Below are 230,686 nucleotides of genomic sequence, written 5' to 3'. Positions count from 1 at the left end.
TGGCCGGGGCGATCGCCGCCCGCGCGGAGTCCGACGCGCAGGCCCGGGCGGCGCTGGAGCGGCTGCTCCTGGGAGGCTGACCCGCCCGATGGCACCGCACGGCTCGCGGGTCATGGCGTCCCATGCCCCGCGGGTGGTGATCACCGTGCCTGGAAGTGCGCGGTGGCGAGCACGCTGCCGTCGGCCGAGGCGAGCCGGACACCGGAGAACGTCGACGGGTTCACGGTGGCCGGACCGCCCCAGTAGCCGTCCCCGTCGCGCACGGTGAAGGTGCCGAGGCGGACGGTCGTGCCGTCCGTACGCTCCAGTAGGCAGGTGACCTTGCCGCTGTACGGAATCCCGCCATCGGCAAGATCGACGGACATGAACACCCAGCCCTCCGCCCCGGTGTGGGCGTAGATCTCCCCGACCTGCCGGCCGTGTCCTGCCCCGGCCCCGACGAGCGGCGCATGCAGCAACCCGGTCACGGTCTGAACGGGTCGTGCGGGACCGGCCACCACCTCTTCGATGGCCGAGCCGAGGGCCCAGCCGCCGAACCCGAACCCGAGCGCCAACACGGCGGCGGCGGAGGCGATCCGCAGCCGGACGCTCCGGCGGAAGCCGGCCCGCCGGGACCCGAATCCGCGTGCGGCCTCGCGCCCGTCGCTGGTGGCCCGGGCCTGCGTCAGCCGTCGTGCCACCCGGGCCTCGAAACCGGCCGGCGGCTCGCGACCGGGCAGCAGACCCAGCAGCCCGTCGCCGACGAGGGCGAGCTGCCCGATGTACTCCCGGCAGTCGGCACAGCGGTCCACATGGCCGGTCGCCTCGGCCCGGGCCCGTCCGGAGAGCACGCCCAATGACAGCTCGGCACCGATCTCGTGCAGCTGTTCGCAGGTCAGGTCCTTATCCATGGCCGCCTCGCTCCGGAGACGTGGGGTGCGGAGGTGCGGAACCGGGTGAGGTGAGTGCGGTCCGTAGTTTTCCCATCGCGGTTCTGATCCGTGTCTTGGCGGTGCCCAGTGGGATGTGCTCCCAGTCGGCGACCTGCTGGGCCGTCATTCCGTAGATCCCGGCCATCACCAGGGCGCGGCCCTGTTCACCCGGCAGTCGCGCCACCGCGGCCCGCAGCGCGGAGGACGCCTCGTCCGCGAGCGCCTGCTGCTCGGGGGTGCTCGTCACCGCGCCCAGGAGCGCGTCGAGGTCCTCGGGGGCCACCGGTTCCGGCCGCCGCGACCGGACGGCGTCGATGGCGAGGTTGTGCGCGATGGTCGTCAACCACGCCGTCACCGATCCGCGGCGCGAGTCGTAGACCTGCGCGTGCTGCCAGGCCCGCTCGAACGTCTGCTGTGCGATGTCCTCGGCGAGCTGCGGATCGCGGGTGACCGCGAGTGCCACGCCGAAGACCGTGTGCTGGAACCGGCGCACGAACGTGACGGCGAGCTCGGGGTCGCCCGTGGCCAGGCCGGCCAGCAGCGCCTCGTCCGGGATGCGTCCGACCGGGAGCCGCAAACTCTGCATACTCCTACGTACGGTCCGCCCCGGCCAGGGGATTGCCTGGCGGTTTCGGAAGACCACACCTCCATTCTGACCGAGCCCGACCGTCGCTACCGGATGTGCACCGGCGGTGTGCGGTGGGTGGGTGTGCGCGGAAGGCGTCGGCGGGTGGTTTCGGGCGGTGACGGACCGCAGGTGACGTCGTCCGCCCCGTGCAGCCGGTGGAGCCGGGCATAGACCGGGCTGCGGCCGAGCAGTTCCTCGTGCGTGCCCTGGTCCGTGACGCGGCCGTGTTCGAGAAGCACGATCCGGGTGGCGTCGCGGACGGTGACGAGGTTGTGGGAGATCACGATCGTGGTGCGCCCACGCATCAGCAGACGCAGGGGTTGCAGGATGTGCCGGCCGGATTCCGCGTCGAGGCCGGTGGTCGGCTCGTCGAGGACGAGGAGGGGCGCGTCGCGGATCATGGCGCGGGCGATGGCGAGGCGCTGCCGCTGCCCGCCGGAGAGCAGCCGGCCGCGCTGGCCCACCACCGTGTCGTAGCCCTGCGGAAGCCGGCCGATGAACTCGTGTGCATCGGCGGCGACGGCCGCCGCGACGATGGCGTCATCGCTCGCGCCCGGGCGTCCGTAGGCGATGTTGTCGCGGACCGTGCCGTGGAAGACCAGCGTCTCCTGGAGCAGGATCGCGACGGCGTTCCGCAGGTCGTCCAGGCGCAGGTCGCGAAGATCGTGCCCGTCCAGGCGGATGGTGCCGTGCTCCGGGTCGTAGAAGCGCAGCAGCAGCTTGGCGACGGTCGACTTGCCGGCGCCGCTCGCTCCGACCAGCGCCAGGGTCTCGCCGGGCGCCACACGGAACGAGACCCCGGAGAGGGCCGGTTGAGTGCTGCTCCCCGGGTAACGGAAGGAGACGTCCTCGAAGTCGATCGCACCGCGGGCACGGACGAGTGCCCGGGGCGCCGCGGCCTGGGCGACCTGGGGCCGTTGGTCGAGCAGCTCGATGATCCGCTCTGCGGACGCGGACGCCGAGTAGAAGGTGTTGCTGAGGCCGGAGATGCCGCGGATCGGGCCGTAGAGCCGGCTCAGCAGGGTCAGGAAGACCATCAGGCCGCCCAGGGTGAGACGGCCCCGCACCAGCTCCCAGATGCCCAGGCCCATCACCAGCAGCGCGCCGACCAGCTCGATGACGTCGACGATCGTGGCGTATACGGCACCGATCCGCGCGGACGTCATGGCGGCCCGGAACCTGCCGAGGTTCTCCCGCTCGAATCTGTCCCGCTCCCATCGCTGCCGGTTGTACGCCTGCACAAGGGCGATATTGCCCAGGGCCTCTTCGGTGATCGCGCTGATCGAGCCGCTGCGGCGCCGCCGTTCCCGTGATGCGGCCTGCACCCGCCGGGAGAAGCGCCGGGCGACGTACCAGAACGGCGGGGCGATGACGAGGGCGAGGACCGTCAGGTCCCAGCGGAGGAAGAACAGCACACCGAGGAAGACGCCCAGGCGCATCACCTGTGCGATTGCGTTCACGATCCCGGAGAGCAGAAACGTCTCCACCGCGTCGACGTCCCCGGTCACGCGGGAGAGCAGATCACCGAGCCGCCGCCGCTCGAAGAATCCGAGGGAGAGCCCTTCGACATGGCCGAACAGCTCGGAGCGCAGGGCCAGCAGAAAGCGCTCGCTGACCCAGGTGGAGGTCACGTCGTCGGCGAAGGCGAGAATTCCGGCAAGGAAGGTGAAGCCCACGTAGGCGAGCGCAATCGGCAGGAACAGGTGCAGATTGCGCGGGATCAGCATGTCGTCGATGACGATTTTGAACAGCCAGACCTCGGCGGCGTCGACGACCGGCCCCAGCACGACGAAGGCCAGTATCACCGCCAACCAGCGCCGACCGCCGCGTGTGTACGGCCAGAAGCGCCGGAAGATCTCGCGCAGCGGCACCGGCGGGGCGGCCTCGACGATTCCGGCCGCGTCTTCGGGGTCCTCCGCGACGGACAGCAACCGCCGAACGGCCCACCTCAGACGGCTCATTTCGCCTCACCGACCGACCGGTGCGGCCGGGCGCGAAGCCCGGCCGCGGAACAGAAACGGCGAAGGTTCAGTACCTCTCTCCACGGTCCCGGTCCCGGTCCCGGTCGTGGCGATCGTCGCGGTCGTGGTCCCGGTCGTGGCGCCCATGACGATCGTGGTCGTGTCCGTCGTGGTCCCTGTGCCGGCCTCGCCCCATGTGGTCATGGTGGCTACGGCCCAGCGCGGGAGCGAGGTTGTCCAAGACTCCCATGCTCGCCCCTTCCTCCTGGTCCCCGTTGAATCCATCCATCAATTGCGTATACGGAAGGAAAGACAAAAGGGATTGCCGGGGTTGGACGGCCGCTCGCCGGTCCCGGTCCCCGTCTCAGGCGTCGGGCGCGGCCACCAGCTTCCGTACGGTCACCGGTTCCGCGAGGACGAGGTCCAGGACCTGGCGGACGTGGTGGAAGTGGGCGGTGGCGAAGTGGGCCTCAAGGGCCTGCAGGTCGGTCCACTCCTCGACGATCACCATGCGGGCCGGTTCGTTGGGGTCCGCATAGGGGTGGTAGGCCAGGCAACCCGGCTCTTCCAACGACGGTTCGATCATGGCTTCCAGGGCGGTGCGGAGCCGGTCCTCGTTCCCGGGGGCGGCCAGGCATTCGGCGACGACGGTCAGTGACATGGTGTGCGGTCCTCCAGTGGTGCGCGGTGAGGGCGGGGACGTTCAGGGACTCAGGGGCGGGGCGGGCCGGTGCCGGCGCCGGAGGCGGTGATGGCGCCGGCGATCTCGTCGAGGTCGGCCGGTGTGAGGTCGATGGTGCCGGCGTTGATCCAGCCGTCGACCTGGGCCGGTTGGCGGGCGCCGACGATGGCGCCGGTGAGGCCGGGCCAGGCCAGCGCCCAGGCGAGGGCGGTCTCGGCGACGGTGGCGCCGTGCCGTGCGGCGACGGGACGCAGGGCGTCGGCCAGTTGGAGGCCGGCGGCCAGGCCGGTGGTGAAGTCGGGGTGACTTGCGCGCCAGTCGTCGGCGGGCAGACTGGCCACGCGCTCGGCGGAGAAGGCGCCGGTGAGCAGGCCGGACTGGAGCGGTGAGTAGACGATGACCCCGGTGTTGTGGGTGTGGGCCCAGGCGATTTCGGGGGCGGCGGCGCGGTGGATGGCGGAGAACGGCGGCTGGATGACGTCCACATGCGCGATCTCCTCGGCGGCCGCCAGCTGCTCGGGGGAGTGGTTGGACAGACCGATCGCGCGGACCTTGCCCTCGGCCTTGAGATCGGCCATGACCTGCCAGTACACCCCCAGCGGGGTGTCGTCGGGGGAGACGGTGCCGGACCCTTCACCGACCTGCTCCTGCGATCCGCCGGTGTCCGGCCAGTGCACCTGGTAGAGATCGATGTGCTCGACGTTCAGCCGCCGCAGCGAGTCCTCGACCTCCCGGCGGACACTGGCGGGCTGCATGGTGCTACGCGGCGGTGCCTGGGGGTCGGTCGGGTCCCAGACCATGCCGACCTTGGTGAAGACGTAGGGGCGTTCGGACCGGGGCAGGCCCGCGATGGCCTTGCCGACCAGTGTCTCGGAGTGCCCCAGGCCGTAGACGGCGGCGGTGTCGATCCAGTTGACGCCGGAGGTGAGGGCGTGGCGGATGGCGGCGACGGATTCCTCGTCGTCGGTGGTGCCCCAGCCGAAGCGCCAGCCGGTGCCGGAGACGGCCCAGGAGCCGAAGCCGACGGTGGTGATGTCCATGCCGGTGGTGCCCAGCGGGCGGGTGGGGAGGCTGGTCATAACAGGTCTGTCCCGTCCGGGAGTTGGTGTGTGCGGTGGCTGTCGAGAGCGTCGTCGGCGGTCCGGGTCGGCTCCGTCGCCGGACACCACCGTGGTCGACCGGTGGCGGGGAAGGGAGTGGCAGGCGATGCCTGGGCACGGCATGACCAGGCTGAGCGGGCGACAACGGGCACCGGAAGGGCCGATACTTCCGGCATGGCATTGGATCGACGTGCAGAACTGGGTGAGTTCCTCCGCTCCCGTCGGGCCCGCCTGCGGCCGGAGGAACTGGGATTGCCGGCATACGGCGGACGCCGCAGGGTTCCGGGGCTGCGGCGGGAGGAACTGGCGCAGCTCGCCGGGGTGAGCGTCGATCACTACGTACGCCTGGAGCAGGGCCGCACCCTGCACTTCTCGGAGGCGGTACTGGACGCCGTCGCCCGGGCGTTGCGCCTGGACGCGGTGGAGCGAGCCCACCTCTACCGCCTGGCACGGCCGTGGCCGGAGGCGGACGGCGCGGACGGCGGGTCCGACCAGGACCAGGCCCGGCCGCAACGGGTGCGACCGGGTCTGCTCCGACTGCTGGACTCGACGCCCGACGTCCCGGCGTACATCGTCGGCCGGAACACCGACGTGCTGGCCTGGAACCGCCTCGCCGCGGCACTGATCACCGACTTCGGCGCCCTGCCGCCCCGGCAGCGCAACCTGGCCCGCCTGGTGTTCCTGGACGAGGGCATGCGCAGCCTGTACGCCGACTGGCGCGGCAAGGCATCCGATGTGGCGGCGTACCTCCGCCTGGACGCCGGCCGCCACCCGGACGACCCGCGGACCGCCGAGCTGCTGGACGAACTCGCCGACACCAGCCCGGAGTTCCGCGAGGCATGGGCCGAACACCGGCTCAAGGACAAGACCCACGGACGCTATGTCTACCGTCACCCCGTCGTGGGAGAACTGGACCTGGGCTTCGAGACGCTACGACTGCCCGACGACCCGGACCAGGCACTGATCGCCCACACCGTGGAAGAGGGAACACCCTCGGAGACCGCCCTGCGCCTGCTGTCGAACTGGGCGCGCGACGCACTGCCGGTGGCCTGACCCGGCAGACCGGGTGCCGGACCGACGAACGGACGGAGCGGGCCCCTTCCAGGTCCGGCAAAGCGACCTTCTCCCGGAGTCCTACGACCCTTCGGCAACGTCCAGGGCCGTGCCGTAGAGCCGGGACACCTTGAGGCGGAGGACGACGCGTCGTGCGGCCCTCCGGGCTGAAGCCGGGATCACGCTGAACGGCCGGCATGGCCACGGTCACGATCGAGCCGTCCAACACGATCACCGCCCGCCATGAAGCAGGCGGCCATTTCCGCTTCACCGCTCGCCCTCAGCACGTGCATGAGTCCCAGTATGCGACGAAGGAACAACCGTCGTACCGAACTGCTCCGAATTAATTCGCTTTCCCTGTGGCCCCATTAACGACCTGGAGCTGGGCCGCACTCACACCTGACTCGGCCCGACTTGCGCCTGTCGGGGGTGCGATGGGTTGCACACGGCCGGAAACGGGAAACGCCCCCTCGTCGGAGGGGGCGTTGCCGCGTTACTTGGCAGCGCGCTTCTTGCGTGCCGGCTTCGCCGCGGGAGCCTCCGACTCGCGGGCGACGGCTACGAAGGACTTGACCGTTTCCTGGAGCTTGGTCAGATTCTCGGCGCCAAGGTCGGCCTCGTACCACTTGAGATCAAGAACCTGACGGATGCTGATCTCCTTGGAGCCGTCTTCGTTCGTCTCCCCGGTCTCGTACTCCTCGTCGACCATCGCAGGCACGGCGAACTTGACCGTGGTGACGCCCTCCGTGACCTCGGGATTGAGGTCGTCCTGGAGGATCGAACGCCAGTAGGTCGCCTTCTTGACGATCTGGTTGCCGACCGGAACAGGAGTAATTACCTCCTGAACGCCCGGCTCATCCTTCTGTGATTCGTCGACCTGGATGGTTTCCTTCACGGCCATTATGCCGCCCCTTTCCTGTTTGGTGCGACACAAATTCTAGTAGAAATGAGGGAGTTGAAGCCAATCGGTCTTGGGTGGGCGAACTTCTCTGGTTTCCGGGCGTCGGTGTACCTGAGCCGTCGAAGTGAGTGATGTCATCCGGTCGAAAGCGCGAATTTCGTGCCGACTGGAAACCGGGGTGGCACGCACGCCGCCGAAGCGCGGGCGGACCGGAGGGGAGCCCGTCGGTCGCGGACCTGAAGTTGTCGCGGTGCCGGGGTATCGGCTTGGATCGCCTCCTGTGAGTACCTTCCAGTCGCCACCGCCCCCCAACCAGCACGGCCCCGGCTTCGGCCCCGCGCAACCGCACTACGGTCAGCCGCAGGGCATACCGCCTCAGCCCTATCCGCCGCAGTCACCGGTCCCGCCTTACGGGGCACCGCATCCCCCACAGTCGCAGATGGGTCAACCGCAGGCGGGCCACCCGCAGATGGGCAGGCCGCAGGGGCCGCCTCCGCAGGCGCTCGCGGTCCCCGGTATGCGGCTGCTCGCCCGCTTCATCGACTACCTGGTCATCGGCGTGCTGATCGCGGGCGCCTGGGTGCCGGCGAACATCTGGATGTACAGCACGTTCAAGCCCGGAGACGGTCGCGGGGTGCCCGTGGTTCTCGGCCTCTTCGCCTGGACACTGCTCGTCGGCCTCTTCTTCGAACCTCTGACGACGGCGATGGGCGGGACCCTGGGCAAGGCCATCTGCGGCCTGCGCGTCGTCCACGTCGAAACCGGCAACAAGCTCGGTTTTGGTCACGCCCTGGGGCGCTGGCTGGCCTATCTGGGCATCGGCATGGTGCCGGTCCTGGGCCTCATCAACGTACTGTCCTGCATCTGGAACGAGCCGTTCCGGCAGTGCATGCACGACCGCGCCGCCAACACCGCGGTCGTCAAACGCCGCTGGCACTGACCCGCCGGCCTCGGCACGGCCGTTGGCAGCGCCGAGGAGGGCGGGCCCGAACAGGCAGGTCCAGCGGGCGGGCAAGCCGAAGGTCCCCCCGGACGGGCGGGCGACGGGCCGGCCGTCGCCCGCCCGTCTTACGGGAGGACCTGATTCGCTACCAGAACGGGTGCCACTGCCGGACGGTGCCGGTGTTCAGAGGAACGGCCGACACGGACGCCCGGAGGGCCCGGGGCCGCCGCATCGAGGCGCCTGGTGGGCACTGGCCAGACACCTGCGCCGGCCGTTCACTCCTCGGTCATGCTCAGTCGTCGTCGCTCTGGCCCATTTCGTCTTCGTCGTCGTCATCATCCGTAGCGGAGAAGACCTGCTTGGAATGGGTCGGGGGAGCGTTGTGCGACACCGCAGCAGCCACCGCTGCTCCGTGGAGCAGGGCTGTTGTGGCCAGGGCTGCGGCGGCAATTGCAGTGCGAATGCGCATGGAAATCTCCAGGGAACTAAACGGAATCACTTGCTGGGAAGGTCCCCTGGCGACCGCCCTTCGATCCGTCTGCGCAAGGCAGTTAACCCAATCAGGCTCCATCGCTTCACCTAACTGCCGGGCCTGGCTACCCGGAGCCGGGCGGTGCATCGAATCCCGGAGGCACCGAGCCAGGGCCAGGGCGACGGCGTGGGCACCGGGGGTGGGTCGGGCGCCTGGCCGCACCGCTACCACCTGCCGGGCGCCCTGGCCGTCCGGATCCCCGGGATCGACGAGGGCGCCCGGGAAGCGGACGCCAAGGTGTTGACGGAGCTGTTCCACGGTCGAGGCGGCGGTATGGGCCGGGGCGGACTCGATCCGCCGGTCAGGCCGGTCCCCCGTGACCCGTTCTGGGAGCCGCCGCCCGCGAGCATTCCGTGCGCCTGCCGACGGCGCGGCTCATGGGGTCCTCGTCGTCACTTGCTGGCTTCGACGGCGTTGGTCGCGGCGGTGTAGGTGAGGCTGGCTGGCATGGTACTGCCCCACAATGTGCCGACAACGCCGACAAGCTGATCGGTGATGGGGGCGGTCGAAGCCTGGGCAGGGGTGGCGAGAACCCCGAAGAGCGCGACGGTTCCGAGGATGACGGTGGCGATGCGGCGCATCAATTACTCCTTGCCGTAAGGCGGTTGACTGGTCGGCGACAGCTTTCCCCGCCGGTGCGCTGGTAGGCCCCGGGTCCTCTTTGTGGGTGGCGCTGAAACGATCTGTCGCGCCCTTGCTCGAAGCGTGAGTCCCTGACGTGGGTACCACCCGCCGTGCAGGCGCCGTGAGATTCTCGCCAGGCCGTCGACCACCAAGTCGGCCGGTGCTCGGCCTGCCTGCGGACGTCCCGGTCACCTTGGCGAGCGGTGGCGTGGACACCTGGAAGACGGACCGGCACCCCGTGTTCGTCGCCCTCGCCCTGCCGACCGGGACCCGCATCATGGCCTTCGACCATGCAGGCACCGGCGAGATCAGTCACATCCCGACGACCCCCGACGGCGGCATTGACATCGTCGACGGCCTCATCGCCGAAGCCCGCACGATGGGCAACGGGCAGGTGGCCCACTTCGGCCTGGCGATGGGCGGCTACGACGCGGCCGCGGCCGCCGGACGGTCCGTGGTGACGGTCTCGGGCGACAGGCGAACCGTGTCGCCCGGTGTCACGCGGCCGGGACGGACGACCTGGGCGTAGACGCCGGCGCACGGTTCGGGGCGGCGGCCGGGCATGGCGACGATTCGGTTGTGTTCGGCGAGGGTGCGCAGGGCGGCTTTGTCCTGGGGGAGTGGGCCGTGCGCGAGGGTTGGTACGGCGCAGCGGGGCGTGGAGGCGACGATGCGGAGGACGAGTTGCTCGCCGATGCCCAGTTCGCTGCCCGTCCAGGCATGTTCGGGGAAGCCGAGGCCGTCGGTGTCGATCACGATGTTGGGGCGGTAGCGCACCGCCTCGATGCTGTTGCGGGGGCTGAGGGCGGCTACCTGGTGCAGGGTCGAGGTGCTGATCAGATGTACGGGGGCGAAGTCGAAGAAGGTGCCGGTGGGCGCCAGCGCGCCGAGGTCGACGATGTCCGCCTGCACTTCGGCGTCGAGGCCGTCGCGGAGCACCTGCTCGGGTACGGATCGGTCCAGCGTGCCCCCGGGCGGGGCGGTATCGGCCAGTGTGACGGTCCGGCCGAGGTGGGCGGAGAGGGCGTCGTCGATGTCGGCATCGTCGCTCCGGAGGAAGCTGCCGTTCGGCAAGGCGATACGGACGTGGTCCCGTTCGAGCGTGGCGGTGCACTGCAGCAGGTCCCGCCACAGTCGTGGGGTCTTCGCGCTGGCGATCTTCCCGGTGTCCTGGTCGATGATGGCCAGTGAGCGGTCTCCTGTCAGGCCGCGTTCGGTGATCTCGCTGGAGGTCACCGTCTGGCCGAGCATCGACTTGACCGGGTAGCGCCGCAGGCCGGCCACGGTACCGAGTTCGTGCGGCATGGTGTCGTCTCCTTGGCTCGCATCGCATGGCGGTATGCGTGAAGTGTCCTGCTTCCCGGGCGGTTTGCGCGAGGAGACTCACGGTGCTGGCCGGCAGCCGTAGCCGGATTCCATCGGACGGGGCTCCGGTTCTGGGGACGGTGCGACCGGTGCGGGCGTGCCGGCGGAGCACCGCGCAGAGCCTTTCCAGGAGGACGGACTCCGCGGTCAGAGGTTCCGCTGCCTCACCGACCGACAACTGCTCGTGCCTGTGCCGGTCGAAGTCGCCTGGTGCGGTGGGTGGTGGTGGCGGTCACGCGCGCTGTCCGATCATGTCCAGGTAGATGTCCTCCAACGTCAGGCGGGTGACGGTGAGTTCGGGGACTTCGCCGCGGAACTCGGTGGTCAGCTTGCGTACGAGTGCGGTGGGCGTTCGGGTGCGGACGGTGCGTGGCCCGTCGGGGGTGCGCCAGCGGACCTCGGTTGTGCCGGTCCGGCGGCCGCCCAGTCGTGCCGGGGTGTCGATGGCGATCATCCGGCCCTTGTTGATCACCGCGACCCGGTCGGCGAGGTGTTCCGCCTCGTCCAGGTGGTGCGTGGTCAGCAGGATGGTGGTGCCCTGGTCCCGCAGGGTCCGGATCAGGGACCAGAAGTGACGGCGTACTCCGGGGTCGAAGCCGGTGGTGGGCTCGTCGAGGAAGAGGAGTTGGGGGCGGCCGATGATGCCCAGGGCGACCTCCAGGCGGCGGCGCTTGCCGCCGGAGAGCGTGTTCAGCCGGCGGTCCGCCTCCTCCGTGAGCCCGGCCAAGCCCAGGGTCTCGTCGACGGACAGGGGATCGGTGTAGTAGACGCCGAAGAGGTCGATGACCTGACGGACGGTCAGGGTACCGAAGTCGGCGACTCCCTGGAGGACGATGCCGATGCGGTTGCGCCAGGCAGGCGTGGCGTTTCGGGGGTCGATGCCCAGGACCTGGACCTCGCCGCTGTCCGCACGGCGGTGCCCCTCCAGGATCTCCATCGTGGTGGTCTTGCCGGCACCGTTCGGGCCGAGGAGGGCGACGATCTCCCCGGACCGGACGTCCAGGTCGATACCGTCCAGGGCGGTGACGGATCGGTAGTGCTTGGTCAGCCCGCGGACGCGGATCGCGGGGCGGCTCCTGCCTCGGGGCCGGTTGCGGGGTTGGGGACGTACGGGCGCGGGCATGAGGATGTCCTTCGGCGGTTCAGCGGGATCGGAGAGGGGCGGGCCTGCCTGGGTGGGAGCGGGATGTGTCCAGGGCAGGCATCGGGGTGTGTCAGGGGCGGTTACGGCGGTGGCCGCGGTCGTGGTCGTGCTTGGTGGGTTTGTGGCTGTGGCTGTCGTCGGTGGGGTTCGGTGGGTGTGGTGTGGCCGATCCCAGTCGGTGTTCGGGGCGGGCGGTGCCTGGGGCCGGGAGGCCGAGTTGGAGCAGGAGTGTGCTGGCCGGTAACTCGGCCTGTACCCCTAGTAGTCGGTCGACCTCCGCAGGCAGCGCATCGGCGTGGAGCCGTGCGGCCAGGCCGTGGGTGGCGGCGGCCAGGCAGGCTCGGTGGGCGGCGGCACCGACCCGCGTGTACCGGAGCCGGATGGCGTCGGCGCCGTGGGTGCGCAGCCCGTCGGCCGGGTCGGCGGCCCAGATCAGCCCCGCGGCGGAGTCGTGGAATCCTTCGCGCGCAAATTCCTGCACGGCGCAGTCGGCCAGCGCCGGACCGGGGTTGCCCACGGAGATCGGCAGGAGGCGGTGGTGGCCGGGCAGATACCGGAACAGGCCCCGGGGCAGTCCGGTCACCTCGTTGACGTAGCAGAACAGGAAGCCGCCGTCCTCCGGCGTGGTGGCGGCGGACAGAACAGTGGCGAAGTCGACGCCCGTGACGGGTAGTCGGGAGAGACCACGGAGGGCGGACCGTGGACGGGCCAGGCCGTGGGCCAGGTCGAGGGGGTGGGCGCGGGGCAGTTCGACGGTGGAGTGGTCCGGGGCGGGGCCGCGGTGCAGGGCGCGGAGCAGCGCGGCCGTCCGGGGCAGCAGTGCGTCGACCGGGCCGCGCGGCGGTTCGGGGGCGCGGAGTGCGGTGGCGGGCTCGTTCGGGTACTCCGCGGGCGGTGCGGCGTCCGCGGCGGACGGTGCCGGGTGGAACGCGACGACCTCGGTGACCGGATCGGCGAGCGGGTCCAGCCGCAGCAGACCGGCCGCCACGGCAGGGTCGAACGGGACGACGCGCGCCGCCCGCAGCCCGGCCGACGGGGCCACGACCTCGCACTGCGCGGTGACGACGCCGGTCTCCAGACAGCCGAAGCGGTAGCCGAACTCGCCGTAGCGCGCGGCGATCGTACGCACTGACACCGTGCACACCCAGCCGAATTCGGCGGTCGGCGGGATCCCGATCGCCGCCCGGTGATCGCCGGACCGTATCGGCAGCAGGCGGTGGTGCAGCGGGTCGTAGCGGTAGCAGCCGTCAGGCAGTACGCAGTGCAGGCCGACGCCGTACTGGGCGCCGACGGACGGCACCGGGCGGCGCAGGACCGGTCCGCCGCCGGGCTCGACGGCCAACTCGTCGAAGCTGCCGACCAGCGGCAGCCGGTCGAGTGCGGTCAGCCACTGGGCGCGGGTGAGGCCGTACACGGCGTGCAGCAGCGTGCCGAGCCCGGGGCCGGGCGGTGGTGGCCAGGGCAGTGGGACGGCGGCGGGGAGGGCGGGGTCGGGCGCTGCGCCGGATCCGGAGCCGGGGGCCGAGGCGGTGTCCGGAAGGTGCACGGGGGTGGGGACGATGTGCGGTGCCAGGTAGTCGGTGGCGGGGTCGGGGTGGGGGAGGGGCGCCTCAACAGTGTCAACAGTCTTGACTGCCTTGATCTTCTCTACCGTTTCGACCACGTCTGTCTCCTTGATCTCCTTGACCGCCTTGATCTACTCGCCCGCCGCTACCGTCCTGACCTCCCTTCCTCCCTTGCCGTCACGACCGGCGGTGGCGTCCCGACCGCCCTGCGGCACGGGTTCATCGGCGAGCGCCTCCGCTCCTCGGGGTCGGGACCAGCGCCCGGACCGAGGCGGCCGCCAGGGCCAGCAGCATCCGGTGGCGCCTGCCGGACACACCCAGTCGGTTGCCCATCAGGGCCGTGTAGCCGTCGAGCAGTCGCAGCAGATGGACCTCCGAGGCCACGGCGGCCGGTGCCCGGGAGGCTCCGACCGTGCCGGTCAGCCTGGCCGGCAGGTGCTGGGTGGCGTTCATCCAGGCACCCAGCGCCCAGAAGCCCTCGTCGCACGACCCCGGTGCGTACGGACTGCCTGGATTGCTCGGACTGCCTTGGGACGGACCCAGCGTGGCCCCGTCCCCACCCTTCGGCAGCGTCCATATGCCCCGCAGCAGCGCGACGAAGTCCCGCCGTCCGGCGGCGAATTCGGTGTTCAGCTCCGCCGAATTCAGCATGTCCTCCAGGCCGGCCGCGGCGACCAGGGCCTCGGACCGGGCGCGTAGTTCGGCCGGACGGCGCAGGCCGTGGGTGCGGTTGGCGAGGAGGAAGGAGAGCACCTGGCTGTCGTGGCCGGCCCCGTCCAGCCCTTCGAGCAGCATTCGCAGGGCCAGTGCGCTGGTGATCGCGAGATGCTCCTCCTGCCGTCGAACGACCCGGGGCGTCCCGTCGAGCAGCACCGGCGGACGTTGCCGGTCGGGCGGTGGCGTGAGCCGCTCCTGGCCGTACGAGGCCAGTCGACGGTCCAGCTCGTGCCGCACGGCTTCCTGCGCCCCGGGATCGGCGAGGTGGAACCAGGCGTGCAGCCGGCCGCCGGACTCGACCGTCTGGAAGACGAAGCGGTGCGTGGCACCGGCCGTCGTCAGCTGTTCCACGGCGGGGGCCAGTACGTCCTGCACGGCAGCCGCCACCCCGGGCGCCGCGATCAGGTCGTGTACCACCCAGGAAGCTGTCTCCGCTGTCATCTGGTGCCTCCCGGAGTTCGCATGGTCGGTTGCTTCTCCTCTCATCTCCTCCTGGGGCCCGCCGGTGGCCGGCGGCGGTGCCGCAGCAGCGTGCGGCGGGCCCTACCGCCGTCGGCGCGACGGGGACGACGACCTGCTCAGGCATCGCCGACCACCATCTGGGCGCCGGTCACCGTCCGGGTGCCGACCACGATCCGGGCGCTCGCGCTCCGACTCGCCGCCGGAAGGGTGCGAACCGGTCGATCCGGCGTCCGGCGTGCGGAAAGCGTCAGGAGTGTCGGGCCTGCTGGAAGTCTCGGGAGTGCGGGGAGTCCGGACGGGGTGGTGGTCGATCTCCAGCGTCGCGGTGTCGAGCCGGGCCATGGCGGTCAGCTCCGGCATGGCGACTCCGGTCAGATGGCAGAACGCCCGGAACGCGAGCTGAAGCGCGGCCAACTCCGGTACCGGGCCCCGGTAGAGCTCATCGGGACAGGGACCGGCGAGCAGCGCCCGACGCTCGGCCTCGGTGCGAGTGGCCAGCAGCCGCTGCCAAGGCGCGTCCCCGTCACCGTCCTGGACTGTGGCTCCGTCCCCGTCACCACTCCGTCCTCCATCGCCGTCCGGCGCACCCGCGCCCGGGTCCCCACCCGCACCCGCAGCCGGCATGTGGACCGGCCAGATCCATACCGCGTCCGCCACCGCCAGGCCCTGGACCAGTGGTTTGCCCAGCCGGGTGCAGAAGCGGGCCACGGCCTCGCGGTCGCCGACGCCGGGGTGGTCGGCGAGGTGGAGGACGACGTCGGCCGCGCCCAGCAGCGTCTCCCAGTCCGCCGCGTCGGCCCCGTTCGCCGTGGCGGGCGCCGGTACGAATGCCAGCTCGGCCGGCACCTCGGGCAGCGTGGTCGCGAACTGATGGATCGTCAACATGGCGTCCGAGTCGGGGACGACGAGGGTCAGCCGAGAGGTGCCGCAGTCGGTCAGTGCGCTGAGAAAGCCGCGGGCCGCCTCGGGACCGCAGACGCAGACCACGCCGGCGGCGCGGAAGTCCTGGAAGCGGCGCTCGGCCGAGTCGGCGAAACAATCGATGAACTGCACCTGCGCGGCGTACCGTTCGGCCTCCTCGTCATCCAGGGTGTGCGGCAGATCGGAGCCGGCGTCGCGGGCGAAGCCGCGCTCCAGCAGCGTGCCGATCAACTGCCGCGCCGAGGGCCGCTGGGGTGCCGGCACGTCGGTCAGCAGCTCCTCCAGTGTGGCCGCGCCGGTCAGGGCCGGGGCGAGTGCGGTGAGCAGCCGGTGGACCGAGGCGCCCTCGAGCAGCAGGCTCAGGCTGTTGCCCCGGGCGCTGCGGACGAACGTGCCGTCGGACGTCGCCGTGAAGTACACATCGCCGCGTAATCGTGGGCGCACCGCGCCGGTGGCCGGTGCAGCTTCTCTTCTCCGTGCCTGAGGTTCTGTTTCCATGTCCTCAACGTCGTCTGGGGAAAGGGAGTCGGCCCGTCCGGGCCTGTCGGTGGCCGCCCGTCGCCGTCGGTCGGAGGCGGCGGTCCGGGAGCGGGCCTCGGCATGCCGCGCCGCGAGCCGCTCCGGCAGCAGGGGCACGAGCGCATAGCGGAACCTCCGTTCCGCTGGTGCCTCGCGCGCAGGCGGGGGCGACACCCACCGACTTCCAGCCAATGTCGCCGCAGTGTCGTGGTCGCCGTGGCCGACCGATTCCCGCCGCTCGGCGGCCGCGTCCGCGCCGTCGGGTCGGGCGACGAGGTCGCCGGCAGCCCGAGGCCGTCGCTGTCCGTCCACCGGGAACCGTCCGGCGTCGTATCGTCCAGCGGCCCCCGGGCGTCTCGGACTCCGTCGGGCGGTACGCGCCCCAGGAGTCGTTGAGACGGCGCTCGCTCGTCTTCGCCGACACAAATCCGGCCGACTCCGCGAGCATGCACGAATCCGGTCGATTCCGTGCGGGCGCACCGGGCCCACGCGTCGGAGCAGTACTCTGCCGCCGACCTCCACTCCGCGCGGCAGAGGTCAGAGAGGTAGGACACCCCGAACTGCATGGCTGCTCCTCGCTTGTCCCGGGCGGGGCGCCCCCGGACCGCCCCGTCTGTTCCGGTCCTTACGTTTCGTCAGTCTGTGCGAACGGTCGTTCCGCAGGCATCCGTCACACGACCTGCCCCCGACTGGCCCGCCATCCGTAACGTTCGCCCGAAAACCTGCTGTGACCAGCGGCTGAATGCGATCGACGCATGCAACCTGGCGCTATACACACCCGTCATACGCTTGGGGAACTCCCAAGGAGAAAGGACACCGTCGGATGCTGGTCGGGAGAGAGCCGGAGCGGGACGAGCTGGGCAGGCTCCTCGACGACGCACGCAAGGGGAGCAGCAACACGCTGGTGCTGCGCGGGCCCGCCGGGATCGGCAAGAGCGAGCTCCTGGCGGACCTGGTGCAGCGGGCCGAACCGGACGTGCGGGTGCTGCGCGCGGTCGGGGTGGAGGGCGAGGTGGAGCTCCCGTTCGCCGCACTGCACCAACTGCTGCGACCGCTGCTGCGGTATGTGGATCGCCTTCCCGAGCCGCAAGCCGCCGCGCTGCGTGGGGCGTTCGGGATGGCCACCGCCATCGCCGACCCGTTCCTGGTGGCACTGGCCGTGCTGACCCTGCTCTCCGACGCCTCCGAGGACGTGCCGCTGCTGCTGGTCGTCGACGACGCCCACTGGCTGGACTCCGCGACGGCGGACGCGCTGATGTTCGTGGCCCGACGGATGGAACGGGAGAGCGTGGCCCTGGTCTTCGCCGTCCGCGACCACTCCCGGCCCTTCCCCGCACCCGGCCTGCGCCACCTGCGCATCGGTCCGCTGTCGGTATCCGCCGCATCGGACCTGTTGGCCTGCCATCTGCCGCAGTCCACACCGACCGTCCGCGAACGGCTGCTGCGCGAGGCCGGCGGCAACCCCCTGGCCCTGATGGAACTGCCCTCCACGCTGCGCCCCGACCACCTGGACGGCACCGCCCCACTGCCCGAACACCTGCCGCTCAGCGAACGGTTGCACCAGATCTTCCGGCACCGCGCGCTCCGCCTTCCGGCCGACCACCACCGCGTACTGCTGCTCGCCGCGGCGGAGGGCGAGGGCGACCTGGCCACCGTGCTAGGTGCCGCCGGTGACGCCGAGGCGGCCATGGACGTGCTGTCCGCGGCCTCGTCCCAGGGACTGCTCCATCTGGACCAGCAGCACGTCCGCTTCCGGCACCCCCTGGTCCGCTCCGCGCTCTACCAGGGCGCCTCGCTCAACGACCGGCGCGCCGCCCACCTGGCCCTGGCCGAGGCCGTCGGCCGCCAGAACGACCGGTACGTCTGGCACGCGGCGGCCGCCGCGGTCGGCACCGACGACGCCGTGGCCGAGCTGCTGGCCGCACTCGCCGAACGCAGCCGCCGCACCGGTGGGGTGACCACGGCAGCCCAGGCACTGTGCCGCGCCGCCGCGCTGGCCTCGGACTCCCGCCGACGTGCCCGGTGGCTGGTGGACGCGGCCGAGTGCGCATGGACGGCGGCCAAGACCTCCCACGCCGAGGCCCTGCTGGACCGCGCCGAGACGCTGACCGACGACCCGGCGCTGCGGGCCCGCGCCGCCCGGGTGCGCGGTGCCATCACCCACGCCAGCAGCGACCCGGCACTGGCCTGCCGGATGCTGTTGGACGGCGCCCGCCTGGTGGGGGAGACGGACGCCGAACTGGCCGGCGAACTGCTGGTGATGGCCGCCCGCTCGGCCTGGGTGGCCGGCGCACCCGCGCACCTGACGGAGATCGCCGAACTCCTCGCCCGCCTGCCCTCCCGAGCGGCCGCCCAGGGCGACACCGCCACCACCGGCACCGCGGCCGGCTCCGCTCCCGACGCCGACGACCGAGCCGCCGCCATCACCGACCAGTTCTCCCGCCACTTCCACTACCTGGGCAGCCTCGCCCCCGGCACCCACCCGACAGTCCGTCCGACAGCCCACCCGCGCCCCCCCGAGGTCCCTGTCGCCCGCATGGCCTGGCTGTCCCCCGCACATCCCAGGCCGTGGATCTGGCCGCCGGTGTTCCTGCCCTATCTGACCGGGATCACCGAGGAGATGCTGCACGCCCACCAGCGCGCCGTCGACGAGCTGCGCAAGGTCGGCGCAGTCGGCGCGCTCCCGATGTCCCTCGCCCCGCTGGTGGCGCTGCAACTCATCACCGGCCAGTGGCCCGCGGCGGTATCCCATGCCATCGAGGCCCTCGCCCTCGCCGACGACACCGGCCAACTCGGCGCCGCCAGCCACCTACGGGCCATGCTCGCCTGGGCCGCCGCCGCCCAGGGCGAGGGCGACCGCTGCCGCGCCCTGGCCGAGGAGTCCCTGGCGCTGTCGGTGCCGCGCCGCATCACCTCCGCCATCGGCCTGGCCCAGTGGGCGCTGGGGCTGCACGCCCTCGCCGAAGGCCACCCCGACCGCGCCGCCCGGCTACTGGGCGAGGTGACCTCCCCCGGCGGACCGGCCGAGCACTTCATGGTCGGTTGGCTCGTACTCCCGGACCTCGTCGAAGCACTGGTACGCGCCGGCGAACGGACACAGGCCCAGGCAGCCCTGCAACGCTTCGAGCAACAGGCCAACCCCGCCCACCTCCCGCACCTGCGCCCCATGTGGCTCAGGTGCCGCGCCCTCCTCGCGTCCGGCAAGGACGCCGACGACCTGTTCGCCCAAGCCCTGGACGCGACGCACCCCTCGACCTTCGACACCGGCCGCACGCACCTTCTCTACGGTGAGTGGCTGCGCCGCAGCCGCCGTATCAAGCAGGCCCGGGAGCACCTCCACCAGGCCGAGACCTATCTCCGCACGCTCGGCGCCCGTCCCTGGACCGACCTGGCCCGGCACGAACTCCGCGCCGCCGGCGACCGTGCCGCCGACCAACCGGACCCCGCGGCCACCGCCGACACCGCCCGCCTCACCTCACGGGAACTCCAGATAGCCGGCCTGGCCGCCCAGGGCATGAGCAACCGCGACATCGCCGCCCGCCTCTTCCTCAGCCCGCGCACCGTCGGCTACCACCTCTACAAACTCTTCCCCAAGCTCGGCATCTCCTCCCGCACCCAGCTCTACGGCAAGAACCTGGGCTGACCCCCGCACGCCCCGGGGGCTTTGCCCCGCCCACGTCCACCCGCATCCCACCCGCGTCCGCGCGCCAACCGGAGCCGGCGCGGATGGCTCGTGGGTCAGCAGGTCGTCTTGCGCTTGAGCTTGTTCCAGACGGTCTGCAGGGCGGTGATGTCCTCCTCGTCGAGGAGATCGTCGAAGACCTCCGCCAGGGCGGCGCGGCGGGTGGCGTTGGCTTCGGCGAAGGCGGTGCGGCCGGCCGCGGTGAGGGCGATCTGCACGGATCGGGCGTCGTGGGGGGAGGGGGTGCGCTCGACCAGCCCGCGGGCCTGGAGCGAGTCGATGACGCGGGAGACCTGGCTGCGGCTGAGCAGTGCCTTGGCGCCGAGGTCGGAGGCGGCCATCGGTTCGTCCTGGGTGTGGAGCCAGAGCATGACCTCGAACCACGTCAGCGGCAGGTCGTGGGTGCGGGTCAGGGCGGCGTCGGCCTGTGCGGTCAGGGTGGTGCAGGCCCAGATCAGTCCGTAGAAGGCACGGTCTCGGGGAGTGGATTCCTGCGGGTTCGCGTCGATGTCGTCGGTGTCCGGCATGGGAGCCATCCTAGTTCAGTTGCGTGTACGCACACACATATGCAAGATGTGTGTGCACACACGCAATGGCTTCAGAAGCAGAACCGGAAACAGAAGCGGAGCACAGCCATGCCCACCACCCCGATGCCCACCACCCCGAAGACCGTCCTGATCACCGGCACCTCCTCCGGCATCGGCCTGGCCACCGCCCTCGGCACCGCCCGGGCCGGCTGGACCACCATCGCCACCATGCGCGACACCGCCAAGGCCGAGGCCCTGCTCAAGGCCGCCGCAGAGCACGGGGTCGCCGACCGCATCCAGGTCAAGCGCCTGGACGTGGTCGACTCCGAGACCATCACCACCTGCCTGGACGAGGTGATCGCCGAGCACGGCCGCCTGGACGCCCTGGTCAACAACGCCGGCGCCGGCCAGGTCGGCACCGCGGAACTCATCGAGCTCGACGATTTCCGCACCGCCATGGAGGTCAACTTCTTCGGCGTGGTGGCCCTCACCCGCGCCGCCCTGCCGCACCTGCGCGCCACCCAGGGCCGGGTGATCACCGTCACCAGTGTCGGCGGGATCGTCGGACAGCCCTTCAACGAGCCCTACTGCGCGGCCAAGTTCGCCGTCGAGGGCTTCATGGAGTCGCTCGCGCCCGTCGCCGCCGCCGTCGGCGTCGATGTCGCCGTGGTCGAACCCGCCGCCGTGGCCAGCGAGTTCGTCACCAGTATGAGCCTGGACCGCCCCGCCATGATCGACCAGGCGGGTCCCTACGCCCCGGCCCTCCAGGCATACTTCGACCGCATCCAGAACGTCTTCCGCACCGCCCAGTCCCAGGCAGAGGCCGCCGCCCCGATCGTCGAGGCCCTGACCGGCGACCGCCCGGCCTTCCGCATCCAGACCTCCGAACGCGCCCGCGACGTGGTCGGCACCAAGCTTGCCGACCTCGACGGCTCGGCCGTCCAGAACCTCACCCGCCCCTGGCTCACCAGCTGAACGACAACTGCCGTCATGTGCCTGTGCCTGCGGGGAGGGCGAGGAGCGGCACCCCGCCTCCAGGCATCCAGGGGCTCAGGCGCTGAGGCCCAGCGCGGACAGACGGTCGGGGTCGGTGAGGATGTCGAGTCCGGTGATGCGGCCGTCCCGGATGGTGAACGACATGACCGACATCGGCCGTCCCTCGGTGAAGGCGACCACGCCGGGAGTGCCGTTGACCAGCACCGGACGGGCGTCCGCCGCGAAGCGGGCGAAGGTGATCGCCTGCGAAGCCACATCGGCCGCACCACGCCGCAGAACGCTCGGGACGCGCGTACCGCCGTCGGAGCGCGCCACCACCTCCGGGTCGAGAACGGCCAGCAGCGCCTCGAAATCGCCGCCACGGGAGGCGGTCAGAAAGGCGTTCACCACGTCGTGTTTGCGGGCGTTGTCCGTGTCGGCCGCGGGGACGGCGCCCTGGACCCGGCGGCGGGCGCGGCTGGCGAGCTGCCGGGTGGAGACCGTGGTACGGCCGAGGACGGGGGCGATGTCGTCGAAGGGCACGTCGAACATGTCGTGCAGCACGAAGGCCAGTCGCTCGGCAGGGGAGAGGGTTTCCAGCACGACCATCAGCGCGATGCCCATCGCGTCCGCGATCAGGACCTCCTGCTCGGGATCGACGCGGCCGGCCCGGGTGACCACCGGGTCCGGCAGCCGGACCGACCCCTCCTGCTCCGGCAGCGGATCCTCCCGCCGGGAGGTACGCGAGCGCAGCATGTCCAGGCACACCCGGCCGGCGACCGTGGTGAGCCAGGCGCCCAGGTTCTTCACCTCGCTCACGTCGGCGCGGGCGAGCTTGAGCCAGGTCTCCTGGACGGCGTCCTCCGCCTCGGCCAGCGACCCCAGCATCCGGTATGCCACCGCCCGCAGTCCGGGCCGCTCCGCCTCGAAGCGTTCGGCCAGAGAAACGTCGTCGCTCACCTGTCACACCCCCGTGTCGGGATCCGTCGGTCCGGTGACAGACGCTAACCGATCACCAGGAGAGCATCATATGAACACCATCCACACCCTCGTGAACACCACCCACACCCTCGCCGTTGCGATCCGCGCCCGCCACCTCTACCGGCACAGTCAGGAAACGCACCACGCCGACGAACTGAGCGAGGGCTCCCCGCGTCTCCGATCGCCGGCACTGAGGCCGACGGCGGCGTTGGCGACACCGCGCATGGCGTGGCATCGGCAACACCGCCTCATGACGTTGCGTTGGAGTGCGTCTACGGTGCCGTCATGCCGTTGGAGTGCTCCCTGATCAACTCGTAGGAGCGAAGGCGGTCCTGGAGGTCGTAGACGGGAGTGGTGAGCAACAGTTCGTCCGCTCCGGTCTCATCGGCCAGTTGCGCCAGTCGGTTCACGACGGCCTTGGGCGACCCGTGGGCCTGCTGCGCACGGAAACCCGCCAGTGCCTCTCGTTCCGGGGCCGTGAAGGTGTGGTCGGCCGCTTCCTCGGGTGTCGGGAAGGGGATGTCACTGATGCCCTTCAGCAGCCCGGCCTTGACGACGTTCATCGGTCCGGCGCGCCAGGCGGCCTCCTCTTCGGTCTCGGCGCACACCGTCTCCACGCACACCAGCACCCGGGGCCGCTCGCACCAGCGGGACGGGGTGAAGCCGGCCCGGTAGCGTTCCAGCGCTGCCTGGGTGTTCTCCGGCCGGATGTGGTGGGCGAGGGCGATCGGCAGCCCGAGTTCCGCGGCAAGTGCGGCACCCGCGGTGCTGGAGGCCAGCAGCCAGGGCTCCGGAAGCGCGCCGAGTGAGACCTCGTCCACCAGGAAGGCGAGGATCGCGGCCACATCGGCCTGGTACTCCGCATCCGTTGCCGGTCCGGCTCCGCGGCGCAGCGCCCGTGCGATGGACTCGTCGAACGTGCCTGGGCCGCGCCCGATACCTATGTCGACGCGATCCGGGTGCAGGGCGGCCAGCGTTCCGAACTGTTCCGCCAGCATGATGGGTGCGTGGTTGGGTGCCAGTACGCCGCCCGAACCGAGGCGGATCGCCGAGGTGGACGCGGCAGCGTGCGCGATCAACACCACGGGCGGGAACGCGCCGATGGCGGGGGAGTGGTGATGTTCGGCGTACCAGATCCGGTGGTAGCCCAGTCGTTCCAGCTCCTGTGCGAACGCGGCGGTGTCGCGCAGGGTCTCCACTGCCGGGGCACCGGACTGCACCATTGCGACTTCGAGTGCGGAAAGAGGTACATCGATCATGGTGCCAGCCTAGGACGTCATCCCATCGGGCCGGGCAGGTTGTGTGTCATGGCGGGAACCCGTCGACCGACTGGTGCCGGCCGAGCCGTATCGGAACTGCTCCAACGCGCCTGTTCCCACGTCCTGTTACGACTCGGACTGCACGTCACGGCAACATCTTCTGCTCGATGATCTCCGTTGGTAGAGTCCACTCATGCCGCGCCGCCTGGTCGACGTCCCCGGATACCTGCGCTTCTGGACCGCCGGCGCCGTCTCGGCGATCGGTTCTCAGTTCACGACACTCGCCCTGCAGATCCTCACCGCCATCACCTTGAGCGCATCGGCCACCGAGGTCGGCCTGGTCAACGCGGCCCGGTGGTTGCCGTACCTGCTCTTCGGCCTCGTGGCCGGGGTACTGGTGGATCGCTGCCGCCGAAAGCCGCTGCTGGTGGCCACGGACCTGGCACGGGCGGCAGTCCTGGGCGTCATCCCCGTGCTGTATGCCGTCGGTCGGCTCAGCATCGCCGCCCTTTGCGCATGCCTCTTCGTCTTCGGGGTGCTGTGTCTGGTGTTCGAGGCCGCGGACCAGTCCTTCGTGCCGCGGCTGGTGCCCAAGGACCTGCTGGGCCCCGCCTATGCCCGTCTGGAACAGGCAGGCGCGGTGTCCACCTCGGCCGGCCCGCTGCTCGCAAGTGCCCTGATCAAAGTCGTCGGGGCGCCTCTCGCGGTGTTGGTGGACGCGCTCAGCTACCTGGCTTCCGGCCTGCTGCTCATCTCCGTCAAGGCACCTGACCCGGTCCCCGACCGCGCCGAACGACGCAGTCTCGCCGCCGAACTACGCGCCGGAGTGGCCTGGGTCTACCGGCACCGCACGCTGGCCCCCATCGCCTTGACCTCGCATGCGATGTTGCTGTTCAACACCATGATCACCACAGTGTTCGCCGTCTTCGCCCTGCGCGAGCTGAAGGTCGGCAGCCTTGGCCTGGGCGTCTGCTACGCGTGCGGCGGCATCGGCGCAGTGATCGGCGGCGCGCTGTCCACGCGGGTGGCCCGACGGTTCGAGGTCGGAACGACCCTGATCGCATTTCGACTGGTGGCCGCCCTCGGCTGGCTGCCGCTGGTGCTGGCCGTACGCGGCCCATGGGCGCTGCCCGCGAGCGCGCTGGCGTTCTTCACCATCTGGGTGGCCATCGGAATCGAAAGCCCTGTAGAGGTGAGCTACCGGCAAGCGGTGACCCCCGACCGACTGCGCGGGCGCATGAACGCCACCATCCGCTCATGCAACTGGGGCATGGTGGCGGTGGGCGCGCCGATCGGTGGGGCGCTCGCCGACGCCGTCAGCTACCACTTCGCCCTCTGGATCGGGCTCTCCGGAGCGCTCGTGCAGGCCCTCCTCCTCGCCGTCTCCCGCACCCGAGAAGCCCACACCACCGACGAACTCCAACCCGCCGCCGCGACCTGAGGCAGTCAGCGGGTCGCGTTCCATCACGGCGGAACCGATGCCACAAGGCAGTCCACTTCGGTACCGATCGAGTGCCTTGCGTGATCTCGGGCCCCTGCCTGTGGCTGTGGCTGGGCCCCCGCCTCGCCCTGCCGGGTCGAGGCGGGAGGCACCGGCGTCGTTTCACCGCTGTCCCGCGTGGAGCCGTGGCAGGACGGGGCCCGCACCGGTGGCTGCTGCGGGGGGAGTGCCCTCTGCGGTGGTCGAGGGGGGCGGCCGCCGGACCGTGGCGGACTCATCGGTCAACATCAAGGCCATGAGCAGGCCGGCGGAGCGTTCGCTGAGCGCCTGTGCCGCGGGCAGCAGTCGGTGACGCTGCCGGGCGGGCAGGGACAGGGCCACACAGGTGGCGTGTCCGGGGATGCCCAGCGGAAAGGCGGCGCAGACTTCGCGGTCGGAGTATTCCAACAGATCGAACTGGGCGGCGTGGGGCCCGTGGCCGTCGAGCGCTTCGAAGAGCGCGCGGGGGTTGGTGATCGTGCGGCTGGTGAGCTTGATGGGCCGATGACGGGCCAGATGGTTCATGCGGTCGTCGAAGTCGAGTTGGGCCAGCAGGCTCTTGCCGACGGCGCTGGCGTGCGCGGTGTCGCGGAAGGCGACCCACTCGGTGACCGGGGGTGCCTGGGGCCCGTACGCGGTGTGGAGGACGTTGACGTCGCCCTCGGCGTAGTCGCTGACGTAGACGGCGGCGCCGAGGTGGTCCCGCAGTCCTGTGAGGGTCTGTTGAAGCAGTTGCGCGCGCTGCCCGGGGCGGCGGGTCATCTCCATCAAGGGGCCGGGGAGGTGGACTCCGGCGACCGTGGAGATCAGTTGCTGGCCCCGCAACCAGTGCAGCAACCAGGCAACCGGCCCCAGTGCAAGCCCACTTCGGCGCGCCAGATCCCGGGTGGAGATCCCGTCGGCAGCATCGACGAGGTACAGGATGTCCAGCGCTCGGGCGGCTGCCCTCCACTGCTGTGGGGTATCGGTGTACGTCACGGTCCGGCGGGCCATTTCGGTCAGAACTGCCGGCCGCAGCGCGTTCACGGACCACCACGGATCGCACCCGCCGCGCGTTTCCTCCGCATCGCGCGTTTCCTCCGCATCGCGCGTTTCGTCCGCTGCCGTGCTCGGGGCGTGGGGAACGGGCCCGGGCTGGCGCGGGGGCAGCGGAAGCAGCAGCCCCTCGCCGTGATGCGCGGTGTCGGTGGGAGCGGGGGCGGAGGTGGCACTGAAAGGCTGCGGCTGTGACGGTGACGGTGGTTCCGGCTCTGGCGACGAAGGACGGTCGCCCCGCCCCCCGGGGCCGTCCCGGCGACCGTGCCCAGGACTGGGCACGTGGACGCGGCCCAGCCGGGGCGCGGGCACCGGAACGAGCCGACCGGTGGCTGTCGTCACCTGCCCACTCGGCTCCGGGCCATCGGAGGGCGCAGAGCCGCGCCCGGCATCGACGTCGTGCGGAGTGCCAGGAACCGCCGGCTTTCCCATGCCTTCCCGGACTTCGTCGATGAACTGCGGGTCCTCGATTGCCACGGACGGTGTGGAGGTGGCCGCAGCACCGGTCATGGCCTCCAGCAGGGCATGAGCGTCACCGTGCCCGTGCCGTGCGGCTTCGGCCACCAGGAACCGCACGTTCTCCACACTCCCGCGGCCTGCCCGGGCGGCGAGGGCGGCCAGGCGGAACAGCGCTCCGGGGTGACCGGCCTCGGCGGCCGCGCCCAACCACTCGGCCGCCGAGGTCAGCTCGTGACGGGCCAGTGCCTTCGAGCCCAGCCGATAAAGGGAGTTGGCGTGTGCCCGCTCCTCGGGGGTCAGTGCGTAGGCGGCGGCCAGCGGACCGAAGTCTCCACTCGGCCGGTCCCAGAAGTCGGGCGGACCGGCGAGCTGGGCCAGCAATGCCGCGAGCCCGGCCGGGGCCACCGGCTCCGGGCGACCCGCCCCGCCGCGGTGGCCGTCGTACCTGCTCACATCGCTCACCTGTCCCTCACCCCGTGCTGCTTCTGCTTGCGGTGCCCAGACCGAATATGCCCGGCGAGCTTGCCCCTTAGTTGCGAAACGGCCTTGTTCCGCATTCTGTGGAGCTGCTGTGCGGAAATACCGAGCACGAGTGCGATCTCCACATCACTGAGCCCCTGGCTCTGCAGGTCCACCACCTTCTGCTGCAGGCTCTTGGGCATCTCCTCGATCGCCGGCCGGACCAGTTGCTGTAGCACCTGGTCCGTCTCCTGCACCACCCGCCGCTCCGGCACCGAGTCCAGACCGTCACCGGCCAACTGCACCAAGCGCTTTCTCTGCAGCTCCGTACGGAAGCGGTCCAGGGCCAGATTGCGGGCCGCCCGATGCAGATACGCCATCACGTTCGTCTCCGGTGCCAGCCCCCCACCTTCCGCCTTCGACCCCACCCGCAAATACGCCTCCTGCGCGATGTCCTGGCACGCGGCCAACGACAGCGCCCGGAACTCCCGCCGCAGCGCATACGGCTGCCTGGCCATGAAGTCCGGGTAGCACTCCAGCAGCCGCTGAGCCACCTCCCCACCCACAACCGCCACCTCTGCCCGCAGGCCGTCGCCTACCACGGGCCCCACTCCTCACCCGCCATGCCACCGCCCGGGACGACCTCGACGGTCACCACCACCTGCAGTGGCACACATGCCGGCGACAGATCCGCGACATCCACCCGCACCGCCAACTTCCCGCCACCGCACCGGCATTGCTCATGCCACTTCCTATGCCACTCCTGATGGTGACTCATATGCCGTTTCTCTTGCCACTTCTCATGACCCCCTCGTACCTCGGCGGCGCATGACGGACCGGGGCCTCCTCCCTCAGGGACGCGCTCCCAGCGAAGACGCAGCACGACGCCCAGCGCGTGTACCGCGCTCACGACGGCCGGGAGGTATCCGGTCCATTCCAGCGGAGTCATGAGTGGTTCTCCCTCGATCGGGCCAGGACGCGGTGTGCGTCCTCGCTCTCCCGACGAACCCCGGGGCCCACTTCTCCCCCCGACCTCCCGCCAATCAGCCGAACGGGTGATGAGCCCCGGTCCGGATACCCGTCGGGCCGGGGCCCAACTCGGCCCGCCCACACGGCCGGCACTGCCCCAACCGCCCACAGCTCATCCGGTCAACCCGTCATCCGGCGAGGGCGGGGTAGCCGGTGTGGCCGCGGTGGTCACCGCCGCAGAAGGTGGCCTGGTCGGGGTGTTGAACGGGCCGCCGGTGGCGAGGCGGCGCGACAGGTCGGGGCCCTCCTCAGCGGCAGACCGAACTGGTGCGCCTGCTGGACTCCGCGGCCGCCGGCGCCAACTCGATCAGAACTGCCGATACATGACGTGCAGGCCAACGGCTCCGAGTTTTGGATGCACAAAGGCACCGGGAACGGTTCCGCGGACCTCGAAACCAAGGCGTTTGTAGAGTTCGACCGCGACGTGATTCGACTCGACCACAGCGTTGAACTGCATCCCCGCGTAGCCACGTTGCTTTGCCCAGTCCACCGAGAATCGGCACAGGGCCGTGCCCACGCCGTTGCCCCGCGCATCAGCGGCCACCATGAAGCTCGCGGTGGACACGTGCGAACCGGGACCGGGCCGGTTCGTCCCCATCTTGGCGGTGCCCAGAACGCGTTCACCATCAACTGCGACAACGGTCAGGCCGGGCGGTTCCTCGATCCACATACGGCCTTCTTCTTCGCTCATCTCCGGGTCGTAAGGAAACGTCTCCTGCGACCGAACGACATCCCGGATGATTCCCCATACCTGTGACCAGTCAGCCTCTCGGAATTCACGAACCTGCATGGCTGCACGCTACCTGTACCAGTTCCGTCACCCCACCGGTTTATCGGCATCCGGCATGTCCTCAAAGACGTTGCCTCGATTGGCGAGCAGGCGTGGTCAGACCGTGATCCGCAGTACGCGAGGGGAACGGGGCGCCGGTTCGGGGAGTCGAAGGGGAGCGCGGCCCGGTGTGATGCTCCCCAGGAGAGTCGCCTGACGGGCACCCGTACTTGAGGGGATCGTGCCGGGTAGCCCGTGGAATGTGAGAAACCCCAGGACGGCGAAGGCCAGGGCTTCCTTCGCGTCGGAGGGCAGTCCGAAGTCGTCGCTTGAACGCATCCGCACGTCGGGAAGTTCCTCGGAGAGCATCCGCATGAGCGTCGGATTGTGGGCACCGCCTCCGGAGATGACGAGGTCGGTGACGCGGTGATCACGACAGGCGCCGGCCACGGTGACAGCGGTCAGGCGTGTCAGAGTGGCCAGCACATCGTCGGCGCCGAGCCCTGGCGTCGCCTGGAGCGCCTGCTGCAGGTAGGACAGGTGAAAGTGTTCCTTGCCGGTGCTTTTGGGGGCGGGCCTGCGGTAGTACGGGTCGGCCAGGAGACGGTGGAGCAGGTCGGGACTGGTACGGCCGGCGGCGGCTCCGCGGCCGTCCCGGTCGTAGTGCGCTGCCCCGTTGGTGAAGTGGCGGACGGCGGAGTCCAGGAGGGCATTGGCGGGACCGGTGTCGAACGCCAGCGGTTCGGTGTCGGGGGCGACGATGGTGATGTTGGCGATGCCACCGAGGTTGAGGGCCGCCGACCTACCGGGCAGCGCACCCAGCAGCAGGCTGTCGACCATGCTGACCAGCGGGGCGCCCTGTCCACCAGCGGCGACGTCCTTGCTGCGCAGGTCGGAGACGACGGGAAGCCCGGTCCGCTCGGCGATCCAGGCAGGCTGGCCGAGCTGGAGCGTGCCGCGGACACTGCCGTCGTCGACCCAGTGGTAGAAAGTCTGGCCGTGCGAGACCACGAAGTCGGCGGTGTCGGCGCACAATTCGTGCAGTGCTCGTTCGGCAGCGGTGGCGAAGGCACGTCCGATGCCGGTATCCAGAGCGCAGATGGCCTGCACGGTCGTGGCGGCCGGGGGCAGGGCACTGGCGATCAGGCCCCGCAGACCGTCGGGGTAGGGCATGGACAGATGCCCGAGCGGGCGCAGGTGCAGGGAGTCCCCGTCGAGGCCGAGATCCGCGGCCGCGGCCTCGACGGCGTCGTAGGAGGTCCCTGACATCAGCCCGATGACGCGCATGGCGCCGTCGGGTAGGCCGGCTGCGTGGTTGCGTTGGGAGAGAGGCACGGTTCCCTCCTGGGACGGAGGCCGGAGAAGTAGAGGTGCAAACTCTATTTCTTTCCGCTTAGTTGGGGCGTGATAGCCGCACGACTCGGGTGGTCTGCCCGATCGCCCGTTGAACACTGTTCTTGACCGCACGACACATCTTGCTGAGGTCGTCCCGCTTTTCTGCTTTGAGCTTTACCGGCCTATACCTGAGACATGCTTCGCACTGCACTGCACGGGTCTGCACTGGCCTGGTTGATGGCGACGCCCAGTACTTCGGTGCCGTCGTCCAGGCCGTCGTGCGAGGGTTGGACCATTGCGGGCGATGAAGACCGGATGGACGTGCCCTTGCTCTTGAGTAAATCCGAGTCCGGCTTCAGGACCGGTAATCGAGGCGTGAACTCGACGGTCGAGGGCCTTTGCTCTCGCCTTCGTCTTCACCTGCGCCTCCATCGGCAGGGGGTCTACGTGGTGGTCGTTCGCCGGGCGGGCAGCAGTAGTTCGCAGAGGAGGGTCGCGCAGGCTGCAGTGGTCAGGAGGCTGCCGGCGAGGAACGTGCTCCGTACGTCGGCCAGGGTGAGGGTCAGTGCTCCGAGCGCGGCGCCTGCTGCGATACCGGCGTTGTAGGCACCGGAGTTGGCCGCCAGGGCGATGTCCGTGCGACGCGGTGCGCACTCCAGCATGGCGTTCTGGGTGGTCATGAACACCGGCCCGAGTGCGCCGCCCGTCAGAGCCAGGAACGCCACCGCTGCCATCGGTTCGCTGCCTGCCGCATACAGGCCGAACATGCCCGCCGCCTGAGCGGCCACGGCCGCGACCAGTGCGGAGCGTGGGAAGCGGTCCAGCAGCGCGCCGGTGATGCTCACCCCGGCCAGGCAGGCAAAACCGAACACCACGAACAGGGCATTGACGGCGCTCGGAGAGAATCCGCTCACCTCGCCCAGGAACGTCGAGATGTAGGTGTATCCCGCGAACGCCCCGGTGGCCGACAGGGCTCCGCTCACCAGGACTGTTGTGAACCGGCGAGCGTTGGGGCTGGTTCCGTAGGCGGCAGGTTCTTCATCCGGGCGCGAGGTCGGCAGCAGCGCGGCAATCGTCACCCAGGAGATGCACCCCGCCGCCGCGAGCACGGCGATGGGTACCCGCCAGGTGCTCTGCCTGCCGAGCCAGGTCCCGGCAGGCACACCGAGCACGAGGGCCAGTGAGCCGGCGACGGACAGCGCCGCGACCACCCGGCCGCGAACTCTCGGCGTGAACAGGCCCACTGCGACCGGCCCCAGCACGGCCCAGAAGAGCGCCTGGGCGAGGGCGGTCAGCAGCCGCGCGGCAAGGAACAACCAGTAGGAGTTCGCCGACGCCGCCGCCAGACTGGACACGACGAGCGCGGCGAGGAGTCCGGTGAGTACGTGGCGTCGGGGCACAGCCCGCATGACGTGGGCGAGCGGCACGGAGGCGATGGCCACAGTCAGGCCGTAACCGGTGACCAGGAGACCGACCGTGGGGCGGGACACCCGTAGGCTCGGGGAGATGAGTTCGAGGAGGCCGACCGGGAGGTTCTCCGCCGTGTTGAAGGCGAAGGCGGCCAGCATCAGCGCGACGAGTACTGCCGGCCCGTGCCAGGCAGCCGGTGGCTGGGTGAGCGCGCGGTCTGTTCCTGTCCTGGCTCGTTGCGTATGTTCCGTCGCCCCGTCCATGGACGTACCTCATCGGGCGCACCGGCCCTGGCGCAACTCAATTCGTGAGGTCGGGTAGGACGCCTCGATGTTGCGCCGGACCCAGCGCAGGGCTCGGCGCAGACGCCCGCGCCGCCCGGGGACGGCCTGCGGTCCCGGGCGGCGCAGGCCGCTCGCCAGGCTGTTACGGTGCCATCTCGTAGGCTCCGGCCAGCGCCTCCACGCGCTGCCAGACACGGGCGGAGCGGGCCTCGTCGGTGACCGGGCGGCGAACCGCGCCCAGCGCCCAGCGCTGCTGGCCCTCGGTGGCGGAGTCCTTGCCGTGCAGCTCGACGGCGTGCGCGGAGAAGTCACGGACGAGCACGGCGAACAGCTCGTCCAGGACATCGGTTTCCAGACCGGTCAGCTGCGCCTGCTCCAGGATCAGCTGGCCGTGCACGACCAGTGCGAAGAGCTGGCCGACGGCGAGGAGCAGGTCGAGGTCGCGGCTCTGCTCCTCGTCGGGGGCGGCGGTGGTGACGAACTCGCAGAGCGCGTCGGCCTGTTCGCGGAAACGGGCGACGTTGGGCACCTCGGCGTAGCGGTCGTAGGCGGTGCGCCAGTCATGGAAGCGGATCGCGCCCAGGCCGCGGGCGGGCCCCTGCTGGAAGAGGAAGGCGTCGTCGGTCGCGTCGAGGCGGGTGGGCACCGGCGCGTACTCGGCCGGATTGAGCAGGTGGTTGCCCATGAACTTCAGGATCAGGGCGAGGTTGACGTGGACCGTGCCCTCCAGCTTGGGCAGGCCCCGGATCTCGGTGGCCGCCTGGGCGAAGTAGGTGTCCTTCTCGAAGCCCTTGGCGGCGATCACGTCCCACATCAGGTCGATGACCTTCTCGCCCTCGGTGGTCACCTTCATCTTCGTCATGGGGTTGAAGAGGAGGTAGCGACGGTCCTCGGGGCCGGCGGACCGGAAGTAGTCGACCGCGCGGTCGCTGAACAGCTTCATCCCGACGAGGCGTACGTAGGCGTCGGTCAGCTCGCGGCGCACGTGCGGGAAGGCGGTGACCGGCCGGCCGTAGAGGATGCGGTTCTGCGCGTGGGTGACGGCCTCGTACATCGCGTGCTCGCAGATGCCGATGGCGCCGGTGCAGAGGTTGAACTTCCCGACGTTGACGGTGTTGAGGGCGGCGTCGAAGGCGGCGCGGCCGGTGTGCAGGACGTCGTCGGCGCCCACCGGGTAGTCCTCCAGGCGGAACTCGCTGACGTACTTGGAGGAGTCGACGACGTTCTTCACCAGCTGGTACGCCGGATGGCGGCTGTCCGCGGCGAAGAAGACATAGCCGTCCGGGCCCTCGATGTCGGTGCGCCGGCCGAAGACGGAGACGAGCCCGGCGGCGTTTCCGTTGCCGATGTAGTACTTGGCACCGCTGGCGCGGAAACCGCCCTCGCCGTCGGGCTCCAGCAGCATGTCGGTGGAGTAGATGTCGGCGCCGTGCGCCTTCTCCGACAGGCCAAAGGCGAACACCTCGCCCTGGTCGAGGAGTTCGGCCGCGCGGGCCCGGGCGGTGGCGTTGTCGCTCTGCCAGACCGGGCCGAGCCCGAGGATGGTGACCTGCCAGGCATACCAGTAGTCGAGCCCGTAGAAGCCGAAGATCTCGTTGAGGGCGGCGATCCGGGCGGTGTCCCACCGCTTGTCCGACTGCCCGTCGGCGGCCGAAGCCGGGGTCAGGAAGGTCGCGAACAGCTTCTCCTTGGCGGAGAACGCAAGGAACTCCGACAGCCAGGCACGGGAGCGGTAGTCCTCTATGAGCTTGCGCTTGCCGCGCTCCTCGAACCAGTCGACGGTGGCGCGCAGCAGCCGTCGGGTCTCGGCGTCGAAGTGCGCCGGGTCGTAGGTGCGGGGGTTGAAGAGCAGGGAGTCCGCCATGAGGGTCGCCTTTCCGGGCTGAGGGTTTTTCGGTTGTGGGGCTGCGGGCCGTGACGCCCGCGTGAGGTTCAGGACGTGGGACGAAGCCGGTGCAGGGTGTCCAGGACGTCGTCGAGCCAGGCGATCGTCATCCGCTCGTAGGCGATGCCGCCGCGCAGTACGACGTGTTGGAGTTCCTGTCCGGCGTCGAGCGGGGCGTCGGCCTCGGGGCCGGTGAAGTCGCGCCGCTCGCCCGCGAGATAGTGGGCGAGCCGGTCCGCATGTGCCTGACGGTGCCGTTCCACCTCGCGGATCAGGGCGGCCGGGTCGTCGAAGGCCGCGCCCCGGATCTTGACGGCGAGATCGTGCCGAACGCTCTCGGGCTCGACCGGTTCGTTGAGCCACTGGGAGAGGGCGGTCCGGCCGGGAGCCGCGACGGAGTACTCCTTCTTGTCCGGCCGGCCCTGCTGCGGCACGTCCCGGACGTCGATCCAGCCGTCCTGCTCCATCCGCTTGAGCACGCGATAGATCTGCTGGTGGGTGGCGGTCCAGAAGTAGCCGATGGACCGCTCGAAGCGCCGGGACAGCTCATAGCCGGACCCCGGCTTCTCCAACAGGGACACAAGGATCGCGTGCTCAAGCGCCATGCCCCGATCCTGCTATGCAACAAGTTGCATAGACAAGCGCTCCTGCCGGGGTGAGACGCGGGTCACCCCGGCAGGGCCCGGGTGGGGACTGGGACGGGGACTGGGACGGGAGCCGGGACGGGGGAGGGGGACGGGGGTGGCGCCGCCGCGGCATCGTCGGCCACGAAGCGCCCGCGCTCGCTCGGAAGGCAGCCCTGACGCTGCCCGTGTGTGTCGGTATGTGGCTTATCTGCGCATATCTCCGTCTGTCTCTGTGCGCCGACCTGCTACGGCCGATCCGCTACGGCCCAGGCGCGTACTGCGGAATCCTTGCCCGCCAGGCGTCGCGCAAATTACGCATATGTCTGCGACATCGGGGTTCGGGTTGATGGTCGAACCCTGCGCTATCTTGTCTCGTGATTCGCGATTCCAGCCTTCTGGAGGCGGCATGAGCACTGAGCCGTGGACCATCGAGAGCATCGGTGACGCCCTCGGCAACCCCGCCCTCGCCCAGCGCTTCCTCGGCGAGATCAGCCGCACGCCTGCCCACCGACTCCTCGCGGTGTTCGCGAAGTGGGAGCGGATCGCCAAGGACCTCCAGGCCGCCGTCGACCGCGGCCATGTCCTCGCCGAGCACGACGTCCGTGGCGAGCACCTCCCCGGAGCTTGGATCGAGCGGACCGACGCTGTTTCACGGAAGGCGGCGCAGATCCGGGCGCGCGGCGCAGCCTGATCACCTGAATGCACGTCACTTGCCCCGCGGACACGCAGAGTTCGCCATCCGCTACGCTCACGCATGCCGTAGGGGAGACGGAGCTGGTCCTGGAGGGACGCGTGTATCGCCTCAAGTACGACCCGGCTGCCGAAGCAGTTCACGAAGCGCTGCCCGCGGCCGCCAGCGAAGAGCTCACCCTTGCCCTCGCCGATGCCTGTACCGACCCCTTGGGCGGCACGATCTCGTATGGCGAGGAGGACAAGTACGTGCGGATGGTTCTCGGCGAGCAGATCGCCGCGGTCATCCTGGTCGGGAAGACCCTGCAGACCGTAACGGTTCTGCAGGTGACCTATCTCGACTGACCCGAGTGGCGTCCTGGTTCTCCAACTGCCGACGCCGGTCCGCGCGATGCCGGGGACGGCTCCTCCGATTCCCGTCGGCCTCCTGCTCAGTCGGCCAGCAGCCCTGTGGTGTAGCGGTGCAGCCGCCGTGCCTCCGCGAGCGTAAAACCCGGGCCCTGTGCACTGAGGGGCTTGTCCCGTACGAATGCGCTGAGCGGGGCGAGGGGCGGGTCGTCCAGGAGCTTGAGGATCGGGACGATGGCCTCGTGAACCGGCTGGGCGGACCGGCGGATGATGTCGATCTGCGTCATGACGTCCGGCGTGTACTGGCCCGAGAAGCCGGTGTTGACCGTGCCCGGGTTGAACAGCACGTACCGCACCGTTGTCGTTGGCCGGGTGTCCACGAAGGCGACCCCGAGGAGATCGGCGTCGACCTGCGCCCAGGCGGACCGGATGCGTTCGACCACCGCTCTGGTCTCGGACAGCCGGCTCAGGTCGGCGCGTATGAAGTGTGCCCTCGCCGCCGCGCCACGGTGTTGTGCGGCGGCGAGCCACGCTTCGCCCTTCTCCGCGCTGCGCCCGATCACCACCACCTCTTGCCCCCTTTCCAAGTACCTGTCGGCGAGTGCCTTGCCGATGCCGTCCGTGCCGCCGGTGATGACGTAGGTCTTCATCACGCTGCTCTTCTCCGTTTCTTCGACCTCACAGGAACCGGGACGCGATCCTTTCGGGGGTGACGTGCACGGTGACCAGTTCCGGGAGGGCGGCATACGACTCCGGGTGGTGCTCGGCGTAGGTCCTGCCGGTGTATTTGACGGCCAGTTCGTCCATGCGCTCGTGACTGCCCGCGCTCTCGAAGCGGGCGCTGCCGCTGATCACCGTGTACCCGTAGGGCTCGTCGGGTGGGTTGACCGTCACGCTCAGCCGGGGATCCCGTCGCAGATTGCGCACCTTGAGCTTGTCGACGCCGGTCACGAAGAACAGACCGTCGCCGTCTCTCCCTACCCAGACCACTGACTGATGCGGGCTCCCGTCGGGCTGGAGCGTCGCCACCGTGACGAACACCCGGGAATCGAGGGCTTCTTTCAACTTCTCGGACATCCGGACCGGACTCACACACGCCTCCTGGAGCGAGGGGACACGATGCTCAACGCGCCAAGTGAAGCACTAATGCCATGCCTGTGTGACAATTAATGAGTAACTCGTAATAACCGCGTGGCACTTTCTGGCCAACTGGCCTCACGCCTGCGTATGCTCCGATCACGATGAGAGCTGATGCGGCACGCAACCTTGACGCGGTCCTGCAGACCGGAGCACGCCTGCTGGCGCGCGACCCCGGCACGAGCATCGCGGTGATCGCAGAGGCGGCGGGCGTCGACCGACGTACCGTCTACCGCCACTTCAAGACCCGTGAGGCACTGCTGGCCGCCGTCCATGAGGCCAAGCTCGATGCCTGTGAAAAGGTCCTCGCGGAGGCGCGGTTGACCGAGGCGCCCGTGATGGCGGCGCTGCACCGGTACGCCGAGGGCATCATCACCGTCAGCAGGCGGTGGCCGGTGGACGTACAGCAAGTACGGGATCAAGCCGCAGCCGACCGTCTTGGCCGGCTGATCGAGCAGCTCGACGCCTTCACGGCGCGCGCGGTGCGGGAGCAGGTCATCCGCCCCGGCCTTCCGGACCGTTGGGCTCGCTCCCTGCTCATCCACCTCACGAATGTCGCGTCACATGAGATGCCGGAGCTTTCCCCTGCTCAGGGAGCCGACATGGTCGTCCAGTCCCTGATCACCGGTCTCGGCCCCGACTGACGGCGCCGGTTGTCGACGCCTACTGGCGGTGTGGACGGCCCGCCGCCCAAGTTGCCGTGGGCAGGTGGTGCTTGGTGTCCTTGCCGTGTTCGCGGCGCTCATGCGCAGGCAGGCGGCAGGCGGTCCCGTCACCGCTGCGCGCCGTGCACTTCCACTGGGTGGATGAGTTGGGGCGGGGGTGTGCGATGACAACGGCACCGGCAACTGGGGACGGCGACCGGAACCCGCTATTGGGCCAACCCCTGGCACAGGGCGAGGATTTCCGGGTTCACCCGGCCCACCGCTGCCTGGCACAGCGGCCGCATCTCTCGCCCCGTCACCCGCGACGGCACGGGCGGCGTCCACGACGGATGCCGAGCCGGCGCAGGCGCCGGGCGTGCCGGGCGCCGGGCCACGGACGGCCGTCGCGTAGCCGCCGACGGCCGTGCCGCTGGGTGGGGGTGGGGAAGCGCTCCCACTCCGGCCGCCTCCCTCTCCGGCACCCCGCTCTGGTCCCCGCCCCCGCCCCCGCCCCAGCCCCCGCCTCCGCGCGCCGACGCCCGACCGCTTTCGCCGGACGACGTCGCCGGGGCGGTGGGCCGGGTGTGCGCACGCGCTGACGATGCATCGACCGTCGGTCCCGGCACCGTCAACATCCGCTCATGCCCTGGGCCGGGCGTCCACGGCGATGCCGACCAGGGCCATGAAGGCGTTGGCCCCGGCACCACCGTCCGACGCACCTCGTCCGCCGACCGTGGCTCCACCGCCACACACCCACTCAACGCGGCAGCCACCACCCCGACCAGGCCCAGCCAGCCCACCACACGCCCAATGACCATGCACTGACCAACGCCACACGCCTCCCCACGTCACCATCACAGGGCCTCAGGAGCCTCAATGCGACGGGACAGGACCACCGGAGCCCTCGGAGGTTGCGATGTGCGTGGGGGTTTCGGCGGGGGCCGGTCCGCGGATCACGCGGATCACGCGAGCAAGGTCCGCCGGGGCGGCCGCGAGGCGAACCGGTACTCCCGCGTCGTCGAGTTCGGCTACGTGCCAGCTTCTGGGGATCCCGTCGCCATCGCTACCGCGGGCACGCCGTACGTCCTGGACGGTGAGCCGCTCCACCGGTATCCGCTTCGCCGCGAACCGGCCTGGACCGGCGTGGGGCGTCACCGCGAGCGGGCCGCCACCCAGGACGATGTGGGTGCCGAAGCGGTACGGGTTGTAGTCGGTGTGCTCCAGGAAACAGGCGGCCAGAAACACCTCCTCATCGGCAGATGCCTCCTCGATGCGCCCTCCGGCCGTCCCGGGCTCTGCGGGCGTACGGACCCGCGTGGCACGCCAGGCGAAGGAGAACAGGCCCAGTGTGCACAGCGAGCCGACGACCGCCCATGCGACCGCGACGGGAGAGCTGAGCAGGGGCGTGAAGAAGAAGTAGCAGAGCGGCAGTAGCCACAGGGCCGTACCGACGAGCACACCCGCGAACGGAAGGGCCGACGGGAGGACCTCGTCGTCGGGCAGCCGGCGCCCGCGCAGACACAGCAGTAGCTGGGCTCCGGGGTAGCCCGCGGCGAGAGCGAACGATGCCGCTACGGCGGCCACGGATCCGCCGGTGGGGACGTGGTCGCGCCACACGTAGTGCTTTCCGGCGACCTCCATCACCTCGCCGCGCCAGATGGTGAGTTCGACGCGGGCGCCGGCCTGGAATTCCTGGGCGGCGTCGCGGGAGACCTCAAGTCGCCTCAGCGGCCGGTCGTCGGTGAAGTACAACCAGCTGCTCTGCTTGGGCGGGTTGGCCTCGGTTCGTGCGATCACGGCCGGCAGGGTGGTCAGGCACTCGCTGCGTTCCCCGGCGGGCGTCCCGGCCGTGCACGGGGCGGCCGACTGCCACGCCTGCTCGTACGACGCGACGCTCGGCACGAAGCAGGCCGTCCCGCCGGCCAACGCGAGCAGTAGCGCGCACACGGTCACCGAGCCGGCCCGGCCCCGCCCGGCGGTGCGGTACGAGACGACGTGGACGTGGTCCGATTCCGGGGCTCCGTACTCGCGGTGCAGCGCGCGGAGCGCTTCCAACTTCGCATCGAAGTCCGAGGCGGACCCCGAAACCGCCTGGGGGAGAGGGAGGAGCGTCCTGCGTCCGTCCCGCAGCAGCAGGCTGACGCGACGGACCTCCTGGACCCGGCTGTTGTTCGCGTGCAACAGGCGTACACGCAGATCGGCGACGTCACGCCACGGTAGGCTCCGGCGGCGCAGCAGCCTCCGGAAGTGCAGGCCGTCCGCGTCGGCGGTCACCTCGGCGGTGACCGCGAAGAGCGACACGATGCCCAGCGGCGCCAGCAGCACGCCGATGCCCAGCCAGACATCCAGGAGCGTGCCGACAAACGCGGCACGCACCACCGCCAGGCCCACCCCGGCCGCCCCGAGTCCGACGAAGGACCACAGGGCACGCTTCTGAGAAGGCCGCCAAGTCACTTCCCGCGCATTGCTCATACGCGGAATCCTGCCATCAGCCGGACTGGTCGGACTGCCCGGACTGGTCGGACTGGTCCTGCTTGTGCGGAGTGCGGAAACTTCCTGGCGTACGACGGTGCTGACCGACCGGCTTCATCCGCTGAGCATGGTTCAGGCGGCAGGCGGCAGGCGGCAGGCGGAAGGCGGCAGGCGGCAGGCGGCCGCGGTTGGCTAACCTTGGTTGCGCTCCAGGTTGATGTGTGCGCGCATCAGTTCGCCCGGGTTCGTCAGTGCTGCCAGGGTCGAGAGTTCGCCGCACAGCACCGTGGCGGCCGCGATGACGGCGAGTCGGCGTGCGTTCTGTCCCGGCTCGCCCTCGGCCCGGCAGCCCAGCCGCGTCAGATTGGTCTCGACGAAGTCCAGATCCTTGCCGTTGCCGACCGTGCCCACGATCAGGTTCGGCAGTGTGCACGAGAAGTAGAGGTCGCCCTCCCGGTCCTCGGCCACGGTCACACCCTGTGAGCCTTCGACGATGTTTGCCGCGTCCTGGCCGGTGGCCAGGTAGAAGGCGAGCAGCATGTTCGCGTAGTGCGAGTTGGCCGAGCGTATTCCGCCGGCGAGCAGCGTTCCGATCAGGTTCTTGCGCACGTTCAGCTCGGCTACCTTGGCGGCCGTGGTGTGCAGCATCTCGGTAACCACGGAGCGCGGCACGAGCAGTTCGGTCACCACGTTCTTTCCGCGGCCCAGGATTCCGTTGACGGCGGTCGCCTTCTTGTCGGTGCAGTAGTTCCCGGAGATCGACCCGTAGGAAACCCCTGGAACGTTGTCCAGGATGTGCCCCAAGAGTGCGTCGGCCGCGAGCGTCACCATGTTGTGCCCGGACGCGTCGCCCGTGGTGAACTCGAACCGGATGAACAACAGGTTGGCCGTGATCTCGTGCCGGATACCGACGAGTTCGGCGAATCCGCTACAGGCGCGCACGACCTTGCTCAAGACATCGAACTGCGCGTCGAGCTGGCGCGCGGCCGCGTACGCGGTCTGCGCGTCCTCGGCTTCGACGAGCACCGAGCGGGTCATCCGCTCGTCGACGAGAGTGGCGACGATTCCGCGCTCGGTATGTCGGGATATCTTTGCGCCACGCCCCACGGAAGGCCACAGCGGTGACTCGTAGGTGGCGAGTGGGACTTCGGTCTCCGTGGCGGCGACATTTCCCGAGATTCTGAGTGGTCCCACCCACCTCATGGGGACCCCGGCGATTCCGTGAGCGTCGTTCATCGTGCACTTCCCGTTGTCTGGCGGATGGCGCGAAGGCGCCCGCGATGCGGGCCCGGTCGCGCGCGTCTCGACTCCGCGGTCGGTCCGCAGCAGCGTAGAGCGCCGTGGATCATCAGGGCGCACCGGTCCCCGCACGGTTGGGATCCCGCCAGGCCGGTTTCGGTTCAGGCTCTGGTCGTCGGGGTGGTCGTCCGTCCGTCGTCCGAGCTCGGCTCGGCGGTGTTGTCCGGGTTCGTGCCGGCTCTGGTGTAGAGGACTTCGCGTCCCTGGTCCGCGGCGCGGATGAGTGCTTCGCTGACGAAGTCGAGGAAGCGGGCGGCGCTTTCGAGACGGGTGGCGGCGGGGGTGCCGCGGCCGAGGACGTCGATGCCTTGTCGCGCGGTTTCGATGAACTCGTCGTTGGCCCGGGCGCTTCGGATCATCGCCTGGTACCAGAGGTCGTCGTCGACGATGTAGCGCTCGCGGCGCCGTTCGTCGCGTTCCCGGCGGACGAGGTCCTGACCCTCGAGAAAGGTGATCGCTTTGGAGATGGAGGCGGGGCTGACCTGGAGGCGTTGGGCGAGTTGGGAGGCGGTGAGGCTGCCGGTGTCGGTGGTGTAGAGGCAGCCCAGGACCCGGGCCATCATCTTGGGCAGGCCGGAGGAAATGTAGACGGCGGTGAGCGCGTCTTGGTAGACACGCACGGCCTGGGCGTCGCGTCCGTAGGGCTGCGGGGATGCCTGTGACCCCACCGGTGCGGTCTGCTTGCGTCGGTGGGTGCGCTGCTGGGTGGCGCGGTGGGCCAGGTCGGCGCGGTAGGCGGTGGGGCCGCCGTTGCGCATCACCTCACGCGTGATGGTGGAGGTCGGACGGTCCAGACGGCGGGCGATCTCGGCGTACGCCAGGCGGTCGGCCAAACCCCTTGCGATCTGCTGACGTTCGGCCTGGGTGAGCCTGCCTCCCGGCATCGCAACCTCCTTTGTGCCCACGGGTGCTCCGTGGCGCCGCTCGTGTTCTCCCAACACCTCCACCATAGCGTTCATGCTCAATTCATTGCAACGGACGTTCGCTCGATCGTTGCGTTAATTGAGAGAATGTTGCAATGATTGCCGTGCTTCTACCTGCGAATATCTACTTTCCAGGTAAGTTCATCGTTGTTAATTCCAGGAAAGCAACGTAGCGTTTCTGTCTTTCGGAAAGGAACGTCCATCGGCGCAAGGGAGAGCGCGATGCAGAAGTTCGGCACCCCGCCCCGATCACCGCTGCCCTGGACGTCCCCGCCGGACGGGTCCAGTAGATCGCCGCCGACCGTGCTCGCCTGGCCGGGCATCACGGGGGCGCTCGTGGGCGCGCGCAAGGCCACCCAGGTGGACGGCTGGATCGGCGCGGGCGGCGGGCCCGTCCGCCACGCATGAAGCAGGCCGGGGCACGGCCGGCTCCAAGGGCGCCTACGGCCCCGGTCCGGTGGGTGACCGCTTCTTACATACTTCTTAGAACTGCCCCGTAGACATGGCCCCATGGCGATCAAACGCGTTGCAGTCGGTGTCGGAATACTCGTAACGGTGACCTTGACGGGCGTAGTCGGAGCGGCGATCGCAACTCCGGCTCATACGCCGGACGCGGCTGCCGCTTCAGCGCTCGGAAAGAAGGCGGCGACAAACTATCTGTACGCTTCGATCGGTGATTTCGACGCCAATGTGAAACCGCTGATCGATCGTCCGGACATCGCCGGCGTACAGCTGGTGGTGCCGTGGAAGGCGCTCGAACCGAAGAAGAACCAATACGACTTCTCGGCGATCGACCAGGCGCTGACGTATCTCCAGTCCCGTCACAAGAAGCTTTTCATCCAGGTCCAGGACCGGTTTTTCGCGCCGCCGACCAGGCTCCCGGGCTATCTGCTGACCGGCCCGGAGTATGCGGGAGGCGCAGCTCCGACGAAGAACGAGAACGGCCTTGGTCCCGGTGAGCCCGGGGCGGTCGCGGCGCAGTGGAATCCGCATGTGCGGGGCCGCTTCCAGCATCTGCTGAAGGCGCTGGCGCAGCGTTTCGACGGCCGCCTCGCCGGGGTGAACCTTCCGGAAACGGCTACCGAAGTGGACACCAAGAAGGACCACACGGGCTACAGCGACGATGCCTACTTCAACGCAGAGCTCGACAACATGGCCTACGGGAAGAAGGTCTTCACCAAGACGCCCTTCGTCCAGTACGTCAACTTCTGGCCGGGTGAGTGGAACAACAGTCGCAACTACATGAAGCGGACCTTCGAGTTCGCCAAGTCGCACGGGATCGGCCTGGGCGGACCTGATATCTTGCCCGACCGCCCGGCGCAGATGCAGAACTCGTACCCCTTCTTCAAGCAATACCGGGGGAAGCTCCCGCTCGTGGCCATGGCTGTACAGGAACCGGACTTCCAGTACAAGAATCCCAAGACGAAGAAGCCGTACACCCGCCAGGAGTTCGTCGATTTCGGCACCAACACTCTCGGCGCCGACTGCATCTTCTGGGCCACCAGCGCGCCCTGGCTCCATCAGCCGACGGCACGATAGAGCCACCCGCGGCATCAGGGTGCGATCGAGCGCACCAGGGCGATGCCGCGGCCGAGATCGTCGATACGGGTCTCCAGGGTGTCGCCGGCGGGGTACGGACGAACGGTGTCCACGCCGGCGTCCTCGCCGACCACGTCGTTGTCCTGTCGCGTGTCCTGGGACCGGGGTACTTCAGGTGAGGGGGAGCCAGCGGGGTTGGGAGGCGCCGCGGGGGAGGAGGGTGTGGCGGTACGCGCCCGGGGTGTCGGACATCCGCACCTGGTCGGTGACGCCCTGGTAGTGGCCGAGTGGGGTGTGGGCGGTGAAGGTCTGCGGCGCGGGGTAGGCGTGCTCCTCGCCCGTGCCGGCGATCTCGGTTGCGTAGGTCTTGTCGAAGATGCCCATGCCGAGGATCCAGAGGGCCACCCGGGACAGCGAGACATGGACGCGGTAGCTGCCGCCGTCGACGGCGCGGCGGCGCAGGGCCTCGACGATGCCGGCGGTCAGGAACCAGGAGACCAGGTAGTCGTTGACCACCGTGATCGGCGGCAGGGCGGGCTTGTCGCCGTCGCCTTCCAGGTGCAACAGGCCGGTCAGTGCGCCCGCGGTCTGGTCGAAGCCGAGGTGGTCGGCCCAGGGGCCGCTGCGCCCGTTCAGGGAGACGGTGGCGTAGACCAGGCCCGGGCGTCGGCTGGTCGCCTCCTGTTCCGACAGGCCGATGGACTCCAGGTAGCCGGGGCGGCGGTTGGCGAAGAAGACGTCGGCACCGGCCTGGAGTTCGTGGAGGACGGCCCGCCCCTCCGGGGTGTACGGGCTCACGGTGGCCGAGCGTACGCCGACATTGGCGGTGCGGTAGGTGACGTCGTGCTCCAGCTCGTTGGGCCGCCACAGGTTCAGCACGTCGGCCCCGTGCAGTGCCAGTGCTCGGCCCGCGCCGGCGCCGGCGATGATGTGGCCCATGCCCAGCGCGCGTACTCCGTCCAGGGGGGCCGTGGCGGCCTCGGGCAGTGGCTCGGGGGCGCTGTCGCCGACCCGGGTGATCTCCACCAACGGCATGTCGGCGAGATGGTCGGTGTATTGACGCTCCGTCAGTATCTCGCTGGGTGTGCGGACCATGGGCATCACCGCCCCGGCCGCGGCTCCGGCCGCCTCCAGTTCACGTGCGTTCCACCGTGCGATGGCGGCGGCGACCGCCTCGGGCACCTCGGGGGCGCCCAGCAGCTTCTGGGCGGCGGTCTTGATGTTCGGGTAGATGTTGAACGGCATCATCCAACGGCCGTCCGCCGTGCGGTAGAACGCGTTGGCGTAGGCCATGTTGGGGATCGACGGCACGCCGCCGGGATAGCCGTTGAGCAGTTCCCACTTCTGGTCGTAGAACGGGCACAGCCGGTGCGGCCCCACGCGCAGGTCCATGTGGATGTCCTGGCCGCGACCGGTCCGGTCCCGCCACAGCGCCGCGACGGCGGCGGACTTGGCGACCAGCGCGATGCCCGAAGCCGCGCCCAGCCGCAGCGTGCTGGGCACCACCGGGTCCGCGCCCCGGAAGGTGATGGTGCCGCCGGTGTCCTGCGGCTTCAGGCCGATTCCGGCCAGTACCTCGGACGTCTCGGAGTGGACGTCGAAGGCGTCGTCGGTTGCGGGGGCGGCGATCGCCCTGGTGATGCGGTCGGTGAGGGACATGGTGGCCTGGGGGGACTCGGGCATAGCAGGCATGGTCGTTTTCGTCTTCCGGTTCATCTGCCGAGTGGGAGGGCGTGGGGCAGGCGCGGCACGTTGCGCGCGGGAGTGCGGGTACGCGGGTGGTACGCGTATGAGAGCGGAGAGGGGCGCGACTAGGCCCGTCAGGCGCGGGCAGCGGCCGTGGAGCCGGCCGCCGGGTCCCCGGCCTGGTCCGGAGTCCTGCCGAGGGCCCGCATGAGGGCCATCTGCGCGCGGTCACGGCGGGCGGCGAGTTCGCCGACCGGCTCGGCTCCGAACGCGTCCGCGGCCTGTTCGGTCAGTACCGCCACGGTGGGCTCGTCGAAGGTGGGCGTCCCCAGCGCCGGCCAGCTCGCCTCCATGGCGGGGCCGAGGTGACGGACGAAATGCGGCAGGCCGCCCGGTCCGCCACCGAGGTGGAAGGTGCGGAACGGGCCCGCGACCGCCCAGCGCAGGCCGATGGAGTCGGTGACGATCTCGTCGAGTTCGGCCTCGGAGACCACGCCCTCGGCCACCAGGTGCACACACTCGCGGAAGAGTGCGGACTGGAGGCGGTTGGCGACGAATCCGGGGATCTCCTTGCGCAGGATCTGCGGCTTCTTGCCCATGGCCGCGTAGAAGTCACGGGCCGCGCGGAGGGTCTGCGGTGCGGTCTTCTCGCCGGGCACGATCTCCACCAGCGGCACGAGGTGCGGCGGGTTGAACGGGTGGCCGACCACCAGCCGCTCGGGCTGCGTCATTGCCTGGGCGATCGCCGAGGCGGGAATCCCGGAAGTCGAGGTGGCAAGCAGGGCATGGGCGGGAGCGGCCCGCTCGACGACCTGCCAGATCTCCTGCTTCACCGCCAGTCGCTCCGGGCCGTTCTCCTGGACGACGTCCGCGTCCGCGACCGCCGTGGCCAGGTCGGCCTCGAAGTGCAGCCGGGCGGCCAAGTCGCCGGTGGGCAGCCCGATTTCCGCCAGTGCCGGGGTGATCTCCGCAAGGCCCGCCAGGACCTCATCCCGAACATCGGGCCGTGGGTCGTTCACGGTGACGGCCAGGCCGTGGGCGAGGAACAGCCCGGTCCACGAAATCCCGATCACGCCGCCGCCGATGACTGTGGCCCGCCGGCAGGTGTGGGAGGTGTCTGTGGTGGGTGCGTTCATGGTGCGTACACCGCCTTCTCGGTTCTCTCGGTGCGTTCTCTTCAATGGTCAGCACGTTCGCCAGGCAGCCAGGCAGCCAGGCAGCCAGGCAGCCAGGCAGCCAGGTGTGTCCGGACGCCCGGTCAGGGGGCGAGGTAGTCGTGGACGACCTCGGCCGGGCTCAGGGTGAGGTCGGTGAGGATGTGACTGGCGGAGACGATCTCCAGCACCGGCAGATCCGCGACCGGCGCCAGCGCGTGGGCGAACAGCTCCAATCGGGCCGGGCCGTGAAAGGCGCTCTTGACGGTGATGTCGGTGATCTTGGTGCGGACCAGTTCGCAGATCCGCGGCCGTCCGTCGTAGCCGGGCACTGTCTTGACCATGTACGTGGGCACACAGATCTCCGCACGGGCCGCGTCGAGATCCATCGGATGGTGCTTGTAGCCCATGGTGGCGGTGGCCACGCGCAGCGAGCCGTAGTCGAGGGTGCCCACCAGGGTGTCGGAGTCGACGTAGAGCCGGGGTCGGCCGGCCTTCTTCGGGTAGGCGCCCAGCTCCCGCCCGCTGGAGATCGCCGGCACGCTGTCCAGGTACATCGCGAGGTTGTACTCGCCCCGCTCGCCCTCGTACGCGACGGGGACGACCTGGCCTGCCTCCGTGTAGTCGCCCAGGCCCGTCACGTCCGGCATGCGCATGAGCTCGAACCGCACCAGCGGTTCGGGCACCGACAGTGGCTCAGGCACGACGCGGCGCAGGGCCTCGGGATCGGTGCGGTAGGTGATGTTGAGGTACTCGCGGTCGGTGAACCGGTACCTGGTGGGGGCGAATGCGGGCGCGTCCAGCGGGGTGGTGAACAGCCGGGCGACGTCGTGCTCGTGCATGGTGGCTTCCTTCGAGACGCCGGTGCCTGTGAACGGCGGAGAGCGGGGCTCCCGCTCAGTGCCTGTGCACCAGTGCACTCCACCACGATCATGTCTGTCCAATATATGTTTCAGGCAGACTCGATATGCTGTTGCATATGGAGATCACACAACGCCTGCTTGAGCAGTTCCTGGCCGTCGCCGAGGAGAAGCACTACGGCCGAGCTGCGGAACGGCTCTCGATGCGCCAACCTCCACTCAGCCAGGCCATCCAGCGACTGGAACGCGGCCTGGGGGTGACGCTCCTGGAGCGCGCCTCACGCGGTCCGCGCGGGGTGCGCCTGACACACGCCGGTGCGGTCTTCGTCACGGAGGCGCGACGGCTGCTGGACACCCAGTCCGCGGCCGTGGAGCGGGTCCGCCGCGTCGCACACGGGCTGGAGGGGGACGTCCGGGTGGGATATGTGAGCATCCTGAGCCACCGCTACCTTCCCCGGCTGCTCCGGGCCGCCGCCGATGAACTCCCCGGGCTGCGCATCCATTTGCACCAGGACGCCACCGTCAGCCTCGTCGAGATGCTGCGCGCCGGCGCCCTGGACCTGGCGTTCATCCGGGACCCCTCGCCCTTGTCGGACGACCTTGCCGTCCGCGACTTCGTCACCGAACGCATCGTCGCAACCGTGCCCGACGAGCACCGGCTGGCCGGAGCCGAGGCGATCGACCTGGACGACCTCCGCAACGACGCCTTCGTCCTCCCCAGCACGGCGACCCTGCCCGGCCTCGCCCACCAGGCCGAACTGGCCTGCCGCGACGCCGGATTCACCCCGCAACGCCACGCCACCGTCGACGACCTCACCGGACTGCTCGGCTACGTCGCCGCCGGACTGTGCGTCAGCCTGGTCCCGGAAGATCTGCGCGACTTCCCCGTCCCCGGTATCGCCTTCGTACCGCTGCGCGGATCCTCGCCCCACCTGACGACCATCGTCGCCGCCGTCCACCGGCCCGACACCGACGCCGCCGTCCGCCGCCTCCTCGACCTCATCACCCGCCACGCCCGCCCGTGACCGCCTGCGTGCGGTTGCCGTTCATGCGGTCCTCCTGCCGTACGGGTGGTCAGCTCGCGTCGTGGGCGCCGGTCATCAGCGCGGCGAGGTCCTCGGGCCGGAGGAAGGAGGGTGGGACCGGTGGGCCCCAGCTGTAGAGCGAGCGGGCGTCCTCCCATACGCGCGGCGTCCACAGCTGGTCGTCGACGATGCAGTCCATGTCGGCGAAGTACTCGGTGAAGTTGCCCGCCGGGTCCTTGAGGTACCAGAAGAAGTTCGAGCCCACGTGGTGGCGGCCCAGGCCCCAGACATGGCGCTCCGGACGGCCCGCCAGCATGCGCGTCGCCGCGCGCCCCACCTCGTCGACGTCGTCGACCTGCCAGGAGGAGTGGTGCAGGAAGGAGATCGGTGCCTGTTGCAGCAGCAGGTTGTGGTGATCGGTGGAACACCGCAGGAAGGCCGCGCCCGGCACCAGATCACTCACCTTGAACCCCACACCCTCGGTGAAGAACCGCTGCGAGGCCGGCTGATCGGTCGACCCGAGGACCACATGTCCCAGGCGGCGCGGCCGGACCACGTCCTCACGCAGGACCGCCGGTGCCTGGCCGTCGGGCCGCTCGACGCGGCCGGGTCCGTTGTAGGGCACCGGTGCGGAGGCCGGCTGCACGAGGCGGGGTTGGACCTCGACGGCGACGGTCACCTCCGTCCCCGGATCGACCGCGCGCAGGCAGTGCCCGTCGTGGACGTAGGGCATCTCCAGGCGGTCCAGGGCGGCGCCGACCCGGCCGAGGTCGTCGGCGTCATCGACCGCGACGACCAGTTCGTCCAGGCGACGGCGGGCAGCATGCACGATCTTCAGCTGCTCGCCGCCGTCGGCCGAGGCGAAGCGCCCCCGCCCCAGGGCGGTGAGTCCGAACTCGGCGTAGTAGTCGTGACTGGCATCGACGTCGGGCACGCCCATGGTGATGCGGGCGAGACGGTGCAACGGCACGGTGGCTCCTCGAAAGCAGGGGGACGGCGGGGGAGTGCTGGGGCAGACACCGGGACCCTCGAGGGGTTTTTCCTGCGAGTACCTTCTGGAGGCGTCGAGCGCTGCTTTCGACGGCCTGCTTGGTGTCCGCGTCCCCGGCGCCGCCGAGTCCGCCGTTGGTCACGGAGACGACGTTGGGACCGGTGCGGGTGGCCGCGGCATCGACCGTCAGGGTCGTCTTGAGGCCCTGCACGGTGCTGATCATGGTCATCCGCACGCCGAACCGGTCGTCACCGGCCTTCGGCAGCGACACCTGGGTGACCTGTGCGACCGCCTTGTCGCCCGAGGGGCCGACGGCGGTGAACCCGTCGCAGACGTTCGGCAGGCTCTTCAACCAGGCCGTGCCCTTGTCGGCGTCGGCCTGGGAATACGACGCCCCCAGGTAGGTCATCCTGGCGCTTCCGGACGGTTCGTTGAATGCCTCGGCTGCCTTGGCCGTCGGGGTGGCTCCCATGAGGTTGCCCGACGCCAGCCGCCCGAGGAGTGTCTGGCACTCGGCCTTGTTCGCCTTGCCCCGCAGCAGGGTGTCCTGCCTGTTGCTGCCGCCGGTGGCCGGATTCCACTGGGCGCCCAGCGCGGAGCAACGAAGCAGGGTGGACGGTCGGTCCATTGCGGTCCTCCAAGGTGCGCGATCCTGCTCCGAGATCACCACCGGCCACCCGCAGCCGCAACCACACCGTCGCGAACGGGTGCGGCAAGGCGGCGCGGGGACGTCGGCACGACTGGTCGGGAGGGCATTCTCACCGTGCCCGAGAGCGGCACGTCGACCTCTCATGACCGGTTGGTCACCGGACTTGTGACGGAACTGGGCTGCCGCGAGCCGGCCGCACTCGCCGAGCAACTGGTCACCCTCGCCGACGGGGCCGCCAGTCGCGCCATGGTGCTGGACGACGCAGACTGTGGACGCCACGCGCGGGCGGCAGCGGAGATCCTCCTGGACAACGCTCTGCCAGGCACCGGCTGACGAGGGCGGAGGACGGAGCGCGGAGGGCGGCTTCGCGGCGGATGGCGCCCGGTGCCTGGCCCGGGCGTGGCTCGCGCCCGCTTTACCAGACGTGCCCGTCTACCGGACGTGGCACCCGAAGTGGGGGTCGGTGCCGGTCAGTTCGCCGCTGATGGTCCAGAGACGAGCGGCGATGGTCGGGTCTGTCATGTGGGAGGGGACGGGCTCACGACGTGGTGTGCCGCGCAGGCCGAAGACCCTGGGGCCCCATAGCTGCCCACCCTGTGCGTTCGGGTCGAGGACGGCACGGACGACGGGCCATGCTCCGGCGTTCTTGCCCTGGAGGACGAGACCGGCCGGCAAGTTGCGCAGCCGTTCGCCGGGGGTTGTCACGTGTACCGGAGGGCGGGACGGGGTGAGGGAGTCCAGAGCGCCTCCGGGGTGGGCCACCATGCTGAGCACCGTGCTGCCGGCGGCGCGCAGGCGGCGATCGAGTTCGAAGCCGAAGCACATCTGCGCCAGCTTCGATCGGCCGTAGGTCCGCTTGGGGCGGTAGTCCCGGGTCGACTGCAGATCGTCCGGGTCCAGGCGCTCGGACCGGGCCGCGAAGCTTCCCACCGTCACGATGCGGCCGGCCGGCGCCGCGGACAACAGGGGGGCCAGCCAGTGGGTGAGCGCGAAGTGGCCGAGGTGGTTGGTGCCGAACATCAGCTCGTGCCCGTCCTTGGTCTCTCGACGCGGTGGGTCGTCGAGCGCGACTCCTGCGTTGTGGACCACCGCGTCGAGATGGTTGGTGTCCAGCCTGTCCACGGCCGTCTTGAGGGACGAGAGGTCGGCGAGGTCCAGTTGAAGGTGCTGTAGACGGGCGCCGGGGGCGCGCGAGCGGATCGAGGCGATGGCGGCGTCGGCCTTCGCGGGGTCGCGGCTGCCGAGTACGACGACGGCGCCGGTGGCGGCGAGCTGTTCCGCGACGAAGTAGCCGATGCCGGCGTTGCCCCCGGTGACCAGGAAGCTCCTGCCTTCGGCAGGCGGCAGTCGGTGAACGTCCCACGGTCGGCTCTGGGATGCGGAGGACACGGCGGCGGGCTCCTTGTGTGCGGCGGGGGGGTGCCCCTATGGGTTTCGTCAACCCGTGGGGGCTGGTTGGGGTTGGTAGAAGGTGCCGTCGCGGAGCATGGCGAAGAGCACGTCGGCTCGTCGTCTGGCGAGGCAGAGGAGGGCTTGGGTGTGGTGTTTTCCCTGGGCGATCTTCTTGTCGTAGTAGGCCCTGGAGACGGGGTCGGCCAGGGCGGCGAACGCGGAGAGGAAGAAGGCGCGTTTGAGCTGTTTGTTTCCTCTGCGCGATGGCTGTTCGCCGCGGATGGAGGACCCGGAACTGCGGGTTGCCGGGGCGAGGCCGGCGTAGGCGGCGAGGTGGGCGGCGCTGGGGAAGCTGCTGGCGTCGCCGATGTCGATGAGGATGCGTGCTCCGGTCCTGACGCCGATCCCCGGCATGGACGTCAGGACCTTGGAAAGAGGGTGAGCCTCCAGCAGTTCCTCGATCCTTGTGGCGAGGAGTTTGCGCTGGTCAAGTACCGACTGGAGCGAGCTGGCGAGGCTGGGGACGATCAATGCGGCCGCGGCCGTGCCTGGCACGACCACTGTCTGCTCGTCCAGGGCGGTGAAGATGTCATCGACGAGCCGTTCCGCCATCCGTGGTGCCTTTGGGCGGATCAGGTTCACCAGCCGACGCCGTCCGGCCTTGCGGACCTGGGCCGGCGAACCGCACTGGTCGAGCAGCTTGAGCACGGCTGGGTGCTGCATTCGCGGTCCCAGTACCCGTTCCAGCGACGGGTGGATCTGTGTCAGCAGTCCCCGCAGTCTGTTGCTGATGCGGGTGGCTTCGCCGGCCAGGTCGTCGTCGAAACCCACGATCATTTCCAGCTCGGCTACTGCCTCGTCGGCAAGCTCGACGGCCCGCAGAGTGTGCGGCATCGACCGGGCCGCGTCCGCGATGATGAAGGCGTCGCGGGCGTCGGTTTTGGCTTCACCGGGGTAGAGGTCGGCGATCCGCCGCATCGTCAGGCCCGGCAGGTAAGCCACGGGGCAGTCCATGTCGCGGGCCACGGCCAGCGGCAGGGCGCCGATGGAGGCGGGCTGGTCGACGACCACGAGCACGGTGCCGTGCTTGGCTTTCAGCTTGGCGAACACGTCGCGGAGCTTGGGTTCGCTGTTGGGCAGCCGCTTGTCGAAGGCCTTCCTTCCGGCCGGAGTGACGGCGGTGGCGTGGTGTTCGCTCTTGCCGACGTCCAGGCCGAGGAAGGCGCCGATCTCACTGACGTCGATCACGTGCGTCCTCTGGTCGTTCCCGCCCGGCCGTCCCACGGCACCGATCGCCACATCCACATTACGAAGAGCCTCCCGACCTGCGGACAAGCCGGTGGTCATGCCCCTAATCAGCGGTCTGTCGATGCCTCCGGAGCCGGTGACACCACCCCCCAGGCCATACGTTCGACAGGGGGAGAAAGTCATGCCAACTCCGAAGGCCGGGCGCCCCATTGCGGGGCCACCAAGAAGGTAATGGGGGGGGCGGACGGCGTGCTCGTGGGGAGCACCGACCCGCACACTTGCACCCTCCACCGACATGGCGCCGACATGGCGCCGACAGGGCGCCGACAGGGCGCTCGCGACGGTTGTCGTTGACCAGGGAGCCTCGTCCGTCCCGGGCAGCGCCGCTCTGCTGCGGTGGAGTGCGGCGAGCAGCGTCCCGCAGTCGATCAGCGCGGCCGCCGCACCGACCCGGCTCGCCGGGCCCGATGACTGCGGACGTCCAACCGTTTAGTGATCGTTTATTGCGGCTCGGCAGTATGTGAAGCGTCGAGAAGGATCCTTCACAGGGGACGGTATGGCCAAGCTGTATCTGGAGAAGCTCAAGTGCGTCACGACTGAGGGCTGGAGCGGCTCCGATGAGCCCAGGCTGGTGGTCCAGGATCGCGGCACTGTGTGGAACGGCACGGTGCTGGGAGACCGGATGTACACCGTCAGGTACGACTGCGACTTCACGGGGACGATCGCCGTCTCCCTCGGGGAGGCCGGCGCCCAGGGTGGGGACGGCAGGCTCGGGGAGCAGTGGATCACGGATACGCCCGGCGAGCGCAGCCTGCGCTTCAGGGCGGACGGCGCCGAGTACCGGCTGCTTTACGCCGTGGAGTAGGTGACTGGACCTGGCTGCCGATCAGCGGGCAGCGCCGGCGAGTTCGTCGTCGCCGATCCGGCCGGCGGCATGGGCCGCCATAGCCGTCAGCAGTTCCGCGGGTCTGGGGACGCCGCCGATGGGCTCGGTGGGAACCCCCACCATGGGCTGCGTCATGGCCTTGCCTCCAGCATGGAGATACCAGTTCGTTCCCCGGAGCTCGAAACAGAGGCGCCCCGTGGGCAGTTCACCGGTCGGCATGGTCCCGGCCGGCCCGTCGCATGCCCCTCATCGTGGCCCTTCGCGACGCGCACCGACAGCCCGCCGACCAGGATGCCGGTGATGCGCATGCCTGTCGGGACGGAAGTCAAGGAAGTTGACGTCGACCTGGGTTCGGGCCGGGGTGAACGGCTGGCGCCCGCACGTCGAAGACGGCTACTCTGCCGCCTGTGCATATCTCCGATCCGCGCTGACCGACCGCCGGTCCGCTCCCGCGCCGACTCCTCGTGACGAGTGAGGGCCGATGGGGCGGAACGCCGAACCGTCACGCCCGCGCGTGACCGGACGAGGCCATGGCCAGGCGCCGGCACGCCCACTTCGGAGAATCCCAATGCCAAGCCCTGACAGGGGCGGTGTGTCCTATCGCACCGCCCTCACACTGCCCCACGCCCGCAACCTGTTCGCCGCCGCCCTGCTCGCGCGGCTCTGCTACGGACTGCTCAGCCTCCCCCTGTTGCTCGCGCTGCGGGAGGGCACCGACTCCTACGCCGTGGCCGGTGCGACCACCGGCTTGTTCGGACTGGTCGCCGCCCTGCTCGGACCCGTCAGGGCCCGACTGGTTGAGCGTCATCACGTCGCGCTGATGATCATGGCCGTCTGCTACGCCCTGCTCCTGTCCGCACTGGCCGCGGCCTGTGCCGCTCGCGTGCCGGCCCTGCTCACCGCCTCCCTCGCCGTACTGGCGGGGGCGTGCACACCGCCGGTCGGCCCGCTGATGCGGACCCTGTGGGGCAGGCTGACGACGGACGAGGCGCAGCATCAGTGTGCGTTGAGCCTGGATACGGCAGGGGAGTCCACCGTCTTCGCGCTCGGCCCCGTCCTCGGCGGCCTCCTCGTCGCAGCCTCCTCCGCACCGGCCGTGCTCATGGTGTGCGCGGCACTGGTCATCACCGGCTTCGGCCTGCTGGCGACGGGCTTGCGCCGGTCCCCTGCCGGCGTGCGTGTGGGCTCGCCCGCCGCTCGTGCTCGAAGCCCCCTGCGCGCCGTGGGGTTCGCACCGCTGCTGTTGCTCGTGCTGGCTGTCGCAGCTGCTCTGAGCCTCTTCGAGGTGGCGGTTCTCGCTGCCTGGGGAACGCTGGTGGCCGGGGTGCTGACCACCCTGTTCTCAGTCGGTGGAGTCCTCGGCGGCCTGGTCTACGGCCGCCGCCACTGGCGTGGCGCCCTCGCACACCGACCGCTGATCCTGGCCGCTTCCTGCACGGTCTGCTACGCGCTCCCCGCCTTGGTGTGCTCCGCACCAGCCGCAGGCGTCGCCCTGCTGCTTGCCGGAGCGTGCACCGACGTCCTCCTGATCACGGCCTACCAACGCGTCGACCGGCTCGTACCCGAAGGCTCACGCACCGAAGCCGGCGCATGGATCAACACTGCCTACAACCTTGGGGCGGCAATGGGGACGGCCGTCGGCGGTGCCCTCGTCGACCACTCCGGCTCACCGGCGGCCTTCGCCGTCACCAGCGGACTCCTCGGCATCTGCACACTGATCTGCGCACTGATCTGCGCACCGCTCACACTTCGACGCCACGCGCCGGACGCGGCAGAAGAGTCGGCACCGCCCCGGTCCGAACAACCCGAACCGATGGCCACCTCGCCGGGGTCGGCCTGATCACGGCACTCGGCAGTCCTGCCTCCAACGCCGAGTCGGCGTTGGAGGTGCCGAAGGCACCGCCGGCTGGTCCGGCCAGGTGACCGCGTACGTCGGGTCGGCTCCCCGGCATATTCGGATGTAGCGCAGCAGTTCACGGACGATGCCGGCGTTGCCCGACGCCCAACCGGTGCGAGGTTCGAGGGTGCTTGGGATGGTCCGGTGTTCGAGGTTGGACCATCGCACTCCGTCGGCGTCGTGGGTCGCTCGGGAGAGGAGGTCCGTGACGAGGAGCCGAGCGAAGTCGGGGCGGTCGCCCTGCTCGGCGATGCGGTCGCAGGCCAGCGCCAGGACGCCGGCTGTGCCGCAGCACCGCCCGTTGTTGTCCCAGAATCCGGGCCGCAGGCGGCGTGGCAGACCGGACCGGGTCACGGTGTACCAGCAGTTGTCGGCGAGGTTCTGCCACGTGGGATCGTCGGAGATGTCCCGGAGCAGTCGGAAGACCTGGGCGTCGCCGGACGGGCCGTGACACCAGCCGTAGCTGTAGCGTGCGGTGAGTTCGGGATGGTCCTGCGGTTCGGAATGAGGAACGAGGAAACCGGCCGGGCGGGCCTCGTTGCGCGCCACGACGTCCGCAGCGCCCGCGCGAGCCAACTCGACCAGATCCGGCCGGTCGACGGCCCGGCCGACCCGGGCCAGGGCGTGGATGATGCCGAGCGTGCCGTGCGAGATGTGATGGAACCGCGAAGGCCGGCCCCTCTCCGCTTCCCAGTGAACGCCTGCCGGGGTCGGCTCGGCCGTGCGCAGGTAGGGCTCCACCGCGAGCACGGCCAAGTCCACATCACCCAACGCCAACGCCCCCAGTCCGATACCGGCGTTGCCGCCCATCAGGTCGAACCAGTCGCCCCAGCGTGTGCCGTCGAAACGTGCGCGCACCAGGTCCAGGGCCCGAAGGGCGGCGCCGTCCGGAGCACCCAGTTCGTCGTGGACCGCCCGTAAGGCGAGTGCCATGCCGGTCAGGCCGAAGTACAGGGAGTTGTTTTCCTGGCTCTCGACGGCGGCGGATACGCTGCGGGCAGCGCGCACGGCGGCATCGCCGTACCCATCATCGTCGAAGTGCCGCCATGCTTCCAGGAGAACGGCGATGACACCTGCCGTTCCGCTGTAGAACGTGGGGTCGGGCTCGTCATCGGACGGTGTGGCAGCCCAGGCCAGACCGTTGCCTCCGGCATCCCGCGCGCTGCTCAGCAACCAGCGCAGAGCATCCGCTGCCCACGCTTCGACCTCCTCCACTGCCGTGCTTGTCGCTTCCGCCGTCATAGCGCCTCACTGTGGCATGTGGGTCGGGTGGGTGTCCCGTGTCCGTCGCTGTCAGGAGCGGGACACCCACGGTTTCCTGCCAGTGCGGGGTCCCACCATGCATGGGGGAGGGGGTAGGGCAGCAGCCGGTTGCCGTGGTCGGGGAAGCAGTCGGCTTAGCGAGTCGTTCGGTGTGAAGTGCCGCTGTAGCGTGGCACGTTGACTCCCCAGTCGAGGTTGCCTCGAATGGTGTGACTCAAGCAGTCCAGATACTGGCGGAGCACTTTTCCGGCGCGGACGGCCGTCTGGTCGTGCAGCTGCAAGAAGCGGTAGGTGACCTGGTCACGCATGGCCACTGCTCGTTGGCGGGCCTCGCGTTGGTCGATGCCTTCTTCCTGCACGAGGGCACTGAAGATGGTGTGGTTCTCTTCGATGGCGTCTTTGGCCGGAGGGGACTGCAGATCGTTGTCCATGCCGCCGAGGAAGAACATCATCTCCGTGAGGGCACGGACTGGCGGGTCATGGAGGTCGCGATCGTGCAGCTCCTGTGCATGCAGGAAGTCGAACAGCGCGAGGTGGATATCTCCGCCGATGGTGCGCTGTCGGATGGTGGGGTAGTCGTTGACGGTGGGGATGACGCCGTGGTGCTGGTTGGTCATCTGCCAGGCCACCGCGAAGAGCCAAGCACGGTGTGCCTGGCTCAGACGGCTCATCTGGGTGGCAGTGGCTCCGAGGCGGAGCAGGTCCTGGACGATGTCGTGCAGGGCGAAGGTGAAGGGATCGATGGCGTGCGGGGGCTGGTGCGGGTGCTCGACCGCCTGGATCAGGTTGCCTGCCCGTCGCATGAAGTCCTCCGGACGGCTGCATGCCTCGGCGCGCCGGAACGCTTTGACGAGGCGCCGCGAATCGACGTCGTACATGGGTAGTTGGACGCAGGCGGCGGCAGGCGGCGGCAGGCGGCGGCAGGCGGCGGCAGGGGCGACCGGGGCCGCCGGGACGCCGGCTCGTGAGCCGACTCGACCGGGCCGTCGGGGACCGGTCGAGTCGGGGTCGGGCCGGTGGCTCAGACGAAGGCGCTCTGGCCGGTGATCGACTTGCCGACGATGAGGGTGTTCATCTCACGGGTGCCCTCGAAGGAGTAGATCGCCTCGGCGTCGGCGAAGAACCGGGGGATGTCCTGGTCCAGGAGGATGCCGTTGCCGCCGAAGATCTCCCGGCTCCAGCCGACGACCTCCCGCATCCGTGCGGTGACGAACGCCTTGGCCAGGGCGGAGTGTTCGTCGCGGAAGATGCCGGCGTCCTGCAGCTGGGCGAGCTGCACCAGCATGCCCCAGGACGCGGTGATGTTGCCCAGGCTCTTGACCAGCAGGTCCTGGACGAGCTGGAAGCCGCCGATCGGGCGGCCGAACTGCCGGCGCTGCCGGGCGTAGCCCAGCGCCAGTTCGTAGGCGCCGACCATGACGCCCAGTGCCTGCCAGGCGACCCCGCCGCGGGTGGCGCGCAGGATTTCCGCGACGTCGCGGAAGGAGCCGATCCGCTGGAGCCGGTTGGCCTCCGGGACCCGGACATCGGTCAGGGTGATCTCGGCGTTCTCCACGATCCGGAAGGCGAGCTTGTTCTCGATCTTCACCGGGCTGAAGCCGGGCGTGCCCTTCTCGACGACGAAGCCCTTGACGTGGTTGTCGTCGACGTCCCGGGCCCACACCACGACGTAGTCGGCGAAGGTCGCGTTGCCGATCCACTTCTTGGCGCCGTTGAGGACCCAGGTCCCGCCCTCGCGGCGGGCGGTGGTGCGCATGCCTCCCGCGACGTCGGAGCCGCCGAGCGGCTCGGTCATCGCGAACGCGCCGATCTTGTCCATCGCGGCCATTTCGGGGAGCCAGCGGTCGCGCTGCTCCTGGTCGCCGCCGGCGTAAACGGAGTACATGGCAAGGCCGTTGTGGACGCCGAAGAAGGTGGCGACCGAGGCGTCGGTGCGCGTCATCTCCATGGCGAGCATGCCGGTCAGGAGGTTGCTGACGGCGGGACGGTGCTCGCCGTAGCCCTCGTAGGGCAGGCCGGCGAGGCCGCTGTCGCGGAACAGGCCGATCAGCTCCCTGGGGAACTCGCCCCTGGCCCAGTTCTCGTTCACCAGCGGCTTGACCTGGTCGCGCATGAGGGCGCGGGCCCTGAGGAGGATCTTGCGCTCCTCGTCCGGCAGCAGCGACTCGTAGTGGTAGAAGTCGGCGGTCAGTTCGTCCGCGATCGGTCCGACGGCCGACGGCTGCGTGGTGGTGGTCATCTCAGTTCTCCTCTTCCTGCTCGGGGGTGGTCGTCGTGGCGTTCCGGGTGGCGGCGTCCAGTGCGTCAAGGACCGCCAGTTGCGTGCGGTCGCGCGTCTCGGCGAGTTCCGAGTACGCGGTGGATCCGTAGGCCCGCTCCACGGCCGCGATGAGCCGTTCCTGTTCGTCCGCGCCCTGTGCGGGCCGGCCGAGGCCGTCCCACATCTGCTGCATCGAGGCACCGATGTGCTCGACCAGGTGCCGGTACCCGCCGGGTCCGCCGCCCAGGTGCGAGCCGAGGAACGGCCCGACCGTGGCCCAGCGCAGGCCCAGCGAGTTGGTCATGACCTTGTCGAGGTCCTCGGGGGTGACGACACCCTGTTCGACGAGGTACACCGCCTCGCGGCTGAGGGCGTTCTGCAGGCGGTTGCCGACGAAGCCGGGGATCTCCTTGCGCTCGACGACCGGGGTGCGGCCGACCAAGGCGTAGAAGTCCACCGCGGCCTGTACGGCGTCCTCGCCGGTGCGCTCGCCGGGGACGACCTCGACCAGCGGGACCAGGTGCGGCGGGTTGAAGGGGTGGCCGATCAGGACCCGGGCGGCCGCCTCGTCCGCCAGCTCCCGTGTGAACGCGCTCGCCGGGATCGCCGACGAGGAGCTGAGCAGCAGCGCATGCCCGGGCGCCTGGCGGGCGAGAGCGGTGAACAGGTCCTTCTTGAACTCGACGCGCTCGGGGCCGTTCTCCTGGACGACGTCCGCGTCCCGGACTGCTTCGGCGGCGTCGGCCGTGATGTGCACCCGGTCGGCGAGGCCGGTCACGTCCAGGCCGCGGGCGGCCAGGTGCGGGGAGTACTGGGCCAGGGCCTGGGACACGGCCTCGGCGAGGTCGGGTCGCGGGTCGCTCACCCGGACGGTCAGGCCGTGCGCGGCGAACAGGGCCGCCCAGGACAGGCCGATCGTGCCGGCCCCGATCACCGCGGCCGTGTGGAACTCGCGGGTCATGACGTGGCTCCCTTCCGGTGATCGTGCCCGAGGTAGTCGTGGACCGGTTCGACGCCCGCCAGCGTCAGGTCGGTGAGGAGGTGGCTGGCGGAGACGACCTCCAGCACCGGCAGGTCGGCCAGCGGGGCGAGCACGTGCTGGAACAGCTGGAGCCGGGCGGGCCCGGTCCAGGCCCCCTTGACGGTGACGTCGGTGATGCGGGTGCGGACGAGTTCCTGCACCCGCGGCGAACCGTCGTAGCCGGGGATGATCTTGAGCATGAAGGTCGGCACGGTGATCTGTGCCTCGGCCTCGCGCCGGTCCAGTTCGTGGTGTTTGTAGCCCATGGTCGCGGTGGCGACCCGCAGTGTGCCGTGGTCGAGGGTGCCGACGAGCGCGCCGGCGTCGACGTGGAGCCGCGGGGAACCGATGACCTTCGGGTAGGCGGCGACCTCGCGGCCGGAGGCGGTCGCCGGGAAGTTGTCGAGGTACATCGCGTGCAGATACTCGCCCCGCTCGCCCTCGAAGCTGACGGGAATCGCCTGGCCGGCCTCGGTGTAGGGGCCGTATCCGCTGACGTCGCCCATCTTCATGACCTCGAAGCGGACCAGCGGCTCATCGATCCGCAGGGGTTCGGGGACGACGGCCCGCAGGGCGTCGGGGTCGGTGCGGTAGACGACGTTGAGGTACTCGCGGTCGGTGAACCGCGGAACCATCGGCGCGAACGCCGGGCTGGTGAGCGGGGTGGTGACGTGCTGTCGTACCTCCTCGGCCTTCATGCCGCCCTCACCGCCCGGTCCACTGCGCGGCGCGGCGTTCGGCGAAGGCGGTCATGCCCTCGCGTACGTCGGCCGAGGCCATCAGGGTTGCCATCTCGCCCCGTTGGAAGGCGAAGGCGTCCGCATCGGGCACTCCGTCGGCGGCGCGGACGACGCGCTTGACGGCCGCCAGCGCGAGCGGGGCGTTCTCGGCGAGCCGTTCGGCGAGCCGGAGCGCCTCGGTGACGGCCCGGCCGGTGGCGGTGACCCGGTTGGCCAGGCCCAGCTCGCCGGCCCGGCGGCCGTCGACCGGCTCGCCGGTCAGCAGCAGCTCCATGGCCAGGTGGTGCGGGATCCGCTTGGGCAGCCGGATCACGCCGCCGCCCGCGGCGATCAGCCCGCGCTTGACCTCGGGCAGTCCGAACCGGGCGTCCTCGGCGGCCACGATCAGGTCGCAGGCCAGGGCCAGTTCGAAGCCGCCGCCCATGGCCCAGCCCTCCACCGCGGCGATCAGCGGCTTGGCGGGCTCGGCCTCGGTCAGGCCGCCGAAGCCGCGGCCCGCGACCTCCGGCGACTCGCCGCGCAACGCCGCCTTGAGGTCCATGCCCGCGCTGAAGGTGCCTCCGGCGCCGGTCAGTACACCGACCCGGAGTGCGGGATCGGCCTCCAGCTCCTCCAGTGCGGCGGTCAGGCCGGCGGCGACGGCCGCGTTCACGGCGTTGCGGGCCGCCGGGCGGTCGAGGGTGATCAGCAGGGTGGAGCCGATCCGTTCGGTATGTACTACGGCAGTGCTCATGGGTGTCTTCCTCTTACGGCCCTTCGGGAGCGCGCAGCGCGGCTGGTTCCCCGAGGGCAGGGTGGTGCGAGCGGCGATGCAACGCTCAGCGGGCGGCGTCGAGTTCGGCGAGGACTTCGGCGGTGTCCTGGCCCGCGACCGGGGCCAGGCGGCGGATCGTGCCGGGGGTGACGGAGAACCGCACCGGGATGCCGATGGTGCGGATCGTGCCCTCGGTGGGGTGCTCGACGGAGTCGAGCAGACGGCCGTCGCGGACGTAGGGGTCTTCGTGGGCGCGGTCCAGCTCCAGGACCGGGGCCATCGGGATGCTGTGCTCGGCACAGACCTCCACCCACTCCGCCGTGGTCAGCGCGGGGGCGCAGACGTCGATCAGTGCGGCCAGGGCCTCGTGGTCGGCGCCGTCGATCGCCTCGCCGCACACCCGCGGGTCCGCGGCGAGGTCCGGGCGTCCGGCGACCGTGAAGAAGTCGCGGAAGTTCTGCGGGTTGTACGGGATGACGCAGGCCAGACCATCCTTGGTACGGACCGCCCGGTGCCCCTTCGTCATCGACAACGGGAAGCCGGTGGGGCCCAGTTCGGGCTCGTAGGTGTGTCCCGCCAGATGCTCGACCAGGTTGAACGCGATCAGCGTGTCCGTCATCGGGATCTCGACGAGCTGGCCGGCCCCGGTCCTGTCCCGGTGCAGCAGGGCGGCGAGCACGCTGTAGGCGATGGTCAGCGAGGAGACCTTGTCGCCGATGATGGTCGGCAGGTAGACGGGCTCGCCCAGCGCCCGGTCGGCGATGTCGACCAGGCCGGACGCGGCCTGCACGGTCTCGTCGTACGCGGCGGTGCCGGCCCGGTCCGAGTCGCTGCGGAAACCCTGGGCGTGCGCGTAGACGAGCCCCGGATTGCGGGCGGCGATGTCCTCGTAGGACAGGCCGAGGCGCTTCAGTGCGCCGGGCCGCATGTTGGTGATCAGCACGTCCGCGGTCTCCACCAGCCTCAGTGCCCGCTCGCGCTCGGTGGCGTCCTTGAGGTTCAGGGACACGCTGCGCTTGTTGCGGTTGACGTTCAGGTTCAGCGGCGTCATGCCCGGCGTGGTGCGGTAGTGGCCCACGCGGACGGTGTCGGCGGGCGACTCGATCTTGATCACGTCGGCGCCCAGGTCCCCGAGGATCTGGGCCGCGTAGGGGCCCATCACCACGGTCGAGAGATCGATCACGCGTATGCCGTCCAGAGGGCCGGCAACGCTGTCCGCGATGTCCTTCGTCATTCTCCTCTTCCCTCTCCACTCGTCCAGATGCTTGTACCTGGAAATTAAGTTAGCGAGGGAGCCTGGAAAACGGAATGACCATGTTGCGCAGATCGGTATGACCGCCCCGGTCGTACCGATCCGCGTACGGCCTTCTGTGTGCTTTATGGAAAATCAGGCGCTAAGCGGCTCGGCGAAGATTTCCCGCACGGCGGCGATGAGTTCCTCCAGGTCACCGCCGTGGGCGCGGTCCCGGCGCCAGAAAAGACCGGTCTCCAGAACGGGGTGGAAATCCGAAAAAGGGAGGACGGCGACGTTGTCCAGTCCGAAACTCTGCATAGGGCTTCTCGGATCCAGCATGGAAACGGAGAAAGCCAGGCCACTGGAAATTATCTCGGAAATTCCATCGAAACCTGCAGTGCCCAGTTCGACGCGGTGCCGGATGCCGAGATCGGACAACTGCTGATCGAGCATACGGAAATACGCGTTGTGCACCGCCGTGGGAGACCCCGCGTAGGCGAGGTCGGCCAGCTCCGCCAGGGCGATCGACGCCCGACCCGCGAACCGGTCCATGGGTACGACCGCGCCCAGCCGCTCCGACATCACCGGCAACTGTTCCAGTGCCGGATCCCCGACCGGCAGCCGGGCCAGGGCCAGCGCCAGCCGGCCGTCGCGTACCGCGTCGATGAGACGGTCGCTGGCCCCCGGCCACCGTTTCAGCTCGAACCGGTCACCGACCCGTTCGGCGAGGGCGTCGATCCGCGCCCGCAGGTCCGGATGGATCCCGCTGGGCACGCCGAGCAACGCGGGCGCCCGCTGCGGCCGGCTCACCTCCTCCAGTCGCCACCGGATGGACTCGACCTGCTCCAGGACGCCACGCGCGATCGGCAGCAGCGCACTGCCGGCCGGGGTGAGCGTCACATGGTGGGTGTCGCGGTCGAACAACCGGTGCCCCAGTTCGTTCTCAAGATCCTTGATCCGCCGGCTCAGCGGGGACGCCGCCATGTGCAGCTTGCGGGCCGCGGTGGAAAAGTTCAGTTCTTGGGCGACGGCGACGAAGTAGCGCAGGTGCAGGAGCTCCACGACGCTCACCCTAGTAGTGCTTCGTCGAGTTCTTGATCATGCGGTCCGCGGTGGTGCGGACGGCGCCTGGCCGGCTTTGGCCGACCTCCGGCCGCCCCGCCGGGTACCCGTGGCAGGTGAGGGGCCGCTCGTCGAGGGCGCGCTTCCCGCTCTGGAATACCCCCGGGGGTACCCTGTTATGGTGAGTGTCCAATACCCCAGGGGGTACATCGCCGTTCAAGAGGAGTCGTAGTCGTGTTCTTCGTCGACACCCTGGAATTCGAGGGGCTGGGCAACCGCAGCTACCTGGCCGGCGGGGCCCGCAGCGCGCTGGTGGTGGACCCGCCGCGCGACATCGAGCAGGTCATCGCCGCGGCGGCACGGCGCGGGGCGCACATCGCCCTCGTGGCCGAGACGCATCTGCACAACGACTACGTCACCGGCGGCCTGGAGCTGGCCCGCGTGACCGGGGCCCGCTATCTGGTGCCGGCCGGGGCGTCGGTCGCCTTCGCCCGCACCGCGGTCGCCGACGGAGACACGTTCACGGTGGACCCGCACCTGGATCTGCGGGCGATCGCCACCCCCGGCCACACTCCGCACCACACCTCCTACGTGCTGGAGGAGGACGGCCGGCCGGTCGCCGTCTTCACCGGCGGGTCGCTGCTGATCGGCACCGTGGGCCGGCCGGACCTGGTCGAGCCACGCCTGACGCACCGGTTGGCCCGTGCACAGTACGCCTCGGCCCACCGCCTGGCCGACGAACTGGACGACCGGGTCCCGGTGCTGCCCACGCACGGGTTCGGCAGTTTCTGCTCCTCCTCCCAGGCGGAGGGGGAGGCGACCACGATCGGTCGGGAACGCCGGACCAACGAGGCGCTGACCAAGGACGTGGACACCTTCGTCGTCGAGATGCTCGCCGGACTGGACGACGTGCCCGCCTACTACGCGCACATGGCGCCGACCAACGCCGCCGGGCCCGCGCCGGTCGACCTCACCCCGCCCGCGCTCGCGGACGCCGAGGAGATAGCAGCCCGGCTGGCCGCGGGGGAGTGGGTGGTGGACCTGCGCAACCGGGTCGCCTTCGCGAAGGGGCACGTGGCCGGATCGTTCAACTTCGAGGGCGAGGGCAGGCTCGCCACCTACCTGGCCTGGCTGATCCCGTGGGGCAGGCCGGTCACCTTGCTGGCCGGGACACCGGAGCAGATCGCCGACGCGCAGCGGGAGTTGGTCCGGGTCGGCATCGACCGTCCGGCCGCCGCCGCGACCGGCGACCCGGCCGGCTGGGTCCGGGAGGGCGAGCACCTCGCCGCCTTCCCGCGTGCCCGGTTCGCCGACCTCGCCGAGGCGCGTGCGCGCGGCGAGCAGACGGTGGTGCTGGACGTACGACGCGATGCCGAGCGGGCGGGTGGATTCGTCGACGGCTCGGTCCACATCCCGATCCACGAACTGCCCGGCCGCATCGGCGAGGTGCCCGACGGGGTGGTGTGGGTGCACTGCGCCGGCGGGATGCGCGCGGCGATCGCCGCCTCTCTGCTCGACGCCGCCGGCCGTGACGTGGTCGCCGTCGACGACGGCTTCGACGCCGCCAGCGCGGCGGGCCTCACCCTCACCGGGCCCGACGGCGCCAACTGATCGACCCCGATACGGAGTTACCGAACCATGTTCTCGCTTCTTCGCCGTAGCCCAGCCCGCCACACCCCGCTGCATACGTTGACGGGACATCAGGTCCGGTGCGCACCCGGTGCGTTGTGCGTGGCCGGCGCGCTGCGCCTGCCGCTGAGCCGCCCGCCCCGCGGCGGCATAGCGTGAGTGCGCTGATCCTGGCCCTGGTCGCCGGCGCCGCGGTCGGGCTCGCGCTCGGCGCACTCGGCGGTGGTGGCAGCGTCCTGGCGGTGCCCGCGCTGATCTATCTGCTCGGCCTCACCCCGGCCGCCGCCACCACCGCAAGCCTGATCATCGTCACCGCCACCTCGCTCACCGCCCTGTGCGCCCACGCCCGTACCGGCAACGTGCGCTGGCGAGCCGGCGCCCTGTTCGCCGCGGCCGGACTGCTGCCCGCCGCCGCGGCCGGCGCCGTCGCCACCCGCCTGCCCCAGCCGGTCCTGACCGCCGCGTTCGCCGCCGTCGCCGCCCTCGCCGCGGTGCGCATGCTGCGCCCCGGCCGGACGGGCAGCGGTCGGCCGGGCAGCGGTCGGACGGCGGCGTCGCGGCCCGTGCAGGCCGCGGGCACCGGCGCGGGACTGGGCGCGCTGACCGGACTGCTCGGGGTCGGCGGGGGCTTCCTCGCCGTCCCCGCCCTGGTCACGGTGCTCGCCTTCGAGATGCAGGCCGCCGTCGGCACCAGCCTGCTGGTCATCTCGGCCAACTCGCTCGCCTCGCTCGTCACCCGCGGCGCCACCACGGCAGGCATCGACTGGGCGCTGATCGCACCCTTCGCCGGGGCCGCGATCCTCGGCGCCTGGGACGGCAAGCGCCTGGCCGCCAAGGTCACCGGCACCCTGCTCCAACGCACCTTCGCCGTCGTGCTGCTGGCCGTCGCCGCCTTCATGCTCGTCGACACCTTCACCTGAGGCGATTCATCCGAGCGGATTCACCCGAGCCGATTCGCTGAGCGGATTCACCCGAGCCGCGTGGTTCGGTGAACGGCACCGGCTGCTCAGGCCAGCGACAGGAACAGCTTCTCCAGCCGGGCGCGCATCTGCTCCCGGTCCTCCGGCGCGGCCATGTCCGTATCGGACAGACAGTGCTGTAGACCGGTGGCGATGATCGCGAAACCCGCCTTGTCCAGGGCCCGGGAGGCGGCCGCCAGCTGCGTGACCACGTCCTCGCAGTCCCGCCCCTCCTCGATCATCTTGATCACACCGGCGATCTGTCCCTGCGCCCGGCGCAGCCGGTTGACCACGGCCTTCAGTTCCTCGGCCGCCATCGTCAGATCCATAGCCCACACTCCTTCACGAAAATACCCCCTCGGGTATCCTATCGAAGGGGAAACTCATCAAGAGCAAAGGAAAATCCCCATGGCACCCACCGCCTCCCTCACCGCCACCCAGGCCCACGCCCGCCTGCACGAGCTGACCGTCGTCGACGTCCGCACCCCCGGCGAATACGCCTCCGGCCACCTGCCCGGCGCACACAACATCCCCCTGGACCATCTCGATGCGGCCCTGCCCGCCCTGCGGACCGCCGCCGGCCGCGGCGACCTCCTCCTCGTGTGCGCCTCCGGCGTCCGCTCCGGCCAGGCCCGGGAGCGCCTGGCCGAGTACGGCATCGCCGCCGCCAGTCTGACCGGCGGCACCACTGCCTGGACGCAGCTCGGCCACGACGTGCAGCGCCCCGCCGGTTCCCGCGCCGTATGGGCGATGGAGCGCCAGGTCCGCCTCGCCGCCGGCTCCCTCGTCCTGACCGGACTGCTGGCCGGTCGGCGCTGGCCCAAGGCCCGCCTGCTGTCCGCGGGCATCGCCGGCGGCCTGGTCTTCTCCGCCCTCACCGACACCTGCGGGATGGCCAGGATCCTCGCCAAGCTCCCGTACAACCAGTCCAAGGCCACCGACCTCGACACCACCCTCGCCGCCCTGACCGACTGACACCGTCCGGCACGGCTCACGGCTCACGGCTCACGGCGCCCCGCCTGGCGTCCACGCCGGATTTGCCTTCGAGTGGACTCCAACATTCACACTGGCCGCGACGGATCCGCGCCATGGACGGAAGGCGACAGCAGATGGTGACGACGAACAGGGCGGGGCACCCGCTGCCCTACGACACCTATCAGCAGGCGATCGAGCGCGAGACGCTGCGCTTCGCCGAGGTGGTCGAAGGCGTGGATACCAAGACCGCCGTGCCCTCCTGCCCTGGTTGGACGCTGACCGAGCTCACGCAGCACGTGGGAGCGTTGCAGCGCTGGTTCTGCACGCTGCTGAGCCGCCTGGTGCAGGAGCCGCCACGCAGCCGTGAGGTGGAACTGGGGCTGCCGGAACGCGTCGAGGAGTATGCCGACTGGGTGGCGCAGGGCGTCCCTGCGGTGATCGCCGTGCTGCGGGAGACGGATCCCCAGGCTGCCATGTGGGCCTGGGGAGAGGACCAGTACGCGCGGTTCTGGGCCCGTCGGATGTTCTTCGAAACCCTTGTGCACCGGGTGGACGCGGAGCGTGCGGTCGGCCGGGAATCGGACATCGACCCCGTGCTGGCGGCGGACGGGGTGGACGAGTTCCTCGTCAACCTGCCCTACGCGGGACTCTTCGCCCCGGCCGTGACGAAGCTTCGCGGCAACGGCGAGGTGATCGCCTTCCAGTGCCTGGACGCCACCGGCGACAGCGGTGACAGCGGCGGGGTGGGCGAGGAGTGGCGGGTGCGCTTGGACCCGGACGGCTTCCGTCTGCTGCCAGGCGGGTCGGCGGGGACCGACGCCGGGCAGCCCGGGGCGCAGGTGACGGTCCGGGGCCAGGCGGCGGACCTTCTGATGTTGCTCTACGGGCGACGGTCGTACCAGGACCAGGAATCTGCCATCCAGGTCTCGGGCGAAACCGCACTCCTCGATCGTTGGTTCGCCCACACCGCCTTCTGACCCGCGCCGCCTTCTGACCCGCGCCGCCTTCTGACCTGCGCCGGAGAACGAGCCGACAGCGGGGTCGGGCGGCGTACCATGGAGTACGGCAACTCCTTTTCCCCGATGGCTACTTGACGACCCGATGGCCGCTTGGCGACCCGCCGTTCGAGTGGGCAGGGTTCACTGGACCGGGATGAGAGTGCGCAGCGGCGGATGATGGGTTCCCGTGAACCAGCCAGGAGGCAGGTACACGTACTCCTCGCGGTGAGTGAAATGGCTCGCCGTATCCGGAATTTCCACCCCCACCACGCGACCGCTGGTCATTGTGCTCCCCTTGGTCTGCAACGCGCTCAGCTGCGAAGCGTCGACCTGGTCGGGCAGCGGGCCGGCGGTGAACTGCGACCAGGCTTCCTGCACGGTCGGGAAGTAGCCCATCCACTGGTTCAGTACCAGCCCCGTGCGCAACAGGCCCATCAGGACCACCGGCACCGACAGCACTCGCCGCCACCACCGGGCACCCCGCCGGCCCAGCACGGCGCCACCCAACGCCGCCGCCGTGCCTCCGATCCGCCACCACAGTGACATCGGTGGCGGATCGGTGGCCGGCGCGTTGGCGTCCATGTACCACTTCACCAGCAGCGCGACGACCAGCCCGACACCGGCGACAACGGGCAGCCACACCAGTCTCCGGCGCCGGGTACGCCAACCGACGACCGCAAGGTTGCCCGAATGAGGGACTGGTGAGGATTTCCTATGAGGGAGCACTGCTGTTCGCCTGACGCGCCGGTCAGCCGCTCAGGCTCGGCCTGCGGCTAGCTGAAGGGATGCGGCGACAGCGCCGTGAACCACAGCAGGACGACGGTGCGGGCAGAGGTTGCCGGCGGCAACGTCCGCTGCCGTGCGGGCATGATGGGTCAGGCCAGGAAACAACAAGGGCCCGGCGTCCGTCGGGCTCGGTGGAGAGAGAAGGCGGCCGGACATGACGGATCGTTTCACGCCCACCCCCGGTGACAAGTTCAGCTTCGGCCTGTGGACGGTCGGCTGGCAGGGCAGGGACCCCTTCGGCGACGCCACCCGCCCAGCCCTCGATCCGGTCGAGTCCGTGCAGCGGCTCGCCGAACTCGGGGCGTACGGCGTCACCTTCCACGACGACGACCTGATCCCCTTCGGCGCGAGCGACGCGGAGCGTGAAGCACACGTCAAGCGGTTCCGACGGGCGCTGGAGGCCACCGGACTGACTGTCCCGATGGCCACCACCAACCTCTTCACCCACCCGGTCTTCAAGGACGGCGCCTTCACCGCCAACGACCGCGACGTCCGCCGCTACGCACTGCGCAAGACGATCCGCAACATCGACCTGGCGGTCGAACTGGGCGCAGGCATCTACGTTGCCTGGGGCGGCCGCGAGGGCGCCGAATCCGGCGCGGCCAAGGACGTACGCACCGCGCTGGACCGGATGAAGGAGGCGTTCGACCTGCTCGGCCAGTACGTCCTGGAGCAGGGGTACGACATCCGCTTCGCGATCGAGCCCAAGCCCAACGAGCCGCGGGGTGACATCCTGCTGCCCACCGTCGGCCACGCCCTCGCCTTCATCGAGCGGCTGGACCGCCCGGAGTTGTACGGCGTCAATCCGGAGGTCGGGCACGAGCAGATGGCCGGGCTGAACTTCCCGCACGGCGTGGCACAGGCACTGTGGGCGGACAAGCTCTTCCACATCGACCTCAACGGCCAGTCCGGTATCAAGTACGACCAGGACCTCCGGTTCGGTGCCGGTGACCTGCGCGCCGCCTTCTGGCTCGTCGACCTCCTGGAGAGCGGGGGATACCAGGGCCCGCGCCACTTCGACTTCAAGCCGCCGCGCACCGAGGATCTCGACGGGGTGTGGGCCTCCGCCGCGGGCTGCATGCGCACCTACCTGATCCTCAGGGAGCGGGCCGCCGCCTTCCGCGCCGACCTCCGGGTCCGGGAGGCGTTGCGCGCGGCCCGCCTGGACGATCTCGCGCGGCCCACCGCGGAGGACGGGCTCGCCGCGCTGCTCGCCGACCGGAGTGCCTTCGAGGAGTTCGACACCACCGCAGCCGGCGAACGCGGCATGGCCTTCGAGCAGTTGGACCAACTGGCCGTGGAGCATCTGCTGGGCGCGCGCTGACCTCGGGGTCGCCTGCGCGGCGATCCGGGTGGCACGCTCCAACACCTCGGCCACGAGTGGCGTGAAGACGCTGTTCATCACGCCGACGAGTCCATGCGATGTGGACGAGCATCAACGTGGCGTCCGTTTCCTGCCAGCAAGCACCAGCCCTTCCGTCCAGCATGGGTACATGACCAGGAACACCGTGCTCCCAGTTGACGCGACCGTTCTCAAGGAACTGCGGGTTGCCGACGACGCGGGCCGCCCCTGCGCCCCGTACGTCGCGACCCCCGACGACGAGGGCTCGCCGCTGCGCTGCTGTCTGCGCCCCATCACGCCCGGCGAGCGGATCGCCCTCGTCTCCTATGCCCCGTTGCGTCGCTGGGCCGCCGCGACGGGTGCGGATCCGGGCGCGTACGACGAACAGGGGCCCGTCTTCATCCACGCCGATGACTGCGGTGGCTTCACCCCCGGCGAGAACTACCCCTTCGACCGGCCGGGCGCCCTGCGCACCGTGCGACGCTACGACGCCCGGGGCCATATCGCAGGTGGTCGCCTCCTGGAGATCCCGGCCGAGGCCACGGCCGGCTTCGATGCCGCCTTCGACGATGCGTTCGGCGACCCGGACGTGGTGCTGGTGCATGTGCGGGCACTGGAATACGGATGCTTCCACTTCGAGGTGCGACGTCCGGCCGCCGAGGAGTAGCGGCCGACGCTGTGCCCGACGTGCGACCTGGGTGAACGTTTCCGTCTCTGCCGAACCGTTCAATAGCCAGCAGAATCAGCACAGTTGGCCGTCATCATCGGTGTCGGCGGCGTCGCAAAGGCGGTCAGGGTTGCCGTTGGCGTTGCCGTTGGCGGTCCGGTGCAGGATGCGCTCGGGTGGGCTGTCGGCGGTCCTGCACAGGCGGTCCCGGAGCTGGGCGTGGCGGAACTGGTAGACCGCGCCGACGTGGCGCGGCACCTCTCGCGCGCAGGCGTCCGGCACGAACGCGTCCAGCTCCCTCGGCAACCATCCCGTCAGGGGCAGCCAGATCCGGGCCAGGATCACCCAACGTCCCCGGGCGGTCATGGTGCCGGCCCCGAGCGCGATCGTGAATCCGGCCACCAATCCGGCTCCGATCCCGGTCAGGGCAGTGTTCACCAGCCCGAACGCGATCCCGTACCCGACTCCGATCACGAGCCCGACAGTGAGTATCTGCTTGAGTACGGTGTTGCGGTTCGCGTTCAACAGGACGGAACCGTGGGCGGCGATGAATGCCAATCCCGAAGTCCGGGAACGCCTGGGCGACTTGCTCACCCGATCGCCCGTAGCACGACGAGGCACTGAAGCCCGTCACCGAGGGCAGACGTTCACATCGCTATTCACGTTGCGATTCACATCGCGACAGTGCACGCAGCCACGGCGGCGAGAACGGCCAGGGATCGGCCAGGGATCGGCCAGTCACCGGGCCGGACGGAGCCGCAGGTGATCTACCTGAACCTGCGGCGCCGTCGCGGGACTCAGCGACGCCGCTCGGCCTTCAGCGACCGCCACTCGTCCTTCAGTGCCCACCACTCGGCTCGAAGCAACCGGTCTCCAGGAACCGGCCGTTGACGTTGACCTGGTAGTTGGTCGGCTGGGTGAACGCGGTCACACAGGCGTCGTGTCGCACCCGCAGGGCAACGAGGGCGCCCTCGGGCCTGACGGGGTGCGTGTCGGTGAGCCCGAGCCGGGTTCCCATGTCCTGCACGATGAGCGTTCCACGGCCCTGATCACTGTCGGGCCCCTCGTTGCGGTAGCCGAGCTGAAGCAGTGCCACCCGCACGTTCTTCGGGTCCCACACTTTCTTTTCCCACAGGCGTTTGATGACCGGTTCGATGCGACCGGCCTCCCTCCGTGCGATCTCCTCGCTGGCAGGGGACATGTCCTTGGGGACCTTGAAGCCGTTGTTCTCGTGGTAGTGCGGGGCTCCGTCATGGGAGTCGGGCTCCACGTTGCCCCGTGCGGGTCCGACGGGAGACCGCGTGGGTGAAGGGGAGACGGTGCCCCCGGCGCTGGCGCCGGGGCCGACCACCGTCTGGCCGGCGTGCTGCCGGCCACAGCCGGTCAAGGCCAATGCGGCTCCCAGGAACAGGCCCGCAGCAACGTATCTGGGTCTGGATATCTCCATGTGGAGGACTCTGCCACGGCTTCGGCAGGAACGGGCAGGGTGGGGTTATGACCTGCGGTGCCTGGACCTGTGGTGCCTACGGAGGCGTGTGACAGGTCGGCGGTCGGCGCCCCCCTCAACCGTAGGCAGCGTGACGGTCACCCGCGAAGCCAGGCCAGCAGACGCCGTGAAGCAGGCTGCGGGGAGCCGGCTGCCGTGCCTCGGGAGCCTGTTCGGCCCTCCTGTCTGGCTTGCCTGGCTTTCCTGACCTCTTTGGCGAGGCGGTGTTCGTCCGCTCCGCGGATGAGTTCTCGAGAGCGGATCTGGTGCAACGCAAAGTGCATGCTGCTGGCTCCTACTGCTGGAACTACTGCTGGAACTTCGTGACGTCGGCGACCACGCGGCTGCCGTTGTCGGGTCGGCTGGGGGTGGGAGTTGGCTTCATACGGACCGAGGCGCCCTTCGTCGACCAGCGGCGATCCGGTCCAGAGCATCGTGGTGAGTGTCGTGGCAGCGCCTTCGGCGACAGGTGGGACGCCTTCGCGAACGTCCCGATGGCCGGCAACCACATGCTCGCTCCTCCTCATGCCGAGCACGTCGCCCGGCCCCACCGATGCTCAGGCTTCCCACAAGGTGAAGGTCAATCGAGGTTTCTGCCTGGCCCCGTCCGACGGTCCCCCACTCGTTGTTGCTTGAGCGTGGGGGTCTCCCTGGGCACGCGATAGGAGCCGTCAGCAGCAGGCGGGACCATCTACGGCGATGCCTATGCCTCGCTCCCCCTTCGAGAGCGCGCAACGTGGAAGGCGGCGGGGCACACCAACCCCGCAGGCAGGCATTCCCGAGACGGTCGAGGCACCTCTTCCTCGTGCAGCGCGAGACGCTTTCCGCCTTGGAAAATCGAGGCTTGCCATGTTGGAAACACACAGTTAGTGTTTCCAACATGGAAACCGACGGAGCCCTCCGCCCAACCCCGCAGCAGGCCCGAACCGCCCTGGCCGAACTCGAACGCCTCCAGGCATCCACCGCTGCTCTGTCCGCCACCCCATGGCCACGCTGGTTCGCCACGGTCCTCACGCTGTATATCGCGGCCATACCGCCGATCCTCGGGGGTATGACGGCAAGCCCCCAGTGGCTGCTGCCGAAGCCCGCCTGGAGCGTCATCATGGTGCTCACCATCGCGGGGCACCTGGCACTGTTCGCCCTCGCCGCCGCCAACTGGCGCCGGAAGACCGGTGTGGCACTGCGTCTGGACGTCCTGCCCAAGCGCGCCACGCTGCCGCTCATGATCGGCTTGCCTGTCCTGCTGGTCGGAACAGTGGCTGTCTTCCACGCCACCGGGCAGTCCGTGTGGTTGTTCGCCGCCTCCGCGATCGGTGCCACAGTGTCCATCGCCTTCCACCGCGCCTTCGTCCGCCTGCACCGGAAAACGTCGTGAGGGCCGACAGGTCCAGTGGTGACAGTGATCCGAGTGATCCGATGGACGGCTTCGATGCCACCATCCACGCCCCCAACCGACTGCGCATCTGTGCTCTGCTCGACACCGCAGCCGAAGCCGAGTTCGCAGTAGTGCAAGAGCAACTCCATGTGTCCGCCTCGGTTTTGAGCAAGCACGTCACCGTGCTGATGGAGGCCGGCTACGTGGAGCAACGCAAAGCCGTGCGCGACACCCGCCAACGCGTGTGGCTACGCCTGACCCGCGAGGGACGACAGGCATACCAGAGGCACCTCGCCGCACTGCGCGCCATCGTCGGACCGTAACGGGAGCCTCGGCGCGGCGATGCCGCTCGCCGCCCCCGTCGTGCGACTCGGTGACGGCTGGCTCGTCGGTGAGGCGGTCGCCGGGCAGCTTCTCGCCGTGCCACTGCTGCTCGGGGCCGCCGCGGCCTTCGCCTACGGTGCCGGCCTCGCCACCTGGCACGAGGGAGGCCGGATGCGGGAGAGCTACGGCGAGCCCTGGACCGCCTACCGGGCCGCGGTGCCTGCCTGGCTGCCCAGGTTCCGACCTTGGCATCTGGAACGGCGCCACTGCCTGGCATGACTGGACGAACACCACGTCCGAATATCGCCAGTTCCGCTCCTCCGGCTCCGGTTGACTCATGCCCGCAACATGAGTCAACCAAAGCGTTCGAACGGGCAAAGAGGGAGCCGATGGCTGAGGCAACCCGGCTGACTGAGGCCACACAAAGGCCGCAACACTCAGGGTGGCTGCTCACCGCCTTACTGGGCGGAATGTTCCTGGGCAACGTGGACATCGCCATCGTCAACGTCGCCACCCCCACGATCCAGCATCATCTGCACGCCTCCGGCGCCGAACTGGAGCTGATCGTCTCCGGCTACACCCTCACTTACGCCGTGCTGCTCATCACCAGCGCGCGGTTGGGCGGTGCGCGAGGCTATCGACGGATGTTCCAGCTCGGTCTTGCGATCTTCACCCTCGCGTCGTTGGCCTGCGGCCTGGCGCCAACACCTGTCCTACTGGTGGTGGCCCGAGTCGTACAGGGCGCCGGTGCCGCGCTGCTCACCTCGCAGGTACTGACCTGCATCCAGCTCAACTTCCAGGGCCCTGACCGCAGTCGGGCCCTGGGGTGGTACACGGCGGTACTGTCGGGCAGCGCGGTGTTCGGCCAAGTCATCGGCGGTGTTCTGGTATCGGCGGATCTGTTCGGGACCGCCTGGCGTCCGATCTTCCTGATCAACGTCCCCATCGGGTGCTGCCTGTTCGTTGTTGGCCGGCGCTCCCTTCCGGCAGACGGGCGGCGCGGCACGCAGCGCATGGACCTGGCGGGTGTGGCCGTCCTGTCTGCCGCGCTGCTGTTGCTCGTACTGCCCATGGTGCTGGGCCGTGATGCGGGCTGGCCGGTCTGGACGTGGCTGTGCTTCGCCGCAAGCCTGCCCGCGTTCGCGTGGTTCGTCGGGGTTGAGCGCCGAGTGGGCCGGCGAGGCGGGCAACCACTGATCACCCTGTCTCTCCTGACTCGCAAGCCGGTGGCGTACGCCCTGATCTCTCAGGCCGCCACCCGGGCAACGTACTTCGCTCTGCTCTTCGTGCTGGCGCAGTATCTGCAAGCGGGACTCCATAGGAGCGCCACCTGCTCGGGCCTTGTCCTGGTGTCCTGGGTGGCCGCCTTCGGCGTCTCCGGCCCGCTGCTCGGACGCATCCCCACCACTGTCAGACACCGGGTGGACCCCCTCGGCACCCTGCTGCTCGCGCTCGCCTTCGCCGGCATCGGAACAGGGGTGTGGGCCGGCATGACCAGCGGCGTGTACCTGGCGATCCTGCTCGGCCTCGGCGGGTTGGGGTACGGAGCCGCGTTCAGCGGGACCCTCACCCATCTGACCGGCGCTGTGGAGGAACAGTACGCGTCGGATATGAGCGGGCTGTTCAACACGACCCTCCAAGTGGGCGGGGTGTTGGGTGTCGCGCTCTTCGGCACCGTGTATCTGGATCTCGCTCCGAATGGCGGGCGCGTGGCAGCGACGCACGGCTTCATGGTGATCACCCTGGTGCTGGGCGCTGTCGGATTCGCGGCAGCGGTCCTGTCACAACTGGCCGTCCACAACCAGTCGACTGCAACCTCCGCGGCCGGTAGCGGCCCCGCCCGGCCCCGGACCGCCGCGTAAAGGGCAGTGGCTGAAGACGTGTCGGCAGCGCACGATGTCCTGGTCGCCGCAGTCAGTGGGTGATGTTCCTGGATCTTCCTGGATCCTTGAGGTCCTTCACCGCTACGAGGAGCTGCCCGAACTGCACGTGTTCGCCGACCTGTCCGCGGTCCGGGCAGCCATGGGCGCAGCCAGTGGCGACGGCAGGGGAGGGGCAGGGCGAGGGCAAGGCGAAGTGCTCCGCCGGAGCTCATAGACTCAGGGCATGGCATTCATGAGCAACCCGCACTACTGCTTCCTGTGATCGGAAGGCGTTGAGGGCGATGTCGGACGGCATCGCCCTCCTTGGTGTGCCTGCTGCGTGAGTCATCTTTCCGGCACTGCCCGTTCCTTCCCACGGCAGTGACCTTCGAGCACGCATGCGGGCACGCCTTCTTCCTCCTCCCCTTCCCTTTCGCCGTTGCCAGGAGTGCCTTGTGCCTGTGTTGCTTCCCGCTGCCCTCGAACCGTTCCTCGACCTGCTGCGTTGCCCGATATGCCGCGCGCCCCGCCTGGACCCCGACCGCGGCGCACTGCGCTGCCCGGCGGGGCACTCCTTCGACATCGCCCGCCACGGCTACGTCAGCCTCCTGACGGGCACCCGTGCCACCAGCGGTGATGACGCCGCCATGGTCCGGTCCCGGGACCGGTTCCTGTCCACCGGCAGGTATACGACCATCCGCCAGGCGGTGGCCTGCCTGGCGGCCGGCACCGCTTCCGAACACGGCACGGTGGTGGACGTCGGGTGCGGAACGGGCTACTACCTGGCTGGTGTACTCGACCAGTTGCCCGGAGCCCGTGGCCTGGGCCTGGACTCCTCGGTGCGCGCACTGCGCTCGGCAGCCCGACTCCACGAACGTGCCGCAGCGGCGAGTTGGGACGTCTTCCGTCCCTTCCCGCTGGCCGAAGGGGTGGCCGATGTCGTGCTGGACGTGTTCGCCCCGCGCAACCCATCCGAGTTTCACCGGGTGCTGCGCCCGACCGGCAGGCTGATCGTGGTGCGCCCTAGCGGGCGGCACCTGGCCGAGCTGCGCGGCCAGGTACCCGCACTGGTCACGATCGACCCGGGCAAGGAAGAACGACTGCGCAAAGGGCTGGACCCCTTCTTCGAGGCCGTCGTTACCGAACAGATCGAGTACTCCACGCCCCTCACCGGGCAGGAGGCACTGGACCTGGTGGGGATGACGCCGAGCGCACGTCACCTGAACCGTGCAGACCTCGACGACGACGGCATCCTGCCTGACCGGGTCACCGTCTCCGTACTGGCCACCGCCTACCGGCCTCGGTGAACACGAGCGGGCGGACGCGCCCGCTGGGCCGATCACCGCCGCGTCATCGAAGCGATCGGCTTCCGATGCCGCGGCGGGCACATTCTCCTGGCGAGGGAGGCCAAGGGCTGTGTCCGCGGGGAGGTACGGCGCCCGGCGACGCTCCCGGCAGGGCATCGGCCGGCGATGGCCCCGGGACCGCCGGCCTGCTGCGCGCCCTGAGCTGCGCGCCCATATCGCTGTTCATGCCGCTTATGCCGCTGTGACAGACACCTGAGCTACACTTCATGTCGATTTGAGGATAATTCTGTCAGTGATTTCGACACGGCAGCGGGGGAGGGCATGACACTGAAGCACATGGTGTTGCGGCCGTGGACCATGGTCCGGGGACTTCCCGCGACCACGGTGTACGTCACGCTGCTCGTCGCCACCGCCGCCTGGCTCGCCCTCCAACCGTTCCGCGAGCAGGCGCGCTTCATACGTCACAACAGCAGCAATGTGCACCACCTCGAAGTCGGCAAGTGGTGGACCCTGCTCACCAGCGGCCTGGTGGTCGACGGTGTCCCCGTATTGCTCGGCATCGGCGCAGTGGCCGCAGCCCTCGGACTGGCCGAGTGGCGCTGGGGCAGCGCACGCGGCATGGGCGTATTCCTCTTCGGACACGTGGCGGCGACCCTGGTCACCGAAGGCGTCATGTGGCTGATGCGGCTCGCGCATCTGCCGGGTGCCCTCTCCCGTGCCAGGGACGTCGGAATCAGCTACGGCCTGGTGGCCACCATCGCGTGTCTGCTCACCTTGGGCAGCAGGCACTCCCGGCGCTACGGTCTACCGATACTTGCCGTCTTCCTCGCCGCAGCATGGGCGATCAACCAGGAACTGGCCGACGCCGGGCACTTGGTGGCGCTGGCGCTGGGCGTCGTGGCGGCCCGCAGCCGCTGGCTCCGCGCCCGCAGCCCGCGGACCGCCGACTGACCTCGGTGCGGGTCCGCGCGGATCGGAACGGCCGGTAGCGGAAACGGCGCGGGCCGACACCCGGCGAGGGCGTTTTTCCTCTGGAGATGCTGCGCTGCCGCGCCTGACGAACCACCGGACACCTCGGCGGCTCGACCGTCAATGTGCGGTTGTTACGCAGCCGGCGGGCCAGCAAGCCAATGAGTCGGCGAGTAGCCGCGGAGCGACCTCGGATTCTCAGGTGTAGGCCGCCGGAACGCGGGCAGGGGCTGGTGAAGCACAGATCACGAACTGCGGGGAGAACACCATGCACGGCGGCGGAGGATTCAGCGGGGGCGGCCACCACGGTGGTGGTTTCAGCGGGCACCATCACGGCGGCGGGTTGGGCCACCACAGCACCCACCACCACCATCACACCGGGGATTCGCAGGGCTTCGTGTGGGCCCCCATTTTCCGGCGTCGTGGGTCATCAGGCCATTCCACGGAAGCCGATCCCAAGCGTGTGGCACTGGCCTTTGGCGTGCTGCTGGTCGTGGGCATCGTTGCGGGACTCCTGACGGCCCACTAAGGCTGCCTGATGGGTCAATAACGGGCTGTTCAACGGACCGTTCTTGACCCATCGGAGAGGCCCAAGCGTGGCGTCTCAGCCCAGATCGGGGGGCTTGCCGGGCCGGGAACCTCCGGCGTCATGACTGGTGTGGCAAAGCGCCATCGCCCGCGCCACGCCTGCCTTTCCAGTTCGGGGACGTTTCCTGGGCGGCTGAGCAGGCCGCGGGGAGGGCGCGGATCTGCTCCGTCAGCGACGTTGGAACGGATCCACCGTTGGCTCCGTGGTCCGCAGTGGCAGACCGAGCGCAGCGGTACGCGTACTCATCGCGTGGCTTCGTTCAGCGGGAGGCGGCGGGTTGGTCGGCGTCGGGGCGCGGGCCGACGACGCCTTCGGCGGCCAGTTGGTCGTGGACCTCGTCGACGAGCCCGTGCAGCACCTTGATCTGGGACTTGGTGAACAGCAGCACGGCGACGATCAGCAGGATGCCCGGCAGCTGGGACAGCAGGAACGACTCGTTGAACTTGTCGACGTCGAAGCTGTAGACGACGAGCACGCGCAGCACGGCGTCGACCAGTGCGGCGAGCCCGAACGCCGCCGTCACCATGCGCTCACGAGCACGGAACGGCTGGGAGCGTTCCCATGCCTGCTCATAGGCGACGGTGCGGTCGGGGTCGCCGTCGGTGGCCATTGGGGTGGCCGCCACATAGACCAGGGGCCGCCCGGCGACACAGGTAAGGAGCAGGTAGACGGCGGCGAGCAGGGTGTAGAAGGACGGCTTGGCGGCGATCAGGCGCGGATCGTCGGATATGAACAGCAGGGCGACGGTCAGCGCCATTTCGAGGACGACGAGCAGGCCGATGACGTCGAGTTTGCGCCGCTGAATGGTGTGGATCAGCGTCCACACACCCCCTGCCGCGCCGGCGAGGGTCAGCGCCCAGACCTGGCTCAAGCCGGCCAGCTGGTGCAGGACGTAGAAGCCTGCGATGGGGATGACCAGGTCGAGCACCATCGGGGCGAGGGCCCGGAACTTCCGTGCCGGGTCTGGTGACTTGGACGCCTGGGTGTTCATGTATGGGATTCCTTGATCAGCTTTTCCGGTGTGAGGCTGCGACATATCCGTAGTGCGCAGCCGTTGCTTAGAGTAAGCATGGAAACGTGCTGGTCAAAGACGTGTGAGCGGGAGAGTGACGTTCGGGGCCGGGGGTGACACAGGAGGGAAGGTGCGGGTGGGTGCGAGCCGGAGCCGGCATTGCCGCGCCGCACGAACCGCTGTGCTCACCGCCGGCCAGGCACCGGCCGCGGCGGTTCGTGGCCCATCCGCTTCGGGCCGGCGGTTGCCACCCCGACGTACTGCCTCGGTTGCCTGGGGTGCCAGGGTTGTCCGCGACAGCCCAGCGCCCCGCCTGCACAGGCCACGTCCCATGGGCGGACGACGGCGTGTTCTCGGTCCCTCAGTGAGGTGCTGTCGCCTTCGGCGCCTCGTTCTTGATTTTCATCATCTGCGCGGGGGAGTCGGCCAGGACTGCGTAGGCACCCAGCCCTTGGGCGGTGGTGTAGTCGTCCTTGGTCTCGATGCCGATCAATACGGTCCGGACCCCAGGGTGGGTGTGGAAGCAGGCTGCAGCGGTCCGGTCCCACATCAGGGCTTTGTTGACCGGGCTGCGGCCCTCGCCGAGGGTGAACTTCTCGGCGACGGTCACGTCACGACGCAGCTCGAAGGCTGCCCAGGTCCCTTTCCGAGGTGCGTTGAGGCAGTTGCCAGTGAGGCGCGAGGTGACCAGGCGGGTGCGGGTCGTGTCGCGATCCTCGAACAACCGGGCTCGGGGGTGAGACGCCATGGCATCGAGGTTGGGTTTCTCGGTGGAGTAGAACCGTACGCGCTGCCACTCCTTGCGCCCCTCACTCTGTAGGGCGTCCAGTGTCTTGGCGATGGCAGGCACCAAGGTCTGAGCGTCGGGAGACTTCATGTCCAGCAGCACGCCCATCCGTTGGGGAATCCGCCGCAACGCCTCCTCCAGAGTGGGCAGGGGCGTGGGGTGCTTCCGATACGGGTGGTCGCCGGAGGCATCCTTGAATTGGAAGCCGGCGTTCAAGCGCGTCAGTTCCGCGGCGTCGTGGTCAGCGACCCTGCCCATGCCGTCGGTGAGTGCGGACAGGTCGCCAGGCCGGTACAGGACGGGGACGCCGTCCCGGCTGACCTGCACGCTCAGCCACATCATGTCCACCTTGTGTGCCAGCGCACCGTCAACGGCCCGCACGGTGTTCTCCGGGAAGTCCGCCGTGCCGGCCCGGTGGGCGATCACCAACGGACGGCGGTCAGCGCCCGCGGACTGTCGCGACGCATCCGTGGCCGCTGCGACTGCGGCCTGTCGCTCAGGGGCGACAGACACCCCCGCGCGGTCCGGCACCGCGGCGACCGCAGTAGCCGTGGTTGTGACAGCAACCGCCGCGGCCAGACCAGCCGCCCACCTTCGTGCCACCTTCATTGTGCTGATGCCCTCCTGCCCCACCGACGCTCCGCCACGACGTTGTACCACTCAGACGCCCTCTGGCAGGGGCACTTACCAGCCGGAGTCACCTTGTCGTGCATGTGCTCGTCGCTCTCCTCGGGGCAGTGCCGGTGAGCCGGGCATCGTGGGTCGGCTTCCGGACGCGGGCCGGTCTCAAGGACCGGTTCTTGATCTGCTGCCGCCCCTCGAAGCGTCCTTCCTCCCTCCAGACGCAAGCCGATTCGGCTTTGCCAGATCGATCGCGTACAGTTCATCGTGCCGACGCGGGGTGGAGCAGCTCGGTAGCTCGCTGGGCTCATAACCCAGAGGTCGCAGGTTCAAATCCTGTCCCCGCTACTCGTGAGTGAAGGCCCGGTGGGGATCCACCGGGCCTTCACTGCGTCCGGGGTGTTCGACGCTGATGTCTGGGGTCAGACTCCGCACCAGGTGCGGAATCGCACGGGTTCGTCTTCCTCCGTTCTGCGAGTTGCCCCGGCTGTGTTCCGGCAGTGTTCGTTGGGCAACGTGAGCAGCGAACGCTGATGTCGGTTGTCGGTGGTTGGCAACCAATCGTGGGTTTGGAGGCGTCGGCGCAGGCGTGTCGAGTGTTGTGCTCGGCGGCCGGTCAGCTCTGGGTAGGGCGCATTTCCTTCCGGGCGAGTGGAGCTGACGGGGCAGTGCCAGTCACTCACGAAGGCTCGCGGCGTTGCCGACCAGCCGTGACCCGAGCCGGTTTCGTAACGGCGGGCGCAACCTGCCTCACGTCACACGCGGATACGGGGGATAGCCCCAGTGCACTGGTCTCCGTCACCGGTGAGAATGATCGGAGAGCGGGTTCTGACCTCCCGTTCTCGCACATGGAAAGGCAGTGGGGACAGCATGTCGGACGGGACTCTCGGGGTGGCCGTGCAGCCAGGAGCGCCTGGACAGGCCGGGCACGATGACGGCGCACAGAACCGGCGGACGAGGCAGGGCGGGGGACTGATCGGAGGGCTGCTCGCGCCATGGCGTGGGCTGGTGCTGATGCTCCTGGGATGGACGGCGGCCGTGGTGTCCTGGCTGCTGATCACCGCGATCACCACGTTGTTCATCTGGGTCGGGTTCGCACTGGTCCCCCTGGTGGCGAAGGCACTGCGAGGGTTGGCCGACTGTCAGCTCCGCCTGGGCCAGCGGTGGTACGGCATCGGACCGAGCAAGGCAGCCGGCTTGGGGGAGGGGCACCTTGGTGCGCCGGACGCGGCGGCCGCAGCTCCAGGCGTCCCGGGACTGGTGAAGGGGGCGCTGAGCGTACTGCGCCGGCCCTCGACCTGGCGCGACTGGGCCTGGGCCCAACTGTCCCTCGTGGCAAGCTGGTTCCTTGCGGTTGTCCCCCTCCTGCTGTTCGCGTTGGGCCTCTTCGGGATCCTGATGCCGGTCCTGTGGGGCCCGTGGGTCTCCACCTGGGAGAACAGCTGGTACGGCTTCATACGGTTGGAGAGCGCCCGCTCGGCAGACTGGGCGGCCGGACTCGGCGTGGTGTGGCTCCTGCTGGGCCTTTGGATCGGACCGTACGCGCTGCGCGCCCAGGCCAAGCTGGCGCGAGCGGTACTGGGCCGCTGACACCCGGGGCGCGCAGCCGGCCGGCTGGAGCCTCGCGTAGTGAGTTCTCCCGTCGGCCCGTTGGCGCCCTCACGCCAGGTGACCTCGGTCAAGCAGGAGCATTGATGGCGATCCCCACTGGCAGCGACTACTCCCCGGCTCTCGACGAGCGGCGTGACAGTGCGGTTGGTCGGTCGGTGGGCTCAGGACCGTGGACGGCGCCGATGCCGGGCGAATCTCCGCGTTGCGAGCCCGAGCGCGGCGACCGTGGCCACCGCCAGCAGCATGAGCAGCCAGTTGCGCGGATAATCCAGCGGCAGCACCGATGAGTTGGCCTTGGGCCCCGGACGCAGCAGCACCGGCAGGGCCACGGCCGTCAACGCGCCCGCGACCAGCAGTGCCCCGCGGACGGGCCCGCGCACGCCGCCGCGGACCAGGACCAGCCCGGCGAGCAACACCAGCGGCGCGATGAGCGCGTCGTGCAGGACCAGGGCTCCGCCGAGCCAGACCAGGACGTCGATCAGGCCGGGCACGTCCAGCAGCGACGACGCCCCGACGCCCATCAACGCCAGCCCGGCCAGCCCGGCCAGCACCCGTGTCACACTCACCTTCACATGCCTCGCCTGCACATGCCCCGCCCTCACATGCCCCGGTTTCATGACAGGATCTCCAGTCGGCCGACCCACTTGGTCTGCAGCGAACCGGGCCGGTTCGGTGCGATGAGACGGGCCGGGAAACCGTGGTCGGCAGTGAGTTCCTGTCCGTTGAGGCGCAGCGCGAGCAGGGTGAGTGGGTCGCGGGCTTGCTCGTGGCTCATCTCGGAGACCCGGTAGCCGCCGCGGAGCTGCAACGACACCACCCGCACGCGTGCCTGCGACGGAGCGCCGGCCCGGTCCAGCAGATCCGTCACGCGAACGCCGGTCCAGTGCGCCGACTTGCTCCAGCCCTCCACACAGGCGATCGGCAGTTCCACCTCGCGCTGCGGCAGACTGCGCAGTTCCGCCAGGGTCAGCGTGTAGGGCCGCGGCCCGTCCACCACCAGACGGTAGGAGTCATCGGGGATCCTGCCGACGCCGGCCGCCGCCGCGGTGCGGTTGACCGGCAGGCCCTGCGGGCCGTGGTCCGGGTGGCGGGGCGCGAGCAGATCGAGCTTCTTCAAGGGGGTGACGGACTGGCCGATCGTGGTCAACGTGACTGTGCCGACCGCCGCTGCCAACGCGGCCAGCAGCGAGCGCCGGTCGGGCGCGTCCTCGGCGGGCAGGGCGAGCGTTCCGGGTGACCGTCGGCTCCAGTGGGCCTTGATCTGAGGGGCCTTGACGGCGATGTGCAGCACCAGCGCCCCGGCCACGAGCCAGGCCACCGCGTAGTGCACCGGCACGAACGAGAACGGCCATGGGTACCACTGGACGGTGTTCAGCAGCCCGGTGGCCAACTCGAACACCGCCCCCGCCACCAGCAGCCCGATCGACAGCCGCTCCAGTGCGTGCAGCACCGAGCGCACCGGCGGCCAGTCGAACAGCCGTGGATACACCGCCCACAACTTGGCCAGCAACAGGGGAACGGCGGCGATGCCGGAGGCGACGTGCAGGCCCTGGGTGAGCCGGTAGCCCCACACCGGGCGGCTCGGCAGATCGTTGGCCAGCCAACCCGGTGGATGCTGGAGGACGTGGCTGACCAGCCCGGTGACAAAGCACACCGCGAACGCCAGGCCCAGCCACCGACCGGTCGAGGTCGCCGTCCGGGCGTCGTGCAGCCGCCCCCTGAACACCGGCGGCCGGAGCGAGAAGAAGCGCGATTTCATGTCTTCCATCACAGCCGCTGCGAACACGCAACGAAAGGTCCAAAATCTTACGGAAGGCGGACATCATGCCCGGTGCGCCCCGTTCCGTCCCTGCACGACAGCCGCGAACAGGCCCTGAAGCGATTCCGTCCCACGGCCGACGACCCTTCACAACCACCCTTCGCTGCATGCCGGTTGGGGTTGGAGTTGGAGTTGGGGTTGGGGTGAAACGCGGCCGTGAGGGTTCCAGGTTCCGGCGGGACAACTCAGCCGGCGGATGCGCGCCTGACCGAAGGATCCGAGAGTTTCCGTCGGCAGGGTTCGGCAGGGTTCAGCAGGATTCAGCTGGGATCGGCGGGTTTCGGTGTCCGATGACGCCATACGTCCAGGAGATCCCAGTAGTACGGCGATCCCTGGTCCACGGCGTCGTAGTCGCGCAGCAGCTCGTCGCCGCGTGGGTCGTCGCGCAGCGCCAGCCGGACCGCTGCTGTGATCCGTATGCCCTCGCGCTCGTCGGCCAGGCATGCGGCGAGGGCGTCCGCGGGGCCGGTCAGGTCCGCGGGGGCGTTGCCGAGCGCCCTGCAGGCTGCCTCGCGCACCGTGGCGTCTGCGTCCCGGGTGCATGTCGTGACGACAGTCAGTGCCTCGGGGTGCCCCTTCGAGACCTGCCCGTGCAGGCCGGAGATCGCCAGTGCCCGGACCTCTGGGGCAGGGTGCCGGGTGAGCGCGGGTAGCGGCCGTTCGGCCCGAGGGTCCAAGGCAGCCACCAAGCCGGCGGTCAGCGCCCGCGTCACGCGTGGGTCCTGCTCCTGCTCCACCCAGGGTAGGAGCTGATCGACGATCGGTTCGTCGAAGGACTCGTCCCTCGCGCAACAGCGCGACGGCCTTTCGACAGACGGTCCGGTGTGGTGCGGTCGGTACGTCCATGGGACCTCCGGTGCACCCGGAGACCTGGGGAGCCGCCGGTCTCGTCTCACCCGTGACGGGTGCCGCTTACTAGACCCGCACTGGCCTGCATATCCGCTAAATCCCGCTGCCCGCAGACAACCGACGGCGTCATCCCACCATCTCCTCCGGTGACCAACCACATGGGGGAGACGATGAACTGGACCAGGCTGGCGGGGCTCGCAGCGGCCGGTCTCGCGCTGTGCGGATGCGCTCATGCGGCGAGTACGAGCAGGGCGGCGCAGAGCCCGGGTGCTTCCGCCCACAGCGCGCACGATACTGCGGCCAGGGCCGCCGCGGACAAGACCGCGGGCAACCGCGACAGCACGCTCACCAGCCAACCCTCCGGGCCCGTATTGGAGCTGACGGGCAACCTCGAAGCGCGCCCGGGCCAACTGGTCGGCATCCGGCTCGACTTCGTATCCCGTGCCCAGGGCCATGACGCGGTGACCGCCCACTCGCCGGCCTTCAGCGGGCCCGTAAAGCTGCAATGGCAGAACGACGAGTCCTACGGCGCCACGCACCCCCTGGCCATGACGGACAAGGCCGGCTGGTACCCGATCGAGGTATCCATCGCAGGCCGCACCGTCGCCCGCGACAGAGTCCACGTCCTGCGTTCCGAGCGCCCCTCGTTCACCATGACGTTCGGGTCGGACGTGGCGCGGCCCGGTGAGCCGCTGTGGCTGAATTTCGACGACCTGTACCCCGGTGAACGGGGCACCGACTTCACCGTACGGTCCGCGGCACTGCGTCGGCCCGTCCGTCTCGTCCACGACGAACAGAACGACTTCTACAACCCCCGGGCGTTCTCGGCCAGGGCGGAGCTCGCCCCTGGCCTCTCGGACGGTGCGTACACCTTCACGCTGTACGGCCCACACGACCACCGCATCGCCACCAAGCGTCTGACGGTCCGCGCGTCCCGCCCCGGCGACGCCGACTACCTCGGCAAGGTGCACGGTCCCGACCTCTACGACCCGAGCATCGGATACGCCGACAGCCCGCACCGGCACGGCTTCAAGGTCGGCCCCGGAGGGCAGGTCGCGGTCATGTGGCACGACGCGGCCCCGGATCCGGGCGAGGAGACGCGGCTCACCGCGACCTCCCCGGCGTTCACGCAGGTACTCCGCCTCAACCGCGATGACAGCAAGTCCGCAGATGGCGATGATCCGCGTTACTTCAACACGGCCACCATCCGTGCCGATCTCAAGCCGGGCCGCTACCCCGTGACGATCGTCGCCCACCACCGCCGCGTAATGAAGATCGGCTACTTGACGGTGACAGCCCGGGGGACCTGTACGGGGGCGACTTGCTCTCCGCCGTCATGACCAGAGGCCGGGAAGCATGGGAAGGCGTCCCCGACACCGCGCGCGAGTTGCGAGCCGTCCTCTCCGCGCCGGTCGAATTCAAATTGCCGCCTGGGCTGCGGAAGGAAGCCGACGACTTGCGCGCCATCGTCGCCGATCTGTGACGTCGCTTCGTCGTCAAGAACCCGTTGGGGTTCGGGAGTCGGCGCGACCCATCCGATGCGGAAGAAGCCCGGCGGCGGTCCCGATCGGAGCGTGGTGGTGAGCCAGGCGAAGTCCCTGAGCGCGAGCGCTCTTCTTCGTCGTTCGGTCAGGCGGCTCCACGTACCAGGCAGGACAAGTCCGGGGCCGGCCAGGTAATCGTGCCCGCGCAGGACGAGAGGCGCGGCGAGATCACGGGGCGTCCACGACCCGAGGTGGGTCGGCGCCTCGGGACCGAGTTCCTCGAACAGATCACTGGGCCGGGCTCGCTCGACGGCATCGAAGAGCAGATCGGCCATGTCGCCGGAGTGCGGCGAGGACTCGTGGCGGCTCGTTCAGCACGCCGTCGCGGAGTCCGGAGTCCGGTCGCCCGTCCGCAACTGCTTCCGGCAGTAGCGTGGCGCCGGCGTCTTCGAGGCCCTGCTGGTGTGGTGCGGAACCACACGGAATCACTTTGTGCCTGCCACCGGCCGTTGCCTCCCGGCCCCGTACGGAACGGGTGCCGGGAGGAACAGCAGTCAGAACCTCACATGCCGCCGACGCCGACGCCTTCGTTACCGTTGGGGCCCAGGCCGCCGACGCCGACGGTGGCGCAGGCATCGAGGCCGCCGACGCCGACACCGACGTCAGGGCTGCCGACGCCGCCTACACCGACACCGCCGCCGCGGCCGTGGCAACCGCCGCCGTGGCCGCCGCCTTCCGCTTGCTGGGTGACGGCCGCAGAGGCCAGGGGCTGGTCGGGCGCGGCACTGGCTATGCCGGCGCTCAGGAAACCGGCGAAGGCGGTAGCGGCCAGTACCGTGGTAATCGAGCGGAACATGATCAGATCCTTTCGCTTTCCCCCTCTTGTCTCGCTCATCCTCACCGCGGTCGGACAGTTCTGCCGGTCGGCGCGGTCCATCACGGTGACGTCGCCCGGTGCCAGCCCCAGCCCAAAGCCTCGCCGCACTGCCCCGCGCGAGGCATGTTCAGGCAATGCTCAGGCTTTGCTCCCGGCCGCATCTCGCGGTGCCAAGCCTTCACGGCGGTGCGGCCGTCCGTGGCCTGGACCTCCGCGCTCGCCTGCCAGACAACAGGCACACCGATGCGGCAAGGCGGAAGACAGTCCTGACGACGCCGGCCCCCCCGGACGCGATCGAGCACGGCGCGCGGCTCGGTGCGGAGGTGGTGTTGAAACGACCTCAGCTGGAGCCTCACCGGCCCCTCGTGCTTGACCCTCAGCGCGTTGTCGACCGTTGCCGGGATCTACGTCCGCTTGGTGGCAGGCTGGGCAAGAGGCCCCCGAGCGCTCGGGGGCTTGCAACACGGCACCGAGACGAGGTTCGCCATGCCGCCCGTGCACCGCATTGGACTCGTTGTCCATCAAGGACGTGCCGCTGCCTTGGATGCCGCCCGTTGTGTGCATGCCTGGTGCGACGCGCAAGGCATCCCGTGCACCGAGATCGACGTCTGGTCGGCGGACCACCAGCGCCGCTCCGGCCGCGAGGAGGCGCACGCGGCCGGGGACCCCGACCTGGTCGTCACCCTCGGCGGGGACGGGACGTTCCTGCGTGGCGCCCGGATCGCGGTGAAGACCGGGGCCGCGGTGCTCGGCGTCGACCTCGGAAAGGTCGGATTCCTCACCGAGGTGCCGGCCGCGGACGTCACCACGGCCCTCGACGCCGTCCACGCGGGCCACGCGCTGGTGGAGGAACGCATGACCTTGACCATGCGAGCTTCCAGGCCACCGGAGGTGCCCGCCGAGATGGAGGAGTTCCTCTGCTACGGGCGCGGACCCGCTCTCCCGCCGCCCCAGGTCCGCCCCGAGAGCACCCCGGGCGAGAGCTGGGGCATCGCCCTGGACGTCAATGCCCTCAACGACGTCGTCGTGGAGAAGCTCGCCCGCGACCACCAGGTCACCGCCGGCGTCTACATCTCCGGCCGGCTGCTGGCCGCCTACTCCGCGGACGCGCTCGCGGTCGCCACGCCGACGGGCTCGACCGCCTACTGCTTTGCCGCCGGTGGTCCCGTGCTCTCCCCGCACATGGACGCCGTCGTGTTCACACCGATCGCGCCCCATATGACCTTCAACCGCACCGTCGTGGCGGCCCCCGACGAACCGGTCGTCCTCCGCATCCTGCCCAACTCCGGCCGCGCCGCAGTCAGCATCGACGGCCAACTCCGCGGCGTGCTCGAACCAGGGGACTGGGTAGGTGTCTACCGCTCCCCGCAACGGGTGCGGCTCATCCGCCTCCACCCCACCGACTTCTACGGCCGCCTCCGGGACCGGTTCCGTCTCACCGACGCGCCCGCCACGGAAAGCGACGGGGAGTCCGCACCGTTCCTGCGCCCCAACGCTCCTGTGCCGCCGGACCTGGCCGGCCTGCGGCTGCCGCCTCCCACCGCAGCGCGCTGAGCGCCCCATGGTCGGACGGGACCACTCCGACCCGAAGCGAGCGCGGATCCCTCTCCCGGCCCCGGCAAGCTGCCGGCTTCGCCGCCCCGGCGGCTCCCAGCGGAAGCGCGAGGTTCGTGGGCGCAACGACATGACCGCCTACCTGGGAGCCCTTGGGCTGCGCCCGGCTCCCCCGGACGAACTCCTGCACCCCCCTCGGTGCCCTCCTGGCCGACGGCGATGACGTGACCAACCTGGCGACAAACGACCGGCACCTCGATCGACGCCCTCGCCCGCCGCTGCCTCCACCGTCTCGACCGAGACAGCCTGAGTGCCTTCGCGGGCGCCCGCGCCGCCGATGAAGGACGCAACATCGCGAGCATTCCGCTGGGGCCGATCGGTGTCCCGCGCATACCGCTCAAGAACTTGGCCACGGTGACGCCGGGAATGTTTTCGCTGAATCCCGCAAAAGCGTTCCGAGAGCCTGCCGGAAAGTGGGCTCGCATATCGGCGAAGGGAAATGCGCAGGCCAGGCGTACTGCACTTCGTTGTCTTCATGGCAACGTAGCGGGGCATTCACCTCTTGGAAACCTCTCGGCGCTCATCATGGTCACTGGCTTGCGACGAACCTCGGAGATTGCGCCATGCGTATGGGTGAGAGGGTTTTGAGTTGGGTCCGGGACGCACGCGGCGGCCCAATGGAAATCGGATTCGTTTCGGTGGCGATCCTTGCCGTCTCGGCGGTCCTGGAGCCCCTGGGAGCCCCGGCACCCCAGCTCCTCCTCGGGCTGTTCGTGGGAGCCGCGATCGCGCTGCGGGGCAGACGACAGCGCCGTATGTCGAAGGCGATCGACCAGGGTGTGCAGGCCCTGATCGGCGTCATGATCGGCGCCTATCTCCAAGTCTCGATTCTGCGCGACGTCGCCGGTGCGATGCTTCCGCTGACGATGCTCACGCTGGTGACCACCGTCCTCAGCGTCGGGATCGCCGTCCTGGTCGCCCGGACCGGCCGCATGGACCGGCTCACCGCCACCCTCGGAATGATCGCCGGAGGATCGGCGGCCGTGACGTCCTGCGCGAAGGACATGGGCGCGGACTCCCGGGTCGTGGCCTTCATGCAGTACACGCGGGTCGCCGTGATCTCGGCTGCCGCGCCCCTGGTGGCCATGCTCATCGCGGAGCCCGCGGTCGGCGGCGAAGGGGCGGACGGCGGTGCGAGCACCGCCGCCGGATGGTCCTGGGCCCTGGTACCCCGAGGCGATCAGCTGGCCGGAATTTCCATCACCCTCGTCCTGGCCGCGGTCGGCATGCGCCTGGCCCGGCGCATCGGGCTGCCCAGCGCGGCGCTCCTGGGGCCCATGCTGCTCTCCGCGCTGGTCACGGCGCTCGGCCTGACGCACGGCTACTCGCCGGCGGGCCTGTTCAAGCAGATGCTGCTCGTGCTCGTCGGGCTGGAGGTGGGGCTGCGCTTCGACCGTGAGACCGTGCAGGCGGTCAAGCGCATGATCCCGCTGGTGCTGGCCGCCATCGTGCTGCTCAGCGGTGTCATCGGGGGGATCGCCGTGGGCCTGGCCCCGGTGCTCGGGGTCAGCCGGGCCGACGCCTACCTTGCGACGACACCCGGCGGCATCAACGCCGTCCTCGCCAGCGCCTCGACCAGCGACGCGCACCTCGGGCTCATCTCCAGCGTGCAGACACTACGGCTGTTCCTCATGGTGCTGCTACTGCCGGTCCTCCAGCGATGGTTGTCCCGCAGCTCCGCTCAGCACACGGAGAGCACGCAGACACCTCAGGCGGAGCCCGCACCGGAGCCCACCGCCGTGGGGGAATGACCATCCTGTCCCGTCTGCGGGCCGGTGCCAACTGCCACCGGTCGGATCGGCGAATGGCAGGCCGCCCAGGTCGGCCAGGCAGTGTCCGACGGGGCGTCCCCCCCACAGGGCGCGCGGTGATCAGGCGCCGCTATTCGGTCGCCATGTGACGCTGTCGGTAGGCGCGTTGGCGGCAGGCGCGGGAGCAGTAGTCCCGCGGACGGCCTCGGCGCGTTCCGTCGAACTGCGTGCCGCAGACCGAGCATCGGCCTGTGTGGGGCTGCGACGCGTTTACGTCACGATTTTCGTCACGCCGGCGTTGGATGAGCAGCTCGACGCCGTCGAGAGTGCGGGCCAGGCCGAAGTCGAAGGGGTCCTCGGGCCTGTCGAAGCCGCCGGCCTGCCACAGGCGGCCGAGCCCGGGGTACGGGCCCATGTGCTCGACCAGGTCCACCTGGTCGCGCCACCACTGCGCGTTCGAAACGCCGGACTCCCGTTCCTCGGTGAGGACTTCATGGACCTGCCGGGCGGCGGTCTTCACGAATCCGCCGACCAGTGAGACCACGGCGACCACCTCGGAAGCCTGTAGCCCAGTCCCCTCGGCGATCCGCAAGGCGCGATCGTAGTCGGCCATGATGTTGGGTCCGGGCAACCGGCGGCTGCCGGCGGTGTGCACGATCCACGGGTGCCGCAGGTGCAGGGCCCAGTGTGCGCGGGCCCATGCCTCCATGCCGCTGCGCCAGTCACCGTCTTCGGGCTCGGGCTCGACCCCGGGCTCGGGACGGTCCGGTGCGGTCATGTCGAGTTCGCCCACCACGGTGTCCCGCATCAGCTCGATCAGCTCCGCCTTGCCGGGCACATGCCGGTAGAGCGACATCGGGGTGAACCCCAGTCGCTCGGCCACCCGTCGCATGGAGAGCGCGGGCAGCCCTTCGGCGTCGGCGACCTCGATCGCCGACGACACGATCGAGGCCAGGGTCAGCCCCGTCTTTGCCTGGTTCTCCTTTGTGCCCCAGAGCAGTTCGACGGTGCGTCCAGGGTCCGCCGCCGTGTTCTCGTCGGTCATGCACACTCACCTTCCCATCCTTGACCTCCACCCTAGCCTTGCGTTTATGGTGTACGCATTCGTGTACGGCATAAACCTGTTGGGGGAAGGTACGCCCATGCTCGACAACCAGTCATGCCAGTCCTGTCAGTCGGACCGGTCAGGCTCCGACCGCTCCGGCCGGCTCCATGTCGCCCCTTGGGGGCGCGATTCCTGGCCCGGGACGCACGACCAGCCGTTCGCCACCCTGCCCGGCGTGCAGCGGGCCGTCCGTGCCCGCACCGCGTCGCTGTCCTCCGACCTCGTGGTCAACCTCCACGCCGGAACGTATTTCCTCGACGCTCCGTTCACCTTGGACGGCGCGGCGGGAGACTCCGGCGAGGACGGCCACCGGGTCGTCTATCAGGCACATGGCTATGGAAGTGCCCGCCAGGACAAGGTCGTTGTCAGTGGCGGCCGGGTGATCGCGGGGTGGACTCCCGGCGGGGCGGACGGTGCCTGGCGGGCCGAAGTGGGTGCGCTGGAGACCCGGCAGCTGTATGTCAACGGTCGCCGAGCGCCCAGGGCCGCGCTCAGCCCAGGCATCCCCGGTAGCGTGACGAAAACCGAGACTGGTTACGTCACGGACAGTACGGCTCCGCAGAGCTGGCAGGACCCGGCGAGCATCGAATTCGTCTTCCCGTGGGTGTACCCGTGGTCGGAGGCGCGCTGCCGCGTCGCCGAGATCACCGGCGACGCACGGTCCACGACCATCACCCTCGTCCAACCGGCCTTCGACCGGGCCCGCGAGCTCTACGCCGCCACCTGGGTCGGCGACAAGCCGGAGGGCACCGAAAGCCATCGGGACGCGCGGTGGGACGGTCTGGCCCGGCCGGGTTCGGCGGAGAACAGTGTGAGCTTCCTGACCGAACCGGGCACCTTCGTGCTCGACCGATCCACCCCCGGGCGCCACGTCCTGCACTACCTGCCACTGCCCGGGGAGGACATGGCCGAGGCCGAGATCATCGCCCCGGTCCTGGAGAAGCTCGTCATCGGCCGGGGAACCGAGGAACTCCCGCTGCGTGACGTTGTGTTGCGCGGCCTGACCTTCTCCCACGCAGGCTGGACCGAACCGGACGGACCCCGCGGATTCCTGCACTTCTTCGCCAACACCTACTACGGCGGCGGGGAGCTGCAGAAGGTCGAACTCGCCGACGGAAACGCCCATGTGACGGTCCCGGCGGCACCCAGTTTCCTGCCGTCCAACGTCGAGTTCACCGCCGCCGAGCGGGTCGCACTGCACGACAACAGCTTCACCCGGCTCGGCGCCGGGGCGATCGGCTTCGCCGGCCCGGGCCGCGACAACACGATCGTCGGCAACCGGATCGAGGACGTCTCCGGCAGCGCCGTGACAGTCATCTCGGGCACGGGTACCCGCATCCAGCAGAACCTGATCCACCACATCGGCCGCGAGTACCACGGCTCACCCGCCGTCTGGATAATGGACGCCCGCGAGGTGACGGTGGCTCACAACGAGATCCACGACGTGCCCTACAGCGGGATCGTGGTCACCGGCGGCAGCCAGGCAGCCGGGGTCCAGATCATCGAGAACCTCATCCACCACACCATGACCGTGCTGGCCGACGGCGGCGGCATCTACCTCAACGGCCGCCAGGGAACCTCCCACGCCGACGGCACCCTGGTACGCGGCAACGTCATCCGCGACACCCTCACCCCCTACAACTTCGGCCTCTACACCGACTACGGCGCCGCCTGGGTGACCGTGCAGGGCAACGTCGTCCACCGCAGCGACACCCCGATCGTCCTGCGGGTGACGCCCCCGCTGGAAAACGTGGCCTTCCTCGACAACTTCTGGGACGACCACCCTGCCGATGCCGACACCCCGCCCAGCGGAGTCACCCTGGCCGGAAACAAGGTGCTGCCGAAGGACGGCTTCGAAGAGGCCCTGGCCGCCGACCCCGCAGGGGCCGCGATACTCGCCTCCGCAGGCCGGAGCACTCCACCCGGCGGCCCGAACCCCGGCCAGGCTGTGTGACCCGCGGGGCCGACTCGTTGGGTTGGGATCGGCGTCCTCGTCGTGGGTGCGGAGCCGTGCCTGTCGGCCGAGCAGTGTGACGGGTGGAGCGGTCAGTCGGCTTCCTTGTAGCCCGCCGACGGTGGCCTGCCGGAGCTCGGCAAAGGGGGTTGCGAGGCGGGCTCCGGGAAAGTCGGCTCGCAGCACCGTGGCCACCGCGTGCAGTTCCAGTAGCGCGAGTTGGGCGCCGATGCAGAAGTGCGGGCCGGAGGTGTTCGGCACCCCGCCTCGCCGCCTCGGGGACTGCTCAGTCGAGGCAGAACTCGTTGCCCTCGACGTCCTGCATCGCGATGCACGACTCGTTGTCGTCATCGGCAGGCAGCAGTTGTACGCGAACCGCGCCGAGCGCGACCAGTCGTGCGCACTCGGCCTCAAGAGCGGCCAGGCGCTCTTCACCCGCGAGCCCGGTGCCGACCCGCACGTCGAGATGCACTCGGTTCTTGACGACCTTGCCTTCGGGGACGCGCTGGAAGTACAGCCGCGGGCCCACGCCCGAGGGATCAGTGCAGGCGAACGACGAACCCCGGTCCTCGGGCGGCCGCGCGCGAGCGAAATCGTCCCACGTGGCGAACCCCTCCGGTGGCGGCGGTACGACATACCCCAACACCTCGCACCAGAAACGGGCGACACGCTCAGGTTCTGCGCAGTCGAAGGTGACCTGGAACTGCTTTGTCGATGACATCGGCGCACCATAGCAGGGCGCTCTGTTACTCACCTCCCGATGCGATGTGGATAACGGGGCGTTGCCCCATTGCCTCGTTGCACCGTTGCGCTCACGCCATCAAGTCGCATGCCGATCCGGCTGCGTCGGTCAGGCGATATCGGCGTGGTGCCGGTGCGCGTGGCGGTGGAACTCCGAGCCCAGCCGGGTCAACTCCGTCTCCGGGCAGGTGCGGCACACTCTGGGGAACAACTCGCGCTCGCAGAGCCGGACATGCCGGTCGAACGCCGCCGTGAGGTCCTGGACCTTCCCCTCGAATCCCGGGTCGCGGAACGAGGCGGACGTCGCCTGGTCCAACGCCCCCAACACGTCCGGGTAACCGGCCTCCAGCCGTCCGGCCAGGGCGTCGCCGCCCCGCATCCCGCATCGCACCATCGGCAGCAGGAACCGGCGTTCCGCCACCGCGTGCCGCTCGAATTCGGCGGCGGTGTGCCGTACGAGTCGCTCTTGCTCAAGGCTCCCTGCCCCGGCACTGCAAATCCGGTCCAGCAGGGCCTGGATCGTGCGGTGGTCGCGCTTCAACTCCCACGTGAGTTCGGACTGGTGCATGGTGTGGGACATCCGGAACTCCTCCTGGGTCGTTTCCTCTTCCTCGGTAACGGGAATCGGGCTGAAATGCTCCGCGGTGGGTGCGTCAATTCCCGAGATCGACCTTACGGGGTCGTGTACCCGGCGACATCGGTCGATCGGTGGATCGGGCGGTGGAACGGCTTCTCATCAGGGAAGTTCCATGTCTGCACGCGAGGGATTGCGTAGGGGGACAACGCGATCCCCTTTTGGGTTGGAGTTCCTGCACGACCGGTTGAACCTTTCTGGATTCCCTTCGCCGTGCTCCTGCCCTTCCGTAGCGTTGATTCCATGAAAGCGAACGTGGAGCGAATGAACGTGGAATGTGTCGACCCCGTGCACCTCTGCGCCTTCTACCGGAGGCGTGCTGCCGCCGATCCCCGCTCCTGCGTGGACATAGCGGTGGACTGTCTGGAGCCGGCAGTGGTCCGTGCCGGGCGCCTGGGTGGGATGCCGATCGGCGGCATCGATCGCAGTGGGGAACGACCGTTTCAGGTCATGGAGGACCCCGAAGGCAACGTCTTCCGCTTCCTTGCCCGATGACCGGCGGACTTTCGCTGCGGCAACTGGAATACCTGACGGCGGTGGCCGACGAGGGGCGCCTGACCCCCGCGGCGGCGCGCCTGTTCGTCACGGTGCCGACGCTGTCGCAGCAGCTCAGAACGCTGGAGCGGGGCGTGGGCGCCGTGCTGACGGAGCGCGGCGCGAACGGCGTACGGCTCACCCCGGCGGGCGAGGCGTTCCTGCCCTTCGCCCGTGCCGCCTTGCGCAGTGCCCGGCTCGCCCAGGAGGCGGCCCGCGCTGCGGATGAGGGGAGACGCGTGGCCGTGCGGTTGGCCACGCTGCCCGCGCTCCTTCCCGGCCTGGCGCCCGCGCTCGCGGACACGGCGCAGGCTCGCGTCGGTGTCCCGCTCGCGGTCGAGGTCCTCGAAGGGAGCCGCCAACTCCGCGCGGCCGTGCAGTCCGGAGCGGCGGACATCGCGATCGGTCCGTGCCCTGCTCGTTGGGACGGTCGCGTCGAGTGCCTGGCAACGGAAGAAGCCGTGGTCGTGTGTGCGCCGGACGACCCACTGGCCGGGCGCGAGAGCCCGCTGGAGAGCCTGCTGCAGCGTGACTGGATCGTTCACCACTGCGAGGGATGGGCTCCGCAAGACCTGGTGATCGGCACACGCGGGGGCGATGGTGACTCCTGGCCGCTCCCCGTGGCCGACGTGCCCCACGTCGAGACGGCCGTCGCGCTCGCCATGGCCGGCGCCGGCGTGACCGTGGCCCCACGCAGTGCACTGCCCGACGAGGCGGACGACTGCTGCATCCGCCTCGTGCCGAGGCAGATCCTGCGGACCTCGATCTATCGGGCGGTGGGAGCGGCAGAGTCGGTCGAGAGGTGTTGCCAGGCCCTGCGGACCGCGGTCGCCCGCGCCGCGGGCCGTCCGGAACCCACGGGTGGCACCGACGAGGGAACGGATCCTGGGCCGGTGCGGTGAGCCCATTCCACACCCCGACGCGCGTCCACCTGCCCAACTGCCAGGCAGGAAGGGGCCATTGGCATCCGGCATCACCCGGCCTGCCCGGATCACATCGCGCTTTGGCCGATTGCGTCAACGCGCAGTCGCAGGGGCTGGTTCCACCGCCGGCGGGCCGGGGTCACTCGCCGTGGGTGGCGAGCCGGGCGAGTGCGGTGGCACTCGGACTGCCTGGTTCCGCGGTGTACATCACCAGCTGCCGGTTGCTGCCGGGCAGCACCAGGGTCTGGCAGTCAAGCTCCAGTTCGCCCAGTTCGCCCAGTTCGCCCAGTTCGGGGTGGCGCAGGTACTTGCGCAGCGTCGCGATGGGACGCACGTTGTGGTCGCGCCAGCCGGCGGTGAAGTCCGGGCTGTGCGCGGCGAATTCGTTGCAGCTCACCCAGCGCACGGTCCGCCGGATAGCGCACACTGGCGGCGCGCAGCCGGGCTGCGCCCGTCAGCCGATCGTCGTCCACGTGTCCTCCGCGCGCTCCACCGGGCGCCTGATCGGTTCGCCGGTCCCGTTCTCCTACGGTCGGAACAGTCCGGTCCCGGGCACGCGGCCCGCCGGCTACTGCGCACCGTGCGTCTTCTGCGCGTCACTCCGAGAGTGAGGGAGAACGATGATGCTGCCCGGTCGGATCAGCGCCCGCGCGGCTGCCCGCCGCCGGGCCACGCGGTCCCGCGGAGGGACCGGCACCACAGACCTGCGTTCGCCGCGCGGGCGTCTGCTGGCGTTGGTGTGCAGTCTGGCGGTGTTCATGGTCGGCCTCGACAGCACGGCCCTGAACGTCGCCCTGCCCGCAATGCAGCACCCCCTGCACACCTCGGTCTCAGGCATGCAGTGGGTGATCGACGTGTACAACCTGATCGTCGCGGCCCTGATCGTCCTGGCCGGTTCGACCGCTGACCGGGTCGGGCGACGCCGCGTCTTCTCCTTCGGGCTCCTGCTGTTCGGCCTCGGCTCGGCGCTGTGCGGCCTCGCCCCCACTTTGGAAGTCCTCATAGGATGCCGGGTCGTCCAGGCCCTCGGGGGAGTCATGATCGCCCCCGTGTCCCTCTCGGTGATCACCCACTCCTTCACCGAACCCGAGCAGCGGCATCGCGCGATCGGCATGTGGAGCGCGGCCTTCGGCACGGGACTTGCGATCGGACCCGTCGTCGGTGGTGCGCTGGTCAGCGCCGATGGCTGGCGCTCGATCTTCTGGATCAACGTGCCGATCGCGCTGTGCGCCCTGCTGCTGACCCGACTGTTCGTCCCGGAGTCCCATTCCACCGAGGCCCGGCCTGCCGATGTGCTGGGTCAGCTATGGGTGGTGGCGCTGCTCGGCTCACTGACGTACGCGATCATCGAGGCCCCGCACGAAGGCTGGGGCTCGACGTCGATCCTGGCCTGCCTGGCCATCGCAGCGGCCGCCCTCGCACTCTTCCTGACGTGGGAGCGCCGTTGCCCCCAACCCCTCGTCGACCTGCGTTTCTTCCGCAGTGTGCCGTTCAGCGGTTCAGTGGTCATCTCGCTGGCGGCGTTCGCCGCGCTCGGCGGCTACCTCTTCGTCAGCACCCTGTACCTCCAGGACGTGCGCGGCGTGAGTGCCTTCGCGGCAGGACTGTGGATGCTCCCGATGCCTGTGATGACCGTGGCCTGCGCACCGGTGGCCGGTCGCCTGTCCGGCGATCACGGCTCACGCCGGCCGCTGCTGCTCGCCGGTGCGGCGATGTCGGCCAGCGGCTTGCTGATGGCCGTCTGCCGAGCGCAGGACGGGGCCCTGTCCCTGTGCCTGGCCTACGCGCTGTTCGGGGCCGGAATCGGACTGGTGGATGTCCCGGCGACGGCCCTCGCGGTGGCCGGTATGCCCCGGGCCAGAGCAGGCACCGCCTCCGCCATCACCATGGCTGCCTGTCGCCTCGGTGTGGTGCTGGGGGTGGCCGGCTTCGGGGCGGTGCTCGCCCTGGGGCTGCCCCACGGTGTCCTGCCGGGCCCTGATGGGGCGTCGCCCGTCGCCTCGGCTTTCGGGAGCGCCGAACAGCCTGTTTGGTGGCTCGTCACCAGCTGCGGTGCGCTGGTCGCCCTGTTGGGACTGTGCGTCACCGGCCGCCGGGCCCGGGCAACGGCCGGCCGGGCCGTTGTGGGCCCCGACGCGACCCTCGTGAAGGCACGGTCCGGAAGCTGATGCCCGGGCCGCAGGCCGAAACCGGACTACCCCGGCGAGCGCGGGAGCCGGCGGCGGCTGCGCGGCTCGCCGCTCAGTTCGCCGCTCAGCTCTGCTGTCCCCCTGCGCCTCACGGTGCGCGGCGTGCCTCGTCGTCACGGGAGCCGGGAGTCCTGCCGTCCCCGGGCTGCGGAGTCTCCGCGGTCGGAGCGCGCCGATCGGGTGCGGTCTTCTCCACCCGGACCCCGCTGGTGAAGGTCTGCTTGCCGTGGGCGTCGCAGGACTTCTTCTCCTGGTCGGTCATCGCGCGTGTCTTCACCACTACGGCGTTGGTGACGCCGTCGGTGCCGTTGGGGGCGGGGCTCGTGATGGTGTCGCGCCAGAACCAGTAGTAGTGGCCCCAGTGCGGGTCGTCGTAGTGCGTCTGCCAGGTGCCGAAGACCTGACGCATCGCCTGCGCCCGCGATATCCAGCCGACCTCGCCCGGTCGCACAGTCATCCCCAGTGAGCCCCCCTCGCGGTGCTCGGTGGACCAGCTGTGCCCGTACTTCATGGTGACGCTGAGATCGACGATGCCTGCGATCTTGCCGCCCGCGGTGATCGAAGCGTCCACGGTGTCGGTGGAGCCCACGCTGTCCGACCAGTCCATGGACTGGGTCGCGGGTGAAGTGCTGCAGTTGTAGAGGGTGTTGGACACCTGGTGGTAGTTGCCGAGGTAGGCCGCCTTCACGACGGGGTCATTGAAGGTGCACTTACCGGTGCCGCTGGCGCAGTCGGCCATCAGCTGCTTGACGGTGGGCTCGCTGCTCGCGAACGCCGTCACCGAGCCGGCCGCTGCGATCGCGAATGAGAGTGAGCCCAACACCAGGGCGCGGCACAGATTGATGCGCGAAGTCGACATGCATCGGTCTCCATTCTTGATTCCTGCGCTTCTTTCATTTCCGGACGGAACGCTGGAACTCTCGCAGGAAACGAAAGGGAATGACGACCAAGAATGAGTAAAGCGTGGCGGAAGTGGCGGCGCTCACGGAAATCATCTCGGGTGGGAGGGGGAATTGACCTCCGAGGTTCCGTGCGGAAACGTGAAAAATTCTAGTCGAGGTTAGAGAGAATCTTCGTGCAAATTCCGTGCTCAGGGGGCTGATGTCCACGGGGAAGCCGGTATGGTGATGTCGCGTCTATGTCGCGTCTATGTCGCGCCTCCTCGGAATTCTCTGATGAGCGAAGAGAATGCTCCGTGGATATCGGGGCGCCACGTGACTTTCGCTGCGTGAATTTTTCGCGCGTGAACTACTCACTGCGTGAACTATCGCCGCGTGAACTACTCACTGCGTGGGCTATCCGTGGTGGACGTCCGCGGTCCGGTCGGCGTGCAGGTCGTCCGGCACCCGGTCGACACGGGTGACGTCGTAGGCGATACCGGTGAGCCACGCCTCCAGGCCGGAGACGAGGACGAGCGCCGCGGGCTCGGGGCCCGACCGGTGGGCGATCGCGACGTCAGAGGGCCGGACTCGTCGGCCGGATATCCGCCGCGTTCGTGGGGCCGGAGCGACAGGGCTGCCTGGACCCGGACGGCTTCCGGCAGCGGACCGATTCCGAAGCCGGGGAACACCGCGAGCGGGGCCAAGTCGGCTGCCCCGGCACGACTCTTGCGGCAGTGGGGCCGCAGGGACCGCAAGGGCCGCACCAGGGCGGCATGCTCAGCCGGTCTCGGCGACGGCGGCCGGGTGGAGACGGGGGCTGAACACCAACGCGATGAGGACGGCCGCAGCAGCACTGAGGACGCCGACCAGTCCGGCGGCGGAGTAACCGCCGGCCGTCGGCAGGAGCTGCCCGGCGGCGGTGTGGGACTGCAGCACCGTGGCGCTCAGGGCGCTTCCGACGGTGTAGCCGACGCAGCGCAGGACCTGGTTGAAGCTCATCGCGCTGCCGGTCTCCGTGGCCGGCACGGCGAGGACGATGAGCTGCGGGATCACGGCAAAGCCGCAGCCGACGCCCAGGCCGGCCATCCCCATGGCCACGAACAGCTGCCAGAGGGCCGAGTGGGCCAGTGTGAAGAAGACGAGGGCCCCGAGACAGATCAGGCACGACAGTGCGAGCACGGTGCGCGGGGACAGTCGGCGCGACAGTCGGTGCTCTGCACGGCTGGCGGCGACGCTGGTGGCGGAGAAGGGCAGCAGGGCCAGTCCGGTGACCGCGACCGAGGCCCCGAAGCCGTAGCCGGTGTGCACCGGTGTCTGTGCCAACCGCGTGACCAGTGACATCAGGAGATACATGGCGACCCCGAGCACCGCTATGACGAGGTTGGCCACCATGACCGACCGGTACCGCGCGACGCGGAGATCGATCAGCGGGTGGGCACAGCGCAGTTCGTGAACGGCCCAGGCGGCCAGCAGCACCACGGACAGTCCGAGCAGTCCCAACAGCCTGCCGGACGCCCAGCCCCATGTGCCGCCTTCGGAGAGCACCAGCATCAGCCCGGTCAGTCCCGAGCCGAGGAGGCAGGCGCCGGGCAGGTCGAGCGGCCGGCGACGCAGGTGGCCGCTGCGAGGCAGCACCCGAAGGCCGACGACGAACGAGATCGCACTGATCACGGCCCCGAACCAGAAGGCCGCGCGCAGTCCGATGCCCTGGGCGATCAGTCCGGTGAGCGGGTAGCCGAGACCGACACCCGCCGCGGTGGTGATCGACAGCATGGCAACGGTGCGCCGACCACGTTCGGGCGACAGCGCGTCACGCGCGGTCGTGATGGCCAGGGGAATCACGCCGATGCCCGCTCCTTGCAGGGCCCGGCCGACGAGCAGGACGCCGAAGCCGAGCGGCAGGGCGGCCAGCGCACACCCGAGAGCGGACGCGGCGACAGCCACCAAGGTGGCGCTGCGACGGTGCGGCCCGTCCCCGAGACGACCCAGTACCGGGGTGGCGACGGTGCCTGTCAACAGCGTGATGGTGAGGGACCACTGAGCCTGCGACAGCGACACGTGGTACGCCCCGGCTATCTGGGGCACGAGCGGCGCTCCCAGGCTGCTGATCACGGCGAGTGCCATGCCCATGAAGACCAACGACCTCACGAGGGCGTCGGGCCCGGTGCGCGCGCCCGCTGAGTCGATAGCTGCGGTGCTCATGACGGGAAGGACCTCCGAAAGTTGTCATCAAGCGATGTCATCACATGATGACAAACTTCGAGGCATCTCGCGTCCCCCGGCCGGTGGACCGGCGGGGGGAGTCCGGAAGAGACCCGCCCCGTGTCTGTCCCGGAGCGGGCCGGATACCCTTGCCGCGTACCCCCAGCACCCCTCCCACCAGGCATTGGACGGGCAGAAATGACCGGCGGTCCGAGCTCGACGTCCTCACCCACGCGGCGCCGGCGCGACGCGGAACGAAGCCGGCGGCTCCTGTTGGAAGCGGCCGTGGAACTCTTCGCCGACCGTGGTTTTGAGCGCACCACCACCAGGGAGATCGGTGAGCGCGCCGGCGTGGACGCCGCACTCATCGCCCGGTACTTCGGCAGCAAGACCAAGCTGTACATCGCCGCCATGGAGGCACGGAGCGCGACGGACGGCGTTGCGGACGCGCTCGACCCGGTGCGGTTGGGCGAGCTGCTCGGCGGCACCGGTCGCAAGGCACCGGGTCCGGTGCTGCGCACGGCGGTCCTGTCGCAGGACGACCCCACACTGCAACAGGCGGCCCGCGAACAGCTCTACCGCCGACTCGTCACCCCGCTCGCCGATCGGCTCGCCCACGAGGGCGTCCCCGACCCGGAACTCCGCGCCGAGGTCGCGGGGGCGGCACTCGCAGGCATCGCCCTGGGGCGCCAGGCGGGTACGTTGCGCGCCCTCGACTCCGTGCCGCAGGAGCAACTCGTCGAACTGGTCCACACGTTGCTGACGCAGGGACTGGGACTGCGTCCGTCGGCGGGGGAGGCGGCAACGGCGGTTCCCAAGGGGACGGCTGAGCCGAGGAACGCAACGCACGGTTGAGCCGCCCTTCCGGAAGGCGGTTTCGTGTCGGGAACGCTGAACTCGCTCCCTGCCAAAGGGAGTTCAACGGTTCTGGCGGCGCGCCCGGTCGTTCGTCAGCTCGGTTGAGTCGTTGTATGCGGCGGGGAAGGGGTGCTCGGGGGAGCGGCGGTAGTGGACGGCGACGACGACCGCGCCGACATCGCGGCAGACTCCCATCCGCGTGGGATGTCTTGCCCCCCTGCGACCGCATGCGGCCGGGTTCCGGTGTCCGCCCTGCCCCGTCGCCAGGGCGGACACCGGTGCGCGCCCGGGTTACGGGCGCGGGTCGATGGGTGCGAGCACGCCGAAGTGACGCTCGATCACCTCGGCGGCCTCCAGGCACCGGTCCTCGCGGTACATCTGGCCGATGAGCTGGACGCCTTGCGGCATGCCGTCCGCGAACCCGGTGGGCACGCTCACCGCAGGTACGCCGACGAGGGACGTCGCGGTGCACAGGGCTCCCGCCAGCATCATCCGGGCGTGGCTGTCGGCATCGGTGTCGTCGGGGAGCAGGTCGGCCCCGGGCACGGGCTGGGGGCAGGCCGCTCCGAGGAGCAGCGGGCAGGTGTCCAGGAGCTCGGCCCAGTCGCGCTGGATGCCGAGCCGGACGCCGGTCTGCCGGAGGAACTCGGCGAGATCGGTGTGCGGGGTGCGTTCCATGAACAGGTCGAGGTGCTGGGCGCCCTTCTCGGTGAGCAACTGCCTCATGCGGGGCCACTTCACGCCGAACTCCGTCATGATGAGCTTGCCGTAACACTCCAGGGCCTCGGTCAGCCGGGGGATCTGCACCTCCTCCACGGCGTAACCCGCCCGTTCCAGCGCGGTGGCCGCCTCGTCGACGGCGGCACGGATCTGGGGGTGGACACCGATTCCGGCCGGGTCGGCCACGACGCCGACCTTGAGAGGGCCGGCGGGGTCGGGTCCGTATGCAGGTACCGGGACCGCGCGCGGGTCCTCCGGGTCCGCGCCCGCCAGCGCCTCGTAGGCCGCGCGCAGGTCGGCGACCGAGCGCGCGATCGGGCCGTCGACGGGGATGAGTTGGGAGGCCAGCATCGGCTCCTGGCCCCTCACGCGGTGGTCGGCGGCGAAGCGGCCGTGGCTCGGCGCCAGTCCCGCCACTCCGTTGAAGACGGCGGGCATGCGCACCGAGCCGCCGGAGTCGTTGCCAAGTCCCAGCGCCGCCATGCCGACCGCCACCGCGACCGCGTCGCCGCTGCTGCTCGCGCCCGGGGTCTTCGACCGGTCCCAGGGGTTGAACGTCCTGCCGTACAGCTGGCTCGCGGGGTCCGAAGAGATCGCCAGATCGGGCATGTTGGCGTGGCCGATCGGGATCGCTCCCGCGGCACGGAGCCGGCGCACCGGCGGGGAGTCGGCCTCGGCCACGTGATCGCGCAACTTCGGCACACCGTGTGTGGTCGGCCAGCCGGCCACGTGGATGTTCTCCTTGACGGTGAAGGGCACTCCGGCCAGTGGGCCGAGCTGCTCTCCCGCCGCGCGGCGCCGGTCGGTTGTGCGCGCGGCTTCGCGGGCGCTGTCCGCCATGAGCTGGGTGACGGCGTTCACGGTCGGGTTCACCGCCGCGATGCGCTCCAGATGACTTTCGACCACTTCGGCGGCCGAGGTCTCGCCTCGGGCGACGGCCGCGCCCAGCTCGGTCGCGTTCAACTTCCACAGTTCGGTCTTCATCGCGTCGCCGGGCCGCTCGCTCCGCCCTCTTGGTGAGCGCGCGGCCCTGCCCCCTCTCCCTCGTCGCGCCATGACGTGCCATGCCCAGGCGTGGCATCGGCTGCGTTCGTTCTGATGCAGTTGCATCACATCCTATGACGGGAACCGATGCAAGTGCATTACTACGAGGGAAGTCAGGCGGGCCGGTGCCCAGAAGGGTGGATGTGGACTATGAGGAGCGCGGCGTCGGATCGCCGGGGCGGTGTGTGCTCGCTCGCTGACAGCAGCGGCCCGGAGGCGGTCGGGATCGACAACGCCTCGTTCTCCGGCCTGGCCCTCACGCACCCGCTTGTCGCGCCATTCGTTGGACGTGGCAGGACCCGCGCCGAGACGGCTGGCCCGGGCCCATCCAGAAGAGCCCAAAAAAATCTCGGACGGCGATGTCGAGAACCCGTACCCGGCTCCGTCCCCGGGACGAACGCGACCACAATGGGTCGCACCAGCGAGGAGGAACGCTATGGCCAAGTACCTGTTGCTCAAGCACTACCGCGGCGCCCCGGCGGCGGTCAACGACGTGCCCATGGACCAGTGGACGCCGGAAGAGATCTCGGCGCATGTGCAGTACATGCAGGACTTCGCGGCCCGGCTGGAGAAGACCGGAGAGTTCGTCGACGGCCAGGCGCTCGCCCCCGAGGGGGCATGGGTCCGCTACGACGGTGAGGGGCGCCCGCCGGTCACCGACGGCCCGTTCGCCGAGACCAAGGACCTCATCGCCGGCTGGATGATGATCGACGTCGACAGCTACGAACGCGCCGTCGAGCTGGCCGGGGAACTGTCGGCCGCCCCTGGGGCGGGCGGAAAGCCGATCCACGAGTGGCTCGAGCTGCGCCCGTTCCTGGCCGCACCGCCCACGATCACGGAATGACCTCAACCATGGACGAGGCACTGCTCCGCAGCCTCACGCCGGGCGTGCTCGCCATCCTCGTCCGCCGCGGAGCCGACTTCGCGGCGGCCGAGGACGCCGTGCAGGACGCGCTGGTCGAGGCGGTGCGGGTCTGGCCGGCCGACCGGCCACGGGACCCGAAGGGCTGGCTGGTCACCGTCGCCTGGCGCAAGTTCCTCGACCAGGCCCGGGCGGATGCCGCCCGCCGCCGACGTGAGAACCTCGTCGACCAGGAGCCGACGCCCGGGCCCACGCCCACGAGCGACGACACGCTCCAGCTCTACTTCCTGTGCGCCCACCCTTCCCTGACCCCGTCGTCCGCAGTCGCGCTCACGCTGCGCGCCGTCGGCGGGCTGACCACCCGTCAGATCGCCCAGGCATACCTGGTGCCCGAAACGACGATGGCGCAGCGCATCAGCCGGGCCAAGCGCACGGTGGCCGGCGTGCGGTTCGATCGGACCGGCGACGTCGCCACCGTGCTGCGCGTCCTCTACCTGGTCTTCAACGAGGGCTACTCCGGCGACGTCGACCTCGCCGCCGAGGCCATCCGGCTCACCCGGCAGCTGGCGGCTGCCATCGACCACCCCGAGGTGGCCGGTCTGCTCGCGCTCATGCTGCTCCACCACGCCCGCCGGGCCGCCCGGACCGCGCCCGACGGCAGCCTGGTACCGCTCGCCGAGCAGGACCGCGGCCGGTGGGACACGAGGGCGATCGCCGAGGGCGTCGCCATCCTCCAGGCGGCCCTCGCCCGCGACCGACTGGGCGAGTTCCAGGCCCAGGCCGCCATCGCCGCCCTGCACGCCGACGCGCCCACCGCCGAGGAGACCGACTGGGCGCAGATCGTCGAGTGGTACGACGAGCTCACACGGCTGACCGACAACCCCATCGTCCGGCTCAACCGCGCAGTGGCCGTCGGCGAGGCCGACGGGCCGCGCGCCGGCCTGGCGGCACTCGCCGCGCTGGACGCCGCACTGCCCCGCCACGCCGCGGTGGCGGCGTACCTCCACGAGCGCGACGGCGACCTGGCGACGGCGGCCCGGCTGTACACCGAGGCGGCCCACAAGGCACCCAACCTCGCCGAACGCGACCACCTGACCCGCCAGGCCGCCCGACTCAACGCCCGCCGAGGTCGCTGACGGGCCGCGTCCGGACCGTCCCGCGGCAACGGGCGCGCGCCGAGTGGCCCGAGCAGTCGCCCCGCGGTGAGCAGACGGGGCAAGCCAACTGCACAACGCGTTGCTCAACCCACGCCTTCTGAACGCTTTTCCGGCAACTCGACCGCTGACGGCGTACGGTGGCCGCGCCGTCTCCCGCTCTCCGATCGGAGTCCACCATGCCTTCGTCACCGCGTGACGTACTTGCCGCCTTCCACCGGGCGATGCTCGCCTGGTCCGCGGACGATCTGGCCGACCTCTACGCACCCGACGCCGTCCACGAGTTCCCCTTCCTCGCACCGGGCAGACCCCCTCGCTACCACGGCCGGGAAGAGGTCCGGGCCGGCTACCGGGCGGCTTGGAGCGCCACCTCGGTACGGCTCCAGGAGATACACGACGTCGTTCTCTTCGACAGCACCGACCCCGAGGTCGTGATCGGGCAATGGGGGGCTACCGCGACGTTGGAATCCGGCGCCGCCCCCGTTGCCGTCACCGGCCTCCTGATCCTGCGGGTGCGTGACGGCCTGATCGTGCAGGCTCTCGACTACATGGACTCACTCGGCACGTTCCATGCACTCGGCCGCCTGCCCGCGCTGCTGGACGGCCTCGGTGGGTCGGGCGGCGATCAGTCCTGAATCCGCCGGACTATTGGCGGTTGGCATCCAAGCAGATCTCATCGGCTGCGTAGGTGAGACGAGAACGAACGGCGTATGTCACTGAGAGACGGCAGCCCGGGCCGGGATCAGGAGCGCAACATGCCCATCCACTGTTCGGCGCCCCACGCCTCGAACCGTTGCACTTCGGTGAACCCCAGCGTTGCCGCGAGGCGCATCGAGCGTTCGTTGGCGGTCTGGGTGCAGAGCACCACCGGTTCGCCGGGCAGCGCCTCGGCGAACCAGCCGAGTACCGCCGCGCACGCCTCGGCGGCGTACCCACGTCCCCATGCCTGTGGCAGGAACAGATAGCCGAGCTCGGCCTCCCCGGCGTCCGGACGGACATTGCTCCGACGTTCCGGGGCGCGTCGGTTGAGCTCGACGGTGCCGATCATCGCTCCGTCGAGCTCGACCACGAAAAGGCCGGGGCGCCTCTCAGGCGTCTCAGGCAAGGCGCGCTCTAATTCACCACGCGGTCGAGGGCCGCCCACGTAGGCGCCCACCTCCGGCGAGGCGAACAGCTCGATGAACGCCGGACGATCCCCGGCCTCGGGCTCGCGGAGCACGAGCCGCTCGGTCCTGATGGGGGCAGGTGGCCAGGCGACGGATCCCAGGTCAGTCATGTCGGGGAACCTATCGCACGCCCGCCGAGCAGCAGGTGCCCTCCCACAACACCGAGGATCGCGACCATGCCGAGGCGGTGATCCCCACCGACCGCTTGGCGCGTGAATCATGCGGACGCGCCCTGTCCGCCACGGCGCCTACGGTCGCCTCATGAGCGCAGCTACCTCCTCCAGCCAGGTCGCCCCTTTCCGTATCGACATCCCCTCGTCGGTCCTGGCCGATTTGCATGAGCGACTCGACCGGACCCGCTGGCCCGACGACCTGTCCGGTACCGAATGGAGCCAGGGGGTGCCCGCCGCCTACCTCAAGGACCTCGCCGCCTCCTGGCGCCACTCCTACGACTGGCGTGCCCACGAGGCCGAACTCAACGAGCTGCCGCAGTTCACCACCGATATCGACGGCACGAACATCCACTTCATCCACGCCCGTTCTCCCAGACCGGTGGGGATGCCCGTGGTCCTCATGCACGGCTGGCCGGGTTCCATCCTTGAACACACCGCGCTCGTCGGCCCTCTTACCACCGATGGCCTCGACGTCGTCGTTCTGTCCCTGCCAGGCTTCGGATTCTCCGGGCCGCCGCTCGCCCCGGGATGGGACATCGTGCGCATCGCCCATGCAGGCGCCGAGTTGATGCGCCGACTTGGCTACGACCGCTACACCCTCCACGGCAGCGACTGGGGCGCGATGATCGCCCGCGAGTGGGGCCGCCTCCACGCCGGCCAGGTGGCCGGGGTCCACGTGACCACGCTCCTGTCCGCCACGGCCAACGCCGAGCCGACCGAGCAAGAGGCGGCTGGTCTCACCCAATCGGAGATCGATCGCATGTGCGCGTCGGCCGCCCGCCGCGCATACAACCAGCGTGAGGAGATGGGCTACGGCATCCTCCAGTCCACGCGCCCGCAGACCCTCGGGTTTGCTCTCACCGACTCCCCGGTCGGCCAACTCGCCTGGATCGTCGAGAAGTTCAAGGCATTCTCCGACTGCCGCGATTCCCCCGAGGAGGTCATCAGCCGCGACACCCTGCTGACCAACGTCATGCTCTACTGGCTCACCGGCACCGCTACGTCCTCGGCCCGGCTCTACTACGAAACCGCCCATGCGCGTACGGGCTTCGGCGGCGTCATCGTGCCTTCCGCCACCCCCACCGGCCTGGCGTCCTTCCCGGCCGACACCTCCGTGCCCGTACGCCATCTCGCCGAACGGACCGACAACATCGTCCACTGGACAGAACTCGCCCGCGGCGGTCACTTCCCGGGCCTGGAGACCCCCGACCTCCTCCTTGCCGACCTCCAGACGTTTCTCCACTACCTCCGTTGAGCATCGGCACGGCAGGCCAGGCCGATCCAAGGCGAGGTTCTGGATGTTTCGTTTCCGAACTCCTTGGTGCCGCCCGGCCTTTCACGCACCTGTCGTCGTCGGTTCGTCGACGGGGCGCCTTCGCCCGGGTGGTCCGGAGTCCTGGTTCGGGCGAGGGCCCGGGCGGTCGTTTCGGCCTTCTTGCCGCTGGCGATTGTGGGAGGCGGCTGCGGCTCCTGTCCTCGGTCGTCTTCGGCTGGTACGGATCTGACACGCGCATCTGCGGAAGCGTGGTGGATCTCCGATGCGGGAATCCGCAAAGTCTGTCACCATCAGCCCGGTTGAGATCTTGATCGGGCTGACAGGGGCGATCGCCCGACACGACGGGGGAAGTGTTCGTGAGTACCACGTGGCGTCCAGCCACCGTCGCCACGCTCTCGGCCCTGCTGGTGGCCGGCCTGTCGGCCTGTGGAGTATCCCCGGGCGGAGGGGCCTCGGGCGGAGATCCTTCGGTGCCGGAGAAGAAGGCCGCCGACCTGGACCCCAAGGGTGCGCTGGAGGCAGCGGCCACCGCCATGACGCAGGTGGGCAGCGCCGGTGACAGCGGCAGTCGGGCGGAGAACCAGACCACCGACTCCGCCTACGGTGGTGAAAGAGCGAAAGGTCGACAGACATGACCGCGGACATGGGTGGTGGCGGCTCCGAACAGCCCTCGGCGGAGGTCCCCGTCGGACGTGCGGTCTCGCGGCGGCGTCTGCTGCGGGTCGGGGCAGGCGTTGTGGGCGGCGGTGCGCTGCTCGGGGCCGCTGCCGCGGGCGGAATGCTCGGTGGGTGGTTGCCCGGTGGGGTGAAGCTGAAGAGGTTGCTGGGGCTGACCGGGACGGACGGCACAGTGCCGGATGTGGCGCCAGGGGCGGTGCGTGTCGAGCGGGTGCGCTCGGCGGCGCGGAGCCGGGATGTGACGATGGTGACCATGCTGCCGCCCGGCACCGCGGCGAGCACGAACCTGCCGGTCTGTGTGATGCTGCACGGGCGCGGGAACGACGCGCAGGGCATGGTGACACTGGGGACGCCGCGGTTCCTGGCGGCCGCGGTCAAGGGCGGCATACCGCCGTTCGCCGTCGTCGCGGTGGACGGCGGGGACGCCACGTACTGGCACCAGCGTTCCGCCGGTGACGGCGACGACCCGCAGGCGATGCTTCGCGAGGAGCTCCCCGGCTGGCTGCACGCCCGCGGACTGTCCACGCCGCGCGCCGCGATGGGGATTTCCATGGGCGGCTCGGGCGCCCTGCAGTACGCCATCGGGCGCACGCGGAGCGGCCGCAACCTGGATGCCGTGGCGCTGCTCAGCCCGGGCGTCTTCCGTACGTGGGCGGACGCCCGTGTCACCGGCGGGTATGCCGACGAGGCGGACTGGCAGGCTCACGAGCCGACGCTCCGCCTCGATCGGATGCAGGCCGGTGCCCTCGGCGTGTGGTGCGGCCAGGAGGATCCGTTCTGCCCGGCGGCCCGCGAGGTCGCGCGGCGGGCGCGAGCGCGCGAGGCGCGGTTCCCCGACGGGGAGCACACGGAGGGTTTCTGGCGGCGGGTGATGCCCGACGCGATGTCGCTGTTGGGGCGTGCACTCGCCACCACTTGAGATGAGGCTGCCGCGCGACGAGGCGCAGCGCGGCGGCCGCGATCAGCCCCGGTGGTCGCCACCGGGGCGGTGGTCGGCTGGGGCTGGTTCGGCTGCCTGCCGCTCGGCGTGATGTTCCTCGTCGCGGGCCTGCTCGTGCCGCCCCACCGCCCGTTGGGCCGAACGGACCCGCACCCGAACTCCGACGGTCCCGCATGGGCAGGCAGCCTGACCGCCAACCTGACCGGCATCCCGGCGAGTTCACCCGGAACCCCGTCGGGGATACGGGCGACGATGCGAGGGTAGTTGACCCACGCCCGCCCGTCGGAACGGCCTCCGGCAGCGCCCCCACCACTCCGCCCACACCAATCACCAGGAGAACCCTCCATGCCCCGTCGTCCGTTCACCTCGGAGCCCGTCGCCGAGAGCCACCACGACCCCCTCGCCCACCGGATCGGCGCGACCCCCGACGCCCTGCTGCCCGAAGGCGGCCCGGCGGGCCGGACCGCCGCGGAGCGGCGACTCACCGATACCAGTGAGGTCGCGACCATATGAGCAAGCCTCCGAAGGCCGCGGCCATGCCCCCCGACAACACCTCGGTCAGATGGGACGGCGGCGCCGTGCTGGTCATGGACCAGCGGCAACTGCCCCACGAATACCGCACGCTACGGCTCAAAACGGTCGATGAACTCATCGCGGCGGTCCGCGCCGACGCCCAGCGGATCGCCGCCGCCAGGCACGGCATCCCCTTCGTGGTCGTCGCCCCGGAGTCGTCATGGGACCGCCAACTCCCGGACTGCCGCGGCATCGTGGTGGCACACTGAACGCCGCCGCACGGCTGGTCGCCCAATCCGCCGCGCACATCACCGGACTGGCCGTCGTCGTCGAACTGTCCGGCCTCGGCGGCGCCGAACAGCTCTCCGCGCACCGTCTGCTCACGCTCTGCGAGGTGGGACAATGACCTTCGATCCGGACCCGGCCTCCTCGGCCACCGCCGGCCAGGACCACGACATCGACCACGGTTACGACGAACTCCTCGCCGGACAACTCGCCCGGATGTCCCGCGACTTGTACCAACGCGGCTGGATGCCGGGTACCTCCGGCAACCTCTCCGCCCGCTTGCCGGGCCAGGACGGCCACGCCCTGATCACCGCCAGCGGCCGGGACAAGGGCGACCTGACCGCCGCGGACCTGGTCGTCGTACGTGCGAACACCGGGAAGACCCTCCGGCAGGGGCCGCTGCGGGCCTCGGCGGAGACCTCGATCCACGCCGCCGTCTACCGCTCCACCGCCGCGGGCGCGGTCATCCACGTACACGCACCGCACGCCACCGCCGTCGCCTCCCGGACCGGCGGAGCACAGGTCGCCCCGCTGCTCCTCGAACGGTTCGAGCTGCTCAAGGGACTGGGGCTGGCGGACCCTTCGCACACCGAGCTGCCGGTGTTCCCCAACTGGCCCCAGGTCCCCAGGATCGCGGACGACGTGGCCGCCTACCTGGCCGCCGATCCCCAGGCACCACCCGGACTGCTCATCGCCGACCATGGCATCACGGCCTGGGGAAGCGACCTGGCGCAGGCCAGGAACCACCTGGAATGCCTGGAAGCCATCTGTCAGTTGCTGCTGCTGGGCGCCAGGCCGGCGATCGCGCCGGCCATCGCCGCCGCGGAGACGAAAGGGGAACCCTCATGACACTGTTGCAGGTCATGCCGGACAACGCGCCCGAGGACGTGCTCGTCCGGACACGCGACGAGACGGAGATCGCCGAGGCTCTGCGGTCGTGTGCGGTTGCGTTCCGGCGCTGGCCGCTGCACGGCGGCATCGCCCCGGGTGCGACGGCGGAGGACGTACTGTCCCGATACCGCTGTGAGGTGGACCAGTTGTGCGCCGACGAGGGCCTGCGGGTCGTGGACGTCGCCCGGCTGTCCCCGCAGGACGGACCCGAGTGGGAGGCACAGGCGGCCAAGGCACGCTCGGCGTTCCTCGACGAACACCGGCACGCGGAGGACGAGGTGCGCTTCTTCGCACACGGGCGCGGCTGCTTCTACCTCCATGTGCACGGACGGGTGTACGCGGTGGTGTGCGAGGCCGGCGACCTGCTGTCGGTCCCGGCCGGCACCCGCCACTGGTTCGACATGGGACCGCGCCCGGACTTCTGCGCCATCCGCTTCTTCAAGGAGGAGGACGGCTGGGTCGGGGACTTCACCGGCGACCCGGTCGCGCAACACTTCCCCCACCTGGAGGCACTGCTGGAGGCCGACCTGTGATCACGGCAACCGTACGGGCGGTGGTTCTCGACATCGAGGGAACCACCGGCTCGCTCTCACATGTCCAGGACGTTCTCTTCCCCTACGCACGACGTCGCCTGGCCGACTGGTTCACCGCCCACCGCGACGACCCGCGGCACGCCGAAATCCTACAGTCCGTACGGGACTCGACCGGCACCCCTGATCTCGACGACGCCGGGGCCATTGCCGTCCTGACGGCCTGGGCGGACGCCGACGTCAAGGCAGCCCCGCTGAAGCGGCTCCAGGGACTGATCTGGGCGCGGGGATACGCGGACGGCACGCTGACCGGACACGTCTACCCGGAGGTGCCCGGGGCGCTCGGCCGATGGCGGGCGGCCGGCATCGGCGTCTACATCTACTCGTCGGGCTCGGCGGGGGCCCAGCGGGACTGGTTCGCCCACAGCGACCACGGCGACCTGACGCACCTGCTGCTCGACTACTTCGACCTGGACCGGGCCGGGCCCAAGCGCGAACCGGATTCCTATCGGGCGATCATCCGGGCGATCGACGGTGTGCCCGGGCACACGCTCTTCCTCAGCGATGTCGCGGAGGAACTGGACGCGGCGGGCGCCGCCGGCTGGCTCACCGGGGGCGTACGACGTGCCGGTGACCCACGCGGCACCACCGTGCCCGGACACCCCTCGGTGCCCTCACTCGACCACGTACGGCTCCGGGCATCGCGCCCCGCACACCGGGACGGCGCGAGCAGCCCCCATCACCCCACAGGCTCCACGGACGAGGAATCCCAGACGTGACCGCGGACATGACCCCAGACACCAGCACAGGCACGAGCACGGACATTGGCACGACCGCCCCGCACCGGCATCCTGCCCCATGCCCCCCGGACCGCGACCAGCCTCGCCAGACAAGCGTCCGCCTCGTCCCGATGGCGCGCGGCCAGTTCGGGATCGCGCCGCTCCAGCGCGGCGGCGGGTTCGACGGCTGCCTTACCGCGCAGGCTGCGACCAGGACTTCTCAACGGGGGCGCACATCTTCCAGGTGCCGTTCTCCTTGCGGAGGTAGACGGAGACCGGCTTCTGCGCGGGCCTGGTGACCACGACACTGGCGACGCTCCCCTTGATCCGCACGTCCGAAGTCGTAGTCGGTATCGGTTTCGACCGGGAGTCGCGTTCACCGTCGGCCGAGTTGTCGTCGTTGTCGGCGACGCCGTGGGCTTCGTCCAGGCAGAGCAGAGCGACCATCTTGGCGGTGTCCCCCCGATCGACCGCGAGGGCGAAGTCGGTGACCGCCTGCTGGACCTTCGACTGCTCGGTGTCGCCCCGCTCGGGAAACAGGAACACGGCAACGCACACGGCGGCGCCGGCCAGCAGCACACCGGCTGCTGCGAGAGACCACCACAGCTTCCGACGACGGGAGGACGGACGAGAGGACGGCGGGTATCCCGGTACCGGCGGCTGGGACGCGGGTGGCTGCCAGGGAGGTGACGGCTCCTGACCGGCCTGATGCGACATGCGAACGCCTTTCCGTTCAGGAGGGTTCCGTGAATCAGGGGATCCGTGAATCAGGACGGTTCCGCGAAGCGTGACATCAGGAGTTCGTCCAGTTCCTGACCGAATTCCTTCGGATCGACGTCTCCTTCGTAGACCAGGGCGACCTGTCCCACGGCGAGATCCGGGGACAGACAGAACTTGAGCAGCCCGCCATCCGTCGTGATCTGCAACAGGCGCTTGGACGAAATACGGGATCCGTCCTCCCAGCCGGGGATGCCCTCGGGGAAGTCGGCCAACTCGGCGAGGGTTCCCATGGCGACGGGGCGCGCCACGCCGAACGCGTACCTGCTCCCCGAGACGAACCCCGCATGAACCTCGCGCAGGAACACCTGAACCGCCGCCGGGAAGCACCCCCAGAACTCCGGCTCCTCGAAAGTTCCGGGATCGTAGCCGACCCAGGAGACCAGCTCGCCGTCCTCCGTCTCCAGGACGTAGACCAGCACGGCGGCGCCGTCGGTGATACCGACGCGCACATCGAGACAGTGCGCGTCGAGCACCTCGGCGAACTCCGGGACCAGGTCGAGGAAACCGCGGTTCCACAGCGACAACGCCGCTCGGCGGCGGTCTTCCGGATCGGCCGACAGCACGATCGGCCGCCACTTTTCGGGAATCAGCGCGATCTCACCGGCGTCACTTCCGACGAACGCCAGCGACCAGTCCTCCAACGTGGCGGCGATTTCTTCAGGTCCCATGTCCTCTAACCTCGGTACTGGCTCTTGAGCAGCTGGTCGATGATGTCCTGCAGCTTCTGACGGGTCTGGTTCTCCAGCGCGGTCTGCGCACTGATCCATTGTGGATCGGCCCCCGACACATACGCCGCACTCCGGGACTGCTTGGATTCGTTCGCCGCCTTCGACAACCACTGGAAGTTGATCGGAGCACGCGAGACCACATACATGTTCTTCGCCGTGAGCTTCGTGAAGCCCCGCATCTGGACGAGTTCGGCCAGGGGAATGATGTGGTCGGGCGAAACCTTCGAATTCCCGGAGTCCCAGGTCCCGATCCTGCGGCCCGACGAGGCAGGGTAGGCCGGGTCCCGGTCCGTTGCCAGAGGCCGGTCGACTCCGTTCAGCCGGATGTTGCCCACCTTTCCCGGGTTGCTGCCGCGGAGGGCCTCGAAGAGCGGACGTATCGGGGAGTTTTGGGGGACCTCCCAGTTCTTGCCCGGCCGGGGAGGTGGCGGTGCGGTCCAGTTCGACGGGGCCTGGTTCCGGGCCTTCTCGATCTTGTCCAGCGTCCGGCGGACCGGGGCCTTCAGACCCAAGGGACCCGCATCCGCGGCTTCGAGCGCCCGCATCGCCTGCATACAGGACTGCAGTTGGGCGACGACCGCGGACCGGCGAGCCTCCAGGGCCGCCTTCTCCGCGTTGTAGGCCGCCGCGGCCAAGGACTGCTCCGGCATCCGGAAGCGATGCGGCCTGGCGTTGTGGGCCCGGATGTCTGCCCCGAGCTGCTGAGCCGCCGCGACCTGCGCCCCGCACAGATCCACGGGGCGAACCGGCTTCGCCTCCGCCGGGGACACAAACGCGAGCAGCGCGAACAGCACCACGAGCACGGCCAGGGCCCGCTTGGATCTCAGCGACACGCGCATGCCTTCTCCCCCCATCGTTCACGGCCCGACGCCGCCAAACCCTCTCCTGGACGCACGCATTGACAACACGTCGAAAGAGCAGAGCCGCTGATCGTCGGCCGTGCGCGGTCGCCGTGCCCCTCGGAAGCCGGTGACTTCTCCCTCTCGCCGGCCCCCTTCTGCCGGGCGGCTCCCGGTGGCGACACGCCAACCCTTGCGTGCGGCATTGAAATGCCGATGAAATCGCTCTCGACCGGCCTGGGGGGGCGGGACCGACCATCCGTAGCCGGGGAAGGTCCACGACCCGACCGGACGGATTCGTCAGACAGGCGAAGGGTTTCCCCGCGGATACGGGGTGCCCTCCATGTCGTACGAGGAAGACGTGACCTGCACGGCAGGCGCTTCTCGCGTGAGGACGACGCCTCGCTGAGTGCGTACTTCACCAAGAAGGACCACATTGCACACAACATCGATGGCCTGCCAGGGCTGCCACTTCCGCTGCCGCCCAGTAACTTCTGAGCAACCGTCCCTCTTCCCTCGGGGGTTGCCATGGTCGTCGTGCCTGCCGGTGTCGCGCTCTTCGCCGTCCTGTTCGTCCTGACCCCGGACGGTAGCGGTCCACCGTTGCCGGACCGGCTGGCCGACACCGGCGGGGGCGGTCAGCTGATCACCGCCGTCGCGCCCGGCACCGACGCCACCACGGGGGTGCTGACGTGGTGGGACCGGCGAGGCGGCAGGTGGGTCGTGGCCGGCAGCGCGCCCGCTCGATTCGGGGCGAGGGGCCTTGCCGAGGGCGGCAAGCGCAGACAGGGCACCGACACCACCCCCACCGGTCTGTACGACCTCCCCTACGGCTTCGGGATCAAGGCCGCGCCGCGCGGGACCTCGACGCCGTACCGCCGGGTGAACCGGAACTCCTGGTGGTGCGAGGACAATCGCTCGCGCGCCTACAACCGCTGGGCCGAGCCGCTGCCCGCCGACTGCCGCGCCGCCGAGTCCGAGCACCTCGCCGACTACGCCACTCAGTACGCGCACGCGCTCGTCATCGGCTTCAACTACTACAAGCCGGTACGCGACCGTGGCGCCGGCATTTTCCTGCACGTCAACGGGCGGGCGGCGACGGCCGGTTGTCTCTCCGTGCCGGCGGATGCCATGCGCCGCATCCTGGTCTGGGCCGATCCCCGGCAGCGGCCCCACATCGCGATCGGGACCACCTCCGGCCCCACCGCGATCACGCGCTACTAGCCACACCAGTTCACCGCGAGCGCAAGCCGTACCAGTTCACCGGGCTGGTGGCGGGCCAGGGCCGTGGCAACGGACCGGACCCACGCCCGCCTCGCGTTGCTGGTACCTGCTCTTCGAATGGGGCCCACAGCGCCGGTGACGGCTATCGCTCCGAGCCTTGCCAAGGGCATCGACGGCTGCTGGCTGACGGCAGTCGGCCGGCGTGCCGGCAAGAATCGCTCCTGCGCTCCGACCGGCACCCGGTGGCGCGGCGTGGCAGTGGCATGCTTCTCGTTATGCGCGAAGATCGGCAGGGCAGAACAACGGTGGTGGTGTGGGGGCGTGTTGCCTGTGCCTGGGCGGTCGCCTTCGCCGGGCTTCACTTCTCCTGGGCGCTGGGTGGCAATTGGGGATTGAGTGTCTCGGCGGGGCCCCTGGCAGTGGAACGCCCGGTGTGGTTCGTGGCGGTGGGCTTGTGGGGTGTGGGAGTGCTGTGCCTGGCCGGCGGCGTGCTGGGGTGGCTCCTGGCCCGGCCGCGGCCCCGCGGCCTGGCCGGACGGGCGGTCAAGGCTCTGGGCTGGTGTGTCTGCGCCGTGCTGCTCGCACGCGGCATCGCAGTGGAGATACTGCTGCTGGCCGACACCGCGGGCGAGTGGGTGGGCATAAGCCCGGCACAGCGGCTGTGGACGCTGCTGTTGTGGAATCCCTGGTTCCTGGTCGGTGGTCTCGCCTTCGGTCTGGCCACACGAGGGTTCGGGCGAGCGGAGCGCCCGAGCAGCGCAACCACCTGACGGCCCGAGCAGGCTGTCCGAGGCTGCCGTCGGGTACTGTCCGGCGGATCGTCGCCGGTCCGGGCGGCACTGTCATTCGCCCATTCCGCAACGACGTTGGGCGAGGACAGACAGCGTGAGTTCTTCGTCATGGTCCCGGGCCGTGGAACGGGCGAGGTGACCGCCGCGATCGCCCCTCGCGGAACGTACCGGGCGGGGGTGGGTGTGTCAGGTTCCCAGGCCCGCGTCGCGGGCGAGGAGTGCTGCTTGTACGCGGTTTTCGCAGTTGAGTTTGGTCAGGATTCGGCTGACGTAGGTTTTGACGGTGGCTTCGCTCATGTGGAGGCGTTGGCCGGCGTTGGCGTTGGAGAGGCCCTCGCCGAGGAGGGCCAGGACCTCCAACTCGCGGGCGGTCAGGGCTTCGAGTCGGCGGCGGGCTTGTGTGGTGTGGCTGGTTCGGGTGGACGTCAGGGAGTCGACGACGTGGCGGGTGGCGCCGGGTGAGAGGTATGCCTCTCCGGCGGCTGCGGCGCGTACGGCGCGGATGAGTTCTGCGGGGGCGGAGTCCTTGAGGAGGAAGCCGGCGCTGCCTTCGGTCAGGGCGTGCAGGACGTTCTGCTGGGCGCCGAAGGTGGTGAGGATCAGGACGCGGGTGTCGGGGACGGTTCGGCGTAGTTCGGCCAGGGCTGTCAGGCCGTCCATGACGGGCATCTGGATGTCGAGCAGTGCCACGTCCACCCGTTGGGCGCGTGCCAGCTCGATGGCCTCGCGGCCGTTGCCGGCCTCGGCGACGACGTCGATGTCGTCGGCCGAGGTGAGGATCATCCTGATGCCGGCCCGAATGAGCGGCTCGTCATCCGTGACGAGAACCCTGATCACGACTCTCCTGCGCTGTTCCGAATCCGTGTGGCCCGCGCGGCCACCGTGACATCTTCCCTGACATCATCCCCGGACAGGACCTTCGGCTCGATCATCGCCCTTCGAGGACGGCCTTTCGATCACGGCCGTGCCGGGGTACCCGCCAGGAAGAGCGCGGCGACGACGCCCAGGACCACCACCAGCAGGAGGAGGGCCAAAGCCGCGATCCCGCAGCCGATCGCGGTGCTGTTGCGCTTCGTGTTGGTGCTCATGGCTCTGGCCAGCTCCTTCGGAAGATTGTTCCCGTCGATGACCGGAACACCTTCGCCCGGGGAGCCGGCCGGGATCTGCTCCCGAAAGTCGCCGGTGGGATCGACGAACGTCGTCGCGTCGTCCGGTGAGCGGCTCGGGGCTCCGCCTTCCGGGGAGGCGTAGGGGAGTACGCCGGCCAGCCGGAAGCCGCCGTCCGGCGTCGGGCCCGCGTGGACCATGCCGCCGATGAGCCGGGTTCGTTCGCCGAGGCCGGTCAGGCCCTGGCCGCCGCTCACCACGTTCCGGCCGGTGGCCGTCGGCTCCGGGGCGGGGCCGTTCGCGACCTCCACGACCAGTGCGTCCGGCTCGTATCGCAGCTCGATGGTGATCGCGGCGCCCGGGGCGTGCTTGTGGGCGTTGGTCAGGCCCTCCTGGGCGAGGCGGTACGCCGCGTGGTCGGCCGTAGGGGGGAGCGGGCGGGGGTCGCCGGAGTGCCGCAGTTCCACGGTCGTCCCGGCGCTCCGGGAGGCCGCCGCCAGGCCCTCGATGCCGGCCACCCCGCGCGACGGCGATGTGGCGTCGCCTTCTCCCGTGGCCTGATCGGCGTGGGAGGCGGGGCTCCGGCCGGGGCTCTCGGTGCCGTCCCGGAGCAACCCGACCACCTCGCGCAGCTCGTGCATCGCGGCCACCGACGCCTCACGCAGTACACCGACGGCTTCCCGCTGCCGTCCGGTCAGTTCCCGGTCCACCTCCAGCGCCCCGGTGTGGACCGAGATGAGGGTGAGGTGATGGCCGAGGCTGTCGTGCATGTCCTGCGCGATGCGTTGGCGTTCCCGCATCCGGGCCTGGCCGGCGATCATCGCGCGTTCGCGCAGCAGCTGGGCGTTGTACTCCCGCAGTGTGTCCGTGAGTGTGCGGCGCTGCGACCAGTAGCGGCTGATCAGGCCGGGGACGACGATCGCGACCAGCAACAGGGGGCCGGCGAAGGCCAGGGTCAGCAAGACCGGGGGCGCGGCCTGCAGGAGGGTCAGGCCGAGACTGAGGACGTAGGCGGCGGCGAAGGTGCCGGCCGCCTTGCCGACCTCGTCGATCCGCCGGCCGGCCGACCAGGCCGCGACCAGCAGCAGCGGGCCCAGGCCGCTGAACTGGGGCAGGCCGGTGGCGGTGAGCAGAAGCACGGTCGCGGGCAGGACCCGGCGCAGGGGGGACAGCAGCGCGGCGGCCGATCCCACGGCGACGGCCGGTCCGACTCCCGCGCCGAACGCCAGCCCTGCCGGGAGCTCGGAAGCCGCCGCCAGCAGGCCGAGCACCAGGCTCAGCAGCGTTTCGCCCACGATGCGCCCGGGAGTCCACATGCCCGGGGCGAAGAGCGCCCTGACCGGATCGGCCAGTCCGGCCAGCCGTCGGGGCGCCGAGCGCAACCCCTCTGCCAATGTCCGGCGGGCCGCGGCCCAACCGTCCCTACGTTCCACACGCGTCACGCGGCCACGTTAGGCGGGCACCGTCGGAGACCGCATTCGCCATTGGTCGCGATGGCCGACGACGAAAGGTGCGCCTACGGCCGGGCCGGGCCAGGCCCGAATCTCGTTGACGGTGGGCTGGCGGGTGTCTGGAGTTCGGGGGGAGGGCTGTCAGGTCAGGGGGCGGCCGTCGTGGAAGAGCCGGCCAGTGGGTCCGCCCTCGTCGAGTACGTGCGAACGATATTCGATGGTAGAACGGTGTTCGTGTTAGCGCGAACGGTGTTCGTCTCGTGAGGAACAAGGTTCGTTCGTCCGGTACGCTCGGGGCGTGCCCCCCACTCCTCAGCAGCGGCGCGCAGCGCGGCACCATCAGGCCGTCGCAGATGCGGGCGCGTCGCCGGGGCGGGGCCGGCGAGCGAAGTCGATCACGGTCGATGCGGTCGTCGACGCGGCGCTCGGCATCGTGGCGCGCGAGGGCTACGAGGCGCTGACCATGCGCCGCGTGGCGGCCGCTCTGGAGACCGGACCGGCGTCGCTGTACGCGCACGTCGTCAACAAGGGCGATCTGGACGAGCTGCTCATCGGCCGCCTGTGCGCCGAGATCGACCTGCCCGAGCCGGATCCCGCCGCCTGGCGGGAGCAGATCACCGGTGTCTGCACCCGGATGCGCGACCAGTACCTTCGCTACCCCGGCATCTCCCGGGCCGCGCTCGCCGCCGCCCCCACCAACCAGGACACACTGCGCCTTGCCGAGGGCATGCTCGCCATCCTCCTCGCCGGAGGCATCGCCCCGCAGGCGGCCGCCTGGGGCATCGACTCGCTGACGCTCTATGTCAACGCCTACGCGCTTGAGATCTCCCTGCTCACCGGGTCCGGCAACGAGTGGGTCGTCAGCCGGGAGGAACTGCTCGGCCGGTTCTCCAGCCTGCCGGACGCCTTCCCGCAGACCAGGCGCTACGCCGCCGAACTCACCGCGGGGACCGATCACGAACGCTTCGACTTCACCGTCGAGTTGATGCTCGACGGTCTCGCGTGCCGCTGAGGCGGGACCGTGCGGGGTGAACGTGGGGCGAACGTTCACCGCGGCTGGACAGTCCGAACGGAGACGGCGCTCACCTCGCGGTGTCGGGGTGAGCGCCGTCGTACGTCGTGCCGCGTCGCGGTGGTGCGGTCTATTCGGAGACGGCGTCGCTCCATGCCTGGGAGAGCACGAACTTGGCGCTGCTCTGCTGGGCCTCGGTCGGGAAGGTCGGCGTGCCGGAGACCTTGGGCAGCTTCGCCGCCGCGGCCTTGTCGAGCGTGCCGGCCTTCTCCATGGCGGCCATGAGGGCCGGGCGGGCGTATCCCTGGAGCCTGAGGTTCTGGCCTTCGGGGCTGTAGAGGTACTCCTGCCACAGGCGTGCGGCCGCCGGGTGCGGCGCGTACTTGTTGATGGCCTGCGAGTAGTACTGGGAGAACTGGCCGTCCGAGGGGACGGAGACCGTCCAGTCGAGGCCCTTGGACTTGAACTGGTCGGTGTACCCGGCGTTGAGGTAGTCCCAGTCGATGCTGATGGGGGTTTTGCCCGCCTTGATGGTGTCCGGGGTGGATTGGACGGGCGTGTAGTTGCCGCTCTTCTTCAGCCTGGTGAAGAAGTCTATGCCGGGCTGGATGTCGTCGAAGGAGCCGCCGTTGGCGAGGGAGGCCGCGTACACGGCGCTGAAGGCCGAACCCGACTTGGTCGGGTTGCCGTTGAGCGCGATCTCTCCCTTGTACTGCGGCTTGAGCAGGTCCTTGAAGCTGGTCGGGCAGGTGTGGACGCGCTTGGCGTCGCAGCCGAAGGAGATGTAGCCGCCGTAGTCGTTCGACCAGCGGCCGATCGAGTCCTTCTGGTCGTCGGGGATGTTGTCGACACCGGCGGCCATGTACGGCGCGAGCAGCCCCTGCTGGGCGGCGCTCTGCGCGAAGGAGCTGCCGAGGTCGAGGACGTCGGGTGCGTTGTCCTTGCCCCGGCGCGAGGTGACCGCGCTGATCTCGTCCTGACTGGCGCCGCTCGGGTTCTCGACCTCGACCTTGATGCCGTACTTCTTCTCGAAACCGTCGATCAGGGCGCCGTAGTTGGCCCAGTCGCGGGGCAGCGCGATCGCATGCAGCGTGCCCTCCTGCTTGGCCTCCTTGATCAGGGCGTCCATGCCGCCGAGTGCCTGGGCCGTGGTCGCGGCGGCTGCGCTCTTGCCGCCGGAGGCGGCGGACGAGTCGGAGTCCGCGCCACAGGCGCTGAGGGTGAGGGCGACGGCGGTGGTGAGGACGCCGGTGAGGACGGCGGTTCTCGGGAGGGGGACGGTCACGGACTCTCCAGGGGTACGCACAGAGGGGTGAGGGGATTCATGCGGGGCCACACAGGGAATGCACGTGGGGGGTGAGCACCTGTCCGACTTTGAGCTGAACAAGCCGGGCCTCAGTAGGCCCAACTATGGTGTCCGTAAGGTAAACGATGGGGAAACGAAAGACTTCGTTTCTCTCGAAATCGCAGCTCAGAGGAGTTGTTGCGGGCGCTGATGGTCTGACATGGTCCCGCTTTCCCACCTTGAGTCGGCCCCCATTTCGTTGGTTCGAGGGGAGATGCTCCGGTGGGGTGCGTTGAGGTGCGTTGAGGTGCCTTGAGATGCGTTGCGGTGCGTTGGGATGGGTTGCGGTTGGTTTGGTGGGTTCGGTGTGAGGCGGTGACGCTTGGGCGCCGTGGAGTGGATCAACGCCACGCCGCCCACTGCTTTATTGCGAACCGGTCGCCCTTGCGCTGGTCTTCGGCTGATCTGCACGTGCCCCAGAGTGAGGGTGTCCGTATGTCCAGCCCGTGCGCGGGGCGGGGCGGGCGCTGACCCTGATCCGGCCGGACCGGGGGCGCGGCGGGCGGCGCGACGGGGCGGGTCGGTGACGTGCGGCATCGGGTGGGAGTCGGGCGGCACCGTTCGCTGCTGCGAGTGCGGAGATCATCACGGGGCGTCGCTGACGCCGGGTGACCTGCCCTGGGCTTTACCGCTCGGGTGCACGATGCGCTCCCCTTAAACGCCAGGTTAGGGGGGCCTTTGGGGTGGGCTAGGGGTGGCTGGTTAATTCCGATCGAACATTGAATGAACGGCATGCAGGGAGCGCGCGATCGGGGGTCCGCGACAGCGCTCGCCAGAACGTTGCGGGAGTTACCAAAAATGGCTGAGCAAACCACCGCTGTCGTGATCATGGGTGTCGCACGAGCCGACGCGTCGTCGCGCGCCCCGGAAACCGCGGCGCTGTGGGCCGCCATCGAGGACGCCGGGATCGTGCCCGCTGTCGATCGCGGGGTGACGGTGCTCAGCAGCGGCCGGCTTCCCGAGTTGGACGGCATCGCCGGTGTCCGGGTCGTATCCGGCCGGGACGCGGAGCCCTGGGCCGAGGCGCGGGCGCTGCTCGTGGCGGGCACGGCGGCCGCGGTGGCCGTCCATGTCGCCGCGGCGGGCGTCGCGGTGGTGCTGGCGCTCGCCGATGACGGCGGGCGCTACGGAGCACTCGGCGACGCACCCGCGACGCAGCTGTCCACGTTGGAGCCCGCGCCGCTTCCGCCGGCCCCGCAGACGACTTCCGAGCGGTCCCCGGAGTCGTCTTCGGCGCGGGTGCCGTTGCTGGTCTCCGGTCGGACCGAGGCGGGGCTTCGCGATCACGCCGGGCGGCTCGCCGACCACTTTGCCGCGCACCCCGGGCTCTCCCCGGCCGACGCGGCGCACACCCAGCTGGTCTCCCGCACCGTGTGGCCGCGCCGGGTCGCGCTGCCCGGTGGGACGCGGGAGGAGCAACTGAGCGGACTGCGTGCCCTGGCCGCGGGCGAGCCGGTCACCGGAGCGGTGCACGGCAGCGCCCCGGAACCGCGTCCGATGGTCTTCATGTTCCCCGGGCAGGGCGGCCAGTGGGTCGGCATGGGGCGCGAACTGGCCGCGCAGAGCGAGCACTTCGCCGCCGAGTTGGACGCCTGCGACCGGGCGCTGCGCGAGTACGGCGAGGTGCCGCTGCGGGACGTGCTGTCCGGTGAGGTGCCGCTGGACCGCATCGACGTGGTCCAGCCCGCGATGTTCGCGGTCATGGTCGCGCTGGCGGGACTGTGGCGCGCGCACGGGGTGCGCCCGGCGGCCGTCGTCGGGCAGAGCCTCGGCGAGATCGCGGCGGCCACCGTCGCGGGCGGACTGTCGCTGGACGACGGCGCCCGGCTCGTCACGTACTTCAGCAAGGCCCAGGCGCTGATCCAGGGGCGGGGCGACATGGTGGCGGTGGGCCTCCCGGCAGAGGAGACCGCGGCGCTGCTCGCCGAGTGGGGACTCGACCTGGAGATCGCCGTCGTCAACGGCCCGCGCGCGACGGTCGTTTCGGGGGACCCGGCGGCGGCCCGCGCCCTGACCGGGCGGCTCGCGGAGCGCGACGTGCGCAGCCGGCTGCTGCCGGTCGGGGTCGCCGCGCACTCCCGGCAGATCGAACACGTCCGGGACTACATGCTCAGGGAGCTCGCGCCGATCAGGCCGCGGTCCGGCGAGGTGCCGATGTACGCCTCCGCCGTCGGCGGCCTCGTGGACACCGCGACGCTGGACGCCGGCTACTGGTACCGCAGCCTGCGCGAGACCGCCCGCTTCCAGGCCGCCACCGAGGCGGCGCTGCGCGACGGATACCGGCTGTTCGCCGAGTTCGGCCCGCACCCGGTGCTCACTCCGGGCGCCGAGGACACCGTGGCCCAAGTCGGCACGGACGCGGTGGTGTTGGACACCATGCGACGCAACGACGCCGGGCTCGACGGGCAGCTGCGCGCCCTCGCCGGGGCGCAGGTGCACGGCGCGACCCCCGACTGGTCCGTGGCCCTGGAGGGGGCCGGCCGTACCGCGCTGCCCGGCTACCGGCTGGAGAGCGACGCCGACGGCACCCCGGCGGGGGACGGCGGGCTGTACGAGCGGCTGCTGCCGCTGGACCCGGCCGGTCAACTGTCCGCGCTGCTGGACCTGGTGGTGCGGCAGCTCGCCGACGCACCGGGATCCGAGGCGCCCGCGTCGCTGCGCGCCGGCCAGGACTTCCGTTCGCTCGGCGTGGACTCGGTCGGCGCACTGGCCCTGCGCAACCGCATCAACGAGGCGACGGGCCTGAGGCTTCCGGCGACCACGGTCTTCGACCACCCCACGCCGGGCGCGCTGGCCGAGGAGATCCGGCGCCGCCTGTTCGGCGCCGCCGAGCCGCTTCCCGAGGCGCGGACGGTGCCCGTCGACCAGGACGACCCGATCGCGGTCATCGGCATGGCCTGCCGCCTGCCGGGCGGCGCGGACTCGCCCGAGGGCCTGTGGGACCTGGTCGCGGACGGCCGGGACGCCATCACGGAGTTCCCGTCCGACCGCGGTTGGGACCTCGATGCCCTCTACAACCCGGACGCCGGCGTACCCGGCACGTTCTACCAGCGCGAGGCGGGCCTGTTGGCGGGCGCCGACCGGTTCGACGCCGGCTTCTTCGGCATCTCGCCGCGTGAGGCGCTGGCGATGGACCCGCAGCAGCGGCTGCTGCTGGAGGCCAGTTGGGAGGCGCTGGAGCACGCCGGCCTCACCGGGCCCGCGGTGCGCGGGTCGCGCACCGGAGTCTTCACCGGCGTGATGAACCTCCCGTACGGCCAGCCGCTGCACCAGGCCCGCCCGGACCTGGAGGGCTATGTGCTCACCGGCACCACCTCCAGTGTGACCTCCGGCCGGCTGTCGTACCTGCTCGGCCTGGAAGGCCCCGCGGTCAGCGTGGACACCGCCTGTTCCTCTTCGCTGGTGGCGCTGCACCTGGCCTGCCAGGCGCTGCGTCGGGGCGAGTGCGACCTGGCGTTCGCCTCCGGGGCCACGGTCATGGCCGAACCGGGCATGTTCATCGAGTTCAGCCGCCAGCGCGCGCTCTCCCCGGACGGCCGCTCCAAGGCGTTCTCGGCGGATGCCGACGGCTTCGGCATGTCCGAGGGCGTGGGTGTCCTCCTGGTGGAGCGGCTGTCGGACGCGCGGCGCAACGGCCACCGGGTGCTGGCCGTCGTACGCGGCAGTGCGGTGAACCAGGACGGCGCGTCGAACGGCCTGACGGCGCCCAACGGCCCGTCGCAGCAGCGGGTGATCCTGGACGCGTTGGCGAGCGCGGGGCTGGGGCCGGCGGACGTGGACGCGGTGGAGGCGCACGGCACCGGCACCCGGCTGGGTGACCCGATCGAGGCCCAGGCGCTGCTGGCGACGTACGGCCGCGACCGCGACCGGGAACGGCCGCTGTGGCTGGGCTCGTTGAAGTCCAACATCGGCCATGCCCAGGCGGCGGCCGGGGTGGCCGGGGTGATCAAGATGGTGTTGGCGCTGCGGCACGGCGTGCTGCCGCGCAGCCTGTACGCCGACCGGCCGACGGACGAGGTGGACTGGGAGTCTGGGGCGGTCGCGTTGCTGGACCGCGAGCGCGCATGGGCGCCGGACGGGGGTCCGCGGCGCGCGGGGGTGTCGTCGTTCGGCATCAGCGGCACCAACGCGCACGTGATCCTGGAGGAGGCGCCGGAACCGGAGCCGCGGCCCGAGCCGGCGCCCGAAGGGGCGTCCGCGCCGGTGGCGTTGGTGCTGTCGGGCAGGTCGGAGCAGGCGGTACGGGACCAGGCCGCGGCGTTGCGCGGCTTCCTGGCGGAACACCCCGACGTCCCGCTCGCCGATGTGGCCTGGACGTTGGCCTCGGGCCGGACGGCGTTCGAGTGCCGGGCGGTGGCCTCGGGTGCCGACCGCGCCGGCGTGCTGGCAGCGCTGTCCGAGGTCGCGCCGGTGACGGCGGGGGAGGGGCGGGCGGCCGCGGTCTTCTCCGGCCAGGGTTCGCAGCGTCCGGGGATGGGTCGTGAACTGGCGTCTCGTTTCCCGGTGTTCGCGTCCGCGCTGGACGAGGTGTGTGCGGTGGTGGACCCGTTGCTGGGTCGGTCGTTGCGCGAGGTGATGTGGGACGAGCCGGCGGAGGTGCTGGAGCGTACCGAGTACGCGCAGCCCGCGCTCTTCGCCTACCAGGTGGCCCTCTTCGGGCTCTGGCGCTCCGCCGGAGTCACCTTCGAGGCCGTGGCGGGGCACTCGGTGGGCGAGATCGCCGCGGCCGTGGTGGCGGGTGTGCTGAGCGTGGAACACGGCGCCAGGCTGGCGGTGGCGCGCGGCCGCCTGATGCAGGCGCTGCCGGCAGGCGGCGCGATGGTGGCGGTCGAGGCCACCGAGGACGAGGTCGCCCCGACGCTGCCGGTCGGCACGGCGCTCGCGGCCGTCAACGGCCCCCGCGCGCTGGTGGTCTCCGGCCCCGAGGCGGATGTCACCGCCGTCGCCGACATCTGGCGCGAGCAGGGCCGGCGCACCACGCGACTGCGGGTCAGCCACGCCTTCCACTCCCCGCTGATGGACCCGATGCTGGACGAGTTCGCCTCGGTGCTGGGGGAGTTGACGTTCGCCGAGCCGCGGATCGCGGTGAGCGCCGCGGCCGAGAGCGGGCACGCCTTCGCCTCGGCCGGCTACTGGCTGGACCACGCGCGTCACGCGGTGCGCTTCGCGGACGCCGTGGCGGGGCTGGGCCCGGTGGACGTGCTGGTGGAGATGGGGCCCGACGCCGCGCTGACGCCGATGCTGGCGCCGGACCGGATCGTCCTGCCGAGCGCGCGACGGTCCCAGGACGAGGTGCCGTTCCTCCTGCACGCGATCGGGCGGGCCCACGCCCACGGAGCACCCGTCGACTGGGCGGCCGTGCTGCCCGTCGGATCCCACACCGACCTGCCCACCTACCCCTTCCAGCACGAGTCGTTCTGGCTCCGGTCCCTCCCGGCCGCCCGCACCGGCACGGACGCCCTGGACCACCCACTGCTCACGGAGGCGTGCGAACTTCCCGGCACCGGCGGCGTGTTGCTGTCGGGGCGGCTCTCCCGCCACACCGACCCCTGGCTCGCCGACCACACCGTCGACGGCACCGTGCTGTTCCCCGGCACCGGCTTCCTGGAACTGGCGCTCCGTGCCGCACGGCACACCGGCGCCCGCGGGGTGGCGGACCTGGCGCTGCACACCCCGCTGCCGCTGAGCGCGAGCGGCGCCGAGGTGCAGGTGTGGGCCGCCCCGGACGGCGGCGAGTTGGAGATCCGGGCCCGCACCGGCGACGGCGACTGGGTGACCCACGCCACAGGCACCCTCACCGAGCACGCCGCCGCGCCCGACTGGAGCCCGGCACAGTGGCCGCCCACCGATGCCGAACCGGTCCCGGTCGAGGGCCGGTACGAAGACCTCGCGGACCGCGGCTACGGCTACGGACCGGCGTTCCGCGGACTGCGGGCGGCATGGCGCCGCGGGGACGAGATCTTCGCCGAGGTCGGCCTGGACCGTACCGGGGCCGGTGCCGGATTCGACATCCACCCCGCACTGCTGGACAGCGCGCTGCACGCCCTGCTGCTGACCGGCGACGACCGCACCGTGCTCCCGTTCTCCTTCAGCGGCGCCGTCGGGGCACCGCGGCAGGCCGACACGCTCCGCGTACGGATCACCGGAACCACCGGCTCCGCACGCCTGGACGCGGCCACCCCCGCGGGCGAACCGGCGCTGGCCATCGGGACGTTGACCCTTCGGGAGGCCGACGGTACGTCCGCCGGCTCGCTCCTGGTACCCGGTCTGGTACCGGCCGCGCTGCCCGAGGGCGAACCGGCCGCCGAAGCGGACACCGTCCTGCTGCGCCCCGACGTTCCGGCCACCGGCGATGCCGCCGCCGACGCCCGCGCCGCCGTGGGACAGGTCCTGATCCGGCTGCGCGACCACGCCGACACCGGCACCGGCCGGCTGGTGCTGGTCACCGACACCGCCGACCCCGTAGGGGCCGCGCTCGGCGGACTGCTGCGCGCCGCCCGGGCCGAGGACCCGGACCGCTTCGGGCTCGTGGCGAGCGACGGCAGCCCGGCGTCCGAAGAGGTCCTGCACCGCGCCCTGCCGCTGCTGGCCGAGGAACCCCACCTGGTCCTCCGCGCCGGCGAGGTCCTGCTGCCCCGGCTGGAACGCGCCGACACCCCGCTCATGGCCCCCGAGGGGCCCTGGCGACTGGACGTCGGCGACGCCCGAACCCGTGAACTCGCCCTCGTCCCCGACCCGAGCGCCGACCGGGCGCTGCGGCCCGGGGAGGTGCGCATCGCGGTGCGTGCCGCCGGCGTCAACTTCCGCGACGTGCTGATCCGGCTCGGCGCCTATCCCGGCGCGGCCGTGCCGGGCAGCGAGGCGGCCGGCGTGGTGACCGAGACCGCCGAGGACGTCACCGAACTGCGCCCCGGCGACCGGGTCATGGGGATGATGACCGGCGGCTTCACCCCCGTCGCCGTCGTCGACCGGCGCCGCCTCGCGCCGATACCCGAGCGCTGGACGTTCGCCGAGGCCGCGTCCGTCCCCATCGCCTTCCTCACCGCCTGGTACGGGCTGGCGGAACTCGCCGAACTGCGGCCCGGCCAGAAGGTCCTGGTGCACTCGGCGGCGGGCGGCGTGGGCATGGCCGCCGTACAGATCGCCCGTCATCTGGGTGCCGAGGTGTACGCGACGGCGTCCCCGGGCAAGTGGGACGCGCTGCGCGCGCTCGGCCTGGACGACGCCCACCTCGCGTCCTCCCGGGACCTGGCCTTCGCCGACGCCTTCGGCCCGGTGGACGTGGTGCTCAACGCCCTGGCCCGGGAGTTCACCGACGCCTCCCTCGGGCTGCTCTCCGCGGGCGGCCGCTTCGTCGAGATGGGCAAGGCCGACCTCCGCGACCCCGAGCGGGTCGCCGCCGACCACCCGGGCGTGCGCTATCTGCCGTTCGACCTCTACGAGGTGGACGCGGACCTGGTCGCCGCCATGAACAGCGAGCTGACCGGACTGTTCGGCTCCGGGGCGCTGACGCTGCCGCCGCTCACCGCCTGGGACCTGCGCCGCGCCCCCGAGGCGTTCCGGTACATGGAGCAGGCCCGGCACACCGGCAAGGTCGTGCTCACCCTGCCCGCGCCCCTCGACCCCGAGGGCACCGTCCTGATCACCGGCGGTACCGGGGGCCTCGGCGAGCTGCTCGCCCGCCATCTGGTCGTCCGGCACGGCGCGCGCCACCTGCTGCTGGTCAGCCGGCGCGGCCCGGACCACCCCGAAGCCGAGGCGGCCCGCGCCGAACTCGCCGGCCTCGGTGCCCGCGTCACCGTCGTGGCCTGCGACGCGGCCGACCGCGACCAGTTGCGCCGGACGCTCGACGGCATCCCCGCGCAGCACCCGCTCACCGCCGTCGTGCACGCCGCCGGCGTCGTCGACGACGCCCTGCTCGCGTCGCTCACCCCGGAGCGCGCCCAGGCGGTCCTGGCACCCAAGGCGGCCGCCGCCGTCCACCTGGACGAGCTGACGCGCGACCTGGACCTGAGCGCGTTCGTGCTGTTCTCCTCGGTCTCCGCGCAGCTGGGCGTCCCGGGCCAGGCGGCCTACGGCGCCGCCAACGCCCACCTGGACGCCCTCGCCACCCGGCGCCACCGCGCCGGACTGCCCGCGCTCAGCCTCGCCTGGGGACTGTGGGACCGGCGCACCGGGATGACCGCCGGCCTCGACGAGTCCGCCCGGCAGCGCTGGGCCGACCGCGGCATCGCCCCGCTGTCCGCCGATACCGGTCTCGAACTCTTCGACCGCGCACTGTCGTCGGGCCGACCCGTCACCGCCCCGCTGGCCTTCGACGCGGCCACCCTGCGCCGCCGGCCGACCGTGCCCGCCGTCCTGCGCTCCCTGGTCCGCCCGGCCACCACCGCGCGCCGCACCCGACCCGTGGCCGCGGCCCCCGCCGCGACCACCCCCGAGGCGCTGCTCGACCTGGTCCTGACGCACGCGGCGGCCGTCCAGGGCCACGCCGACGCCACCGCCGTCGACCCGCACCGCGCGTTCTCCGACGCCGGGTTCGACTCCATGACCGTGCTCGAACTGCGGCAGCGCCTCAGCGCCGCCGTGGCGCGCCCGCTGCCCAGCACCCTGCTCTTCGACCACCCCACCCCCACCGCGGTGGCCGACCACCTGGCCGGGCTGCTGCTCGACGGAAGCGCACGGGAGGAGGCCACCGCCCCCGCCACCGTCCCCGCGCCGCCGGCACCGGACGCGGGCGAGCCGCTCGCCATCGTCGGCATGGGCTGCCGCTTCCCCGGCGACGTCGCCTCGCCCGAGGACCTGTGGCGGCTGGTCGCCGAGGGCCGGGACGCCATCGGCGCCTTCCCCGAGGACCGCGGCTGGGACCTGGACGCGCTGCGCGAGGGCGGCACCGCCTCCGACAGCCAACAGGGCGGCTTCCTCACCGGGGCCGGAGCCTTCGACGCCGCGTTCTTCGGCATCTCGCCGCGCGAGGCGCTGGCGATGGACCCGCAGCAGCGGCTGCTGCTGGAGACCGGCTGGGAGGCGCTGGAGCGGGCGGGCATCGCCCCGACCACCCTGCGCGCCACCCGGACCGGCGTGTTCACCGGCGCGGTGGCACAGGAATACGGGCCGCGGCTGCACGAGTCCAGCCCCGCCGCCGACGGCCACGCGCTCACCGGCACCACCTCCAGCGTCACCTCCGGCCGCCTCGCCTACGTCCTGGGCCTGGAGGGTCCGGCCGTCACCGTCGACACCGCCTGCTCCTCGTCGCTGGTCGCGCTGCACCTGGCGGGCCAGTCCCTGCGGCAGGGCGAGACCGACCTGGCCCTGGTGGGCGGGGCCGCCGTGATGGCCTCGCCGGGCATGTTCGTCGAGTTCAGCCGGCAGGGCGGGCTCGCGACGGACGGCCGCTGCCGCTCCTTCTCGTCCGATGCGGACGGCACCGGCTGGTCCGAGGGCGTCGGCGTGCTGGTCGTGGAGCGGCTCTCCGACGCCCGCCGCAACGGGCACCCGGTGCTGGCCGTGGTGCGCGGCTCGGCGGTCAACCAGGACGGTGCCTCCAACGGGCTCACCGCGCCCAACGGCCCCTCGCAGCAGCGGGTGATCCGCCAGGCGCTCGCGGCCGCCGGCCTGTCGACGCACGACGTGGACGCGGTGGAGGCGCACGGCACCGGCACCCGGCTGGGCGACCCGATCGAGGCCCAGGCGCTGCTGGCGACCTACGGCCGCGACCGGGACCCGGAACACCCCCTGTACCTGGGCTCGTTGAAGTCCAACATCGGCCATGCCCAGGCCGCGGCCGGGGTGGGCGGTGTCATCAAGATGGTGCTGGCGCTGCGGCACGGCGTGCTGCCGCGCAGCCTGTACGCCGACCGGCCGACGGACGAGGTGGACTGGAGCACCGGCACCGTCGCCCTGCTGGACCGCGAGCGCGCCTGGACGACCGACGGCCGTCCGCGCCGTGCGGGCGTCTCCTCCTTCGGCATCAGCGGCACCAACGCACATGTGATCGTGGAGGAGGCGCCGGCCGCCGAACCCGCGCCCGACACCCCGGCGTTGGACGGTCCGGTGCCGCTGGTCCTCTCGGGCCGCTCCGAGCAGGCCGTACGGGACCAGGCCGCGGCGCTGCGCACCTTCTTGACCGAGCACCCCGAGGTGCCGCTCGCCGACGTGGCCTCGACCCTCGCCCACGGGCGCGCGCACTTCGCCGTCCGCGCCGGGGTCGCCGGAGACCGCACGGAACTGGCCGCCGCGCTGCGCGAGCCCTCGGTGACGGCCGACGGTACCGGCCGCGTGACCGCGGTCTTCTCCGGCCAGGGTTCGCAGCGTCCGGGGATGGGTCGTGAACTGGCGTCTCGTTTCCCGGTGTTCGCGTCCGCGTTGGACGAGGTGTGTGCGGTGGTGGACCCGTTGCTGGGTCGGTCGTTGCGCGAGGTGATGTGGGACGAGCCGGCGGAGGTGCTGGAGCGTACCGAGTACGCGCAGCCCGCGCTCTTCGCCCACCAGATCGCACTGTGCCGGCTCTGGCAGGCCGCCGGGATCGCCTTCGACGCGGTCGCGGGGCACTCGGTCGGGGAGATCGCCGCCGCGGTGGTGGCCGGCGTTCTCGGTCTGGAGGACGCCGCCCGCCTGGTGGTGACCCGTGGCCGGCTGATGCAGGCGCTGCCGGCGGGCGGCGCGATGGCGGCCATCGCCGCCACCGAGGCCGAGGTCGCTCCGACGCTGCCGGCGGGCACGGCGCTCGCGGCCGTCAACGGCCCCCGCGCGCTGGTGGTCTCCGGCCCGGAGGCGGATGTCACCGCCGTCGCCGACCACTGGCGCGAGCAGGGCCGGCGCACCACCCGGCTGCGGGTCAGCCACGCCTTCCACTCCCCGCTGATGGAGCCGATCCTCGACGAGTTCACCGCCCTGCTGGAAGGGCTCGAATTCCGGGCGCCCACCGTGCCGTTGGTCCCCGCCGCCGACACCTCCCACCCGGTGGACACCCCTGCCTACTGGGCCCGGCACATCTGCGCCACCGTACGGTTTGCCGACGCCGTCGAGCGGCTGCCCGCAGCGGACCTGACCGTGGAGATCGGGCCGGACGCCGCCCTGCTGCCGCACCTGGACGGCCGCACCGCACTGCCCAGCGCCCGCCGGGACCGGGCGGAGACCGTCACCTGGCTCACCGCCGTCGCCCGGGCGCACGCCCATGGTGCCCCGGTGGACTGGTCCGCGATCGTGCCCGTCCGGCCCACCGCAGACCTGCCCACCTATCCCTTCCAGCGCGCGTCCTACTGGCTCGCCGCCCCCACCGCCGCCGGCGACGCACCGGGCGCCGACGGCCGGCCGCACCCGATGCTCTCGTCGTGCAGCGAACTGCCGGGCAACGGCGGCCTGTTGCTCACCGGGCGGCTGGCCCCGGGCAACGACCCGTGGCTGCGCGACCACGCCGTCATGGGCACCGTGCTGCTGCCGGGCACCGGATTCGTCGAACTGGCCACCGAGGCCGCCCGCGCGGCCGGCGCCGGCGGCGTCACGGAACTGGTGCTCCAGGCACCCCTGGTCTTCCCCGGCGGCCGGCCCAGGGACGTACAGGTGTGGGTGGCCGCGGACGGCGGCGGCGAACGGGAACTGCACATCCGCTCCCGCGGCGCCGACGGCGAGTGGGTCCTGCACGGCTCCGGCAGCGTCGGCCCCCGCACCACCGACGACGACGCCTTCACCCCCGACTGGACCGGCGCACAGTGGCCGCCGGCCGGCGCGGTCCCGGTACCGGTGGACACCCTCTACCCCGACCTGGCCGAGCGCGGCTACGAGTACGGCCCGGTCTTCCAGGGCGTACGCGCGGTCTGGGAGCGCGGCGACGAGGTCTTCGCCGAGATCGCCCTGCCCGACGGACAGCCCACCGGCTTCGGCCTGCACCCCGCCCTGCTGGACGCCGCGCTGCACGCCCTGCCGCTGACCGGCCGCGGCTACGAGGCCGACGAGGTGCGGCTGCCGTTCTCCTTCAACGGCGTGCGGCCGCTGTCCCCCGACGCCCGAGCGCTGCGGGTGCGGCTGCGGGCCGGCGCGGAGTCCGTCGCCGTGCACGCCACCGACGCCTCCGGCACCCCCGCGATAGCGGTGGACGCGCTCGTGCTGCGCCCCGTGGACCGGGCCCAGCTCGACGCGGTCGCCGCCGACCGGACCGGCCGCTACGCCGTCACCTGGGAGCGGCTGCCCGACCCCGCCGAGGTGGTCGCGGTGCCCGGACACTGGCTGCTGCTCGGCACCGGAGACCTGTCCGGACTCTTCGAGCGGAGCACCACCGACCCGGAGGCGGCCGGCACGCCGGACGGCGTGTTGTGCACGGCGACCGGCGCCGAGGAACTGCTGGCGACCCTGACCCTGCTGCGGCAGCGCGGCATCCAGGCGCCGGTGTGGTGCCTGACCAGCGGTGCCGTGGCGGTCGGCACCGACGACCCGCAGGCGGACCCGGGGGCCGCCGCGGCCTGGGGCCTGGGCCGCGTCGCCGCACTGGAGACGCCGGGGAGCTGGGGCGGTCTGGTGGACCTGCCCGCCGCGCTCGACGCCCCCGGCCGGAACCTGCTGGCCGCCCTGCTCGCCGGGGACGGCACCGAGGACCAACTCGCCGTCCGTGACGCGGGGGTGTGGGCTCGCAGGGTCGTACCGGCGCAGTCCGTGCCGGCACCCGTACCGGCGCCGGACGCCACCGTCCCGGCGACCGGCACACCGCTGACCGGCACCGTGCTGATCACCGGCGGCACCGGCGCACTGGGCGGCCACGTGGCCCGAAGGCTCGCCTCCCGTGGCGACTGCTCGCTGCTGCTGCTCTCCCGCCGCGGCCCCGACGCGGTCGGCGCGGCCGAGCTCACCGCCGAACTCGCCGCCACCGGCACGGAGGTCCGGGTGCTGGCCGCCGACGTCGCGGACCGTGCCGCGATGGCCGCACTCCTGGCGGAGCTGCGCGCCCAGGGCACCGTCGTCGACGCGGTGGTGCACACCGCCGGAGTCGTACGGGACGTACCGCTCGCGCAGAGCGACCCTCGGCAGCTCGCCGAGGAGATGGCCGGCAAGGTCACCGGAGCCCTCGTCCTCGACGAACTCCTCCCGGACCTGAACGCGTTCGTGCTGTTCTCCTCCATCTCCGGCATCTGGGGCGCCGCGGGCCAGGCCGGCTACGCGGCGGGCAACGCCGCCCTCGACGCCCTGGCCCGCCGCCGCCGGGCCGCCGGCCGGCCGGCGGTCTCCGTCGCCTGGGGCCCCTGGTCGGGCGGCGGCATGGTCGAACAGCCCGGTGTGGAGCGCGAGTTGCGCCGTCGCGGACTGGTCCCGCTGGCCGTGGACGCCGCGCTCGACGCCCTCGACGAGGCCGTCGCCGCCGGCACCGACCTGGTGGTCGCCGACGTCGTCTGGTCGCGGTTCCTGCCCGCGTTCACCGCCTCCCGGCCCAGTCCGCTGCTGGCCAGGTTCGCCCCCAGGACACCGCAGCGGTCCGCGGCCCCCGCCGGCGGCGAAACCCTGGCCCAGCGGCTGGCCGCACTGCCCGAGGCCGACCGCGGCGCGGTCCTGCTCGACCTGGTGCGCGCCACCGTCGGCGGGGTCCTCGGCCACGGAGAGGCCGACGGCATCGCCCCGGACCGGGCGCTCAAGGACCTGGGTTTCGACTCGCTGATGTCCGTCGAACTGCGCAACCGGCTCTCCGAGGCCACCGGCGTCCGACTGTCGGCCACGCTGGTCTTCGACCACCCGACGCCGTCGGCGCTGGCCGAGCACCTGCGCGGCGAGATCACCGTGGCCGACGCACCGTCCGGCAGCGGCTCCGTACTGGACGACTTCGCCCGCGTGGAGAAGACGGCGCTGTCCGTCTTCACCACCCCGGCCGACCGCACGGCCCTGGCCTCCCGGCTCGGCGCGCTCCTGGACCGGCTGTCCGAGATGGACGCCCGCCCGGTGTCCGAGGCGTCCTCCCTGGAGACCGCGAGCGCCGACGAGTTGATGCGCTTCATCGACGAACTCGGTGACCTGTGAGCCCCGGCCGCCGCTCCGCCACCCCCGCCGTCCCCCTCCCCTCCCACTCGATAGGTGCCCCTCATGGCCGATGAAGAACAACTTGTCGGATACCTGCGCAAGGCCACGACCGACCTCCAGAAGGTCCGCACCCGGCTGCGCGAAGTCGAGGAGAAGCACACCGAGCCCATAGCCGTGGTCGGCATCGGCTGCCGCTACCCGGGCGGGGTGACCTCCCCCGAGGACCTGTGGCGGCTGGTGACCGAGGGGCGCGACGAGATCACCACGTTCCCCGAGGACCGCGGCTGGGACCTCGCCAACCTCTACGACCCCGACCCGGACGCCGTGGGCAAGTCGTACACCCGCGAAGGCGGCTTCCTGACCGAAGTGGACCGCTTCGACGCCGACTTCTTCGGGCTCAGCCCCCGCGAGGCGATGTCGATGGACCCCCAGCAGCGGCTGCTGCTGGAGACCAGCTGGGAGGCGCTGGAGCGGGCCGGCATCGACCCGGCCGACCGGCGCGGCTCGCGCACCGGCGTCTTCACCGGCGTGATGCACCACGACTACGGGACCCGCTTCCAGCAGGCCCCCGACGGCTTCGAGGGCTACCTGGCGGCGGGCAGCGCCCCGAGCATCGCCGCGGGGCGGGTCTCCTACCTGTTCGGCTTCGAGGGCCCGGCCGTCACCGTCGACACCGCCTGCTCCTCCTCGCTGGTCTCCCTGCACCTGGCCTGCCAGGCGCTGCGCAACGACGAGTGCGACATGGCGCTGGCCAGTGGCGTCGCCGTGATGTCCACCCCCCTGTACTTCCAGGAGTACAGCCGGCAGCGGGTGCTCTCCCGGGACGGCCGCTGCCGCTCCTTCGCCGCCGACGGCGACGGCACCGGCTGGTCCGAGGGCGTCGGCGTGCTCGTCGTGGAGCGGCTGTCCGACGCGCTGCGGCGGGGCCACCCGGTGCTGGCCGTCGTGCGCGGCTCCGCGGTCAACCAGGACGGCGCCTCCAACGGCATGACCGCCCCCAACGGCCCCTCCCAACAGCGCCTGATCGAGGCCGCGCTGACCAGTGCCCGCATCCCGGCGGCCGAGGTCGACCTGATCGAGGCGCACGGCACCGGCACCCGCCTGGGCGACCCCATCGAGGCACAGGCGCTGATCGCCACCTACGGCACCAGCCGCACCCCGGACAACCCCATCCACCTCGGCTCGCTCAAGTCCAACATCGGCCACACCCAGGCCGCGGCCGGCGTCGCCGGCATCATCAAGGCGATTCTGGCGATGCGGCACGGCACCATGCCCATGAGCCTGTACGCGGACAACCCGACCGACGAGGTCGACTGGTCCGCGGGCACCGTCCGGCTCCTGGACCAGGCCCGCCCCTGGGAGCGCGGCGACCACCCGCGCCGGGCCGCGGTCTCCTCCTTCGGCATGAGCGGCACCAACGCCCACGTCATCCTGGAGGAGTTCACCGACCCGCGGCCGGCCACGGACGACGAGCGGCCGGCCGCCGGGCCGGTCCCGCTGGTGCTGTCGGGCCGGACCCCGCAGGCGGTCCGCGACCAGGCCGCCGCGCTGCGCGGCCACCTGCTGGCCCACCCGGAACTGCCGCTGGACGCCGTCGCCTGGACACTGGCCGGCACCCGTGCCCGCTTCGACCACCGCGCCGCGGTCACCGGCGACCGCGACCAGGTCCTGGCCGGGCTCGCCGACGTCGACCCGGTCACCGCGGGCCCCGGCGGGGTGGCGCTGCTCTTCTCCGGCCAGGGCTCGCAGCGCCCGGGGATGGGACGTGAACTCGCCGCGCGCTTCCCGGCGTTCGCCCAGGTGCTGGACGAGGTGTGCGCGGTGGCCGACCCGCTGCTCGGCCGGTCGCTGCGCGAGGTGATGTGGGACGAGCCCGCGGAGGTGCTGGAGCGCACCGAGTACGCGCAGCCCGCGCTCTTCGCGTTCGAGCTGGCGCTGGCCCGGCTCTGGCAGTCCTGGGGCGTCGGCATCACCGCCGTCGCCGGGCACTCGGTCGGCGAGATCGCCGCCGCGGTCGTGGCGGGCGTCCTCAGCACCGAGCACGGCACCCGGATGGCCGTGGCACGCGGACGGCTGATGCAGACGCTGCCCGAGGGCGGCGCCATGGCCGCCGTCGCCGCCGACGAGGAGGAGGTCCGCCCCCCCCTGGACGGCCGGGTGGCGCTCGCCGCGGTCAACGGGCCCGGCGCCGTGGTCGTCTCCGGCGACCGGGACGCCGTCGAGGCGGTCACCGCGCACTGGCGCGACCAGGGGCGGCGCACCACGCCGCTGCGGGTCAGCCACGCCTTCCACTCGCCGCTGATGGAGCCCGTCCTCGACGAGTTCGCCGCCGTCGTACGGGAACTCGACTTCCACGAGCCCGCCCTGACGTTCGCGCCGTCCGCCGCCACCGACCAGCCGGTCGCCCGCGCCGCGTACTGGGTCGACCACATCCGCGCCACCGTCCGCTTCGCCGACGCCCTGCGGAACCTCCCCGCCGGCGGCGTGCTCGTCGAGATCGGGCCCGACGCCGTGCTGACCCCGCTGACGGGGGAGCGCACGGCCCTGCCCTCCTGCCGCCGCGACCGCTCCGAGACCCGCACCGTGCTGTCCGCGCTCGGTTCCGCGCACGCCCACGGCGCCGACGTGGACTGGGCCGCCGTGCTGCCCGACCGCACCCTGGTCGACCTGCCCACGTACGCCTTCCAGCGCCGCACCTACTGGCTCGCCGCGCCGCCGGCCTCCGGCGCCGGCATGGACGGCCTGGCGCACCCGGTGCTCTCCGGCGCCGTCGAACTGCCCGGCTCCGGCGGCGTCCTGCTCACCGGACGGCTCTCGCCCTCCGTCGACCCCTGGCTGGCCGACCACGCCGTGTACGACACCGTGCTCCTGCCGGGCACCGGCTTCCTGGAACTCGCCGCGAGCGCCGCGGCCCAGGTGGGCGCCTCGGAGGTCACCGACCTCGTCCTCGAAGCGCCGCTCGCCCTGCCCGACGGCGGTGTGGACGTCCAGGTGTGGGTGGCACCCGACGAGGGGGCGGCGAACCGCGACTTCGTCATCCGCTCCCGCGACGAGAACGGCGGCTGGACCGGCCACGCCACCGGCACCCTGGGCGCCGCAGCCGCGCCCGCCGCCGTGGACTGGGCCGCCGGGACCTGGCCGCCCGCCGGCGCCGAACCCGTGCCGCTGGACGGCCACTACGACCGACTCGCCGCCCAGGGCTACCGCTACGGCCCGGCCTTCCGCGGACTGCGCGCGGTGTGGCGGCTCGGCGAGGACGTGTACGCGGAGGTCGCCCTGCCCGAAGGACGGCAGGACGCCCGGTTCGCCCTGCACCCCGCGCTGCTCGACAGCGCACTGCACGTGCTGCCGCTGACCGACGGCTCCTACCAGGACCGGGTCCGGCTGCCGTTCACCTTCGGCCGGGCCGCCGTGCACACCACCGGCGCCGGCGCCCTGCGCGTCCGGCTGCGGATCACCGACGCCGCCGTCGACCTCCAGGCCGCCACCACCACCGGCGCCCCCGCGCTGTCGGCCGGCGTGGTGCTGCGCGAGGTCGAGCGCGCCCGCATCAGGGACGCCGCCGGCACCCGCCCCGGCTCCTGGCGCCACGAGGTGGTCTGGCAGCCCCTCGGCGACGCGCCCGAGGCCACCACCGTCCCCGGCACCTGGCTGGTGCTGGACGCCACCAGCGAACACCCCTGGCCCGAAGGGCTGTTGGAGCACGCCACCACCGTCGTGGTCGACCCCGAGCCCGACCGTGCCGCGCTGGCCGCAGCCCTTCCCGCCGGCCCGTACACCGGGGTGCTCGTCCTGGCGTCCCGGCCGGAGACCCTGCTGGTCGCACTCCAGGCGCTCGACGACGCCGGCCTCGACGCCCGCACCTGGTGCCTGACCGGCGACCCCCGGCAGGACCCGGACGCGGCCGCCGTCTGGGGCCTGGGCCGGGTGGCCGCGCTGGAACTCCCGGACCGCTGGGGCGGCCTGATCGGCCGCACCGACCCGTCCGTGGCGGACGGGGCCGCCCGCCGGATCGCCGGTCTGCTCGCCCGGGGAACCGCCGGACCGGCCTTCGAGGACCAGGTCCTCATCGGCGCGGACGAGGTGCTGGCCCGCAGGTTGATACCCGCCCCGCGGCCCGCACCGTCCGGCGACGCCTGGACGCCGTCGGGCACCGTACTGATCACCGGTGGCACCGGAGCGCTGGGCGGGCACGTCGCCCGCCGGCTCGCCGCCCACGACGACTGCACCCTGCTGCTCGTCTCCCGCCGCGGGCCCGACGCCCCCGGCGCGGACGAACTGGCCGACGAACTGGCCGCGTCGGGCGCCGATGTCCGCATCACCGCCGGTGACGTGGCCGACCCCGAGGCGGTGGCCGCCCTGCTGCGGGACGCGGCCGAGCGCGGCGCCCCGGTGCGCGCGGTCTTCCACGCCGCCGGAATCGCCGACGAGGCACCGCTGCTGGAGACCACCCCCGAGCGGCTGCGCACGGCCATGGCCGGCAAGACCGCCGGCGCCCTCGCCCTCGACCGGGCGCTCGGCGACACCGAACTGGACGCCTTCGTCCTGTTCTCCTCCATCTCCGGTACCTGGGGCGCCGCCCAGCAGGCCGGATACGCCGCCGGCAACGCCGCCCTGGACGCCCTCGCCGCCCGTCGCCGCGCCCGCGGCCTGGCCGGCACCGCACTGGCCTTCGGACCGTGGGCCGGCGACGGCATGGTCGACGCGGACCTGGACGAGCGGCTGCGCCGCCTCGGACTGACCCCGCTGCCCCCGACCGACGCCGTCGACGCACTCCTGGACGCGCTGCACACCGGGGGGGACGCGGTCCTCGCCGACGCCGACTGGCGGCGGTTCCTGCCCGCCTTCACCGCCGCCCGCCCCGCCCCCTTCTTCGCGGCCCTGGCCCCCGCGACCCCCCGGGCCGCCGAGCCCGCGGCCCCGGCCGGCACCCTCGGGCAGCGGCTCGCCGGGCTCGACGCCGCGGCCCGCACCACGGAGCTGCTGCGCACCGTGCGCGAGCACATCTCGGCCGTGGCCGGCCACGCCGACCCCGCCGGGATCGACCCCGAACGCCCGCTCCAGGAGCTCGGCTTCGACTCGCTGATGTCCGTGGAACTGCGCAACCGGCTGGCCACCGCGGTCGGCACCCGGCTGCCGGCGACCCTGGTCTTCGACCACCCCACGGCGACCTCCCTCGCCGCCCGCCTGGAACGCGAGTTCGCGGCCACCACCGAGCCCGTCGCCACCACGCACACACCCACGGCCACGTTCTCCCACGACGAGCCGATCGCCATCGTCGGCATGGGCTGCCGCTTCCCCGGCGACGTCTCCTCGCCCGAGGAGCTGTGGCGGCTGGTCCAGGAGGGCCGGGACGCGATCACGCCCTTCCCCGCCGACCGCGGCTGGGACCTGGCCAACCTCTACGACCCCGACCCGCAGCGCACCGGCCGCACCTACGCCCGCGAGGGCGGCTTCGTCACCGACCCCGCCGGCTTCGACGCCGCGTTCTTCGGCATCTCGCCGCGCGAGGCCCTGGCGATGGACCCCCAGCAGCGGCTGCTGCTGGAGACCGCCTGGGAGGCGGCGGAGCGCGCCGGGATCGACCCGCAGCAGCTGCGCGGCAGCCGCACCGGAGTCTTCGCCGGCGTGATGTACAACGACTACCTCAACCGGCTCAACGGCATCCCCGACGGCCTCGAAGGCATCATCGGCATCGCCAACAGCAACAGCGTGATGTCCGGCCGGCTGTCCTACCTGCTCGGCCTGGAAGGGCCCGCGGTCACCGTCGACACCGCCTGCTCCACCTCACTGGTGACGCTCCACCTGGCCTGCCAGTCGCTGCGCCAGGGGGAGTGCGACCTCGCGTTCGCGGGCGGCTCGACGGTGCTGGCCTCGCCCAACATCTTCGTGGAGTTCAGCCGGCAGGGTGGGCTCGCCCGGGACGGCCGCTGCAAGTCCTTCTCGGCCGACGCCGACGGCACCGGCTGGTCCGAGGGCACCGGCGTACTGCTCGTCGAGCGGCTCAGCGACGCCCGGCGGCTCGGACACGAGGTGCTGGCGGTGGTCCGCGGCTCCGCGGTGAACCAGGACGGCGCCTCCAACGGGATGACCGCCCCCAACGGCCCCTCCCAGGAGCGCGTCGTGCGCGAGGCGCTGCACCGCGCCGGGCTGTCGCCGACCGACATCGACGCCGTCGAGGCCCACGGCACCGGCACCCGCCTCGGCGACCCGATCGAGGCCCAGGCGCTGCTGAGCGTCTTCGGACCGGACCGCGACCCCGAACGGCCCCTGTACCTGGGCTCGTTGAAGTCCAACATCGGCCACGCCCAGGCCGCGGCCGGCGTCGGCGGCGTCATCAAGACGGTGCAGGCGCTGCGCCACCGGACCCTGCCCCGCACGCTGCACGCCGGCACCCCGTCCCCCGAGGTGGACTGGTCCTCCGGCGCCGTGGCCCTGCTCGACGAGGCCCGGCCGTGGCCCGCGGAGGGCCGGCCGCGCCGGGCCGGCGTCTCGTCGTTCGGCATCAGCGGCACCAACGCCCACGTCCTGCTGGAGGAGGGCGACCCGCTGACCGCGGTGGAGCCCGCCGAGCCGACCACGGTCCCGGTCGTCCTGTCCGCCCGCACCCCGGAGGCGCTGCCCGCGCAGGCGCGGGCGCTGCACGCCCACCTGCTGACCGCGCCCGACCTCGGCCCCGTCGACATCGCCGGGCCGCTGGCCACCACGCGCTCCGCCTTCGAGCACCGGGCGACGGTCGTCACCGCCGACCGGGAGGCGCTCCTCGACGGCCTCGCCGCCCTGGGCGACCCGCAGGCCGTCGCCCCGTCGGGCACCGCCACCGGCCGGGCGGCGGACGGCCGCGTCGCCCTGCTCTTCCCCGGCCAGGGGTCCCAGTGGCCCGGCATGGCCCGTGAACTGCTCGACACCGACGCGGTGTTCGCCGAGTCGATGCGCGCCTGCGCGGACGCACTGGACCCGCTGGTGGACTGGTCGCTGCTGGAGGTGGTGCGCGACACCGACCAGGACGCGCTCGCGGACGTGGACGTGGTCCAGCCCGTGCTGTTCGCCGTGATGGTGTCCCTGGCCCGGGTCTGGCAGTCCTGCGGCATCACCGTCGACGCCGTCGTCGGCCACTCCCAGGGCGAGGTGGCCGCCGCCTGCGTGGCCGGGGCGCTCTCGCTCGCCGACGGAGCGCGGGTGGCCGTCACCCGCTCCCGCCTGCTGCGCGAGCTGTCCGGCACCGGCGGCATGGTCTCGGTGGAACTGCCCACCGCCGACCTGACGCCCTGGCTCGGCGACGCCCTGTCGATCGCCGCGGTCAACGGCCCCGACTCCACGGTGGTCTCGGGACCCGACGACGACCTGCACGCCCTGATGGCCAGGGCCGAGCGCGCCGGCATACGGGCCCGCCGCATCGACGTGGACTACGCCTCGCACTCCGCCGGGATGGAGGTGCTCCGCACCCGGCTCGTCACCGAACTCGACGGCATCGCACCGCGCGCAGGCACCGTTCCGCTGTACTCCACGGTGACCGGCACCCGCCTCGCCGGCGACGAACTCGACGCCGCCTACTGGTACCGCAACCTGCGCGAGACCGTGCAGCTGCAGACCGCGGTCGAGGCGCTGGCCGCCGACGGCCACCGGTTCTTCGTCGAGGCCAGCCCCCACCCCGTGCTCACCGTCGGCCTCGGCCGGACGCTGGGCGCGCGGGGCACCGTCCTCGGCACCCTGCGCCGCGGCTCCGGCGGCCGTGACCGGCTGCTGCTGTCCCTCGCCGAGGGCTGGGTGCAGGGCCTGCCCGTGCGCTGGGACGACATCGTGGGCCCCGGCGGCCGGGCCGAACTCCCCACCTACGCCTTCCAGCACGAACGGTTCTGGCTCGACCCGCAGGACGCCCCGGCGACCCTGTCCGAGACGGACGCCCGCTTCTGGGACGCCGTCGACCGCGAGGACCTGGACGGCCTCGCCGCCCAGATCGGCCCGGCGGAGGGGCTGGCCGACGTGCTGCCGGCGCTGGCCCGCTGGCGACGCGAGGGCCATCGGCAGTCGGTGCTGGACGGCTGGCGCTACGCCACCGCCTGGCGTCCGCAGCCGGTGGACACCGCCGCCGGGCCGTCCGGCCCCTGGCTCGTGCTGGACACCGGCACCGACGCGGCCGAGCAGGTCTGCGCACTGCTGACCGCCGCCAAACTCGACGTGCGCCGCCTGACGCTGGAGCCCGACGACACCGACCCCGCCGGAGTGGCCGCGCGGATCGCGGCGCAGGAGACCGTCTTCAACGGCGTCCTCTCCCTGCTGGCGCTGGACGAGCGCCCGCACCCCGAACTGCCCGGCATGACCACCGGCCTGGCGCTGACCGTCACCGCCCTGAAGGCGCTCCAGGACACCGACGCGCCCCTGTGGGCGGTCACCACCGGGGCCGTGGACGCCGGGGACCAGGCGCCCGAACACCCCGGCCAGCACCAGATCTGGGGCCTGGGCCGAGTCGCCGCACTGGAATTCCCGCGCCGCTGGGGCGGCCTGGTGGATCTGCCCGCGGAACCGGGCGAGCAGGACACCGAGTTGCTGCTCGGCATCCTGGCCGGCGCCGTCGACGAGGACCAGTGGGCCCTCCGCGACGGGGAGGCCCGGGTACGCCGGCTGGTACACCACCGGCGCCCGGCCGGCGGGACCAACCCCGCCTGGCAGCCGGACGGCACCGTGCTGATCACCGGCGCCAACGGCTCGCTCGGCCCGCACCTGGCCCGCTCCGTGGCCGCCCGCGGCGCCCGCCATGTCGCCCTTCTCAGCCGGCGCGGCGACCAGGCACCCGGCATGGCCGAACTGGCCGCCGAACTCGAAGCCGCCGGCACCGCCGTGACCGTACTGGCCTGCGACGTGCGCGACGCGGAGGCGCTGGAGGCCGCGCTGGCCACCCTGACCGCCGACGGACACCGGGTGACCACGGCCCTGCACGCCGCCGCCCACCTGGACATCGCACCGCTGGCGACCACCACACTGGCGGAGTTCGCCGAGGTCGTACACGCCAAGGTGGCCGGCGCGGTCCACCTCGCGCGCCTGCTCGACCCCGCGGACCTGCGGGAACTGGTGCTGTTCTCGTCCATCGCCGGGGTGTGGGGCAGCGGTGACCACGGCGCCTACGCCGCGGCCAACGCCTTCCTCGACTCCTTCGCCGAACAGCAGCGCGCGGCCGGGCTGCCGGTCACCTCCGTCGCCTGGGGCATCTGGGACGAGCAGATCACCAAGGAACGCACCGACGCCGAGGCGGTGCTCCGCCGCGGCCTGCCGTTCCTCGACCGCGACACGGCCTTCGAGGGCCTCTACCAGACGCTGGCCGACCAGGAGGCGTTCGTGGCCCTCGCCGCCGTGGACTGGCCCACCTTCGTCCCGGTCTTCACCTCCGGGCGCGCCACCCGGCTGCTGGCGGAGATCCCCGAGGCCGCGGGCGAACCCGCCGCCGAGCAGGTCGCACCCGACGGCGCGGGCGGCGCACTGCGCGCACGCCTGGCCGCACTGCCCGCGGCGGACCGCGCCCGGACCCTGGTCGAACTCGTCCAGGCGCACGCCGCCAGCGTCCTCGGGCACAACGGGGACGGCGCGCTGGAGGCGGACGCCGCCTTCCGGCAGTCCGGGTTCGACTCGCTGCTCTCCGTCGAACTGCGCAACCGGCTGTCCGTCGCGACCGGTCTGAGCCTGCCGCCGACCCTGGTCTTCGACTACGCCACCCCGGCCGAACTTGCCGGGCACCTGCTGGAGTTGCTGACCGACGGCGCGGGCTCCTCCGAGGAGGCCCTGCTGACCCGCATCGACCAACTGGCGGCGGACATCCGCCGGTCGCTCGACGACGAGACCGCCCGCGCACGCCTGGCCGCGCGGATCGACGCGCTGATGACCGCCGTCCGCCCGCCGCAGGACCCGGACGGCGACGCCGACCTGGAGTCCGCCGACAGCACCGAGGAACTGCTCGACCTGCTCGACCGGCAGTTCGGCGAGGCCTGAGCCCGATCAGGGTGGGAGAGAAGAAGTGAGCAACGACCGCACCACCGAGGAACGCCTCGGACGACACCTGCGCAGGATGAGCACCGAACTGCGCGACGCCCAGCACCGGGTCCGCGAACTGGAGGACCGCGCCCGCGAACCGATCGCCGTCGTGGCGGCGGCCTGCCGCTACCCCGGCGGGGTCCGCACCCCCGAGGACCTGTGGGAGCTGGTCGCCCGGGGCGGGGACGCCGTCACCGGGCTGCCCGTCAACCGCGGCTGGGACGTCGCCGGGATGTACGACCCGGACCCGGACGCCCCCGGGCGCAGCTACAGCCGGGCCGGCGGCTTCGTGCACGACGCCGACCGGTTCGACGCCGAGTTCTTCGACATCTCGCCCCGCGAGGCCGCCGCGATGGACCCCCAGCAGCGCCTGCTGCTGGAGGTCTGCTGGGAGGCGGTGGAACGGGCCGGAATCGACCCGCGCACCCTCCGCGGCAGCCGCACCGGCGTGTTCGCCGGGTCCAACATCCAGGACTACGGCCAGGTGCTCGCGGACGCCGGAGAGGCCGCCGAAGGATACGTGGTCACCGGCTCCACCGGCGCCGTGGTCTCCGGCCGGATCTCCTACGCCCTGGGCCTGCAGGGGCCCTCGGTGACCGTGGACACCGCCTGTTCCTCCTCGCTCGTCGCCCTGCACCAGGCCGCGCAGGCGCTGCGCAACGGCGAGTGCACCGCCGCCCTGGCGGGCGGGGTGACGGTGCTGACCACACCGACCGCGTTCGCCGAGTTCAGCCGGCAGCGGGCGCTCGCCCCCGACGGCCGCTGCAAGGCGTTCGGGGCCGGCGCCGACGGCTTCGGCCTCGCCGAGGGCGCGGGCGTGCTGCTGCTGCAACGGCTCTCCGACGCCCGCCGGCTCGGCCGCCCCGTGCTCGCCGTCATCAGCGGCTCCGCCGTCAACCAGGACGGCGCCTCCAACGGCATCACCGCCCCCAACGGCCCCTCCCAGGAACGGGTCCTGCGCGCCGCGCTGGACGCCGCCGGATGGTCCGCCGGGGACGTGGACCTGATCGAGGCGCACGGCACCGGCACCGCGCTCGGCGACCCCATCGAGGCCCGCGCGCTGCTCGCCGTGCACGGGCCGCCGCGTGACCCGGCGAACCCGCTCCCGATCGGCTCGGTGAAGTCCAACATCGGCCACACCCAGGCCGCTTCGGGCGTCGCCGGGGTGATCAAGGTGGTCATGGCGCTGCGCCACGGGACGCTCCCGCCGACCCTGCACGCCGACCCGCCGAGCGACCAGGTCGACTGGTCGCCGGGCACCGTCCTGCCGCTGACCCGGACGCGCCCCTGGACGCGCGGCGCGCATCCGCGGCGCGCCGGGATCTCCTCGTTCGGCATCAGCGGCACCAACGCCCACGTCCTCGTCGAGGAGGCACCCGCCGCCCCGGACGGGCCGGAGGCGTCCGCCGCCGAGCCGCCCGCCGCCCGCCCCGGCACCATCCCCTGGCTGCTGTCCGGGCGCACCGAGCCGGCCCTGCGCGAACAGGCCCGCGCACTGCTGGAGTGGTCCACCGCCCGCCCCGACACCGACCCGTACCGCACCGCGCACGCCCTGGCCACCACCCGCAGCCGCTTCGAGCACCGGGCCGTCGTCCTCGGCGGCGACCTGCCGGCCCTCCAGGAGGGCCTGGCCGACCTGGCCCAGGGCACCGGGTCCCGCCGGGCGGTCACCGGCACCGCCCGGCCCGCCGGCCGGCTCGCCTTCGTCCTGACCGGCCAGGGCAGCCAACGCCCCGGAATGGGACGGGAGTTGTACGAGACCTTCGCCGTGTTCGCCGCCGCCTACGACGAGGTCTGCGAGGCGTTCGCACCCCACCTGGCGGAGCCGCTGCGCGAGGTGGTCCTGGGCGGCTCCCCGCTGCTGGACCGCACCGAGTACGCCCAGCCCGCGCTGTTCGCCCTCCAGATCGCCCAGGCCGCCCTGCTGGAGAGCTGGGGCATCCGCCCCGACCGGCTGCTCGGCCACTCCATCGGCGAACTCGCCGCCGCCCGGATCGCCGGGATCTGGTCCCTGCCCGACGCCTGCGCGGTGGTGGCCGCCCGCGGCCGGCTGATGCAGGCCCTGCCCGCCGGCGGCGCGATGGCCGCGCTCAAGGGCTCGGAGGCCGAGGTGCGCGCCCTGCTCGACGGCAAGGAGGACCGACTGGGCCTGGCCGCCGTCAACGGCCCCCGCGCGGTCGTGATCTCCGGCGACCAGGACGCCGTCGACGAGATCGCCGACGCCTGGCGGGAGCGGGGCCGCCCGGTCAAGCTCCTCAACGTCAGCCACGCCTTCCACTCCCCGCGCATGGACCCCATGCTCGACGACTTCCTCGCCGTCGTCTCCTCGGTCCGCGGCGCCGCGCCGTCCGTCCCGCTCGTCTCCAACGTCACCGGCGCCTTCGCCACCGCCGAGGAACTGGCCGACCCCGCCTACTGGGTGCGGCACGTACGGGAGGCCGTACGGTTCCACCAGGGGGCGCAGACCCTCGAAGCCGACGGCGTCACCGCCTTCCTCGAACTCGGGCCCGACGGCGTCCTGACCGGCATGCTCGCGGACTGCCTGACCGACCGGGACGCGCTGTCCGCGCCGCTGCTGCGCCGTGACCTGCCCGAGCCGCAGTCCGCGCTCACCGCACTGGCCCGGCTGCACTGCCAGGGCACCGAGCCCGACTGGACCGCGCTGCTGCCGAAGGACACCGGCCACCTCGACCTGCCGACCTATCCGTTCCAGCGCGAACGGCACTGGCTGGACGTGCCGGCGGGGGGCGCCCGGAGCCAGGACGCCCGGCTGCGGGAGCTGTTGGAGGGCGGCCCCGCCGCGCTCACCGGCGCACTCGGCCTGCCCGAGGACGCCGATCTGGCCACCGTGCTCCCCGCCCTGCGCGCCCGGCTGACCGCCGCCGCCACGCCCGCCGGGGACTGGCGCTACACCGCCGCATGGCGGCCCGTGCCCGCCACCGGACGCCCGCTGTCCGGCACCTGGCTCCTCGTCGGAACCGGCCGGCAGCCGCAGCTCACCGAGTGGCTCACCGCCCACGGCGCCCGCGTCGTGCCGGTCGAAGCCCGCGACGACCGGGCGGAGTTGGCCGGTGCGCTCGCCGCCGCCGGACCGGCCGAGGGCGTGCTCAGCACGCTGGCACTGGACCACCCGGCAGGCGCGGCCGCCGCCACCCTCACCCTCGTCCAGGCCCTCGGCGACGCCCGGACCACCGCACCCCTGTGGTGCCTGACCCGTGGCGCCGTCGACGCCGGGGACGGCCCGCCGGACCCGGACGCCGCACAGGTGTGGGGACTGGGCCGGGTGGTGGCCCTGGAACACCCGGACCGCTGGGGCGGCCTGGTGGACCTGCCCGCCGCCGACGACCCGGCCACCGGCGACCTGCTGGCCGCGGCCCTCACCGGACAGGAGGACCAACTCGCCCTGCGGGCGGACGGCCTGCTGGCCCGGCGCATCGCCCGACTGCCGCTGGCCCCCGCGGCGCCGCCGACCCTGCACGGGACCGTCCTGGTCACCGGCGGCACCGGCGGCATCGGCGCCCAGGTCGCCCGTGCACTGGCCGCCCGCGGCGGCGTCCACCTGCTCCTCGCCGGGCGCCGCGGCCCGCAGGCCCCCGGCGCGGAGCGGCTGCGCGCCGAACTGGAGGCCCTCGGCGCCACGGTGACCCTCGCCGCCTGTGACGTCTCCGACCGCGCCGCGCTCGCCGCACTGCTGGACTCGATCCCCGCCGAGCGGCCCCTGAGCGCCGTCTTCCACAGCGCCGGCGTGCTCGACGACGGCGTGCTGGACGGCCAGGACGCCAAACGCTTCGCCCGCGTGGCCGCGCCCAAGGCGACCGCCGCCGACCACCTGCACGAGCTGACCAAGGACCGGCCGCTGGACGCCTTCGTGCTGTTCTCCTCGCTGGCCGGGGTACTGGGCAACGCCGGACAGGGCAACTACGCCGCCGCCAACGCCCACCTGGACGCCCTCGCCGAGCGGCGCCGCGCACTCGGCCTGCCCGCCACCTCCGTGGCCTGGGGCCCCTGGGCCGAAGAAGGCATGGCCGAACGCGTGGACACCGGGCAACTGCGCCGGGCCGGTCTGCGGCCGATGCCCGCACCGCACGCCCTGGAGGCCCTGTGGCAGGCGGTCGGCGAGGGCACCCCCGCCCTGCTCGTCGCCGACCTGGACTGGGACGCATACGCGGCCAAGGTCTGCGCCGCCCGCCCCAGCCCGCAACTGGCCGAACTCACCACCGGGACCGGTCCCGACGCCGCCGAGGACACCCTCGTCCAGCGCCTGGTCGGCCGGAGCGCGGACGAGCAGCGGGCCGTGCTGCTGGAGACCCTGCGCACCGAGGTCGCCGCCACCCTCGGGCACGGCGCCGACCGGCAGCTGGCGCCCGACCGCACCTTCCAGGCCCTGGGCTTCGACTCCCTCACCGCCGTCGAGCTGCGCAACCGGCTCGACCGCGCCACCGGGGTCGAACTGCCTGCCACCCTCGTCTTCGACCACCCCACCCCCGAGGCCCTGGCCGCCTTCCTGCGCACCGCCATGCTGCGCGAGATCTCCGCCGGGCCCGAGACGGTGCTCGCCCAGCTCGACCGGCTCGACGCAACTCTCGGCACGGCCGACCTCGACCACTCCGGGCGCGGTGTCATCACGGCCCGACTGCGCGAGCTGGGACGGAGGTTGGACGGTGCCGCACGACCCGACGGCGGTGCCCCCGCTGCCTTGGACGACGACTCGACCGCCGGTGACGTCATCGACTTCATCACCGGCCAACTGGGCATCTCCGCGCCCCACGAGGTGAACTGACCATGACCAGCGAACGCGAACTGCTCGGCTACCTGCGCAAGGTCAGCACCGAACTGCACGAGACGCGGGAACGCCTGCGCACGGCCGAGGAGGCCGCGGCGGAACCGATCGCCATCACCGCCATGAGCTGCCGCTTCCCCGGCGGGGTGGACACCCCCGAGCAACTGTGGGACGTCCTGGCCCAGGGCCGTGACGTGATCGGCGACTTCCCCGCGGACCGCGGCTGGGACCTGGAGGCCGTCTACGACCCCGACCCGGAACGCCCGGACACCTGCTACGTGCGCAGCGGCGGCTTCCTGGCCGACGCCCCCGGGTTCGACGCGGAGTTCTTCGGCCTGTCCCCGCGCGAGGCACTGGCCATGGACCCCCAGCAGCGGCTGCTGCTGGAGACCTCCTGGGACCTCTTCGAGGCGCTGGGCACCGACCCGGCAACCCTGCGCGGCACCCGTACCGGGGTCTTCGTCGGCGCCGGCGCACAGGACTACCTGACCGCGGCGGCGCGGTCCGCGGGGGAGACCCGCGGCCACCTCGCCACCGGCAACGCGATGTCGGTGGCCTCCGGCCGGATCGCCTACACCTTCGGCCTGGAGGGGCCCTCCCTCACCGTCGACACCGCCTGCTCCTCGTCGCTGGTGGCCCTGCACCTGGCCTGCCGCGCGCTGCGGGCCGGCGAGTGCGACCTGGCCCTGGCCGGCGGTGCCACCGTGATCGCCAGTCCGCTGATGTTCGTGGAGTTCTCCCGGCAGCGCGGCCTGGCCCCGGACGGGCGCTGCAAGCCCTTCGCGGAGGCCGCCGACGGCACAGGATGGGGCGAGGGCGCCGGACTCCTCGCCCTGGAGCGGTTGTCGGACGCCCGCCGCAACGGCCACCGGGTGCTCGCCGTGGTACGCGGCTCCGCCGTCAACTCCGACGGCGCGTCCAACGGGCTCACCGCGCCCAACGGCCCCTCCCAGCAACGGGTGATCCGGCAGGCGCTCGCCGCCGCCGGGCTCTCCCCGGCCCAGGTCGACGCGGTCGAGGCGCACGGCACCGGCACCCGGCTCGGCGACCCCGTGGAGGCCCAGGCGCTGCTGGCCACCTACGGCCGGGAACGGGCCGGCCACGATCCGCTGTGGCTCGGCTCGCTGAAGTCCAACCTCGGCCACACCCAGGCCGCGGCCGGCGCCGCCGGCATCATCAAGATGGTGCTGGCGCTGCGCAACGGCGTACTGCCGCGCACCCTGCACGTGGACCGGCCGAGCCCGCACGTCGACTGGAGCAGCGGCGACGTACGGCTGCTGACCGAGGAGCGTGCGTGGCCCGCCGGGGAACGCACCCGCCGGGCCGGCGTCTCCTCCTTCGGCATCAGCGGCACCAACGCCCACGTCATCCTGGAGGAGGCACCGCCCGAGAAGACACCCGCGGCGCCCGCACCCGCGCCGGCCACCCCCGTCGCCTGGGTGCTGTCGGCCCGCACCCGCGAGGCGTTGGCGGACCGCTGCGCCGCGGTCGCCCGGACCGCCGGACCGGCGGCGGACATCGGCCTCGCCCTCGCCGGCCGCGCCGGCCGCTTCGCGCACCGCGCCGTCGTCATCGGCGACGAAACCGGCCCGATGGCCGAGGCGTTGCTGGACGTGCCGCCGTCCGCGGAGACCGACGGGTGCCCCGAGGTCGTCCTGCACCTGCCCGAGCCCGACGCCGACACGCCCGCACGGGTCAGTGCCTGGGCCGCCGCCCTCCCCGCCTACGCCGCCGCGCTGGAGGAAGCACGCGCCGAGGTGACGGCAGCCACCGGCCAGGACCCGCTGGACGCCCCGCAGGAGCACCATCAGGAGGAGGACGAGGACGGGCGGCTGACGGCCCTGACCGGTCTGCTCGCGGCCGCGCGCATGTGGCGGACGCACGGCGTGGAGCCGGTGTGGTGCACCGGGGAAGGCGACGCCGAACGTATCGCCGCCCACCTCAACGGCGGCCCGACACTGGCACAGGCGATGGGCCGGGAACCGCTGCCGGCCGCCGCACCGCCCGCCGCCGCGGCACCCCGGATCACCGTGCAGGCGGGCCCCGGACCGGCCGCCCCCGGCGACCGCCGCCAACTGCTGTCGGCCCTGGCGGACCTGTGGCTGCGCGGCGTACCGGTGGACTGGACGCGCACCTACGACGGCGTGGCCGCCACCCCCGTGCCGCTGCCCGGCTACCCGTTCTGGCACACCCGCTTCTGGCCCGACGCGGAGGCCGCTGCCGACGTGGCGGCGGCCGGCCTGGAGGACGCCGAACACCCGCTGCTCGGCGCGCTGATCGCCAGTGTCGACGGCGAAGCCCTGTCCGCCTCCGGGCGGCTGTCGCTCTCCGCACAGCCTTGGCTCGCCCAACACGTCGTCGACGGCCGGGTCTTCGTCCCCGGTACCGCCCTGGTCGAACTGGCCCTCCACCTGGCCCGCGCCACCGGCTGCGACCAGGTGGAACAACTCGCCCTGGAGACCCCGCTGGTACTGGAGACCGGCGAGGCACGCCTCCTGCGTGTCGAGGCCGAGGCCCCGGACGCCCGCGGCACCCGCTCCGTCACGGTCCACTCCCGTGCCACGGCGGACACCGACTGGACCCGCCACGCCTCCGGCACCCTGGCCCCCGGCCGGCCGGAACCGGCCGCCGCGCTCCCTTGGCCGCCGCCCGCCGCCGAACCCCTGGACACCGCCGGGCTCTACGCACGGCTCTCCGCGGCCGGGCTGGACTACGGACCGCTCTTCCGCGGCCTGACCCGGGCCTGGGCCACCGACGACGAGCTGTACGCCGAGGTGGCACTCCCCGAGGAGGCCCACGGGGCGGCCCGCCGGTTCGGCCTGCACCCGGCGCTGTTCGACAGCGCCCTGCACACCCTGGCGCTGCGCGGCGGTGCGGACGCCACCCCCGTGCTGCCGTTCCTGTGGGAGGGCGTCGGCCTGCACACGAGCGGCGCCACCCGGCTGCGGGTCCGGATCCGCGGCGGCGCGGGCGAGGCCGCCGCGCTCGACCTGGCCGACGGCGAGGGACTGCCGGTGGCCACCGTCGGCGCCCTGACCGTACGGCCGCTGGCGGACGCCGGGACCGTCGCCGAACGGGAGGTGCGCGAGAGCCTGTTCCGGCTGGACTGGGCCCCCTGCGGCGAACGGACCGAGCCGGCCGGGCAGCGATGGGCCGTGGTCGGCGACCCCGGACACTCCGCCGACCTGTGGAGCGGCGTCACCGTCACCGCCACCTGCGACACCCTGTCCGAGGTGCTCGCCGAGCAGGGCGGGACGCCCGACACCGTCGTGCTGTGGTGGCCCACCGACGACGGCGAGGACCCGGCGCAGGCGGCGCACCAGGCGCTCGGCCGGGCCCTGGAGGCCCTCCAACTCTGGCTGGACGCGGACCACTTGACCGGCAGTCGACTGGTCTTCCTGACTCGGGGAGCGGTCGGCACCGGCGACGGTGCCCCGGTCGACCCCGTACAGGCCGCGGTGTGGGGCCTGGTGCGCTCCGCGCAGTCCGAGCACCCGGACCGATTCGTGCTGGTCGACCTGGACGACCGGCCGCTGTCCACCCTGGCCGTCCCGGCCGCGCTGGCGGACGGCGAGGCCCAGTACGCCGTCCGCGAGGGCCGCCCGCACGTCGCACGCCTGGTGCGGGCCGAGCCGCCCGCCCCGCGCGAGGCCGCGCAGGACGACACCCGCCCCGCCCGCGGCCCGGCCGCCGCCGGCTGGGACCCGGAGGGCACCGTCCTGATCACCGGCGGCACCGGTGGACTGGGCAGGCTGATCGCCCGTCACCTGGTCACCGCCTGCGGCATCCGGCACCTGCTGCTGGTCGGCCGGAAGGGCCCGGCCGCCGAGGGCGCGGCGGAACTGTGCGCCGAACTCGGCTCCGGCGTAAGGGCGGTGGCCTGCGACCTGACCGTCCCCGACGCCGTTGCGGACCTGCTGGCCCTCGTGGACCCCGAGCACCCGCTCACCGCCGTCGTGCACGCCGCGGGCGTGCTCGACGACGCGGTGATCCAGGCCCTCCGGCCCGGCGCCCTCTCCGACGTGCTGCGTCCCAAGGTCGACGCCGCCTGGGCACTGCACCGCGCCACCGCCGACCTGGACCTGGCCGGCTTCGTGATGTTCTCCTCCGCCGCGGGCGTCCTGGGCGCACCGGGCCAGGGCAACTACGCCGCCGCCAACGCCTTCCTCGACGGCCTGGCCCAGCACCGCAGGGCCGCCGGCCTGCCCGCCGTCTCGCTGGCCTGGGGCCTGTGGCAGCAGACCAGCGGCCTGACTGCCTCGGTCACCGGCGCCGACCTGCGCCGGATGGGGCGGATCGGGCTCGGCCAGCTCCCCACCCGGCTCGGTCTGGACCTGTTCGACGCGGCCACCGGGGGCGACGGCGACGCCGTCCTGCTGCCGGCCCGCCTCGACGTACGGGTGCTGCGCTCGCGCGCCGACGCGCCGGAACTGCCGCCCCTGCTGCACCGGTTGGCGGGCCGTACCGCAGCGACACCGGGCCGGCGGGACACCGCGCTGCGCGACGAGCTGGCCGCCCTGTCCCCGGCCGACCGGGAGAGCAGGCTGCTGACCCTGGTGCGGCAGCAGGCCGCCGAGGTCCTCGGCCACTCCTCGGCCGCCGCGGTCCAGGCCGACCAGGTCTTCACCGACCTGGGCTTCGACTCGCTCACCGCGGTCGAACTGCGCAGCCGGCTCACCGCCGTCACCGGCCTCACCCTGCCCGCCGGCCTGGTCTTCGACTTCCCCTCGCCGACCGCACTCGCCCAGCACCTCACCGCACGCCTGGCGCCCGAGCGGACCGCCTCCCCGCTCGACACCGGCATCGACCGGCTCGCGCGGCTGCTGGCCGAACAGGACCCGCAGGGTGAGGAGCGACGCCGCGTCACCGAGAGGCTGCGCGCCCTGCTGTGGCGGTGGACCGACGGCCTGGACGACGCACCGGCACCGGCCGCCGGCGCGCCCGAGACCGACGACCTGAGCGACGGCTCGGCCGACGAGGACATCTTCGCGCTGGTGGACCGGGAGTTGGGCCTGGACTGATCCCCTCACCACCCCGCAACGCCCGTACCGCCAGAGGAGACCCGCCGTGCCCGAACCCGCCACCGACGCCCGTTTCGACGAACAGAAGTACCGCGACTACCTCAAGCGCGTCACCAACGATCTGCGCCGCACCCGCCAGCGGCTCCAGGAGGAGCGCGACCGCGCCACCGAGCCCGTCGCCATCGTCGGCATGGGCTGCCACTTCCCCGGGGACGTGCGCTCGCCCGAGGACCTGTGGGAGCTGGTCGCCACCGGCACCGACGCGATCGGCCCGCTGCCGGACGACCGCGGCTGGCCGCTGGCGGACCTCTACGACCCGGACCCCGACCGGCCCGGCAAGAGCTATGTCACCGAGAGCGGCTTCCTCAAGGACGCCGCCGCCTTCGACGCCGGGTTCTTCGGGATCTCGCCGCGCGAGGCGCTGGCCATGGACCCGCAGCAGCGGCTGCTGCTGGAGACCAGCTGGGAGGCGCTGGAGCGGGCCCACATCGCCCCCGCCTCGCTGCGCGGCACCGACACCGGGGTGTTCGTCGGGCTGTCGGCGCACAACTACGGTGCCGGCGGGTCCGTACCGACCGAGGTGGAGGGCCACCTGGTCACCGGCAGTGCGCCCAGCATCGCCTCGGGCCGCGTCGCCTACACGCTCGGTCTGGAGGGGCCGGCGATGACGGTGGACACCGCCTGCTCCTCGGCGCTGGTCGCCCTCCACCTGGCCTGCGAGGCGCTGCGCCGCGGCGAGTGCGGGCTCGCGGTGACCGGCGGCGTCGCGGTGATCGCCACCCCGACGGTGTTCAGCGAATACAGCCGGCAGCGCGCCCTGGCTCCCGACGGCCGCTGCAAGTCCTTCTCGGCCGACGCGGACGGCACCAGCTGGTCCGAGGGCTGCGGCATGCTGGTCCTGGAGAAGCTGTCGGACGCCCGGCGCAACGGCCGCCGGGTGCTGGCGGTGATCCGCGGCACGGCCCTCAACCAGGACGGCGCCTCCAACGGCCTCACCGCCCCCAACGGTCCCTCCCAACGCCGGGTCATCGAGGCCGCGTTGGCCGCCGCGCGGGTCACCCCCGACCAGGTCGACATGGTCGAGGCCCACGGCACCGCGACCCCGCTGGGCGACCCGATCGAGGCCCAGACCCTGCTGGAGGTCTACGGCCAGGACCGCGACCCCGCCCGCCCGCTGCGGCTCGGCTCGCTGAAGTCCAACATCGGCCACACCCAGGCCGCGGCCGGCGCCGCCGGCATCATCAAGACCGTCATGGCCCTCCAGCACGGCGTCATGCCCAAGACCCTGCACGTCAGCGCGCCGACGCCGGAGGTGGACTGGTCGTCCGGGCACGTCGAGCTGCTCACCGAGGCGCTGCCCTGGCCTGAGGTGGACCGTGCGCGCCGGGCCGCGGTCTCCGCGTTCGGCATGAGCGGCACCAACGCCCATGTCGTCCTGGAGCACGACGCCCGCGTCCGCAGGGGCGACGCCGACGGGGCCGGCGGCGCTGACGAGGCTGACGGCGCGGACGGAACGGGCGCCCCCGCGCCCGTTCTTGACGGCCCGTCACCCATCGTTCTCTCGGCCAAGTCCCCCGCCGCCCTGCGGGACCAGGCCGCCCGCCTGCGCGACCACCTGCTGGCCCACCCCGACGTCCCGGTCGGCGACCTCGCGTGGTCGCTGGCCACCACCCGCTCGCCGTTCCACCACCGCTCGGCGGTGCTGGCCGCCGACCGCCCGACCCTGCTCGCCGGTCTGGACTCGCTGACCGGCGACCGGAGCCTGCCGCTCGGCGTGGCCCGCGGCACCGCCACCGACGGCCGGGTGGCGCTGATGTTCCCCGGCCAGGGTGCCCAATGGGTCGGCATGGCCCGCGATCTGTACTCCTCCGTCCCGGTCTTCGCCGACGCGCTGCGCGAGTGCGCCGCCGCCCTGGACCCGCTCGTTGACTGGTCGCTCGTCGAGGCCGTCACCGGCGAGGACGAGGAACTCCTCGAACGGGTCGACGTCGTCCAGCCCGCACTGTTCGCGGTGATGGTCTCCCTCGCCAGGGTCTGGCAGTCCTTCGGCGTGCCGGTGCACGGGGTCGTCGGGCACTCCCAGGGCGAGGTCGCCGCCGCCTGCGTCACCGGTGCGCTGTCCCTGGAGGACGCCGCCCGGGTCGTGGTGGCCCGCTCCCGGCTGCTGGCCGGGCTCTCCGGCCGCGGCCGGGCCCTGTCCGTCGGCCTGTCCGCACCGCGCGTCGCCGAGGCCGTCGCCCCTTGGGCGGACGCCCTGTCCATCGCGGCGGTCAACGGCCCCGACTCGGTCGTCGTCTCCGGCGAGCGGGACGCGCTGCGGGCCTTCGCCAAGCAGTGCATGGCCGACGGCGTGTGGGCCTGGTGGATCGACGTCGACTACGCCTCGCACTCGCCCGAGGTCGAGTCGGTCCGCGCCGACCTCCTCGCGGCCCTGGCGGACGTCCGACCCCAGGACACCGACGTGCCGTTGTACTCCACCGTCACCGGCGCCCGGACCTCGGGCCGGGAACTCGATGCCGAGTACTGGTACCGCAACCTGCGCGAGACGGTGCGTTTCCAGCAGGCGATCGAGGCGATGGCCGCCGACGGGTTCGGCTTCTTCGTCGAGGCCAGCACCCATCCGCTGCTGGCCGTGGGCGTGCAGCAGACCCTGGAGGCCGGCGACCACGAGGGCGTCGTGATCGGCTCGCTGCGCCGCGACTCCGGCGGCGCCGACCGCCTGCTCCTCTCCCTCTTGGAGGGCCATGTGCGGGGCCTGCCCGCGGACCTCACCCGCGTACTGCCGCGCGGCGCGCAGATCACCCTGCCCACCCACGCCTTCCAGCGCGAGCACTACTGGCTGGTGCCGTCCTCCGCCAGGACGTCCGACGCCGACGCCCGGTTCTGGGAGGCCGTGGAACGCCAGGACCTGGACCGGCTCGCCGCCGACCTCGGCACCGCGGACGGCCTGCCGCAGGTGGTGCCCGCGCTCGCCCGCTGGCGGCGCGAGCGGCAGCTCCACGCCGACCTGGACGGCCTGCGCTACCGGATCACGTGGCGCACCGCCGACCTCCCCCCGGCCGCCGCCGCGCGCATACCGGGCCGCTGGCTGCTGGCCGGGGACACGTCCCTCCTGCCCGCCGCGGACCTCTTCGACCAGGCCGTCGAGACCCTCCAGCTGCCCGCCGAACCCGGCGGCCGCACCGCGCTCGGGGCACAACTGGCCTCCCTGGAGGGCCCGTTCGACGGGGTGCTGTACGCCGGGCACGACGCCGGAGCGCTGCTCACCCTGGCCCAGGCACTCGGCGACACCGGTACCGGGGCCCCGCTGTGGTGCCTGACCCGCGGCGCGGTGGCCGCGTCCGCCGCCGACCCGGCCCCCGACCCCGCCGGAGCGGCCCTGTGGGGCCTGGGGCGGGTGATCAGCCTGGAGCGGCCCGGGGCGTGGGGCGGCCTGGTGGACCTGCCAGCCGGTGCCCCCGGCACCGACACGGACGCCGCGCTCACCGCGCTCCTGGGCGCACCCGGCCCGGAGGACCAGCTGGCCGTACGGCCCGACGGCCTGTACGTCCGCCGCCTCGACACCGTCACCACACGCCCCGCCGCCGGCAGTTGGCGGCCCTCCGGCACCGTGCTGATCACCGGCGGCACCGGGGCGATCGGCGGCCACCTGGCCCGCTGGCTGGCCCGGCACGGCAACTGCTCGCTGGTGCTGCTCTCCCGGCGCGGACCCGAGGCGCCCGGCGCCGAGGAGCTGGCGGCCGAACTGCGCGCCGGGGGCACCACCGTGCGGGTACTGGCGGCCGATGTCGCCGACCGGGACGAGATGTCCCGGGTGCTGGACGCGCTCGCCGCCGAGGGTGAACCGGTCCGCTCGGTCTTCCACGCCGCCGGCATCGCCCAGAACACCGCGCTGACGGACATCACCCCGCAGGAGTTCCGGGCCGTCACCGCCGCCAAGATCGCCGGCGCCGAGGTCCTCGACGACCTGCTCCACGACACCGACCTCGACGCCTTCGTGGTGTTCTCCTCCATCTCCGCGATCTGGGGCAGCGCCCGCAGCGGCGCCTACGCCGCCGGCAACGCCTACCTCGACGCCCTGGTCGAGCGGCGCCGGGCCCGTGGCGCCGCCGGCACCTCGATCGCGTGGGGCATCTGGGCCGACGCGGGCATGGTCGACGCACAGACGGCCGAGGCCCTGCGCCGCATCGGACTGGGCGCCATCCCCCCGGAGCGCGCCGTCGCCGCCCTCCAGCGCACCCTGGACGCCGGACCGGACACGGTGACCGTCGCCGACGTCGACTGGGAGCCCTTCGCCGCCGGTTACACCGCCAGCCGCCCCCGGCCGCTGATCGAGGACCTGGAGCAGGTACGGGCGCTGCGCGCGTCGGGTGGTGCCGCCGACCCGACCGCCGCGGAGGACTTCCGCACCCGGCTCCGCGCGCTCGCCCCCGACGACCGCAAGGGCGCGCTGCTGGACCTGGTGCGCACCGAGGCCGCCGCCGAACTCGGCCTGCCCGACGCCCAACGGCTGGAGACCAACCGCTCCTTCCGCGACCTCGGCTTCGACTCCCTGGCCTCGGTCGGCCTGCGCAAGCGCCTGGACGCCAGGACGGGCCTGACCACACCCGTGACGCTGGCGTTCGACCACCCCTCACCGGCCGCGACCGCCGCGTTCCTGCTCGCGGAGCTGCGGGCCGCCGACGGCCCCGTCGAGGACGGCGCCGACACCGCGATCGACCGGCTGGAGAGCGCGCTGGCCGGGCTGGAGGCCGACTCGGTCGCCCGCTCCCGCATCACCATGCGCCTCACCAGCATCCTGACCCGCTGGAAGGAGACCGGACAGCCCGCCGCACCGGAGCCGGGGACGGCGTCCGAGGACCCCGCGGACACCGACATCGACACCGCCTCCGACGACGAACTCCTCGACGCCCTCGGCCGCGAGTTCGGCATCTCCTGACCCGGTCCGCCCCCGAAAGGCCCCTTCCCATGTGCCCAGACACCAACGCGTCCGCGGAGAACCGGATGCGGCACTTCATCAAGCAACTCACCACCGAACTCCGGCAGGCCAACAAGCGCCTCGACGACCACGAGGCCCGCCGGCACGAACCGATCGCCATCGTCGGCGCCGGCGTCCGGGCGCCCGGCGGCGTCGGCAGCCCCGAGCAGCTGTGGGAGCTGGTCTCCTCGGGCACCGACGCCATCTCAGGGTTCCCCACGGACCGCGGCTGGGACACCGAGGGCCTCTACGACCCCAGCGGCGACCGGCCCGGCACCACGTACACCCGCGAGGGCGGCTTCCTCTACGGCGCGGGCCGCTTCGACGCCGCGTTCTTCGGCATCTCGCCGCGCGAGGCCCTGGGCATGGACCCCCAGCAGCGGCTGCTGCTGGAGACCACCTGGGAGGCGCTGGAGGACGCCGGGATCGTCCCGGCCACCCTCCGCGGCAGCCGCACCTCGGTCTGGGTGGGAGCCGCCACCCAGGGCTACGGCTTCGACGTCCACAGCGGCGGCGTCGGCGTGGAGGGGTACGGCATCACCGGCGTCTCCACCTCGCTGCTGTCCGGCCGCCTCGCCTACACCCTCGGCCTGGAGGGCGCCGCGCTGACCATCGACACGGCCTGCTCCTCGTCCCTGGTCTCGCTGCACCTGGCCTGCCAGGCGCTGCGCCGCGGCGAGTGCGACCTGGCACTCGCCGGCGGGGCGACCGTCATGGCCGCCCCCAGCGTCTTCGTGGAGTTCAGCCGCCAGGGCGGCCTCGCCCGCGACGGCCGCTGCAAGTCCTTCTCCGCCGACGCCGACGGCACCGGCTGGTCCGAGGGCGTCGGCATGCTCGTGGTCGAGCGGCTCTCCGACGCCCGCCGCAAGGGGCACCGGGTGCTGGCGGTGGTGCGCGGCTCCGCCGTCAACCAGGACGGTGCCTCCAATGGCCTGACCGCGCCCAACGGCCCCTCCCAGCAGCGGGTCATCCTCGACGCGCTGACCAGCGCCGGCATCGGTCCGGCGGACGTGGACGCGGTCGAGGCGCACGGCACCGGCACCCAGCTCGGCGACCCGATCGAGGCCCAGGCGCTGCTGGCGACCTACGGCCGCGACCGGGACCCGGAACGGCCGCTGTGGCTGGGCTCGTTGAAGTCCAACATCGGTCACACCCAGTCGGCCGCCGGCGTCGTCGGCATCATCAAGATGGTGCAGGCCATGCGGCACCGCACCCTCCCGCCCACCCTGCACGCCGACACCCCGACCCACGCCGTGGACTGGGGCAGCGGCGAGGTCCGTCTGCTGTCGTCCGCCCGCCCGTGGCAGGCCGACGGCCGTCCGCGCCGTGCGGGCGTCTCCTCCTTCGGCATCAGCGGCACCAACGCGCACATCATCGTGGAGGAGGCGCCGGCCGCCGAACCCGCGCCCGACGCCCCGGCGTTGGACGGTCCGGTGCCGCTGGTCCTCTCGGGCCGCTCCGAGCAGGCCGTACGGGACCAGGCCGCCGCGCTCGCCACCCTGCTGCGGGAGCGCTCCGAGCTCCCGTTGCCGGACGTGGCATGGTCGTTGGTGTCGGCGCGCTCGTCGTTCGAGGTGCGGGCCGTGGTGTCGGCGCCGGACCGCGCGGGGGCGCTGGCCGCCCTGCCGGACGTGGCACCGGTGACGGCGGGGGAGGGGCGGGCGGCCGCGGTCTTCTCCGGCCAGGGTTCGCAGCGTCCGGGGATGGGTCGTGAACTGGCTGCTCGTTTCCCGGTGTTCGCGTCGGCGCTGGACGAGGTGTGTGCGGTGGTGGACCCGTTGCTGGGTCGGTCGTTGCGCGAGGTGATGTGGGACGAGTCGGCGGAGGTGCTGGAGCGTACCGAGTACGCGCAGCCCGCGCTCTTCGCCCACCAGGTGGCGCTGTCACGACTGTGGGAGTCCTTCGGCGTCGCCTTCGACGCGGTCGCGGGGCACTCGGTCGGGGAGATCGCCGCCGCGGTGGTGGCCGGCGTTCTCGGTCTGGAGGACGCCGCCCGTCTGGTGGTGACCCGTGGCCGGCTGATGCAGGCGCTGCCGGCGGGCGGCGCGATGGCCGCGATCGCCGCCACCGAGGACGAGGTCCGGGTGCTGACCGACGTCGAGCCGACGGTCGCCGTCGCCGCCGTCAACGGGCCCCGCGCCGTGGTCGTCTCCGGCGCGGCCGAGGCCGTCGAGCGCATCGCCGGCCACTGGCGCGACCAGGGCCGGCGCACCACCCGGCTGCGGGTCAGCCACGCCTTCCACTCCCCGCTGATGGAGCCGATGCTCGACGAGTTCCGGTCCCTGCTGGGCGAGTTGTCCTTCACCGAGCCGCGGATTCCGGTCAGCCCGGCGGCGGCGAGCGGACACCCGTTCGCGTCGCCCGAATACTGGCTGGACCACGCCCGGCACGCGGTGCGGTTCGCCGACGCCGTGGCGGGCCTGGGCAGCGCGGACGTCCTCGTGGAGGTCGGCCCCGACGCCGTGCTGACACCGCTGCTGACGGACCGTCCGGCGGTGCCCAGCGCCCGGCGCGGCCAGCACGAGGTCGCCGCCCTGGTGGCCGCGGTGGGGGCCGCCCACGCCCACGGCACCCCCGTCGACTGGTCCACGCTGCTCACCCCCCGCCCGCCCGTGCCGCTGCCCACCTACCCCTTCCAACGGCAGACCTACTGGCTCACCGGCTCCGCCCCGCGCACTGCTGCGCACCCCGCGACCGGCCGCGACGGAAGCTTCTGGGACGCCGTCGAGCAGCAGGACCACACCGCGCTCACCGAAACACTCGGCGCCCCCGCCGCCCTGCTGCCCGTCCTGCCCGAACTGGCCGACTGGCACCGGGAGAGCCGCCGCCGCGAAGCCCAGGACTCCTGGCGCTACCGTGTCGCCTGGCACCCGGCCGCCGAGCCGGTGACCGCCGCCCAAGTGCCCGGCACCTGGCTGGTGGTGCTGCCCGAGGGCGGCGTCCCGGAGCAGGCCGACACGGTGCGCGCGCTCACCCGGGTCGTCGCCGACGTGGTGACGGTCGAGGCAGGCACCGACCGGGCGCGGGCCCGCACCGCGCTCGCCGAGGCCGCCGCCGGAGCGCCGCCGCTGTCCGGCGTCATCGCCCTGGTCGAGGAGCCCGAACCGCTGCTCGTCCTCCTCCAGGCCCTGGGCGACGCCGGAATCGGCGCCCGCCTGTGGTGCCTCACCCGCGGCGCGGTCGCCACCGCCGCCGGGGAGGAGCCCCGGACGCGGCCCGCCGCCGCCTGGGGCCTGGGCCGGGTCGCCTCCCTGGAACACCCCGACCGCTGGGGCGGCCTGATCGACCTGCCCCGCACCCTCGACGACCGCACCACCGCACTGCTGGCCGGACTGCTCACCGGCGACGGCGCCGAGGACCAGGTGGCGCTGCGGGCCGGCGGGGTGCTGCGGCGCCGCGTCGTCCCCGCCCCCGCGCCGGCGGCCGGCCGGACCTGGAAGCCCACCGGGACGGTGCTGATCACCGGCGGTACGGGCTCGCTGGGCGGCCACGTCGCCCGCTGGCTCGTCACCCGCGGCGCGACCTCCCTCGTCCTGCTCTCGCGCAGCGGCGCGGACGCCCCCGGCGCCGCCGACCTCGCCGCCGAGCTGACCGAGGCCGGCGCCCGGGTGCGGATCGTGGCCGCCGACGTCGCCGCGCGCGAGGAGATGACCGCGCTGGTCCGCGGGCTGGCGGCGGACGGCGAGCCGGTCCGGGCCGTCTTCCACGCCGCGGGCGTCGGGCAGAACACCCCGCTCGCCGATATGGACCTGGCGGAGTTCCGCGCCGTCGCCGCCGCCAAGACCGCCGGTGCCGACGTCCTCGACGAGCTCTTCCCCGACGAGGCCCTGGACGCCTTCGTGCTGTTCTCCTCGGTCTCCGGCGTCTGGGGCAGCGGCCGCTACGCCGCCTACGCCGCCGGCAACGCCCACCTCGACGCGCTCGCCGAACGCCGCCGCGCCCGCGGCGTCACCGCGACCGCCGTCGCCTGGGGCGTCTGGGACGGCTCCGCCATGGTCGGACCGGAGGGCGGCCAGCAACTGCGCCGCCGCGGCCTGGTGCCGATGCCGCCCGCCGACGGCATCACCGCACTCGCACGGGCCCTGGACGGCGACGAGGCCACCCTGGTCGTCGCCGACGTGGACTGGGAGCCCTTCCTCGCCGGCTACACCGCCGCCCGGCCGCGCCCGCTGATCGGCGAACTGCCGCGGGTACGGGAGCTGTTGACGGCACAGAAGGAGACCGCGCCCGCCGACCACCAGGACGTGCGCCGCCGGCTGGCCGCCCTGCCCGCCGAGCAGCGCCACGAGGAACTGGCCGCACTGGTGCGCGGCACGGTCGCCGCCGTGCTGGGACACCCCGACGCGACGGCGGTCGGCGACCACCGGCCTTTCGTGGAGCTGGGCTTCGACTCACTGTCGGCCGTCGAGGTCCGCAGCCGGCTGAACCTGGCCACCGGCCTGGACCTGCCCGCCATGCTGGTCTTCGACCACCCCACGGTCACCGCCGTGTGCGCCTTCCTCCAACAGGCGCTCGACCAGGGCGCCTCGGCCCCGGCCACCGCCACGGCACCGAGCGTGGACGCCGCCGAGTCCTTCGCGGCCGTCTACCGCCAGGTCGCCCTGCGCGGCCGGATGACCGAGGTCGAGGCCCTGCTCAGCGGCGCCTCGGGGCTCCGCAGGCGGTTCACCGACCCCTCCCAGGCGCCCGCCGGCACCGGCTACGTACGGCTCGCCAAGGGCGACCGCGGTCCCGCGGTGGTCTGCCTGCCGCCGTTCGCGCCCGTCGAGCAGTCCCTCCAGTTCGCCCGGCTGTCCACCTTCTTCCGCGACCGCCGCGACCTGTCGATGGTGACCGTGCCCGGCTTCCTGCCCGACGAGCCGCTGGCCGCCGACATCGACGTCCTCGTCGACGTGCTCGCCGAGGCCACCCTGCGCTGCGCCGACGGCAAACCCTTCGCGATGCTGGGCTACTCCTCCAGCGGCTGGCTCGCCCACGGCGTCGCCGCCCGCCTGGAGTCCGCCGGCACCCCGGCGCAGGGCGTCGTCCTGTTGGACACCTACCTGCCCGACAGCATGCCGCTGTCCGTCCGGCAAGCCATGACGTACGAGGTCAACGAGCGCCGCGCACGGTTCACCACCATGAACTTCACCTCGCTCACCGCCCTCGGCAGCTACCGCAAGCTGTTCCGCGGCTGGACACCGGAGCCGATCGGGGCGCCGACGCTCTTCCTCCGCCCCGAGGAGTGCATCCCCGGCGACCCCGAGGCCCCGCCCATCACCGAGGACTGGCGCGCCCACTGGCCGCTGCCGCACACCGAGGCCGTCGTCCCCGGCGACCACTGCACCATCGTCGCGGAGAACGCCGGCGAGGCCGCCGCCGTGGTGCACGACTGGCTCGACACCCTGTGACCCCCCACCCCCATCCCTTCCACACCACTCTGGAGAACACCATGGCACCACCCCTGCGCACCATCGGCGTGGTGGGAACCGGCTGCATCGGCGCGAGCGTCTGCGTCGACTACGTCATCCACGGCTTCCGCGTCATCGCGGTCGACACCGACCAGGCGGCACTGGACGACACCCGCCGGCTGCTGCGCGAGACCAACCGCTTCCTGCCCGCGGTACGCCCCGGACTGGAGCGGCTGCCCGCCGCCACCGCCGACGAACGCCTGGTCACCACGACCGAGTTGACGGCCCTGGCCGACTGCGAGTTCGTGGTGGAGAACATCAGCGAACGCTGGGAGGCCAAGCGCGACCTCTACCGCGCCCTGGACAAGATCCTGCCCGCCGGGACCGGCATCGGCGTCAACACCTCCAGCATCCCGGTGGGGCTGCTGGCCGCCGAGACCACCCGGCCCGAGCATGTCGTCGGCATCCACTTCATGAACCCCTCCTACCTCAAGGACGCCGTCGAGGTGATGCGCGGCGCCGACACCTCCGACGCCTGTCTCGCCCACGTCCAGGAGATGCTGGGCCGGCTGGGCAAGCAGTCCGTGGTGGTGGGCGACTTCCCCGGCTTCGTCAGCAACCGCATCTCGCACCTCTTCTTCAACGAGGCGATCCGCACCGTCCAGGACCAGGGCGAGCGCCCCGAAGTGGTCGACGACATCTTCAAGAAGTGCTTCGGGCACACCATGGGCCCGCTGGAGACCGCCGACCTCATCGGCCTGGACACGGTGCTGCTCACCCTGGAGTACCTGCACGACAGCTACCGGGACGACCGTTACCAAGCCTGCAGCCTGCTGCGGGAGATGGTCGCCTCCGGGCGCCTGGGCCGCAAGAGCGGCCGGGGCTTCTACGAACACCGCGGCACCGCCGCGGCCGACACCACGAGGAACGCACGATGACCCAGCACAACACCGCCGAGATCGACCGCATCGTCCTGGACTACCTGGCCTCCCACAGCACCGCCCACGAACCGGCCCGCGAGGAGGACCTGTTCGAGACCGGTCGGGTCAACTCGCTGTTCGCCATCCAGCTCATGAGCTTCCTGGAGAGCCGGTTCGGCGTCGAGGTCGACGTGGACGACCTGAACCTCCGCAACTTCGCCAGCATCGCCAAGATCACCGACTTCGTGCAGCGCAAGCAGCTCGAAGCCGACCCCGCCTGATCCGAGGGAGAGCAAGACTGTGGACCGGCTGTTGACACCGGACGAGCGGGAGCACCACCGCCGGATGCTCACCCTGGTACTGGACCGTTGGGAGGACCAGGCACACACCTGGGAGAACGGCGCGCTGCTGCCCGAGGAGGTGGTGACGTGGACCGCCGAACAGGGCCTGCTCGGCGCCCCGTTGCCCGCCTCCGTCGGGGGCGGCGGATGGCGCGCCATCGAGGCGGGCCTGCTGTACGAGGCCCTGGGGCGGGTCAGCATCTCGCTGGCCTCGTTGGTCAATGTGCACGGGATGATGGCGCAGACCGTCGCCCGCTGGGGCACGCCCTGGCAGCGCGAGAACGTCATGCCCGCCCTCGGCGCGGGGAAGCGGGTCGCCGCGATCTGCATGACCGAACCGCACGCGGGCAGCGACCTGAGCGAGATCACCACCACCCTGGCCGAACGCGGCGACGACCTGGTGCTCAACGGCACCAAGGTGTACATCACCTTCGGTCAACGCGCCGACGACCTGCTGGTGTTCGCCCAGCGTGCCGGGCGCTCCGAGGCGTGCCTGGTCAGCCGGGACGCCCCCGGCGTCACCGTGACGCCCATGGGCGACATGCTGGGCCTGCGCGCGGCGGGCCTGGCACGCATCGACTTCGAGGACTGCGTGATCGCCCCGGAGGCGGTGGTCGGCAAACCGGACTTCGCGGTACCGGTGCTGGTCCCCACCGCCCTGGAACACGGCCGGCACGCGGTGGCCTGGATGGCGCTGGGCATGTTGGAGGCGTGCTTCGAGGAGTGCGCCCGGTTCGTGCGCACCCGTAGGACGTTCGGCAGCCCGCTGCTGGACCACGGCCAGATCCAGACCCTCGTGACCCGCATGGGTGCCGACCTGGAGGCCGCCCGCCACCTGTGCGTCGCCGCCTCGCGGGCGATGCAGGACAAGGCACCGGAGACGATGCGGTCGGTGCTGCTGGCCAAGTACTTCGTGTGCCGGGTGGCCCAGGAGCACACCGCCTCCGCGGTACAGCTGCTGGCCTCCTCCGGCGTCTCGGAGCGCTCGGTCACCGCCCGCGCCTACCGGGACAGCAAGGTGCTGAACATCATCGAGGGCACCGAGCAGATCCTGGAGCGGACCCTGGCGCCGCTGCTCGTCGGCGCGGCGGGGGCGGTGCGGTGACCGCGGCACCACGGACGGGCGCGCCGGACGCGCCCGGCGACCGGGACCGGCTGGCCGCGGCCCTCCTGGCGCTGCACCACGTCATCCACGACGCCGAGCCCCGGGTGCGGGTGGTGCCGGCCGCCGGCGCGCCCCGCACGGTCGCGCTCCCGGTGGACCCGGCGGTGTCCTTCAAGGACTTCGCGGCTCAGGTCGACGCCGCGCTGACCACCGGGGAACCCGACGTCGAGGCGGCGGGCGACGTGCCGGACCTGTTGGTCACCTGCGTCCCCGGCACCGCCCGGGACGGCTTCCGGCGCGTGCTCGACCTCAGCGGCGCCGAGCCGTCGGCCGGCCACGACGGCGGCCCGGACGGCCCGTTGGAGGCAGCCGCCCTGGCGGAGGTCTACCGCACGGTGCTCGCCCGGGCCGTCGCTGACCCCGCCCTCCCGGTGGGCGGCCACGAACTGCTGCGCCCGGAGGACCGGCACCGGGTGCTGCGGGAGTTCAACGCCACCGCGCGGGACTTCCCCGAGGACGCCACGCTGCACGGCGTCTTCCGCGCGCAGGCCGCCCGGACGCCCGACGCGGTGGCGGTCAGCACCGACACGGCCTCGCTGACCTACCGCGAGCTGGACGAGCGCACCGAACGGCTCGCCGGCTTCCTGGTCGCGCAGGGCATCGGCCCCGGCGACGTGGTCGGCGTGCTCGGCGACCGGTGCCTGGAACTGCCGGTCGCGGTGCTGGGCGTGCTCAAGGCCGGTGCCGCCTATCTGCCCCTGGACCCGACGGTTCCCGCGCTGCGCCTGCTCGACCTCGTCGAACGGGCGGGCGCGGCCCGGGTGTTGGCCCAGCCCGGTGTGCCGGTACCGGACGGCCTGGCCGCCCCGGTGACGTACCTGGACGCCCCCGAGCCGTACGCCGAGCGCCCGCAGGCACCGCTCGCGCGCGGCGGCTCGCGGGATCTGGCCTATGTCATCTACACCTCGGGCTCGACCGGCCGCCCCAAGGGCGTGATGGTCGAACACCGCTCGGTGGTCAACCGGTTGACGTGGATGCAGCGGCAGTACCCGCTGACGGCGGACGACACCCTGTTGCAGAAGACGCCGTTCGTGTTCGACGTGTCGGTGTGGGAACTGTTCTGGTGGTTCTTCGCCGGTGCCCGGATGCACCTGCTCGCCCCCGGGATGGAGCGCTTCCCGCTCGCCACCGCCGCCACGGTGCGGGCCCAGGGGGTCAGTGTGCTGCACTTCGTCCCGTCGATGCTGGGCATGTTCGTCGACCACGTGCGCGGCAAGGGCGTCGGCGCGGTGGGTGACCGGTTGCGCTGGGTCTTCTCCAGTGGCGAGAGCCTCTCGCCGGCCGCGGTCACCTCCTTCAACGAGGTCTTCGCGGACCGGGGCACCCGGCTGGTGAACCTCTACGGACCGACCGAGGCCACCGTCGACGTGACCGCGTACGACTGCCCGCCGGGCCCGTGCGAGGGCACCGTGCCGATCGGACGCCCGGTGGACAACACGCGGGCGTACGTCATCCGTTACGGCCGCCCGGCGCCGGTGGGGGTGTGGGGCACGCTGTTCCTGGCGGGCGCCCAGGTCGCCCGCGGGTACCTGGGGGACCCGGAACTGACCGCCCGGCGCTTCGTGCGGGAACTCGGCTGCGGGCCGGGGCTCATGTACGACACCGGGGACATCTGCCGCTGGCTGCCCTCCGGCGAGCTGGAGTTCCTGGGGCGCGCGGACGACCAGGTGAAGATCCGGGGCATCCGCATCGACCTCGGTGAGATCGAGGGCGTGCTGCTGGAGTTCCCGGGCATCACCGAGTGCGCCGTCGTGGTGGACCGCCCCGCTCCGACCGTCGCGGTGCTCCGGGCGGCGGTGGCCGGGCCGGAGGGACTCTCCCCCCGGGAAGTGCGCGACCACGCGGCCGCGCGGCTGCCGGAGTACATGCTGCCCACGGTCCATCACCGCTTCGACCGGCTGCCCCGCACCGGCAGCGGAAAGCTGGACCGCCGGACGCTGCAGGACCCGGCCTGGGCGGACCGGCACGGCAGGCGGTGGTAGTACGACAGATGGTGGGGGATGCCCTCGGCAGGTACGCGGAGGGCATCCCCCACTTCCGTTTCGCCCCGGGCGCGGAGTTGCTTGCGGAAGGCGCTATTGCAAACAACTCCCGTCTCCTGTTGACCTTCGTTCCCTTGTGGCGCACCGGTCCTGACGGTCGGGCGCGCCGCGCCGGGCGGGTATCCGGAATCCGACGGCTGCCTTTGCGGGACGGGTGGTGAGCACGTGATCCATGAGGGAGCAGCAGTCAAGCGGTCGGCTGGAAAGCGTTGCCGCGTGGCTTGATGAGGGCTGTGAAGTGGGGGAACGCGATCGTGACGGGTTACGGATGCCTTACGCGCGGCCGGCGACCGTAGCGATGACTGTAGCGATGACTGTAGGAATGACTGGTGTAGGTCAGGATCGCCTGACCAATCTTGAGCGAATCGGGCGGACTGTGGTCGGATGCCGTAACGAGTTGCTCGGCGCCGAGTGGAAGTCGTCCGAGCATGGCTGTTGCACATGCACACACCGCGACCCCCACCGGTCGCAGAGTCGGGTTCTGACGACAACGTGGTCCTCCGAATGCGACTTCCCCACGGAGTGCGCCCGAGCCGTACGGGAACTGGGCGATGCCCATCGCAGGAGGCGGAATGTACTTAGTCGAGCGGGAAGCACAGTTGAGCGAGCTCGCTGAACGCATAGGGCCGAACACGGCGGGGCGAGGCGAGTTCCTCGCCGTCAGCGCGCCGGTCGGCTGCGGCAAGTCCGCCCTGCTCCAAGCGGCTTCGGCGCGCGCCCGGACACAGGGCTGGAAGGTCCTGGCCGTCGGCGGCCCGGAGCTCGAAGTTCCGGCCGCGGTCGACGTGGTGGGAGCGGTGCGGGACGCGCTGCGCGACGCCACGGCCACCGAGCCGCCGACCGCCCCCACCGAACTCGCCCAGCACCTCGTCGCCCTGGCCTCGGCCGAGCCGCTGCTGCTGGTCGTGGACGACGCCCATCTCGCGGACCCGGACTCCACGAACTTCCTGCGGGAACTGGGCCGGCACCTCGACTCCGCGCCGGTACACATACTGGTCTCCGACTTCCGACGGTCCGCCGGCTCCCACGACTCCCGGCACAGCGTCCCCCTCTACCCCCGTTCCCGCCGGCGCTCGTTCACCTTCGGGCCGCTGACCCGCGCGGGCGTGGTGGCACTGGTCCGCAACCGGCTCGACCGGGACCCCGCGGTCGGCCTGGTCGACGAACTGCTCGCCGTCACGGGCGGCAACCCGCTGCTCCTCCAGGCCCTGCTGGACGACGCCGTGGCCACGGGAGCAGAGGACCGGGACGAACCGGTCTACGGCTGCTCCTTCGCGCAGACCGTCCTGACCCGCCTGCGCCCCTCGAACTGCCCGGCCCTCACCGACGTCGCGGAAGCGGCGGCCGTCCTGGGCCCGTCCTGCACCCAGGACCGGCTGGCCCGCGTCGTCGAACTGGCGCCCCGCGACCTGCACCACGTACTGGACGGACTGACCGCCGGCGGCGTGCTCTCCCCGGGGCGGGTGCTGCACCCCCGCGTCCGCGACGTGCTGACCGGCGCCATGGACCACCAGGCGACCCGCCGGTTGCGGCTGCGCGCCGCGGAGGTGCTCTACGAGGACGGCGCACCGGCCGAGCACATCGCGCAGCACCTGCTCGCCGCGGAGGCCGCACCGCAGCCCTGGGCGGTGGGCATCCTGTGCGAGGCCGCGGACCAGGCGGCCCGGCGCTACGACTACCAGCACGCCATCGCCCTGCTCAAACTCGCCTCCGACGGCTGCACCGACGACCTCACCCGGGTCGAGGTGCACGCCAAGCTGCTGGACATCACCTGGTGGGTGGACCCCACCCTGGTCTCCCGGCGGCTGAACTCCCTTGTGTCCAGCGCCCGCGAGGGCTGCCTGTCCGGGCGCTGGCTGTCCCGGCTGGCCCGGCGCCTGGCCTGGCAGGGCCGTGCCGACGAGGCCGACGAGGTGTTCGCGATGGCCAGGGCCGGCCGCCCCGGCGATCCCGAGACCCGGATCGAACTCGCCATCACCGACTTCTGGATCCGCCACGTCTTCCCCGGCATGCCGCACGCCACGGCCTGCGACGGATGCGAACTCAACCCGGAGATGGTCATCGGCGGATTCCCGTGGCTGCCCAGCGCGAGCGAACTGCCCGGGCTGCTCACCGGCGGCGGACAGGAACCCGTGACGCGCCGCGCCGAAGAGATCCTGCAACGTGCCCGGCCCGACCACGCCGACCTCGAAGCGGCGCAGGTCGCCCTGTTCTCGCTGTTGGCCGCGGAACGGCTGGACGCCGACGGACTCTGGTCCATCGAGGCCGCGGTGGAGGCCGGGGGCACACCGGTGCCCGCGCTGTGGACCGGGATGCTGTCGGTCGCCAAGGGCGTCGTCGACCTGACGCGAGGGGACCCGGCCGGCACGGTGCGTTCGGTGGAAGCCGCGCTGGAACTGCTGGACGCCCCGAAGTGGGGCATCATGCTCGGGCTTCCGCGCGGCCTGCACCTCCTGGCCATGACCGAACAGGGCAGGCACCAGGAGGTCGAGAAGGAACTGTCCCGGCCCATGCCGGCGTTCTACGCGCGCAGTCCCTACGGACTGGTCTACCTGCGTGCCAGGGGCCGGCACCACCTGGCCACCGGTGGCCTGCGGGCCGCCCTCGACGACTTCCGCAGCTGCGGCGACATCCTGCGGTCCTGGAAAATGGAACTGCCCGGCCTGGTGCCCTGGCGCCTGGACCTCGCCGAGACCCTGCTGCTCCTCGGCGAACGGGAGGAGGCCCGGGTCCGGATCGACGAACACCTCGACCTCTTCCCGGCCCCCCACGCGCGCAGCCGCGGTATCGCGCTCCGACTGCGGGCCATGGCCTCCCCGATGGGGCGGCGCGCGGCGGGGCTGCGGGAGTCGGCGATGGTGCTCGAACGCTGCGGCGACCCGCTCGAACTCGCCCGCACGCTCGGCGTGCTGACCCAGACCTACCAGCTCACCGGCGAGCTCAACTACGGCCGCAGAACGCTGCGCCGGGCGGAGCGGCTCGCCCGGGAATGCGGTGGCGTCCGGGCCCTGGCGGAGATCCGGGCCCTCGCCGCACGGCAGACCCAGACCCCCTCGCCCGGCCCCGCCGTCCGCCGCCCGGACCCCGCACAGCCGGCCGTCCGAACCCCCGTGGCGCAGGACAAGAGCGCCGCCGCCGAGGCCCCCTGGGCGGCCGGGGGACCGGCGCTGACCCTCGCCGAGGGAAAGGTCGCCAGGCTGGCGGCCGAGGGCTACACCAACCGGGAGATCGCCGGCGCACTGTACGTGACGGCGAGCACCGTCGAACAACACCTGACGCGCATCTACCGCAAGCTCAAGATCCGCCGCCGTTCCGAACTGGGAGCACGGGTGAACGTCCTGTGACCGGCACCGCGGCAGGCAAGGAAGGGAAACCGGTGACGCCACCCAGCGCGCCCCGAATCGACAAGTGGCTCGTGCGCTACGGGACGTGCCCCGAGCCGGAGTTCCGCATGGTGTGCTTCCCGCACGCCGGCGGCTCCGCCGCATACTACCCCTGGCTGCGCGCTGCGGTGCCTGAGCAGGGCGAGCTGCTGTGCGTGCAGTACCCGGGCCGGCAGGAACGCCATCGGGAGGCGCCCGTCGAGGAGTTCACCGCGATGATCGGCGCGGTCACGGACGTGCTGCGCGCCGGCCCGCCCCTCCCGCTGGTGCTCTTCGGGCACAGCCTCGGCTCCCTGATCGCGTACGAGACCGCCCTGGCGCTGCGGGACACCGCCGGGCCGCTGCGCGGACTGATCGTCTCGGGCCGTCGCGCCCCCTCGGTCCGCCCGCCGCGCGGCGGGCGCGCGCCGAGCACCGCCGAGATCATCGAGGAGATGCGCCTCCTGGGCGGCACCGCCCCCGCCCTGCTGCGCGACCCGGACCTGCTGGAACTCGTCCTGCCCGCGCTGCGCGCCGACTCCCGGCTGGCCGAGTCCTATGTGCCCCGACCGGGCACGGCGGTCCCCTGTCCGCTGACCGTGCTGACCGGGACCACCGACCCCCGCGTCTCGTCCGCCGACGCCGCGGCCTGGCGTGCGCACACCACCGGTGCCTGCACGGTGCACGAGGTAACCGGCGGTCACTTCTTCTTCGAGCAGCAGCGCCCGCGCGTTCTGGCCCTGATCAGGGGCGCACTGGACGACATGGTGCAGCAGGCGGCCCGCGCCTGACGGCTGAACGCACCACACAAGGAGAGTCAGAGATGTCCAGTTCGCTACGCGCGCTGTCCGAAATCCCACGGCTGAAGACGCTGCTCCCGCTGTCGCTGATCGGCCGCATCCACCTCAGCGGCCTGCCGGTCGCGCTGTCCTTCCTCATCGCCGGCTGGACGGACGGCTACACCACCGTCGGCCTGGTCACCGGCGCGATGGCCGTCGGCCAGGCGGTGGCCGGCCCGATCCGGGGGCGGGTCGCCGACCGCAACTCGGCCAGCACACTGCTGTTCGTCACCGGCGGCGGGTACGCCGTGGGGCTCGTCGCCTTGGTCCTGGCGGCGCTGCTGCTCCCCGCCGGCGCCTGGCCCGCGGCGGTGGTGATCTCGTTCTTCACCGGACTCACCCTGCCCCCGATCTCCCAGATATCCCGGGCCCTCTGGCCCCGACTGGCCAAGGGCGACGTCCGCGAGTCGCTGTTCACGCTGGAGGCCACCGGCTACGAGATCGTGTCGATGGCCGGCCCCTTGCTGGCGGCCGGCGTGGTCACCCTCTCCGGCGGCGCGGCGGCCGTCGTGGTCTGCGCGGTGCTCGCCGCCGGCGGCTCGCTGCTCTTCGGGCTGGTACTGCGCGCGGCCGCACTGGACCGTGCCCAACCCCCCGCCACCACCGGAGCCGAACCCGGCACGAACGGCAAGCAGCGCTCGCTCCTGCGCGACCAGGTCTTCGTACGCGCCATCCTCGTCCCGTTCTTCCTGATGGCCGCACTGTTCTCGGTGGACCTCTCGGTGGTGGCCTGGGGCCGCGACCGCGGGACACCGGGCATCGCCGGTGTGCTGATCGCGCTCTTCGCCCTGGGCTCCGCACTCGGCGGACTGCTGGCCGTCGGCCGTGGCGGGAAGCGCAACAGCTCCCTGGGCATCGGCGGCCTGGCGGTCGGCATCGGCGTACTGGCCCTGCTGCTCCCGCCGGCGGCCGACGCAACTCCCCTATGGCTGCTGGCCGTCGCGATGATGGTCACGGGGTCGGTGGTCTCGCCGAGCCTGGGCGCGAGCAACTCCCGGATCGGCGACCTGACACCGGAACACCGGCGCGCCGAGGCGTTCGGATGGCTGGCCACCGCGACGACCGCCGGCGCCGCCGCCATGCTGCCACTGAGCGGTCGCCTGCTGGACCTGGCCGGCCCCGCCGCCTCCCTCGGCTCCGGCGCCGTGGCCGCCGTGCTCTCCGCCTCGTTGGCGCTCACCCTGCCCAAGCGGACCGAGGAGCCCGAAGAGGTCGAGGAGGCCGAGGGGACCCGGGCGTCCGGCGAACCCGGAACGGGCCTCTCCGGGACCGCCGGAGAGGCGGGCTGACGATGCGCGTGGTCGTCCTGGGCATCACCACGGGCCTGGGTGCCCGGCTGGCAGAGGCGTTGCCGGCGTACGGGTGCACACCGGTCGGACTGATCCACAGGGCCGCGCAGCGGGAGCCGCTGCGGGCGGCGGGCGTGGAGCCGGTCCTGCTGGACACCGGCGGAGACGGGCTGCGCGACGGACTGTCGCAGGCCCTCGCCGGTGCCGGTGCCGTCGTCCTGGCCGCCGGCACCGGCACCGGCCCGGGCTCGCTGGGCGCGGCCACCGCCACGGCCTCCCCGGCCGAGCTGCTGTCCGGGGCCGCCGAACGGGCCGGTGTACGCCGGTACGTGCTGGTGAGCGCGCTGCTGCCCGACGCGGCGGCCCGGGCCGAACTCGGCGACCGGCTCCCGGCCTACCTGCGGGAGAAGGAGAAGGCCGAACGCGCCCTGCACGCACGCGATCTGGACTGGTGTGTGCTCCGTCCCGGAAACCTCGACGACGCCCCCGCGACCGGCCGCATCCGGGTGGGAACCGGCACCGACCCCCGCCCGGACGGACGGATCGCCCGCGCCGACCTGGCCACGACCGTCTGCGAAATACTGACCGGCCCGGTAGCGGTGCGCGGGACACTTGCCGTCTCCGCCGGGGACGTACCGGTTCGTGACGCCGTTGCAGCGCTGCGAACCGGCTGAGGAGCCGCGAACGGCGAAAGCCGCCGGGCGCGGTGTGGACGGCGCTCCGGCGGCTTTCGCGGTGACTCAGATCAGGTAATGGTCCGCCGGCAATGCGTCGGCGGCCGCGATGTTGTCCCGGGCCCGGTCTATCAGCGTGCTGTTCGTGTGCTCGCCGATCTGCCCGAGATCGACGTCGAAGTGCCGCCGGCGGGCGTAGATCCACCCTTCAATGGCGGCCCGCAACTTCAGCATGGTCGGCAGCTGCGCGAAATCTTCGACGCCGGCCGGTGACGTTTCCAGGTAGCCCTTCAGAAACGGCGTCGGATCGATTTCCGGGTCCATGAAACTCAAGGTGGTCGCGACATCCAACATATGCGGCCCGTGCATCACCTCGCCCCAGTCGAGCAGCCCGACCTTGGCGCCGTCGAACCGGAACTCGGTGAGCCGGGGATCACAGTGGATGATGCCGTCCGAAAGGATTTCGGGCAGCGCGGCGAAGCCTTCGCGAATCGCCTGCTGGATCCATTCCAGGTCCGCCAGGAACGGCTGCGGTTCGAGCAGCCACTCCATCCGCGACCAGACCATCGTCTCCGGCAGCGGGGGCACCGCGCGCAGGCTCTCGTGGATGCGGCCCAACGTGCCGCCCACCATGGCCAGCTCGGCCGGATCGTCGGTGTTGGTCGGCCGACCCTCCAGGTACTCCAACAGGCCCCAGCACCAGTCGCCGTGTTCCGCGACGACCTCGCCGGCACGGGTGCGGCGCGGCGCCGCGGAGGGTATGCCCGCCCGCTCCGCCATCTCCGCCGCCCGGAGACCGGAGGCGAACTTGACGCCGTATCCCTTCGGTACGGCTTTCAACACCGCACGGTCGCCGTCGCGTTCCAACAGCCAGGTGTGCGAGTTGTAGCCGATTTTCCAGGTTTCCGCCGGCCACGGCACCACCCTGAAATCGGCGTCTTCCCACAGATGCAGTGGCAGGTCCTCCGCCGCAGGTGCCGCGGGCAGCGGATCAAAAACAGGCATGTCCATCCGTTCTCATCGGCCGTGCCGAAGTGTTCGCCGGGTGACCCGGTGCATACTCATGGGGTTTCGCGGACTGTATATCCGGGTCGCCGCATGGCGCGCCGGGCGGCCCACCGTTCTGGAATTGATTGAGGAACATTTGGGCAACACCGCCGTCTTGCGCACCTAGGGGGTGCCCCGTTGAGGGGGGTGTTAGGGGGGAGGGTGGGGTGTTGCTGCCCGTCCACTTTCTGTTCAACTCCTGGTGCATTTCCCGTAACGGGATGCTTCGTCGCCTTCGGTCGGCCGTTCGTGCACCGGACCCGGACCGGGCACTGCTGGAACTCACCTCGGTCTACCTGGCGTTCACCCTGCCGGCCCCGGTACGGCCCGGCGCACCTGACGAGCCGCTCACCGGCCGACGAGCCCGACGCGCGAGACGCTCCCGCGACCACCCGGCTCGAAGCGGACGACCGGCCGGCGGCCGAATGCCGACGGCGCCGGCTGACAGCACTCATGACGGCACGTCAGCATGGAACCATGCCCGAGAAGCCGAGCACCCCGCGCCGGATCGCCGACGACCACGTCGCACAGGTCGCCGCCCTGGATCCCGCGACATCGACGCGACTCGGTCTGCACCCCGAGGACGACCGGCAACCGGATCTGTCGCCGGAGGGTTTCGAGGCGCTCGCCGAAGTGGCCCGGCACACCCTTTCCCTGCTCGACGCCACCGAGCGGGGCGGCGGGAAGAACGGCGTGCCGTCACAGACCACCGCCGAACAGAACTGCGCGCGGCTGTTGCGGGAACGGCTGACCGCCGAACTCGCCCTGCACGAGGCGGGGGACCACTTCCGCCGGCTGCGCAACGTCAGCTCACCCCTGCACCAGCTGCGCGCCGTCTTCACCTTGATGCCCACCGACACCGACGAGAACTGGGCGGCCGTCGCCGGACGGCTGCGCCACCTGCCCGGCGCGCTCGACGGCTACCGGGCGACCCTGACCGAGGGCATCTCCCGCGGGCTGCTGTCCGCGCCCCGCCAGGCCCGGGCCACCGTCGGGCAACTCGCCGCCTGGACCGGCCAGGGCACCGGCGGCGCGAGCTGGTTCACCACGTTCGTGGGCGCCGCTCCGGATCGACTCAAACCCGAGCTGGAGTCCGCCGCGGAGCGGGCGACGACCGCGGTGGCCGACTTCAGCGACTGGCTGCGCGCCACCTACCTGCCCGCTGCGGACGGGACCCCGGACGCCGTCGGGCGCGAGCGCTACCTGTGCTCGGCGCGCTGGGCCAACGGTACGGATCTGGACCCGGCCGAGACCTACGCCTGGGCCTGGGAGGAATTCCACCGTGCGGTCGCCGAGATGCGGGCCGAGGCGGGCCGGGTCCTCCCGGACGCCACCGTCCGGGAGACCATGGACCACCTGAACCGGCACGGCCACGCAGTCACGGGAGCGGAGAACATCCGTGTCTGGCTCCAGCAGATCACGGACGAGGCGATCGACGCCCTCGACGGTACCCACTTCGACATCTCCGGTCCATTGCGCCAGGTCGAGACCAAAATCGCGCCCCCGGGCAGTTCGGGTGCCCCCTACTACACCGGCCCCAGCCTCGACTTCCGCCGGCCCGGCCGTACCTACCTGCCCACACTGGGCCAAGAGACCTTCCCCACCTGGGGACTTGTCAGCAACTGGTACCACGAAGGCGTACCCGGGCATCACCTCCAGACCGCCCAGTGGACTGCCGCGGCCGACCGTCTCAGCCGCTACCAGATCACCCTCGGCGCGGTCAGCGCCAACAAGGAGGGCTGGGCGCTGTACGCCGAGCGTCTGATGGATGAACTCGGCTTCCTCACCGACCCCGCCCGCCGCCTCGGCTACCTGGACCAACGGATGCTCCGGACGATCCGCGTGATCGTCGACATCGGCATGCATCTGGAACTCGCCATCCCCGCCGGCTCCGGCTTCCATCCCGGCGAACGCTGGACCCCGGACCTCGCCACCGCCTTCATGGCCACCCACTGCGGCACCGACGCCACCCGCCACAGCAGCGAGATCGACCGCTACCTCGGCTGGCCCGGCCAGGCCATCGGCTACCGACTGGGAGAGCGCATCTGGCTGCACGGCCGTGAGGCCGCCCGCCGCCGTCTCGGCACCGGCTTCGACCTGCGGACCTGGCACATGACCGCGCTTGCCCAGGGCTCACTCGGTCTCGCCGACCTGGCCCACGATCTCGCGTCGCTGTAACGGGCCGGGGCGGGCCCGCCTACGGTGTCCGCCCGCTGAGTCGGCACCGGGACCGGGTCCGGGCAGTCCGGCAGGAAGGGTATCCACGCCATTCCTGCGGGCTTTTCGTCGCTACGGGAGAGAACGGTGTGGCGCGCCGTGTTCAGGCGTCGGCCGCACCCCCTTGGACGCGCCCGTGGGCAGCCGGACCGGGCGGAACCGGCGCATGGCCGGATCATGCGTGCCCCCTTTCCGGGTACGGGGGGCGGTGGAAGGGTCGCCCGCATGACCGAGCAGAAGAACACCCCCGCCGGCCCTCCGTTCTACATCTCGAAGGACGAGGAGAGGCAACTCCGGCTCGCCGCCGAGAAGATCGCCCCCTCGCTGGTCATCACCCAGGCGTCGTCGTTCGACGAGTACGTGCGTCAGCTCATGGTGCCGCCCGCGGTCATGGACCTGGCGCGCAAGGCGGCGGACATCCGGTTCTCGGCCTGGGAGATCGAAGGCATCCGCCAGCTCCTGACCCCGGCCGCGCCCGGGGCCGCCGAACCGCTGCTCCGGCAGATCCTGATCAACAAGTCGGACCCGAAGCAAGGCGGCGACCCCAGCCACCCGCCGTACATCCGCGTGGCCTGCACCGGCAAGGGCGACTACGACGACCTCGCCGCCGAGCACGGGTACGACGTGACACACGAGGGCGACTACGGATCACCGGTGGTACTGGAGATCTGGCCGGCGCAGCACTACTCGCCGATGCATTCGCACGGCGAGACCACCGGCATCGTCTACTGCCTTGCCGGGCAGATCGACGTGATGTCCTACGCCGCCCTGGACTGGGACGCGGAAAAGCGCGGCCTGGTCACGCTCACACCGGGGCAGTGTGCCTGGCTGACCAAGGAGAACTACGCCGTGCACAAGGTGTTCTGTCCCCTGGACGGCGGCCCCAACCCCACCGAACTCCTCAACGACACCGGCGACTTCGGAGCCAGCTTCCACGTCTACCTCAACCAGGACGAGCTGACGGTGGCTTTCGACGACTCGCATTCGCGGGACGCCTTCGACTACATCGACGAAGCCACACACGAGAAGAAGCAGTTCCAGACGTACTCGGACCTCTCCTGGCGCGTCCTGAGGAGTGTACTGGCGAAGAACGCGCGGGACTGGTAGACCGCGAGTCCGCCCAGTACGGCACCCAGCTCCTTCGACGCCGTGCAAAGAATCGCAAAAACACAAACCCCCAGCACAGGACGTCATCCAACGGTCAAAATCGCGACCTAGCGTAGGCCCCCGTCGTCAACACACGGAGGCCGTAGCGCTCATGAACCCGTCTCGTCATCGCATGCCGATTCCCAACCGCAAGGCCACGTGGTCAGTGTCCGCCGCAGCCGGCGGTGTCGCTCTGGCGCTTCTCTCCGGCGTGCTCGCGGGGCCCGCCGCTGCCGCACCGGGCACCTCCCATGAGGGCCCGAGGACGGCAGCGGTGGCAGGTGGGCGTTTCGTCGTCTACGACAACACCGCCTACCGCGGCGTCGATCTGGCCCACTACGGCGCGATCCGGTCGAACGTCGTCTACGAGGGGTACGTTGCGGCCCTGAGCGGGAGCAAGGGGTCCGGGAAGGAGTTGGCGCTGCCGCCCGAGGCCGCGTACAAGAACCTGATCCGGAAGCATGCGAGCGAGCCGGGCCCCGTCGTGCTGGACTTCGAGTCCCTCTACCTCACCGGCGCTCCCGACACGGCCCAACGGCGCCTGAAGAAGCTTGAGACGTTCGCCCAGTGGGCGCACGAAGCCGTCCCCGGCAAGGCGATCGGCTTCTACGGAGTCCTGGGCAACACCGCATCGCGCTACTACCCGCTCGCCCGGCAACTCGCCAGGCATGTGGACGCGTTCTTCCCCACCCTCTACACGTTCGACGACAACCGTGCTGCCTGGCGGACGAAGCTGGCCGACGACCTTGCGGAGGCCAGGGCCGTCGCCCCCGGCAAGCCTGTCTACCCCTACCTGTGGCCGCAGTACCACGACGGGACGCCCAGGAGCGGGCAGTTCCTGTCGGCCGACCACTGGAGCTATGAGCTCGACACGGCACGTCGGCTCGTCCCCGGGGTGGTGATCTGGAGTGGCGCGGGGCCCGTCACCGACAAGGGCTGGATCACCGCGACCGAGCGGTTCATGGCGAACCTCCCCAAGTCGGGGACGACAGCGATCCCGTCGGCATCCGGTGCCGGGGTGACCGCCGCCACGTCACACCGCACCTCCGCGCCGGCGGCCGAGGTCAGCCTGGTCGCCGATCCCACGGCGTCGCCCGACACGGATGACGGCAGCCCCAAGGTGACCCGCCTCGCCTCCACGGGCGGTGCCGACCTCCCGATCGTGCTGACCGCCGCCGGACTTCTGCTGGCCGGTGCCGTGGTGTTCGCCCTCACACAGCGTCGCCGACGCCACTGAGCTGAAGCGGAACGGCCGGTGAGCGCCCCCGCAGGGGTGTGCACCGGCCGTCCGCCCGGCGAGCGCGATCGTGCTCAGTGCCTGCGTGCCCCCAGGCTCCGGATGCCGAACGACCGGATACCGCGGCCGTGTGTGGCCGCGTACAGCTCATCGTCCGGACCGAGCCGCAGTTCCATCACCGCGGTCGTGGGCAGCCCGCGCCCGAGCACCTGCCACTGCCCGGCGCCGGGTGCCCGGTAGAAGACGGCCAGGTCGGTGCCGAGGGTCAGTCCGCCGTTCGGCAGCAGCTTCACCGTGTTCGCCGGGACGTCGGGCAGGTTGGCGGAGATGTCCGTCCAGTGGTCACCACCGTCCTTCGACTCGAAGACGTGGCCGACGCCCGCACCGGGGCCCTCGGTCCACTTCCGGGAGAATCCGTTGACGGCCAGGTAGACATGGTCGGCATCCGCGGGGTCGACCTCGAAGCCGGAGAGGTACCGGTTGGGGATCGCCCCGGAGACCGGCAGGTCGAGCTGGTGCCAGCCGGTGCCGTCCGCATTGCCGACCGCGATGCCGCGGGTGAAGCCCTGGCTGTCGCACGGCCCGCACCAGCCGACGTAGACCCTGCCCCCCGAAGCGGCGACCGCGGTGGCCAGGTGACCGTCGCCGAGGTCGTAGGCGCTCTTCCACTCCGAGCCGCTGCGGATCGCGTAGCCCTTGGTCTGTACCCACACGTGGCGGCCGCCGGCGATCCAGGTGTCGGGGTCCTTGGCGTCCGCGGCGAGCGGTGCGATGAAGCGGGCTCCCTTGCCGGCGAGGTCCTTGTCCGGCGGGGCGATCTCGTACTCGGTGGCCTTCGTCGGGTCGGTGGACCAGGCGCCGTTGTTGACGCCGCAGTCCTGGGTGACCCACATGTCCAGGTAGACGTACTCCTGGGCGGTGTTGCAGCCGTTGGCCGGATCGGTGATCGTGTCGGCGCCGTCCCCGCCGAAGTCGGAGCCCATGACCCTGTCGCGGCCGCGCAGGATCGACTGGCCGTTGTCCTGGAGGCCGCCGGTGACCGTGACCCCTCCGTAGGTGCGGTCCCTGCCCACACCGACGGAGTAGTACTGAAGGGTGTCGATGGTGCCGTCGGCGAGTGACTGCCAGTCCTTGGCATGCCCGCCGGAGTCGACCGCGCCCTTCAGCGGACGCCGGTAGATGCCGCCGTCGTTGCCCACGTAGATCCAGGACCTGCCGTGGTAGCTGCCGACCGCTACCGCGTGCTGGTCGGAGTGCGTGGTCGGGGAGCAGTCACCGGTCCGCTTGCTCGGGTCGATGCTCCAGCACGGGAACGGGAAGTTCCAGTACGGCCCCGGTACGGTCCAGCTGGTGCCGCCGTTCTTGGTCTCGAAGACCTCCTCCAGCCCCAGGTAGACATGGTCCGGATCGGCCGGGTCGACCTGGAGGAACTGGTTGTACCAGGACTGGACGCCCGGCATGTAGCCCGCGGTCTGCAACGCCGAGCCGGATCCCCGCAGCTTCTGGTAGTCCGCGATCTGCGTCCAGGGGCCGAACGGCGAGCCGGACTTGGCGACGTAGACGCCCTTGAGACCGCTGTCCGGGTTGGCGGTCGTCTGGGTCGGTGACTGGTCGATCGCGTACAGCCGGGAGCCGTCGGCGGCGGCCGCGAAGGTCATGTTGCCGACGTCGGTGCTGTCCGACGGCAGGTCACCGAGCCCCGCGACCCGCTGCCAGCCGTCGTTGCGCTTGGCATACAGGCCGTTGTAGGAGTCGCCGCCGCGCCACCCGACGGCGAGCAGCACCTTGCTCGGGTCCTTGGGGTCGACCGCGATGTCGTTGGCGATGTTCTTGTACGGAGCCGCGGGATCCGACGCTTTCGAACCACCGGGGAGGTACGCCGGGTTCGGTGCGAACTCCAGCTTCCACGGCCCCGACAGCTCGGTGGCCGAGTGCGACCACACGCCGCGGCTGGTCGCCGCCCACACCGTGTCCCCGGCGAACCGCAGGGCGTGGATGACGGTGCTCTCCAACTCCGCACCGCCCACTCGGCCGCCCGGCTGGAACGTTCCGTGCCGGGGGTCCTTCAGGACGTAGACGCCGGTTCCGACGAAGGCGGTCGCGCCGGTGTTGGACTCGCCGGTGGCGTACCAGAGTTGGTGGGCGTGGTCGAGGGCGAGCGTGCCGGTGGACAGCGAGGGCAGCTTGTCGGCTATGGGCTGCCAGTGGCCGTTGCCGGTACGCGACCGGAAGACGCCGCCGTTGGCGCCGCCGGCGTAGACGTAGCCCTGGTCGTCGGCGGCGATTCCGGTGATGCGGCCGGTGACGTGGCCGGCACCGCCGCTGGAGTTGGAGTTGACGTCCCGGTAGCGCGGGTCGTCGGAGTCGTACACCTTCTTGGTGACGTGGCCCCAGTCGCCCGCGGTGTGGCCCATGGACCGGAGTTGCTGCCACGCGGCCCCGTACGCGCCGGGTGCGACGACACCGGGGGCGGTGCGGGCCTCGGTGAACTGGGCGGTGGCCTCGGCCGAGTTCTCCGTCTCGTCCGATCCGTCGTCGTCACCTCCGGGCCTGGCGCCCGGTTTCAGAGCGGTCATCGGGTGCCCGGAGCGCACCAGCCGGCTGTGCTGCCGACCGATGTCGGCCTGGTGGTGGGCACCCCAGGGCCTGGGCGCTGTGGTTCCTGCGGCTGCGTACGCCTGGCTGCCGACCAGGCCCAACGCAGCGACGGCGACGACTCCGGTCATGAGCCGCCGTCGATGCCGGTGGGGCATCATGCGTTCTCCTCCCTACGGCGAGCGCGGGGTCCGGCTCGGCCGTTGACGCAGATCCTGGCGTGCTCGCGTCAGCTAGGGGAAGGGGGCGGGGGATGCGTTTCCCGGGTGCCACCACATATCGGGGTGGTGGAGGTTCGCGGGGGCCTCCGGCGCGGGAACGCGTTCCGTCGTTCGCCGGCCCGCGGGGCGGGCTCTCGTGCGGTGGCGGTGCGTTCCCGCGGCCGGGCGCGGGTTGGTTCCTCAGACGCCGAACAGGCGGCTGTCGTCCCGGGTGTGGAGGACGGTGCACAGATCGCGCAGGGCGGTGGCGACCTGGTCGATCTCGGCGTCGGTGAGGTGGATGGACGGTTCGAAGCGGAGGGTGTTCACGGCGCTCGCCGTCGGGAAGACCCGCAGGGAATGTGTGCGCAGGAGATAGCCGGCGGCGACATAGCCGAAGAGGCTCGCCTGCTCCCGGATCGCCGCCGAGGGGGCGTCGGACTGGTCGTGGAACTCCATGCCGATCATCAAGCCCTTGCCCCGGACCTCCTTGACGACGTCGGGGAAGTCGGCGTGGATCGCCCGTAGTTCCGACAGCAGCCGGTTTCCTCTTTCCTCGGCCAGTCGGTACGCCTCGCCGTCGTTCTGCTCCAGGAGGTCGATGACCTTTCCTGCGATGAGGGTGGAGAATCCGTCCTTGGCGAAGGTCGAGCTGTGCATCAGCTCGAAGTCCGTGCGGTAGCGCGATCCACGGATCAGCGCGATCGACGCCTTGGCTATTCCGCCGCCCAGGCTTTTGGAGAGCGTGTAGTAGTCGCCCCGTATGCCGATGCTGGAGCTGGCGAAGAAGGCACCCGAGCGCCCCATGCCGCTCTGGACCTCGTCGATGATGACGGGGCAGTCGATGGCCGCGCAGGTGCGTTGGATGCGTCGGGCGGCCTCCTCGTCGAGCACATTGATGCCGGCCTCGCCCTGGATGGGTTCCAGCAAGAAGGCACAGAAGTTCGGCAGATCGCGTTCGGCGACGTGCACGACGCCGTTGGCGACGGCCAGGCCGAGGAGTGTTCTGCGTTCGTTCTTCACGATCTGGGCCAGCGCGTCGGGCTGGTCGACCGGCACGAACCGGCACTGCCCGGCCAGGGCTTGGAAGGGGAGCCGGACCGACGGGTTGTGCGTGAGCTGGACGCTGCCGATCAGTTTTCCGTGGAAGGAGCCCTGGAGGGCGAGGAGGACCGGCGGGGTCTGCACGCGCTCCTCGTTGAGGCGCTTGACGGTGTCCAACAGGTGGTCGATTCCGGTGCCGTGCGCCGCCGGTACGCCCAGGGCGTCGAGTTCCTCGAATGTGGTGTCGGTCAGTGCGGCGGCGCCGTCGGCCACCGCCGAGCCTGCCTGTTCGAGGCCCTCTTCCAGTTCCTTGCGGAGTGCGGCCACCTTCTTCACGCGGTCGAGTTCGGCGTGTTTGACGGCTACTTCGACGGCCTCCGCCCCGGTGTTGGCGAAGACGGCGAAGTAGGGTTCGGCGCCGCCCAGTTCACGCTGGAGTATGGCGTTGAGCTTTCGTGCCACGTCGTTCGCGTGCGGGTGCGAGGCGAACTGCGCATGTACCGGTACGTGTGCTTCCAGGAGGGACTTCGCGTACCCGAGCACGTCCGGGTTGTTGTGCCCGAGAATCGTCGAGCCGTAGCCGCCGACCATGTCGAGTACGGCTTTTTCCTCGCCGGCCTCGTCGCGGCGGTAGAGCGTGTTCCCGGTGGCGCGGACGTACTCGACCGCAAGCCCCAAGGAGGACAGCAATCCGGTCATGTACGGTTCCGAGAGTTCGGCCGTGTTCGTTCCCGACGGGTCGGTTGCGGGGGTGTTCGAGGACATATTCGTGCCGGCTCCTTCTCGATGGGGTTCAGAATTTCTTCTCTATGAAGTCGAAAAGTTCGTCGTCCGTGGTGAAGTCGAGTTGCTCGGAAGCGCCCGTCGACTCCGTGGTGCCGAGATCCCGGTTCACCCGGTCGAGCATCCGGTGCAGGCGCTCCGCGATCCGGCGGCGGACCTCCTCGTCCGCCGGGAGCTCGGTGAGCGCCTCCTCCAGCGAGTCGAGTTCGGCGAGTCCGGGCCGTTGGTCGTCGTGGGTCAGCTGCGTCCGCAGGTAGTCGGCGACGGCGGCGGGGGTGGGGTGGTCGAACACCAACGTCGCGGGGAGTTCGACACCGGTCACCGCGGTCAGCCGCTCCTGTAGTTCGACCGCGGACAGCGAGTCGATGCCGGCGTCCTGGAACGACTGCTCGCCGCCGATCCGCTCGGACTCGGCGTAGCCGAGGATCGCCGTGGCCTCGTCGCGCACCAGGCCGACCAGAGCGGCCAGGTCGGTCAGGTCGGCCGGACCCACCAGGCTGCCGGGGCTCCTGACGGGTTCGGGGTCGCTCGGCCGGAGCGGCTCCCCGGCGGTCGGTGTGTCGTGCTGCTCCACCTGGCCGATCAACTCCTGCCAGATCGGCGGCAGTCGATCGGACTGGGCCTGGCGGCGCAGGGCCGAGAGGTCCAGCGCCACCGGCGCGAGGGCGGCCCGGGGGGACGCCAGGCCGGTGTCCATCAGCCGCAGACCCTGGTCGCGGTCGAGGGCCAGTACTCCCAGGCGGGCCGCCCGGGCCAGATCGGCCTGGTCCAGGTGTCCCGCCATGCCGGCCTCGCCGTCCCACAGCCCCCATGCCAGTGACGTCGCCGGCAGACCCGCTGCCCGGCGGCGGTGCGCCAGCGCGTCGAGGAACGTGTTGGCCGCGGCGTAGTTGGCCTGGCCGGCGTTGCCCAGCACACCGGCGAGGGAGGAGAAGAGCACGAACGCGTCCAACCGGAGGTCACGGGTCAGTTCGTCCAGCCACACCGCCGCGTCGACCTTCGCCCGGAACACCCGGTCGATCCGCTCGGCGCTCAGCGCGGTGACCAGGCCGTCGTCCAGCACGCCCGCGGCGTGGACCACGGCGGTCAACGGCGCGTCGTCGGGGACGTGTGCCAACAGCGTGCGCACCTGCTCGCGGTCGGCGAGGTCACCTGAGACGACCTCGACGCGCACGCCCCGGCCGCGCAGTTCCCGGCAGAGGGCCTCCGCGCCGACGGCCCCCATGCCCCGGCGGGACGCCAGCACCAGGCTCCGCACCCCGTGGACGGCCACGGCGTGCCGGGCCACCAGGCCACCCAGCATGCCGGTCCCGCCGGTGATCAACACCGTGCCGTGGGGGTCGAGCCGTCCCGGGACGACCGACTCGTCCCCCACGGCCCGCTGGACCGTCGGCCCGTCCTCCACCGCTCGCACCAGCCGAGGCACCCGGACCGCCCCGTCGCGGATGGCGAACTGCGACTCGCCTTCGGCGACCATCGCCTCCAGCACGGCCGCCAGGGCGGCAGGCTCCTGTCCGGGCGCGGTGTCGAGGTCGGCGAGCAGGATCCGGCCCGGGTTCTCCCGTTGAGCGCTGCGGACCAGACCCCAGACCGCGGACTGGGCCGGGTCGACCGGATCACCTTCCCCGACGGCCACAGCACGCCGGGTGCCGATCACCAGGCTTCCGGCCCGCAGACCGGGTGCGGCCAGGAACGCCTGGACCACGTCCAGCACGCGGTTGACCGCGGCGCGGGCGCGCTCGGGATCCGGGGCCGCCGACGGCTCCGCGGCATCGTCGGGGGACAGGAGCAGCCACCTCGCCGTCCCGTCCAGTGCCGGGAGGTCCGGTGCGCCGGTTACCGTCGTCACCGGTACGGGGCGGCCCCCGGGCGTCTGCGGCCTGGTCCACTCGATCCGCAACAGAGCATCCTCGCGATCGGCATGGCCCGCCGCGGCACTCTCCGTGCGGGCGGGCGCCCCGACGTCGTTGCCGGTCGGCTTCCACCAGAAGTGACGGCGCTGGAACGGGTAGGTCGGCAGCGGCACCCGCCGGCCGCTCCCGCGCAGCAGCGGCGCCCAGTCCACCGCGACTCCCCGCACGAACAGCTCGGCCGACGAGTGCACGAACCGCGTCCGGTCGCGCCGCCCGCGATGCACGGTCCCGAACGCGACACCGGCCGTCCCGCTGTCCTCAAGGGTGTTCGCGATGCTGGGGGTCACCGCCGGTTCCGCGCCGAGCTCGATGAACGTGCCGAAGCCCTGCTCCACCAGCGCACGGGTCGCCGCCTCGAACTCTGCCGGCTGCCGCAGGTTGCGGGCCCAGTGCTCGCGGTCGACGGGGTCGGTCACCCAGTCACCCGCCACCGCGGAGTACCACGGCACGTCAGGTGCGCATGGCCGGAGGCCGTCGAGGAGTGCGGTCGGGCGTGGCCCGTCGGGTCCTGCCGGGTCGGCCGCGAGTGCCCGGCCGTGCCATGCCACCAGGTGCGCGGCGTCGTCGAGCGACAGGGCGCCGGCGACGCATGCCGCGGCGATCTCGCCCACGGCGTGGCCCAGTACGGCATCGGGGTGGACGCCGCACGACTGCCACAGGGCCGCCAGTGACACCATCACGGCGAAGGAGGCCGGGGCGGTGGCATCCGCAGGCTCTGTTGCGGATCCGGTCCATCCGCTCCCGGCGTCGTCGAGGAGGTCGGACAACGCGCGGTGCAGATGCGGAGCCAGCGCCTTTTCGCACTCGGCCATCCGCGCGGCGAACTCCGGCTCGGTGTCGCGTAGTTCACGGCCGGCGGCGGCCCAGTGTGCGCCCTGGCCGGGGAAGACGAACACCGTGCGGCCGGGGTCGCCGCCCGTTCCGGCCGGGCCGGTCACCGTGTCCGGGGCGGGCTGCCCGGCGGCCAGTGCCCGCAGGGCGGTCAGCGCCCGGTTCCGGTCGTCGGTGACGACCACGGCACGGTGCTCCCACACGGCCCGGGTCGCCAGGGAGCAGGCCAGGTCGCCCAGGCGCACCCCCTTGTCCAGCGCGGCGGCCAGTCGCCCGGCGTGCTCCGCCAGAGCCTGCGCCGAGCGGGCCGACACCACGATCGGCAGCGTCGCAGGCGCGTCCGCGGCCGGGCCGTCGCCGGCGGATTCCGGTGTGCTCTCGGGTGCCTGTTCAAGGATCACATGGGCGTTGGTGCCGCTGATCCCGAACGCCGACACGGCCGCTCGGCGGGGGCGGTCCCGGTCGGGCCAGGCGCGCTGCCGGGCCAGCAGTTCCACCGCCCCAGACGACCAGTCGATCTTCGAGGAGGGCCGGTCGGCGTGCAGGGTCCTGGGCAGGACGCCGCGTTCCAGGGCCAGTGCCATCTTGATCACTCCGGCCACGCCGGCCGCGGCCTGGGTGTGGCCGACGTTCGACTTCAACGAGCCGAGCAGCAGGGGGTGTTCACGGCCCGGGCCGTAGGCGGCGACGAGGGCCTCGGCCTCGATCGGGTCGCCCAGCACCGTGCCGGTGCCATGCGCCTCGACGGCGTCGACGCCATCGGCCGACACCCCGGCGTCGGCCAGCGCGCGCCGGATCACCCGCTGCTGGGACGGGCCGTTCGGGGCGGTCAGACCGTTGGACGCGCCGTCCTGGTTGACCGCCGACCCCCGTACGACCGCCAGCACGTCGTGGCCGTGGCGGCGGGCGTCGGAGAGGCGTTCCAGCACCAGAACGCCCGCGCCCTCGCTCCACGCCGTGCCGTCCGCGGCCTCCGAGAAGGACTTGCACCGCCCGTCCGCCGCCAGCCCGCGCTGGCGGGAGAATTCGATGAACCCGTCCGGCCCGGCCATCACCGTCACACCGCCGGCCAGCGCCATCGAGCACTCGCCCGACCGCAGCGCCCGGACGGCCAGATGCAGGGCCACCAACGACGACGAGCAGGCCGTGTCCACCGCCAGCGTCGGGCCCTCCACGCCCAGCACGTACGCCAGACGCCCGGCGGCGACGCTCGTCAGGCCGCCGGTCGTGCGGTAGCCGTCCAGGTCGTCGCCCACGGGGAGGCGGTCGGCGTACCCGTTGGCGTACAGGCCCATGAACACGCCGACGTCCTGGCCCCACAACCCGGTCGGGTCGATGCCCGCGTGCTCCAACGCCTCCCACGAGGTCTCCAGCAGCAGCCGTTGCTGCGGGTCCATCGCCAGGGCCTCGCGCGGGGAGATCCGGAAGAACTCCGCGTCGAACAGGGCGGCCCCGTGCAGGAATCCGCCGTGGCGGGTGGACGACCTGCCCACGGCGGCCGGGTCCGGGTCGTGGAGGGCCGCCAGGTCCCAACCGCGGTCGGTCGGGAACTCCGAGATCGCGTCCCCGCCCCGCTCCAGCAGCTCCCACAACTCCTCGGGGTCCCCCACGCCGCCCGGAAGCCGCACCCCCATCCCGACGATCGCCACCGGATCCGCCGAGTCGGCCACGACGGGTGCCGGGTCGTGGTGGGGTGCCTCGTCGTGCAGTAGCCGACGCAACTGGTCGGCCAGGGCGGCGGGCGTGGGGTGGTCGAAGACGAGCGCGGCGGGGAGCGTGATCCCGGTCGTCGTGGCCAGGCGGTCGCGGATCTCCACCGCGGCGAGCGAGTCCACCCCCATCTCGGCGAACGTGGCGCGGTCGCGGAGGCCGGGGGGTACGTATCCCAGGGCGGCGGTGGTCGCCGACTCCACCAGCTGCCGCAGGCGCAGGTCCTCCCGGGGGCGGCCGGGCGCCGGGGACGGCCGGTGCTCGGCGGCCGGCAGGCTCGCCCGCAGCGACCGGGTGTCGACCTTTCCGGCGGCGTTGCGCGGGAGCGCCTCGACCAGGTGCAGTCGCACCGGCAGTTTGTAGGAAGCCAGGCGGGGGGCCGCGTATGCCCGGACCGCGTCCAGGGTGAGTTCGGCGCCCTCGGCCCGGACCGCCACGGCGACCACCGCCTCGCCCCGGGTGGCGTGCGGCGCGCCGACGACGGCGACCTCCACCATGCCCGGGCAGCCGGCCAGGGCGCGTTCGACCTCGGCGGGATAGACGTTCTCGCCGCTGGTGATGAGCATGTTCTTGAGCCGGTCGACGATGAACAGGCAGCCGTCGGCGTCGAAGTAGCCGACGTCGCCGCTGTGGAACCAGCCGTCGGCGAACGCCGCCTCGGTGGCCTCGCGGTCGCGCCAGTAGCCCGGTGTGACGTTGGGACCGCGGACGCACACCTCGCCCCAGACGTCCGGCTCGGTGAGCACGTCGCCGCTTGCCTGATCGACGAGGCGTACCTCGGTGAACGGCATGGCGCGTCCCGCGGAACCGGCCTTGGCGAGGGTCAGGTCCGCCGGCAGGTGGGTCGCGAAGGGCGCGGTCTCGGTCAGGCCCCACGCCTGCTGGAGCGTCAGCCCCCGGTCCGCGTAGTCCTGGATCAGCCGTCGCGGCACCGGTGCGCCGGCCACGACGGCGGTCCGCAGCCGCGACAGGTCGGCGTCCGCGAAGCCGGGCACCCTGGCCAGTGCCGCGTACACGGAAGGGACTCCGAAGAACGCCTCGACCCCGAGCTCGACCAGGTCCCGCAGCGTCCGGTCCGGATCGAACGTCCGGCGGATCACATTGGTGCCGCCCTGGGCGAGGGTGCGCAGGGTGAAGCAGTTCAGCCCGCCGATGTGGAACAGCGGGGTGACGATCAGGTTGACCTCGCGCCCGGAAGTGCCGGTGGCCCAGCCGACGTTGGCCCCGTTCCACCAGATGTTCCCGTGGGTGAGCCGCACGCCCTTGGCGCGGCCGGTCGTGCCGGAGGTGTAGAGGAGGACCGCGAGGTCGTCGGCCCGGCACGGCACCGGCTCCCGCGGCGGGTGGGCGGCCCGGGAGAGGGCCGTGCTGAGCGGTGTCCACGGGGAACCGGGCGATCCGGCCGGCGAGTCGACCGGCAGGCCGGTCGGCGCGGCCGCGGGATCGTCGTCGACGAGCAGCCGGCGCAGGTGCCCGGTCGCCGCTCCGGTGGCGTCGACGACGGCCCGGTGCCCGGGTTCCACGACGAGCGTGTGCGCGTCGCAGTCCCGCAGGACCTCCGACACCTCGTCGGGCTTCAGCAGGTGGTTCACCGGGACGAAGACGGCCCCGAGCCAGGCACTCGCCAGATAGGTCGTCAGGAGGGTCGGGCTGTTCAGCCCGAGGTAGGCGATCCGGCAGCCCTTCGTCACACCGCCGGCGGCCAGGGCCTCGGCCAGTCGCCCGGCGCGTTCGACGAGGGCGGGGTAACTCGTCTCGACGCCCTCGTACCGGAGGGCGGGGCCCGCGCAGGGCCGGTTCGCCACCTCCCGCACGGCGGCCACCGGACTGATATCCACCTGCATTTTCTCTCCCGGGATCACAGCGGGTCGGTCATCGCAACGCAGCACGTCTGTCATGGCCGGGCACCGCCGTTCCGCGGCGCCGGCAGATATCCGGACCCGACGAAGAAGTCCACGAACCGCTCGAAGAGGTTCTTGTCGATGGGCGGGCACTGGATTCCGGTACCGGCCAGCGCCCGCTCCGTCTCCGTCACATCCATCGCGGGGGCGGCGTTCCGGCCCTCGGCGATCAGCAGCAGCGTGTCGAGCAGGGGGCGGACGGCGTTGTCGGGGTCCGCCAGCACCCGCTCCCGCCAGGCGTCCGGACTCATCTCGCGCAGCGGATACCCGAACGCCCGCAGGTGCTCCAGGAACTCGGCGTACCCGGCGTCTCCCTTGTTGTACAGATGGAACGTCCGGCTCGCGCCGTCGGGCTGCTGGGAGAGCGCCACGACGGCCGCGCTGACGTAGTCCACCGGCACCATGTGGACGGACCCGGACAGCCCGGCGGGCGCCCCGCCCGCCTGGATCATTCCCTTGAGGCTCAGCCAGACGAAGTCACGGGTCTGGCAGGCACCGTTGACCTGGTCGCCGCAGACGACGTCCGCGCGGTACACCGAGACCGGAAGCCCGCGCTCCCGCGCGATGTGGATGATCTGTTCGGCCACCCACTTGCTCTGCCGGTAGCCGGTGGACAGCGCCTCCGGGGGGCCGGTCGGGTCGGTCTCCTTGAGCGGTGTGCCCCCGCCGGCGGCGGCGTCGGGGAACACCCCGGTGCTCGACACATGGTGCACCGGGACGGTCCGGTGCCGGGCCGCCAGCCGCAGCACGTCACGGAGTCCGGCGACGTTGGCCGCCGCGAGGTCGTGGTAGGACCACAGCCAGTTGACCGCCGCCCCGGCGTGGTAGACGACGTCGACGCGGCGCGCCAGGTCGTCGAAGTCGGCCTCGGCCAGGCCCAGCCCCGGCGCCGCGAGGTCACCGACGACCACGGAGAGGCGATCCGGGTCGATCTCGTCCCAGACCTGATACCACGTCAGTTCCGTGCGCAGTCGCTGCACCGCGTGCGGCCGGTCGGTGCCGCGCACCAGGCAGTGCACCCGGGCCGTGGTCGACCGCATCAGGTCGCGCAGGAGGAACGCGCCGAGGAACCCGGTGGCGCCGGTCAGCAGGATCTCCCGCGGGTCGACGGCCACTTGGGAGACTTCCTCGGCCGGTTGCACGTCGTCGGGGAGGTGCACCTCGGCGTGGAAGTCCGTCGTGGGACGTGCGGGCGCCGGGTCGTCGGCCGCGGCGCCGAGCAGCTCGGCGCAGAGGTGCTCGGCCAGTGCGGCCGGTGTGGGGTGCTCGAAGACCACGGAGGCCGGCAGCCGGACACCGGTCGCGGCGGCGAGCCGGTTGCGGAGTTCGACCGAGGTGAGCGAGTCGAATCCCAGGTCGGCGAGGAGCCGGTCCGTTCCGACGGCGCTCGTGTCGGGATGGCCGAGCACCAGCGCGACCTGGTCGCGGACGAAGTCCAGGGCGGCCTCCTGCCGCCGTTCCTCCGGCAGGCCCGACAGGCGTTCGGTGAGCGACTCCGTCGCGGCGAGTGACTCCTGCACGGTGGGCCGGGCCGCGGTACGCGCCAAGTCGCCGAAAACCAGGGGTACTTGGTCGTTTCGGGCGCGCAGTGCGGGTACGTGCAGGGGCGTGGCCACCAGTGCCGCCCGCTCCAGGCGCAGCGCGGCGTCCATCAGCCCGGGGCCGTCGTCCTCGGTGACCGCGAGCAGTCCGGAGCGGGCGATCCGCTTCAGATCGGCCTCGCCCAGGTGCCCGCCCATGCCGCCGGTGTTCGCCCACAGGCCCCAGGCCAGCGAGGTCGCGGGCAGCCCCAGTCCGGCGCGGTGTTCGGCCAGGGCGTCGAGGAACGTGTTGGCCGCGGCGTAGTTGGCCTGTCCGGAACCGCCCAGGACACCGGCGATGGAGGAGAACAGGACGAAGGCGGACAGATCGTGGCCGAGGGTGAGTTGGTGCAGGTTCCAGGCCGCGTCCACCTTGGGGCGCAGCACGCCCGCCAGCCGGTCGGGCCCCAGGGCCGCGATCATCCCGTCGTCGAGCACGCCGGCGGTGTGCACGATCCCGGTGAGCGGGTGGTCGACGGGGACGGTCGCCAGCAACCGGGCGAGCGCGTCCCGGTCGGCGACGTCGCAGGCGGCGACCGTCACCTGGGCGCCGAGCCCGGCCAGTTCGTCGACCAGGTCGGCCGCGCCGGGAGCGTCCGGACCGCGGCGGCTGACGAGCATCAGGTGGGACACACCGTGCGCGCGGACGAGGTGCCGGGCGAAGAGCGCGCCGAGCGCGCCGGTGCCGCCGGTGATCAGGACGGTGCCGCCGGGGCGCCACGGTCCGGACGCCGGCCGGTCCGACGCCGGTCCGGCGGACGCCGGCGCGAGCCGGGTCAGGCGGGGCACGAACACCGTGCCGCCCCGGACCGCGGCCTGCGGTTCGCCGGACGCCAGGACCGCGGGCAGGGCCGCCATCGACGCCGGGTCGTCGTCCAGGTCGACCAGGACGATCCGGCCGGGCATCTCCGACTGCGCCGAGCGCAGCAGACCCCAGACCGGTGCGGCGACGAGGTCACGGACCCCCTCGCGGCGGTCGGCGCCCCGGCCGGTGGACACCGCGCCCCTGGTCACCACGACCAGCGGGGTGTCGCCCGCACGGTCGTCGGCCGGCCAGGACTGCGCGAGCGTCAACGCCCGCTGCGCGGCGTCCCGTGCCCGCGCCGCCACGTCGCCGCCCGGCGGGAACACGAAGGGGGCGAGCACCGCGTCGAGGGCGGCCGCGGAGTCCAGCGCCGCCGCCGCGTCGTCGAACCGCGGGCAGCCCGCGAGGTCGAGGCGGCCGCCGTCGGTGTCCAGCAGCGCCCACGCGGTGCGGTCGGTGCGGTGCCGCAGGGCGACCGGGTTCCAGGCGACCTGGAACAGCGAGTCGTGGGGACGTGCGCGTGCCGCGCCGATCTCGTCCCGCTCGACCGGGCGGACGACGACGGCGTCGACGGACGCGACCGGCCGACCGGAGGGGGCGACGAGCTGCACCGTCAGCGAGCCGTCGGGGCCGGGAGCGATCCGGACGCGGACCGCGGAGGCGCCGACCGCGTGCAGACGGACTCCACGCCACCGCACGGCGGCGCCGGGCCGCCCGACGAGGACCGCGCAGTGCAGCGCGGCGTCCAGCAGCGCGGGATGCAGTCCGAAGCCGTCGACCGCGGTGTCCGGGGCCAGCGCGACCTCGGCGAACACCTCGCCGCCACGGCGCCAGACCGCCGACGGGCCCGGACCCGCCGGACCGGCGGCGAAGCCGGCCGCCGCCCGGAGTTCGCGCACCCGGTCGACGCTCACCTCCTCGGCGGCCGCGGGCGGCCAGGCACCCAGGTCGAACGGAGCCTCCCGGCCGCCACGGCTCAACGTGCCCTCGGCACAGGCGGTCCATGCCGGGTGGTCCTCATGACCACCGGTGTGCACGGTGAACGGCCGTCGGCCGGCCGGGTCCGGGGGGCCGACGGCGATCTGGACCCGGACGCGCGTCCCCTCGGGCAGCGCGGTCTGCCGCCGCACCACCAGCTCGTCCACGACGGTGCAGCCCAGCTCGTCGCCCGCCCGGATCACCATGTCGAGCAGCGCGGAGGCCGGGAGCACCGGGGCGCCGAACAGGACGTGCCCGGCGAGCCACGGGGCCGAACGTGAGGACAGCAGGCCGGTGAAGACCACCTCGTCGCGGCCGGCGAGGTCGACCGCCGCGCCCAGCAGCGGGTGGTCGGCCGCCCGCAGGCCGGCTCCGGCCGCTCCTGCCGCTCCCGCCGCGGCGGTGGCGGGCTCCAGCCAGTACCGCCTGCTCTGGAAGGCGTAGGTCGGCAGTGCCACCCGCCGGGGCTTCGACGCGGCGAAGAACGCCTGCCAGTCGACGCGGACGCCGGCGGTCCACAACCGGCCCAGGGCCGTGACGACGTCACGGTGCTCGGACTGCGCGGCCCGTACGGCCGGCACCGACACGACCGGTCCGCCGTCGGCGACGCAGTCGTCGACCAGCGCCGACAGCACCGGTGCCGGACCCACCTCCACCATGGTGGTCACGTTCCGCTCGGCCAGGCCGCGGACCGCGTCGAGGAAGCGGACCGGCTGCCGTACCTGGTCGATCCAGTACTCCGGGGAGCACAGCTCCGCTTCGTTGGCGATCCGGCCGGTGACCGTCGACATGAGGGGGATGCTCGGTGCGTTCAGGGTCACCTGCCGCACCACCTGGCCGAACTCCGCCAGCATCGGGGCCATATGGGGGGAGTGGAAGGCGTGGCTGACCGCCAGCCGGGCGGCCTTGCGGCCCCAGGACCGCACGGTGGCCGCGATCTCGCCGACCACGTCCTGGTCGCCGGAGACCACCGTCGACGACGGGCCGTTGATCGCGGCGATGCCCACCTGCCCGCCGCCGGCGATCAGGGGCAGCACCTCGTCGGCGGTGGCCTGCAGCGCCACCATCGCCCCGCCCGCGGGCAGTTGCTGCATCAGCCTGCCCCGGGCGGCGACCACCGTCGCGGCGTCCGCCAACGACAGCACGCCCGCCACATGGGCGGCGGCCAGCTCGCCGATCGAATGGCCGGCGAGGAAGTCGGGCCGCACACCCCACGATTCCAGCAGCCGGAACAGTGCGACCTCGAACGCGAACAGCGCGGGCTGGGCGTACCCGGTCTCCCGCAGCCGGTCGCCGGCGGCGACGACCTCGCGCAACGGGCGGTCCAGGAGCGGGTCGATCCGGGCGCACACCGCGTCGAACGCCTCGGCGAACACCGGGAACTCCCGGTGCAGTTCCCGGCCCATCGCCATGCGTTGGGCCCCCTGGCCGGTGAACAGGAAGCCCACCTTGCCCGCGCCCGCCCCGACGCGCGACGCCGCGGTGCCGGAGTCGTCCCGGGCGAACGAGCGCAGACCGGCCAGCAGCGACTCCCGGTCCGTACCCACCACCACCGCCCGGTGGTCCAACGCCGCACGCGTGGTCGCCAACGAGTAGGCGACATCCACCGGGGACAGCCCGGGGTCCTGCTCGACGGCGGAAAGGAGGCGGTCCGCCTGGGCGCGCACGGCCCGCGCGGACTTGGCCGACAGCAGCCACGGCACGGCCGGCAGCGGCGCCCCGGCACCGGACTCCTCGGCCTCCTCCGCCGCGGGCGCCTGCTCCAGGATCACATGCGCGTTGGTGCCGCTCACCCCGAACGCCGACACCGCGGCCCGCCGTGGCCGGTCCGTACGCGGCCAGGGCCGCTGCTCGGTGAGCAGTTCGACCGCGCCCGCCGACCAGTCGACCAGCGGCGTCGGCCGGTCGACGTGCAGTGTCCTGGGCAGCACGCCGTGCCGGATCGCCTGGATCATCTTGATCACCCCGCCCACCCCGGCCGCGGCGACCGCGTGCCCGATGTTGGACTTCAACGAGCCCACCCACAACGGGCGTTCCGGCGGGTGCGCCGCGCCGTAGGTGGCCAGCAGTGCCTGGGCCTCGATGGGGTCGCCGAGCCGGGTGCCGGTACCGTGCGCCTCGACCGCGTCCACGTCGGACGCGTCCAGCCTGGCATCGGCCAGTGCCCGGCGGATCAGGCGCTCCTGGGACGGGCCGCTGGGCGCGGTGAGCCCGTTGGAGGCGCCGTCCTGGTTGACCGCCGACGCGCGCAGGACGGCGAGCACCCGGTGCCCGTTGCGCCGGGCGTCGGAGAGCCGCTCCACCAGTACCAGGCCCACGCCCTCCGACCAGCCGGTGCCGTCGGCGGCGGCCGCGAAGGACTTGCACCGGCCGTCGGCGGCCAGGCCGCGTTGCCTGGAGAAGTCGACGTACCCGCCCGGGGTCCCACTGATCGTCACGCCGCCGGCCAGCGCCAGCGCCGACTCGCCGCGGCGCAGCGACTCCGCCGCGAGATGCAGGGCGACCAGCGACGACGAACACGCGGTGTCCACCGTGACCGCGGGGCCCTCGAAGCCGAACGAGTAGGAGACCCGACCGGACGCGACGCTGCCGAGCTTGCCGGTCAGCAGGTACCCCTCCAACTCCTCGGGCCCCTCCAGCCCCAGATAACTCTGGTCCACGGCCCCGACGAAGACGCCGACGCCGGCGCCCTTCAGCGCGGTCGGATCGATGCCCGCCTGCTCGAACGTCTCCCAGGCGGTCTCCAGCAGCACCCGCTGCTGGGGGTCCATCGAGAGCGCCTCACGCGGGGAGACGCCGAAGAACTCGGCGTCGAACTCGGCCGCCCCGTCCAGGAATCCGCCCTCGCGGGTGTAGGACGTGCCCGGCGTGTCCGGGTCGGCGTCGTACAGGCCGTCCAGGTCCCACCCGCGGTCGGCCGGGAACTCCGAGACGGCGTCGCGGCCGTCGGCGACCAACCGCCACAGGTCGTCGGCCGACGACACCCCGCCGGGAAAACGGCAGGCCATGCCCACGATGGCGATCGGCTCCCGCCTACCGGACTCCAGTTCCGCAATGCGGTGGCGGGCTTTCTGCAGATCGGCCGTGACCCACTTCAGATAGTCGGCCAGTTTCTTCTCGTCTGCCATGTGGCAACTCACATCTTCCGGGACGGCAGGTCAGGACGTTCGGGTGTCGGCGCGGCCGAGCTCGTTGTCGATGAAGTCGAGGAGTTCCGCGGTCGAGGCGGGCTCGAAGGTGTCCACCGGACCGGTGTCGCCGGGCGCCGCCCGGGTCTCCATCCAGCGCGACAGGAGGGTCTGTAGCCGTACGGTGATCGCGTCGTGGGCGCCGTCGTGGTCGGCCGCCGTCGCGAGGACCTCCTCCAGCCTGTCCAGTTCGGCCAGGACCGGGGAGCGCGACGACCCGTCGTCGGGGACGACCGTGGCGAGCAGGAACTCGGTGAGGGCCGCCGGAGTCGGATGGTCGAACACGGCGGTGGCCGGCAGGCGGACCCCGGCGGCGGCGCCCAGCCGGTTGCGCAGCTCGACGGCGGTGAGCGAGTCGAACCCCAGCTCCTGGAACGGCCGCTGCGGATCGACGGTGGCCGGATCGCGCAGACCGAGCACGACGGCGACCTCGGCGCGGACCAGGTCGAGGACGAACTCCTGCCGCTCGGCGCCGGCCATCCCGGACAGCCTTCGGCACAGCGGCACTTCAGCGGCGGCGACGGTCCGCGCCGTGCGGCGTCCCGCCGTCGGGACCAGCGCACGGAGCAACGGCGGAACCCGGTTTCCGGCCCGCACGGCCGCCAGATCGAACGGTGTGGCGGTCAGGGCGGGCCGCTCGCCGCTGAGCGCGGCGTCGAACAGCCGCAGACCGTCCGCCACGCCTACGGGCAGGAACCCGTCGCGGGCGAAGCGGGCCCGGTCGACGTCGTGCAGCCCCGCGTTGATCCCGCCCTCGACCTCCCACAGCCCCCATGCCAGCGACGTCGCCGGCAGACCGTGCGCCCGGCGGTGGTGGGCCAGCCCGTCCAGGAACGCGCCGGCGGCGGCGTAGTTCGCCTGACCGGGACCGCCGAACACGCCGACGACCGAGGAGAACAGCACGAACGCCGACAGGTCGCCCCCATGGGTCAGGTCGTGCAGATGCCAGGCGGCATCGACCTTGGGCCGCAGCACCGCCGCCACCTGGTCGGGGGTCATCGCCGGCAGCAGGGCGTTGTCCAGCACGCCCGCGGCGTGCACGATCCCGGTCAGCGGGTGCTCCGCGGGCACCTCGGCGAGCAGCGCGGCCAGGGCGGCCCGGTCGGCGACGTCGCAGGCGACGATCCGTACGTGCGCGCCGAGTTCGGTGAGTTCGGCGCGCAGCCGGTCGGCCCCCGCGGCCTGGTCGCCGCGGCGGCCGGCCAGGAACAGGTGACGGACGCCGTGCTCGACGACCAGGTGACGGGCGACGGCGGCCCCGAGCGCACCGGTGCCTCCGGTGATCAGCACCGTGCCGCCCGGCCGCCACGCCCGGGCCGGCCCGCCGTCCGCGGGGGAGGGGGCGACCCGGTGCAGCCGCGGGACCAGGATCCGGCCTTCCCGGATGGCGGCCTGCGGCTCGTCCGTGGCGAGGACCGAGGACAGCGATGCCGGGTCGATGTGCGGGGCGTCGGTGTCCACAAGCACGATCCGGCCGGGATTCTCCGCCTGGGCCGAGCGGACCAGCCCCAGGGCTGCGGCCGTGTCGAGGGCGGGGACCTCGTCGTCGCCCGCCGCCACCGCGCCCCTGGTGACGATCACCAGCCGGGTGTCCGTCATCCGGTCGTCGGCCAGCCATTCCTGTAGCACGGCCAGGGACCGGAGCACCGTCCCGTGCACCGCGTCGACGACGACGTCGCGGTCCGCCCCGGAGTCCGGGTGGACCACCAGGACCTGCGGGGACGCACCGGACTCGATCGCCCGGCCGAGGGCGGCGAGGTCCTCGTAGTGCGGGATGCCGGGGTCCTCGCCGGGGACCCGGCCCACCGCCGCCAGGTCCATGGGCGCGGGCGTCTGCCGTGCCGCGAGGGCGGTCCAGGTGAGGTGGTGGAGCGCGCGGAGGGGCCCGGGTGCGCCGACCAGGTCCGCGGGCGTCAGGTCACGTGAGAGGGCCGACTCGACGGTCGCCAGCGGCACCCCGTCGAGGTCCGTCAGCAGCACGGACACCGCGTTCCCACCGGTCGGGGTGAGCAGGGCGCGCACGGCGGTGGCTCCGGGGGTGCCGGGGGTGTGCAAGCGCACCCCGCGCCACTCGACGGCATCGCGCGGCCGGGCCGCGGCCCCGGCGCCCTCGGCCACCGCCAGGGCGGTGTGCAGGAGCAGTGGATGCAGGCCGAAGTCCGCGATGCCCGCGGAGAACTGCTCCGGCAGCCGGATCTCGACGGCATCGGCGAGATCCTCCGCCGTCGGAATCCCCGGCCCGGTAGGTGCGTCCTCCGCACGGAGGCCGCCGATCGCCAACCTCGTCCACTCGGCCGCTTCCCCCTCCGGCCGGGCGTGCACGGTGACCGGACGCCGTCCCGAGTCGTCCGGCGCGCCGACCCGGACCTGGAGCGGCACCTCACCGGCCTCGGGCACGGCGAGCAGGGCGGACACGGTCAGTTGGTCCACGACCGGACTGCCCACTTCGCCACCCGCCCTGATCACCATGTCGACCAGCGCGGACGTCGGCAGTACGACGGTGTCGGAGTGCATGTGCTCGGCCAGCCAGGGCTGGGCCCGAAGCGAGACCCGACCGGTGAACAGCACCTCGTCGGCGCCGGCCACCGCGACCGCCGCCCCGAGCAGCGGATGGTCCGCGCCGCCGGACGCGGAGGGCGCGGACGCCGACGGCTCCAGCCAGTACCGCTCACGCTGGAACGGATAGGTCGGCAGATCCACCTGCCGTGCACCGGTGCCGGCGAAGAAGCCCGGCCAGTCGACGGCGACCCCGCGCGCATGCAGCAGGCCGAGCGCGTTGACCAGGGTGCGCGGCTCGGGGTGGTCCCGGCGCATGGCGGGGATCGCCACGGCCTGTTCGACGCCGGTCGCCGCCATCGCCGAGAGCACACCGTCGGGGCCCAGTTCCAGCAGCGTGGCCACGCCCTCGGATTCCAGGGCGCGCACCGCGTCGAGGAAGCGCACCGGGAGCCGGACCTGCTCCACCCAGTAGTCCGGCGTGGCCCACCGGTCCCCGGACTCGACCCGACCGGTCACCGTGGACACGATCCCGACCTTCGGCCGGTGGAAGGTCAGGCCCCGGACGATCGTCCGGAACTCCGCCAACATCGGGTCCATGCGCGGTGAGTGCGACGCATGGCTGATCGGCAGCCGCTTGGTCTGGCGGCCCCGCTCCCGCCAGACGGCCGCCACGGCCAGGACCGCGTCCTCGTCGCCCGAGACGACCACCGAGCGCGGGCCGTTGATCGTCGCGACCACCGCCCGGCCGGAACCGTCCAGCGTCGCGCGCACCTCTTCCTCCGTCGCCTCGACGGCGACCATCGCGCCGCCCTCGGGCAGCGCCCGCATCAACCGGCCGCGGGCGGTCACCATCGTGGCCGCGTCGGGCAGCGACAGCACGCCCGCGAGGTGCGCGGCGATCAGCTCACCGGTCGAGTGGCCGACGAGGAAGTCCGGGTGCACACCCCACGACTCGAACAGGCGGAACAGCGCGACCCCGACCGCGAACAGGGCCGCGAGGGTGTAGTCGATCTGGTCCAGCTCGTCGCCCGACTCGATCACCGAGCGCAGCGGACGCGGCAGATGCTCGTCCAGCGCCGCGCACACCTCGTCGAACGCCGCGGCGAAGACGGGGAACGACGCATGCAACTCCCGTGCCATGCCGATGCGTTGGGAGCCACCGCCGGTGAACATGAACGCGGTCAGACCCTCCTGCGGCATCCCGCGCAGGACGCCCGGCGCGTCGTCGGCCACCTCGGTCAGACCGCGCACCAGCTCGTCCCGGTCGGCCGCCACCACCACGGCGCGGTGCGCCAGCGCCGCACGGGTGGTCGCCAACGAGTACGCCACGTCCAGCGGGTCGGCGTCGCCGCGCTCGACGTCGCCGTGCCCGGCAGGCCGTTCGACGAGCAGTGACGCCACATTGCGGGCCTGGTCGCGTAGCGCCCCGGCGGACCTTGCCGACAGCACGTACGGCAGCAGCGGCGGCCGGGCGCCGGCGGCCGGCGCCGGGGCGGCCTCCTCGGCGGGCACCGGCGGTGCCTGCTCGACGATGATGTGCCCGTTGGTGCCGCTGAATCCGAACGAGGAGACGGCGGCGCGGCGGGGCCGGTCGGTGGACGGCCAGGCCCGGGCCCGGGTGAGCAGGGACAGCGCGCCGGTGTCCCAGTCGACGTGCGGAGTGGGGTCGTCGGCGTGCAGGGTGCGCGGCAGGACGCCGTGCCGCAGGGCCTGGACCATCTTGATCACGCCGCCGACGCCCGCCGCCGCCTGGGAGTGCCCGATGTTGGACTTCAGCGAGCCCAGCCAGATCTGCTGGCCGGCAGGACGGTTCCGGCCGTAGGTGGCCAGCAGGGCACGAGCCTCGATGGGATCGCCGAGCGGGGTGCCGGTGCCGTGTGCCTCGACCACGTCGATGTCGGTGGGGGACAGGCGGCCGTCGGCCAGTGCCTGGCGGATCACCCGTTCCTGAGCGGGGCCGTTGGGCGCACTGAGGCCGTTGCTGGCACCGTCCTGGTTGATCGCCGTCCCACTGAGCACGGCCAGCACCTGATGGCCGTTGCGGCGGGCGTCGGAGAGCCGCTCCAGCAGCAGCAGTCCGACGCCCTCGGCCCAGCCGGTGCCGTCGGCGGACGCGCCGAAGGACTTGCACCGGCCGTCGGGCGACAGCCCGCGCAGCCGGGAGAACTCGACGAAGGCCCTGGGGGTGGACATCACCGTCACACCACCGGCCAGCGCCAGTCCGCACTCGTCCCGACGCAACGCGGTCGCCGCCAGGTGCAGGGCGACCAACGACGAGGAGCACGCGGTGTCCACGGTGATGGCCGGGCCTTCCAGGCCGAAGACGTAGGCCAGCCGGCCCGAGGCGACACTGCCCGCGCTGCCGCTGGACAGATAGCCCTCGAACCCCTGGGGCGGCAGATACGGGCGCGAACCGTAGTCGTTGTACATCGCGCCGACGAACACGCCGGTCCGGCTGCCCCGCACCGCGTCGGGGACGATCCTCGCCCGTTCGAACGTCTCCCAGGCGGTCTCCAACAGCAGTCGCTGCTGGGGGTCGGAGGCCAGCGCCTCCCGCGGCGACATCCCGAAGAACTCCGGATCGAACAGGTCCGCGTCGTGCAGGAACCCGCCCTGCCTGGAATAGGACGTGCCCACGTGGTCGGGGTCCGGATCGAAGAGGTCGTCGAGGGACCATCCACGGTTGTCAGGGAAGGGCGACACCGCGTCGACACCGTCGGAGACCACCTGCCACAGCTGCTCCGGTGAGCTCACCCCACCGGGGTAGCGGCACGCCATCCCGACGATGGCGATCGGCTCACGGGCCCTCTCCTCGATTTCGTCGAGGCGCCGGCGGCTGTCCACGGCATCGGCGACCACCCGCTTGAGATACTGGCGGAGCTTGTCATCGTCGGCCATGTGAATACCACTCCCAGTCGCACGGTCCAATTCGCCGACTCGATATCAGGGCGAATGCTTGTGATGCTGTCTCTGGTTCCGAAGTGCCCGCGGAACCCGCGCGGTCGCAGCGCCGCGCGGTTCCCGGGACGAAGTCAGGCCGGCGGTCGCCTGAAGCACTCGATGATGCGTGCGTAACCGTCGCCCGCGTGCCCCTGGGCGATCGCCTTTTCCATGACCGCCCTGGCCTGTTCGGGCAGTTGACCGTCGATCCCTCTGGCCGCGCTCTCCGAGACGAGATACGCCGTCGCCGCCAGGTGCGTGGCGATGGTCGAGTCCTCGGCCGTGTAATCGCCCTGGTCGACCTGCTGTGCATATCCCGAGGCGAGCGATTGCAGGGTGCCGAACAGCATGTTCGCGTACGGGGCGAAATCCGTCGCCTTGATGTTCTCGGTGCCGACGAGCGCCAGCGCGTGCAGAAATCCGTTCAGGCTCGTCCACATGATGTCGAGCAGCGCGATGTCGTACAACGCGGGAATTCCGACGTCGGTGCCGAGGTGGGTGAGGCCCCCGCCCAGCCCGCTCAATGACCGACGGTGCTCGTCAAAGGTCTTCCGCGGTCCCGCACACAGAATGGCGGTGTCGGGCTCGCCGATGGTGTCCGGGACCGCCAGGAGCACCCCGTCCAGGTATTCCGCGCCGTGCTCGGCCGCCCACCGGGCCATGGCCCGGGCCTCGTCGGACGTCCCGGAGGTGAGGTTCACCAGCACCCGACCGGAGAGCGCATGGCTTACGGGGTCGAGAAGGTGCCGTACCGCCTCGTAGTCCCGGACGCAGACGACCGTGAGATCGCCGGCCGCAATGGCCTCGGCCACCGTGGCGGCCCGCTGCGCCCCCTTCGTGACGAGGGCTTCCGCCTTTTCGGGCGAACGGTTCCAGACCGTCGTCCGATGTCCGTGACGCAGGAACGCATCGGCCAGTGCGGAACCCATCAGCCCCAGACCGACGACCGTGACCGACGCCCGCTCATCCGGTGACGCCATGTCCGGCACGTCCTGGCCCGCCGACGGTGAGGATGCGCTCATCAGCGATTCCCCTTCCATGTCTTGTGAACTCACGCCTCTGATTGCATTTCGGTTTTGGACGGTGTCTCACGCCCGGGCAGCAGCGCTTCGACAAGCGGCTCCGGGACAACCGCTGTTTCTCGTCCGGTACGGGCTCCGGCTCGCCGCCGGCCGCTCAGCAGCCGCATCATCGGCAGTTCCACGCACCGGTACATCAGCACGGCGACGGTGAGCGCCGCGGCCAACAGCACTGCCGTGTAAAGGAGTTTCTGGAGTGCGCCCGCCGTATGTGACGGATCAAGGAGCTCATATCCGTTCTGAATCACCAGGAAGTGCGTCATATACAGCCCGAAGGTGACCCCGCCCAGCCATACGAGTACGCGGTTGCGAAGAAGAGTCGGCCCGCTCCGGACATCACTGTTGACGGCACCCAGCATGATCGCCGTGAAGGGGATGACGGTCAGAGCGGCAATGCTGAACAGCAGGGGCGCCCGCAGCTGGAAGGGCAACACGACCGCCAACGCCACGGCACCGTGCCACAGCCGGACGCCATGGGCACGCCCTTCCCTGACCAGCCTCGCCAGCAGCACACCGAGGAGGAACTCCGGCAGCCGGGCCAGCGGAAAGGCGTACACCAGCCACATCTGGTGCAGGGTGACCGGGAAATAGCCGAACGTCGGCTCCCCCTCCACGGCCGGCCGGAGAACGGTGACCAGCACCGGCACGAGCATGGTGGTCGCCATGGCTGCCGCCGCCCAGCGCCACAGGCGCGCCGCGGGGATCGCGTTGGCCAGGCGCACCAGGAGCGGGAAGACCACATAGAACGCGGCCTCGCAGCACAAGGACCAACTGACCGGATTGACCCCGGCATCCAGCAGGTTGAAGTGCGGCGACCAGGTCTGGACGAGAAGGGCGTTGGGGAGCCACTGCCGCACCGGCACGTCCTGGCCGAACGTCCAGAGCAGCAGGATCCCGCCCGCCAGGGCCACCAGGTGCGTGGGGTAGATCCTGGCCGCTCGGCCGCGCCAGAACGTGCGGGCGGAGGTGCCGGGCCGCCCCGACCAGGTGAGAACGAAACCGCTCAGCATGAAGAAGAGCGAGACGGCCGCAAAGCCCGGCCGGAGCAGAGCGGCGCTCTCCTGACCGTCGGCCCAGATGAGACTGGCGTGCTGGGCCACCACCAAACATGCGGCGACGAAGCGCAGACTGCTCAAGGAGGGGAGGTATGAAGCGGCTGCGGTGACCAATGTTCCTCCTTTCACCGCGGACGTATGTGTGCTGCCTGTTGGACTCCCCTGGCCGCCACACAGGCCAGGGGAGGGGAGGGATCGCGTACGTCGCCGACCCGGGGAGTCCCTACAGCGACCCGATCCCTGCCAGGCCGTTCCGCGGGGACCACGCGGCGGACAGGTCCTCCAGCAGCTCCGTCGCCCGTTGGACATCGATGTCGAGCGGACGGTCCGGGTCGATCGGCGGGACGATCTCGCTCAGTCGCTCCAGGGCGGAGCCGCACGTCGGAGCCGTTGCACCGCGGTCGGCGACGTAGGCGACCTGTCGCAGGGCGACGGCCAGGGCGCCGTGCAACCAGCGCAGCTTTCCGGCCTGCTCCAGCGCGGTGAGCGCGGCCTGTGTCCCCATCGGGACCACGTCCTGGTTGTGGCCGTTGGTGGGCAGGCTCTGATCGGAGACGGGCACGGCGGCCCGGCGCATCGCCACCACCGTCGCGGTCGCCGCCAACTGTAGGCCCACCACGCCGTGTTGACGCCCGGGGGCGCTGGCGAGCATCGGCGGCAGACCACCGGTGCGGTGGGTGTCCGTGAGCAGATCGAGCTGGCGCTCGGCGAGGTTGCCCAACTGGGCCGCGACGGTCGACATCGAATCGGCCGCGAAGGCCACCGGCTGGCTGAAGAAGTTGCCGCCGTGCGTGATGAGGTCGTCCTCGGCGAAGAACAGCGGGTTGTCGCTGATCCCGTTGAGGTCGTCACCGATCACCGACGAGGCGTAGTCGAGCGTGCCCGCGGCCGCGCCGATCAGCTGCGGGGTGCAGCGGATGCTGTACGGCTCCTGCAACGGCCGGGAGCCGGACTTGGTCGCCCCCTTCAGCAGGTCGCGCAGTCTGGCCCCGACCTCCACGGTGTGCCGGTGACCGAATGCCTCCATCAGCGGTGCGGCGGCGAATCCCGCGTCGCTGCCGAGCAGATCGGCCAGCAGAGCGGTGAGCACGATCGAGGTGTTCAGCGAGCGAGTGAGGCTGGCGAGGGCCAGTCCGCCGGCCGCGGCGGTCACCGACGTACCGTTGACCAGCGCCAACGCGTCACGCCCGGCCAGCTGAAGGGGTTCGAGGCCGGCTCTCTTCAGCGCCTCGGCGGCGGGTATGCGCGTCCCGTCCAGGTAGGCGTGTCCCTGCCCCTGCAAGGCACGCACGACATAGGTGAGCGGAATCAGGTCTCCGCTGGCGCCGACGGATCCCCACTGCGGCACGGCCGGGGTGAAGGGCGTCCGGAGCACGGCGGCCAACGCCTCCAGCGCGTCCGGCGAGATCGCCGAGCGCCCGTGCGTAAGGGACCACAGGCGGGCCAGCAGGGTGGCCCGCACCACCTCCGGCGGCAGGTCGGGGCCGTGACCGGCCTTCAGGAAATCCAACAGCCCGTTGCACTGCTCGGCCGCGGAAGAACGCCCCGCGAAATCGACCAACGACCCGAAGCCGGTGGTCATTCCGTAGATTTCTCGCCCCTCGGCGACACACGACTCCATGAACGTGTGGCACTCCGCGACGCGCTTCATCGCGGTCTCGGCGATGTCCACCTGTACCGGGCCCTGGGCGGCCACTTCGAGGTCGGCGGGCGTCAACCTGCCGGGGATCGTCACCACGGGCAGGTGCCCGTCGATTTCGGAACGCAGTCCTGCCGTCGCCTCATCGACCAACGAATAGTTCGTCATTGTGCTCCTTCGGATTCAGACAAGCCAGTCGACCGGCACGGGTACCGGCAAAGTGGAAGTGGAAGTCACGAATGCGGTCGCCGGCGCGCGGCCTGGGAACGATCGGCAGCGCGCTCGGGTATACCGCCGCCCGAAGACGGCAGCACAAACTCCGAATCAGGCTGCTGCGCAACCAGTACGCGCAACAATCCGGCGGCCGTGAAACGACCGTCGGCACTGCGCCGAGAAGTCCAGTGATCAGACCGCGGACCGGCAGCGTCCCGCCCTACCGGGCACAGTTTGCAGACACCGCCGTTGACGGCCTTTGGCTAATTACCCCGCAGCGAAGCCACACGCCCGGCCTTGGCGGAGGCACTCGGCGGATCGTGGGAAAGGCGACAGCCCCCGCTCACCACGGCGTGAGCGCCGTCAGCCATCACGCCCGTTCCCCGCTGCGCCGGGCACCGCACACGGGTCGAGGCCACTCCCAGGTGGAACAGGCCCGTGCGAACGCGATCCGGTTCGACGGCGAGAACGCGGTGCCCCCGCAGAGACAGCGGCGAGTGGAAGAGGCGAGCCCACATAGCCCTGTCCAATGACAGCCACACGTATGGTTCAGCCTCTCTGCGCAGGCGGGCGCTTGGCCGGCCGGGGTAACCGGCAACGATGCGCTCGCCAATTGGGTGCTGGCACGGGGTCGTGCGACGCCAGCTCATCGACGGAAGGAACCTAACCACAGCAAGGCAGGCCGACAGCGCCTTCTGGACATGGCCGACTCGCCCACCACCGACCTGAGCTGAATGGCAGAAACCAAACTCCCGACGGAGCACGACACGCCCCCTGTGACCACGGGTACGAGGGCACGGAGGACACCAGCATTCACCTCCACCTCCCCGCTCCGCCGGAGTCGATCCGCTCCTCACCGGACGCCACGCGTGAAAACCGCACCGAAACGTGTCCGGCATCACTTCCCGGCCGGCCTGGCCGGAAAGCGCCAACAGCATCGTGTTTCACTGAGTAACGAGAGGGATACCGCGGGTCGAGCACAAGCCATGGCAATGACCGAAAGGCATATGACGCCAGACGAGGCGCACGACCATTTCCGCACCGCGCCGCAATAGAACGCCCCGGAGAGCGCCCCGGAAACGAAAAAGTACAACGCGATACGACCGGGAACCCCGCGCTGCCTGGCGCGAAGGAACGCGCGGCATGCCGGTTCCGCCAAGCGCTCCGACGATGCCGTGGCCGCGGTCGACTCGCATGTCGTGGATGACGCCGGCCGGCCACGGAGTGAGGCACGTCACAGCGGAAGGCGTCACAGTTGCGGCCCCTGCGGGGTCTCTCCGGAGAACAGTTCACCCGGGCACTTGCCAAGCCGGTCGTCGCCCACGTCTTCGGCAGGATCCTCGATGCCGCAGACACAGCACTCACGGCCGCCCCGGCCAACCACCGCTGAGCGAACCGCTCGTCCGCTCCCCAACGAGCCCGCATCACGATCTGCGCTCAACTGGCAAGCAGAAAACGCCCGGCGTTCGTGGCGCCGGACCCCGTCGCGTTGCCTGGCACGATGGCACATCAGCCATGCCTGGCATGCCAGGAAAGCTCGGTGCCTCGAACTACCCACCCCGCAAGTCGTGTTGGTAACTGCCGGGAGTTTGCCCGATGGCCGAGGTGAAGGCGTGGATGAAGGTGCTGGGGTTGGACCACCCGCAGGCATGAGCCGTGGTGGTGACGGTGTGCCCCTCCGAGAGCAGAACCAGGGCGTGATGAAGGCGCAGTTGGGTGCGCCATTGATGAAAGCTCATGCCCAGTTCGTCGTGGAACAGCCGGCTGAGGGTGCGTTCGCTGGCGCCCACGGCCTGGCCGAGCGTCGCCAGTGGAGCGGTGTTGGCGGGGTCGCCATGGAGCAGGCGGGCCAGGGCCCGTAGGCGGTCGTCCTGGGGCTCGGGCAGGTGCAGAGGTTGCTCCGAGGACGTGCTGACTTCCTCGACGAGGACAGCGCGTAACCGCGTGCGGGTGGCCGGGCGATAGGAGCGGCTGCCGGTGAGCGCCAGCAGGACTTCCCGGGCCAGTCCGGAAACGGCAAGTACGGCGGGCCGGTTGGGAAGGGCGTGGGCCAGGGAGGGCGCGATGAACACGATGCGCATGTCGGTACGCCCATGGGCCTGGTGCTGGTGCACGGTCCGGGCCGGGGTCCAGGCGGCTCGGTTGGCGGGGCAGATCCACCTGCCCCGCTGGGTTGTGACCGACAGGATGCCGCTGGCGGCATAGACGAGGTGTCCGCGCTCGTGCTGGTGAGGGGGACTGATGTCGCCGTGGGTCAGGTCGTGGGAGATCCACCCTGCTCTGGGCATATGGCGGGCTACGAGCATGACGTGGCAGCCTATCGGTAGCCCGCAAGGCACCGCATCGGTGAGATTGTGCTCCATGTCTGCACACCTCCGCCTACCACCGACCACCGCGATCCGGGACACCTTGACGGGCCCTTCGGGGCGGCGCCGCCGACTGGCGGTGCTGGGGATCTGCGGTCTGACCCTGTTCATGACCTACCTGGACAACACCATCCTCAACGTCGCGTTGCCCGCGATCCAGACCAGCCTGGCCTGCGATCTGACCGCACTGCAGTGGGTGATGGATGCCTACCTGTCGGTACTCGGCAGCCTGCTCCTGCTGGCCGGTTCCATCGGCGACCGGTTGGGCCGACGTCGACTGTTCCTGTTCGGAGTGCTGGTCTTCACCATCGGGTCGGCGCTGTGCAGCATGGCCGTGAACCTGGAAACGCTGATCGCGGCACGGGTGGTTCAGGCCATCGGAGGGGCCGCGCTGACACCGACTTCGCTGTCGATCGTGCGCGACGTCTTCCGTGACCCCGGCGAGCGGGACCGGGCGCTGGGAGTGTGGAGTGGGATCTTCGGCATAGCCACCGCGTGTGGGCCACTGGCCGGTGGACTGCTCGTGAGTGCCGCGGGCTGGCGCTCGGTGTTCTGGGTCAACATCCCGCTCGGCCTGGCCACGTTGATGCTCGCGCATCGGTTCGTACCCGAATCCCGCGCATCCCGACCCCGCCGGGCGGACCCGTTCGGACAGGGCTTGATGATCGTGTTCCTGGCCACGGTGACCTACACCCTTGTCCAGGGGCCCCGGGACGGATGGGCCAGACCGTCGATCGTGACTGGTTTCGTGCTCGCTGCCGCCGCACTCATCGCTTTCGTCGTGGTCGAGCTGCGGCAGCGCGAACCGTTGCTGGACCTGCGGTACTTCCGCAACCTTCCGTTCACCGGCGCGAACGTGATCGCTCTGCTGGCGTTCGTGGCGCTGGCCGGGTTCCTGCTCGTCAACACCCTGTACCTGCAGCAGGAGCGGGGATTGTCCGCCCTGACCGCCGGAGTGGCCCTGCTGCCGGCCACGGTGGCGATCGCCGCCGGAGGACCACTGGGCGGCTGGTTGGTGGCCCGGTACGGGCCCTGCCCGCCAATGACTGCCGCCGGACTCCTCATCACGGCGGGCAGCGCCATGCTGCTCCGGGTGGGCTCCACCACCTCCTACGCCGGGATCGCGGCCGCCTACGTGCTGCTGGGCACCGGACTCGGCCTGGTGAACCCACCGATCACCAGCACTGCCGTGAGCGCCATGCCGGCAAACCAGGCAGGAGTCGCCTCGGCAGTCGCCGCCACCGCGCGTCAGTTCGGCAACGCCCTGGGCGTTGCCGTCCTGGGAGGGTTTCTGGCCGTCGGGCCCGGGCCATCCGCAGCTCCTCATCACCTCGGCAACGCCACGCACCTCCCGTGGGCGTTCCTCTGCCTCGACGGTCTGGCAGTGACAGCCGTCGCGTTGTTCACCACCAGGCGGCGTCACTGAACTTGCGGGCAGTCTCCTCCCGGTGTGCAGCAGGTGGGCGGCCCACTGCTGGAACTTGTGAGTGGGGCGGGCCGGACTCTGGAGGAGGAGCACCACAACGCCGCTCGCCTGCACCGGGAAGCACCACTACTGACAACCGGATGCGCCGTGTGCGGATTCCCGGTTTCGCCGTGACATTCCCCCAACGTCAGGAGCCTTCTCGGCATAGCTCTCATCTGCGCATGCTCCACCCTTCGCTTCCTGCGCACCCCGATTTCGGCACGGCACGATCGACAGGTATCGGAGTACAGGTGAGTCACGCCCCCACCGCGTCAACCGCCACCATCTCCGGGGAAAACGGCGACGCCAACTGGTCCTGGTCGGTGAGGAGAGGGCTGCTGCTGGAGTCCGGGCCCCAGCGGAAGCTGGCGCTGGCCGGTTTCGTCAATCAGCTTGGCACCGCGGCCTTCCTGGCGACCGTGCCGCTGTACGCCCTTCGGGAGATCCACCTGTCCATCGGGCAGGTCGGCCTCGGTCTCAGCATTGCGGCGGTGGTCGGACTGATCGCCGGTATCCCGGTAGGGCGCCTCGCCGACCGCCGCGGTCCGCGGGACATCTTTCTGGTCACGCTGCTGATCCAGGCTCTTTCCATGACATCGCTGCTGTTCGCCCACTCGTTCTGGGCGTTCGTCCTGGCAGTGACCGCGACCGACCTCGCAACGCGCTGACGTTCCTCGGCAGCGCCGCCGTACTGGTCACGCTGCCCAAGCTCGAACCCCTCGCGTCCCCCGCGAGGAGGGGCGTTGGATCGCGCTGACGGACAAGCCGTACGTGGCGTTCGTCGTGCTCGACGGCATCCTGTGGATCCAGGGTGAGGTGTTGTCGTTCGCGCTGCCGCTGGCCTGGGCGGGGGCGGGGCCCGGGAAAGCGGAAAGGCGCCAGTCCGGCCGGACTGGCGCCGCCTCGGCGGAGACACCCGCCGATGCCCCTACCTCAGCTCATGAACAGCGAAGGTTGTCCCGAAGCCGCAGGTCACGTAGGAGCCGACCCGCGGACGCAGGGAGCGAGCGAGGGTCTCAGCCGCCGATCGGGCCCAAGGGGATGTCCGAGACAGTCACGCTGAGGGACTTGATGGAGCCGCCGGTGAGGACGGGCACGCCATTGGGACCGGGCGCGAACTTGGCGGTCAGACCGTCCAGGGTGCCGCTGACGGACAGACCACCGGCGACGTTGTCGAGGTCGTCATCGGCTATCTCGCGGGTCTCAATGCCGGAGGTGTTGCTCATGGTGACGGGCGTCCTTCTTCTCAGTTGAGTCGCAATGCATGGCGCACCGCGAGCGGGGACCCTTGAACGAGCCCCGCCATGCGCCAGACTGCACGCTCGGGTGTGACGTGAAGCACGAAACGCCACTCCCTTCACTCACCGCACACGCCACGGCCTGAAGCGGAATGCCGACTTCACGTAGAACCTCGGATTGGTCGACGTCCGTGGGGCGTTGCCGGCGGAGGCGGAGCGGGATTTCTTCGCCGTGAACGAGCGTGGCCCGGAGGAGGGCGCCTCTCCTCCGGGCCGTTGCGCTGTGGGTGTGCGATCAGGTCAGCGCACGGTGACGACCACGTCGGAGGAGACGGCGTGGTCGGCGGCGACGCGGTAGACGGTGCGGCCCTTGTGCGTCGGCTTGAAGCGCAGCAGGTACTCGCCGTGCTTCTGGGTGGTGGCGGTGACCGGCAGGTTGACCCACCGGCGGTGGTCCTGCTGCTGGAGGCGGACCTTCGAGCCCGGACGGACGCCGGTCACCTTGCCGGTGATGCGGAGCTCCTGACCCACCCGGATGGTGTGCTTGTTCGCCGCCGCGGTCGCCGAGACGTGGGCACGCTTGGCGACCTTGTGGAGCGGGTGGTGAGCGACTGCCGCGAGGGCACCGGGCGCCGGGGCGGCGACGGCGGCCGCCGTGCTTCCGGTGATGGCCGCGGTGCTGAGGGCGGCTGCGACGGCGAGGCGATAGACACGCTTCATGATGTTGTCCTTAGGGCCTTACGGGTGCCTGGAGCGGCACCTCTCAGCCTGCTCAAACTCCCTGGGAGCAGGGGAAGTTGCGGGGTGGTTTCACCTTCACAGGAAACTCTTATGTCTTCGAGCTGCGACCGGAGCGGCCACTTGGTGCCGACTGCGCCCGTGAGGACATGCGACAAGCGCCTGACAATCCGCGCGCCCGCGGTGGCCCGCCCCAGGGGCGCCAAGAGGGGCGGCCTGGGCGTGTCTCAAGCGAATGTCTCAAGGCTGCGGTGTGTTCGAGGGGTGGCCGGCTGCCTGGCTCTCCTCGTTGACGGCCTTGTCGTAGAGGGACTTGATGGCGTCGTTGAAGTACGGGCTGTAGGAGGTGTCGTCGGTGTCGCCGCCGGTCTGGTAGCCGCCGATGACACCGATGACCTCGCCGGTACGGGTGGTGCGGTTGAAGTGGGTAAGCCAGGGGCTGCCGCTGGTCCCGCCGCTGTAGCCGGTGCAGTCCACCTTCATCTGGCCCGTTCGGAACTTCGTGGCCTTGTTCTCGCATGAGATGGGGTCCTGGCCGCTGGCCGGATAGCCGGTGATCCGCACGTTGTTGTCGTAACCGACGTCGTAGCCGAAGGTGTTGGCGCCCAGTACGTCGGCGATCCGCTTGCCGTCGAGTTTGCCGACGATGACGAACCCCACGTCGTATCCGGGGTCGGAGGACTGCGCCCAGTGGTCGTCCACGACCATCTTCGTGATCGGCCAGGTGCCGTTGGGTGTCTGGCCGTCACGGTAGCCGGGGACGAAGGCCAGATCCGTCTGGTAGCCGCCGCCCTTGCCGGTGTGAATGCAGTGCGCGGCGGTGATCACCACTGACTTGCCGGGGCTGTCCACGACGCTCCCGGTGCAGAAGTGGTCGCCGCTGCCGCCATGGCTGAACAGCGCGCCCACCCGGGCGTTGGACGTGGTCGGCGGCGGGGTGTGCGAGACCCCCGGCTCATGACGGAACGGCCGGGCGCTCCGCATCCGTTGCGCGGACCAGATGTTCGGGGACCCGGCGGCACCTGCCGGCGGTGAGGATGAGGGTCGCGTGGAGACCAGAGTGCCCATGGCCGGTACGTCGTCGGTGGCACATCCCGACAGGGCGGCCAGTCCGGCGAGCACGGTGACTGTTACAGCAGACCTGTGGCGCATGGTGGGATGGTAGGTGGATACCGCCCGGTTCAGGGGCGCTCGGCCACTGCGACTGGTGTTCCCGGAGGGCGCACGGGTGCGTTCGCGATGCGAGCCGCGGCGACGTTCGCCACCGGCCCTCTCTCCAGGCGGACTTGAGCGGGCTGGACCTGCCAGGGTCGCCCGGACGGGCGCGGGAAGGCAGGACGGACCATGATCGAGTCATGTCAATCATGCGTTCCTTGGGCGACGAGGCGCGTCCCGATCCCGACTCGGCGCTCCGCCTCCACCTGAGCAGATGGCCTGGATACGCCGCTGCGGTATGGGGGTTCCTGTTCGCGGTGCCCAGCTTCGTCTGGGCGACGGGCAACACCTTCGGCGCCCGGTCGACGGTGTCGCCGTCATTGGTGCGGCTCGCTCGCGACGGAGTGCCGTGGTTCTTGACGGTCCTGGTGGTGACCGGCCTTCTGAAGCTCGTCGGGGCCCTGGTCGGCATCGGTCTGACGCGACCGCGGGGCATGCGGATCAGCCGGCTCCTGGTGTTCTGCGGCGGTGGCGCGGCGATCCTGCTCACCTGGCATGGTGGCCTCTTCGTCCTCCACGGCATGCTGGTCGAGACCGGCGTCGCCGCTGTCGAGCCGGATCTGGCTGCGCTGACTGGCTGGTACCTCTACCTGTGGGGGCCGTGGTTCATCGCCGGCGGTCTGACCTTCGCCGGGGCCACCGCGCTGTATCTGCGCCACCTTCGTCAGCTGCGTCACCGTGGTGATCGGCGCCGGTTGCGGCTCTACTGTGCTGCGGGAGCGCTCGTTGCCTTGGCCCTGTCCGTGGCCTCGACGGTCACGGGGATCGGTTGAGATCGGGGGTGGGATCGGGGGTGGGTACCAAGGGCGGTTCGGGCGCGGTCACCGCACGCCCTCGCCGTGGGCGCGGCGCCAGGCGGTGTCGGCCAGCAGGCGAAGGCCGTTGAGGCCCACGATGACGGTGGAGCCCTCGTGGCCTGCGACACCCAACGGGAGCGGCAGGGCGCCGACCAGGTCCCAGACGACCAGGCCGGTGATGAACACCGCGGCGATGACCAGGTTCTGCACGACCAGACGGCGGGCGCGGCGGGAGAGGCGGACGACGGCGGGGATGGTGGCCAGCTCGTCGCGCACCACGACGGCGTCGGCGGTCTCCAGGGCGAGGTCGGAGCCGGCGCGGCCCATCGCGACGGCGGTGTGGGCGGCAGCCAGGGCAGGGGCGTCGTTGACGCCGTCGCCGACCACCAGCACCTTCCGCCCCGCCTGCTCCAACTCGCGCACCGCGCGCACCTTGTCCTGCGGCAGCATCCCGGCCCGGACGTCCGTGATGCCGACCTCCTCGGCGAGCCGGGTGGCCGCGCGCGGGTTGTCACCGGTGACCAGCACCGGGGTGGTGCCCGTCAGCTCGCCCAGGGCGGCGACGGTGACCGCGGCCTCCTCGCGCAGCCGGTCGGCGATGCCCAGCATCCCCACCGGCGTCCCGTCGAGGGTGACCAGTACGGCGGTGCGGCCCGCTTCCTCCAGGCCCGCGGCCACGGCGAGGGCCCGGTGGGCGGGGTGGTCGTCCAACAGACGGGCGGGGCTGCCGATCGCAACGGCCCTGCCCTCCACCGTGGCCGTCACGCCGGCGCCGGGGGTGGAACCGAAGTTCTCCACCAGCGGGATGTCCAGGGTGCGGGCACGAGCGGCGTCCACGATCGCGCGGGCCAGCGGATGCTCACTGGGATGCTCGGCCGCGGCCGCAATCCGCAGCAACTCGTCCTCGGTCAGCCCGGAGCCGGCCAGCGGGCGGACTTCGGTGACGCGCGGGGTCCCCTCGGTCAGCGTGCCGGTCTTGTCCAGGGCGACCGCGTCCACCTGTCCCAGACGTTCCATGACCACGGCGGACTTGACCAGCACGCCGTGGCGGCCGGCGTTGGCGATGGCCGACAGCAGCGGTGGCATGGTCGCCAGCACGACCGCACACGGCGAGGCGACGATCATGAAGGTCATGGCGCGCAGCAGCGTGGTCCGCAGATCGGCGCCGAAGGCCAGCGGAAGGACGAACAGGGCGAGGGTGGCGGCGACCATGCCGAGGCTGTAACGCTGTTCGACCTTCTCGATGAACAGCTGGGTGGGGGCCTTGGTCTCGGAGGCTTCCTCGACCATGGCCACGATCCGGGCGATCACCGAATCGGACGGGTCGCGCTCGACCGTCACTCGCAGCGCTCCGGTGCCGTTCAGGGTGCCGGCGAAGACCTCGTCGCCCTCCTGCTTGGCCACCGGCAGGGGCTCGCCGGTGATCGTGGCCTGATCCACCTCGCTGGCTCCGTCCAGCACCCGGCCGTCGGCGCCGATCCGCTCACCGGGACGTACGAGGACGGTGTCGCCCACGCCGAGTCGCGCGGTCGGCACCGTCTCCTCGTTGCCGTCCTCGGCGAGCCGGGTGGCGGTGGTGGGGGCGAGGTCGAGCAGACCGCGCACCGAGTCGGCGGTGCGGGCGGTGGCGATCGCCTCCAGGGCGCCGGAGGTGGCGAAGATGACGATCAGCAGCGCACCGTCCAGCACCTGCCCGATCGCCGCTGCCCCGAGCGCGGCGACCACCATCAGCAGGTCCACGTCGAGGGTCTTCTCCCGTAGGGCCTGCAAACCTGCCCAGCCCGGCTCCCAGCCGCCGGCGACGTAGGTGAGGGTGAACAGCGACCCCCACGTCCAGCTCGGCGCACCGGCCAGGTACAGCGGCAGCGCGATCAGGAACAGGACCAGCGCCGCGGCCGCCCAGCGGGCCTCGGGCAGCGCGAAGATCCTGGTCCGGCGCCGTGGCGCGGCCGCGTCGCGGACAGCGTCCCCAGGCGGGGCAGGGCGGGTGAGAGTGGAAGACATCGGAGCGATCCCCTGAGTGAGAACGGCAGTGGACGGCGTTCAATCCCACCCAGCGTAACAGGAACGAATGAACATCGATTCATGTATTCATGGCGCGTCGTACCATGGGTGCATGGGTCACGGAGCCGCACCGCCTTCCAGCAACGTCCCGCGTGCACGCCTGGACGCGGCCAGCGCCGCCAAGGTCGCCACGACCCTGCAGGCCCTGGCCACCCCCTCCCGCCTGCTCATCCTCGCGCGCCTGCGGGAAGGAGCCCTGCCGGCGACCGAACTGGCCACCGAGGTGGGCATGGAGCAGTCCGCCTGCTCCCACCAGCTGCGGCTGCTGCGCAACCTCGGCCTCGTCACCGGCACCCGCAAGGGCCGCTCGGTCGTCTACGCCCTCTACGACAACCACGTCGCCGAACTCCTCGACCAGGCCCTCTACCACGTCGAGCACCTTCGCCTCGGCCTGACCGACGAGGCGCTGCCAGCCCAGGAACCGCAGCGCGAATCCGCCGCCCGGCGCAGCTGAGACCTGTGCCCTGAAGGCCGGTTGCCGGAAGCGAAGGTCGGGCATCGCAGCGCCAGATCCGAGCACGCCCCGGACGTCAACTCCCGTTCACAGGCACCGGCCCGGGCGGCCAGGCCGGGAACGGCCGGGCGTCGGTGTCACCTGCTGGGCCCCTGGCGACCAAACGCCGTACCGGCGAAGGGGAATCGCGCAAGGGCACCCGTACCAGCTTCGGCTCCCGCGGAACCGGTGCGAGGCGCGGCACCAGCGCGGTCCCGAAGCCGTGGGCGACCAGCGCGGCCACCGCGTACCAGCCCACCGCAGCATGCGCCGTCCAGGTGTGAACCCGGCCGCGAGCCCGGCCGCCGTCAGTAGTTGCTCTTGATCGTGCGGGTCTCCGGCCCTGACCCATGTCTCCTCGGCGGCCTCCGCCAGATCGATGCCGTCCGTGCGGGCCGCGAAGCGGTGCCTGGCCGGCACGATCACATCGAGCGGTTCCTCCCGTAGCGACAGTTGAGTCAAGCGCGCATCGCCCTGTGCCGGACCGTACGCCGCGACAACCAGAAGCCGACGCCGATGCCGCCGACCAGCAGAACCGCTCCGACGCCTTCACAGATCAGGCGGCGGGGTGCGACCTGCTGGGACCACCGCAGCCGGTGTTCCGGAGCGGTTTTTCTTGTCCAGTCATACCTCAACGGCCTTGGTGGTGGCGTTCGTTACGTCCAGCTGAGCCGCAGAGCGGCGGCATGCGTTGCTGCCGCCGCCCTCTGACTGCCATCTCCGGTGTCGGCGATCAGGTTCGGGTGCCCGTCCGTACCTTGACGGCGTGGCAGGTTCCGCCGCTGACCGCCTGGAGGTGCTTTGCCACTGTGGGCCGGGCGGCTCGGGCGGTCGCGCGGATCTTGGAGTCCTTGCCGGAGGACACTTCCTTGTCGATCAGCGCGAGGGCCTGCCGGTGGCTCGTGTCCTGGACCTGCAACCACACCTGCTTGTAGTTCCGCTTACCGTGCAGGGACTTCAGAGTGGTGAGTTGATTCAGCTGGGTGGCTGCCGCCGTGGAGGGCAGGGTGATTCCCTTGCTGCGGGCCAGCGCCACGACCTGCGCATCGAACGTGGTGTGGTCGCGCACGAACATGTCCGCTGCCTGTTTCACACAGGTGCTGGTGGTGTGCTTCTGGGCATCCTTGGCGGTGGCGATCTCGGCGAGATTGCCCTGGTGAATCATCTTGAGGAAGGTGGCGTCGGCTCCGGCGACCGGGGCTGCCGCCGTGGCCGGAACAGTGAGTCCGGCCATGGCGAGCGCCATGGTTGCGACGGCTGTGCCGCGCGGGCGGTTCATTCGCATGGTGTCCTCCACGTGTCCGTGGAACCGGATGATGAGCCGGCCGATGGGCCGAGCGCCCCGCGCAACGGACGCGCCGGACCACCGTCTCCCGGGCCATGCTGACTGCCTTCGCCACCCGCTCGCTTTCCGAGCAGTCCGACGGAAGTGACACATCTCCCGGGGAACCCGGGCCTGGCCTGAGCAACCTGACCATGCACGGTCGCACGATCAGGTGCGCCCGAACGGGTGAAGGATGGGCACCGCCACAATCAGGACCTGCTCCGCACCCGTCCGGGCGAAGGGGCCGCGTGTGCGGTCTGTCAGCCGGACCGAGCGTTGCGGAGGTGAGCCCTCCGCCACAGTGCACCCGTACCCCACCGTGTTCCCCCGACGCGGTGGGGCTCCCTATCGGTCGCCGCCCCACTCGTGGGGCTTCGCTCCGCGCCATTCAACCCAGGCGGGATCGTCGAGGACCTCCTCGGACGCGTCGACGCCGGCTCGGCGCAGGAACTCGATCACGTCAGCATCCCGGTACGCCAGCCCGAGAATCTGCCCACGCGCGACGACTCGCCTACCGCCGGTCGCTGACAGCCGGTGGATCACGATGGGCGCGTCGTACCGCATCCCTCCAGCGTGTGCCGAGCGGCCCCGCTGAGCAGGTCAGCGGTTGGACAGGAAGACCGCAGATGCCAGTAGCCGCACGCCGCGTAAGAGCCGCCGCTGGGTCGCTGGGGGGCATTTCCCGTAGAACTCGGGAGCGGATTCGCCCGGTCACCTCCCGTACACGCGCTCCGCGGTGCCCGTCCACACGGCGGCCTTGTCGTCCGGGCCGAGACCCGCGAGGAGCGCACCGGTGGCGTCCACCACCTCGGCGTAGCTCGCGGCGAGCGTGCACACCGGCCAGTCGGATCCGAACATCAACCGCCGCGGGCCGAAGGCGTCGAGCACGGTTTCCGCGTAGGGGCGAAGAGCGTCGACCGTCCATGTGTGCCAGTCGGCCTCGGTGACCATGCCGGACAGCTTGCAGACGGTGTTCGGGAGCGAGGCAAGTTCCCGGACGGCCTGCGACCAGGGCTCCAACTGGCCTGAGGCGATGGGTGGTTTGCCCAGGTGGTCCAGTACGAAGGTGAGTTCGGGCAGGTGCCGGGCGGCGGACGCCGCTGCGGGCAACTGGTGCGGCAGGACGACCACGTCGTACACGAGTCCCGCCGCCGCCACCGTTCGCAGACCGCGCAGTACTTCGGGGCGGGTGAGCCACCAGGGGTCGGGCTCCCCCTGCACCTGGTGGCGGATGCCCCGCAGCCACTCGCCGCCGGGCAGGGCACGCAACCGGTCCAGCTCTCCGGCCACGTCGGAGGCGGTGAGGTCGGTCCAGCCGACCACTCCGGCCACCATGTCGCTCTCGGCCGCCAGCGCCAGGAGCTCCGGGGTCTCCTCCGCCACCGTGATCGTCTGGACGAGGACGGTGCGGTCGACGCCTGTGACGAGGGTCTGCGGTCCCAGGTCGGAGAGGGCGAAGTCGCGGCGCAACGAGGCGAGTTCGGGCCCCGAGATCCAGTCCTGGTCGCGCACGGAGAGGTCCCATACGTGGTGGTGCGCGTCGATGATGCCCATGGGCCTCACAGCTCCCACACGACGGGCAGACCGGCGGTGGCCCCGGCAGCGCGGACGGCGGCCGTCAGCTCCTGCGGCACTTCGCGATGAGTCGCCGCGTACGCCGCGATCCGGTCCGCACGGACCTTGGTGTGCAGGGTGATGCGCATCGCTATCGGGCCTCCGGCACGGGGACGTGGCGCGGTAGCAGGGCCGCTGCGCGCAACCCGTCCCACACGTCGGCCGGGACGGGTACGTTCAGGAGCGTTGCCGCGTCCCGAACCTCCGCCGGCGACCGCGCGCCGGTCAGCACACTCGCCACGGCCGGGTGACCGAAGGGGAAGTGGAGGGCGGCGGCGCGCAGCGGTATGCCGTACGCCTCGGTGATCTCCCGCATCCGCAGCGCCCGGTCCAGCAACTCGCCGGGGGCCACCGCGTAGTTGTACGTGGCCCCTGGACCGGTGTTCGCCAGGAGCCCGGAGTTGAGGACACCGCCGATGATGACGCCCTTGCCGCGGTGGGTGGCGGCGGGCAGCAGTTCGGCGAGCGCGGGTTGTTCGAGAAGGGTGTAGCGGCCGGCGCACAGTACCGTGTCGACGTCCGTGTCGACGAGGAAGCGGGTGAGCATCGCGGTCTGGTTCATGCCTGCGCCGATGGCTCCCACCATGCCTTGCGAGCGGAGCCGTTCCAGTGCGGGGTAGGTCTCGCGGAACGCCTGCTCGCCGTGGTCGTCGGGGTCGTGGATCAGGGCCAGGTCGATGCGGTCGAGGCCGAGGCGGGTCAGGCTCTCCTCCAGGGAGCGCCGCACCCCGTCGGCGCTGAAGTCCCACACCCGGCGATGGGTGGCGGGGACGGCGAAGCCGTTCGCGATGTCGGAGCCTCCCCCCTCGTACGGCTCCAGGAGGCGGCCCACCTTGGTGGAAATGGCGTACTCCGTCCGGGACTTGGTGCGCAGCACTGCGCCCAGGCGCCGCTCGGAAATACCCAGGCCGTAGTGCGGCGCGGTGTCGAAGTAGCGGATGCCCGCGTCCCAGGCCGCCTCGATGGTGGCGGCGGCGCTCTCCTCGTCGACCGGGCTGTAGAGCCCGGCAAACGCGGCGCCGCCGAGGCCGAGCGTGGTGACCTCGACGCCGCTGCGGCCCAGGGAGCGTCGCGGCACGGCATCGGTGGGCGGGTCGGCCGCGCCTCCGGTGGTGTCCGCCGCGTCGGCTGCCATCAACGATCCACCGGACGCAGTCGCAGGCCCTGCATGCCGCCGTCCACGGCCAGGGCGGTGCCGGTCACCGAGGCCGCGCCGGGCCCGGCCAGATAGGCGATGGCGGCTGCCACCTCGTCGGCGGTGACCAGACGGCCCATCGGCTGGCGCGCGGCCAGCGCGGCGCGCTCGGCGGCGGGATCGGTGGCCTGCTCCAACAGCCGCCCCACCCAAGGGGTGTCCACCGTCCCGGGGTTGACGCAGTTGACGCGGATCCCTTCGCGGAGATGGTCGGCTGCCATCGCCAGCGTCAGCGACCGGACCGCGCCCTTGCTCGCGCTGTACAGCGCGCGCTGCGGCAGCCCGGCCGTTGCGGCGATGGAGCAGGTGTTGACGATCGAGGCGTGCGCCGATTCCCGAAGGTGGGGCAGCGCGGCGCGGGTGGTGCGCACCATGCCGAGGACGTTGACGCCCAGCACCCGCTCCCACTCCGCGTCGTCGTTGTCCTCGACCGTGCCGGTGGCGCCGATCCCGGCGTTGTTCACCAGGATGTCGATGCCGCCCAGGTCGTCGGCGGCTTCCGCCACCGCCGTGATGACGGCGGCGTCGTCCGCCACATCCGCGGTGTAGCCGCGCAGCGGAGCGGTCGCGGCAGCCGGATCGAGGTCGAGGACCGCCACTGCGGCGCCGCGAGCGGCCAGGAGCCGGGCCGTGGTCAGACCGATGCCGGAGCCGCCGCCGGTGACGATGGCCGTCCGGCCGTGCAGTTCTCCGTCGTGGCCGGTCACGGTGCGTGTACTCATGCTTCTGCCTCCTTGTCGGCGGCGCCGTCGGCCGCCCAGAACGTGCCGTCGGGGTGGCGGTAGGCGTCGATGGACTCCTGCCTCATCTGTGCCGAGAACCCGGGCGCGGTCGGGACGGCGTAGCACCCGTGCTCGATGCGGACCGGGTCGACGAAGTGCTGGTGCAGATGGTCGACGTACTCGATGACGCGGTCCTCGGTCGTCCCCGACAGCGCGACGTAGTCGAACATCGAGAGATGCTGGACGAGTTCGCACAGTCCGACTCCGCCGGCGTGCGGGCAGACCGGCACCCCGTACTTGGCGGCGAGCAGCAGGATGGCGAGGTTCTCGTTCACGCCGCCGACGCGGGCGGCGTCGAGCTGGAGCACATCGATCGCGCCGGCCTGGAGTAGTTGTTTGAAGACGATGCGGTTCTGCACATGCTCGCCGGTGGCGACCTTCACCGGGGTCACGGCCTTGCGTATCGCCGCATGGCCGAGGATGTCGTCCGGGCTGGTGGGCTCCTCGATCCAGTACGGGGCGAACTCGGCCAGGGCCCGGGTCCATTCGACGGCCTCGTCGACGTTCCAGCGTTGATTGGCGTCGACTGCGATGCGGATGTCGGGGCCGACGGCTGCGCGGGCGACCCGGCAGCGGCGTATGTCCTCGTTGAGGTCGGCGCCCACCTTCAGCTTGATCTGCCGGAAGCCGTCCGCGACTGCCTGGCGGGCGAGGCGGGTGAGCTTCTCGTCCGAGTAGCCGAGCCAGCCTGGGGATGTGGTGTAGCCGGGATAGCCGGTCGCGTGCAGGCGCGCCGCGCGATGCGGGGCACCCTCGCGGCCGCGTTCGAGAAGTTCGAGGGCTTCGGCGGGGGGCAGCACGTCGGCGATGTAGCGGTAGTCGATCTGACCGGCGAGCCACTCGGGCTCGGCGTCGGCGAGCAGTTGCCACAGTGGCTTGCGGGCCCGCTTGGCGGCGAGGTCCCATACGGCGTTCACCACCGCGCCTGTCGCCATGTGTATGACGCCCTTTTCCGGCCCCAGCCAGCGCAGTTGGCTGTCACCGGTGAGGTCACGGCTCACCGAGCCGGGGTCCGCGCACAGTGCGTCGACCGGCCGGCCGACCAGGTAGGGTCTCAGCGCCTCGATGGCGGCGACCTGGACGTCGTTGCCCCGCCCGATGGTGAAGGTGAAGCCGTGCCCTTCGGTGCCGTCTTCGGCGTCGGTGCGCAGCACCAGATAGGCGGCGGAGTAGTCGGGGTCGGGGTTCATCGCGTCGGAGCCGTGGAGCTCGCGCGAGGTGGGAAAGCGGATGTCGTAGGTGTCCACGGCGGTGATCCGCGGAAAGTCCGGGGGCACCGCTGCGGGGGAGCCGGCAGTCACGGGCACGGGGCCTGGTCCACTGATAGGGCCGCTTTCATGGGTCCTCCTTGTTTGGGCGCGCGGGTGGTGCGCGGGCAGGGGGCCTCGCCGACGCGGACCCGGCAAGCCGGTGAGTGCGGTCGGGTTCAGTCCTGTGCGCGGCCGGTGGTGACGCGGGCGATCATCAGGGCGACGAGGATGATGCCGCCGTAGATCGCCTGGATCCAGAAGGACGGCACCTGCGCGAGGGTCAGCAGATTCTGTACGACGCCGAGCAGCAGGACTCCGGTGAAGGCACCGGACATGGTTCCTTTGCCGCCGTCCAGGCCGATACCGCCGATGACCGCGGCCGCGAACACCGTGAAGATCATGTTCTGGCCCTGGTTGGCGTTGATGGCGCCGACGTAGCCGGTCTGCATCAGACCGCCGATCGCCGCGAGAACACCGGCGACGGCGAAGACTCCCAGCATCACCCGCTCGACGCGGATGCCGGCGGCGCGGGCCGCCTCCGGGTTGCCGCCGATCGCGTACAACGCCCGTCCCCAGCGGTGGTACCTGAGCACCAGACCGGCGCCCCCGAAAGCGGCCACCGCCACCCATACCGACATCGGGACGGAGAGGAAAGTAGCGGTCGCCAGAGCGAAGAAGGCGTCCGGCATCCCGAAGAGGGTCTTGCCCTCGGTCGCGCCGACCAGCACGCCGCGCAGGATGATCAGCATGGCGAGCGTGACGATGAACGCGTTGAGCTTGAACTTCACCACCAGGACCCCGTTGAGCGCCCCGACCACCGCACCGGCCACCACGCTCGCCAACAGTCCCGTGGCGACGGGCCATTCGGTGCCGAAACCGGCGTCGGCCGCGGGAAGCACGAGCAGCGCCCCGAGCGCGGGCGCGATGCCGACGACCGATTCGAGGGACAGATCGAACTTCCCGGTGATCAGCACGAGGGACTCGGCGAGCACCACCATGGCGAGCGCGGCCGAGGCGCCGAGGACGGAGACGAGATTGCGTTCGGTGAGGAAGGAGTCGTTGACCACCGAGCCGATGACCAGCAGGGCGAGGAGCGCGGGCACGAGGGCCAACTCGCGCGCTCGGCGCAACAGCACATGGGTGGGTGCGCCCGGTGCGGTGGCCGTGGGCGTGGCGGCGGGGGCGTCCCGTACGGTCGGGGCCTTGGCGTCAGCCACGGTCGACTCCTTCGATCGAGGCGATCAGCTCGTGGTCGGTCCAGCCGGCCGGGTGCTCGGCGACGACGCGGCCGTGGAACAGCACCAGGACGCGGTCGCAGCGCCGCAGGTCGTCGAGCTCGTCCGAGACGACGAGCACCGCGGTCCCGTCCTCGCGGGCACTGTCGACCCGGGCGAGCAGTGACTCCTTGGACTTCACGTCCACCCCGGCGGTCGGGTTGATCAGGACCAGGAGGCGGGGATCGCGGGCCAGGGCGCGGGCCATGACGACCTTCTGCGCGTTGCCGCCGGACAGGTCGGAAACCGGCTGCTCGGGACCTTCGGCGTGGATGTTCAGACGCTGGATGAGGCCCCTGGCCAAGGAACGCTTGGCAACGGGGCTCACCAGGCCGTATCGGCCGAGCCGGTCGAGGACGCTCATGGTGGTGTTGTCGGCGATGGTCATCCCGGACACCAGCCCTTGTTCGTGCCGGTCCCGGGGGACACAGCCCACACCTGCTCGCAACGCGGCGGAGACGTCGCCGAACGGCAGCCGTGCGCCGTCCAGTTCCGCCTGCCCCGCGGTCGGGGTGTGCAGCCCGGCGAGGCTCTCGGCCAGCTCGGTCTTGCCGCTGCCGCTGGATCCCGCCAGGCCGACCGCCTCACCGCGGCGGACGGACAGGTCCACGTCCTCGAACACGCCGCCGGCGCCGGTGAGTCCGCGTACGTCGAGACGTGTGGGCGTGTCGGCGGGCGTCGTGGGGAGGGCGACGGCACCACCGCTCGCCGCCGCCGTACCACCTGCCACCACCTCGCCCGCCATGGCCTCGACGAGGGCGCTGCGCGGCAGCTCCGCCACCGGCGCGGTGGTGATCCAGCCCGCGTCGCGCAGCACGGTCACCGTCTGGCAGACCTCGTACACCTCCTGCAGATGGTGCGAGATGAACAGGAAGGTCACACCGGACTCCTGCAGGCTGCGCATCCGGTCGAAGAGCCGTCCGATCTCCCTGTTGTCGAGCTGCGCGGTGGGTTCGTCGAGGATGATGAAGCGGGCACCGAAGCTCAACGCCCTGGCAATCTCCACGAGTTGGCGGTCCTCGACCTTCAGCTCCGCGGTGATGGCATCGGGCGCAACGCCTACGCCCCAGGCGTCGAGGAGTTCGGCGGCCTGCGCCCGCATGCGGCGCCAGCTGATGAAGCCTCCCCGGCCGGTGGGCTGCCGGTTGACGAAGAGGTTCTCGGCGACCGTGAGGCCGGGGACGACGGTGGGCTTCTGGTAGACACAGGCGACCCTGCGGCGCCAGGCATCGCGGTCGGCGAGCGGCGGCGCAGCTTCCCCGTCGAAGGTCACCGTTCCCGCGTCGGGAGCCTGAAGCCCGGTGAGGATCGAGACCAGAGTGGATTTTCCCGCACCGTTGCGGCCGGCCAGGGCGTGGGACTCGCCGGGCACGACGGTCAGCCGGCCGTCGCGCAGCGCCACGGTGGGCCCGTAGCGCTTGACGATGCCCTCGGCGACGACCAGCGGGCGGGTCATGGCGTCGACGGCACTCACTTGACCGTGTTTCCCCACAGCTTGGGGTCGTCGACGTTCGCCTTGGTGACCAGGGGCGCCGGCAGTTGGTCTTCGAGCAGGCCGTTGGGCAGCCTGACGATGGTCGAGTCGTGGTCCGTCGGGCCGGGCTCGAACGTCCTCCCCTTCATGGCGGCCTTGATGTAGTACATGGCGTACTTGGCGTACGAGTCCGCCGGCTGGGAGACGGTGGCGTCGATCCGGCCCTTGCGGATGGCGTCGAACTCCTGCGGGATGCCGTCGTTGGAGACGATCGTGATGTGCCCCTCCTCACCCGTCTTCTTCAGCATCCCCTTGGACTTGAGGGTCCGTAGGGTGGGCGCCAGGTAGACGCCGCCGGCCTGGAGGTAGATGCCCTTGATGTCGGGGTTGGCGTTCAGGAGCGTGTCGAGCTTGGCGGCCGCCGCGTCGGACTCCCACTTCGCGGGAATCTCCAGGACCTTCAGGCCGGGGTGGTTCCTCCGGACACAGGTCCGGAACGCCTCGGAGCGCTCACGCCCGTTGACCGCGGCGAGGTCGCCCATGACCTGCACCACCTTGCCCGACGTGACCGCCTTTCCC

The 230,686-nt window shown here is 71.4% G+C and carries 167 protein-coding genes, 1 tRNA gene and 3 pseudogenes (2 of these 171 running past the window's edge); 77 read left to right on the top strand and 94 right to left on the bottom strand.

Annotated features, from left to right (window positions below; translation table 11 throughout):
- Positions 1–80 carry the final stretch of a hypothetical protein gene (locus K2224_RS18535; RefSeq protein ID WP_221907629.1) on the top strand. 355 nt of this gene lie to the left of the window's left edge, so only the last 80 of its 435 coding nucleotides appear in the window; its start codon lies off the left edge, out of view; it ends in the stop codon at positions 78–80.
- A 60-nt stretch (positions 81–140) separates the two neighbouring features.
- Here the strand turns inward: K2224_RS18535 and K2224_RS18530 are convergent, their stop codons facing one another.
- From K2224_RS18530 to K2224_RS18510, 5 genes are all read right to left on the bottom strand, one after another.
- Positions 141–890 (bottom strand): hypothetical protein, encoded by a 750-nt coding sequence (locus tag K2224_RS18530; protein WP_221907628.1) that lies wholly within the window; start codon positions 888–890, stop codon positions 141–143.
- The gene (locus K2224_RS18525) at positions 883–1,497 is read right to left on the bottom strand and encodes an RNA polymerase sigma factor (protein WP_221907627.1); all 615 of its coding nucleotides are present in this window, start codon (positions 1,495–1,497) and stop codon (positions 883–885) included. The genes K2224_RS18530 and K2224_RS18525 overlap by 8 nt, the downstream gene beginning before the upstream one ends.
- A gap of 86 nt (positions 1,498–1,583) precedes the next feature.
- Positions 1,584–3,500 (bottom strand): ABC transporter ATP-binding protein, encoded by a 1,917-nt coding sequence (locus tag K2224_RS18520; RefSeq protein ID WP_260692775.1) that lies wholly within the window; start codon positions 3,498–3,500, stop codon positions 1,584–1,586.
- 364 nt (positions 3,501–3,864) lie between these two features.
- Positions 3,865–4,161 carry a putative quinol monooxygenase gene (locus K2224_RS18515; RefSeq protein WP_221907626.1) on the bottom strand — a complete coding sequence of 99 codons (297 nt, stop codon included), beginning with the start codon at positions 4,159–4,161 and terminating at the stop codon, positions 3,865–3,867.
- Between the two features lie 50 nt (positions 4,162–4,211).
- Positions 4,212–5,261, bottom strand: a complete 1,050-nt coding sequence (locus K2224_RS18510) for an aldo/keto reductase (RefSeq protein ID WP_221907625.1) — start codon at positions 5,259–5,261, stop codon at positions 4,212–4,214.
- 195 nt (positions 5,262–5,456) lie between these two features.
- Here K2224_RS18510 and K2224_RS18505 point away from each other — a divergent pair, with 195 nt between their 5' ends.
- Positions 5,457–6,335 (top strand): helix-turn-helix transcriptional regulator, encoded by an 879-nt coding sequence (locus tag K2224_RS18505; protein ID WP_221907624.1) that lies wholly within the window; start codon positions 5,457–5,459, stop codon positions 6,333–6,335.
- Between the two features lie 493 nt (positions 6,336–6,828).
- Here the strand turns inward: K2224_RS18505 and K2224_RS18500 are convergent, their stop codons facing one another.
- Complete coding sequence (locus K2224_RS18500) at positions 6,829–7,236, bottom strand: hypothetical protein (protein ID WP_221907623.1); 408 nt, start codon at positions 7,234–7,236, stop codon at positions 6,829–6,831.
- Positions 7,237–7,675: 439 nt separating this feature from the next.
- Between K2224_RS18500 and K2224_RS18495 the strand changes: the two genes are divergently transcribed.
- Positions 7,676–8,176, top strand: a complete 501-nt coding sequence (locus K2224_RS18495) for an RDD family protein (protein WP_260692774.1) — start codon at positions 7,676–7,678, stop codon at positions 8,174–8,176.
- Positions 8,177–8,471: 295 nt separating this feature from the next.
- On the opposite strand, the gene K2224_RS18490 is transcribed toward K2224_RS18495, so the two are convergent.
- A complete protein-coding gene (locus tag K2224_RS18490; RefSeq protein WP_221907622.1) occupies positions 8,472–8,648 on the bottom strand; it encodes a hypothetical protein in 177 nt (58 codons plus the stop codon).
- A gap of 455 nt (positions 8,649–9,103) precedes the next feature.
- Positions 9,104–9,292, bottom strand: coding sequence for a hypothetical protein (locus tag K2224_RS18485; RefSeq protein ID WP_221907621.1), 189 nt, complete (start codon positions 9,290–9,292; stop codon positions 9,104–9,106).
- A gap of 203 nt (positions 9,293–9,495) precedes the next feature.
- Here K2224_RS18485 and K2224_RS18480 point away from each other — a divergent pair, with 203 nt between their 5' ends.
- A complete protein-coding gene (locus tag K2224_RS18480) occupies positions 9,496–9,864 on the top strand; it encodes a hypothetical protein (RefSeq protein ID WP_221907620.1) in 369 nt (122 codons plus the stop codon).
- On the opposite strand, the gene K2224_RS18475 is transcribed toward K2224_RS18480, so the two are convergent.
- The 5 genes from K2224_RS18475 to K2224_RS41415 form a co-directional block, all read right to left on the bottom strand.
- Positions 9,759–10,640 (bottom strand): MOSC domain-containing protein, encoded by an 882-nt coding sequence (locus K2224_RS18475; protein WP_221907619.1) that lies wholly within the window; start codon positions 10,638–10,640, stop codon positions 9,759–9,761. The genes K2224_RS18480 and K2224_RS18475 overlap by 106 nt on opposite strands.
- Before the next feature lie 292 nt (positions 10,641–10,932).
- Positions 10,933–11,823 (bottom strand): ABC transporter ATP-binding protein, encoded by an 891-nt coding sequence (locus K2224_RS18470; RefSeq protein ID WP_221907618.1) that lies wholly within the window; start codon positions 11,821–11,823, stop codon positions 10,933–10,935.
- A 91-nt stretch (positions 11,824–11,914) separates the two neighbouring features.
- Entirely contained in the window at positions 11,915–13,507 is a 1,593-nt protein-coding gene (locus K2224_RS18465) for a hypothetical protein (RefSeq protein WP_221907617.1), read from the bottom strand.
- Positions 13,508–13,628: 121 nt separating this feature from the next.
- Positions 13,629–14,567: a hypothetical protein gene (locus K2224_RS18460; RefSeq protein ID WP_221907616.1), complete on the bottom strand. Its 939-nt coding sequence runs from the start codon at positions 14,565–14,567 to the stop codon at positions 13,629–13,631.
- Between the two features lie 102 nt (positions 14,568–14,669).
- Positions 14,670–16,007 (bottom strand): hypothetical protein, encoded by a 1,338-nt coding sequence (locus K2224_RS41415; protein WP_221907615.1) that lies wholly within the window; start codon positions 16,005–16,007, stop codon positions 14,670–14,672.
- A gap of 844 nt (positions 16,008–16,851) precedes the next feature.
- Here K2224_RS41415 and K2224_RS18450 point away from each other — a divergent pair.
- A complete protein-coding gene (locus K2224_RS18450; RefSeq protein ID WP_221907614.1) occupies positions 16,852–19,671 on the top strand; it encodes a LuxR family transcriptional regulator in 2,820 nt (939 codons plus the stop codon).
- Between the two features lie 95 nt (positions 19,672–19,766).
- On the opposite strand, the gene K2224_RS18445 is transcribed toward K2224_RS18450, so the two are convergent.
- Positions 19,767–20,237 carry a MarR family winged helix-turn-helix transcriptional regulator gene (locus K2224_RS18445; protein WP_221907613.1) on the bottom strand — a complete coding sequence of 157 codons (471 nt, stop codon included), beginning with the start codon at positions 20,235–20,237 and terminating at the stop codon, positions 19,767–19,769.
- 108 nt (positions 20,238–20,345) lie between these two features.
- Here K2224_RS18445 and K2224_RS18440 point away from each other — a divergent pair, with 108 nt between their 5' ends.
- On the top strand, positions 20,346–21,212 hold the full coding sequence (locus tag K2224_RS18440) for an SDR family NAD(P)-dependent oxidoreductase (protein ID WP_260692773.1): 867 nt from the start codon (positions 20,346–20,348) through the stop codon (positions 21,210–21,212).
- 75 nt (positions 21,213–21,287) lie between these two features.
- On the opposite strand, the gene K2224_RS18435 is transcribed toward K2224_RS18440, so the two are convergent.
- Positions 21,288–22,172 (bottom strand): sigma-70 family RNA polymerase sigma factor, encoded by an 885-nt coding sequence (locus tag K2224_RS18435; RefSeq protein ID WP_221907612.1) that lies wholly within the window; start codon positions 22,170–22,172, stop codon positions 21,288–21,290.
- A gap of 293 nt (positions 22,173–22,465) precedes the next feature.
- Entirely contained in the window at positions 22,466–23,452 is a 987-nt protein-coding gene (locus tag K2224_RS18430) for an LLM class flavin-dependent oxidoreductase (RefSeq protein ID WP_221907611.1), read from the bottom strand.
- Between the two features lie 193 nt (positions 23,453–23,645).
- On the opposite strand from K2224_RS18430, the gene K2224_RS18425 reads away from it, so the two are divergent.
- Positions 23,646–24,893 (top strand): MFS transporter, encoded by a 1,248-nt coding sequence (locus tag K2224_RS18425; RefSeq protein ID WP_221907610.1) that lies wholly within the window; start codon positions 23,646–23,648, stop codon positions 24,891–24,893.
- A gap of 162 nt (positions 24,894–25,055) precedes the next feature.
- On the opposite strand, the gene K2224_RS18420 is transcribed toward K2224_RS18425, so the two are convergent.
- The 7 genes from K2224_RS18420 to K2224_RS18390 all read right to left on the bottom strand — a co-directional run bounded on the left by K2224_RS18420 (position 25,056) and on the right by K2224_RS18390 (position 34,202).
- Entirely contained in the window at positions 25,056–26,879 is a 1,824-nt protein-coding gene (locus K2224_RS18420; RefSeq protein ID WP_221907609.1) for an IclR family transcriptional regulator C-terminal domain-containing protein, read from the bottom strand.
- A gap of 5 nt (positions 26,880–26,884) precedes the next feature.
- On the bottom strand, positions 26,885–27,451 hold the full coding sequence (locus K2224_RS18415; protein WP_221907608.1) for an RNA polymerase sigma factor: 567 nt from the start codon (positions 27,449–27,451) through the stop codon (positions 26,885–26,887).
- Between the two features lie 770 nt (positions 27,452–28,221).
- A complete protein-coding gene (locus tag K2224_RS18410) occupies positions 28,222–28,704 on the bottom strand; it encodes a GNAT family N-acetyltransferase (protein WP_221907607.1) in 483 nt (160 codons plus the stop codon).
- A gap of 96 nt (positions 28,705–28,800) precedes the next feature.
- The gene (locus tag K2224_RS18405) at positions 28,801–29,970 is read right to left on the bottom strand and encodes an anhydro-N-acetylmuramic acid kinase (RefSeq protein WP_221909793.1); all 1,170 of its coding nucleotides are present in this window, start codon (positions 29,968–29,970) and stop codon (positions 28,801–28,803) included.
- A 491-nt stretch (positions 29,971–30,461) separates the two neighbouring features.
- A complete protein-coding gene (locus tag K2224_RS18400) occupies positions 30,462–31,586 on the bottom strand; it encodes an MFS transporter (protein WP_260693481.1) in 1,125 nt (374 codons plus the stop codon).
- A gap of 268 nt (positions 31,587–31,854) precedes the next feature.
- Positions 31,855–33,576, bottom strand: a complete 1,722-nt coding sequence (locus tag K2224_RS18395; RefSeq protein WP_221907605.1) for an acyl-CoA dehydrogenase family protein — start codon at positions 33,574–33,576, stop codon at positions 31,855–31,857.
- Between the two features lie 68 nt (positions 33,577–33,644).
- A complete protein-coding gene (locus K2224_RS18390) occupies positions 33,645–34,202 on the bottom strand; it encodes a PadR family transcriptional regulator (RefSeq protein WP_221907604.1) in 558 nt (185 codons plus the stop codon).
- A gap of 427 nt (positions 34,203–34,629) precedes the next feature.
- On the opposite strand from K2224_RS18390, the gene K2224_RS18385 reads away from it, so the two are divergent.
- Positions 34,630–34,914 carry a hypothetical protein gene (locus K2224_RS18385; RefSeq protein ID WP_221907603.1) on the top strand — a complete coding sequence of 95 codons (285 nt, stop codon included), beginning with the start codon at positions 34,630–34,632 and terminating at the stop codon, positions 34,912–34,914.
- 101 nt (positions 34,915–35,015) lie between these two features.
- Positions 35,016–35,258: a hypothetical protein gene (locus tag K2224_RS18380; RefSeq protein WP_221907602.1), complete on the top strand. Its 243-nt coding sequence runs from the start codon at positions 35,016–35,018 to the stop codon at positions 35,256–35,258.
- Between the two features lie 86 nt (positions 35,259–35,344).
- Here the strand turns inward: K2224_RS18380 and K2224_RS18375 are convergent, their stop codons facing one another.
- Together K2224_RS18375 and K2224_RS18370 are read right to left on the bottom strand one after the other, a co-directional pair.
- Positions 35,345–35,911, bottom strand: coding sequence for an SDR family NAD(P)-dependent oxidoreductase (locus K2224_RS18375; protein WP_221907601.1), 567 nt, complete (start codon positions 35,909–35,911; stop codon positions 35,345–35,347).
- A 28-nt stretch (positions 35,912–35,939) separates the two neighbouring features.
- The gene (locus K2224_RS18370; protein WP_398193568.1) at positions 35,940–36,353 is read right to left on the bottom strand and encodes a PPOX class F420-dependent oxidoreductase; all 414 of its coding nucleotides are present in this window, start codon (positions 36,351–36,353) and stop codon (positions 35,940–35,942) included.
- Positions 36,354–36,502: 149 nt separating this feature from the next.
- On the opposite strand from K2224_RS18370, the gene K2224_RS18365 reads away from it, so the two are divergent.
- Positions 36,503–37,042, top strand: coding sequence for a TetR/AcrR family transcriptional regulator (locus tag K2224_RS18365; RefSeq protein WP_221907600.1), 540 nt, complete (start codon positions 36,503–36,505; stop codon positions 37,040–37,042).
- 873 nt (positions 37,043–37,915) lie between these two features.
- Here K2224_RS18365 and K2224_RS18360 read toward each other — a convergent pair.
- The 3 genes from K2224_RS18360 to K2224_RS18350 form a co-directional block, all read right to left on the bottom strand.
- Positions 37,916–39,514 (bottom strand): PH domain-containing protein, encoded by a 1,599-nt coding sequence (locus K2224_RS18360; RefSeq protein ID WP_221907599.1) that lies wholly within the window; start codon positions 39,512–39,514, stop codon positions 37,916–37,918.
- A 192-nt stretch (positions 39,515–39,706) separates the two neighbouring features.
- The gene (locus K2224_RS18355; RefSeq protein ID WP_221907598.1) at positions 39,707–40,750 is read right to left on the bottom strand and encodes a hydroxymethylglutaryl-CoA reductase; all 1,044 of its coding nucleotides are present in this window, start codon (positions 40,748–40,750) and stop codon (positions 39,707–39,709) included.
- 164 nt (positions 40,751–40,914) lie between these two features.
- Complete coding sequence (locus K2224_RS18350) at positions 40,915–41,697, bottom strand: helix-turn-helix domain-containing protein (RefSeq protein ID WP_221907597.1); 783 nt, start codon at positions 41,695–41,697, stop codon at positions 40,915–40,917.
- Positions 41,698–41,958: 261 nt separating this feature from the next.
- Here K2224_RS18350 and K2224_RS18345 point away from each other — a divergent pair, with 261 nt between their 5' ends.
- Positions 41,959–42,144 (top strand): hypothetical protein, encoded by a 186-nt coding sequence (locus K2224_RS18345; RefSeq protein ID WP_221907596.1) that lies wholly within the window; start codon positions 41,959–41,961, stop codon positions 42,142–42,144.
- Positions 42,145–42,246: 102 nt separating this feature from the next.
- On the top strand, positions 42,247–43,275 hold the full coding sequence (locus tag K2224_RS18340) for a hypothetical protein (RefSeq protein WP_221907595.1): 1,029 nt from the start codon (positions 42,247–42,249) through the stop codon (positions 43,273–43,275).
- A 171-nt stretch (positions 43,276–43,446) separates the two neighbouring features.
- Here K2224_RS18340 and K2224_RS18335 read toward each other — a convergent pair whose 3' ends face one another.
- From K2224_RS18335 to K2224_RS18325, 3 genes are all read right to left on the bottom strand, one after another.
- Positions 43,447–44,958 carry a CoA transferase gene (locus K2224_RS18335; RefSeq protein WP_260692772.1) on the bottom strand — a complete coding sequence of 504 codons (1,512 nt, stop codon included), beginning with the start codon at positions 44,956–44,958 and terminating at the stop codon, positions 43,447–43,449.
- A gap of 137 nt (positions 44,959–45,095) precedes the next feature.
- Positions 45,096–46,097 (bottom strand): 3-hydroxyacyl-CoA dehydrogenase NAD-binding domain-containing protein, encoded by a 1,002-nt coding sequence (locus K2224_RS18330; RefSeq protein WP_221907594.1) that lies wholly within the window; start codon positions 46,095–46,097, stop codon positions 45,096–45,098.
- A 122-nt stretch (positions 46,098–46,219) separates the two neighbouring features.
- A complete protein-coding gene (locus K2224_RS18325) occupies positions 46,220–46,957 on the bottom strand; it encodes an acetoacetate decarboxylase (RefSeq protein ID WP_221907593.1) in 738 nt (245 codons plus the stop codon).
- Positions 46,958–47,094: 137 nt separating this feature from the next.
- Here K2224_RS18325 and K2224_RS18320 point away from each other — a divergent pair, with 137 nt between their 5' ends.
- Positions 47,095–48,000, top strand: a complete 906-nt coding sequence (locus tag K2224_RS18320; protein WP_221907592.1) for a LysR substrate-binding domain-containing protein — start codon at positions 47,095–47,097, stop codon at positions 47,998–48,000.
- A 49-nt stretch (positions 48,001–48,049) separates the two neighbouring features.
- On the opposite strand, the gene K2224_RS18315 is transcribed toward K2224_RS18320, so the two are convergent.
- On the bottom strand, positions 48,050–48,970 hold the full coding sequence (locus K2224_RS18315) for a VOC family protein (RefSeq protein WP_221907591.1): 921 nt from the start codon (positions 48,968–48,970) through the stop codon (positions 48,050–48,052).
- Between the two features lie 242 nt (positions 48,971–49,212).
- Here K2224_RS18315 and K2224_RS18310 point away from each other — a divergent pair, with 242 nt between their 5' ends.
- Together K2224_RS18310 and K2224_RS18305 are read left to right on the top strand one after the other, a co-directional pair.
- Entirely contained in the window at positions 49,213–49,395 is a 183-nt protein-coding gene (locus K2224_RS18310; RefSeq protein WP_221907590.1) for a hypothetical protein, read from the top strand.
- Positions 49,396–49,790: 395 nt separating this feature from the next.
- On the top strand, positions 49,791–49,973 hold the full coding sequence (locus tag K2224_RS18305; RefSeq protein ID WP_260692770.1) for a hypothetical protein: 183 nt from the start codon (positions 49,791–49,793) through the stop codon (positions 49,971–49,973).
- 99 nt (positions 49,974–50,072) lie between these two features.
- Here the strand turns inward: K2224_RS18305 and K2224_RS18300 are convergent, their stop codons facing one another.
- Entirely contained in the window at positions 50,073–51,029 is a 957-nt protein-coding gene (locus tag K2224_RS18300; protein WP_221907589.1) for an SDR family NAD(P)-dependent oxidoreductase, read from the bottom strand.
- Between the two features lie 48 nt (positions 51,030–51,077).
- On the bottom strand, positions 51,078–52,280 hold the full coding sequence (locus K2224_RS18295) for an IS110 family transposase (protein WP_221909414.1): 1,203 nt from the start codon (positions 52,278–52,280) through the stop codon (positions 51,078–51,080).
- Between the two features lie 556 nt (positions 52,281–52,836).
- On the opposite strand from K2224_RS18295, the gene K2224_RS18290 reads away from it, so the two are divergent.
- Positions 52,837–53,145: a hypothetical protein gene (locus K2224_RS18290; RefSeq protein ID WP_221907588.1), complete on the top strand. Its 309-nt coding sequence runs from the start codon at positions 52,837–52,839 to the stop codon at positions 53,143–53,145.
- Positions 53,146–53,166: 21 nt separating this feature from the next.
- On the opposite strand, the gene K2224_RS40680 is transcribed toward K2224_RS18290, so the two are convergent.
- Complete coding sequence (locus K2224_RS40680) at positions 53,167–53,301, bottom strand: hypothetical protein (protein ID WP_260692769.1); 135 nt, start codon at positions 53,299–53,301, stop codon at positions 53,167–53,169.
- 457 nt (positions 53,302–53,758) lie between these two features.
- On the opposite strand from K2224_RS40680, the gene K2224_RS18285 reads away from it, so the two are divergent.
- Positions 53,759–55,006, top strand: a complete 1,248-nt coding sequence (locus tag K2224_RS18285; RefSeq protein WP_221907587.1) for an MFS transporter — start codon at positions 53,759–53,761, stop codon at positions 55,004–55,006.
- Here the strand turns inward: K2224_RS18285 and K2224_RS18280 are convergent, their stop codons facing one another.
- The 8 genes from K2224_RS18280 to K2224_RS18245 all read right to left on the bottom strand — a co-directional run bounded on the left by K2224_RS18280 (position 55,007) and on the right by K2224_RS18245 (position 63,397).
- A complete protein-coding gene (locus tag K2224_RS18280; protein ID WP_221907586.1) occupies positions 55,007–56,305 on the bottom strand; it encodes a lanthionine synthetase LanC family protein in 1,299 nt (432 codons plus the stop codon). It lies immediately after the preceding gene.
- A gap of 155 nt (positions 56,306–56,460) precedes the next feature.
- The gene (locus K2224_RS18275) at positions 56,461–57,204 is read right to left on the bottom strand and encodes a terpene synthase family protein (RefSeq protein WP_221907585.1); all 744 of its coding nucleotides are present in this window, start codon (positions 57,202–57,204) and stop codon (positions 56,461–56,463) included.
- A gap of 143 nt (positions 57,205–57,347) precedes the next feature.
- Entirely contained in the window at positions 57,348–58,565 is a 1,218-nt protein-coding gene (locus tag K2224_RS18270; protein ID WP_221907584.1) for an acyl-CoA dehydrogenase family protein, read from the bottom strand.
- 1 nt (position 58,566) lies between these two features.
- On the bottom strand, positions 58,567–59,547 hold the full coding sequence (locus K2224_RS18265) for a 3-hydroxyacyl-CoA dehydrogenase NAD-binding domain-containing protein (protein ID WP_221907583.1): 981 nt from the start codon (positions 59,545–59,547) through the stop codon (positions 58,567–58,569).
- Complete coding sequence (locus K2224_RS18260) at positions 59,544–60,305, bottom strand: acetoacetate decarboxylase (RefSeq protein WP_221907582.1); 762 nt, start codon at positions 60,303–60,305, stop codon at positions 59,544–59,546. The genes K2224_RS18265 and K2224_RS18260 overlap by 4 nt, the downstream gene beginning before the upstream one ends.
- 7 nt (positions 60,306–60,312) lie before the next feature.
- Positions 60,313–61,080 carry a crotonase/enoyl-CoA hydratase family protein gene (locus tag K2224_RS18255; protein ID WP_221907581.1) on the bottom strand — a complete coding sequence of 256 codons (768 nt, stop codon included), beginning with the start codon at positions 61,078–61,080 and terminating at the stop codon, positions 60,313–60,315.
- 85 nt (positions 61,081–61,165) lie between these two features.
- Positions 61,166–62,335 (bottom strand): CaiB/BaiF CoA-transferase family protein, encoded by a 1,170-nt coding sequence (locus K2224_RS18250; RefSeq protein ID WP_221907580.1) that lies wholly within the window; start codon positions 62,333–62,335, stop codon positions 61,166–61,168.
- 153 nt (positions 62,336–62,488) lie between these two features.
- Complete coding sequence (locus K2224_RS18245; RefSeq protein ID WP_221907579.1) at positions 62,489–63,397, bottom strand: LysR family transcriptional regulator; 909 nt, start codon at positions 63,395–63,397, stop codon at positions 62,489–62,491.
- Positions 63,398–63,631: 234 nt separating this feature from the next.
- Between K2224_RS18245 and K2224_RS18240 the strand changes: the two genes are divergently transcribed.
- Complete coding sequence (locus K2224_RS18240) at positions 63,632–65,008, top strand: rhodanese-like domain-containing protein (RefSeq protein WP_221907578.1); 1,377 nt, start codon at positions 63,632–63,634, stop codon at positions 65,006–65,008.
- Positions 65,009–65,181: 173 nt separating this feature from the next.
- On the top strand, positions 65,182–65,946 hold the full coding sequence (locus K2224_RS18235) for a sulfite exporter TauE/SafE family protein (protein WP_221907577.1): 765 nt from the start codon (positions 65,182–65,184) through the stop codon (positions 65,944–65,946).
- 86 nt (positions 65,947–66,032) lie between these two features.
- Here the strand turns inward: K2224_RS18235 and K2224_RS18230 are convergent, their stop codons facing one another.
- A complete protein-coding gene (locus tag K2224_RS18230) occupies positions 66,033–66,314 on the bottom strand; it encodes a metal-sensitive transcriptional regulator (protein WP_221907576.1) in 282 nt (93 codons plus the stop codon).
- A gap of 79 nt (positions 66,315–66,393) precedes the next feature.
- On the opposite strand from K2224_RS18230, the gene K2224_RS18225 reads away from it, so the two are divergent.
- Together K2224_RS18225 and K2224_RS18220 are read left to right on the top strand one after the other, a co-directional pair.
- Complete coding sequence (locus K2224_RS18225) at positions 66,394–66,960, top strand: rhodanese-like domain-containing protein (RefSeq protein ID WP_221907575.1); 567 nt, start codon at positions 66,394–66,396, stop codon at positions 66,958–66,960.
- A 113-nt stretch (positions 66,961–67,073) separates the two neighbouring features.
- Positions 67,074–67,937 carry a maleylpyruvate isomerase family mycothiol-dependent enzyme gene (locus K2224_RS18220; protein ID WP_221907574.1) on the top strand — a complete coding sequence of 288 codons (864 nt, stop codon included), beginning with the start codon at positions 67,074–67,076 and terminating at the stop codon, positions 67,935–67,937.
- Between the two features lie 162 nt (positions 67,938–68,099).
- On the opposite strand, the gene K2224_RS18215 is transcribed toward K2224_RS18220, so the two are convergent.
- Entirely contained in the window at positions 68,100–68,600 is a 501-nt protein-coding gene (locus K2224_RS18215; protein ID WP_221907573.1) for a hypothetical protein, read from the bottom strand.
- Positions 68,601–68,898: 298 nt separating this feature from the next.
- Here K2224_RS18215 and xylA point away from each other — a divergent pair, with 298 nt between their 5' ends.
- Both xylA and K2224_RS18205 read left to right on the top strand, forming a co-directional pair.
- Positions 68,899–70,068 carry a xylose isomerase gene (gene xylA / locus K2224_RS18210; RefSeq protein ID WP_221907572.1) on the top strand — a complete coding sequence of 390 codons (1,170 nt, stop codon included), beginning with the start codon at positions 68,899–68,901 and terminating at the stop codon, positions 70,066–70,068.
- Between the two features lie 169 nt (positions 70,069–70,237).
- Positions 70,238–70,753 (top strand): DUF1203 domain-containing protein, encoded by a 516-nt coding sequence (locus K2224_RS18205; protein WP_221907571.1) that lies wholly within the window; start codon positions 70,238–70,240, stop codon positions 70,751–70,753.
- Between the two features lie 75 nt (positions 70,754–70,828).
- Here K2224_RS18205 and K2224_RS18200 read toward each other — a convergent pair whose 3' ends face one another.
- Together K2224_RS18200 and K2224_RS18195 are read right to left on the bottom strand one after the other, a co-directional pair.
- A complete protein-coding gene (locus K2224_RS18200) occupies positions 70,829–71,311 on the bottom strand; it encodes a hypothetical protein (RefSeq protein ID WP_221907570.1) in 483 nt (160 codons plus the stop codon).
- Positions 71,312–71,591: 280 nt separating this feature from the next.
- Complete coding sequence (locus K2224_RS18195) at positions 71,592–72,023, bottom strand: hypothetical protein (protein WP_260692765.1); 432 nt, start codon at positions 72,021–72,023, stop codon at positions 71,592–71,594.
- Between the two features lie 1,096 nt (positions 72,024–73,119).
- Between K2224_RS18195 and K2224_RS18190 the strand changes: the two genes are divergently transcribed.
- From K2224_RS18190 to K2224_RS18165, 6 genes are all read left to right on the top strand, one after another.
- A complete protein-coding gene (locus K2224_RS18190) occupies positions 73,120–73,614 on the top strand; it encodes a hypothetical protein (RefSeq protein WP_221907569.1) in 495 nt (164 codons plus the stop codon).
- 41 nt (positions 73,615–73,655) lie between these two features.
- The gene (locus tag K2224_RS18185; protein ID WP_221907568.1) at positions 73,656–73,937 is read left to right on the top strand and encodes a transcriptional regulator; all 282 of its coding nucleotides are present in this window, start codon (positions 73,656–73,658) and stop codon (positions 73,935–73,937) included.
- 19 nt (positions 73,938–73,956) lie between these two features.
- Complete coding sequence (locus tag K2224_RS18180) at positions 73,957–74,217, top strand: hypothetical protein (RefSeq protein ID WP_221907567.1); 261 nt, start codon at positions 73,957–73,959, stop codon at positions 74,215–74,217.
- A 191-nt stretch (positions 74,218–74,408) separates the two neighbouring features.
- A complete protein-coding gene (locus K2224_RS18175; protein ID WP_221907566.1) occupies positions 74,409–75,800 on the top strand; it encodes an MFS transporter in 1,392 nt (463 codons plus the stop codon).
- A 455-nt stretch (positions 75,801–76,255) separates the two neighbouring features.
- Positions 76,256–77,107: a putative RNA methyltransferase gene (locus K2224_RS18170; protein ID WP_221907565.1), complete on the top strand. Its 852-nt coding sequence runs from the start codon at positions 76,256–76,258 to the stop codon at positions 77,105–77,107.
- 321 nt (positions 77,108–77,428) lie between these two features.
- Entirely contained in the window at positions 77,429–78,058 is a 630-nt protein-coding gene (locus tag K2224_RS18165; RefSeq protein WP_260692764.1) for a rhomboid-like protein, read from the top strand.
- 866 nt (positions 78,059–78,924) lie between these two features.
- On the opposite strand, the gene K2224_RS18160 is transcribed toward K2224_RS18165, so the two are convergent.
- Together K2224_RS18160 and K2224_RS18155 are read right to left on the bottom strand one after the other, a co-directional pair.
- Positions 78,925–79,656 carry a VC0807 family protein gene (locus K2224_RS18160; RefSeq protein ID WP_221907564.1) on the bottom strand — a complete coding sequence of 244 codons (732 nt, stop codon included), beginning with the start codon at positions 79,654–79,656 and terminating at the stop codon, positions 78,925–78,927.
- Positions 79,657–80,038: 382 nt separating this feature from the next.
- Positions 80,039–80,890: a glycerophosphodiester phosphodiesterase family protein gene (locus K2224_RS18155; RefSeq protein WP_260693480.1), complete on the bottom strand. Its 852-nt coding sequence runs from the start codon at positions 80,888–80,890 to the stop codon at positions 80,039–80,041.
- Between the two features lie 469 nt (positions 80,891–81,359).
- On the opposite strand from K2224_RS18155, the gene K2224_RS18150 reads away from it, so the two are divergent.
- Both K2224_RS18150 and K2224_RS18145 read left to right on the top strand, forming a co-directional pair.
- Positions 81,360–81,433 (top strand) — tRNA-Met (locus K2224_RS18150).
- Positions 81,434–82,099: 666 nt separating this feature from the next.
- Positions 82,100–82,675 (top strand): sensor domain-containing protein, encoded by a 576-nt coding sequence (locus K2224_RS18145; protein WP_260693479.1) that lies wholly within the window; start codon positions 82,100–82,102, stop codon positions 82,673–82,675.
- 182 nt (positions 82,676–82,857) lie between these two features.
- On the opposite strand, the gene K2224_RS18140 is transcribed toward K2224_RS18145, so the two are convergent.
- From K2224_RS18140 to K2224_RS41705, 3 genes are all read right to left on the bottom strand, one after another.
- Positions 82,858–83,262 carry a hypothetical protein gene (locus tag K2224_RS18140; protein ID WP_221907561.1) on the bottom strand — a complete coding sequence of 135 codons (405 nt, stop codon included), beginning with the start codon at positions 83,260–83,262 and terminating at the stop codon, positions 82,858–82,860.
- Positions 83,263–83,309: 47 nt separating this feature from the next.
- Positions 83,310–84,464, bottom strand: coding sequence for a molybdopterin-dependent oxidoreductase (locus tag K2224_RS18135; protein WP_221909788.1), 1,155 nt, complete (start codon positions 84,462–84,464; stop codon positions 83,310–83,312).
- A gap of 311 nt (positions 84,465–84,775) precedes the next feature.
- Positions 84,776–85,597 (bottom strand): HEAT repeat domain-containing protein, encoded by an 822-nt coding sequence (locus tag K2224_RS41705; RefSeq protein WP_399018908.1) that lies wholly within the window; start codon positions 85,595–85,597, stop codon positions 84,776–84,778.
- On the opposite strand from K2224_RS41705, the gene K2224_RS18125 reads away from it, so the two are divergent.
- Entirely contained in the window at positions 85,511–86,704 is a 1,194-nt protein-coding gene (locus K2224_RS18125) for a hypothetical protein (RefSeq protein ID WP_260692762.1), read from the top strand. The two genes, K2224_RS41705 and K2224_RS18125, sit on opposite strands and share 87 nt — an antisense overlap.
- On the opposite strand, the gene K2224_RS18120 is transcribed toward K2224_RS18125, so the two are convergent.
- Positions 86,644–87,183 (bottom strand): hypothetical protein, encoded by a 540-nt coding sequence (locus K2224_RS18120; RefSeq protein WP_221907559.1) that lies wholly within the window; start codon positions 87,181–87,183, stop codon positions 86,644–86,646. The two genes, K2224_RS18125 and K2224_RS18120, sit on opposite strands and share 61 nt — an antisense overlap.
- A gap of 227 nt (positions 87,184–87,410) precedes the next feature.
- Positions 87,411–87,785 (bottom strand): hypothetical protein, encoded by a 375-nt coding sequence (locus tag K2224_RS18115; protein ID WP_221907558.1) that lies wholly within the window; start codon positions 87,783–87,785, stop codon positions 87,411–87,413.
- A gap of 426 nt (positions 87,786–88,211) precedes the next feature.
- On the opposite strand from K2224_RS18115, the gene K2224_RS18110 reads away from it, so the two are divergent.
- Complete coding sequence (locus K2224_RS18110) at positions 88,212–89,279, top strand: NAD(+)/NADH kinase (protein WP_221907557.1); 1,068 nt, start codon at positions 88,212–88,214, stop codon at positions 89,277–89,279.
- Positions 89,280–89,977: 698 nt separating this feature from the next.
- The gene (locus tag K2224_RS18105; protein ID WP_221907556.1) at positions 89,978–91,090 is read left to right on the top strand and encodes an AbrB family transcriptional regulator; all 1,113 of its coding nucleotides are present in this window, start codon (positions 89,978–89,980) and stop codon (positions 91,088–91,090) included.
- Positions 91,091–91,220: 130 nt separating this feature from the next.
- On the opposite strand, the gene K2224_RS18100 is transcribed toward K2224_RS18105, so the two are convergent.
- Positions 91,221–92,135, bottom strand: coding sequence for a TetR/AcrR family transcriptional regulator (locus tag K2224_RS18100; protein ID WP_221907555.1), 915 nt, complete (start codon positions 92,133–92,135; stop codon positions 91,221–91,223).
- A gap of 97 nt (positions 92,136–92,232) precedes the next feature.
- Here K2224_RS18100 and K2224_RS18095 point away from each other — a divergent pair, with 97 nt between their 5' ends.
- Entirely contained in the window at positions 92,233–94,149 is a 1,917-nt protein-coding gene (locus K2224_RS18095; RefSeq protein ID WP_260692761.1) for a right-handed parallel beta-helix repeat-containing protein, read from the top strand.
- Between the two features lie 286 nt (positions 94,150–94,435).
- Here K2224_RS18095 and K2224_RS18090 read toward each other — a convergent pair whose 3' ends face one another.
- Positions 94,436–94,870, bottom strand: coding sequence for a VOC family protein (locus K2224_RS18090; RefSeq protein ID WP_221907554.1), 435 nt, complete (start codon positions 94,868–94,870; stop codon positions 94,436–94,438).
- Between the two features lie 129 nt (positions 94,871–94,999).
- A complete protein-coding gene (locus tag K2224_RS18085) occupies positions 95,000–95,470 on the bottom strand; it encodes a hemerythrin domain-containing protein (RefSeq protein WP_221907553.1) in 471 nt (156 codons plus the stop codon).
- Positions 95,471–95,767: 297 nt separating this feature from the next.
- Between K2224_RS18085 and K2224_RS18080 the strand changes: the two genes are divergently transcribed.
- Both K2224_RS18080 and K2224_RS18075 read left to right on the top strand, forming a co-directional pair.
- Positions 95,768–96,019, top strand: coding sequence for a VOC family protein (locus K2224_RS18080; protein WP_221907552.1), 252 nt, complete (start codon positions 95,768–95,770; stop codon positions 96,017–96,019).
- Positions 96,016–96,960 carry a LysR family transcriptional regulator gene (locus K2224_RS18075; RefSeq protein WP_221907551.1) on the top strand — a complete coding sequence of 315 codons (945 nt, stop codon included), beginning with the start codon at positions 96,016–96,018 and terminating at the stop codon, positions 96,958–96,960. The genes K2224_RS18080 and K2224_RS18075 overlap by 4 nt, the downstream gene beginning before the upstream one ends.
- Positions 96,961–97,120: 160 nt before the next feature.
- Here the strand turns inward: K2224_RS18075 and K2224_RS18070 are convergent, their stop codons facing one another.
- On the bottom strand, positions 97,121–97,378 hold the full coding sequence (locus K2224_RS18070) for a hypothetical protein (protein ID WP_260692759.1): 258 nt from the start codon (positions 97,376–97,378) through the stop codon (positions 97,121–97,123).
- 223 nt (positions 97,379–97,601) lie between these two features.
- Between K2224_RS18070 and K2224_RS18065 the strand changes: the two genes are divergently transcribed.
- The gene (locus K2224_RS18065; protein WP_260692758.1) at positions 97,602–99,149 is read left to right on the top strand and encodes an MFS transporter; all 1,548 of its coding nucleotides are present in this window, start codon (positions 97,602–97,604) and stop codon (positions 99,147–99,149) included.
- A 109-nt stretch (positions 99,150–99,258) separates the two neighbouring features.
- Here K2224_RS18065 and K2224_RS18060 read toward each other — a convergent pair whose 3' ends face one another.
- Positions 99,259–100,029 carry a hypothetical protein gene (locus K2224_RS18060; RefSeq protein ID WP_221907550.1) on the bottom strand — a complete coding sequence of 257 codons (771 nt, stop codon included), beginning with the start codon at positions 100,027–100,029 and terminating at the stop codon, positions 99,259–99,261.
- Between the two features lie 799 nt (positions 100,030–100,828).
- A complete protein-coding gene (locus tag K2224_RS18055; RefSeq protein WP_221907549.1) occupies positions 100,829–102,253 on the bottom strand; it encodes an MFS transporter in 1,425 nt (474 codons plus the stop codon).
- Between the two features lie 198 nt (positions 102,254–102,451).
- On the opposite strand from K2224_RS18055, the gene K2224_RS18050 reads away from it, so the two are divergent.
- A complete protein-coding gene (locus K2224_RS18050; protein ID WP_221907548.1) occupies positions 102,452–103,108 on the top strand; it encodes a TetR/AcrR family transcriptional regulator in 657 nt (218 codons plus the stop codon).
- 63 nt (positions 103,109–103,171) lie between these two features.
- On the opposite strand, the gene K2224_RS18045 is transcribed toward K2224_RS18050, so the two are convergent.
- Both K2224_RS18045 and K2224_RS18040 read right to left on the bottom strand, forming a co-directional pair.
- Positions 103,172–103,306, bottom strand: a complete 135-nt coding sequence (locus K2224_RS18045; protein ID WP_221907547.1) for an alpha/beta hydrolase fold domain-containing protein — start codon at positions 103,304–103,306, stop codon at positions 103,172–103,174.
- A 96-nt stretch (positions 103,307–103,402) separates the two neighbouring features.
- The gene (locus tag K2224_RS18040; protein ID WP_221907546.1) at positions 103,403–104,815 is read right to left on the bottom strand and encodes an amidase; all 1,413 of its coding nucleotides are present in this window, start codon (positions 104,813–104,815) and stop codon (positions 103,403–103,405) included.
- Between the two features lie 496 nt (positions 104,816–105,311).
- On the opposite strand from K2224_RS18040, the gene K2224_RS18035 reads away from it, so the two are divergent.
- The 3 genes from K2224_RS18035 to K2224_RS18025 all read left to right on the top strand — a co-directional run bounded on the left by K2224_RS18035 (position 105,312) and on the right by K2224_RS18025 (position 107,526).
- Entirely contained in the window at positions 105,312–105,719 is a 408-nt protein-coding gene (locus K2224_RS18035) for a YciI family protein (RefSeq protein WP_221907545.1), read from the top strand.
- 8 nt (positions 105,720–105,727) lie between these two features.
- Entirely contained in the window at positions 105,728–106,873 is a 1,146-nt protein-coding gene (locus K2224_RS18030; protein ID WP_221909785.1) for an RNA polymerase sigma factor, read from the top strand.
- A 197-nt stretch (positions 106,874–107,070) separates the two neighbouring features.
- Positions 107,071–107,526 carry a nuclear transport factor 2 family protein gene (locus tag K2224_RS18025; protein ID WP_221907544.1) on the top strand — a complete coding sequence of 152 codons (456 nt, stop codon included), beginning with the start codon at positions 107,071–107,073 and terminating at the stop codon, positions 107,524–107,526.
- A 107-nt stretch (positions 107,527–107,633) separates the two neighbouring features.
- Here the strand turns inward: K2224_RS18025 and K2224_RS18020 are convergent, their stop codons facing one another.
- Positions 107,634–108,167, bottom strand: coding sequence for a GNAT family N-acetyltransferase (locus tag K2224_RS18020; protein WP_221907543.1), 534 nt, complete (start codon positions 108,165–108,167; stop codon positions 107,634–107,636).
- Between the two features lie 151 nt (positions 108,168–108,318).
- On the opposite strand from K2224_RS18020, the gene K2224_RS18015 reads away from it, so the two are divergent.
- From K2224_RS18015 to mtnC, 10 genes are all read left to right on the top strand, one after another.
- On the top strand, positions 108,319–109,485 hold the full coding sequence (locus K2224_RS18015; protein WP_221907542.1) for an epoxide hydrolase family protein: 1,167 nt from the start codon (positions 108,319–108,321) through the stop codon (positions 109,483–109,485).
- A gap of 377 nt (positions 109,486–109,862) precedes the next feature.
- Positions 109,863–110,141 (top strand): hypothetical protein, encoded by a 279-nt coding sequence (locus K2224_RS18010; protein ID WP_221907541.1) that lies wholly within the window; start codon positions 109,863–109,865, stop codon positions 110,139–110,141.
- Positions 110,138–111,103, top strand: coding sequence for an alpha/beta hydrolase family protein (locus K2224_RS18005; RefSeq protein ID WP_221907540.1), 966 nt, complete (start codon positions 110,138–110,140; stop codon positions 111,101–111,103). The genes K2224_RS18010 and K2224_RS18005 overlap by 4 nt, the downstream gene beginning before the upstream one ends.
- A 51-nt stretch (positions 111,104–111,154) precedes the next feature.
- Positions 111,155–111,388 (top strand): hypothetical protein, encoded by a 234-nt coding sequence (locus K2224_RS18000; RefSeq protein ID WP_221907539.1) that lies wholly within the window; start codon positions 111,155–111,157, stop codon positions 111,386–111,388.
- A gap of 81 nt (positions 111,389–111,469) precedes the next feature.
- Positions 111,470–111,637, top strand: coding sequence for a hypothetical protein (locus tag K2224_RS17995; protein ID WP_221907538.1), 168 nt, complete (start codon positions 111,470–111,472; stop codon positions 111,635–111,637).
- A complete protein-coding gene (locus K2224_RS17990) occupies positions 111,634–111,906 on the top strand; it encodes a hypothetical protein (protein ID WP_221907537.1) in 273 nt (90 codons plus the stop codon). Before K2224_RS17995 ends, K2224_RS17990 begins: the two co-directional genes overlap by 4 nt.
- The gene (locus K2224_RS17985) at positions 111,858–112,043 is read left to right on the top strand and encodes a hypothetical protein (RefSeq protein ID WP_221907536.1); all 186 of its coding nucleotides are present in this window, start codon (positions 111,858–111,860) and stop codon (positions 112,041–112,043) included. Before K2224_RS17990 ends, K2224_RS17985 begins: the two co-directional genes overlap by 49 nt.
- On the top strand, positions 112,040–112,771 hold the full coding sequence (mtnB, locus tag K2224_RS17980) for a methylthioribulose 1-phosphate dehydratase (RefSeq protein WP_221907535.1): 732 nt from the start codon (positions 112,040–112,042) through the stop codon (positions 112,769–112,771). Before K2224_RS17985 ends, mtnB begins: the two co-directional genes overlap by 4 nt.
- On the top strand, positions 112,768–113,346 hold the full coding sequence (locus K2224_RS17975; protein WP_221907534.1) for an acireductone dioxygenase: 579 nt from the start codon (positions 112,768–112,770) through the stop codon (positions 113,344–113,346). The genes mtnB and K2224_RS17975 overlap by 4 nt, the downstream gene beginning before the upstream one ends.
- Positions 113,343–114,122, top strand: a complete 780-nt coding sequence (mtnC, locus tag K2224_RS17970; RefSeq protein ID WP_221907533.1) for an acireductone synthase — start codon at positions 113,343–113,345, stop codon at positions 114,120–114,122. The genes K2224_RS17975 and mtnC overlap by 4 nt, the downstream gene beginning before the upstream one ends.
- Before the next feature lie 192 nt (positions 114,123–114,314).
- Here mtnC and K2224_RS17965 read toward each other — a convergent pair whose 3' ends face one another.
- From K2224_RS17965 to K2224_RS17955, 3 genes are all read right to left on the bottom strand, one after another.
- Positions 114,315–114,668 carry a hypothetical protein gene (locus K2224_RS17965; RefSeq protein WP_221907532.1) on the bottom strand — a complete coding sequence of 118 codons (354 nt, stop codon included), beginning with the start codon at positions 114,666–114,668 and terminating at the stop codon, positions 114,315–114,317.
- 221 nt (positions 114,669–114,889) lie between these two features.
- Positions 114,890–115,570: a hypothetical protein gene (locus K2224_RS17960; RefSeq protein WP_221907531.1), complete on the bottom strand. Its 681-nt coding sequence runs from the start codon at positions 115,568–115,570 to the stop codon at positions 114,890–114,892.
- 5 nt (positions 115,571–115,575) lie between these two features.
- Positions 115,576–116,469 (bottom strand): hypothetical protein, encoded by an 894-nt coding sequence (locus K2224_RS17955; protein ID WP_221907530.1) that lies wholly within the window; start codon positions 116,467–116,469, stop codon positions 115,576–115,578.
- Between the two features lie 325 nt (positions 116,470–116,794).
- Here K2224_RS17955 and K2224_RS40675 point away from each other — a divergent pair.
- From K2224_RS40675 to K2224_RS17945, 3 genes and pseudogenes are all read left to right on the top strand, one after another.
- Positions 116,795–116,967 (top strand): annotated as a pseudogene (locus K2224_RS40675) (pyridoxamine 5'-phosphate oxidase family protein); the annotation flags it as partial.
- A 30-nt stretch (positions 116,968–116,997) separates the two neighbouring features.
- Positions 116,998–117,693, top strand: coding sequence for a L,D-transpeptidase (locus K2224_RS17950; RefSeq protein ID WP_221907529.1), 696 nt, complete (start codon positions 116,998–117,000; stop codon positions 117,691–117,693).
- A 275-nt stretch (positions 117,694–117,968) separates the two neighbouring features.
- Positions 117,969–118,463, top strand: coding sequence for a DUF3995 domain-containing protein (locus K2224_RS17945; protein ID WP_221907528.1), 495 nt, complete (start codon positions 117,969–117,971; stop codon positions 118,461–118,463).
- Positions 118,464–118,670: 207 nt separating this feature from the next.
- On the opposite strand, the gene K2224_RS17940 is transcribed toward K2224_RS17945, so the two are convergent.
- Both K2224_RS17940 and K2224_RS17935 read right to left on the bottom strand, forming a co-directional pair.
- Complete coding sequence (locus K2224_RS17940) at positions 118,671–119,321, bottom strand: response regulator transcription factor (RefSeq protein ID WP_221907527.1); 651 nt, start codon at positions 119,319–119,321, stop codon at positions 118,671–118,673.
- A gap of 119 nt (positions 119,322–119,440) precedes the next feature.
- Complete coding sequence (locus K2224_RS17935) at positions 119,441–120,907, bottom strand: sensor histidine kinase (RefSeq protein ID WP_221909784.1); 1,467 nt, start codon at positions 120,905–120,907, stop codon at positions 119,441–119,443.
- Positions 120,908–121,340: 433 nt separating this feature from the next.
- Here K2224_RS17935 and K2224_RS17930 point away from each other — a divergent pair, with 433 nt between their 5' ends.
- Positions 121,341–122,054: a TetR/AcrR family transcriptional regulator gene (locus K2224_RS17930; RefSeq protein ID WP_221907526.1), complete on the top strand. Its 714-nt coding sequence runs from the start codon at positions 121,341–121,343 to the stop codon at positions 122,052–122,054.
- 130 nt (positions 122,055–122,184) lie between these two features.
- On the opposite strand, the gene K2224_RS17925 is transcribed toward K2224_RS17930, so the two are convergent.
- Positions 122,185–123,339, bottom strand: a complete 1,155-nt coding sequence (locus tag K2224_RS17925) for an ABC transporter substrate-binding protein (RefSeq protein WP_221907525.1) — start codon at positions 123,337–123,339, stop codon at positions 122,185–122,187.
- Positions 123,340–124,197: 858 nt separating this feature from the next.
- On the opposite strand from K2224_RS17925, the gene K2224_RS17920 reads away from it, so the two are divergent.
- The 14 genes and pseudogenes from K2224_RS17920 (at position 124,198) to K2224_RS17855 (ending at position 178,218) form a co-directional block, all read left to right on the top strand.
- Positions 124,198–137,394, top strand: coding sequence for a type I polyketide synthase (locus tag K2224_RS17920; RefSeq protein ID WP_221907524.1), 13,197 nt, complete (start codon positions 124,198–124,200; stop codon positions 137,392–137,394).
- Positions 137,395–137,475: 81 nt separating this feature from the next.
- Positions 137,476–147,375: pseudogene (locus tag K2224_RS17915) on the top strand (type I polyketide synthase); the annotation flags it as partial.
- Between the two features lie 25 nt (positions 147,376–147,400).
- On the top strand, positions 147,401–152,197 hold the full coding sequence (locus tag K2224_RS17910) for a type I polyketide synthase (RefSeq protein WP_260692754.1): 4,797 nt from the start codon (positions 147,401–147,403) through the stop codon (positions 152,195–152,197).
- Between the two features lie 2 nt (positions 152,198–152,199).
- Positions 152,200–157,218 (top strand): type I polyketide synthase, encoded by a 5,019-nt coding sequence (locus K2224_RS41410; protein ID WP_221907522.1) that lies wholly within the window; start codon positions 152,200–152,202, stop codon positions 157,216–157,218.
- A gap of 46 nt (positions 157,219–157,264) precedes the next feature.
- Positions 157,265–162,157 (top strand): type I polyketide synthase, encoded by a 4,893-nt coding sequence (locus tag K2224_RS17900; protein WP_221907521.1) that lies wholly within the window; start codon positions 157,265–157,267, stop codon positions 162,155–162,157.
- Positions 162,158–162,222: 65 nt separating this feature from the next.
- Positions 162,223–167,586, top strand: a complete 5,364-nt coding sequence (locus tag K2224_RS41405) for a type I polyketide synthase (protein WP_221907520.1) — start codon at positions 162,223–162,225, stop codon at positions 167,584–167,586.
- A gap of 41 nt (positions 167,587–167,627) precedes the next feature.
- Positions 167,628–168,524, top strand: coding sequence for a 3-hydroxyacyl-CoA dehydrogenase family protein (locus K2224_RS17890; protein ID WP_221907519.1), 897 nt, complete (start codon positions 167,628–167,630; stop codon positions 168,522–168,524).
- Positions 168,521–168,787, top strand: coding sequence for an acyl carrier protein (locus K2224_RS17885; RefSeq protein ID WP_221907518.1), 267 nt, complete (start codon positions 168,521–168,523; stop codon positions 168,785–168,787). The genes K2224_RS17890 and K2224_RS17885 overlap by 4 nt, the downstream gene beginning before the upstream one ends.
- Before the next feature lie 19 nt (positions 168,788–168,806).
- A complete protein-coding gene (locus tag K2224_RS17880) occupies positions 168,807–169,952 on the top strand; it encodes an acyl-CoA dehydrogenase family protein (protein ID WP_221907517.1) in 1,146 nt (381 codons plus the stop codon).
- Positions 169,949–171,994, top strand: a complete 2,046-nt coding sequence (locus K2224_RS17875; protein WP_221907516.1) for an amino acid adenylation domain-containing protein — start codon at positions 169,949–169,951, stop codon at positions 171,992–171,994. The genes K2224_RS17880 and K2224_RS17875 overlap by 4 nt, the downstream gene beginning before the upstream one ends.
- Positions 171,995–172,605: 611 nt before the next feature.
- Positions 172,606–175,398, top strand: coding sequence for an AAA family ATPase (locus tag K2224_RS17870; protein ID WP_313904783.1), 2,793 nt, complete (start codon positions 172,606–172,608; stop codon positions 175,396–175,398).
- A gap of 32 nt (positions 175,399–175,430) precedes the next feature.
- Positions 175,431–176,207, top strand: coding sequence for a thioesterase II family protein (locus tag K2224_RS17865; RefSeq protein ID WP_221907514.1), 777 nt, complete (start codon positions 175,431–175,433; stop codon positions 176,205–176,207).
- Positions 176,208–176,239: 32 nt separating this feature from the next.
- Positions 176,240–177,544, top strand: a complete 1,305-nt coding sequence (locus tag K2224_RS17860; protein WP_221907513.1) for an MFS transporter — start codon at positions 176,240–176,242, stop codon at positions 177,542–177,544.
- 2 nt (positions 177,545–177,546) lie between these two features.
- On the top strand, positions 177,547–178,218 hold the full coding sequence (locus K2224_RS17855; RefSeq protein WP_221907511.1) for an NAD(P)H-binding protein: 672 nt from the start codon (positions 177,547–177,549) through the stop codon (positions 178,216–178,218).
- A gap of 66 nt (positions 178,219–178,284) precedes the next feature.
- Here the strand turns inward: K2224_RS17855 and K2224_RS17850 are convergent, their stop codons facing one another.
- The gene (locus tag K2224_RS17850; protein WP_260692748.1) at positions 178,285–179,229 is read right to left on the bottom strand and encodes a phosphotransferase enzyme family protein; all 945 of its coding nucleotides are present in this window, start codon (positions 179,227–179,229) and stop codon (positions 178,285–178,287) included.
- Between the two features lie 513 nt (positions 179,230–179,742).
- Here K2224_RS17850 and K2224_RS17845 point away from each other — a divergent pair.
- The 3 genes from K2224_RS17845 (at position 179,743) to K2224_RS17835 (ending at position 183,865) form a co-directional block, all read left to right on the top strand.
- Positions 179,743–181,443, top strand: coding sequence for a DUF885 domain-containing protein (locus K2224_RS17845; protein WP_221907509.1), 1,701 nt, complete (start codon positions 179,743–179,745; stop codon positions 181,441–181,443).
- A gap of 264 nt (positions 181,444–181,707) precedes the next feature.
- Positions 181,708–182,589, top strand: coding sequence for a hypothetical protein (locus tag K2224_RS17840; protein ID WP_221907507.1), 882 nt, complete (start codon positions 181,708–181,710; stop codon positions 182,587–182,589).
- Positions 182,590–182,902: 313 nt separating this feature from the next.
- Positions 182,903–183,865, top strand: a complete 963-nt coding sequence (locus K2224_RS17835) for an LPXTG cell wall anchor domain-containing protein (RefSeq protein ID WP_221907506.1) — start codon at positions 182,903–182,905, stop codon at positions 183,863–183,865.
- A 74-nt stretch (positions 183,866–183,939) separates the two neighbouring features.
- Here the strand turns inward: K2224_RS17835 and K2224_RS17830 are convergent, their stop codons facing one another.
- The 9 genes from K2224_RS17830 to K2224_RS17790 form a co-directional block, all read right to left on the bottom strand.
- Complete coding sequence (locus tag K2224_RS17830) at positions 183,940–186,621, bottom strand: glycosyl hydrolase (protein ID WP_221907505.1); 2,682 nt, start codon at positions 186,619–186,621, stop codon at positions 183,940–183,942.
- Between the two features lie 240 nt (positions 186,622–186,861).
- Entirely contained in the window at positions 186,862–188,469 is a 1,608-nt protein-coding gene (locus K2224_RS17825; RefSeq protein ID WP_260692747.1) for an aspartate aminotransferase family protein, read from the bottom strand.
- Positions 188,470–188,497: 28 nt separating this feature from the next.
- Complete coding sequence (locus K2224_RS17820) at positions 188,498–194,785, bottom strand: type I polyketide synthase (protein ID WP_221907503.1); 6,288 nt, start codon at positions 194,783–194,785, stop codon at positions 188,498–188,500.
- A gap of 50 nt (positions 194,786–194,835) precedes the next feature.
- Positions 194,836–201,345: a type I polyketide synthase gene (locus K2224_RS17815; RefSeq protein WP_399018875.1), complete on the bottom strand. Its 6,510-nt coding sequence runs from the start codon at positions 201,343–201,345 to the stop codon at positions 194,836–194,838.
- 18 nt (positions 201,346–201,363) lie between these two features.
- A complete protein-coding gene (locus tag K2224_RS17810) occupies positions 201,364–206,751 on the bottom strand; it encodes an SDR family NAD(P)-dependent oxidoreductase (protein WP_399020077.1) in 5,388 nt (1,795 codons plus the stop codon).
- Positions 206,752–206,924: 173 nt separating this feature from the next.
- Positions 206,925–207,854: an NAD(P)-binding domain-containing protein gene (locus K2224_RS17805; protein WP_313904782.1), complete on the bottom strand. Its 930-nt coding sequence runs from the start codon at positions 207,852–207,854 to the stop codon at positions 206,925–206,927.
- A gap of 29 nt (positions 207,855–207,883) precedes the next feature.
- Positions 207,884–209,047, bottom strand: a complete 1,164-nt coding sequence (locus tag K2224_RS17800; RefSeq protein WP_221907499.1) for an acyltransferase — start codon at positions 209,045–209,047, stop codon at positions 207,884–207,886.
- 142 nt (positions 209,048–209,189) lie between these two features.
- A complete protein-coding gene (gene hutH / locus K2224_RS17795) occupies positions 209,190–210,773 on the bottom strand; it encodes a histidine ammonia-lyase (RefSeq protein WP_221907497.1) in 1,584 nt (527 codons plus the stop codon).
- Between the two features lie 1,595 nt (positions 210,774–212,368).
- On the bottom strand, positions 212,369–213,124 hold the full coding sequence (locus tag K2224_RS17790; protein WP_260692746.1) for a helix-turn-helix transcriptional regulator: 756 nt from the start codon (positions 213,122–213,124) through the stop codon (positions 212,369–212,371).
- Positions 213,125–213,263: 139 nt separating this feature from the next.
- Here K2224_RS17790 and K2224_RS17785 point away from each other — a divergent pair, with 139 nt between their 5' ends.
- Both K2224_RS17785 and K2224_RS17780 read left to right on the top strand, forming a co-directional pair.
- Entirely contained in the window at positions 213,264–214,610 is a 1,347-nt protein-coding gene (locus K2224_RS17785; protein ID WP_221907496.1) for an MFS transporter, read from the top strand.
- A gap of 290 nt (positions 214,611–214,900) precedes the next feature.
- On the top strand, positions 214,901–215,317 hold the full coding sequence (locus K2224_RS17780) for an MFS transporter (RefSeq protein ID WP_221907494.1): 417 nt from the start codon (positions 214,901–214,903) through the stop codon (positions 215,315–215,317).
- Positions 215,318–215,665: 348 nt separating this feature from the next.
- Here the strand turns inward: K2224_RS17780 and K2224_RS17775 are convergent, their stop codons facing one another.
- The 3 genes from K2224_RS17775 to K2224_RS17765 form a co-directional block, all read right to left on the bottom strand.
- Positions 215,666–215,875 carry a hypothetical protein gene (locus tag K2224_RS17775; protein ID WP_221907492.1) on the bottom strand — a complete coding sequence of 70 codons (210 nt, stop codon included), beginning with the start codon at positions 215,873–215,875 and terminating at the stop codon, positions 215,666–215,668.
- Between the two features lie 312 nt (positions 215,876–216,187).
- The gene (locus K2224_RS17770) at positions 216,188–216,607 is read right to left on the bottom strand and encodes a hypothetical protein (protein ID WP_221907491.1); all 420 of its coding nucleotides are present in this window, start codon (positions 216,605–216,607) and stop codon (positions 216,188–216,190) included.
- A gap of 258 nt (positions 216,608–216,865) precedes the next feature.
- Positions 216,866–217,777, bottom strand: coding sequence for a serine protease (locus K2224_RS17765; protein WP_260692745.1), 912 nt, complete (start codon positions 217,775–217,777; stop codon positions 216,866–216,868).
- Between the two features lie 212 nt (positions 217,778–217,989).
- Between K2224_RS17765 and K2224_RS17760 the strand changes: the two genes are divergently transcribed.
- Positions 217,990–218,613 carry a DUF3995 domain-containing protein gene (locus tag K2224_RS17760; RefSeq protein ID WP_221909777.1) on the top strand — a complete coding sequence of 208 codons (624 nt, stop codon included), beginning with the start codon at positions 217,990–217,992 and terminating at the stop codon, positions 218,611–218,613.
- Positions 218,614–218,661: 48 nt separating this feature from the next.
- On the opposite strand, the gene K2224_RS17755 is transcribed toward K2224_RS17760, so the two are convergent.
- On the bottom strand, positions 218,662–220,641 hold the full coding sequence (locus K2224_RS17755) for a heavy metal translocating P-type ATPase (protein WP_221907489.1): 1,980 nt from the start codon (positions 220,639–220,641) through the stop codon (positions 218,662–218,664).
- A gap of 112 nt (positions 220,642–220,753) precedes the next feature.
- On the opposite strand from K2224_RS17755, the gene K2224_RS17750 reads away from it, so the two are divergent.
- Positions 220,754–221,155 (top strand): metalloregulator ArsR/SmtB family transcription factor, encoded by a 402-nt coding sequence (locus tag K2224_RS17750; protein ID WP_221907488.1) that lies wholly within the window; start codon positions 220,754–220,756, stop codon positions 221,153–221,155.
- Positions 221,156–221,242: 87 nt separating this feature from the next.
- On the opposite strand, the gene K2224_RS41700 is transcribed toward K2224_RS17750, so the two are convergent.
- From K2224_RS41700 to K2224_RS17695, 11 genes and pseudogenes are all read right to left on the bottom strand, one after another.
- Positions 221,243–221,698: a LysR substrate-binding domain-containing protein gene (locus tag K2224_RS41700; protein WP_399020075.1), complete on the bottom strand. Its 456-nt coding sequence runs from the start codon at positions 221,696–221,698 to the stop codon at positions 221,243–221,245.
- Positions 221,699–221,927: 229 nt separating this feature from the next.
- Positions 221,928–222,479: a DUF4142 domain-containing protein gene (locus K2224_RS17740; RefSeq protein WP_221907485.1), complete on the bottom strand. Its 552-nt coding sequence runs from the start codon at positions 222,477–222,479 to the stop codon at positions 221,928–221,930.
- 384 nt (positions 222,480–222,863) lie between these two features.
- The gene (locus tag K2224_RS17735) at positions 222,864–223,082 is read right to left on the bottom strand and encodes a hypothetical protein (RefSeq protein ID WP_221907484.1); all 219 of its coding nucleotides are present in this window, start codon (positions 223,080–223,082) and stop codon (positions 222,864–222,866) included.
- 147 nt (positions 223,083–223,229) lie between these two features.
- The gene (locus K2224_RS17730; RefSeq protein WP_221907483.1) at positions 223,230–224,072 is read right to left on the bottom strand and encodes an amidohydrolase; all 843 of its coding nucleotides are present in this window, start codon (positions 224,070–224,072) and stop codon (positions 223,230–223,232) included.
- A gap of 32 nt (positions 224,073–224,104) precedes the next feature.
- Positions 224,105–224,221 (bottom strand): annotated as a pseudogene (locus K2224_RS17725) (L-rhamnose mutarotase); the annotation flags it as partial.
- 2 nt (positions 224,222–224,223) lie between these two features.
- Positions 224,224–225,267 carry an aldo/keto reductase gene (locus K2224_RS17720; RefSeq protein WP_221907482.1) on the bottom strand — a complete coding sequence of 348 codons (1,044 nt, stop codon included), beginning with the start codon at positions 225,265–225,267 and terminating at the stop codon, positions 224,224–224,226.
- Positions 225,267–226,049 (bottom strand): SDR family NAD(P)-dependent oxidoreductase, encoded by a 783-nt coding sequence (locus K2224_RS17715; RefSeq protein ID WP_221907481.1) that lies wholly within the window; start codon positions 226,047–226,049, stop codon positions 225,267–225,269. The genes K2224_RS17720 and K2224_RS17715 overlap by 1 nt, the downstream gene beginning before the upstream one ends.
- Complete coding sequence (locus K2224_RS17710) at positions 226,046–227,416, bottom strand: L-fuconate dehydratase (protein WP_260692741.1); 1,371 nt, start codon at positions 227,414–227,416, stop codon at positions 226,046–226,048. Before K2224_RS17710 ends, K2224_RS17715 begins: the two co-directional genes overlap by 4 nt.
- A 119-nt stretch (positions 227,417–227,535) precedes the next feature.
- Complete coding sequence (locus K2224_RS17705) at positions 227,536–228,576, bottom strand: ABC transporter permease (RefSeq protein ID WP_221907479.1); 1,041 nt, start codon at positions 228,574–228,576, stop codon at positions 227,536–227,538.
- On the bottom strand, positions 228,569–230,089 hold the full coding sequence (locus K2224_RS17700; RefSeq protein WP_221909775.1) for a sugar ABC transporter ATP-binding protein: 1,521 nt from the start codon (positions 230,087–230,089) through the stop codon (positions 228,569–228,571). Before K2224_RS17700 ends, K2224_RS17705 begins: the two co-directional genes overlap by 8 nt.
- A 14-nt stretch (positions 230,090–230,103) precedes the next feature.
- Positions 230,104–230,686, bottom strand: partial view of a sugar ABC transporter substrate-binding protein gene (locus K2224_RS17695; RefSeq protein WP_221907478.1) — the 3' portion only. Its footprint extends 476 nt past the window's final position; only the last 583 of its 1,059 coding nucleotides appear in the window; its start codon lies beyond the right edge, outside the window; its stop codon occupies positions 230,104–230,106.

It is taken from the genome of Streptomyces sp. BHT-5-2 (assembly GCF_019774615.1).
GTDB lineage: Bacteria > Actinomycetota > Actinomycetes > Streptomycetales > Streptomycetaceae > Streptomyces.
This window is presented reverse-complemented; position numbering and strand designations above follow the sequence as displayed.

Coding starts and splice junctions, on each gene's coding strand:
- K2224_RS18530 (WP_221907628.1), bottom strand. CDS start 890: ATGGATAAGGACCTGACCTGCGAACAGCTGCACGAGATCGGTGCCGAG.
- K2224_RS18525 (WP_221907627.1), bottom strand. CDS start 1,497: ATGCAGAGTTTGCGGCTCCCGGTCGGACGCATCCCGGACGAGGCGCTG.
- K2224_RS18520 (WP_260692775.1), bottom strand. CDS start 3,500: ATGAGCCGTCTGAGGTGGGCCGTTCGGCGGTTGCTGTCCGTCGCGGAG.
- K2224_RS18515 (WP_221907626.1), bottom strand. CDS start 4,161: ATGTCACTGACCGTCGTCGCCGAATGCCTGGCCGCCCCCGGGAACGAG.
- K2224_RS18510 (WP_221907625.1), bottom strand. CDS start 5,261: ATGACCAGCCTCCCCACCCGCCCGCTGGGCACCACCGGCATGGACATC.
- K2224_RS18505 (WP_221907624.1), top strand. CDS start 5,457: ATGGCATTGGATCGACGTGCAGAACTGGGTGAGTTCCTCCGCTCCCGT.
- K2224_RS18500 (WP_221907623.1), bottom strand. CDS start 7,236: ATGGCCGTGAAGGAAACCATCCAGGTCGACGAATCACAGAAGGATGAG.
- K2224_RS18495 (WP_260692774.1), top strand. CDS start 7,676: ATGGGTCAACCGCAGGCGGGCCACCCGCAGATGGGCAGGCCGCAGGGG.
- K2224_RS18490 (WP_221907622.1), bottom strand. CDS start 8,648: ATGCGCATTCGCACTGCAATTGCCGCCGCAGCCCTGGCCACAACAGCC.
- K2224_RS18485 (WP_221907621.1), bottom strand. CDS start 9,292: ATGCGCCGCATCGCCACCGTCATCCTCGGAACCGTCGCGCTCTTCGGG.
- K2224_RS18475 (WP_221907619.1), bottom strand. CDS start 10,640: ATGCCGCACGAACTCGGTACCGTGGCCGGCCTGCGGCGCTACCCGGTC.
- K2224_RS18470 (WP_221907618.1), bottom strand. CDS start 11,823: ATGCCCGCGCCCGTACGTCCCCAACCCCGCAACCGGCCCCGAGGCAGG.
- K2224_RS18460 (WP_221907616.1), bottom strand. CDS start 14,567: ATGACAGCGGAGACAGCTTCCTGGGTGGTACACGACCTGATCGCGGCG.
- K2224_RS41415 (WP_221907615.1), bottom strand. CDS start 16,007: ATGGAAACAGAACCTCAGGCACGGAGAAGAGAAGCTGCACCGGCCACC.
- K2224_RS18450 (WP_221907614.1), top strand. CDS start 16,852: ATGCTGGTCGGGAGAGAGCCGGAGCGGGACGAGCTGGGCAGGCTCCTC.
- K2224_RS18445 (WP_221907613.1), bottom strand. CDS start 20,237: ATGCCGGACACCGACGACATCGACGCGAACCCGCAGGAATCCACTCCC.
- K2224_RS18440 (WP_260692773.1), top strand. CDS start 20,346: ATGCCCACCACCCCGATGCCCACCACCCCGAAGACCGTCCTGATCACC.
- K2224_RS18430 (WP_221907611.1), bottom strand. CDS start 23,452: ATGATCGATGTACCTCTTTCCGCACTCGAAGTCGCAATGGTGCAGTCC.
- K2224_RS18425 (WP_221907610.1), top strand. CDS start 23,646: ATGCCGCGCCGCCTGGTCGACGTCCCCGGATACCTGCGCTTCTGGACC.
- K2224_RS18410 (WP_221907607.1), bottom strand. CDS start 28,704: ATGCAGGTTCGTGAATTCCGAGAGGCTGACTGGTCACAGGTATGGGGA.
- K2224_RS18405 (WP_221909793.1), bottom strand. CDS start 29,970: ATGCGCGTCATCGGGCTGATGTCAGGGACCTCCTACGACGCCGTCGAG.
- K2224_RS18400 (WP_260693481.1), bottom strand. CDS start 31,586: ATGCTGGCCGCCTTCGCCTTCAACACGGCGGAGAACCTCCCGGTCGGC.
- K2224_RS18395 (WP_221907605.1), bottom strand. CDS start 33,576: ATGGCGGACTCCCTGCTCTTCAACCCCCGCACCTACGACCCGGCGCAC.
- K2224_RS18390 (WP_221907604.1), bottom strand. CDS start 34,202: ATGGCGCTTGAGCACGCGATCCTTGTGTCCCTGTTGGAGAAGCCGGGG.
- K2224_RS18385 (WP_221907603.1), top strand. CDS start 34,630: ATGAGCACTGAGCCGTGGACCATCGAGAGCATCGGTGACGCCCTCGGC.
- K2224_RS18375 (WP_221907601.1), bottom strand. CDS start 35,911: ATGAAGACCTACGTCATCACCGGCGGCACGGACGGCATCGGCAAGGCA.
- K2224_RS18365 (WP_221907600.1), top strand. CDS start 36,503: ATGAGAGCTGATGCGGCACGCAACCTTGACGCGGTCCTGCAGACCGGA.
- K2224_RS18360 (WP_221907599.1), bottom strand. CDS start 39,514: ATGAGCAATGCGCGGGAAGTGACTTGGCGGCCTTCTCAGAAGCGTGCC.
- K2224_RS18355 (WP_221907598.1), bottom strand. CDS start 40,750: ATGAACGACGCTCACGGAATCGCCGGGGTCCCCATGAGGTGGGTGGGA.
- K2224_RS18350 (WP_221907597.1), bottom strand. CDS start 41,697: ATGCCGGGAGGCAGGCTCACCCAGGCCGAACGTCAGCAGATCGCAAGG.
- K2224_RS18345 (WP_221907596.1), top strand. CDS start 41,959: ATGCAGAAGTTCGGCACCCCGCCCCGATCACCGCTGCCCTGGACGTCC.
- K2224_RS18340 (WP_221907595.1), top strand. CDS start 42,247: ATGGCGATCAAACGCGTTGCAGTCGGTGTCGGAATACTCGTAACGGTG.
- K2224_RS18335 (WP_260692772.1), bottom strand. CDS start 44,958: ATGCCCGAGTCCCCCCAGGCCACCATGTCCCTCACCGACCGCATCACC.
- K2224_RS18330 (WP_221907594.1), bottom strand. CDS start 46,097: ATGAACGCACCCACCACAGACACCTCCCACACCTGCCGGCGGGCCACA.
- K2224_RS18325 (WP_221907593.1), bottom strand. CDS start 46,957: ATGCACGAGCACGACGTCGCCCGGCTGTTCACCACCCCGCTGGACGCG.
- K2224_RS18320 (WP_221907592.1), top strand. CDS start 47,095: ATGGAGATCACACAACGCCTGCTTGAGCAGTTCCTGGCCGTCGCCGAG.
- K2224_RS18310 (WP_221907590.1), top strand. CDS start 49,213: ATGGTCATCCGCACGCCGAACCGGTCGTCACCGGCCTTCGGCAGCGAC.
- K2224_RS18290 (WP_221907588.1), top strand. CDS start 52,837: ATGGCCAAGCTGTATCTGGAGAAGCTCAAGTGCGTCACGACTGAGGGC.
- K2224_RS40680 (WP_260692769.1), bottom strand. CDS start 53,301: ATGACGCAGCCCATGGTGGGGGTTCCCACCGAGCCCATCGGCGGCGTC.
- K2224_RS18280 (WP_221907586.1), bottom strand. CDS start 56,305: ATGACGGCGGAAGCGACAAGCACGGCAGTGGAGGAGGTCGAAGCGTGG.
- K2224_RS18275 (WP_221907585.1), bottom strand. CDS start 57,204: ATGTACGACGTCGATTCGCGGCGCCTCGTCAAAGCGTTCCGGCGCGCC.
- K2224_RS18270 (WP_221907584.1), bottom strand. CDS start 58,565: ATGACCACCACCACGCAGCCGTCGGCCGTCGGACCGATCGCGGACGAA.
- K2224_RS18265 (WP_221907583.1), bottom strand. CDS start 59,547: ATGACCCGCGAGTTCCACACGGCCGCGGTGATCGGGGCCGGCACGATC.
- K2224_RS18260 (WP_221907582.1), bottom strand. CDS start 60,305: ATGAAGGCCGAGGAGGTACGACAGCACGTCACCACCCCGCTCACCAGC.
- K2224_RS18255 (WP_221907581.1), bottom strand. CDS start 61,080: ATGAGCACTGCCGTAGTACATACCGAACGGATCGGCTCCACCCTGCTG.
- K2224_RS18250 (WP_221907580.1), bottom strand. CDS start 62,335: ATGACGAAGGACATCGCGGACAGCGTTGCCGGCCCTCTGGACGGCATA.
- K2224_RS18230 (WP_221907576.1), bottom strand. CDS start 66,314: ATGGATCTGACGATGGCGGCCGAGGAACTGAAGGCCGTGGTCAACCGG.
- K2224_RS18225 (WP_221907575.1), top strand. CDS start 66,394: ATGGCACCCACCGCCTCCCTCACCGCCACCCAGGCCCACGCCCGCCTG.
- K2224_RS18220 (WP_221907574.1), top strand. CDS start 67,074: ATGGACGGAAGGCGACAGCAGATGGTGACGACGAACAGGGCGGGGCAC.
- xylA (WP_221907572.1), top strand. CDS start 68,899: ATGACGGATCGTTTCACGCCCACCCCCGGTGACAAGTTCAGCTTCGGC.
- K2224_RS18205 (WP_221907571.1), top strand. CDS start 70,238: ATGACCAGGAACACCGTGCTCCCAGTTGACGCGACCGTTCTCAAGGAA.
- K2224_RS18190 (WP_221907569.1), top strand. CDS start 73,120: ATGGAAACCGACGGAGCCCTCCGCCCAACCCCGCAGCAGGCCCGAACC.
- K2224_RS18185 (WP_221907568.1), top strand. CDS start 73,656: ATGGACGGCTTCGATGCCACCATCCACGCCCCCAACCGACTGCGCATC.
- K2224_RS18180 (WP_221907567.1), top strand. CDS start 73,957: ATGCCGCTCGCCGCCCCCGTCGTGCGACTCGGTGACGGCTGGCTCGTC.
- K2224_RS18175 (WP_221907566.1), top strand. CDS start 74,409: ATGTTCCTGGGCAACGTGGACATCGCCATCGTCAACGTCGCCACCCCC.
- K2224_RS18165 (WP_260692764.1), top strand. CDS start 77,429: ATGACACTGAAGCACATGGTGTTGCGGCCGTGGACCATGGTCCGGGGA.
- K2224_RS18160 (WP_221907564.1), bottom strand. CDS start 79,656: ATGAACACCCAGGCGTCCAAGTCACCAGACCCGGCACGGAAGTTCCGG.
- K2224_RS18145 (WP_260693479.1), top strand. CDS start 82,100: ATGCTCCTGGGATGGACGGCGGCCGTGGTGTCCTGGCTGCTGATCACC.
- K2224_RS18135 (WP_221909788.1), bottom strand. CDS start 84,464: ATGGAAGACATGAAATCGCGCTTCTTCTCGCTCCGGCCGCCGGTGTTC.
- K2224_RS41705 (WP_399018908.1), bottom strand. CDS start 85,597: ATGAGCGCATCCGCACAGCGCGAGACCGGCCGCTGCGAGCCCCGCCAG.
- K2224_RS18120 (WP_221907559.1), bottom strand. CDS start 87,183: ATGGCCGATCTGCTCTTCGATGCCGTCGAGCGAGCCCGGCCCAGTGAT.
- K2224_RS18115 (WP_221907558.1), bottom strand. CDS start 87,785: ATGGACCGCGCCGACCGGCAGAACTGTCCGACCGCGGTGAGGATGAGC.
- K2224_RS18110 (WP_221907557.1), top strand. CDS start 88,212: ATGCCGCCCGTGCACCGCATTGGACTCGTTGTCCATCAAGGACGTGCC.
- K2224_RS18100 (WP_221907555.1), bottom strand. CDS start 92,135: ATGACCGACGAGAACACGGCGGCGGACCCTGGACGCACCGTCGAACTG.
- K2224_RS18095 (WP_260692761.1), top strand. CDS start 92,233: ATGCTCGACAACCAGTCATGCCAGTCCTGTCAGTCGGACCGGTCAGGC.
- K2224_RS18090 (WP_221907554.1), bottom strand. CDS start 94,870: ATGTCATCGACAAAGCAGTTCCAGGTCACCTTCGACTGCGCAGAACCT.
- K2224_RS18085 (WP_221907553.1), bottom strand. CDS start 95,470: ATGTCCCACACCATGCACCAGTCCGAACTCACGTGGGAGTTGAAGCGC.
- K2224_RS18080 (WP_221907552.1), top strand. CDS start 95,768: ATGAAAGCGAACGTGGAGCGAATGAACGTGGAATGTGTCGACCCCGTG.
- K2224_RS18075 (WP_221907551.1), top strand. CDS start 96,016: ATGACCGGCGGACTTTCGCTGCGGCAACTGGAATACCTGACGGCGGTG.
- K2224_RS18065 (WP_260692758.1), top strand. CDS start 97,602: ATGATGCTGCCCGGTCGGATCAGCGCCCGCGCGGCTGCCCGCCGCCGG.
- K2224_RS18060 (WP_221907550.1), bottom strand. CDS start 100,029: ATGTCGACTTCGCGCATCAATCTGTGCCGCGCCCTGGTGTTGGGCTCA.
- K2224_RS18055 (WP_221907549.1), bottom strand. CDS start 102,253: ATGAGCACCGCAGCTATCGACTCAGCGGGCGCGCGCACCGGGCCCGAC.
- K2224_RS18050 (WP_221907548.1), top strand. CDS start 102,452: ATGACCGGCGGTCCGAGCTCGACGTCCTCACCCACGCGGCGCCGGCGC.
- K2224_RS18045 (WP_221907547.1), bottom strand. CDS start 103,306: ATGGGAGTCTGCCGCGATGTCGGCGCGGTCGTCGTCGCCGTCCACTAC.
- K2224_RS18040 (WP_221907546.1), bottom strand. CDS start 104,815: ATGAAGACCGAACTGTGGAAGTTGAACGCGACCGAGCTGGGCGCGGCC.
- K2224_RS18035 (WP_221907545.1), top strand. CDS start 105,312: ATGGCCAAGTACCTGTTGCTCAAGCACTACCGCGGCGCCCCGGCGGCG.
- K2224_RS18030 (WP_221909785.1), top strand. CDS start 105,728: ATGGACGAGGCACTGCTCCGCAGCCTCACGCCGGGCGTGCTCGCCATC.
- K2224_RS18025 (WP_221907544.1), top strand. CDS start 107,071: ATGCCTTCGTCACCGCGTGACGTACTTGCCGCCTTCCACCGGGCGATG.
- K2224_RS18020 (WP_221907543.1), bottom strand. CDS start 108,167: ATGACTGACCTGGGATCCGTCGCCTGGCCACCTGCCCCCATCAGGACC.
- K2224_RS18015 (WP_221907542.1), top strand. CDS start 108,319: ATGAGCGCAGCTACCTCCTCCAGCCAGGTCGCCCCTTTCCGTATCGAC.
- K2224_RS18005 (WP_221907540.1), top strand. CDS start 110,138: ATGACCGCGGACATGGGTGGTGGCGGCTCCGAACAGCCCTCGGCGGAG.
- K2224_RS17995 (WP_221907538.1), top strand. CDS start 111,470: ATGCCCCGTCGTCCGTTCACCTCGGAGCCCGTCGCCGAGAGCCACCAC.
- K2224_RS17990 (WP_221907537.1), top strand. CDS start 111,634: ATGAGCAAGCCTCCGAAGGCCGCGGCCATGCCCCCCGACAACACCTCG.
- K2224_RS17985 (WP_221907536.1), top strand. CDS start 111,858: ATGGGACCGCCAACTCCCGGACTGCCGCGGCATCGTGGTGGCACACTG.
- mtnB (WP_221907535.1), top strand. CDS start 112,040: ATGACCTTCGATCCGGACCCGGCCTCCTCGGCCACCGCCGGCCAGGAC.
- K2224_RS17975 (WP_221907534.1), top strand. CDS start 112,768: ATGACACTGTTGCAGGTCATGCCGGACAACGCGCCCGAGGACGTGCTC.
- K2224_RS17960 (WP_221907531.1), bottom strand. CDS start 115,570: ATGGGACCTGAAGAAATCGCCGCCACGTTGGAGGACTGGTCGCTGGCG.
- K2224_RS17955 (WP_221907530.1), bottom strand. CDS start 116,469: ATGCGCGTGTCGCTGAGATCCAAGCGGGCCCTGGCCGTGCTCGTGGTG.
- K2224_RS17950 (WP_221907529.1), top strand. CDS start 116,998: ATGGTCGTCGTGCCTGCCGGTGTCGCGCTCTTCGCCGTCCTGTTCGTC.
- K2224_RS17945 (WP_221907528.1), top strand. CDS start 117,969: ATGCGCGAAGATCGGCAGGGCAGAACAACGGTGGTGGTGTGGGGGCGT.
- K2224_RS17935 (WP_221909784.1), bottom strand. CDS start 120,907: ATGTGGACTCCCGGGCGCATCGTGGGCGAAACGCTGCTGAGCCTGGTG.
- K2224_RS17920 (WP_221907524.1), top strand. CDS start 124,198: ATGGCTGAGCAAACCACCGCTGTCGTGATCATGGGTGTCGCACGAGCC.
- K2224_RS41410 (WP_221907522.1), top strand. CDS start 152,200: ATGACCAGCGAACGCGAACTGCTCGGCTACCTGCGCAAGGTCAGCACC.
- K2224_RS41405 (WP_221907520.1), top strand. CDS start 162,223: ATGCGGCACTTCATCAAGCAACTCACCACCGAACTCCGGCAGGCCAAC.
- K2224_RS17890 (WP_221907519.1), top strand. CDS start 167,628: ATGGCACCACCCCTGCGCACCATCGGCGTGGTGGGAACCGGCTGCATC.
- K2224_RS17885 (WP_221907518.1), top strand. CDS start 168,521: ATGACCCAGCACAACACCGCCGAGATCGACCGCATCGTCCTGGACTAC.
- K2224_RS17870 (WP_313904783.1), top strand. CDS start 172,606: ATGCCCATCGCAGGAGGCGGAATGTACTTAGTCGAGCGGGAAGCACAG.
- K2224_RS17860 (WP_221907513.1), top strand. CDS start 176,240: ATGTCCAGTTCGCTACGCGCGCTGTCCGAAATCCCACGGCTGAAGACG.
- K2224_RS17855 (WP_221907511.1), top strand. CDS start 177,547: ATGCGCGTGGTCGTCCTGGGCATCACCACGGGCCTGGGTGCCCGGCTG.
- K2224_RS17850 (WP_260692748.1), bottom strand. CDS start 179,229: ATGGACATGCCTGTTTTTGATCCGCTGCCCGCGGCACCTGCGGCGGAG.
- K2224_RS17845 (WP_221907509.1), top strand. CDS start 179,743: ATGCCCGAGAAGCCGAGCACCCCGCGCCGGATCGCCGACGACCACGTC.
- K2224_RS17840 (WP_221907507.1), top strand. CDS start 181,708: ATGACCGAGCAGAAGAACACCCCCGCCGGCCCTCCGTTCTACATCTCG.
- K2224_RS17830 (WP_221907505.1), bottom strand. CDS start 186,621: ATGATGCCCCACCGGCATCGACGGCGGCTCATGACCGGAGTCGTCGCC.
- K2224_RS17825 (WP_260692747.1), bottom strand. CDS start 188,469: ATGTCCTCGAACACCCCCGCAACCGACCCGTCGGGAACGAACACGGCC.
- K2224_RS17820 (WP_221907503.1), bottom strand. CDS start 194,785: ATGCAGGTGGATATCAGTCCGGTGGCCGCCGTGCGGGAGGTGGCGAAC.
- K2224_RS17805 (WP_313904782.1), bottom strand. CDS start 207,854: ATGAGCGCATCCTCACCGTCGGCGGGCCAGGACGTGCCGGACATGGCG.
- hutH (WP_221907497.1), bottom strand. CDS start 210,773: ATGACGAACTATTCGTTGGTCGATGAGGCGACGGCAGGACTGCGTTCC.
- K2224_RS17790 (WP_260692746.1), bottom strand. CDS start 213,124: ATGCTCGTAGCCCGCCATATGCCCAGAGCAGGGTGGATCTCCCACGAC.
- K2224_RS17775 (WP_221907492.1), bottom strand. CDS start 215,875: ATGAGCAACACCTCCGGCATTGAGACCCGCGAGATAGCCGATGACGAC.
- K2224_RS17770 (WP_221907491.1), bottom strand. CDS start 216,607: ATGAAGCGTGTCTATCGCCTCGCCGTCGCAGCCGCCCTCAGCACCGCG.
- K2224_RS17765 (WP_260692745.1), bottom strand. CDS start 217,777: ATGCGCCACAGGTCTGCTGTAACAGTCACCGTGCTCGCCGGACTGGCC.
- K2224_RS17760 (WP_221909777.1), top strand. CDS start 217,990: ATGCGTTCCTTGGGCGACGAGGCGCGTCCCGATCCCGACTCGGCGCTC.
- K2224_RS17755 (WP_221907489.1), bottom strand. CDS start 220,641: ATGTCTTCCACTCTCACCCGCCCTGCCCCGCCTGGGGACGCTGTCCGC.
- K2224_RS17750 (WP_221907488.1), top strand. CDS start 220,754: ATGGGTCACGGAGCCGCACCGCCTTCCAGCAACGTCCCGCGTGCACGC.
- K2224_RS17740 (WP_221907485.1), bottom strand. CDS start 222,479: ATGCGAATGAACCGCCCGCGCGGCACAGCCGTCGCAACCATGGCGCTC.
- K2224_RS17735 (WP_221907484.1), bottom strand. CDS start 223,082: ATGCGGTACGACGCGCCCATCGTGATCCACCGGCTGTCAGCGACCGGC.
- K2224_RS17730 (WP_221907483.1), bottom strand. CDS start 224,072: ATGGGCATCATCGACGCGCACCACCACGTATGGGACCTCTCCGTGCGC.
- K2224_RS17720 (WP_221907482.1), bottom strand. CDS start 225,267: ATGGCAGCCGACGCGGCGGACACCACCGGAGGCGCGGCCGACCCGCCC.
- K2224_RS17715 (WP_221907481.1), bottom strand. CDS start 226,049: ATGAGTACACGCACCGTGACCGGCCACGACGGAGAACTGCACGGCCGG.
- K2224_RS17700 (WP_221909775.1), bottom strand. CDS start 230,089: ATGACCCGCCCGCTGGTCGTCGCCGAGGGCATCGTCAAGCGCTACGGG.